Source organism: Tenacibaculum mesophilum, assembly GCF_003867075.1.
GTDB lineage: Bacteria > Bacteroidota > Bacteroidia > Flavobacteriales > Flavobacteriaceae > Polaribacter > Polaribacter mesophilus.
The window spans coordinates 230,687-461,372 of record NZ_CP032544.1 but is presented as its reverse complement, the minus strand read 5'-3'; the positions used below and the strand labels follow the sequence as shown (position 1 = coordinate 461,372).

Sequence of the window (230,686 nt, the reverse complement as noted above, 5' to 3'; positions counted from 1 at the left end):
TAATGCTATCATTTGCTAATACTGCAGATACTGGATATGCTCCTCCACTTAATGCTTTACCTAAAATTAAAATATCTGGCTGTACATTTTCGTGGTTTACTGCTAATAACTGACCTGTACGTGCAATACCTGTTTGTACTTCATCTGCAATAAATAATACATTATGCTTTTCACATAACGCTTTCGCTGCTGCTAAATATCCTTCAGAAGGCACATATACTCCTGCTTCTCCCTGAATAGGTTCAGCCATAAAACCAGCAATGTTATCGTTATTTTCTAATGCTTCTTCTAAAGCTTGTAAGTTATCGTACTCAATTTTGATAAACCCTTCAGTATATGGACCAAAGTTTTTACGTGCTACAGGATCGTTTGAAAAAGAAATAATTGTAGTTGTTCTTCCGTGGAAGTTATTTTTACAAACAATAATTTGTGCTTCGTTTTCATTAATTCCTTTTACTTCATACGCCCATTTTCTACAGATTTTTAAAGCCGTTTCTACAGCTTCAGCACCCGTATTCATTGGTAATAATTTATCAAAACCAAAGTATTCTGTTGCAAACTTTTCATACTTTCCTAACATATCGTTATAAAAGGCACGAGAAGTTAACGTTAATGTTTGTGCTTGGTTTACCATTGCTCCAACAATTTTTGGATGGCAATGTCCTTGGTTTACTGCAGAGTAAGCTGATAAAAAATCATAATATTTTTTTCCTTCAACATCCCATACATATACTCCTTCTCCTTTACTCAATACTACTGGTAATGGATGGTAGTTATGTGCTCCGTATTTGTTTTCTAAGTCAATCGCTTGTTGCGAAGTTAATTGGTCTAAAACAGCCATTTTTCTTAATTTTTTAAAATTTATAAAATAACCATTCCTTATCTACCTTTATCCTTTCGAAAAAGAAGTTTCGAAAATTCAGCGTGGGAAAGAAATCATCCCTAACTACAAAATTATTAAATTAAAGTGACTTTCATAAGTTTTGAAGGGTCTAAAAATATAAACAACATAACTTTTTTTATGGTTTACAATAAAACCATAGTTAATCAGTTTTTTTTATCTTTAAGGAAATTAACTAAATATCATTTTATGAAAAGAATCTTATTTTTATTACTGCTTTCAATAGCTGTAATTGGGTGTAAATCTACATCTGTAACCAACACTAAACTTGACAATAAAACTGAACGAATGCTAAAAGGTAACTGGACTATTACTGCTGTAAACTTTCCAGGTTCAAACTACCTAAAAGTAAACTCATTTAATTTAGAAGACTCTAACTGCTTTATTGGTAGTAACTGGAGTTTTGTTTCAAACAACAACAAAGGCGAAATGAGCTTAAACAATCCGAGTACAGATTGTAAAGACTTTAGCTCTCCTATTACATGGTATGTTAATAAAGACGGAAACTTTGTATTAAAGATTATTAATAATCACAAAGCTAAAGACGTTAATACTGGATACATTTTAAGGCTACGTAACGTTACCGAAACTAGTTTTGATTTAACAGATCAAGTTAACGTTGCAGGACAAGTAAAAGACATTACATATTCATTTCAAAGACAATAATTAATAAGAATATTATGAAAAAATCAATCATTTATAGTTTATCAATTTTATTTTTAGCTGGTACTATTTTTACCTCTTGTAAATCTATACAAAACGCTAACAACACTCAAAAAGGTGCTGCTATTGGTACTGCTGCTGGTGCTGTAATAGGTGCTGTAATAGGTAACAACGTAGGTAGTAAAAACAACTCTGAGCTAGGAGCCATTTTAGGTGGTGTTGTAGGTGGGGTTGCTGGTGGTGTTATTGGTAACCAAATGGATAAACAAGCTCGTGAAATTGAAGAAGCTTTACCAGGTGCAGAAGTAGAAAGAGTTGGTGAAGGTATTAAACTTACTTTAGGTGAAAATGCTGTTCGTTTTGCTACTAACAAAGCGACTTTAACTTCTACTGCACAAGCTAACTTAGATAAATTAGTACCTGTATTTAAAGATTATGAGAATACTAATATTGTAATTTATGTTATACAGATAGTACAGGTAGGGTTGAATACAACCAAACGCTTTCAGAAAAAAGAGCTAACTCTGTAAAAAGTTACCTAGCTAGTAAGGGATTAAAAAACAGTCGTTTTGAAACTAAAGGACTTGGTGTTAAAGATCCTATAGCAACGAACGATACTGCTGAAGGAAGAAGTAAAAATAGACGTGTAGAGTTTGCGATTGTTGCAAATGAACAAATGATAAAAGAAGCTAAGCAAGAAGCTCGTCAATAAAAAAATAACTTTTAAAAACTATACCTAAAAAAGACTGCTCTACAATGAGTGGTCTTTTTTTTATCTTCAAACCATATCTTTTCCTAATTTTGCACACTATAAATCATAGTATAGAATGCCAAGAAGAGAGCGAAATAAGTTTGTAAAAAGAGGACAAATCATTGAAATTTTAATTGAAGATTATGCCTTCGGCGGAAAAGGAATTGGAAGAATACGTTCAGAAGAAGGTGTTTTTGTAGTTTTTGTTCCTAACACTTTACCAGGACAGTTAGTAAAAGCACGTGTAGACAAATCAAAGAAAAAGTATGCAGAGTGTAAATTAATTGATGTTTTAAAACATTCTGAGGACGAAGTAGCTATTCCTTATCAAGATATTCCTGGAGCACCTTATATTCAATTACCTATAGATTTACAACACAAATACAAGCAAGAAAGTACGTTATCTTTATTTAAGCGTATTGGTAAAGTTGAAAATATTGAAGATTTATTTGATGAATTTATCGCTTCCCCTAATGTATTCCACTATAGAAATAAAATGGAATATGGTTTTTCTGCCATTGGTTACGATCGTGAAAACAAAACCGATGTAGATGAATTTACCTTAGGTTTTAAACGTCGAGGTGTTTGGTGGATGGGTGATAACCTTGAAAAAGATTCTGGTTTATTTGACAAACAAGTAGAAGACAACATCAAAAACATTAGAGAATATTGTAAAAAAACTGGTTTAGCTCCTTGGCACGGACCTAAAAAAGAAGGTTTCTTTAGGTATTTTGTAGTAAGAAAGTCATACAAAACCAACGAATTGTTATTCAACTTAGTAACCACTTCTCACGATTTACCTAAATTTGATTTAAAAGAATTTGCTAATTATTTAGTAGAGTTATTTGGCGATAGAGTTGCTGGTTTATTACATACTATTAATGACGAAACTGGCGATAGAACTATTGCTACCTCAGGAAGTATCAAATTGGTGTACGGAAAAGATAAAATTGTTGAAGAGTTATTAGGTTTAAATTTTGAAATTAGCATGAAAAGCTTTTTTCAAACCAACCCTAAATCTGCCGAAAAACTATATACCAAAGTAGTTGATTATGCGTTAGAAAACAAAGATGCAATTGACAATACCGTAGTGATGGATTTATTCTGTGGAACAGGAACTATTGGACAAATTATTGCTTCAAAGTCGAATAACACTAAAATTGTTGGTGTAGATATTGTAGCCTCTGCTATTGAAGACGCTAAGAAAAATGCAGAACGTAACAATATTGAAGGTTTGCAATTTTATGCAGCTGATGTAGGAAAGTTCTTAAACGAACACCCACAATATAAAAATAAGATAAGAACCATTATTTTAGATCCAGCTCGTGCGGGTATTGCACCAAAAACACTTAAGAAAATCATAAACTTAAATGCAGATAGAATGGTTTATGTATCTTGTAACCCAGCAACACAAGCTCGTGATACGGAGGAATTGATGAAAAACGGATATCAATTAAAAAAGATTAGTTTAGTAGATCAATTTCCACATACATCACACATAGAAACGGTAGTTCTATTTGAAAAATAAACATTATATGAAAAAATACATTGCTCTATTCATATTTATAGCAGGTTTAACGGCCTGTGAAAAAGATGATTTCTGTACACAAAACCCAGTAACCCCTAATTTAGTGCTTCGTTTTTACGATATGGATAATACGAATGATTTAAAAAATGTAGAACGTTTATCTGTAATTGCAGAAGGAAAAACTGATAGCCTTTTTACCGATAGAACAGTAGACAGTATTGCTATTCCTTTAAACAGCCTATCTCAAAAAACAGTCTATACACTAAAAATGAATGATGTAGATGGTAATATAGCTAATAACCAAACGGCTACACTTACCATTGAGTACAATCCTAAAGAAGACTTTGTGTCTCGTTCATGTGGTTTCAGAATTATTTATGAAAATGTAACTTTAAATGATACAGGTTGGATAAACAGTTTATCAACTACAGAAATTCCATTAATCGATAATCAAGCTAGCGCCCATGTACAAGTATTTCATTAGTCTATGTTTCGTTTTTGTATTTGTGAACGGATACTCACAAATAAATACATCTAAAGAAGAAACCAAAGAAAAAAAAGATACCGTTACATATAAAACAGGATATGGCTTACGTATTGGATTAGACATTAGTAAACCTGGTCTTGCCATTATTGATAAAAGTTATAGCGGACTTGAATTAGTAGGTGATTATAGAGTATCAAAAAAATGGTACATCGCTACTGAATTAGGTTTTGAAGATGAAACCACCTATGAAGATTTTTCTTCTTCTAGTTCAAAAGGAAGTTATATTAGACTTGGAGCAAATTACAACGCTTACGAGAATTGGTTAGATATGAATAACGAAATTTATGTTGGTATGCGTTATGGTTTTGCCATATTTGATCATACCTTAAATAGCTACCAACCTAATGTTTCTTCAGGTACTGAAAACTTACCTCCTTATTTTCCTTCAAACCCTGTTACAACACCTATGTCTGACGACGGACTTACCGCTCATTGGACTGAGTTACAACTAGGTATAAAAGCAGAAACTTTTAAAAACTTGTTTATTGGTTTTAGCTTTTCATATAAAATTATGTTAAGTGTTGACGATCAAAAAGGCTTTAAAACGCTATATACACCAGGTTTTAATCGTGTTTTTGAAAGCAGTACAGGCTTCGGATTCAACTATACAATATCGTACTTAATTCCTTTTGTTAATAAATAAATTATCAGCATACGCTTGATTTCACTAACTTTACCGCCTGAATAATAAAACTTATTAACAATGAATAAAATTCCAAGCGTAAACTTAGCAGATTTTTTATCGGACGATGCTGAAAGAAAACAAAAATTCATCAATGAAATTGGTGACGCTTACGAGAATATAGGATTTGTAGCATTAAAAGGACACTTTTTAGACGATGAATTAGTAGATAACTTATATGCTGAAATCAAAAAGTTTTTTGATTTACCTACAGATGTAAAAGAAAAATATGAAATTCCAGGTATTGGAGGTCAAAGAGGGTATGTTTCTTTTGGTAAAGAAAGTGCTAAAGGAAAGAAAGAAGGAGATTTAAAAGAGTTTTGGCACTTTGGTCAGTATGTTGATGCAGATTCAAAATACGCAAAAGAATACCCAGAAAATGTTGAAGTTGAAGAATTACCTGAATTTAACAAAGTGGGTAAAGAAGCTTACCAAATGTTAGAAAAAACAGCTAAATACGTTTTACGTTCATTAGCCTTACATTTAGGTTTAGAAGAAACGTATTTTGATAACTACATCAAAAACGGAAATAGTATTTTACGTCCAATACACTACCCTCCTATTACAACAGAACCTAAAGGAGCTGTAAGAGCTGCTGCTCATGGTGACATTAACTTAATCACTTTATTAATGGGAGCTCAAGGAAAAGGATTACAAGTTCAAAACCATAAAGGTGAATGGATTGATGCTATAGCAGAAGATGACGAGTTAATGATTAATGTAGGTGATATGTTATCACGCCATAGTAACAACAAGTTAAAATCAACAATTCACCGTGTAACTAACCCTCCTAAAGAATTATGGGGAACATCACGTTATTCAATTCCATTTTTCATGCATCCTGTTTCTGATATGAAATTAGATGTTTTAGAAAACTGTATTGATGAAAACAATCCAAAACAGTTTGAAGATATTACTGCTGGTGAGTTTTTAGATGAACGTTTACGCGAATTAGGATTGAAAAAATAAATCTAATGGATTTACAAGATCAATTAAAAAATTTATTCCCAGATCATCAGTTTGAGGAAAAACCTGAAGAAAAAAAACCTGACGTCTGGTTACAAGATGAACCCATTCTTTGTAAGTATGAAAAACGTAAAGGGAAACCAGTTACTATAATAGACGGTTATAATGGGGCTACCCAAGACTTTAAAAAATTAGCAAAAGAAATCAAAACCAAACTAAGTGTTGGTGGTAGTTTTAAAGATGATAAAATCATAATTCAAGGTGATTATAGAGATACTATAATGCAACTTTTAAAAGATAAAGGATTCAACGTAAAACGCGTTGGTGGATAAGTAAAAAATGTCGAAGATTTGATTCTTCGACATTTTTTTTATATTTACAACTTTTGTAAAGTGTTAAATACCAACCAGTAAATAATAACGTATAAAATAAATCGTTTATTTTACATAAATAAAGAAATCAACCAATTCCCTAAAATTATGAAACATTCTTTATTACACATAACCAATGGAGACGTTACAACTCAAAGACTTCAAGAACTAAATATTGAAGGTGATATTATTACGTGGCGTGAAATGTTATGTGAAGGAAAAACATCAGTAGACGTAGGTAGTGAAGACTTCTGGAAAACACGTTTTGACTTTTTAAAAACTACTTATAAAATTACTAAGAAGAAGTTTATAGATTATACCCTTAAAGAATACCGAAACCTATGTAATCAAAAACAACAAGATGAGATTGTTTTATGGTTTGAATACGATTTATTTTGTCAAGTAAATATGTTAGCAGTAATAAGCTGGCTAAAAAGATACCGTAAAAATCACAAAATATCTTTAGTTACAAGTGGTAAAATAGATAACTCTAAAAAGTTATATGGTTTAGGAGAATTATCTGACGATCAATTAAAAGAGCACTTTAAAAATAAAATAGAGCTTTCTCTAGATGATATAGAATATGCTGACTATATATGGCAATTATATTGCTCAGATAGTCCGTTACCTCTTGAAAATGCACATAAATTTAATCCAAAATCACCTTTTGTATATCTAGAAAACGCTATAAAAGCACATTTACTTCGTTTTCCTTCAATTGAAAATGGATTAAATTATATAGAAAATAATATTTTAAAGGTTGCTAACGAGCATACATTTGCAAACCAAGATGAACTGCTTAGAAGTCTTTTAACTCATCAAGAAAACTATGGGTTTGGTGATATTCAATACGTTAACAAACTTGAAAGCCTTAAAAAGCTATTTACCTCTTTTGATCCTGTAAAACTTAGTAAAACAGGTAAGAAAGTATTGCAAAACCAAACAAACTATTATGCTAAAATTCGTTCTGATTTTTCGTATCTTGGTGGCGCAAAAAAATACAGCTATCTCTACGTAAACTCTACTGATAAGCTGTTAAAAATAACATCGTAAATGAGTATACAACATTCTGAGCTCATCTTAAATCCAGATGATAGTATTTACCATTTGAATTTAAGACCTGAACATATTGCTACCGATATCATTTTTGTTGGAGACCAATATCGTGTCGACAAAGTCACCAAACACTTTGATACTATAGAATTTAGCACACAAAAAAGAGAATTTAAAACCACTACTGGTACCTATAAAGGAAAAAAAATTTCTGTAATTTCTACAGGAATAGGCCCTGATAATATTGATATTGTTTTAAACGAGTTAGACGCCTTAGTTAATATCGACTTAAACTCACGTAAACCTAAAGAAAAACATACACAATTAAACATTACAAGAATTGGAACTTCTGGTTCTTTACATGCTGATATTCCTGTAGATAGTTTTTTATTAAGCTCTCATGGATTGGATTTAAACGGAATGTTACAATCGTATCAAGTGGATGAAATTTCACATCCAGATATAGAAGAAGCTTTCATAAAACATACCAATTGGAGTGCAAAAAAATCATATCCGTTAATCATTTCTAACGGAAAACCTTTAGAAGATAAATTAATATCTAACAAAGTATATAAAGGAATTACAGCTACTGCTGGTGGTTTTTATGGTCCTCAAGGACGTGTTTTACGCTTACCTTTGCAAGACCCCGATTTAAATAAGAAGATTGATAGTTTTAACTATAATAACAATCGAATTACCAACCTTGAAATGGAAACATCAGCCATTTATGGGTTGGCTAAACTACTAGGTCATAATGCAGCATCAATGAATGCTATTATTGCTAACAGAGCCAACGGAACATTTAGTAAAGATCCGTATAAAGTAGTAAATGATTTGATTGCATATACCCTAGATAAATTAGTTGAATAAATGCTGAAATTAAAAATAGGTGGTGTTCCTGAACATTTTAATTACCCATGGTACATTACATTAAAAAATAAAGAATACACCAAAGAAGGAATCAACTTACGCTGGAAAGATTATCCTGGAGGTACTGGAGCTATGACGAAAGCTTTACGCTCTGGTGAAGTTGACATTGCTCTGGTGCTTACTGAAGGAATTATTAAAGATATTATTAATGGAAATCCTTCAAAAATTACACAAACTTTTGTAAAAAGTCCACTTGTTTGGGGAATTCATGTTGCTGCGAACTCAAAATTCAAAACCATTAATGACTTAGAGAATGCTACAGTAGCTATTAGCCGATTTGGTTCAGGTTCTCAACTTATGGCAATTGTAAATGCCCATAACAATGGTTGGGATGTTAATAAACTACAATTTAAAGTAGTTGGAGATTTACAAGGAGGAATAGACGCTTTAACTAAAGGAGAAGCCGATTATTTTATGTGGGAGCACTTTACCACAAAACCATTGGTTGATAACGGTACTTTTAGGCGAGTTGGTAACTGCCCTACCCCATGGCCTTGTTTTGTAATTGCTGTTCGTGATGAAATCTTAGAAAATAATTTTGAAGAAGTAAAAAAAGTACACAATATCATTAACGCTTGTACTAAAGACTTTAAAGACTTCGATAATATTGATAAAGTTCTTTCCAATAGGTATGAACAACAAATAGATGATATTCAGGAATGGTTATCTATTACTGAATGGAATGACGGCGAAGCTATTTCCGAAAATTTAATTACGGACATACAAAATAAAATGGTGGAGTTCAACGTTATTGAAAAGAAGGAAAATTCTGGTGACTTAATCAGAAATATGTATATTTGATTTTTATAAAACGGAATAATGATGAAAAAAGTAGTATTTATTGCAATTTGTACTGTTAGTTTATTAGGTTTTTCTTCTTGCGGAAGTACTAGTCCTTGTGGATTAGCAAAAACTAATCAAAACAAACAAAAACAACATCAACAACAAGAGATAGTAGTTGCAGATGCAACTGAAATAGCAATCGCTGAATAAGTTGATGTTTCTTTATTCAAATTCAATAAATCCGCTTTTTTAGGCGGATTTTTTTATTTTGATTTTTCTCATAACAAAAAATCCTTTTCTAAAATAGAAAAGGATTTGAGCTTATCTTATATGTGTTAGTTTTTTACTTTGCTATAATTTCTCCTAACAGAGCACCCTTTTCAAAGGCAAACACCATTACTAATAACAACATAACTCCTACACATGTAATAACGTAATATTTTGTTTCATTCTCTTTTTTCATAATATAATTTAGTTTTAATGATTAATTTTTCTTTTTTAACATTGGCACAAACCTAAAATCACCTAACTCATGCTTTTCAAATTCTTTTGGTGATTTCCTTATAAAAAGTGTCATTACTTGCTCTTGATCCCCCACAGGAATCAACAACCTACCTCCTACTTTAATTTGCCCCAGTAATGCTTTAGGTACATACGGAGCTCCAGCTGTAACAATAATTTTGTCAAAAGGAGCTTCTTCTGGTAATCCTTTGTAACCATCACCAAAAATAAACCTTTTTGGCTTATATCCAAGTCTTGGCAAAAACATTGAAGTTTTTTTAAATAACTCATGTTGTCTTTCTATTGAATACACCACAGCATTCAATTCTAATAATACTGCCGTTTGGTATCCAGATCCAGTTCCTATTTCTAATACTTTTTCTTCTGGCTTTACTTCTAATACTTGTGATTGAAACGCTACTGTATAAGGCTGAGAAATTGTTTGTTCAGCAGCAATAGGAAAAGCTTTGTCTTGATACGCATGCGCTTCAAAACTACTATCCATAAACAAATGTCTTGGAATTTTTCTGATAGCTTTTAATACTCTCTCGTCATTAATTCCTTTTGCTTCTAAAACGTTTGCTAATTGATTTCTAAGTCCTTGGTGTTTGGTTGTATCTCTCACTAATTATAAAATTTCAGGAGGATAAAAGTAGTAATAAATCTGTATAAAAGTGTATCTTTGTTTGCGTTGATTTTTTGTAGAAATCATTTCTTTTTCAACAAACCAATCAAATAACTAATAATCTTTCACTTATGTTAAAAGCTGGAGTTTTAGGCGCAGGTCACTTAGGAAAAATCCATTTGCGTTTGTTACAACAATCAGAAAAATATGAATTAGTAGGGTTTTATGACCCTTTTACAGAAAACGCACAAAAAGTAGCTGATGAGTTTGGCTATAAATTATTCGATTCAGTAGAAGCGTTAATTGATGCTGTTGAAGTAGTCGATATCGTTACTCCAACACTTTCTCACTTTGATTGTGCAAAACAAGCTATTGAGAAAGGAAAACATATTTTTATTGAAAAACCTATCACCAATACTGTATTAGAAGCAGAAGCTATAAGAACTTTAGCTAGTCAATACCATGTACGTGGACAGGTTGGACATGTAGAGCGTTTTAACCCTGCTTTTATGGCTGTAAAAGACTTGATTGACACGCCAATGTTTATTGAAACACATCGTTTGGCTGAATTTAATCCTAGAGGAACAGATGTACCTGTAGTTTTAGATTTAATGATTCATGATATTGATATTATTTTATCGGTTGTAAACTCAAAAGTAAAAAGTGTGCATGCAAGTGGTGTATCAGTAATTTCAGAAACTCCTGATATTGCTAATGCGCGTATTGAATTTGAAAATGGTTGTGTTGCGAACCTAACAGCAAGTAGAATTTCGATGAAAAACATGCGTAAGAGCCGTTTTTTCCAAAGAGACGCATACATTTCAGTAAACTTTTTAGAAAAGCAATCAGAAGTTGTTAGAATGAAAGACGTACCAGAAAAACCTGATGAGTTTGCTATGATTTTGCAGAATGCTGAAGGTGTTAAAAAGCAAATTTATTACGATAATCCTGAAGTAGTAGCTAACAACGCTATTTTAGATGAATTAGAATCGTTTGCAGATGCTATTCACAATAATACTACGCCTATTGTTTCGTTACGTCAAGGTACTGAAGCTTTACGTGTAGCACATCAGATTATAGACTGTTTTTAGAATAAAGTAAATAAGTAACAACCGCGTTAGGGATTGCAGTGAAAATCCTTTTTTGTTATTCTGAGTAAAGCGAAGAATACACCAAAAAAGATTGTAGCGGAAAGCCCGCCCCATAGGGGAACGCCCATATAAATACCAAAACACAACAACATGAAAAATATCGCCGTAATTGGAGCAGGAACAATGGGAAATGGAATTGCGCATACGTTTGCTCAATTTGGATACAATGTTCAACTTATCGACATTTCGCAAGCTGCCTTAGATAGAGGTTTAGCAACCATTACTAAAAACTTAGATAGAATGGTAGCGAAAGAAAAAATTACTGAAGACGATAAAAATAATACCTTAAACAATATTACGACCTACACTTCTATTAAAGAAGGTGTACAGAATACTAGTTTAGTTGTTGAGGCTGCTACTGAAAATATTGACTTAAAACTTAAGATTTTTAAAGATTTAGATGAAGCTTGTGCTGAGGATACTATTTTAGCTACCAACACTTCATCAATCTCAATTACTCAAATTGCAGCAGCTACCAATAGACCTGAAAAAGTAATTGGAATGCACTTTATGAATCCTGTGCCAATTATGAAATTGGTTGAAATTATTAGAGGATACAACACTTCTGATGAAGTAATGGACTTTACAGTTGATTTAACTAAGAAAATAAATAAAGTTCCTGTTGAAGTAAATGATTACCCAGGTTTTGTTGCCAATCGTATTTTAATGCCAATGATTAACGAAAGTATTGAAACGTTATACAACGGTGTTGCTGGTGTTGCTGAAATTGATACCGTAATGAAATTAGGAATGGCACATCCAATGGGACCATTACAATTAGCCGATTTTATTGGGTTAGATGTTTGTTTATCTATCTTAAACGTAATGTATGATGGATTTAAAAACCCTAAATATGCTCCATGTCCGTTATTAGTAAACATGGTTGCAGCAGGTAAATTAGGTGTTAAATCTGGTGAAGGTTTTTACGATTATTCTGAAAGTAGAAAAGCTGAGAAAGTTGCTAAGATGTTTTCTTAAAAACTAAGAAAAATATAAAACAAAAAGAAGCCTTTTGGGCTTCTTTTTGTTTTATAACTGTAATACTTCACCTTCATTAGGGATTACTATTTTATCTTGAATAGATTTTTCTTGCTCTTTTAAAAATAAGCGAAGCTCCTCTTTCGTTAGTCCACAATGGTTTATTGCGTCCATATGAATTGCTATTAAAATAGCTTTCTTATTCTCAACAGCTATCCTTAGTAATTCTTCTTTAGTTAACGTCATATGTTTACCTGGTTCTAAAACAGGGTTTGGCTTGCTAAAAGTACACTCCCCTGTATTTGCAATAATATGAGTAGGTTTTTCAATTTTCAAAGCATTCTTTAAAAGACTATCTAAAACGGCGTCTCCTGTAATAAATATTGTATCTTCTTTAAATGTTAAAGAAAAAGAAGATGATTCGCCAAAAGGCATTGCTCCTGTTGCTCCTTCATGATGATGTGCTTCGTAGCGTTTTATCGATACTCCAGACCAATTTACAACCTGCTCTATGCTTTGTAAGTTTGTAAATCCTTTTGATTTTAATTTTTCTACATCAAAAGGTTGGCAAAAAATAAGTATGTTTTTAGGAAGTAATTTTTCAGCATCAGCATCAAAATGATCTGGATGGTAATGCGTTATCAAAACAGCATCGGCTTGTTCTATAATTTTATCTTTTGGTATCGGTAAATCATTCATTGGAATCCGCTTTTCATTAGAAAAAGGAATCGGATCTTGTGTTCCTTTATCAGACAAAACAGGGTCTATTAATATTTTTTTTGAATTTACTTCTAAAAACACCGTAGCCTGTCGTATATATTCCAGTTTTGTTGTGTTTTCTTTTCTAGTTTTATTAGTTGTTTGACACGCACTAATCATGATTAAAATTACGAGTAGTAATTGATAATACTTCTTCATTTTTATGTGTTTTTTTCTTATACAACAGCGAAACTAAAGCACTTTTAAACAAGAAACAATACGTTACATTTTTGTACCTTACGCACCTTTTGGTTAGTTTTTTTAGTGCCAAAAAGATAGAATTGAAAAAAAATGAAAAAATTTTCACCTGATTATTGCCCTTTAACTTATGCGACAAAAGTTGTAAGTGGAAAATGGAAGTTATTTATCATTTCTAGGCTTGTTGAAAAACCACTTAGGTATGGACAAATCAAGACTGCATGTGAAACAATTTCTGAAAAGATGTTAACTAGCCAGTTAAAAGAGTTAGAAACTGATGGAATTATTAACAGAAAAATATATGCTGAAGTACCTCCAAGAGTTGAGTATTCTCTTACTCCATTTGGCAATGATTTAGTCAATGCTTTAGCTCCATTACATGCTTGGGGAATTGATTACATGAAGCATAAGAAAATTCCTTTTCCTGAACATAATTAAAAAGGTGATTTAAAATATCATCAGAGTAAATTAAGAATTATATTCTTTAGTTATAAGTTTATCTAAAAGCTCTTTTGGGGGCTTAACACGAAGTGTCTGCAATGATTTTCCATTTACCTTGTATCTTCTTGAAGATGATCATAAAAACGCCGTTAGCGTCTCCTACTGTTCTTTTTAAGTGATATTCCCCCATTACAGAATATGCTCCTTCAGTAATTTTAGAAATATCATTAATCTTAAAAGTTAATGTTCCTGAGTGTTCTTTTGTTGGATACCCTTTTTTATAATTATCTAAGGTTTTTTGCCATCCAAAAGTAACTCCATTTCGTCCGTAAAACTTTAATGAATCACTCTTCCAATACCCTTGCATAAAACCTTCTAAATCGTGATTCGACCAAGCTTCTTCTTGTGCCTTCATCACCGATAAAATCTCTTGTTTTTCTGTTTCTTCTGAAACGGTTTTGGCTGCTTCTTGCTTACATGAAGCAAATAATATCACTAAAAAAACAATACTTAAAAACTTTTTCATTTTAAAATAGAGAGTTTATAATATATTTTATAGTCACTCCTTCTGCCTCTGCTTTATAATTCTTCACAATTCTATGTGATAAGATAGGAATTGCTACCGCTTGAACATCTTCAATGTCTGGAGAATATTTTCCATGTACCGCTGCGTGTGCTTTGGCTGCCAAAATTAAGTTTTGTGAAGCTCTTGGTCCTGCTCCCCAATCAATGTACTTTTTAATTAATTCAGTAGCTTTATCTGAATTAGGACGTGTTTTACCCACCAAACCAACAGCATACTCAACTACATTATCTGCTACAGGAATTTTACGTATTAACTTTTGGACTTCAATAATTTCTTCTGAAGAAAAAATAGCGTTGACTGTTTGTTCAGCTATTGATGTCGTATTTTTTACCACTTGTACCTCTTCTTCAAAGCTTGGATACTCTAAGTTAATTGAAAACATAAAACGGTCTAGTTGCGCTTCTGGTAAAGGATACGTTCCTTCTTGCTCAATAGGGTTTTGTGTAGCTAATACAAAAAATGGTAGCTCTAACTTATAATGATGTCCTGCTACAGTTACCGATTTTTCTTGCATAGCCTCTAGTAAAGCTGCTTGTGTTTTAGGTGGTGTACGATTTATTTCATCTGCTAAAATGATATTTGAAAAAATTGGTCCTTTTATAAATTTAAAATGACGTGTTTCATCTAATATTTCACTTCCTAAAATATCAGAAGGCATTAAATCTGGAGTAAACTGAATTCTATTAAAATTCAACCCTAATGCGCTAGAAATTGTATTTACTAATAAGGTTTTTGCCAATCCTGGTACTCCAATTAACAACGAATGCCCTCCACAAAAAATTGAAAGTAATGTATAGTTTACAGCTTCTTGCTGACCTATTATAACCTTACCTATTTCTTGTTGTAGTTGACTATATTTTTCTACAAGTGTGTTTACTGCTGTTACGTCAGACATAAATCAAAATTTTTCTTTGTTCAATAAATTTAATTACAAACTTTTATAAAATGAAATTCCCGCTCTCGCGGGAATGACAATATACTAAATTTATTATTTCTTATTTGTTTTCTTTCTTCCAATCTTTCTTGAAAGTACACTTCTTATAATCGTTACTTAATTTTAGGTAAGTTTCTTGGATTTTATCCTTGGTCCATTTTGTAATTTCTTCTTCTTTTTTCTTAGCAAGAGCAAATTCTTGCATTCTTACATAGTCATCTACTAAATCAGCTTTATGTGTATCTGTTTTATCTTTTAATAAGATTACTTTATACATTTTTTCTCCTTCTCGTGTTTCATCATAAAAAATATCAGACAAATCACCTTTTTTTAACTCACTAATTCTTGCGAATAACTCAGGCGGCATTCTCGTTAACTCAAAAGTTGGTTCTTGAGTATAAGGATTCATTATAATACCTGCACTATTTTTTGTTTCTTCGTCCTCAGAATATTTCTTTACAGCTTCTTCAAAAGTTATTTTCTCTTCTTTTATATCAGCTACTATCTTTTCTATTTGTTCTTTAGTTTCATTTAATTTTTCATCTGAAACTTCAGGTTGCATTAAAATATGAGATACTTCTCGTTGATTACCTTTAATTTTATGCAGTTGAAGTATATGGTATCCGAAAGCTGATTTAATAGGCTCTGAGATTTGATTTACATCCAATGAAAATGCTGTTTCTTTAAACTCTTTAATAAATGGACTATCTTTTGTAATTACATATTTCCCACCATTTTGAGCTACTCCTGGATCTTCTGAGTTAATAATTGCTTTCAACTTAAAACTTGCACCGTTTTCTATTTCTTTTTTTATTTCTTTTAATTTGTTTATTACTCGCTCTTTCTCTTCTTTTGTTGGTTCTGCTTTAACTACTAATTGTTGCAATTGAACTTCAGCTGGTATTTCAGGAAGCTCTCCCTTATCTTGTAATCCTTTAAAATAGATGCGAATTTCTTCTGGAGTTACGTCAATATTTTCAGTGATCTTTTGCTGTTCTTTTTCTATTAGTAAATTCTCTCTTTGAACTCTACCTAGTTCTTTCTTTAAATCTTCAACATCATTAAAACCATAAGCTTCAACCACTTTTTCTTCACTTCCATATTCTTGTGTAAAAAAAGCAATACTTCTATCTACTCTACTATCAATTTCAGATTGAGATACTGTTACACTATCAATAATTGCATGATGAGCTAATAGTTTTTGTTGCATTAATTCTTCTAACATTTCACAGTCAGATATCTTTACTTTTCCTTCACTTCTTAACTCTACTTCTTGCTTAAACTTATCTATATCAGAATCTAAAACAATGTTTTTACCCACCACCACAGCAACACCATCTACTTTTGTTCCTTGTGCATTAACTGTTGTTAAGCCTGCTAAAAACAACGTAAATACTATACTAATATTCTTTAAAGTTCTTGTTTTCAATTGCATCATTTATCAGCGTTTTTTCAATATCTCGTATTAATTCTAATTTTCTTTTATGTAAAATAATCTGTTTTATTCTAGCGCTTACATAGCTCAGTGGAGCCGTAGCGTTTTGTGGTAACATATTTTTTACAGCGACCAAATATACTCCTAAACTATCTTCTTTTTGTATGAATTTTGATATTTTTAACAAGTTTTCTTTCGTTTCGTTACGAAAAGGTGGAATTTTTTTCTTTAAATATTCAAAAGTTACCCAAGTTGAATCTTGTAATCGATATGATTTAAAATTTAATAAATGTCTTTCTAAATCTTCTTTATCCTCTTCTTTTTCTGACTTAAACTGCTTTATTGTTTCTTTTTTATCCAGGTAATCTTTACCAAAATGTACATATTCAAATTGTACAAGTTCTTCACTTACTTTAAAATTCTCTTTATTTTCCTCATAATACAACTCTATTTCTTCCTCAGTAACAACCGTATCTAATTGTTGTTTTATCAAACGTTCTTTATAGCCGTTAATGTATAAACTCTTTTTATAATCGTTAACTAAGTTTTGTATTTCTTCACTGTTTACTTCTGAGATATTCTCTTCTGCTTTAATGTACAATAATTCTTGTTTAGCCCAAGAATTAATCAAACCTTTTACTATAACTAAACTATCTTTGGGTGAAAGATTTTTTGGCAATAAACCAGCAATATCTTTTTTGTATAGATGTTTATTATAAACAGTAGCAATTGGTCTTTCACTCGTAACTCTTTTAGTCTTTAAACTAACAAGATCACATGAAACGATTATAAATAATGTTGTTAAAAAAATATATTTTCTCACTTTGTATTATTGGTTAAACGTATTCTTAAATTTTATTAATCCCCTTTTCTTACTCTAACCATATAGTTGTTTCATAGCTTTTTTATCATTCTTTTCCTTACTAGAAATAATTACTTATCTTTTTTATTGCATCAAGTTCTTTGCCATACTTTTAGCTTAGTAAAAGATTTTTAGCCATAATTTTTCTTTTTTTAAAAGAAAAACTACATCCAAAAATGAAAGTGTAAAACTTTTTTTGTTATAAATTTACAAAGAAATAATACCTTTTATTGCCTCTGCTTTTTTATAATACGAAATAACTTCGTTTGAACTCTTTACTGTAATATGTATTGATACACTTACGTATTTTCCTGTTTTAGATTTTTTTGTATTGATAACTGCTCCAGCATTATTAAATAAGTCTTGTACTTCTTTCTCCTGACTACCATCAGTAGGAACAATAAATTTATATAAATACTTAGCTGGAAACGTTGTGGTATCTTCTAATTGTGATTTTAATTTTGCGTAAAAAGCTTCTCTATCTTGCATAACTCAGAAATTACTATTTTATAAAAACTCATCAAAAATTTAAAGCATGTAGTGATGATGCACAAAATTACACTATTTATTATATTTATAACTTGAAACTTTTATTTTTGCCCCATGCAACAAAAAATAGTTTTAATAGGTGGTCCTGGTACAGGTAAATCCTCTATTTTAAGAGAATTTATTAGACGTGGATATGAATGTATGCCAGAGATTTCAAGAGAGGTTACACTTAAAGCTCAAAAAGATGGTATTGATCAACTTTTTTTAGAGCAACCTTTATTATTTAGCCAACTATTATTAGAAGGAAGAGAGCAACAGTACTTAGAAGCTCACCAAAGTGATGCTGAGATTATCTTTTTTGATAGAGGGATTCCTGATGTACACGCTTATATGAATTATTTAGGTTCTGACTACCCAGATGTTTTTATTAAAAAAAGCAATAAATATTTATACAATAAAGTATTTATGTGCGCTCCTTGGGAGGCTATTTATAAATCTGACAACGAACGTTATGAAACCTTCGAGCAATCAGTGAAAATAGATACCTTTTTAAAAGAAGCTTACGAGGAAGTAGGCTATAATATTATTGATGTTCCTTTTGGTTCGGTACAAGAGCGCTGTGATTTTATTTTACATTCGTTAAAACACGATGTATGATAAATCGCTACAAATATTAAAACATTATTGGGGCTATACTTCTTTTAGAAAACCTCAACAAGAAATAATTACTGAAGTTTTAACAGGAAACAATGTTGTTGCTTTACTTCCTACAGGAGGTGGAAAGTCTATTTGTTTTCAAGTACCCGCATTGGTTAAGGAAGGAGTTTGTATAGTAGTTTCTCCCTTAGTTGCCTTAATGCAAGATCAAGTTGCTAATCTTATTGATAAAGGCATAAAAGCTACTTTAATATCTTCTGGAAGCTCACAAGACGATATTATTACACTTTTTGATAATATTCGGTTTGGAAATACTAAGTTTTTATACATTTCACCTGAACGGTTGCAATCTCGTTTTATTCAAGAAAAAATAAAGCAACTAAATGTAAACTTAATAGCTATTGATGAAGCACATTGTATTTCTGAATGGGGGCACGATTTCCGTCCTTCTTATCAAGAGATTACTGTTTTAAAAGAGTTACTACCAACAACCCCTATAATTGCTTTAACAGCTACGGCAACTCAAAAAGTAATTTCAGATATTGTTTCTTCTCTTGAATTAGAAAAACCTACCGTTTTCAAAAAATCTTTTTTTAGAGAGAATTTAGCCTATCAAATTTTTAAAACTGAAGACAAGCTTGGTAAGCTCAATCAGATTTTTACTAAAACAAAAGCTCCTTCAATTATATATGTAAATACTCGTAGTAAAACGAAAGAAATTAGCAGTTACTTAAATGCTAATGGATTTAAAAGTTCTTTTTACCATGGAGGTCTTTCTCCTGTAGAAAAAAAGTTAGCTTTTGATAATTGGATGACAGAGAAAACTCCAATTATAGTTGCTACCAATGCTTTTGGTATGGGAATAGACAAACCCAACGTTCGAGTTGTTATTCATCTTAACCTACCTTTTTCTATTGAAAACTACATTCAAGAAGCGGGTCGTGGTGGACGTGATGGAGTAAAGTCTTTCCCTGTAGTATTAACTAACGATAGTGATATTTCTTTAAGTAGTGAATTACTTGAAAAATCATTACCAACCATTGATGAAATAAAAACTATTCACCAAAAACTATATCAACATTTTCAAATTGCAAAAGGTGAATTAATCGAAACTGCTTTCGATTTTAATTTTTTAGCTTTTTGTAATAAGTATAATTTCATCCCCAATAAAACATTCAATGCTCTTCAAATACTCAATAATAATGGCATTATTGAATTAAATCATAGCTTCCAACAAAAATCTACAGTTCAGTTTTTAGCCTCAAACAAACAAGTTATATCACATACAAATCAAAACTCCCAAATTAAAAATTTTGTCCAACAAATTTTACGTATGTATGGTGGCATTTTTGAAAACCCTGTAAAAATTGATGAATTTTACATTGCTAAAAAGCTAGGTACTACCTCTTGGTTCGTAATCAATACTTTAGAAAAGTTAGCTCAAAAAGAATTAATAGCTTATACAAAAGCTACTAACAATTCGGAACTTTTCTTTTTACACCCTAGAGAAGATGATAAAACCATCAACCGAATTTCTCTAAACATTAAACAATACATTAAACAGAAAAAACAAAAAAATAGAGACTTACTTCAGTTTATAGAAAACAATTCGGTTTGTAGAAGCGTACAACTTCTTTCCTATTTTGGTGAACACAGCTCTCAAAGTTGTGGAATCTGTGATGTTTGTTTGCAAAGAAAAAACAAAACTAGTATAAGCCAAAAAGATATTCTTTCTAACTTACAAAAAGAAAAAACCTATACAGTTACTGAAATCTGCTCGCTATTAAATGAAAAAGAAACGAACATTTTAATACTTTTGCGAGAGCTTCTTTCCGAAGAAAAAATACACACAAAAAACAATAAATACTTTTTAAAATAAATGAGAGATTTACGCATCGTTTTTATGGGAACTCCTGATTTTGCTGCTACTATTTTACAGCATTTAGTGGAGAATGATTATAATGTAGTAGGAGTTATTACTGCTCCAGATAAACCTGCTGGTAGAGGTCGTAAGCTTAATCAATCTGCTGTAAAAAAATATGCACTTTCTCAAAACCTGCCTATTCTTCAACCCAAAAACTTAAAGAACGAAGAATTCCAAAAAGATTTAAAAAAGTGGGATGCTAACTTACAAGTAGTTGTTGCTTTTAGAATGTTACCTAAATCCGTTTGGGCACTACCAGAATATGGTACTTTTAATTTACATGCTTCATTATTACCAGAATATCGTGGTGCTGCACCTATTAATTGGGCAATTATAAATGGCGAAACGAAAACAGGTGTTACTACTTTCTTTATTGATGGTAAAATTGATACAGGAGAAATCATATTACAAAATGAGGTAACTATTAAAGGAGATGAAATTGTTGGTGAGTTACACGACAGATTAATGCACTTAGGAGCTAAACTAGTTGCTGAAACTTTAGACTTAATTGCTAAAGGAGATGTTACAACTACTAAACAACCTGAATTAGAAGAGAAATCTGCTCCAAAATTGTACCCTCATAACTGTAAGATAGATTGGTCTAAATCTTTAAATGATATTTATAATCATATTCGCGGATTAAATCCATATCCTGCTGCTTGGACTACCATTGTAAATGGAGATGATGAACTTTCTGCTAAAATATACGGAGTTAGTAAAGCCCCTACTTCTCATAATCTTGAGGTTGGTGCTATCGTTACCACTAAAAAGGAGTTAAAAATTGCTGTTACAGATGGTTACTTAAATATTCATCAAATTAAAATTTCTGGTAAAAAGTTAATGGATGTTCAGAGTTTATTAAACGGTTTTCAATTCGAAAAAGATGCAAAAGTTCTCTAGCCCTTTATCCATGGGGTTTTAGCGTTTTTAACAAAAAAAGATGAGTGGTTATTAACAATTTAAGGTAACTTATTAACAAAAGAGTATTTTTTTCAAGTCAAATCTTGCACAATCTCGCGTTCCGTCTATATTTGTTGAGCTATTGAAGCAAAAAAATATTAATTAATTTTAAAATCTATTTAAATTATGAACAAATCAGATTTAATCGATGCGATGGCTGCTGATGCAGGAATTTCTAAAGCTGCCGCTAAAGCTGCATTAGATTCTTTAACTACTAACGTAACTAATACTTTAAAGAAAGGTGATAAAGTTGCTTTAGTTGGATGGGGAACTTGGTCTGTTTCTAAGAGAGCTGCTAGAACTGGTAGAAACCCTCAAACAGGAAAAGAAATAAAAATTGCTGCTAAAAACGTAGTTAAATTTAAAGCTGGTGCTGGTTTAAGTGACTCAGTAAACTAATATCCTCTTTTAAGAAAATATACTAACAGTATTTAGGAAACTAAATACTGTTTTTTTTTAAGTGTCACAAAAACCAAAAGTTAGTTGTCTTTTATATAGAACTTAAAAAACCATTAAAAATGAAAATTATAGTTACTATTACAGGACTTTTACTTTGCTTTTCAACTGCTTTTGCTCAAAAAGTTATAAATGCATCTGACATTATGAGAGATGTTAAAAACGGAAAAGCAATAGAAATTTCTAACACTACTATTAAAGGTACATTAGACTTTACTTTTATGAATGAAGCGTTACCTAAATTACCTAAAAGAAAAAGTTGGTGGAATAATGGAGGATCTAACACCGTTGAAAAACAAATTACAAATAAAGTTTCTTTTGTAAATTGTGTTTTTGATGATGATGTTTTAGCCTACATTCCTCATGAGAAAAGTGGATATACTTTTGTTGCTAATTTTGAAGATATTGTTGTATTTAAAGATTGTACTTTTGAACAAAAAGCGATGTTTAAATATTCAAATTTTGAGAGAAACACAAACTTTTCTAACACTAAATTTAAAGGTGACTCAACATTTAAGTACGCAAAATTTGATAGAGATATTACTTTCGAAAACACCTCTTTTGAGGAACCAGCTACATTTAAGTATGCAGATTTTAACCGTTTTGTAAGCTTTAAAAACTCTGTTTTCAATGAAAGTGCTATTTTTAAATATACCGAATTTAAAGATGGTGTATCATTTAGAAATGTAAAGTTTGAAGAAGACTTAAATATTAAATACACAAAAGTATCAGGAGAGTTTGATATTACTGGAATGGAAGTAGCTTTTGATATAGACTCTAAATACACTAAAATAAACGGAAAAAGTTTTAATAAATACTTAATGAAAAGATAAGCTTTCTATTTTATACATAAAAAAGCTCGCAAAATTGCGAGCTTTTTTATTATATCATATTAAAAGCTTACTTACCTTCTTCAGCAGCTTTTTTAGCTTCTCTTTTCAACTTCATGTTTTCCCAGATAGTTCCACCAATCCAGTAAGGAACTACAAATGTTAATAAGAAAATTAACAACCAAAATCCAGCTGTAAAAATAAACATGAATAATACCAATCCTGAAAATTCTGAAAAATCTAACATTTGTTTCTTATTAATAATTGTTATGCCACAAAATTATAACTATTTTTCTTTTCCTCCAATAAAATCTGATAAAAATCACTATTAAAAACTATTAGAATTTGTAATTTTGAACATCATTAATTTTAAGCATTTTAAATCATTCCAAATGACAAAATATAGAATTGAGAAAGATACAATGGGACAAGTAGAAGTTCCTGCTGATAAATATTGGGGAGCACAAACCGAGCGTTCTCGTAACAATTTTAAAATTGGTCCTGCTGCCTCTATGCCATTAGAAGTTGTATATGGATTTGCATACTTAAAAAAAGCAGCTGCTTTCACTAACGCTGAGTTAGGTGTATTAGCTACTGAAAAACGTGATTTGATTGCACAAGTATGTGATGAAATATTAGCTGGAAAGCACGACGACCAATTCCCATTAGTAATCTGGCAAACAGGTTCTGGTACACAATCTAACATGAATGTAAACGAAGTTATTGCTAACCGTGCTCACGAAATCGCTGGGAATGTAATTGGTGAAGGTGAAAAAACCATCCAACCAAACGACGATGTAAACAAATCGCAATCTTCTAACGATACCTTCCCTACTGGAATGCACATTGCTGCCTACAAAAAAATTGTAGAAGTAACCATTCCTGGTGTTGAACAATTGCGTGATACTTTACAAACAAAAGCTGAAGCTTTTAAAGATGTGGTGAAAATTGGGCGTACACATTTAATGGATGCTACTCCCCTAACCTTAGGTCAAGAGTTTTCTGGATATGTTGCTCAATTAAACTTCGGGTTAAACGCTTTAAAAAACACCTTAGCACATTTAGCACAATTAGCGTTGGGTGGAACAGCGGTAGGAACTGGATTAAATACACCTGCTGGTTACGATGTGTTAGTTGCTAAATACATTGCTGAGTTTACAGGATTACCATTTATAACTGCTGAAAATAAATTTGAAGCTTTAGCTGCTCATGACGCATTAGTTGAAACTCACGGAGCGCTAAAACAATTAGCCGTTTCATTAAATAAAATAGCAAATGATATTCGTTTAATGGCTTCCGGACCTCGTTCAGGAATTGGAGAAATCATTATTCCTGCGAATGAACCAGGATCTTCTATTATGCCAGGAAAAGTAAACCCAACTCAGGCAGAAGCTATGACTATGGTTTGTGCACAAGTAATGGGTAACGATGTTGCGGTAACTGTTGGTGGTACTCAAGGTCACTACGAATTAAACGTTTTTAAACCTATGATGGCAGCTAACGTATTACAATCGGCTCAATTAATTGGGGATGCTTGTGTATCGTTTGATGTAAACTGTGCTGCTGGTATTGAACCAAACCAAACAAGAATCACTGAGTTATTAAATAACTCATTAATGTTAGTTACGGCATTAAATACTAAAATTGGATATTACAAAGCTGCTGAGATTGCAAATACAGCACACGCAAACGGAACTACTTTAAAAGAAGAAGCAGTACGTTTAGGATACGTAACTCCAGAACAGTATGACGAATGGGTAAAACCAGAAGATATGACAGGTAGCTTAAAATCATAAAAGCTTTACTTACCATAGATATAAAAAAACCACAACAAAATGTTGTGGTTTTTTTTATTGCATATTATATTTTATTATCTCATTCTAAAATAATGTTACCCTAAAAGAAAAGACTAAGCATCTTGCATAGTATCGCAAATAACAATTTCTCTTAACAACACAGATTGTGGTAACTCATATGCAAACTTTATAGTCTTAGCAACATCTTTAGCAGTAATATTAACAGCTCCTACACTCTCTTTCCACTCATTATATCCTTTAATTATTGTATCATCCGTAGTATGCTCGAGCAATTCTGTTTTAACCGCACCAGGTTCAATTGTTATTACTCGCACGTTAAAGGGAGATAACTCTAATCTCGCTGTTTGTGTTAACCCACGAACACCAAACTTACTAGCACAATATGCTGCATGATTTTCAAAAGCTTGATAGCCTGCCATAGATGACAAATTTATTATAGTTCCACCTTTACGAGCCTTCATACTTGGTATTACCGTTTGCATACCATGCATCACTCCCATTACATTAACATCTAACATTTTTTGCCATTCATTGGCATTTTGTGTTTCAATGGATCCTAATAACATAACCCCTGCATTATTTATCAATAAATCAGTTTCTCCATAAACAGCTTCAGCCGCTCTTATTGCTTTTTCTAATCCCGTTTTATCAGTTACATCAACTTTTTTACACAAGGTATTAGGTAAGTTTAAAGCCTCCATCTTTTCTACCCTTCTTGCTAATAATAAAAGAGGGTATCCGTCTTCTGCAAACATTTTAGCCATTTCTAACCCAAAACCAGAACTAGCTCCAGTAATAACTACTAATTTTTTATCTTCCATAAATCATTCCTTTGTTATAATTATTTTTTATACTAATTTAAATTCAACTTTACTACTAGCTAACTATTTTATTAGATTTTACAAAGGTACATTTCAAAAAAAACTACTCAAAATACTATTTTTGTATCTTAATCATAATTTATAATTATAATGGAAGAGCGTTTATTAAAGTTTTTTATTGCTGTATATGAAGAAAAAAACCTTACACGTGCGGCCAATAAATGTTTTGTTTCTCAACCTAATATTTCTAACGGAATAAAATTATTTGAGAGTAAAATGAATTGTACTTTATTTAAAAGACATCAACGAGGTGTCGAGCCTACAAACGAAGCACACTACCTATACCCCATAGCTAAAAGAATTTTAAATGAATTAAATGATTTACCTAACATATTTACAAAAAGTGCGTTTAAAAATGAGGTTAAAATTGGTATTGCAGATAGTTTACCACAAGAATACAAACTACAATTTATAAAAAAGGTTAATGAATTAAATAGTAATGTATTTTGGACAGTAAATCATTGTAATGAAAATAATGAGATTAATTTATTAGTTAAAGAATGGAAGAAAGAAGAAGATTTGTTTTTACCACTATGGCAAGAAGATTATTTATTATGTATTCCCAATGGACATAAATTATTAGCCAAAAACGAAATTGATTTGGTAGCAGATTTAAAAGATGAAAACTTCATTCATTGTCCTCCTTGTGAAGCTCATAAACAATGTATTTCTATCCTAAATTTTGCTAATAAAACTATTAATACTGTAGGTAATTGTAGTACAAAAACTGAAACTTTAACTTTATTAATGGCGGGTTTAGGTTTAACTTTTTTACCTGAGTATTTTATTGATGGTTGGTATGGTTTTGAAACTAGGCCGTATAAAGGCCCTCGTTATTATAGAGAAGTAGGTTTAGCTTACTCTAGGCACAGCTTACAAAACCCTGCTATAGCAAAAACCATTAATTATTTTTCAAAAAACAAACTTAAGGCAAATAAATTTAACAATTTCGGATATTATTTTAAACCGTGATTCTTTTTCCCTCAAACCATTACTCTATAAATTTTATTTATAAACTAACAATTTTCCACATTATAAAGTAAAAGCATACATAGAATACTTTACTTTTTAAATGATGCTTTAGTTTTTTATTTTGGGCGATGATTAACTAAGTATTAGCGAACAAAATAATCATCAAAATAAGCTTAAAAAATAGAAAACCACAACAAAATGTTATGGTTTTCTGTTTAACGAACTTTTAAAATAAATTATATCTCTTGATATGTATAGGTTTTAGCTATTTCTTTTATTCTTTCATTAGTAACAATTCCTTTTTGTACCTCATAATCCTCAGCGGTTTTTCTTGGTATACGAATTACTCCGTTAGATAATTTTACGGTGTATCCAAAATGTTCGTTTATAAAATGCTCTTTATACGAACCAATATTCTTATCTATTAAACTTGCTTGTTGGGTAATACCTATTACCCCTTTCCTATTATTTTCTGTCTTTGTCATAATTATTTATTTAGATTTTTAGTAGTTACTTTTTTACAATTACTCTTTGTGTTTCCGAACACATAAACCACGACAATACACTTTTACACCTATGCGTAGTGTACTCTTAGCTCTATTAAAAAAATAAAAGGAATGTAGTGAGGATTACTTTTGCTTTTTCAAAGTTTGAAGGTACAAATAACAAATCATACTACAAAAAAATCTCTGTTATATAAGAAAGTGTTTATTCCTTATTCATGTTTCATCCTGAAATAGCATTAGAGTAAGAACAAAGTATGATAACTAAAAAAAGTGACCTTCAAATTTAAAACTTTATACTGTATAAAAAAGTTAGTTGTTCTTATTAAAAAACTCAAGTAGTAAAATATGAACTAGATTTAAAAAAATCTCTCAACAAACTTTTAGTTCACTGAGAGATTTCTACAACTTTAACTCTAGCTAGTTTAACTATCAATTCGTTCAATCTTTGCTCCGATAGATTTTAAACGTGCTTCGATATCTTCGTAACCTCTATCTATCTGTTCAATATTATTAATAATACTTGTCCCTTTTGCTGAAAGTGCTGCTATTAATAATGAGATACCTGCACGGATATCTGGAGAGGTCATTTTTGTTGCCTTCAACTGCGATTTAAAGTCATGACCTATTACTGTAGCTCTATGAGGATCGCATAAAATTACCTTAGCCCCCATATCGATTAATTTATCAACAAAGAATAAACGGCTTTCAAACATTTTTTGGTGAATTAGTACGGTTCCTTTTGCTTGTGTGGCAACTACCAATACAATACTCAATAAATCTGGTGTAAACCCAGGCCATGGTGCATCTGCTACAGTTAATACTGACCCGTCAATATAACTTTGAATTTCGTAGCTTTCTTGCTCTGGTATGTAAATATCGTCTCCCTTTCTTTCTAATTGAATTCCAAGTTTTCTAAATACATTAGGAATTTGTCCTAAATCATCCCAACTTACATCCTTAATTGTCAATTCCGAACGTGTCATAGCAGCCATACCTATCCAACTACCAATCTCAATCATATCTGGCAATATAGTATGTTCACAGCCTTTTAGAGTTTCCACTCCTTCAATAGTGAGTAAATTAGATCCTACTCCAGTAATTTTTGCTCCCATTGAGTTCAGCATTTTTGATAATTGCTGAATGTAAGGCTCACAAGCTGCGTTATATATTGTTGTGGTTCCTTTGGCTAATACTGCAGCCATAATAATATTTGCTGTACCAGTTACCGAAGCTTCATCTAGCAACATCTCTGCTCCTACTAATCCTGTTTCTGTTTCTACACCGTAGAAATATTCTTCACGATTATATCGGAATTTTGCTCCTAAATTGATGAATCCTTCAAAGTGAGTATCTAGACGACGACGTCCTATTTTATCGCCTCCTGGTCGAGGAATATATCCTTTTCCAAAACGAGCCAATAACGGACCAACAATCATAATAGACCCTCTTAAAGAGCTTCCATCTCTTTTAAATTCTGGTGACTCTAGATATTTTAAATTGATATCGTCTGCTTGAAAACTATATGAGTTTTTAGATAATTTTTCTATTTTAACTCCTAATTCTCCTAAAATAAAAATCAGTTTATTAACATCAATAATATCAGGAACATTGTTTATAATTACTTTTTCTGACGTTAACAACACCGCACATATTACCTGTAATGCTTCATTTTTTGCTCCTTGCGGTGTTATTGTTCCTTTTAATTTGTGACCTCCTTCTATTTTAAATGATGCCATTTACTTTTTTCTGTATTTAGTATTTGTTTTTCCTTTTGATTTGTGCTGTCCTTGTCCGCTACGTTTTCTTAACAGGCTTTTGCTATCTGTTAAGTCCTCATCAATATCTCGAATATCTATTTTTCCTTCAGACAGCTCATATAAATGATCGAAAATAACACTGTCTTCAACTGTGTCTTTGTTCCAGTTTAAATAGCATTTTTTCATATGATTAGCAATGGTGAATACCAAAGCTTCTTTCATATCTCCCTCTTCCCATGTTAAAGCAACATCAATCATGGTTTGAATATTTGTACCATAAAAACGATACTTTGATGCTGATTTTGGATATGGCAATCGCTCAGGAGATTCTTGTAACTCTTCCTTTGAAGGTGTTTCGTAAGGAGAATCAACATCTAACTGAAAATCTGCCATTATATGTAACTGATCCCAAAGTTTATGCTTAAAATCAGGCACATCACGTAAGTGAGGTTGTAAATTACCCATTACATCAATAATAGCTTTAGCCATTGTATTTCGTTCTTCTTTATCTTCTAAAGCGATACAATGATTCACTAGCTTTTGTATATGCCTCCCATATTCTGGGATAATTAATTTGGATCTTTTCGAATTGTATTCTAAATCAAACGTCATTTCTCTATATTTTATCTATGCAAAATAGGTAATTATTATGAATTAACTACCCGATTACTTTCAATTTTGCAAATTGTAACAATAATTTCTTTTTACCTACGGTACTAAACTCTATTTCTGCTTTTTTATTGGGTCCTTTACCTTCTAAAGCTACTACTTTTCCAGTGCCAAAACGGTTATGTTCTACTACGTTTCCTACAGTGATTTCTCCATCAAACAAATTCATTTTTGGGCTCATTTCTGAAACCTTCTTCATTTTACTTTTTGGAGGAACCATATTTGTTTTTTCTTTCTTCGCTAAGAACTCTTTTCTTTTCTTTTGAATTGGTTTTTGAAAACGTATTTTTTTTGGGGAATCGTCTTCAAACAAACTAGCATCAATAAACCTATTTACTGATGGTTCAGGTACTTTTGGCGTTAAATACTCTAAATATTGCTCATCTATTTCTTCTAAAAATCTACTTGGCTCACCATCAGTTAATTTACCCCAACGATAACGTGTTTGTGCATAGGTCAAATACGCTCCTTTTTCAGCTCTTGTTAACGCTACGTAAAACAAACGACGTTCTTCTTCTAATTCACTGCGAGTATTCATACTCATTGCTGAAGGGAATAAACTTTCTTCTAAACCTACAATGTACACATAAGGAAACTCTAAACCTTTGGATAAGTGAATTGTCATTAACGAAACTCTAGGTTCTTCATCTTGCTTATCAGAATCAAAATCAGTGGCTAGAGCGACATCTTCTAAAAATGAAGTTAACGATGCGTCTTCTCCTGTTTCAATTTTATCGGTAATAAAATCTTTTATTCCGTTTAAAAGTTCTTGAACATTTTCGACTTTATTAACGCCTTCTGGAGTTCCATCTTTTTGTAAATCTTTGACTAATTGGGTTTGTTTAACTACCAAATCAGCAATTTCAAAAGCATTTTTTGTTTGTGCTTCAATTTGAAAACGTTGAATCATGTTTACAAAATTCTGCAACTTTGTTTTGGTTCCTGAATTAAGATTAATGTCTACCGTATTGATATTCTTTAAAATATCAAACATTGATTTTTTATAATGATTCGCTGCAATTGTTAGTTTATCTAACGTTGTAGCTCCAATCCCCCTTGCTGGGTAGTTAATAATACGTTTTAATGCTTCCTCATCATTCGGGTTGATTAAAATTCGTAAATACGATAGTAAATCTTTAATTTCTTTACGTTGGTAGAATGAAATACCTCCGTAAATTTTATACTTAATATCTTTTTTACGCAATGCATCTTCTATCGCTCTCGATTGTGCATTGGTACGGTATAAAATGGCAAATTGATCGCTTGTTAACTGATGATTCATTTGGTTTTCCCAAATAGATTGAGCTACGAAACGTCCTTCTTCTCCATCAGAAATTGTACGCATTACCTTCACACTATCTCCTGCATCGTTAGCTGTCCAAATTTCTTTATCTAGCTTCGTTTTATTCTTATCAATAACACTATTCGCAGCGCGTACGATGTTACTTGTTGAACGGTAATTTTGTTCTAACTTGAATGTTTTTACATCTGGGTAATCCTTCTGGAAGTTCAAGATATTTTGAATATTCGCTCCACGGAATCCGTAAATACTTTGCGAATCATCTCCTACTACACAAATATTCTGAAAGCGATCTGCCAACGCACGTACAATTAAATACTGCGAATGGTTGGTATCTTGGTACTCATCTACCAAAATATATCGGAAACGATCTTGATATTTTGCCAACACATCTGGAAAACGCGCTAATAATTCATTGGTACGCAATAGTAAATCGTCAAAATCCATCGCTCCTGACTTAAAACATCTATCTACATATTCTTTATAGATATCACCTGTTCTCGGTCTACTTGCTTCTAAATCGGCTTGTTGTAAATCAGAGTTATTAAAATACGCTCTAACCGTAATTAAGCTGTTTTTAAAAGACGATATTCTGCTTAAAATTTGTTTTGGCTTGTATCGATCTTTATCTAAATTCATTTCTTTGATAATCGCCGTTATCAATCGAACTGAATCTTGTGTATCGTAAATGGTGAAGTTTGACGGATAGCCTAATCGATCAGCCTCTGAACGTAAGATACGTGCAAAAACTGAGTGAAATGTTCCCATCCAAAGGTTTTTAGCTTCGCTATACCCCACTACTTTACCAATACGATCTTTCATTTCACGGGCAGCCTTGTTGGTAAATGTTAACGATAAAATGTTAAAAGCATCTACTCCTTGCTCCATTAAATAAGCAATTTTATAAGTCAGCACTCTCGTTTTACCCGATCCTGCTCCTGCTATAATTATCATTGGGCCGTCTTTTTGTAAAACAGCTGCTCTCTGTGGTTCGTTAAGTTGCTCTAAATAAGTATTCAATGGAAATAAAATTGAAAGTATTTTAAAAATGGAAAATTAACCAATCTTTTAGGTTTTTTAAAGATTCTATCCTTTTTTTTATTCACTAATTTTTAATCCTATAAATTCAAGCTAAAACCCGAATCAACAATAATTCGTCTTATAACCCTTATTTTAAAATATTCGCTTTAAAACCCGAATTATTTGGAGTTTTCAATTTGAAAAGCTATTTTTACTAAAAATTGAATACATGACAAGTGTAATTACTGGTGATATTATTAATTCTCGTGGTGTTTCTGCTGAAACATGGCTTCCTGTAATGAAAGAATCCTTCAATACTATCGGGAAAACACCAAAAACATGGGAGCTTTTTCGAGGAGATAGTTTTCAAATTGAAATTGAAAATATTGCAGAAGCTCTTCTTTTTACTTTTAAGCTAAAATCTACTATTAAAAAAATAAAAGATTTAGACATTCGTTTAGCCATTGGTATCGGTAATAAAAATTTTGATACAGAAAAAATTACCGAAGCCAACGGTGAAGCTTTTATAAATTCTGGGTATGCTTTTGATTATTTACTTAAAAAGCAAAATTTAGCTTTGAAAACTCCTTGGGAAGATATTAACGACGAGTTTGAAGTTTCTATAAGCTTAAGTTTATTAATAATGGATAATTGGACAACCAACTCAGCTGCTTTTGTGAATATGTCTCTACAAAACCCTGAGTCTACTCAAAAAATTATCGCTAAAAAACTAGCTATTTCAGAAAGTAGCGCTAGTGAACGAAGAAAACGTTCTGGGTTTGATGAAATTATGAAACTAGAAAAACGTTATAGAAAACTTATGAATCAGAAACTAACTAAAATATGATACTGTTTTTAAAACTACTCGTTGCTCATTTATTAGGTGATTTTGTGTTTCAACCTAAAAACTGGGTAAAAAACAAAGAGAAAAAGAAAATAAAATCTATTAAACTCTATGCTCACATAGGTGTTCATGCTATTTTATTACTATTATTATTACAATTCAATTCTACATACTGGAGTGTTTTTTTACTTGTAATTATTTCTCATTATTTAGTAGATCTTGGAAAACTATATTTTCAAAGAAAGAAGAACAAACGTTTATTCTTCTTTTTAGATCAGGTTTTACATATATTCTTTTTGGTTTTAGCCACATATATATATGCTCCTTTTAAAATTAGCATAAATGCTATTTTAACTCAACAAAATTTATTACTTTTTACTTGTTTAATTTTTGTCACTTATACTTCATCAATTATCATAAATACATTAATTTCTAAATGGAATCCAGAAAAAGGTAATAAATCAACAGAACAATCGTTAGCCAATGCAGGTAAGTATATTGGTTTTTTAGAACGTATATTAATTTTTGTTTTTATCGCGATTAACCAATGGGCAGGTGTTGGATTTTTACTCGCGGCAAAATCTATATTTAGATTTGGAGATTTAACAGCATCAAAAGACAGAAAACTTACTGAATATGTACTGATTGGAACTTTACTAAGTTTTGGATTGGCAATTTTAACAGGACTCGTATATTCGCATTATGGAAGATAAAATTATTGAAGGGCTTGCTTATGCCCTACCAGCACTAGTAACTGGCGGCGTAGCTTACTTAATTTTAGGCCGCTTTATTGAACAAGACAATAAAGAAAAAACATTCAATGCTTTAGTTGAAAAAAAGCGTGAAAGTTTACCCACAAAGCTACAAGCTTATGAACGTATGTTGTTATTTTGTGAGCGTATCAACCCATCAAAATTACTGTTAAGAGTAAATCCTATAGGAGATGATACTGATAACTACCTCCAACTTTTAATTGGTAATATAGAACAAGAGTTTGAACATAATTTAGTACAGCAATTATACATTTCTGATGATAGTTGGAAAGCTGTTTTAGCAGCTAAATTAGCTATTATAGCTAAACTTCGAAACACAGCAGAAAGTTCTGAAACTGCTAAAGATTTACGTGAAAATGTATTAATTGACTACTCGCAACAGGAAAGTCCCGCTAATACTGCAATCTCCTTTTTAAAACAAGAAGTAAAGAAGTTGATATAATAAAAAAAGCCTCTAATTAGAGGTTTTTTTATTTCTATTATTTTTCAACAGGCAAATCTAACCTACTTGCCCATTCTGTCCAAGAACCGTCGTATACACTATAATTAGTTTTTCCTGCCTCTTCAGCTCCTAAAGCAAGTATACATGCTGTAATTCCTGATCCACAAGAAAAAATCATTTCTTCTTTATTCGGATTCATATCTGAAAATATTTTCTGAAGCTCTTCTTTCGATTTCATCTTACCATTTAATTGCAATTCTGCATAAGGTAAGCTTTTAGAATTTGGAATATGACCTCCTCTTAAATCTTTTCTTGGTTCTGGCTCTGTAGCATAAAACCTTCCTTTTGAACGAGCGTCTAATATAACTTTATTATTAAGAGAAGCTTTTAATACTTCCTCTGTAACACTTATTTTACCCTTATTAAGATTAGCTTTGAAGTTCCCTGTTAAGAATTCTCTTTCTTTTTTAGACTCAACTGTATAACCAGCGTCTTTCCAAGCAGGTAAACCTCCGTTTAAAACTGCGACATTTTCAAAACCAAACACTTTAAACAACCACCAAACTCTAGGAGATGAGTATACTCCTAAATCATCATAAACAACAATACAGCTATCATTGTTTATTCCTAATTTTTGAACTTCAGTTTCAAAATATTTTTCTGACGGAATTGTGTTAGGATATTCTGCTTCAACATCTAAAAAGACACTCTTTAAATCAAAGAAAACAGCATCTTTAATCTGCTGTTTTTCTTTTTTATCATCTGTTTTGACTCCTACTTTCTGAATAGTTGCATCTAGAACTATTAAGTTATCTGCACTTAAATTATCGTGCAACCAATCAACAGAAACTATAGGTGATTTTACTGTAAGCATACAAGTTTATTTTACTTCATCATAATGTTCATCCCATTCATGTGGGTGTGGTTTTCCTAACTTGCCTACAGACTTCGCTACTAAAGTTGATACTGTAGCATCACCCGTTACATTGATAACTGTTCTACACATATCTAAAGGTCTATCAACTGCAAAAATTAATGCCAAACCTATGGCTAATTTATCTGCTGGAAAACCAACTGATTCTAATACGATTACTAACATTACCATTCCTGCTCCTGGCACAGCTGCTGAACCTATTGAGGCTAATAAAGCCGTTAAAATAATTGTGAGTTGATCAACAAAAGTTAAATCGAAACCTAAAGCTTGTGATATAAATACTGCTGCTACTGCTTGATATAAACTAGTACCGTCCATATTAATAGTAGCTCCTACTGGTAACACAAAACTCGATACTTCTTTATCTACTCCAATATGTTCTTCTACTCGTTCCATCGTAACTGGTAATGTTGCCGCGCTAGAACTTGTTGAAAACGCTAATAATTGTGCTGGACTTATTTGTTTTAAAAACCATAATGGGTTCTTTTTGGTAAATACACTTATTAAAACCATATAAAGTGCTACCATTAATAATAAACCTCCAATAACAGTTGCTCCATATTTTAATAATGCTAACAATAAATCAGGATCATTAGAAGTAACCACAACATTTGCTAATAATGCAAATACCGCAAAAGGTGCTGTTAACATGATTAAATCAACCATTTTTAACACAACTTCATTTAACGAATCAAAAAAGTTTTTTAATGGTGTAGCCTTTTTTTCTCCTATTAATAACATTGATATTCCTAAAATAATAGTAAAGAAAATTACTTGTAACATTGCTTTATTATTACTCATTGCTTGTATAGCATTATCTGGAACCATATCTTCCAAAAACTTAAGTGGACCACTTTCTTTTTGTTTACTCGCTTCTACTATTTTAGCTTGTACCCCTTCACTGTTTGCGTAATCTGCTGTTAATTTAGCTATTGTATCTTCTGAAATTCCTTCTCCAGGCTGTACAACATTTACCAATACTAACCCTACTGTTATTGCTATTACCGTAGTACCTATATAAATTAATATGGTACGTATACCAATGTTTTTAAATTTTGAAATATCTTTTAAATCAGAAATTCCTTTTACTAGAGAAGCAATAATTAACGGTACTGCTATTAGTTTTAATAATTTTACGAAAATTGTTCCAAAAGGCTTTATCCAGTCCGATACAAATGATGCTCCATTGTCTGTAAAGGTCATCACTAACCCAAATAAGACACCTAAAATCATTCCTATTAAAATTTGCCAGTGTAGTGCAAGTCTCTTCATATAATCTATAAATCTATTATTTTTTAACTGGCCGTAAGGTATAAAGAAATATTTAAAAAAAGTGACCTTCAGTTCGTATCTTGTGTCCAATTATTATAAACTGAGTACTAATTTTATTAAAATAACAAAATGACGGGAATTTTAGATTTATTAAATAGCGATATAGGAAAAACAATTATATCTGGTGTTGCCGGATCAACTGGGCAAGACACTAATAAAACTAGTAGTGTACTAACAATGGCATTACCTGTTTTAATGAAAGCAATGCAACGAAATGCTGCCACTCCTCAAGGTGCTGAAAGTTTAAAGAACGCATTAAATAAGCATGATGGTGGAATCTTAGATAATTTAGGTGATTTATTTAATGGTGGTGTAAATTCTGATGTTTTACAAGACGGTGGTAAAATTTTAGGTCATGTTTTAGGAAATAAACAGCAAGGAGTTGAACAAGTTATTGGTCAAAAAGCAGGAATGGATACTGGTGCTGTTGCTGATATTTTGAAAACTGCTGCTCCTATTTTAATGGGGTTACTTGGTAAGCAATCTCGTCAAGAAAATGTAAATAATTCAAGTGATTTAAGTGGACTTCTAGGTGGTTTACTAGGCGGTAACTCTACTCAAAAAGAACAAAGCTTCTTAGAACAGATACTTGATGCTGATGGAGATGGTAGTATTGTTGATGATGTAGCTGGAATGATTTTAGGTAACGCTGGTAATAATCAACAAAAATCAGGAGGACTTTTAGGTGGACTTTTAGGTGGTGTGTTTGGAAAAAAATAATTTTATTTTGCTATAATTTATAATGAACGGGGAAACATTTGTTTCCCCCTTTTCTTTTGGTTATTTTTGCAGCATATTAGTACTTATGGAAAAACTTAAACATCGTTGGGGTATAAAAAGCAATTGGGCTTTAACTGCTATTTTTATAGTTTTTGCTATAAATGGATCATTTGCAGCTTGGGTTGCTAAACCTATTACAAATTTGCTAGGGTTATCTCCTGAAACCTTAAATCCTTGGTTATATTATCCTTTAAGAATTCTACTAGTTTTTCCTATTTACCAAACAACATTACCCTTAATTGGTTGGTTATTTGGACAATTTAAGTTTTTTTGGGAATTTGAAAAGAAGTTTTTAAGTAGGTTAGGACTAGGATTTATTTTTAAGGGGTAAAAATTCTTTTTATACTACCTATAAAAATATACAAACTACTCACCTCCTCCCATAAAGAATATTTTTTTAGTTTACTCTTTTAATTATCTCATTTATATTGATTGGTATTGGTAAATGTACACCTTCTAATAGAAAGCGTTTATGCACAGCTTCTTTTAAAGCACATTTAGTTTTAAATTCTTGAAACGGTTCGTTTAACCATACATAAGCACGCATATGAATATGGTCTGGATATATATCAATAACACGAACATCTACCTGATGCACATCACTAATCACCTGGTCTGGTGTACGATAATCAATAACAGTTGGTAACTTAACAGCTTCTTCTTGTATAATTTTTCTTGCTAAATCAATATCTGCTTTTAATCCTATTTTAAAATTGTTAAAACTTAATACATGAGAGTCTTCTATGGTATGATTTAAAATAGAATCTGTACTAATTACCGAATTGGGTATAATTAACCGCTTATTCTCAAAGTTATTTATTACAGTATGTCTCAACGTTATGTCTTCAACAATACCAACTCTAGTTTCATCCAGTTTAATATAGTCTCCCACTCTAAAGGGGCGGAATATAACTATGAAAGCTCCTGCTATTAAGTTAGACAGTGCTGCTTGTGCAGCAAAACCTATAATAGCGGCTAAAATACCGGCTCCAGAAAAAATTAAAGTCGCTTTACTTCTAAAAGCAGGCACCGCCATAATTACATAAATGACACTTAAAAGTCCAATTACAAACGATACTGAATTACGTAAAAATTGAATACTTGTTCTACCAAAACGATCTTCTTTCTTGCTTTTAATAAGTTGCCAAATAATCGCTCTTACCAACCTAGAAATACCCCAAGACACTAAGAATACGACTATAATATACCCTAATGCTCCAAAAAAGGTATCTAGGTTAAAACGATATGGTAAAAACTTATCCATTAAAATAATGCTGTTTGACTTTCGTCGTCTTTATCTTTTTTCTTCTTTTGAAGTGCTCTTTCTAATGCTTTTTTTGCTTTATCTTCTTTAGACTCTACAAACGTTTTATCTTTAGGCGTAGTATCTTCTACATTCAAAGGTAACGCTTCTTCTTTAATTTCTTCTTCATCAGTTACCTCAATATCCTCTACTTTTTCCTCTTCTGGTTCTTCGTAAGGTAATGACTCTAATAAGTTTACTGTTCTTATTTTATCTGTTGTTAATTGATTTCCTTGAGCTTTAATTCCTTTAATTGCTATAAAGTCTTCAAAGTTCACTTCTATTTTTTCTAGGCTCCTTTTTGAGAAAATTACCTCTGCCATAGGACGATAATCTGTAGCTATGATTTCTAACTTCGATTTTTCATCTTCTGATATAAAAAGTTCTTCTTTATCTGGTGTTTCAACTAAGAATCGTTTTACAAAATAACGTTCTTTAACCCCGTCAAAATAAATTGCTGAAATTGGCTTATTAGGCTTCCATTTTTCTAATACAATCATATCATTTTCAAAATGCATCGCTAAATCTGGTGATACTGCTTTGATTTTTCCTGATTGAGTTGCTATTAATATTTTATCTTCTGCTTTAAACTCACCTAACAACTCTCCTCTCCCATCAACATTTAAACGTTGTACTGTATCGTCAAACCAAATTTTTCTAGGTTTTAAAGTTGAAACTCCTGCTTCTTTAAACTCTACTTTTTTAATTGAGTACTTGGTTACTAAGTTTCCTCTAACACTACGTCCTTTTATGGCTAAATCTGCAAAATCAATATCCCATTTTAATTTTTTAACACTTCCTACTGCTCTAAGTAAAATAGTTACTACCTCAGCTTCTCCATTAGAGTTAGCTGTAAAGTATAATACTTTTGATTTTGAATCTCCGTTGGCTAAGTTGTACTCTTTATCACGAGTAACTGATGTAACGTTAAAACGCTTCATATATGAAGGTCCTTTCGCTCCATCACGATATATCATGTTGTAAACTGTACGTTTATCTTTTTTCTTGAATATTGCAACATGAATAATTCCTTTTCCTACAAAGGTTTTAGAATCTACTTTCGTCACTACCATTGAACCATCTTCTCTAAACACTATAACATCATCAATATCTGCACAATCGGTAACGTACTCGTCTTTTCGTAGCGATGTTCCTATAAATCCTTCTTCTCTATTTACATAAAGTTTTGAGTTACGCATAACTACTTTGGTAGCTACGATATCATCAAAAATGCGGATTTCTGTTTTACGCTCTTTTCCTTTTCCGTATTTTGCTTTTAACTCTTTAAAATAGTCTATTGCAAAATCAATTAAATTATCTAAATGATGTTTAACCTCAGCTATTTTCTCTTCTAAACTCTCAATAAATTGTTTTGCTTTGTCAATATCGAATTTAGAGATTTTCTTAATTCTTATTTCTGTTAAACGAACAATATCTTCTTCGGTTACTTCTCTTTTTAAATGCTTAGTATGCGGTTTTAACCCTAGATCAATTGCTTCAATTACTCCTTCCCAAGTTTCTACTTCTTCAATATCACGGTAAATTCTATTCTCAATAAAAATACGTTCTAAAGAAGCAAAATGCCATTGTTCTTCTAATTCATGTAATTGAATTTCTAATTCACGTTTAAGTAACTCTACTGTAAAGTCTGTTGATTTTTTTAGAACTTCTGTTACTCCAATAAACACAGGCTTATTATCCTCAATAATACAACACAGTGGAGAAATTGAATTTTCACAACTGGTAAAAGCGTATAAGGCATCAATTGTTTTATCTGGCGATACATTAGCTGGCAGGTGCACTAAAATTTCAACATTGGCTGCTGTATTATCTTCAATACGTTTGATCTTAATTTTACCTTTATCGTTCGCTTTTAAAATGCTATCAATTAATGATGATGTGGTAGTACCAAAAGGCACTTCAGTAATTACCAACGTTTTTTTATCAAGTGCCGATATTTTTGCTCGTACTCTTACTTTTCCTCCTCGTTTACCATCGTTATAATTGGTAACATCTGCTATTCCTCCAGTTAAAAAGTCGGGTACAATCGTAAAACTTCTACCTTTTAAATATTTTACAGAAGCATCTATTAACTCGTTAAAGTTATGCGGTAATATTTTGGTTGATAATCCTACAGCAATACCTTCTGCTCCTTGAGCTAATAGTAACGGAAACTTTACAGGTAAGTTTACAGGTTCTTTTTTACGTCCGTCATACGAGGCTTGCCATTCAGTAGTTTTGGCATTGAAAACAACATCTAACGCAAATTTAGACAAACGTGCTTCAATATAACGAGAAGCCGCTGCACGGTCTCCTGTTAAAATGTTACCCCAGTTACCTTGCATATCGATTAGCAACTCCTTTTGCCCCATTTGTACCATGGCATCGGCAATTGATGCATCTCCGTGAGGGTGATACTGCATTGTGTGACCTACAATGTTTGCTACTTTATTATAGCGTCCATCATCTAAGTCTTTCATTGAATGCATAATACGACGTTGCACGGGTTTAAACCCATCTTCCATTGATGGCACTGCACGTTCTAAAATTACATATGAAGCATAGTCTAAAAACCATTCTTTGTACATACCTGTTACCTTGGTAATGGTTTCTGTACTTTCAACAGGTTTATTTAGTTCTTCGTCATGTTCGTACTTATTGTTTTCTTCACTCATGTATGAATGTTTAAACGTTTATGTTTAGGGGTAATTTTATCTCTTATTCTTTTGATTTCTCTTAGCAAACTGCATTACAAATATGAATAGTAATGCTGTAAAAATTCCTAAATAAGGAGAAATATTGTTTTCGAATGATAAGTTACTATAGTCTATCTGTGTAAACCATAGTACTAATATTATACCGAAAAGAATTGATATGATGTCAAAAAACTTTGCTGCTATTTTCATATTAATTTTCTTCTACTAAATCTAACTCAACCTTTAAGTTGTTAATAATAAACTTTTGTCTGTCTGGAGTATTTTTACCCATATAGAACTCTAACATTTGTTCTATCGACATTTCTTTGTCTAACATTACTGGGTCTAAACGAATATCATCTCCTATAAAATGGACAAATTCGTTAGGAGAAATCTCCCCTAACCCCTTAAATCGAGTTATTTCTGGTTTTCCTCTTAGTTTGTTTATCGCATCTTGCTTTTCTTCTTCTGAATAACAATAAATGGTTTCTTTTTTGTTTCGTACTCTAAATAACGGTGTTTCTAAAATATACAAATGTCCTTCTTTAATTACTTCTGGAAAGAATTGTAAGAAAAAGGTTATTAATAACAAGCGAATGTGCATACCATCAACATCGGCATCGGTAGCAATTACAATATTGTTATAACGTAAATCTTCCAGTCCGTCTTCTATATTTAAGGCTGCTTGTAATAGGTTAAATTCCTCATTCTCGTACACTATCTTTTTAGACAATCCATACGAGTTTAGTGGTTTTCCTTTTAAACTGAATACCGCTTGTGTGTTTACATTACGCGATTTGGTAATCGAACCACTTGCCGAATCTCCCTCCGTAATAAACAAGGTAGTATCTAAATATCCATCTTTTTTAGTGTCTCCAAAATGAATACGGCAATCACGTAGTTTCTTGTTGTGTAAACTTGCTTTTTTGGCGCGTTCACGAGCTAATTTTCGTATTCCTGATAGTTCTTTACGTTCTTTTTCTGCCTGTAATATCTTCTTTTGAAGTTTGTCGGCTACTTCCGTATTCTTATGTAAGTAATTATCTAACTGTGTTTTTATAAAATCATTAATATACGTTCTAACGGTTGGCAAGTCTCCTCCCATTTCTGTAGAACCTAATTTTGTTTTTGTTTGACTTTCAAAAACTGGTTCCATTACCTTAATAGAAATAGCACCGATAATTGATTTACGTACATCAGAAGCATCAAAATTCTTTCCAAAAAACTCTCGAACTGTTTTTACTACTGCTTCTCTAAATGCGTTTAAGTGCGTTCCTCCTTGTGTAGTATTTTGTCCGTTTACAAACGAATGGTATTCTTCTGAATATTGTGTTCTACTGTGTGTAATTGCTACTTCAATATCACTGCCTCGTAAATGAATTATAGGATACAACATATCTTCTTTATTGTTGTTGTCTTCCAATAAATCTTTTAACCCGTTTTCTGAATAAAACTTTTCTCCGTTAAAAACAATGGTTAACCCTGGGTTTAGGTACACATAGTTTTTTAATAGTTTAGAAATATATTCAGGACGGTACTTGTAATTTTTAAAGATGGTTTCATCAGCTATAAAGGTTACTTTAGTACCTCTACGGCGTGATGTTTCATCTAATAATTCTTGATTGGTTAAGTTTCCTTTCTCAAACTCTGCTGAAGCTGATTTACCGTCACGGTTAGACTCTACCCTAAAATAGGTTGATAACGCATTTACTGCTTTCGTACCAACTCCATTTAATCCAACTGATTTTTTAAAGGCTTTGGAGTCGTACTTTCCTCCTGTGTTCATCTTCGAAACCACGTCCACTACTTTTCCTAGCGGAATACCACGTCCGTAATCTCGCACAATTACTTTATTCCCTTGTACAGAAACTTCTATGGTTTTACCTCCTCCCATGACAAATTCGTCAATAGAGTTATCTAAAACCTCTTTAACCAAAATGTAAATTCCGTCGTCTGGAGATGATCCGTCTCCCAGTTTACCAATATACATCCCTGGTCGCATACGAATATGTTCCTTCCAATCGAGCGAGCGTATATTGTCTTCGGTATATTGTGTTTCTTGCGTCATAAAAAATTGTGTGAATTGAAGTCTGTGCTAAAATAGTATTTCGCCAGAAAAAATAAAAAACTCTGTTAATATAGTTATCAACAGAGTTCGTTTTTATTTACTAAATAGTTTGCGTTTATGAGGTTATACGTCAAATTACTTTTAGTAAGCTATAAAAACACTAAAGTTAACAACTAAACAAAAACTATTAAGTTGGTTATAGTCTAAAAACATTAAAACCTATAAGAATAAATAGTATTTAGTAAAAACAACGCTTACCTAACCTAGATGTCCTATTAACAATCCAACCAGCCTTAAAAAATGTATCATACATTGTAGTTTTTACCGTAAGTTTGTCTAACAAATTTAAGTATTCAACATGACAACTTTATTCATAAACATTAAAGAATTAATACAAATTAGAGAAACAAGCACTAAAAAAGTAGCTGGAGCTGCGATGAACATTTTACCTACTATAAAAAATGCTTTTTTATTGGTTGAAAATGGTATTATTACCGACTATGGTAGCATGAAAAAAGCTCCTATTTCTGCTGATAAAACGGTGGATTGTACTGGTAAAATGATGTTGCCTACTTGGTGCGATTCTCATACACACATTGTATATGCAGGCAATCGTGAACAAGAGTTTGTAGATAGAATTAATGGTTTGAGTTATGAAGAAATTGCCAATCGTGGTGGTGGTATTGTAAATTCGGCTAAGAAATTACAAGAAACTTCAGAAGAAGAGCTATACCAACAATCAGCAAAACGCTTAGAAGAAGTAATTGCTTTAGGTACTGGTGCTGTTGAAATAAAATCTGGTTATGGTTTAACCGTAGATGCTGAGTTAAAAATGCTACGTGTTATAAAAAAGCTACGAGAGAATTATAACGTTCCTGTAAAAGCTACTTTTTTAGGGGCACACGCCTTCCCTACTGAATACAAAAACAACAGAGAAGGATATATCAATGTAATTATTGAAGAAATGTTACCTAAAGTTGCTGAGGAAAATCTAGCGGATTTTGTAGATGCTTTCTGTGAAACGGGATACTTCTCAGTAGAAGATACCGACAGAATTTTAACCGCTGCGCAACAATACGGATTAACACCCAAAGTACACGTAAACCAGTTTACAACTATTGGCGGGGTTCAAGTGAGCATAAAACACAATGCCTTGTCAGTAGATCATTTAGAAGTAATGAACACAGAAGACATTGAAGCCTTGAAAGGAACGCAAACCATGCCTGTTGCCTTACCTTCTTGTTCGTACTTTTTAAGTATTCCATACACCCCTGCTCGTGATATTATAAATGCAGGGTTACCGTTAGCCTTAGCTACCGATTACAACCCAGGGTCTACACCATCAGGAAATATGAATTTTGTGGTAGCAACAGCTTGTATTAAAATGAAAATGACACCAGAAGAGGCTATTAATGCAGCAACTATTAACGGAGCGTATGCGATGAATTTATCAAACGAGGTTGGAAGTATTACCAAGGGAAAAAAGGCGAATTTAATCCTAACAAAAGAAATTCCTTCGTATGGATTTTTACCGTATTCCTTCGGAAGTAACTTAATCGACGCTGTATTTATCAACGGAAAAGAGGTTTAGTAAGCTAAACTATGTGTAAACTGTCATTCCGAATAGTAATAAGAAGCCGTTTAGATTTCTCCTTTCGTTACACTTTAGTTCGAAATGACGTTTTCTAAAAAAACAATACAATATGCTAACAATATTCAACGAAAAAGACATACAAGAGTTTGTTGCCCCACGTGAAGGCGAAACAAAATTAGGTGAGTGCGTTGCGGTTATCGACTCTAAAAAAGAACTACAATCAGAACTTAAAAATTCCTCTGCTTCTTTTGTTATTTTAGGAGTTCCAGAAGATATTGGTGTTCGTATGAATGGCGGAAATGGTGGTGCACACACTGCTTTTATTCCTGCTTTAAAGTCGTTTTTAAACACCCAGCAAAATCAATTTATTAATGGAAACGACATCCTAGTGTTAGGATATTTAGATTGTTTGGACGATGTATATAGTTTTGATGTTTCTGACAGAGAAAAAGGTGATTTATTAGTAAAAGCAATAGATAAAGAGCTTTCTAAGCTTATTAAAATAATTGTTGAGAGTGGTAAAACTCCTATTATCATTGGTGGTGGACACAACAATGCTTACGGAAATATTAAAGGGCTTTCTGAAGGGAAAAATCAACCTGTAAATGTGATTAACTTAGATGCGCATACCGATTTACGTCGTTTGGAAGAGCGTCATAGTGGTAACGGATTTTCGTACGCCTTACAAGAAGGCTTTATTCAAAATTACTTTATGTTCGGGTTGCATGAAAACTACACGCCTCAATATGTGTTTGAAATGATTCATGATAGTTTAAACTTAGAGTATAATACGTTTGAAGAGTTAGAAGTGTATCACACTACTTCTTTTAAAGGCGAATTACAACGTGCTGAAAGTTTTATAGAAAATGCTCCTTTCGGAATTGAAATTGATTTGGATTGTGTGCAGCATTTTCCAAGTAGTGCTATGACACCTAGCGGATTTACTCCACAACAAGCTCGTAGATTTACACATTATTTTGGAACGCTACAAAATGCTTCTTATTTACATATTTGTGAGGGAGCCCCAGCAGTTGTTAAAGATAAAATAGCTAACGGGCAAGTAGGAAAATACATTAGCTACTTAGTTTCTGATTTTATTAAGGCTAAGAGTAATTAATTACACGTTACTTCTACCATAAAGTTCAGTTTATAAAGTACTATTAAACTTGATATGTATAATGGAAATGCCTTTTCGTACCTAATGGAAAAGACATTTAGTGCCTAGTGGAAGTGATATTTGATGCCTAATAGAAACGTTTTAATAATAAATAAGCCTAATACGTTAGTGGTATAACGTATTAGGCTTTAAAAAAGAGTTACTTTTTATCTTAAGCTACAGTAACTGTAAAAGAAGAGTCAGAAACACGAATGTCTTTTAAATAAATATCAATGCTACTCGTTGCTTGCGTTTTAACTCTAACACGGTAGTTACCCGCAGTAAGGGCTGGAACTTGACCAATAATTTTCTTATAGCTGTTTTGTGCCAAATAAGAAACTTTGGTTTCTGTACCATCTTCGGCAACAAAATACAAACCAACCTCGGGTAAATCACCCGCAACTTTTAAACGCAAACCATTTAGCTCAAACAATCCGTTAGCAGATAAGGTGGTATTCGTAGTTGCCGTGGTAATATCTTTTAAATTAGTAATAACTGTGTTGGTAATAGGTGCAGTTACTTTTTGTAGCGGAATATCGTCTTTAATTTCGTTGATTAACTTTCCACTATTAAGGTTTACATGTAGTTTATGGGTATCAGGATTAAAACCATCTTCCTCGGTATCAAAAACCCCAGAAATAGAGTAGCCAATATTTAGTAAAGGTAGGTTAATGTTATCGCCTTCTTCTATCGACTCGATAATTTCTTCATAGTAAGAATTAAGCACCGCCACAATATCGGTTTTACTTACTAGGTTTCTTTTGCTCAACATTTTATCAATCAACTCGTCTTGATTAATAGTACGCTCTGTTAATATGCGTGCTGAGTAGTTGGTTTCATCGGTTAACTTGTTTTCAATTAAATAGTACTTCATCATATTGATTTTTAAATTATTTACTTTTTCTTTTAAATTCTTTTTTGGGTAGTAACAGCTAGCATACTGGAGCAATAACCAATATATGCCAAAACAATTACTAACCTTGGTGTTATTCATCACCAAACAGTCAGGTACAAGCGTACCTTTATAGCATTAACTTCGTAAAGATGTTGTAAAATTGAATGTGATATAAGTGTAGTATTTACTAGCTAATATGTAATAATATTAAGTATCATTAGATTGAATGATTCTATTTAAAAAGACTGTTAATATCCATAAAGACCTTTTCAAAATTATCTAATGTTTTCGAACTAAGGCGCTTGGAATCTACTCCTTGCTTCGTAAATGTAATAGCCGGTAAATAATGATTAAATCTATCTATTTTTAAAGCTCTGTTAATTTGAATAATTATTTGATTAATTCCCGAATTTAAGTTTGTAAGCTTTAACTCATGTTTGCCTTCAAATGCAAGGTTAAAGAGCTTCAAATAATCACTTTTTTCAAATAAGTCTTCTAAATCAGCATGACTATGTGTTTCTAGATATTCGTCAAAAAACCTTATTTTACTTTTGTGAATGATTTTGTTTTTAATTAACTTCTCAAGTTTTGCTTTCCCTTTTGCATCTGTGAAAGAATCTAATAAACAAGCTATTTGCAAATTAGATCCTCTTAAAAGAGAAATAAAGGTTGCTACTTTTTCTAGCCCTCCAGTTGGTACAATAGTAATATCGTCTCTTAAAAACTCTCTATTTTCAGATTCCAAAATTGAAGATACTGTTTGAAGAAAAACTAAATCAGAAACTCCTTCAACTAACAGGTTTTTTTGAGATACAAAAAGGTTTTGAGCAATATCATACCCAAGTGCTGCTTGTAAAGGGAAAAGAGTATTAGGATCTTTTTCTTGAATACTTTCTGATATTGTTGTTCCAGTTTTACTTTCTAGTACCGTTCTAACTCTTTCTAATTTTGTTGATGGAATCATAAAAGGAGAATGAGTAGAATAAATAATTTGATAATTATCTGATAAATCCTCTATAAAACTCAATAAATTGGCTTGAGCAGAAGCATGTAAATTTAAACCAGGTTCATCTAAAAGTAAAATGTAGTTTGAGTGAGTATCTTCTTGGATTTTTTTAAACCAAACCAAAAATGAAAAGAACCAGTTGAAACCTTTACTTCTGTTTTTCAATGGAAGCGATACTCTGGTTCTTGAATTTTTTACTCTAATATCAAGAATGTGTTCCACAATTTGTGCTCCATAACTTTTTTGTTCTATTTTTTTATCAATATCAAAAACAATTTCTAAGTTAGTATTTGTCTTCCAGTATTTAAATAATACTTCTGATATTATTGCTTCGGTGGCTTCTAACTCAGCTTTGTAATCTTCAAAATCATTTGATTGAAGTAATTCTGTTATGTTTATATCAGCTAAATCAAAAAGAGCCTTAGCTGTTTTACTATCTCCTTTTTCTAAATTGTTGTTTTGTAGTTTTTCAATACTTATTCGTGAAGGCAAAGCATAATATTCATCATAATACAAGAATTTAGGTATTTTAGATTCTAAATATTTTTGTATTATATATTCTTCAAATGATCCATTCTCAAAATAAACTTGTAAAGACTTTAATTTATCAAAATATTCTTCATGTTGGTAGGGCTGTATTACTGAAATAAATTCTTCTTGTGAAGTAATGCTTACGAGTTTCTGAATTAATGCATCTTCATTAATTTCTAGTTCCTTGCACTTGGTTGTTATGAATTTAACTGTATCAACATCAATTTGATTATAATCGGAAGTATTATCATAGTATACTGTTTTTACAATTGTAGTAGATTTAAGAATATTTTCTCCTAATTCCGCTTTAATACTACCTGATAACTCATCAGGTATTGAAAAAGTACATTTTATAGCAAACGGATTATTTTTACTTTTATCAAGTGCCTTTTTTTCTTTTCTAGGATAATCATGTGTTGTAGAGAATTTAAAAGCATCATCATTTTCAAAGTAGTTCGATTTTGCAATGGCTTCGAGTATCGAAGTTTTTCCAGACTCATTCATGCCTACTAAAATGGTAACATCATTTTCAATTTCTAATTCTTGGAGTTGTTCTATGGATTTGTATTTTTCAAATTCAACCTTTAAAAGCTTCATATTTAAATTTTTATATGTTTATTCTTTTTATGAGTATAGCAAAAAAGAGTTAGGTTATATTTATTATAAGTAAATATAAGAACCATATCCCACTCATTTCTACGGTTTCCCGCAACCTAAATTGCGGATTTCCGCAAAACATATACTATTATACATATAATTACCATTTAATAATATAACAGTTGTTATTACTAACGATATTTTACTACTTTTAAAACGTTAACACACAGTTATACAGAATTTAACACCTGTTGTACTACCAATATAAAACGAGTATAGCTGCGTATAACAACAACTAACGAACCAAACTAACTAAACATTATGAAAACTCTAAGTACCTGCTTAGCACTCTTATTTTATGTGCTTTTCGTTAACGGACAAACACAAACTATTAACTGTGAACTTGAAATAAAAAAGTTGCGTAGTACCTACGAAAACTACAACAAAACACTAGAAGAAAAGAAGCAAGAAATAGCAGAAACCAAAAAGTCGATTACCCAAGAAAGCTTAGACAAGCTTAGTACTTTAATTAAGGATAGAAAAGCGTATATAGATTCACTAAACCTTACCTATGCTAAGTTTACTAGCTATAAAAACGTGTGTACCAACATTCCTGCAGATTCAATAGCTAGTTGGTTTCCTTATAAAGAACCACCTACACGAGAAACCATAGCCAAAGAAGCTGAACAAGAAGAAACGGTAGAAGAACCTGTAACCTATAGTTATTTTAATGAAAATATAATTATTAGTGAAGATATTAACGGAGCTGAGAAGACATCTAGAGAGAAAAAGGTGTTCAATCAGGTATTAAAACAAGTAAACCAAGAAGCCTATTTTGGAGATATTACCATACCTAAAGAAGGACAGGAGTTTTGTTTTTATAAAAAGAAAAGTAGTAATGACACTATAAATAAAAGTGACCCTGTACGATTGCCATTAAAGAAATACAAGTTTAAAAAGATAGATATTGAAATACGCGATGGTAGCTTAGCTGATATTCAGGTATTGGTAGAATATAAGGGAAGTTTACTATTGTTTGAAAACTATGTAGGGGTAAGCTTTTTACGATATGGGTATTGGGCATCTGAAAACTTCCTTTTTTACTCACAAAAACAACCAACAACCAATGTTGATGAAAAAGAGTTTGAAAACCTTCGTATTCGTTTAAGTGATGTACTCATGTATAAGTATAAAATAGGAAACAACTACGTACCACACGACTTAACGTTAGAACTGCCTAAAGAAGATATTGATGGAAACAAAACCAACTTAACAGCCCCAGCAACTTATCAAATAAAACAAGATACTTACTTAGATAAAATAGTAGAACTACGTGCTTATACCGACTTTTTAGCACTCTTTGGAGAGTCTGACAACGGATTGGTGCAGTTAGAAGGAAGTGCGAAGTTTTATGTATTTCCTTTTTCAAGGCAAATCTTTAGTTCTTCAATGCAATACGAATTTTTAAAATCAATAACACCTTATGTACACTATGCTAAGTTTGAAGAAGACAAAGGTTTAGTTACCGCAACAGGTGGTGTAATAGGAAATACGTTAGACTTGGTAGAAAAACGCTTTTTAACCGTAGGTGGAGAAGTAAACTTCTTTGAAGTGTATCAAAAAAACTATCCTATGAAAATGAACTTTTTTGGTACGATAGACTATAATCTAACGAGAGTTCAAAACGATACCCAAGGAGTAGAAAACTTAAAAGCATTGAGTTATGGAGGAGGAATAAGCTTATCATCAAAACGATTTAACAACTTCGGTTTCAATTATAAATTAGGACTTCACTGGTTTGATTATAAAAGCTATAACGGGTCTAGTACTATAGATTTAGATTTTAAAGTACCTGTAGTGAAAAATCAAGCAGAAGTATTTTACCATCCTAACAAAAACCCTAATCAAGCTATTTTTGCAAGATTAGTAACCTATAATTACAAAGGAAGCGAAAGCGATGAGGCTTTTTATCAGTTTCAATTCGGGTATAAGTTCTCCTTAGGGTCAAGAACAGTAAAGAAATAAAACATAAAAAGAGGTTATTTGTTAAGAATAACCTCTTTTTATATAACAGTTTTATGAGTTTTATTAAAATCTAACAAAATTCTAATTTCATGGTGTCACCTCGAACTCTTGTCAGAGGTCTCTAGGTTATGAGTTACTCCTTTTAATAAGATTCCTCTCTATCGTTATTTGTTAACGTCATTGCGAGTGATAATGAAGCAATCTCTAAGTTTTGAGTTCTAAATAAACAGATCACTTCGTCGTATCCTCCTCGTAATGAGGATAAAAAGAAACTTATTTTAGCTTATTTAAATACACCTTTGTACTTGGCATTTCAGCTACATTTATGGTGTCTGGAATATAGCCTTCTGCCTGAAGTACTACCAAGCCTTCTCTAAACTCATATAGATTTACAGTTCCATCAATATCTGATATAATTGTATCTGTTGGTTCTCTTAGATTAATTACTTTAACGTTTTTTATCAGGGTTTCCGTAGTATTTAAAACTTGTATATTCCAAATCCCCATAAAATGCCTTCGTTGGTGATAATCTTCACTAGAGTTCCATAAATATATAATTGTTATAGAGAATGTAAAAACTGATACAATAGTAAAAGAGAGGTAAATAAGTACTTTTAAATATAGCTTTTGTTTTCTAAATCGAGAACTAAGAATTAATATTAAAGAACCTAGTGCAAATAGTATGAGGAAAATTTTTACCATGTTTTATTTATTAGAACCTAACCTTAGTCTTCTAAAGGAAGTATTGCTTTCTTCTTTAAAGTTATAGTATCTGCTTTTTTATTTAGAAATGTGTACCCTACTACTTCACCACTATGAGTCCAAACCGTTCTTACTATCTTAGTTTTATAGCCTTTTTTGGAAAAGGATAATTTAGAAATAAAGTTGATGTCTTTTTTTAATTTGAAATACCCTTTTGAATCAGATAATGTTGAATTATTAAAGTCCAATTCTTTTACTTTTACATTTGGTAAAGCTCTGTTATCTTCATCTAAAATAACCCCGTGATGAAAAAGTCTTTTTTCTTTACAGGATAATAATAAAGCCATGAAAAATATGAATAGAAGTTTTCTCATTTTATTCTTTCCTCTTCATAAATAAAGTGTCTTTTCTATGAACGAATAACGATTTATCTCCTCTTCTGTTCGCTGTATAAGGAGAAATAGTATCTGAGATATAACCTTCTTTAACAAAAATTAATTCACTAATAAAATCTGCTTTTCTATTTAGATAAAAATAGCCATCACTTTTAGAATAGGTATACTGTGAATAAGATGAGCTTTCTATTATTTTTACTTTATTTATTGGCTCTTTGTTTTCATCTAATACATAGCCGTGGTAACAATCACATAGTTCTTGTTTGCAAGAAACTGTTAAAAGTAATAATGTTAGTAATAATACGTTTTTCATTTTAGCTACATAACATGTCTAGAATACGCTTACTTTTCAAGTGGCTTTAGGAAAATTGAATCATACAATATTGCCTCTTCTCCAAAACTCCCTCTTGTTCCTTTTTCTATTTTGATACTCTTGTATTTTGGATGTTTTAATTCCATTGAATAAAACAAAGGAACATGCCCACCTTCAAAATTAAACATCACTCTTTTCTTTACTCTCTGTATGGTAAACTTTCCTTGGTTATCGGACTTTATCTGTTCATCATCAATCTGTATTAATACACCTTTAATTGGTTTGTATGTTAAAGAATCGTATAGCGTTCCTTTAATTTCTGGTCTTTCTATTCTTGACGAACAAGAATTCAAAAAAAGTGCTATTAATAGTAAGTAGTAGAATCTCATTTTATTTCTAATTTAGTTAACCATAGTAACCCGGTTAAGTCTTTATTATCTGCAACTATTCTTTTAAAGTCATACCAATATGGGTCATTATTATAATATTTCATTAAATCAATTTCATTTGTTATCGGATAATCACTTCCTCCATCATTCACAGGCAATGTCTCAGAAAGAGTAGAACTACCTTTATGCTTATACGAAAAAAAAGCTGCTTTAGAAAATGCTTTTAATATTTCATGTCCAATTTCATGCGCCGCCGTGTATGAAAAATCATTATCCACATTGGAAATATTATTTCCTAACCAGTACCATTTTTTGCTCCCTTTAATATACCCATAATTATATACTATCCTTTCAGGCATTACTTGACCAAAAAAAGATACTATTCCATTAACACTTCCTGGGTTCATAGATCTAATCCAATCACCATTTGTATTAAAGATTAAACTAACATCATCCATTGTTTTCTGCGTTGTATTTATTGCGTTTACATAAACTTCATATTTTTCTCCATCAATATCAACATCTTTGGCTATATAGTGGTTCCTGTTTCTACCCCAATGGTAATTTAGCCCTTCTAAGGCCAACCTTTCTAAATCTTCAAATTTTTTTGTACGTGTTTTTAAAGGGGCTTTACCAGCAATCAAATATTTCTTTGGTATTTCATCCCACGGACATACTTCCATTGGAACTCTAAGTTTTGGATCTGGGTCAATATCTTTTTCATAACACTCTATTCCTTTTGCTCCTCCATCTTTTAAGTTAACACGTAATGTAACATCTATTCTTTTAGAGTTTTTATCAATCTTTACATCTACCCATTTAACCTCATCGTAACGCATACTAAAATCTAACTTTTTTCTGCTATAGTTATTTGAGCTATCTACACCAATAGTATACAGGTTTAAATTTTCGTATTGTGTTAGTTTAGCAGTGTCTAAAATTCCTCCGCTATCAAACCCATCCCATTTCCAAATATGTTCTCCTTGTTTTAGTTTGTTAGCATCAGTTATTTTTTCTTCATAAATCACCGAGCTTCCATCTCTAATTTGTAGCGTTAGTTCCTTGGCATTATTATCGGCTATTTGGTAAGTAAATTGTACAAAGCCTCTTTCACTATTTCCGCTGTAATCAGCGATTCCTAGGGGGACAAAACTTGGCATATTACGATAATTTTGGGGTTACACTAAAGTTTGTATCACCTCCTCCTGAAGCAGTATCTCCGTTATCAGTTACTTCGTTTTGGGCTCCAGAAAGTGTTTTTCTCCAATACGTAGAATATTCTAACGAAGAATTAGGCATTTTTACTCCTGCACACGTAATAATTAATCGGTCTTTTATAGGCTGATCGTTTGTATTAGAAAATACTGTTTCGTATTTCTTTAGGTAACAATCAAAAAAAGTCATTGTTTTAGAGCCTCCTTTTAAATATGGGTAGTATATTTTTAACTCTAGTTGATCTATAGCATTCTCTTTACAAACCCATTCTTCAAAATCAGTATTACTACCTGATTCTATTTCTAATTCTAAACCTGCAAAGTTAGCGGAGCTTGTGGGTTGGTCAGAAACGTTTATATTTCTATTAAAACCAAAGTTATAGGTTAGTACTTCTATCTCCCTGTTATTAAACAACAGCATAGTTCTATATTTCATAGCATCGTTTTTAAGTTATGCTTTTTTTCTTTGTTGAAGTAATCCTTAGCAATTTCAACGTATCAAACCTACAATTTTTCTATTTAAAAAGCTAGCATATTTATTATTAAATCTCTTTGTACTAAGCAAATACGGAGTCTGTACTTTGTTTGTACTTAATAGGTACTTCTACTAACTTTATTTAAGGTTAAATACTTTGAAAGAATGCTTGGTTGTTAGCGTATGGATTTTAAATAATGAGATAACTACGTCGCTATTGCTACTCGTTATGACGGTTGTTTTTTAGAGCCAAGAGAATAGACCGCTTCGCTGTTAGAGTAAAGACTTATTTATAGGTCTTTGTTCTATTCTCTTTTTTCTATATTCTTTTTATCATCCAGTGTCACTTCGAGTAAAATTATTGAAATGAAATAAAAATAATTTTGTATCGAGAAGTTTTCTAATAGTTCTCGATACTATTTTTATTTCGTTATTACTCAATAAAAATCACTCGAACTGACAGTGATTACAATAAAAAAAGAGTAACACTTTTCAATGAGATTCCTTCTCAGTTGCTTTGCAACATACTTTCAATTAAAATATATCTTAATTTCAGTGACGTTCGGAATAACGGTATGTTTTGTGACCTACAAGAAAATCTTTGAAAATCAAGACAGCAGTGATGGATGTAAGATAAAAAGCTGTTTGAGCGATAGCGAGTTCTTTTTATCAGTGGAGGATGTCGTAGTATTTTCTCACGATTTTATTGTAAGTCTTGATTTTTGTTTCTTTTTATCAAGAAAAAGAATACCACAATAATCTTTGAGGAAAAACTTCTCTTTATAACGTTGTTATGAGACAAACGTGGTAGTTTTTATGTTTGGGACTCTAAATAAATAGATTATTTCGTCATACCTTCCTTGGAATGACGATATGCAAAAACATTTTTACTTGTACTACTTACTTTACAGCTATATTTGCATATAGTAAAAAGAAAATAGTACCGTCTTAATGACACATCCTTTACGACAACATATTGAAGAAATTATACCTCTTACAGATGAGGAATTCGCCTATATTCTAAATTTTTTCCAGCCTATTACTAAACGCAAACACCAGTACTTATTGCAAGAGGGCGAAACTGCCAATAAAGAATATTGGGTGGTTAAAGGTTGTGTAAAGAGCTATTTTATTGAAGATAGCGGTAAAGAGCATATTCTTCAATTTGCTATGGAAAATTGGTGGATTACCGATTACGAATCGTTTGTTAAGCAACAACCTTCTAAAACGGCAATTGATTGTATTGAAGATTGCGAATTACTATACATTACTTACGAAAACCGTGATAAACTAACTGCCTCTATACACAAAATGGAACGTTTTTGGGCTAAAAAGAGTAAAATGGGCAGAATAGCTCTTCAAAAAAGAATTGTATCGCTCTTACAAAATTCTGCAAAAGAACGATATGACCAGTTGTTAGAACAATACCCTACCCTTTTTCAACGGGTTCCTAAAAAAATGATTGCTGCTTATTTAGGGGTTTCTAGAGAAACTCTTAGCAGGCTTAATTCTTAGTTTTTAATATTTCTTATTGTTTGCATGTGACATACATCACTTTAAAGGTGTGACATAGCTCCTGTCTAAAGTTGTACGTCCACTGCAACTTTGTAGTATAATTTTAAAACATATTATTATGCCTTTTGTAAACATTAAAGTTACCGACGAACAGGTAACCCAAGAACAAAAACGTCAACTTATTGAAGGAACTACACAGCTTTTAGTTGATGTACTCCAAAAAAATCCTGCAACTACCCATATTGTTATTGAAGAAGTTCCTATGGGTAATTGGGGGCACGATGGTAAACAATATTTAGGAACTAAAAAATAAGACTCATGAAGAACAAAACCGCAATTATTACAGGAGCTTCAACAGGTATTGGTAAAGAAATTGCTAAACTTTTTATAGAAAAAGGATGCAATGTAGTAATGAATGCTTCTAATGAAGAAAACCTACAAAAAGCTTATGAAGAGTTAGGTAGTCCGTTAAACGCTGTGCTTCTTGTTGGAGACATTAGTAAACAAGAAACAAGTAAACAATTAGTAGCCTTAGCTTTAGAAAAATTCAGCAGTATAGATGTACTGATTAATAATGCAGGAATTTTTGCTCCTAAACCTTTTTTAGAGGTTGAAGAAAGCGATTTAGAGTTGTACTGGAATGTGAATTTAAAAGGAACTTATTTTGCCTCTCAAGCTGTTATTCCGAGTATGGTAGCACAAAAAAATGGAGCTATTATAAATATAGGAACTGTTTTAGTAGATCATGCCATAGCTGGTTTCCCTGCTACTGCTCCTTTAATGAGCAAAGGTGCAATTCATGCCTTAACCAGACAACTCGCTGCTGAGTTTGGTAATGATAATATTAAAGTAAATACTATTGCTCCAGGTATTATTAGAAGTCCGCTACAAAGCAAAATAGGTATTGAAGACGCTGATAGTTTAGCTGGGTTACACTTGTTAAACCGTATTGGTGAGGTAACTGATATTGCTGAAGCTGCTTACTATTTAGCTTTTTCAAATTTTGTTACAGGTGAAACTATGAATGTGGCTGGTGGTCACACCGTTGGTCATGCCATTTAAAACTAAAAAAGATGTATAAAGAGAATATAACAGCAATAGAACTTTTAGTAACGAACTACTTTGAGGGTATTTTTTATGGAGATACTCAAAAACTTCAATCATGCTTTCATAACAATACTCCTATTTATGGAGATATTAAAGGCGCTGACTATTTTAAAAGTTCTGAAAATTATATTGAAGGGGTTGCTAACAGGCAAAGTCCAAATGATTTAAAAGAAACTTTTAACATGAAAATTGTAGGGGTTGATATTATGGGGAAAATAGCCATGGCAAAGTTACATGTACCTATGTTGGGTTATAATTACTATGACTATTTATCTCTAAACAAAATAGAGAATGAATGGAAAATTGTAGCTAAGGTTTTTACGCATGTAGAATAACCTTATAAACAAAAGCGGTTTGGATGTTTATCTAAACCGCTTTGTTTTTATTACTATCAGACTAAACGGCTTTTCTCTTTTGAATGAGATTCCTCACTTTTGTTCGTAATGACCGTAATCACCTATTTTATAATCCTAACCACTTTGTAAACTCTGCTGTTTTGTTTTGACTGGTTTTTAAAATTGTTTGGCTGTTTTTTAGATTAATAGCCACAACATTTTTATTGTACCTACTTATCTTTTCTATATAGTTTCTATTGAGTAGTTCGCCTCTATTAATTTTAAAAAACACACTAGGATTTATCATTTCTTCTAATACTTTTAAAGAAGATTGATTTAATACATGCTTTTTATTACTTATATCGTATGCTGTTACAATCCCATAATCTGCTTGAAAATACATTACCTCATCCACCTTTAAGAAATAGGTATATTGAGAGGATTTAACAGCGATAAAATCTTGATAGCTTTTAGGAGCTTGAGCTGTTTGATTTGCTAAGTAAGCATCTAATTTTTGTAAAACATTATGATCGCTTTCAACCTTCATTGAGTTTTTTAAGCTTGAGTACTTGTATACCGCTTTTTCAAACCGTTCAAACGAATACGGTTTTAATAAATACTCTATTCCACTGGTTTCAAAAGCATGCATCCAAAACTGGTTGTAAGCTGTAATAAAAATAATTGGTGTTTGAATTGCTAGCTTTTTATAGGCTTCAAAAACATTACCGTCTCGTAGCTCTATATCAGAAAAAATCAAATCAATATCAGAAGTTGATTCAAAAAACTGAAGCACTTCTTCTACCGTTTCAAACTCTTCTACCACAGTAATAGGTTCATGATAACTTTCTATATACTTTTTTAGCTTTTTTCTAGCAGGTAACTCATCTTCAACTATAAGTGCTTTTATCATTTCTAAACAGGTTTATGAGGTAGTATTAATGGTAAAACAACTTCAAACTCTTTTTCAGTTTCGCGTATCTTAATAGTATTTTCAGCAAGCAGTTCAAATTGTTTTGATAGGTTAGCCAATGCCACTCCATTACTTTTTCTTTTTTTAGAATACAACGCTTTGTTATTCGTTACTTTAATTCCTTTATCCTCTGTAATGGTAATTTGTACAGGAGATTCAAAGGTTCCTTTATTATGAGTAATGGCATTTTCTATAAGAACTTGTAAACAAAATGGTGGTACTACACTATTTTTTATATACAATGCTGGTGCTATGTGTAGTTGATAATACCCCTGATATTTTTCTTCCATTAGCTTAAAATACCCTTCTGCAAAAAACAACTCTTCTTTTAATGAAACCAATTGCTTATCTGCACTATGTAAACTATACCTATATAACTCTGAAAATCGATTTAAAAACAAAGAAGCTCTTTCCGTGTCTTCATCAATAAGCTGATCTAAAACATTTAAATTATTGAATAGAAAGTGAGGGTTTAATTGGTTTTTTAATTGTGTAATCTCGTTCTTAGCTTTACTTATTTCATAGGCAGCTACCTGCTTTTGATACGCTACATTTTCTTTGTAATACAAGTAGGCTAATGAAAATCCACCAAAAATAATAAAGTCAATTACAGCGTTTATATTGACGTATATTATATGATAAACAGAACCAAAGTTTCTGGAATAGGTATCAAAAATAAACGCAACAATTAATCCAAAACTATTTCCTATCACTAAATATGTTAACAAGCCTATTCCAAAAAAACGCACATATCTCCTACTTAATGAAGTTTGTTTTTTTGAGTTTTTATTAATACTCTTTTTAATAAAACTAATCCACCAAAAAATAAAAACTGCTTTAAAGAAATACCAAAAAGGAGCATCAGGGTAAAAGATGAAATCCTTCCAAGAATCTGAATTCCCAAATTGATTTTTTAAAATAAATATTAAGCAAAAGGTAAAGAGAAAGATTAAAAATGTAGCATTTTCTCTAAAAAAGGATGTGTTTGTTTTCATATCAGTACTCACAAATATATCAAATTTGCGATGAAATCTTTGGAAGAATCTCACCGCAAACTCTAGTATTTCTATTTAACTTCTGGCCAAGTACTTACTGTATTTCCTTTCTCATCATAGGCTTCTAGTTTTATTTTATTATCCTCGTCTATAATAAACTTAGCTCTTGTTTTTCCATTAGTGTCATATAAAAACAATCCATTTTGTTTTCCTGGTGTTTGTCCTAAAGCTACTCTAGGTACTCCTCCTATCATTCCTTTTTGTTGATACTCTTTAAACTTAGCTCTTCTTTCAGCCGGATCATTAATAGCTCTTAATTCTTCACTTATTTTTTGAGCCATCTCTTGGGTTTCGTTGTCTCCTCGATCATTAAACACCAACCTGCCTGCTTTGTATCTTTTCCCATTTTTCTTAGCATCGGTAGTTATGAGTTGCATTACTTGGTCTCCATCATACTGATCGAACGTTAATGACAATCCTGAGCTATGTCCTTTTTCGGTCTTTTTTCCGTCATAAATAAACCCGCCACACTCTATACCTTCTTCGTTGTAAAAAAGCATTCCTGCTCTCTTTTTTCTTTCGTGATATACTCTTCCATTAATCTTATCGCCTTTGCCAGGAAAGTTTGCTGCGTTAGTAATAAGCATTTTTACCGTTCCGTCATTTTCAATAATATTAATTCTTTTTACGTCAATGGTATCAAATTGTGTATTTCCTTTATTTTTAAAGGCTACAGTAGTTAAAACTCCTATTAGTGCTGTTATACTTACTGCAAATGTTCTTAAAAAAATAAGTTCTCTTTTTGGGTTCATCATGGTATGTTTTATAATTAGATACCTCAAAAGTATTTAAGGCTTACATTCTTTAAAACGTCTTTTTTATAAACTCAGGAAAATAAATGATAAACTAAGGAATATAAACAATAAAAAACCACCGACTTTAATTCGGTGGTTTAAAAATATGTATTAAGGTTAGTTATTTCTTAGTACATGTTTTGTAATGCTGTAATATCGTTACCATTAAACTCTCCGTCTTCGTTAGAGCTAAAGCAAGCTAACATAACTGAAGTTGAATCGTATCCTGTTGGTGTACCAGACACATGGTTAGCTCCTACACCAGCAGTTCCTTCGTTAGTGTTTTGTCCACAACTTTGACGGCTAAACCAATCAGTATGTCTAAATCCTACTGAATGTCCTATTTCATGTGTAATTACATGCTCGTTTACATTTGTTGTGTACCCTGATAATCCGTAGATTTGCACCCACTTGTAAGGTAAACCTCCACTTGGAAAACCTGCGCTACCACCTGATCCAGATTGATTTGGATTACGATAAACTACCATATCTTTATTGGAATAATCAGTTCCAAAACTTAAAGTAAAACTAATAGATACTCCGCTTAAATTATTGTAATTATCTACCGCCCATTGTAGTGCTGTTTGCTCTTTACTAGAAAGACCATATCCACCACCACCTGTATATCCTATAATAGAAATATTTCTACCTTGAGATACTAAGTTATTGGTTGAGTATTGACGTCCAGATTGATTATCATCCTTAGCCTTTGCTAAAGTAAATAACTCTTGTTCTGTCATTACTACATCTTCTTCTAAAAATAAGCGCACTTCTGATGTTCCGTCAGGAAAGTAAAAATTATCATAACGAATATGATCTACATTTAACTCTAATTTAGCTGCAGCATCAACAACCTCTTGAGGTACAGGTTTGAGCCCTGGGTTATCGCTATATTGTAGTATAGCATCCGGCTCTTTAATTTGTTCGTTTTCACTTGAACATGAGGTGAAGAACACACCTACTGACAAGCCCATAATTAGGGCTAACTTTGTTTTTTTCATAATATGAAGGGTTTTATAATTCACTGTAAATCTACACTTTAGAACTAAATATTTAAAATAAAACCTAAAAAAACGTTAAAAAAAAGAATATTTAAACAGAAAAATCATAAAATATTAAATACCAAACAAATAAGCGGTTTTTTAAACAATTAAAAAACACGATATCAATTACTTAAAAACAAAACTTCCTTTAACAGAAATGGTTAAAGGAAGTTTACGGTTAATTTACAGTATTTATAACTTATATAATAGTGCTTTGACCCATGTGTATGTTTTGGAAGTTCATATCACTATCTTCTTGATTATAGATGTAGTCCGCAATAAAATCTCCTACTTTACTAGTAGAAAATGGATTCTCTGAATTGATATCTTCGGTAGTAATTCCTAATTCTAATGATTTTTGAACGGCTACTTCTACTACTTTAGCTTCTTGCATTAAACCTAAATGCTCTAATAACATTGCTGCCGATAAAATAGATGCTAACGGATTTGCAATATCTTTTCCTTTTGCTTGTGGAAAAGATCCATGAATAGGCTCAAATAGTGCATTTTCTTTTCCTACTGAAGCAGATGCTAACAAACCTATAGAACCTCCTATAACGCTTGCTTCATCTGAAAGTATGTCTCCGAAAAGATTTTCTGTTAGAATTACATCAAACTGTTTTGGATTTAAAATTAATTGCATTGCAGCATTATCTACAAATAAGAAATCAACTTCAACATCTGGATATTGTGTTGCCAATGCTGTTACTGCTTTACGCCATAACCTTGACGTTTCTAATACATTAGCTTTATCTACCAATGTTAGTTTTTTACGTCTTTTTTGAGCTGCTTGAAAGGCTAAATGCGCCATTCGTTCAATTTCTTCTACGGTGTATGAACAACCGTCAAAAGCATGTTGTCCGTCGTCACTCAACTCTTTAATTCCAAAATAAATTCCTCCAGTCAATTCTCTATAAATAGTAATATCGGTTCCTTCAATTCTATCTTTCTTTAATGGTGAATTATGAAGTAACGTGTCATATGCTTTTACTGGACGCACATTACAAAACAATCCTAATTCTTTTCTTAAACGTAATAATCCTTGTTCTGGACGTACTTTTGCTGTAGGGTCATTATCGTATTTTGGATCTCCAATAGCTCCAAATAAAATAGCATCACTCTTTTTACACAATTCAATGGTTTCATCTGGCAACGGGTTTCCTGTTTTATCAATAGCACAGGCTCCCATTAATGTTTCTGTAAATAAAAATGTGTGGTCAAACACATTACCAACAGCTCTAAGCACTTTTTTTGCCTGTTCTGTTACTTCTGGTCCTATTCCATCTCCTGGTATTACCGTTATATTGTACTTCATCTTTTTACTTTTATTTCATTGTTGCTTCAAAAGCTGTTATTGTATCTTTTTTACTGATTAAAAAATCTATATCGTCGTAACCATTTATCATACATAGCTTTTTGTATGGATTGATTTCAAAATCTACATTACCTATAGGTGTTTTTAGTGTTTGATTTTCTAAATCTACTATAATGGTTGTATCTGGTAATTCAGTTACTTTTTTTAACAGTTTTGCTAAATATTCTTTGGGTACTTGTACTGGTAATATTCCATTGTTAAGTGCATTTCCTTTAAATATATCCGCAAAAAAACTACTGATAACTACTTTAAATCCGTAACCCGCTAATGCCCATGCAGCATGTTCTCTACTTGAACCACAGCCAAAATTATCTCCTGCTATCAAGATACTTCCAGTATAATTTTTGTTGTTTAAAACAAAGTCTTCATTTATACTTCCGTTCTTTTTGTAACGCCAATCTCTAAATACATTATCTCCGAATCCTTCTTTATTGGTTGATTTTAAAAATCGTGCAGGTATAATTTGATCGGTATCTATATTCTCGGTTGGTAGTGGTACTGCGGTATCTATTAGTTTAACAAATTTCTCCATTAGTTTAATTCTTTTGTAAAGTCAGTAATTTTTCCTTCAACAGCTGTAGCAGCTGCCATTAACGGACTTGCTAAAATGGTTCTTGCTCCTTGTCCCTGACGTCCTTCAAAGTTTCTGTTTGAAGTTGATACACAGTATTCTCCTTCTGGTATTTTATCGTCATTCATTGCTAAACATGCTGAACATCCTGGTTGTCGTAATTGAAATCCTGCTGCTTCAAAAACTTCTTGTAAGCCTTCTAGCTTTATTTGTTTTGCTACTTGTTGAGAACCTGGTACTAACCACGCATTTACATTTGCTGCTTTTTGTTTTCCTTTTATATAGTCTGCTGCAACTCTAAAATCTTCTATTCTTGAGTTTGTGCAACTTCCAATAAATACATAGTTAACGGGCGTATTTATTAATGATGCTCCTTTTTGAAAGTTCATATATTGTAATGACTTTTCAAAGGAAACATCATTAAACTGGGGAATATTTTCTGAAATTTTTATTCCCATTCCTGGGTTGGTTCCGTAGGTAAGCATTGGTTCTATGTCTTCTGCCTTAAAAGTGTATTCTTTATCAAATTTTGCACTTTTATCAGTCTTTAATGTTTTCCAATAGGCTACTTTGTTATCAAACTCGTCTCCTTTTGGTGCAAACTCACGTCCTTTTACATATTCAAAAGTGGTTTCATCAGGAGCAATCATACCGCCTCTGGCTCCCATTTCAATACTCATATTACACACAGTCATACGTCCTTCCATAGACATTTCTTCAAACACATTTCCTGCATATTCGCAGAAGTATCCTGTACCTGAATTTGTTCCTAATTGTGCTATGATATACAAGATTACATCTTTAGGTAGCACTCCTTTTTTCAACTTACCGTTTACATTTACACGCAAACTTTTTGGCTTTTCTAATAACAAACATTGACTTGCAAATACTTGAGCTACTTGGCTTGTTCCAATACCAAAAGCAATGGTACCAAAAGCACCGTGTGTTGATGTATGACTATCTCCACAAACCATAGTCATTCCTGGTTGCGTAATTCCTAACTCGGGAGCCATTACATGTACAATTCCATTATATCGATGTCCTAAACCATATAAAGTAATATCATTTTCTTTACAGTTTTGTGTTAACTGCTCTAGTTGATGCCTTGACAGTTTGTCTTTTATGGGTAAATGTTGATTTACGGTTGGCGTATTATGATCGGCTGTTGCTACTGTTTTGTCTGGTCGTGCAATCGGAATCTTACGCTCTTTTAACTCATTAAATGCTTGCGGACTCGTTACTTCATGAATTAAATGTTTGTCTATATATAAAATCTGCGGTCCGTCTTTAACAGTGTCTACCACATGCGCATCCCATACTTTATCAAATAATGTCTTTCCCATTAAGCTATGGCTATTTTTGAAATTTTATTTACTTGTTTCATAATCTGATGAATGTCTTCGTCGATTACTTCTTTTTGTCTGTCAGCAAACTGTAAGAATGTTTTATAAGCTGTATCTAACTGAATTTTAGTCAGCTCATACCCTATCTTTTTTGCTCGGTATGCTAAGGCTGCTCTTCCGCTTCTTGCAGTTAATACAATAGCACTTTCTGTAACTCCTACATCTGCTGGATCAATAATTTCATAGGTTTCACGGTTCTTGATTACTCCATCTTGATGAATTCCTGAACTATGAGCAAAGGCATTTGCTCCTACAATAGCTTTATTTGGTTGTACAGGCATTCCCATACGCTCGCGAACCATCATACTTGTATCGTACAATAATTTGGTATTGATATCTGTTTGAAGATTTAAATATGGATGCTGCTTTAAAATCATCACCACCTCTTCTAATGCTGTATTTCCTGCTCGCTCTCCTATTCCGTTAACCGTACATTCTATCTGACGTGCACCATTGATAGCTCCTGCAATAGAATTTGCAGTAGCCAATCCTAAATCGTTATGGCAGTGACAAGAAATAATTACATTTTCAATACCTTTAACATTGTCTTTTAGGTATTTAATTTTTGCTCCGTATTCTTCAGGTAAACAATACCCTGTAGTATCTGGAATATTCAACACTGTTGCTCCTGATTTTATAACTTCTTCACAAACTTTGGCTAAAAAAGCATTATCGGTTCTACCTGCATCTTCTGCATAAAACTCCACATCGCCTACAAAGTTTTTAGCATACGAAACAGCTTCTTTTGCTCGCCTAATCACTTCTTCTTTCGAAGCATTAAATTTATACTGAATATGTGAATCACTGGTACCAATCCCCGTATGAATCCTAGGCTTGTTAGCAAACTTTAAAGCATCTGCTGCTACTTCTATGTCTTTTTTAACGGCTCTTGTTAATCCGCAAACAGCAGCATTTTTAACCAATTTAGCTATTTCTTGTACTGATGTAAAATCTCCTGGGCTTGATACTGGGAAACCTGCTTCTATTACATCAACTCCTAAAAAATCGAGTCTTTCTGCAATAATTAGTTTTTGTTGGGTATCTAATTTACATCCTGGGACTTGCTCTCCGTCTCGTAATGTGGTATCGAAAATTTGAATTTTATCGCTTTGCATAAATCTAACTATGATTATCAAAATAAAAACCAAATGTATATATTGGCTTTTCTAGCAAGCTCTTTTTTAATGGGTTAGTTACGATATCAAAACAACAAAAAACAAAAACAAAACACTGAAAAACAAAAAGTTATGCGTAAACCAATTACATTCTCCAATCAACAAAATGATGCTTTGTTTGTTTTGATTAAGTCTTTATCAAAGTCAGAAAAACGTCAGTTTAATTTATATGTTGGTCGTTTAGGGGGTAATGTAGATGCGAAATTTTTTGCGCTTTTTAAATTGCTTGAAAAACAAAAGAGTTATAACGAAAGGGCCATTATAGATAGCGGTGTGGTTAGTAAACAGCAATTATCTAACTTAAAAGCACATTTATACAAGCAAATACTTATTAGTCTTCGTATGAATCCTTCTCATAAAAACATTCGAATTCAAATACGTGAGCAGTTAGATTTTGCTACTGTTTTATATCAAAAAGGACTATACAAACAGAGTTTAAAGCTGCTTGACAAAGCAAAAAATATGGCGGTTGAGAATGAAGAGAAGAATATTGCCTATGAAATTGTTGAGCTTGAAAAGGTTATTGAAAGTCAGTATATAACCCGAAGTATTGATACACGTTCTGACGAATTAACTGTTCAAGCAAAAGAGCTTAGTATGCAAAATGTTATTGCTAGTAAGTTATCTAATCTGTCATTACAATTGTATGGTACGTTGCTGAAAAATGGCTACGTAAAAAACGATGAAGAGCTGCAAGGAGTGAATACTTATTTTTACTCTAAACTTCCTGAATATACGTATGAAGACTTGGGTTTTAGAGAAAAATTATGGTTATACAAAGCACATTTGTGGCATAGCTTTTTAACGCAGGATTTTTTACAGTGTTATAAGTATGCTAACAAATGGGTAGATTTATTTAAGCATGATACTAAGAATATTTCTTTGCATCCTGTTTTTTATTTAAAAGGAAAAAACTACTTATTAGAGAGCTTATTTTTTATAAAGCATTATGATAAGTTTAAAGAAGAGCTTTCTTTATTTGAAAAGGAAATTAAAGAAAAAAGTATTCCGCAAAATAGCAATACTGAAATCTTAACTTTTCTATATTATTATGCTAACAAATTGCACTTACATTTCTTAGAGGGTAGTTTTTCTGAGGGTGAATATTTAGTAGCTATTATTAATGATAAGATTAATAGTTATAAGGATCGTCTTGATAATCATCATATCGTTGTATTTTACTATAAAATTGCTTGTTTGTACTTTGGTATGGGTAAAAACAAAGAGTGTATTTTGTATTTAAATAAGATCATTAAACCTAAAAATATTCAAGTAGCTAACGATTTACAGTGTTTTGCTAGGGTGCTTTCTTTAATTGCTCATTACGAATGTGGCTTGGATTATGATTTGGAACGACAGTTTAAAGACACTTATCGTTTTTTACTAAAAATGGAAAATTTACAAGAGGTTCAAAAAGAGTTTATTTCTTCTATAAAAGCATTGGGAGATGTATATCCGCACCAAATAAAAAAGGAGTTAAAAAAAGTACACAGTCGCCTTAAGGTTTATGAGAATCATCCTTATGAAAAAAGAGCTTTTTTATATTTAGACATCCTTTCTTGGCTTGAAAGTAAGATTGAAAATAAACCTGTGGCACAAATTATTAAAGAGAAATTTGTTAGTTCTCAAAAGTGTTGAAAATAGTATTAGATTTATCCTTGTAAAGTACTGATTAAAAAAATCTAATTATTAATTCACGTCTCTTTTAGGAAAGCTAAACAAGTTGACTAAATATAAACATGCTAATTAAAAAAGTAAAAAGTATCTAAAAAATAACTTGATGAACATCTCTGAACCTTTTGGATAGGATAACTTATTTTTACTGTAACCTATAAATATATTAAAAGACTCCTTATTGCTTTCAATTAAATTAACTAACTTAAATAGCTGGTAAATGCCTATAATTAAAAACAGAATACTGATTAATTGTTTAAGCATTATTATTTTGTTTTACCTTAATTTTCATTCGTTAGTACGATAAGAGCATGTTTATAACTCATCTTTATAAGATTCCTCCTCCTACCTCGTCGGAATGACGTTTCTATTTTTTTTGGCAATCGCTCTGCGATTAAAACAACTGTTCTTTTTTCACTTGCTGATATTCTTCTACAATTGCTTCTAACACTTCTTTTGCTGGTTTAATTTCATGGATAAGCCCTGCTACTTGACCTATTTCTAGTTCTCCATCGTCCAAGTTTCCTTCAAACATACCTCTCTTAGCACGCGCACGTCCTAACAATTCTTTTAATTGTTCTACCGTTGGGTTTTGTTGATATAATTCCTGTACTTCTTGAAAGAACTTGTTTTTTACCAAACGTACAGGAGCTAATTCCTTTAACGTTAGTTGTGTACCACCGTCTTTTACATCTACAATAGTTTTCTTGAAGTTGTCATGTGCTGAAGATTCTACCGTAGCTGCAAAACGACTTCCTATTTGCACTCCGTCTGCTCCCAACACCATTGCTGCTAACATTCCTCTACCCGATCCGATACCTCCTGCGGCAATTACTGGAATTTTCACTTGTTCTTTAACCATAGGAATTAACGTAAACGTAGTAGTTTCTTCTCGTCCGTTATGACCTCCAGCTTCAAATCCTTCACATACTACAGCATCTACTCCAGCTGCTTCTGCTTTTAAGGCAAATTTTACTGAACTCACTACATGCACCACCGTAATTCCTTTTTCCTTTAAAAAAGAGGTCCATGTTTTTGGATTACCTGCGGAAGTAAACACAATTTTCACCCCTTCCTCAACAATAATATCCATGATTTTCTCTATATCAGGATACAACATTGGCACATTTACCCCGAAAGGTTTATCTGTTCCTTTTTTACATTTTTGAATGTGTTCACGAAGTACTTCTGGATACATAGATCCTGCTCCAATTAATCCTAATCCACCTGCATTTGACACTGCAGAAGCTAGCTTCCATCCTGAAACCCAAATCATTCCACCTTGAACAATTGGATACTGTATATTAAATAGTTTGGTAATTCTATTTTGCATTTTTATCCTCTGAAGTTTAATGGTTGAGAAAAGTTGAAAGGAATCTTTCTATTCATATGTATCGCTGGCTCCCACCCTTTTAAGTTTTCAAAAAAACGAACAATTTCATTTTCTAACTTTTTAGGAACCTTTTCATTGATGGTAACATCTCTTACTGCTCCTTTTATATCAATTACATATTCAACTATAATCTGACCTTTAACTTTGTAACTTATCTTACTTGTTAACTTTTTAAGTTGCTTGTAATATTTATCCTTACCCCCTTTAAAAGTTGGTCTCTTTTCTTTTATAATGTTTTTTAAATCATCAATCTTTTCTCCCTTGTCATTATAATAAGTTGTTTTAATTATCGAATCGCTTTTGGCGATTCCTCTACCTGCCAATTTACCATTATAATGGTAAATTTTCCATACTCCTTCTCTCTTACCATCTATATAAACTCCTTCAATATCCTTATTCCCATTATCGAACCATGTTTGTATTCTCCCATTTCTTTTACCTTTTTTATTGTAGAAAGTTAATGCTGATATTTTTCCATTTTTATTGAACGAAACTGACTCTCCTATTTTAATCTTTTTCTCCTTTGTTAGATAATGTGTATAGTTATATAGTTTTCCGCTACGTTTATACTTCCTTACCAACCATAATGAATCTGCACTCTTAGTAATAATTTCAAAAGACATTGCTTTCTCCTTATTGTTGATTATATTACCTTTCTTGTCTAAATAGTTTATAATAGAGTCTTTCTGTGAATATCCATTAATATTTATGAACACCAACAATAATAAGAATATCTTTTTCATAGTTTTATTTTTTCCCTTTTTAAGAAATCACACCAGAACCTAATAGCTCTTCATTTTTATACCAAGCAACAAACTGCCCTTCTTGAATAGCCGATTGTGGATTTTCAAATTCAACATAAATTCCGTTATCTACTTTATACAGAGTAGCTTTTTCTAATGGTTGTCGGTAACGAATACGCGCCTCTACTTCCATAGATTCACCAGTTTGTAAAGCTAAATCTTCACGCACCCAGTGTAGTTCTTCATTTGATACAAATAATACACTTCGATACAATCCTTGGTGATTTTTTCCTTCTCCTGTATAAATAATGTTGGTATCTACATCGGTTTCAATCACAAACAATGGTTCTTTGGTTCCTCCAACTGCTAACCCTTTACGTTGTCCTTTGGTGAAATAATGTGCGCCTTGATGTTTACCTACTACTTTTCCATCTTCTTTATTATAAGAGAACTTCGTTGAAAAATATGCTAACTCCGCTTCTTTATTCTCAAATTCTGGAACTAAACGATTGTACTGCTCAAATTCATCTGGAATTCGGACAATATCTCCTTCTTTCGGTTGTAGTTTTTGTTGTAAAAAATCTGGAAGTCTTACTTTTCCTATAAAACACAAGCCTTGACTGTCTTTTTTATCAGCTGTAATTAAATCTGCTTCTTTGGCTATTTCACGAACTTCTGGTTTTGTCAATTCTCCAATAGGAAATAACGCTTTAGATAATTGTTCTTGCGATAATTGACATAGAAAGTATGATTGATCTTTATTCGTATCTTTTCCTGCTAATAACTTGTATACAGGCTTTCCATCAATTATTTCTTCTGCTTTTCTACAGTAATGCCCTGTTGCTACATAATCAGCTCCTAAACTTAACGCGATATCCATAAACACATCAAACTTAATTTCTCGATTACATAATACATCAGGATTAGGTGTACGTCCTTTTTCATATTCATTAAACATATAATCAACAATACGCTCTTTGTATTGTTCGCTTAAATCAACTGTTTGAAATGGAATTCCTAATTTTTCTGCAACAATCATGGCGTCGTTACTATCTTCTAACCATGGACATTCATTAGAAATGGTTACTGAATCATCGTGCCAGTTCTTCATGAACAATCCAATAACTTCGTATCCCTGTTCTTTTAGTAAATACGCTGTTACACTACTATCTACGCCTCCTGAAAGTCCTACTACTACTCTTTTCATTTTATACTTTTGAAGCTGCAAATTTACGAAATAATAAATGTTTATATTATGGAAATAATTGATGGCTTCATTACTAAAATTGATGAATTCTAATCTCTGATAAGGCTCAGTTTATTTTCTTTTCTAATGTTATTTAAATTATTAATATTTATAATTTAATTTTTAGGAATTGAAAACGCTTTTTTCTTTCTCTTGTCGGTAACTACTTCTCCATCCATGTAAAATTGCCATTTACCATCTCTCTTACCATTTTTATACATCCCTTTTTCTTTTAAATCTCCTTTTAAATCGTAGTATTTCCCTTCTCCTTCTAATTTACCATTTACATAATACACTTCTTCAATCATCACTCCTTCTTCAGTAAAAATCTTAGAAAGTCCATTTTTCTTACCATTTTTATAAATACTTTCTTCAGTTAATTTACCATTTCTATAGTAGTTTTTTAAAACTCCATCTAATTTACCGTTAGCATATTCTTCTTCTGAAAAAAGTTTTCCATCAGAAAAATAATACGTCCATTTTCCTACTCGTTTTTTTCCTATCATCCATCCTTTTGTTTTTATTTTTCCGTTAGGCGTAAAAAATTGCACAAAGGCACTATCGGATTTTGCAGAAAACTCTTTAGTCATAGAAGGAATTCCGTAAGAATTAGGTTCATAAAAATTAAATGTACCTATCTCTTTTCCATTTTTAAACTCTCCTGAATATCTTATTTTGTTTTTATTATCATCATAATATTTTTTCCAAACTCCATGCCTCTTTCCATTAGTATCAAATTTATTTATTTTTTGTGCTTGAGTAGCTGTTATAAAAAATACCGATAACAAAAGTGTTGTTGAAAATATCCTTTTTATATTTATCATGCTATAATTTCTTTTACAATTCAAATTTACATAAACCATACCAATATGAGTCTTGATTTTTTAATTTCTGTGCTAGAAAATGTTGATTATCCTGCTAGAGTAAACAGAAATAATGCTGCAAATATTGTATTAAAGCAACCTGAATTAGTAAAGTTTTTAGTTGATGTTACTTTCGATGTTGATAATAAACTATCTATTAAAGCTGCTTGGGTACTGGAATGGATTTGTACACATAATGGAATTGAATATATTATTCCTTATCTCCCTATTTTTACAAAAAATATATATAGAGTACACTTTGATAGCGCTATAAGACCTTGTGCTAAAATTTGTGAACATTTAGCAACTGCTTTTTCCTCAAAAACAACCAATGGTATAAAAGAACAGTTAACAGAAACTGATATCGATTTAATTATAGAAACTGGATTCGATTGGTTAATTACCGATCAAAAAATAGCAGTTAAAGCCTACACCATGAATACTTTATATTTATTTGGTTTACAAAAAGACTGGGTACATCCTGAACTGGAACATATTATTCGAACAAAAGTGATTCATGAAAGTAAAGGTTGTAAAGCCAGAGGGAAGAAAGTATTGGAGTTGATTGAGAAACATAAAGACCAAAAACAATTATAAAACCTCAGAAGAAAAATCTTCTGAGGTTCTTTTATTATTTTACAAGCAACTAAATACGATATCGTTTATTTTATTACCAAGCCCAGCCTGATGTAGAAGAAACCTGGTCGTTCCAAGACTTCTTCCACCACCACCAACCAGACATGGTGTACCATTTAAGATTCCCTACGTTTAACCCTAAATAACCTGTTGGTGAATAAAAGCCTATAACTTTTCCTCCATAACAAGAGTGTTGGTATAAATATACTACTTGTCGTCTATAAGTTGGTTTTCTAATTTTTAAAGAAGATAATTGGTCGTTATTTCCTGACCCAACCCAATGGTCTCTGTAATAATAGCGTTTTTGCCTTCTCATGCCTGTCATTTCTGTGTTATAGTAGGCATGTTTATAGAAATAAAAGTTACCCGAGCCATACACATCATAGCTATTACATTTTGATGACTTCCCTTCTGTTGAAACTTGATCTCCTGGGAAACCTTCTGCTACTTTTGAGGTGTATTTTTTTAAGTCTTCTGTATTATCGAAAACTTTTACTTCAATATCAGTGCTTCCTTCTTCTGGATTATTAAAAAACAATGATTTTGGAGCTTTTTCTTCGTTACCAAAAATTTCTTGAGCAAAATCTACATCTCCATCTGCCTTCAATACTTCTCCACTTTCTTCATTATATACATAAGATATTTTAAATTGTTTCCCATAATAATCGTACGTATGATTAATAGTTACTGTACTTCCTTTTGCTAATTGTAATTCTTCTTTTTTTGATTCATTTTCAATTATTTCTTCACTTTGACAGCTAAAAAGTAATGTAAAACACATTACTGCCATCCATAAAAAATTTTGTTTTTTCATTTTTTCTTATTTTTTAAAATCCTTAGCATCTACTAAGAATTTATTCGTTTGATTAGTTAGTTTTTTAATTTTTTTAGAGGTATTAAAACCTCTCCGTTTTTAAAACGAGAATAATCTACAACGTATTTATTTGCTTGTAAAGTAACATTAGTTTTACCTAATTCCTTTGCAATATAGTCTCTTAGGGATATGTCTTCTGAGATAATGAAATCTTCTTCTAAACTTCTAGAAAATACCAATCGTAATGACTCGCCTTCATTTCTGAATGCTATCATACCATTATCTTCATCGTTATTCCTTTCCCTAAGTTTCGAGAAAATCTCTTTTACCTCTAAGTTTTTGTTGTTTAACAGTTCGTTTGCTGTGTCTTCTTTTTGCCATGCTTGTAGCATCAGAGGCGACGCTTACTAATACAAAGTTTTGTAGTTGTTTCATAAAATAATAGTTTTCGGGGTTAATTATGAAATCAAATTTACATGAACTAAAAAACACAAACACCAGTTAAACAGCTATTTAAAACACAGGTAAAACCCTTTTTTAACCTAAAAAATACCTCTTTATAAATTAATTCCTATCCTTTACAAAGTTAATTCGTAACCTTTTTTAAAAACTTTTTAGGTTTGAATCATTATTAACAATCAAATTTATATTATTATGAAAAAAAGAATTTTAAACTTAAAAAGTTTTCAACTATTATCTAAAAAAAATCAAAAAAACATATATGGAGGAGCTAAAATTCCTCTAAATGGAGGAATGGCAAATACAACTCCTCTTTCTCCTCTTAAAACTGTAGTGTCATGGAGATGTTGGAACAGAATTACTTCTCAATATGATATTATTTATAACGTTGGAAATCCTGGTGTTGAAGACTTTCAAGGGTATGAATATTGTCAACCTGTAATTCAATAAGGTAGATAACCTTCTTTTATTTTCAATATAAAATGAGAACGTTAAGTATTGTGAGATTACTAGAAGTATTCTAATTTTTTATAAAAACTGTTATTCTTTAACTTTTAATATTATTAACAATCAAATTTATATTATTATGAAAAAAAGCATTTTAAAGTTAAACGGTGTTCAAAAATTAAACACAGTTGAACAAAAGGAACTAGTAGGTGGTCATATAGTTAACATTGACAAAGCTAGATCACACATTACATGGAAGTGTTTTCGAAACAACTCAGGTAGTACATTTTTTTTATCTCCTGTAGACCTTTCATCTCCAACTACTTCTTGTTATGCGTACGATAACACTTATAAAGCTCCAACAAATGGTACTAATTATGGCATGGGTACCCCCATATAAACTGAAAAATTATTAACCAAATAAATTTTAAATTATGTTAAAAAATATTTTACTACAAAAAGGTGTTAATGAGTTAAATAACACTCAATTAAAAGAAACTCAAGGAGGTCATTATACTGGAAATCTTCAATATACATGTTGGGATAAAACAGGTGCACTTTATGATTCTACAATAGATGCTTCTTATCCAGACGCTGGTATTCATTGTACACCTAACGCAGAAGTTACTGCCTCAGCAATAACAAAGTTCACTGCATAATTATCTCAAAAAGGAGCTGTGAAATTTTTAAAATTACAGTTCCTTTTCTTCTTATAACTCCTTTAAATTCGTAGGTTTTCGATAGCCTTGAAACGGCTGTTTTAACAACTCTTTTAAACTAGAGTTTTTTTCTTCATCTGGAAATGTATCTACTCCATACACTATTTTTTCTCTATCTAACTCCATATACGTTCCTAATAAACGGTCCCAAATAGAAAAGATATTTCCGTAGTTAGAATCTGTATAAGGTAATAAATTATGATGATGTACTTTGTGCATATCGGGTGATACAATCACATAACTCAATACCTTATCTAACTTTTTAGGCATTTTTATATTAGCATGTGTTAACTGCGTAAACACTAACGATATTGATTGGTACAACATTATTATAGCTATTGGAGTCCCGACTAAAAAAACACCTACTAAAGTAAATGTAAAACGAATTACACTTTCTATCGGGTGATGTCTGTTTGCTGTTGTGGTATCCACTTTATGATCAGAATGGTGAACTAAATGTACCATCCACAAAGGTTTTACTTTATGTTCAACTAAATGTGCTAAATAAGCTCCGAAGAAGTCTAAAAATAATACACCTAACAATACGTACAACCACAATGGCATTTCGGGTAGCCAGTTGATTAATCCAAAGTCATTTGCTTGCACCCAATCGGCTGTCTTTAATAATAAGAATGCCAATACAAAATTGATAATTACCGTAGTTGCAGTGAAAAATAAATTAGGCCATGCGTGTTTCCATTTATTGTATTTAAAACTAAATAATGGTACAGCGCCTTCCAATAACCAAAAGAAAGTAATTCCGCCAACTAAAATAATACTTCTATGACTAGAAGGAATCGTTTCAAAATAATGTATAAGAGTTTCCACTATGATATATTTTTCCTAAAAATAGAAAAAATATCTATAAAAACTTATTTCTTAGAACTTCCCGATTGTGGTAATCTCTTTTTCAACTCCTCTACTATTCGGTAAGTTGCAGGACAAACCTCCGTATTTTTAATAGTTAAATCTGCTAATTGGATAAACTTTTTACGATTGGTATGTGGATATTCTGAGCAAGCTTTTGGACGCACATCATAAATAAAACACGTATTATCTGATTCATCTAAAAAAGTACACGGAGCAGATTGTAAGACCATGAAATTATCTTCATCTCGCTGTAAATATTGATTAGTAAAATCAATCACCCTCATTTTTAAGTGTTTTGCAATGCGCTCTATATCTTTTTCAGTAAAAATTGGTGAAGTCGTTTTACAACAATTAGCACATTCTAAACAGTCGGTACGCTCAAATTCTTCCTCATGCAATTCTTGCATTAATAAATCTAAGCGTTTAGGAGTACGCTTTTTTAATCGTTGAAAATACTTCTTATTTTCTTGTAAAGCGTCTTTGGCTAATTTTGGTAAGTTTTCAAGGTCTTTATCCATGGTGCAAAGGTACGAAAGCACCTTTGAAGTCATACATTATTCTGTCTTAAAAAATCATAAGGCAAATCGTGGGAAGAAAAAATTAAAAACACTAATTTTGTGCGACAATTAAAAAGAACCAATGAATATTCAATCGTTAATAGAAACGAAAGTAAAAGAAGGATTTTTAGCCTTGTATGATGTAGAAATTCCTAGTGTAGAATTTCAAGCAACCCGTAAAGATTTTGAAGGTGACATTACAGTAGTTGTCTTCCCATTACTACGGTACAAAAAAGGAAATCCTGTTCAAATTGGTGAAGATTTAGGAAAATATTTAGTCGAGAACATCAACGAAATTACTAGCTACAATGTCGTAAAAGGTTTTTTAAACTTAGTGGTTGATGATTCTTTCTATGTAAACTTTTTTAATCAAATAGCTACTGATGCAACTTATGGCTTTGTAAAAGAAGACAAAACAGATGCACGTATGGTGGAATATTCTTCTCCTAACACGAACAAACCTTTGCACTTAGGACATGTTCGTAATGTTTTGTTAGGATATTCAGTTGCAGAAATTTTAAAAGCTGCGGGACATAAGGTTTACAAAACACAAATTATCAACGATCGTGGTATCCATATTTGTAAGTCTATGTTGGCTTGGAAAAAATTTGGAGAAGGAGAAACTCCTGAATCTACTGGATTAAAAGGCGATAAACTGGTTGGAAATTACTATGTAAAATTCGATCAAGAATATAAAAAAGAAATTAGCAACCTAGTCGCTTCTGGTGTTTCTGAAGACGATGCTAAAAAGCAAGCTCCTTTATTTGTTGAAGCACAAGAAATGTTACGTAAGTGGGAAGCTGGTGATAAGGAAGTTGTTGCTCTTTGGGAAATGATGAACGGATGGGTATACAAAGGTTTCGACGTTACTTATGAAAACATCGGAGTTAACTTTGATAAATTATACTATGAAAGTAACACCTATTTATTAGGAAAAGATATTATTGAGGAAGGTTTACAAAACGGAGTTTTCTTCAAAAAAGAAGACGGTTCTGTTTGGTGTGATTTAACTGACGAAGGACTAGATGAAAAACTAGTATTACGTTCAGACGGAACTGCGGTGTATATGACCCAAGACATTGGAACTGCCATCCAACGTTCTAAAGATTTTCCTGATGTAAACGGAATGGTATATACCGTAGGTAACGAACAAGATTATCACTTTAAAGTGTTGTTCTTAATCTTACAAAAGCTAGGATACTCTTGGGCTAAACAATTATTCCACTTAAGTTACGGAATGGTAGATTTACCTTCTGGAAAAATGAAATCTCGTGAAGGAACTGTAGTAGATGCTGATGATTTAATGAACGAAATGACCAATACAGCTCGTGAAATTTCACAAGAGTTAGGTAAGTTAGAAGGGTATTCTACTGAGGAAAAAGAGGAATTATATAAAATTATCGGATTAGGAGCTTTAAAATACTTCATTTTAAAGGTAGATCCTAAAAAGAGAATTTTGTTTGACCCACAAGCATCGGTAGATTTCCAAGGAAACACAGGTCCGTTTGTACAATATACTTATGCAAGAATTCAATCAATCTTACGTAAAGCTGATTTCGATTATTCTTCATCTGTATCAGTAGAATTACACGAGAAAGAAAAAGAATTAATCAAACAATTAGAACAATATCCTGAAGTCATTCAGCAAGCAGCAAGTAATTATTCGCCTGCTGTGATTGCTAATTATACCTACGACTTGGTAAAAGAGTTCAACTCATTCTATCAAAATGTATCCATTTTAGGAGAAGAAAATCAAGATAAAAAAGTATTTAGAGTTCAGTTATCTAAAAAAGTAGCTGACACTATAAAATCTGCATTCAAATTATTAGGAATTCAAGTTCCTGAAAGAATGTAATAAATTAACAAACAACAAGTAAAAAGTAAACAACATGAAATACGACGTACTAATAATTGGAAGTGGTCCTGGAGGTTATGTAACTGCAATTAGAGCATCTCAATTAGGGTTTAAAACCGCTGTAGTTGAAAAGGAAAACTTAGGTGGAATTTGCTTAAACTGGGGATGTATTCCTACCAAAGCATTATTAAAATCTGCACAAGTATATGATTATTTAAAACATGTTGATGAGTATGGTTTAAAAGCAGAAGCTATCGATAAAGATTTCGAAGCTGTTATTAAACGTAGTCGTGGTGTTGCTGAAGGAATGAGCAAAGGTGTTCAGTTCTTAATGAAGAAAAACAAAATTGATATCATCGACGGTTTTGGAAAGGTTAAACCTGGAAAAAAAGTAGATGTTACTGATAAAGATGGTAAAGTAACTGAGTATTCGGCAGATCATATTATCATTGCTACTGGAGCTCGTTCTCGTGAGTTACCAAGTTTACCTCAAGACGGTAAAAAAGTAATTGGTTACCGTGAAGCTATGAGCTTACCAACGCAACCTAAATCGATGATTGTTGTAGGTTCAGGTGCTATTGGAGTTGAGTTTGCTCACTTCTATAACTCAATGGGAACTGATGTAACTGTTGTTGAATTTATGCCAACAATTGTTCCTGTTGAAGATAAAGATGTTTCTAAACAAATGGAGCGTTCTTTCAAAAAAGCGGGAATTAAAGTAATGACAAGTTCTTCTGTAGAGTCTGTTGATACGTCTGGTGACGGGGTAAAAGCAACTGTAAAAACTAAAAAAGGAGAAGAAGTTTTAGAAGCTGATATCATTTTATCTGCTGTTGGAATTAAAACAAATATTGAAAACATCGGTTTAGAAGATGTTGGAATTATTACTGATAGAGATAAAATCTTAGTAAACGACTGGTACCAAACGAACATTCCAGGATACTATGCGATTGGAGATGTAACTCCTGGTCCGGCATTAGCACACGTTGCTTCAGCAGAAGGAATTACTTGTGTTGAAAAAATAGCTGGCTTACATACTGAAGCTATTGACTATGGAAACATTCCTGGTTGTACCTATGCTACTCCTGAGATTGCTTCTGTTGGTTTAACTGAAGAGCAAGCAAAGGAAAAAGGTTACGAATTAAAGATTGGTAAATTCCCTTTCTCTGCATCTGGTAAGGCTAAAGCTGCTGGAACTCCTGACGGATTTGTAAAAGTTATTTTTGATGCTAAGTACGGTGAATGGTTAGGATGCCATATGATTGGTGCTGGTGTTACCGATATGATTGCTGAAGCTGTTTTAGGCCGTAAATTAGAAACTACTGGTCATGAAGTATTAAAAGCAATTCATCCACACCCAACTATGAGTGAAGCTGTTATGGAAGCTGTTGCTGACGCTTATGATGAAGTAATCCACTTATAAAATTCTCAAACTTTATATAACTATAACCTCGTCATTTTTGGCGAGGTTTTTTTATATTTGAATATGAAAAAAATACTCCCAATATTCGTTTTATTATGCTGTTTTTATTCTTGTAAAACAGAAGAAAAAAAAACTCCTTTAAACCCATTAACGGTTCCCTTAAACGAACGTCCTATACCAAAACTTCCAAATACTAGAAATATTTCTACTAATGTTATTGGAGGTGCACATTATATATGCCCTAACAAATGTAAAGGAGGAACTTCAAGTGTTCAAGGCACCTCTTGCCCTGTTTGTAAAACTCCTCTTGCTCATAACCAAGGCTTTCATAATACCCAAAACAAAACTTCGAACTCACCAATATCAACACCTGTAACGCCCCCCACTTCTGGTCCAAATGCAGCAGGACAATATCATTATACTTGTTCTAACGGTTGTACTATTGGTTCAGATAATTCAGGTCAATGTAAGAGTTGTGGTGGAAAGCTAGTTCATAACGCTGCTTTTCATAGTTAAAAAATAATATTTTAAACCTCATATAATAATGAGGTTTTGTTTTTTATATGTCTTATCTTTTGTTCTCTATAATTACTTTTTTGTTATTGATTTTTATGAAGTGTACCTATAGCTATTGTTCATATACAAGTGTTATCCATAATAAAATACTGTTAATAGTGAAGTATTTATAATTCCATTATAATAAATGAAACTCTCTTCTTTTGAATTCTAGTTACTTTTTAATACGAGCCCTATTTTCTAGCTAAATAAGTGATTTTCTTAACCCCTCTTCTACATTCTTCCACAAAAAGTTCCAAAAAGAACGAGTTTGATCTCTTTCAAAGTTTTTTATTTCTACCTTTTCTAATTTATTTTTTGAAGAATTTTTCACAAATAAATTAGCTAACCAAGAAACTACTTTTTTTACTCCTTTTTGCTTATTGAGCATTTTCAACTCAAGGTTTTTAAATGCTATAGCAAAATCTCCATTAGAAAAATTATCATTACCATAAAAATTAAAAAACAGCTTATCTATTTTACCTTCGCACTTTATATTTAGTGCAGGCTCTATAAATGAGTTTATATTTTTTGAACTTACTTCATAAAGTTTTCCTTTAATTGTAAAAGCATCATTAACATCTGCTATATTGAATCTCCAATCAATTGATAAAGGAGATGTTCCCATAAAGTCACTTTTAATCTTAACAATTGTAGTTGGAATGCTATCTTTTATTTTAACATTTGTCAAGTTAGTTACAATTGCATCAATGTTTTCAAAACTTACCAATCCTGCTTTTCTTTCCTTATTAGTTAGCTCTTCATAAGTAATTTTAGTATCCTTTATTTTAATACTATCAATTACAAAATTAATTGGTAGTTCTCTTAGACTCTTACTATATAAGTCTTTTCTTTTGTTTCTATGATTAAGAACTGTTGCATCTAGGTATACACCAAAGTCTCCATCACTTATTAATATTTTGTCAATAGTAAAAAGTAACTTTTTTTTATTTGTTAATTTTATTTTAGGTACTTCTATTTTTTTAATAAATAAATCTAATATATCCTTTTCATAAGGAACATGATATATGTAGTTCTTTCTAGGTTTAAGAGGAGTAATTTTCACACTATCAAGTTTAAGAAAATTATCCTCCAATTTAAGATTAGCTATGCTATAAGATTGAATTTCTGAACCCTGTGCATCAAAAGCATTAAGCTTCAATGAAATTTTTTCATATAGAAAAGGAATTGTCGTTTTTAAATCTTTTGAGTATTCTAATTTTGTAAGTTTTAACCTATAGTTATCTATAGTAATAGGGTAATTTTTATCATTTATAATAGCTAAAGCTGAATTTTTAATTTCTAACTCATCAATAGTTATTGGCATTCTCTTTTTTTTATGTGTGGTATCTTTTTCCTTAGCATTAAATATATCTTTAGGTATTTTTCCTTTTATAATAGAACTATTTAAGACTATTTTATCGATTGATAGTTTATCTTTAATAAAGTAAGCATAATAAGAAACTCCTTTTACACTTAAGTTATTTATTTTAAGATGTATACTATCTTTTTCTAAAAAAAAATCATCAATACTAATATTACCTAATAATACATTAGCTTTTACTTTTCCTGTATAATTAATATGTTTTTTAACTAAGGTTTCTGTCAGTTTTTTTTCAATTTTACCTGCTGCTATATAGTTCAGACTCAAAATTAAGACCGAAAATAGGACTACTATTATTACAATTATTTTTATTGTTTTTTTTATCACAGCAAATTTTAAATTTTGTTAAACTTAGTTAATTATTTATTTTTTTTACATTTAAAACCCTTTGAAACATTTAAAAAAAATATTTAATTCTATTTTTATTGAATATTTTTCATTTCGGCATAATAGTTGTTACTAACAAAACATTAACATAATAACTACTACTATGGAAAACTATCTACTAAAACAGTTTTGCAATTTGAGGGGATGATTGTTATTGAAAAAGAAAAACTCGAAGTTAATAGCTTCGAGTTTTATTTTATAAATGTTTTATTTACCTGATTAACTTCTTATATTTAATTCGCTTAGGCATTAAATCTCCTCCTAAACGCTTCTTCTTGTTCTCTTCATAATCAGAGAAAGAACCTTCAAAGAAATACACTTGACTATCTCCTTCGAAAGCTAAGATATGTGTACAAATACGATCTAAAAACCATCTATCGTGCGAAATTACCACAGCACATCCTGCAAAATTTTCTAAACCTTCTTCTAAAGCTCGTAAAGTATTTACATCTAAATCGTTTGTTGGCTCATCTAATAACAATACGTTACCTTCTTCCTTTAACGTCATTGCTAAATGCAAACGGTTACGCTCCCCTCCTGATAAGGTTGCTACTTTTTTATTTTGCTCACTTCCCGAGAAGTTGAAACGACTTAAATAAGCTCTTGAATTTACTTGTTTACCTCCCATCATCACTAAATCTTGACCTTCAGAGAAGTTCTCCCAAATAGATTTTTCTGGGTCAATATTAGAATGTGACTGATCTACATAAGCTATTTTAGCTGTTTCCCCTACTTTAAAGCTTCCCGCATCAGGAGTTTCTTCTCCCATGATCATTCTAAAAATAGTGGTTTTACCAGCTCCGTTCGGACCAATAATTCCTACAATTCCGGCTTGTGGTAGGTTGAACTCTAAATTTTCGTATAATAATTTGTCTTCATAAGCTTTAGAAACACCTGTAGCTTCTATTACGTTCGTTCCTAAACGAGGACCATTAGGAATGTATATTTCTAATTTTTCTTCCGTCTGCTTCTGATCTTGACTCATTAACTTTTCATAGTTCTTCAAACGTGCTTTTTGCTTTGTTTGACGACCTTTTGCTCCTTGACGTACCCATTCTAACTCTCGTTCTAAAGTTTTTTGACGCTTAGAGGCTGTTTTACTTTCTTGAGCTAAACGTTTAGATTTTTGGTCTAACCAAGATGAATAGTTTCCTTTCCATGGAATACCTTCACCTCTATCCAATTCTAAAATCCAACCTGCAACGTTATCTAAGAAATAACGGTCGTGTGTTACTGCAATTACCGTTCCTTTATATTGTGCTAAATGATGCTCTAACCAATGTACAGATTCTGCATCTAAGTGGTTGGTAGGCTCATCTAATAATAAAATTTCTGGTTCTTGTAATAATAAACGACATAAGGCAACACGACGACGCTCTCCTCCAGATAATACTCCGATTTTCTTATCTCCTTCTGGCGTACGCAAAGCATCCATCGCTATTTCTAACTTAGTATCTAATTCCCATGCATTAGAAGCATCAATCTTATCTTGTAGTTCAGCTTGACGATCCATTAACTTTTGCATCTTATCTGCATCAGAATATACTTCTTCTAAGCCAAACATATCGTTTATTTTGTTGTATTCATCTAAAATAGCAACTGTTTCTGCTACTCCTTCTTTAACAACTTCTAAAACGGTTTTATCTTCGTCTAACTGAGGTTCTTGTTCTAAATATCCTACTTTATAACCTGGAGAGAACGTAACATCTCCTTGGTAGTTTTTTTCTACTCCTGCTATAATTTTTAACAAAGTAGACTTACCTGAACCGTTTAAACCTAAAATACCAATTTTAGCTCCATAAAAGAAACTTAAATAGATATCTTTAAGAACCTGTTTTCCTGTACTTTGGTAGGTCTTAGAGACCTTATTCATTGAAAAAATGACTTTTTTATCGTCGCTCATTTCTCTATATTTTCTTTAATTAAACTCTTCCTTTTAGGGCATTAAACACCCATGCATTTGCAAAAAAACCTAAACCAACAGCTCCAAATCCATACCCTGCTATTTCATCATATTTAAATACTGCTAATCCAATAAGTAAAACCCCCATTAATACCATTATAAGCGTTGCCCAACCTAGGACAGTGTTTTTGTTCATTGCCATAATTTACTTTTTTCAATAAAATGTGAGCTACAAATATCGGTAATTATTTAGACTTATTCACTGTAGTTTTACGCATAAAAAAAGTCTTGCATTGGCAAGACTTTTTTAGTGATTTTAAATTTATATACTACTAGAGTTCAGCAGCTAATCTACTTCCTTGGTTTATGGCTCTCTTTGCATCTAATTCTGCCGCAACATCAGCTCCTCCAATTACATGTACTTTCATTCCTTTGGCTTCTAATGGCTCTAACAATTCTTTAAATGGAACTTGACCTGCACAAATAATCACATTATCAACTGGTAATACTTTTTGTTCTTCATTTTGAACATAGTGTAAACCTTCATCATCTATTTTTGTATACTGTACTTCATTTATAAATTGTACTTTTTTTCTTTTTAATACTGAACGATGAATCCATCCTGTAGTTTTTCCTAAATTTCCTCCAAACTTTCCTGAACTACGTTTAAACATATATATTTCTCTTGGTGAAGGATGAACTTCAGGAGTAACACCTTCTATTCCTGCACGTGATTTTAATGTTTTATCAATACCCCATTCCTTTAACCAAGCATCTATATTTTGAGAAGTACTCTCTCCTTCATGAGCTAAATATTCTGAAACGTCAAAACCAATTCCTCCCGCTCCAATAACCGCAACACGTTTACCTACAGGTTTCTTTAATTTCACAACATCAATATAACTCAATACTTTTTCATGATCAACCCCTTCTATTCTTGGGGTTCTCGGTGTAATTCCAGTTGCTAAAACAACCTCATCAAAATTACCATTGTATAAATCTTCAGCAGTAACCCTTGTGTTTAACTTTACATTTACCTTATGCAATTCTAATTGCTTATTAAAGTAACGAATGGTTTCATAAAACTCTTCTTTTCCTGGAATTTGTTTTGCTATATTAAACTGACCTCCTGTTTCTTTATCGGCATCAAATAAGGTTACATCGTGCCCTCTTTGAGCTGCTACTGTTGAAGCTGCTAAACCAGCTGGTCCTGCTCCTACAATTGCTATTTTTTTCTTTTTTGAAGTTAGATTGTAGTTAAGTTCTGTTTCGTGACATGCTCTTGGGTTTACCAAGCAACTTGCTACTTTCTTTTGAAATGCATGGTCTAAACAAGCTTGATTACAAGCTATACAAGTATTTATTTCATCTATTCTTTCTTCTTTAGCTTTGTTTACCCATTCTGGATCTGCTAAAAATGGGCGTGCCATTGAAATCATATCTGCATGTCCTTCTGCCAAAACTTTTTCAGCAGTATCTGGCATATTTATTCGGTTAGAAGTAACTAATGGAATAGATAGTTCTTCTTTCATTTTTTTGGTTACCCAAGTAAACGCAGCTCTAGGTACTGAGGTTGCAATAGTAGGAATTCGTGCTTCATGCCATCCAATACCTGTATTGATAATAGTAGCCCCAGCTTTTTCTATTTCTTTTCCTAACTGTACTACTTCTTCCCAAGAACTTCCTTGTTCTACCAAATCTAGCATCGATAAACGATAGATAATGATAAAGTTCTCTCCAACAGCTTCTCTAATTTTTCGAACCAATTCTACTGCTAAACGAATTCTATTTTCATACTTACCTCCATAATCGTCGGTTCTTTTATTAGTTCTCGTTACTATAAACTGATTAATTAAATATCCTTCAGACCCCATGATTTCTACACCATCATATCCTGCTTCTTGTGATAATTTAGCACAGTTTACAAAGTCTTTTACTGTTCTTCGTATTCCCGATTGCTTTAATGCAAATGGTTTGAAAGGCGTTATTGGTGATTTGATTTTTGAAGGTGCCACATTAAATGGGTGGTATCCATAACGTCCTGAGTGTAAAATTTGCATACATATTTTACCGCCCTCTTTATGAACTGCTTCTGTAATTACTTTGTGTTCACGGGCATGCTTTTTTGTACTCATACGGGCAGAAAAAGGTGCTGTCCATCCTTGAATATTCGGTGCAATTCCTCCTGTAACAATCAAACCTACCCCACCACGTGCACGCTCTGCATAGTAAGAAGCAATGCGTTTAATTCCATTTTTTTCTTCTTCTAAACCAGTATGCATAGATCCCATTAACACTCGATTTTTTAAAGTAGTGAAACCTAAATCTAACGGCTCAAAAATATGTTTGTATTTCATTGTTGAATTTTTATAAAATATTATGCATGCATAACAAATTGCAAGATACATATTTTTTATTATATTTTTTTTATACAAAAAGACCCTATACAATGTATAGGGTCTTTTTATACTTTTAGGTATTTTTACCACCAAAATATTATGATTAAACCATTTGAACATATAATGATTATAATAATCCTAACTTTGGTTCCATCGTTTAATTCGGCTTCAAACCTGTAAACTGGTTGTCTTTGATACTCATGAGGTACTTGTATCACATTACCATCTTTCATTCTGTGCTCTGCCAAACCAACACCTGAAAATTCATCTTTTACGATACGGTAACTTTTTAAATCTTCTTTTTTAAGGTTTCCTCTTTCTAAAAATAAATCTAAAGTAGGTTTTTCTAGCCCATTTGGATTCATTGGGTATTCATCTGCTCTAACTACTCCGTAATCTTCATGATAATCTAGCTTTAAGTCTTCTGCTGATTTTGCTGCTTTAGTATCTAAAGTTTCTGTTTGAGTTTCGTCTAATAATACAGTTTCTTCATTTTGACATGATGTAAATACCATAAAAAAGATACTTACAAACATTAGGGTTTTTAAAGTCTTCATAAAATTGAGTTTGGGTTAATTAATCAACTCAAATATATCTAAGCATTATTTAGGAATACCTAGGTAAAAGACTACTTATAACACAAGATAAACCTCTTATTTTTAAAAGGATAATAACTTTTTTATACACTCATGTAATTTCTATTTCTTAAAAGGCGTATTTTTTAATCTATATTTCCCTTTTATTAACTATAAACACAAAATCTATTGTCTAATTTTATCTAGTAAACCACTAAGTTGTGTAGCTTCTTCTTCCGTTAAATTTTCAATAAAATCTAAATGTAACTTATCATCTATTGCTTTTAATAACTTTTTTCCTTGTTGCGTAATACTTATATAAACTACTCTTCTATCATGCTTACATCTTTCACGATCTATTAAATTCTTCTCGTATAATTTATCCATTAATCTCGTAGCATTTGGAGCTCGTTCAATCATTCTATCTTTTATTGTTTGAACTTTTATCGCTTCTTTTGCTCCTCTTAAAATACGAAGAATATTAAATTGTTGAGATGAAATACTGTACTGCTTAAAAAACTCATTTTCTTGACTGTTTATCCAATTGGCAGTGTATTTAATATTTATAAACGCTTTAATTTTATTATTTGGAAACTTTGAATTAATATCTTTTGAAATATCTCCCATTGCTTTGGTAATTAGCTGTTAGCTATTAGCCTTTTTTATTAAAATAAGATTATCCTTTTAACTTTAAGTCTTGCATTAATTTGTTGAAAGTATCTGATGATGGTGTCAGATACACTTCATCATCAACAAATAGCGTTGGATATTTAACTTGACCTTCATATAATTCTTTCGTGTGTTCTTTTGCTTCATCATCAACAGAAACATCTTTATATTCAAATGGTACTTCTGCAGATTTTAAAAAGTTTTTATATGCAACTGTATGTGCATGTCCTTTTCTACCATATAAAACTATCTTCATTTTTAACCTCCTTATTTTGAGTACAAAAATACAAAACACACATTTATATACCAAGGAATATAAATTCTTTACAAATATTGAAAAGGAATTTTATTTAAGCTAAAACGTCTGAGTATTCAGGCTTTTTATCAAAAACTGATTTAGCAAATGGGCATAATGGAAGAATTTTGATATTTTTACTTCTAGCAAAATTTACCGAGGCTGCTACCAACTTATATCCTACTCCTTTTCCTCTTAAATCATCACCAACTTCAGTATGATCTATAATTAATTTATCCTTACCTGCCCAAGTATACGTCATTAAAGCAGCTCTATTCCCTTCAACTTCAATATAGAACTCTCCTTTTTTATCATTGTCTTCTTGCTGTACTTTCATAATTACCCTTTAAACTCAACTTTTACATGTGTACCATCACAATATGGTTTGTTATGAGAAGCCCCACACCTGCAAAAAGCAGTTGTTTTATTTTTCTTTTCTGTTGTACCATCCAGATTAGTTACATGCAGAGTTCCGTAAATTAATAAAGGACCATCTTCTAATGCTTCTACCTTAGTTTCTGTATGAGCTGCTGCTTGACTCCCTTCTCTTTTTGAAATATATGATAAAGCTCCTGATGGGCATTCCTCTACTTGCTTTTTAATTCTTTCTGTAGTAGCTCCATCCATCTTAATCCAAGGTCTATTTTGTGGATTAAAAACCTGTATCAAACCTTTCCAACATTTTTTTGAATGGATACATTTGTTTGGCTTCCAAACTACAGTAATATCATTATTACTATAGTTCTTTACAATTTCCTTTGCTTCTGACATAACTTAAAATTTTATGTTTATACTGCTTTTTGGAAAGTTGTAACTGCTTCTTTTATTTCTTCATTAAACTCCTCATTTACAATCCTTCCGTCATTAAAGTTATCATAAAATTTCGGTAAAGAAAAATCTGCTATAACATTTGCTCCCATATGAGGAAATCCATTTTTAGCTATTGCCATTGACGACGCCCCTCCTCTACCTCCAGGAGAAGTTGATAATAATAGCATTGGTTTATTATGCCATATTTTTTGTTCTATACGCGACATCCAGTCTATAATATTCTTAAAAGCTACCGTAAAATTACCATTATGTTCTGCTAACGATACAGCTATTCCATCTGCTTCTTTAATTTTTTCTAGAAATATTGCGGCATTTTCTGGTACACCTTCTTCTATTTCTTTATCAATTCCATAAATAGGTAATGGATAATCGTTTAAATCTAATACTGAAACTTCAATTCCACCTAATAAGCTAGAAGCATATGTTACTAATTGTTTGTTTATTGATTTTTTGCTGTTACTACCTGCGAAAGCGATTATTTTTTTCATCTATGTTGTTATTTTTGACTCAATTTCTGTTTCACCTTTCACCATTTTAGCTACTGGGCATTTACCTGCTATTTCTAATAGTTTAGTATGCTGCTCTTCTGTAACTTCTTTTTCGAATGAAATTTCTTCTACTAATGATTTTTTAATTCCTTCTGGAGTTAATTGTTCTTTTTGGCTAACATTTACTGTAACTTTTCCTAAGTCCCATCCTTTCCTCTCTGCATACATTCTCAAAGTAATAGACACACATCCACCAATTGCAGTTAGTAAATATTCTACTGGAGTTGGTCCATTATCGTCTCCTCCTTTGTCTAAAGGCTCATCAATAACAGCAAAATGATTTCTCATTTTTGCTTCTGCTAAGTAATTTCGGTCAGTTAAAGTAACTGTTGCTGTTGGATTGTTGCTCATTATATTTTTTTACTATAAATATACGAAACTATTAATAGTACGATTGCTATTACAGCTCCTGTTTGTTCTCCATCACCAATCATAAAATGAGCAAAAAAAGCTAGAATAAATGCAAAGAAAAAACCTGCATACGCCCATTCATTTAAAAACTTTCCTCTAAAAAACCATAAAGCTATTAAACCTAACAGCTTAGCTACTGCATATGGGTAAATAATGTATGTTGGGTACCCAAATGCTGTAAACATTTTAGCTACTTCTGCATGATTAAAAAAATACATTCCTGCTGAAAAAAACATTAATAATGTTAATAACCCTGTAGCTACATAAAAAATAATTTTATCTCTTTTCATTTTGTTTGTTATTAAAATTCATTTACAAATATATAAAAATATTTTTATTATTTTCCATGGAAAATATCACCTAGACACTTATCAACAATAATACACAAGGATTATAAATCAAAAAAAACATATATTTGTATTTATATAAGTACTTATATTTATTAAAAATGGACGCACTTAAAGGATTATGAGAAATTGGATTAGGTTCTAGGTTAAAAAGGACTAGCGAATACATGATGCGTGAAACACAATTGGTGTACGATGAGTTTAATATTCATTTTGACCCTTACCTATTTCCTACTTTTAAAATTATAAAAAACAAAGATGGTGTTACTAATACTGAGATTACCAACAGTTTAAAAACATCGCAGCCTGCTACTACTCAAGCTATTAATAAGCTTCATAAAAAAGGACTTATCACCCTCAAAGAAGATAAATCGGATAAGCGAAAAAAAGTTATTTTTATTTCTAACAAAGGAAAGCAGCTCATAGAGAATGTAACCCCTATATGGAACAGCATTGAACACACTATTAAAAAGTACACTAATATAAAGGCTGAATCACTAACTGAACTTATAAATGAATTAGAGACTAAGTTCGATGAAAAGTCTTTCAGCGAAGCTATTATAGAACATATAAAAATGAATACAACACAAAGTACTGTAACGATTACCACATTTAAGGAAGAATACAACTCATCTTTTTACAATCTGAACATTGAATGGTTACAAACATTTTTCTACGTAGAACCTTATGATGAGGAAGTTTTAAGCAATCCTCACAAATATATTATTGACAAAGGAGGACATATTTTCTTTGCTAAATTAAATAATGAAGTTGTAGGTACTGTAGCTTTAATGCCTATGAGTGAACCTAATGTTTATGAATTAACAAAAATGGCTGTTTCACCAAAACACAGGGGTTACAAAATAGGACAACAACTCATGCAACATTGTATTGATTTTGCAAAAGACAAACAGTTTGATAAATTGGTTTTATACTCAAACACGAAACTTGAAAACGCTATTTACATTTATAGAAAATTTGGCTTTTTAGAAATTCCTGTGGAAGAAGACTGCCCATACGAACGTTGTAATATTAAAATGGAATTAAAAACAAAGTCTTGATAACTTACGATATGGATACTACTCAAACAATTAACATCTTACAGGAAGCTGAAAAACTAAAAAAATACTTTTCTCCTAAAATAATTTCTGAAGTTAACAATGAATATGTTAAACTCGCCAAAATTAAAGGGGAAGATATTCCGTGGCATAATCATGAAAACGAAGATGAGCTTTTTTATATTATCGATGGAAGTCTTTTAATGGAAATAGAAAATCAACCTAGTTTTACGATGAAAAAAGGTGATTTATTTGTAGTTCCTAAAGGTGTAAATCACAGAGTTAGTTCTTCGGAAGATTGTTTAATTATGCTTATTGAAACAAAATCTACCAAACATACCGGTGACCTAATTACTCCTATTACGAAATCTATTGATAATCAAAAATATTAAAGCTCTTGTTGAAACATTATTATCAAAATGAAAAAGCTCTCTTTTAATAAGAGAGCTAACTACATCAAAATAAAATTTACAACTGCTAATTATAAACTCATACTATCAAATTAGTATGTAAAATTCCTGCTATGCAAACAAACAATTGAAACAAACCAAACATAACAGGAAGTTTACAAACAACTAAGATTTTTTATACTGCTACGGCACTTTCTTCTTCTATCCCTTTATCTTTTGTCCCTACTTCAAATTGATTAGATGTATTCTTTTCTCCACTAGCTTTTAACGCTTTATCTCCTGCGAAAAATGTTTTATGGTCGTCTCCTAAATCAGAACCAGCCATTCGTTGATGTTTTACACATGAAACTCCTTTTCTAATTTCTTGTCGTTGCACTCCTCTTACATACGCTAACATTCCATCTTCTCCGAAATAACCTTCTGTTAAATCATTCATATGTAGCGCTGTTGTATGGTATGTTGGTAAGGTGATTAAATGATGGAAAATACCTGCTTCTCTTGCCCCATCTATTTGGAAAGTACGGATTTTCTCATCCGCTCTATGACACAATTCTGTACCATCATAAGCCGCATTCATTAAATTATTTCTGTCGTATCCTGTCATGTTTTCACCTTCAGCAACCATTTCATCATACACTTGATTACGGAAATTCAATGTCCAATTAAACGATGGTGAGTTATTGTACACCAACTTCGCATTAGGAACCACAGCTCTTACTCTATTTACCATATGAGCAATTTGCCCCACATGAGGCGTAGGCGTTTCAATCCATAACAAATCGGCTCCGTTTTGTAAGCTAGTAATACAATCTAGCACTACCCTATCAATATTCGTTCCTTCTCTAAACTTATACAAACCATTCGCCAAACGTACAGGGCGCACTAATTTTCCATCACGTTTTAGTAATACATCGTCTTCTTTTGCTTCATCAATTGTAATTTCTTCAGCTTCTACAAATGCTAAATATTGAGAAGCTAAATCTCCTGGTTCTTGACTTACAGGTAATTTTTGAGTTAATCCTGCTCCTTCCGAATCGGTTCTTGCTACAATAACTCCATCTTCTACGCCTAACTCTAAAAAGGCGTATCGAATTGCATTTAATTTTGCTATAAAGTCTTCGTGTGGCACGGTTACTTTTCCATCTTGATGCCCACATTGTTTAGCATCTGAAACTTGATTTTCTATCTGAATAGCACAAGCACCAGCCTGAATCATTTTTTTAGCTAACAAATACGTAGCTTCTTCATTTCCAAAACCAGCATCAATATCAGCAATAATTGGAACTATATGTGTTTCAAAATTATCAATTTCACTCTGTACATCTTCTCCGTTTTCTAATCTTCTAAATAAATCGTTTAATTCAATAGCATCTGCTTGACGTAGAAAATCATAAATCTCCTCAATTAACGCAGGAACTGCTGTTTTTTCATGCATCGATTGATCTGGTAATGGACCAAACTCTGAACGCAATGCAGCTACCATCCATCCTGAAAGATATAAATAACGTTTACTTGTTGTTTTGTGATGTTTTTTTACTGCAATCATTTTTTGTTGTGCTACAAATCCGTGCCAGCACCCCAATGACTGTGTATAATTAGATGAATCTGCATCGTAAGCCGCCATATCTTCTCTCATAATTGCAGCGGTATATCTAGCGATATCTAAACCTGTTTTAAAACGGTTTTGTGCTACCATTCTAGCAGCATTCTCTGGAGAAACTGAATTCCAAGTTGATCCAAACTTTTTCTTTAATTCTTTCACTGTTTGTAAAGCAGAACTATAATTAGCGTGTGCTAAATTTTTCATAATTTTGTAATTGATAAGGTTATTAATTTTTATTGATAGCTTGCCCTCTTAAATGTTGCCGCATTTTTGAGGGCTTTTTTCTCGATAATCGAGATTTAAATATTCAAGTCTAGTTTTTAATTTAAATTGCTTTTCTCTATAAATATTTATATGCCGGTAAGGTTAAGAACTCTACAAATTCTTTGTTTAAAATCAACTCGTCAAATAATTGAATAGCTAACTCAAACTTTCCGTTATTGTATCTGTCTTCACCTACATAACTTTTTATTTTTTTTAATTCTTCTTTTTTAAATTGCTCATACATTCCCTCTGTAAACGTTCTACCATCTTCAAGCATTACGTTTTTATGTAACCATTGCCATACTTGTGTTCGAGATATTTCAGCAGTTGCTGCATCTTCCATTAAATTATACAAGGCAGCTGCTCCTTGTCCCATTAACCACGACTCTACATACAAAATACCAACATTGATATTTTCTCGTATTCCTTGCTCAGTAATAGTACCTTCTGGTAATTCTACTAAATCTTTTTCTGTAATTGTTAGATCTTCTAGCTTTTTATCTATCTGATTCGCATTGGGCATTGTTGTATTAAAAACGTCCATTGCAATTGCTACTAAACCAGGATGCGCCACCCAAGTTCCGTCATGACCATTCCTAACTTCTTGCTCCTTATCTTTCTTAACCTTAGCAAAAGCTTCTTTATTCAACTCTTCATTATTCTTCACAGGAATTTGTGCTGCCATTCCTCCCATAGCATGTACACCTCGTTTGTGGCACGACTGAATAACTCGTAACGAATACGCCTTCATAAATGGGCTACTCATGGTTACTTGTGAACGGTTTGGCACAATAAAACCAGAATGATTTCTGAACTTTTTAATGTATGAAAAGATATAATCCCAACGACCACAGTTTAAACCAGCCATATGATCTTTTAACTCATAAATAATTTCATCCAACTGAAAACTTGCCGTAATTGTTTCTATTAATACTGTTGCTTTAATGGTTTTTTGTGGTACCTCCATATACTCTTGTGCAAACACAAAAACATCATTCCACCAACGCGCTTCTTTGTAATGTTCTAGTTTAGGTAAATAAAAATAGGTTGCACTCCCCTGTTCTCGTAAGGCTTTGATATTATGGAAAAAGTACAATCCAAAATCTACCAAAGAACCTGACATTTCTACGCCATCAATCAACAAATGTTTTTCATTTAAATGCAACCCTCTTGGTCTTACTAACAAGGTAGCTACTTTGTCTTTCAACTCATAGTTCTTATCTTTTGTTGTATTATAAAATGAAATTGTTTTATTTACTGCATCTCGTAAGTTTACCTGACCATCTAAAATATTTTGAATTGTAGGTGAATTACTATCTTCAAAATCTGCCATAAACGTTTTTGCTCCAGAATTTAATGCATTGATAATCATTTTACGCTCTACTGGCCCTGTAATTTCTACTCTCCTATCTAACAAATCTTCAGGTAACGGAGCACATACCCAATCGCTCTCTCTTATCTCTTTCGTTTCCAAAGGAAAAGAAGGATAGTTTCCTGCATCAAAATAAGCTTGTTCGATTTCTCTTTCAGCTAATAATTGAAGTCTTTGAGGATTAAATTTTTCTTGAAGTTGAATTAAAAATGCTTTGGCTTCATTGGTCAAAACACTTTTATACTCGGTTTGATCAAAACCTACACATTGAATTTCTTTTGCTAAAACATCTTGATTCATATCTATTTATTTTTTACTTATTGATTGACAGTTCAATATTAAAAAAAAGAACTCAAACAAAAAAGCGAACGTTCGCTAAAAACATGTAAATTACAAATTTTTATTAATTCGCTAATTTTTATACCTTTGAATTACGAATATTTTAATAAAACACATTGGAAGAAGAATATATCAGATTAGTTTTTGGGTTAAAACTGAAACAAATACGTACAGATAAAAATCTATCACTCTTTGGATTAGCTAAACTAACAGGATTATCAAAATCGTATTTAAACGAAATTGAGAAAGGAAAAAAGTATCCAAAAACTGATAAAATTGTTATTCTTTCTGAGAAGCTAGAAGTACCTTATGATCATTTGGTATCTCTAAAATTAGATAAAAACCTAGCCCCTATTGGTGAAATTTTACAATCGAAAATTTTAAAAGAGATTCCTCTTGACCTATTTGGTATTAAAGAAAATAATCTAATTGACATCATTGCCAATGCTCCTGCAAAGGTTAATGCTTTTATAAGTACCATTATTAAGATTTCTCAAAACTACAATTTAACAAGAGAGAGCTTTTTTCTTGCTGCATTACGTTCGTACCAAGAAGCACACAACAACTATTTTGAGGATATTGAAACAAAGGTTACAGATTTTATTAAGGCTTATCAAATCAATCCAAACAAACCTATTTCTTCAAAAGACTTAGAAGAAATTTTAATTGAAGAATACGGTTATACGATTGATAGCGAAGAACTATCTAAACATCAAAAATTATCTGAATTAAGAAACATCTATATTCCAAAAAACAAAACACTTCTTATATATAACGATATAAACGAAGCACAGAGAACATTCATTTTTGCTAAAGAAATAGCTTATAATTATTTACAAATTGAAAACAGGTTATATACATTTCCATGGATTAAATTTGACAGTTTTGATGAAGTATTAAATAATTTTGTAGCTTCTTACTTTGCAGGTGCTTTAATTATTCCGAAAGATGATTTAATTCAAAAACTAACACAACTTTTTTCTTTAAAAACTTGGCAACCTATACAATTGCACAAAATTATTAGAAGTTATAATTGTTCTGACGAAACGTTTTATCAACGTTTAACGAACATTTTACCAAGACATTTTAACATTAAGAACCTATTCTTTTTACGTTTTACTCATAAAGAAGGTTCTCTGGCACATAGACTTTCTAAAGAACTACATATTACACAACAACAGTCTCCTCACGCCAATCGTAACAATGAACATTATTGCAGAAGATGGATTGCCATTAAAACAATTCAGGATTTAGAAGTTTCAGAAGAAAAAAAATCTGCTTACGGAATTCAAATTTCGTCGTACGAAAATTCTCAAAAAGAGTATTTAGTACTTTCTGCGGCTACTGCCGATCCTTTTAAAGAAAAAATTAATCGTAGTGTTAGCATAGGTATGTTGCTTTCTCCACACTTAAAAAGAAAACTTCATTTTTTTAATGAAGATACTTTCACTAAAAAAACAGTAGGTGTTACTTGCGAAACATGCGCAGTACAAAACTGTAATGAACGGGTGGCAGAACCTTATATTTTAATAAAACAATCTAGAAATAAAGAAATAGAAAATACTGTTGAAAACATCATTCAATCGTATACCTAAACACCTTGTTTTGTACGTTGTTTTTCTTATTTTAGCACACGCAAACAAATAACTTACCATGGATCTTAACTTCAACAAAAACGAAGACCACAATAAACTTTTAGTATCAGATTTACGTAGACGCTTAACCAAAGTTAAATTAGGCGGTGGACAAAAACGTATTGACAAGCATCATGAGAAAGGAAAATTAACAGCTCGTGAACGTATTGATTATTTATTAGACGATAAGTCTAAGTCTATCGAAATTGCTGCTTTTGCAGGTGAAGACATGTATCAAGAACATGGTGGATGCCCTTCAGGTGGTGTGGTTGTAAAAATGGGATATGTTAGCGGTAAGCAATGTATTGTTGTTGCTAACGATGCTACCGTAAAAGCGGGTGCTTGGTTCCCTATTACAGGAAAGAAAAATTTAAGAGCTCAAGAAATAGCAATTGAAAATAAACTACCTATTATTTATTTGGTAGATTCTGCTGGGGTTTATTTACCAATGCAGGATGAAATTTTTCCTGATAAAGAACACTTCGGAAGAATTTTTAGAAACAATGCGGTAATGAGTAGCATGGGAATTACCCAAATTGCTGCCGTTATGGGAAGTTGTGTTGCTGGTGGTGCTTACTTACCTATTATGAGTGATGAAGCACTTATTGTAGACAAAACAGGAAGTATTTTCTTAGCGGGTAGTTATTTAGTTAAGGCCGCTATTGGTGAAACTATTGATAATGAAACATTAGGTGGAGCAACCACACATTGTGAAGTATCTGGGGTTACCGATTATAAAGCAAAAGATGATAAAGATGCTTTAGATACCATTAAAAACTTAATGGATAAAATTGGAGATTATGACAAAGCTGGATTTAATCGTAAAGAAGCTTTTCCTCCAAAAGAAAATGAAGATGATATTTTCGGAATTTTACCAAAAGCTCGTAATGAGCAATACGACATGATGGAAATCATCAAGCGTTTGGTTGATAATTCTGAATTTGAAGAATACAAGGCAGGCTATGGTCAAACCATTATTACTGGATATGCTCGTATTGATGGATGGGCAGTAGGTATCGTTGCTAACCAACGTAAAATTGTAAAATCAAAAGGAGCAAAAACCAAACCTAGCGAAATGCAATTTGGTGGGGTAATTTATAACGATTCAGCTGATAAAGCTACTCGATTTATTGCCAACTGTAACCAGAAGAAAATCCCGTTAGTTTTCTTACAAGATGTTACTGGGTTTATGGTAGGAAGTAAATCTGAACATAGCGGAATTATTAAAGATGGCGCTAAAATGGTGAACGCTGTTAGTAACTCTGTAGTTCCTAAATTTACGGTAGTTATTGGTAACTCTTACGGTGCAGGAAATTACGCTATGTGTGGTAAGGCCTATGATCCACGTCTTATTTTTGCATGGCCAAGTGCTGAACTAGCTGTGATGAGTGGAGCCTCTGCTGCCAAAGTATTATTACAAATTGAAACTGCCGCTTTAAAGAAAAAAGGAGAAGAAATTACTCCTGAAAAGGAAGCAGAATTATTTGATAAAATTAAATCGAGATACGATAATCAAATATCTCCTTACTATGCTGCTGCAAGAATTTGGACTGATGCTGTAATTAACCCTCTAGACACCAGAACATGGATTTCTATGGGAATAGAAGCTGCTGACCACGCTCCTATTGAAAAGCCTTTTAATTTAGGAGTTTTACAAGTTTAAAACACAGAAAACAGCATGAAGAGGAAAGTGTTTTGGGGCATTATTGCCCTTGTTATAGGCTTTGTAATCTATCAAGTGTATATTTTCACCTTATCTGAAAATGATAATATCAAGTCTATTTACCTAGTTCCTGATGATGCTGTTTTCATAGTTGATACTGAAAGACCTATTGACACTTGGGATGAAATAAGCTCAAGTGAAATTTGGACGCATCTTCAAAAGAATCAACAAATCAATAAACTATCTGAAGGCCTACATAGTTTAGATGAAACTTTTAAAGCAAAAAAGGAAATTTTTGACTTTATTGGGGAACGTAATCTGGTTATTTCAGTACATGTATTTAGTCCTAGAAAATATGGGTTATTATACGTTGCGGATTTACAAAAATTCTCTAAACTTATTTTTCTAAAAAGAGCTATAAGTAATTTGGCTGGAGAAGACTATAAGGTAACGAAACGAGTATACAAAGAACACGAAATTATAGAACTGTATAATAAGAAGACTAGAGAAACTTTACACCTTTCTTTTATTAAAAACCAAGTTATAGCTTCTTATACTCACCTTTTGGTTGAACAATCAATTGACCAATACTTGAATCCTGTTATTGGACGAGATATAAATTTTATAGAAATAAAAAAGAAAACAGATACTGATGGATTTTTTAATATCTATTTACAACATAAATATCTAAAAGACTATTTAAATTGTTTTACCAGTTCTAGCAATTTAGATTTTTTAAATAAAGAAGCATTCTTCTACTCTGGTTTAGACATATCCATTGTGGAAGGAGTTATCGTTCAAGCTACTGGTTACACAAACGTTGACACTAATTCACAAACTTATTTAAAGGTATTACAAAAGTCTGGGGCTGGTAAGCGTAGCGTTGCTAAAGTAGCTCCAAAGAACACCTCTTTATACCTTAGTTTTGCTTTTGATAACTTTAAAACATTCAATAGTAATCTAGAGAAACTCCAACAAGAAAATCCTGCTGATTTTAAGGTGTATTCTGATCAACTTGCGATGATTGAGGATAAATTAGATATTAATGTTTCTGAAAACATTTATAGTTGGATTGGTAGTGAAATAGCTTTAATTCATTTTAACACTGAGCTTTCAAAAAACAAGAAAGATATCGCTGCTATTATTAAAGCTGATGATATTGATGATGCTAAAGAAAATCTTCAGCTTGTCCTTTCAAAAATTAAAGAAAATACCCCTTTAAAATACAAGCAAATCGATTACAGAGGTTATCCTATTAACTTTTTTGATTTAAAAGGATTCTTTAAAATGTTAGCAGGAAACATGTTTTCTAAGATGGAGAAACCTTACTTTACCATTATTGATGATTTTGTAGTTTTTAGTACTAGTCCAAATACTATTAAAGAAATTATTAACAACCACTTAATAGGATACACCCTAGAAAACTCTGAAAAATTCGATGATTTTAATTATCATTTTGAGAAAAAATCTAGTGTCTTTGCTTATGTAAACACTCCAAATTCCTACAAAGATCTTTTAAGTTTAGTTGATAACAAAACTCGACGTGAACTTCAAAAAAACAAACCTTATATTACTTGCTTTTCACAAATTGGAATGCAGCTAATTGCTTCTGATGACTTATTTGAAAGTAATATTTCTCTTGTTTTTGAAGATCCTAAAAACATTGATATAAACACTAAAAAAGATAAAGAATTAAGAGAAAAATTACTTTTAGAGTTAGCTCCTTACAAAGATTCTACAAGTACTCAAAATTCCACAACATTTTTTAAGCTTCCGCCAATACATCCTTCTGACCTAAGCGCTAAATCATACAAAGAGTTTTATAAAAAAGGACAGCTAAAATTTGAAGTTGATTTAGAAGATGGCTTAAAAGATGGTTCTTATAAGTCCTATTATGAAAACGGAAACGTAAAAGTTAAAGGGCATTATAAAAATGATAAACAAAGTGGAACTTGGAAAGCTTATGATAAACAAACAGGTGATGTAATTTTCAAAAAACATTTTTAATTGCAATATTTTATAGCATTAGTTACATTTGCCAAGCAAAATTAAAACAGAATACACATGGGAAGAGCATTCGAATTTAGGAAAGCAAGAAAGATGAAACGTTGGTCAGCTATGGCTAAAACCTTTACTCGTATTGGTAAAGATATCGTTATGGCAGTTAAAGAAGGTGGTCCAAACCCCGAAACCAACTCTCGTTTGCGTGTTGTAATTCAAAATGCAAAGGCTGCCAACATGCCTAAAGATAATGTTGAGCGCGCTATTAAAAAAGCATCTGATAAAAGTACTGAAAACTATAAAGAAGTATTATTTGAAGGATATGCTCCTCATGGAATTGCTGTTTTAGTAGAAACTGCTACTGATAATAATAACCGTACAGTAGCTAATGTACGTGCTGCTTTTAACAAGTGTAACGGAAATTTAGGAACTTCTGGATCAGTTGCTTTTATGTTTGACCACGTGGTTAACTTTAAAGTAAAAGAAGATTCCTTAGGAATGGATTTAGAAGAGTTTGAAATGGAAATGATCGACTTTGAAGTGGAAGAAGTTTTTGCCGACGAAGAAGATAGTTCGGTAATGCTTTATGCTCCTTTTGAACAATTTGGCGCTATTCAAAAATATTTAGAAGAAAATAATATTGAAATTCTTTCTTCGGAATTTGAACGTATTCCAACAACCACTACTGCGATTTCAGAAGAACAAAAAGAAGAGGTAAACAAACTTTTAGAAAGACTGGAAGAAGATGATGACGTAAATAATGTCTACCATTCTATGGAAGAATAACAAACATCTTCTTATTCAAAACATATAAATCCAACGATAAAAATCGTTGGATTTTTTTATATATTTATCTCAACCAAACTTTTCACTATTACTATTTTCTACGAAACAAAAAGAGTGGGCCAATAAAAATAAGTAGAAAAAGCAAACTTTATAAAATAGATAAAGAAGAGAACTACAATGCTTAACGATTCGGAATGAGTTTAGCTGATTATAAAAAAGCTTTTGACGCTAAAGATTTTTTAGAAAAAACAGGGCATTTAACCCTGTTTTTTTATTCTTAATTATACGTTTTTACTAATCTAACAAACTCTGCTTTGTAACCATCTTTATCCTCTCCTATTTCTCCCTCTGTCAAACTAAGTACATCTTCAATTTTTGTCTTATTTTTAAATTTTGATTTACTTAATTGCATTCCAAATAAAGCTACTGCTGAAATAAATTTCATATCATTCGTTGGTGCCAATACTTCATTTTTTACAGTTTTCACTAACTCTATGCTCTTAGTCCCTTTTGGTAATTTATACCTAAACTTCACGGTTAATAATTCATCATTAAAATTATTCAGTTGTTTGTTTTGAGTATACTTCAATTTGGATAGTTTCTTCAAAAATTTACTTTTTACTCCTACAGGAATTACTTCATACAATGCTGTTACTGTATGACCACTACCTAACTCACCAGCATCTTTTGTATCATCTACAAAATCTTCATCATTCAACAATCTGTTTTCATATCCTATTAAACGATATGCTTTTACTTTTTCTGGATTAAATTCTACCTGAATTTTCACATCCTTTGCAATGGTATATAAAGTACCCCCAAATTCTTTACCAAATACCTTTTGCGCTTCTTGCATCGTGTCGATATACGCATGATTTCCATTTCCCTTATCTGCTAAAATTTCTAATTTATCATCTTGGTAGTTTCCGTAACCAAAACCTAACACTGATAGAAATACTCCTGATTTTCTTTTTTCTTCTATTAACTCTTCCATTTCAGCATTGGTTGAAGCTCCTACATTAAAATCACCGTCTGTAGCTAAAATAACTCGGTTATTTCCATCTTTTATATAATTTTCCTTTGCTAGTTTGTAAGCTAACTCAATTCCTTCTCCTCCTGCCGTTGAGCCTCCTGCTTCTAATTGATTCAAAGCCTCTAATATTGTTTCTTTTTCATTTCCTGAGGTAGGTTTTAAAACTACCCCTGCTGCTCCTGCATATACAACAATTGCTACTTTATCTTTTTCTCTTAACTGATTTACCAATAATTTAAAAGCAGATTTTAATAAAGGTAATTTATTATGATCTGACATAGAGCCTGAAACATCTATCAAAAAAGTTAAGTTTGATGCTGGTAAATTTTCTTGTTTATACTCTTTTCCTTTTAACCCAATTCTTACCAGCTGAGTATCTTTATTCCATGGAGTCGTAACAATCTCTGTAGTGATTGAAAAAGGATGTTCTCCTTTAGGTTGTGGATAGTTATAATCAAAGTAATTAATCATTTCTTCGATCTTAACTGCATCCTTTGGTATTTTTTGACCGCTATTAATCATTCTTCTTATATTACTGTAAGAAGCTTTATCAACATCAATAGAAAATGTAGACAAGGGAGAATTTATAGGACTTTTGAAAATATTTTCACTTCTTCCTGCATAAGAATCTCTATTTTCAATTTGATTATACCCTCTAATTCTAATAACTTTTGAAGCCGATGATTTTCTCCTTTTTGAAATACCGTAGGCTGCTACTACAACTTCTTCTAAAAGATTATCACTCTTCATTATTATATTAATTACAGACCTTTCTTTTACCTTTTCTTCTACAGTTTTCATTCCTACAAAAGAAAATACTAAAACATCACCTTGTGTAGCTGAAATAGAGTATTTACCATCAAAATCAGTTTCAGTCCCATTGGTTGTTCCTTTTACCACAATAGTCACTCCTGGTAACGGACCTGATTCATCTGAAACTACACCTGTAATTGTTCTTTGTTGCGCTGCAAATGCTATTGAACTCAATAATAGCATTGCATAAAATAGTTTTTTAAACATAGCTTTTCGTTTTAAAGTTTACATAAAACTAGCTAACGCTATATTTTTATAAAACCTTAAATGAGTAAACAAGTTTATTAGAAAAGTGAACGATACTTTTTAGTGAGGTAAAATTTTAGCGAGTGTTTTTTTTCGTTGAATTTTTTTTGTTTCTGTCTCAACAAATTTTTCTACAAAATAAATTGCTTTCGGGGTTTCATACTTGGTAAGCCCCAATAGATTTCTCACTTCGTTCGAAATGGCGTCATTTTTCTCTCCTTCTACTATCAAAACTAGCTTCTCTCCTAGTTTTTTATCGTTGATACCTGTAACAAAAAAGCGGTTTGAAATAATTTTAGAGAGTTTTTCTTCTATTTTCTCTGGATGTAGCTTTACTCCTCCTGAATTAATCACGTTATCATAACGTCCCAACCATTCAAATTCGGTATCAGAAATCAAACGAATTACATCGTTTGTTATAATTTTTTCTTCGGCTACTTTTGGCGCATCAATCACTAAGCAATCTCGATTGTCTTGAGAAAGTTGTACGTTAGGGAGTACCTTATAGTGAGGTTTCTCACTATCGTTCGAAATGATATTGTTTAACTTTTTAACAGCAATATGTGTAATTGTTTCTGTCATTCCGTAAGTAGCGTAAATTTCAGTTGATTTATTTTGAATAGCTTCAATTAAATCATTTGCTACAACACCTCCTCCTACAATAAGCTTCTTTATTTTATCTATATCTCCTAAAGAGCTTCGTAGTTGTAAAGGTACCATCGCTGAAAAATCATACTCTTTTAGAATTTCAACTTTAGATGTTGGAGCAACCACATCCATACTCCAACCTAAGGTTAATGCACGAACTAACATCATTTTCCCTGCAATATAATCGGTCGATAAACATAATAAAGCTGTAGTATTTTCTTTTAACCCGAAAAAAGTTCCTGTGGCTTTTGCTGAGTTTACTATAAACTCTTTTTTCAATCGAATTGGTTTGGGTTTTCCCGTAGAACCTGATGTTTGCACTACTACAAAATCTTCTGCATTAAACCAATCTGATAAAAATTGATATACGGAATCGTTTATAGTCTTCGAAAAAGTCAATAATTCATCTTCATTAGAAAAAGACTTTCCGTTTAACTGAAAACTATTATGAAAGTTTAGATTGCCCACTTTATTTGGAGTACTATTTTGTTGTTATTACAGGTTTCTCTATGTTACCAAATAGTTTTTCTTTCCAATTTTTCCAACCATATTTTTTTGAAAACAGTAGCAACATTAAAGGATATAAAACAAATACTGGTAAAAACATCTCTATCCCTACCGAAGGATCTGAAGTATCTACAAATAAAGCATCCGTTTGAAAAACGGTCCAATCTGTAGTTACCAAGAATGCAGCTACAATATTATTAATAGCATGCAAACCTAATGCTAATTCTGTTCCTTCATCCATTAGTGTAGTTATTCCGAAAAAGAAACCTGTTCCTATATAAAAAACCATTGAAATATACCCTAGCTTCTCTACTTCTGGGTTTGCTCCGTGGAGTAAACCAAAAGCTACCGAAGTTACTATTAATGGAACCCATCTGTTTTTAAACCAAGTACCAAGTCCTTGCATAAAATACCCTCTAAAAAGTAATTCTTCAAAACTCGTTTGAATGGGTAAAAACAAAAACGATACTATCATTAAAGTAAAAAAAGGCAGAGGTTTAAAATTCCATGTATAATTTTCAGGAGCTAAAAGAATGTCAGAAGATACTACTAGTACAGATAGTATTCCCCATACAAAGAAACCAAACCAAAAGCGATTCCAATCTATTTTATTTCTGCTTGTTATAACTGTTTTTATAGCTCTTTTATGAATATATTTTATTCCTAAAAACAATGAAACTAATCCAAAAGCAAACATCACCACCATCATAAATAAAAACAAGTTTTTATTTATTCCTAAGCTCATAAAGCTATCATCTGCTGCTCTTAAAAACTCACTTGTACTTTCAGAATGTAAAATTGCAGTTACAGCTAAAGGAATTACACCTATAAACTGCCACCCAAATAAAACTATAAAAATAACTAATAAGTATAAGTACCACTGGTTATCTCCTTTATATGCTTGTTGTATAAAATTCATTGTTATATATTAAAGTGCCAGTTTTTGTTCGTATTATACCCTAAACTTCCATTTGAAACTTCCAACGGACTTTCAAAATTGTTTGTAAACAAACTACCTGTTCCTAAACCTTGCGGTAACGGATTATTTAAGGTATGCGTCCATTGTGCTATTGCATTTAGCCCTATATTGCTTTCCAAAGCACTAGTTATCCAATTACCTGCGTTATGGTTGGATGCTATTTGAATCCATTCGTTACTTCCTTTAAACCCTCCTACCAAACTAGGTTTTAAAATAATGTATTGAGGTTGAATTGTAGCTATACATTTTTCTTTCTCTTTTAAAGAAAACACGCCTATCAATTCTTCGTCTAACCCAATTGGTAATGGTGTTTTTTCACATAAACTTGCCATTTCTTGCCATTGTCCTTGTTTTATTGGTTGCTCTATAGAATGTAGTTCTAATTCAGATAGTCTTTGTAACTTTTCTAAGGCATTTTGTGGCAAAAATGCTCCATTGGCATCTACACGAAGTTCAATTTCCTTGGCTGAAAATTCTTTTCGTATTGATTGTAACAAGGCTATCTCTGTATCGAAATCAATCGCTCCTATTTTCATTTTTATGGTAGTAAAACCTTGTTGCAACTTATCTTTTATTTGTTGCTGCATAAAGGCTTTATCTCCCATCCATATTAATCCGTTTATAGAAATTTGCTGCTTTCCTTCTGTAAACTTAGATGGAAATAATTCAAATGGTGTTTTGCTTTCTAAAGATAAAAATGCTTGTTCTAATCCAAACTGTATCGAAGGAAACTCGTTGAGTTCAAATAATAATTTCTCTAAGCCAGAATTAATATTGTTACACACCCACTGTAATTTCTCTTCATAATTAGGTTTATCATCAGCACTTAAACCTCTGAACAAACCGCATTCTCCAAAACCTTTCTTTCCTTCTTTTTCTAAAATTATAAACCAAGTTTCTTTAGTTCTTAAAATTCCACGAGAGGTACCACTTGCTTGTTTAAAGTTTAGTAAGTATTTATGGTAGGTAGCTTTTATCAATTGTAAGTATTTTAGTTATGAGTTTCAGAAGCTTTTTTAAAGTTCTCTAAATATTGTTGACTCATTTTTTTAAGAGCTCCTTTAAAGTACGGGAATAAACAACTCATTATATACGATTCACTAATACAGGTAGTAGTTTGTAATATCTTAGTTGAGTTTCCTTCTGAAATAAATGTATAATCATCTGTTTTTAGCATATTTTCTGCATCAAAGTGAAGAGTAAGTTTTTCATTTTCTTTATACGCTAATACTTCTTCTGTCATAGTTACCAATTTACCTTGATTTTCAACAACCACTTTATATTTACTACCTGTTTTATTAGGTTGTTCTTCTAGAGTTTCAATTGATTTCACCTCTGGCATCCATTTTTTCATCAATTCTTCATCCTGAAAATCCGAAAAAACTTCATTTACTGGCTTGTTAATTGTTATTTCATTGGTATAAACAACTTCTTGTACTACTAATCCTGTTAAGAAAAATGCTAGAATTAAGACTGTTATAACACCTAAAATTATTTTGATTATTTTCATAATACCTTTATAAAAGAGGTTGCTTAAATAGTTATTGTTTGTCCAATTTCTAAAATCACTAATTCTTTTTTTGCTTGTGAAAACTTTTCTTTAGCTTCTTCTATATCTATTTTTATAGGAGGAAAGGTGTTGAAATGACACCCTATTACTTTATCACAAATTACTAAGTCGCTGGCTATGATAGCATCGTCAACTCCCATGGTAAAATTATCACCAATCGGAAATATTGAAGCTGTTAAGTTTGTTGACATCGGTATTAGCTTCATATCCATAGTTACTGCTGTATCACCAGAAATATACAAGGATTTTTCTCCTGCTGTTACTACAAACCCTCCTGGTTGCCCTCCATAACTTCCATCTGCAAATGAAGAAGTGTGAATAGCATTTACATACTTTGCAGAAAACACATCATTTTTATATGTACCTCCATGATTTACTGGATGTCCTTTGAGTTTTTTCGTTTCATAATACATTACTATTTCGTAATTAGAAATTATTGTAGCTCCTGTTCTTTCTGCTATGTTTTCTACATCTAATACATGATCTTGATGCGCATGTGTAAGTAAAATATAATCTGCTTTTACTTTATCTACATCTATATTTGATGCTAGAGGGTTTCCTGTTATAAAAGGGTCAACTAACACATGTGTTCCGTTAATTTCAATACCAAAACATGCGTGACCGTAAAAAGTAATTTTCATGTATTTATTCTTTTCGTTTAATTCGTTTCTTTATGAGTATTATTAATAAAACTATTAAAAGTATAAATGGCCAAATGTTTACCAAACCGATAAAAAACCATTTTATATTGTCTATTCCGTTGGCAAAAGCATCTGCTATACGTCTTCCAAAAGTTTTTGAATAAGCTTTACTTACTTCTTTTTTATAAAATCGAATTGTTAGGGTTGAGAAAGACACTTGATTTTGTAAGTATTTCAAACGTCCTTCCATCGATTCAATATCAGACCTTACATTTGTTAATTCTCGCTCAACTTCTAAAATTTCTTTTACTGAACTAGCCTTTTTTAGTATTTCGCTATATCGTTGTTCTAATTCTTTTTTTACCTTCAAACGTGCTTGTACATCCAAAAATTGCTCTGTTACATCGTTAACAGAGATATTCTTATTATCAAACCTTGCTACTTTTGATGAAATCTCATTTAAAAAAGTATCAAAACTTTCTGAAGGAATTCGAACCGTTAAATTTGAAGTAATATTTTGAGAAGATTTGTACTCGTTATCAACAGAAATATAGCCGTTATATTTTTTAACCGCTTGCTCTATATAATTTCTTGTTTCTAATAAATTATCTGTTTCAAAAGAAATATCTCCTGTTTTAATAAGTTTTCTTTCAATTGTTACTTCTTTATTCTCTGATGCAACTTCTGATGCTTCTACAATTTCTTTGGTAATGTCAAAATTTCCTGAAGTTTTAAGCTCTCCATAAGAGGTTGGATTCGCTCCTTTACTATTACAGCTAATAAATAATAGAAACGTTCCGAAAAAAACTAAAATAGTTCTCATAGTGTTAAATTTTCTTGGGAAGTTACAAAATTTGACCTAATCCGAATAAAATTGAAAATAAAAAGGTACTAAGAGCTACTTTTTTTAACTCTCCATCTAACAAGGTTTCTTCTTTGTTTTTATAGACAAAAACTAAATGTTTTAGTAGAGGAATATAAGCTATAATAAATAAGAATTGATATGGTGATTTAAACGTAATTACCGTGTACAGTAATGCAACTATAAAAGACGCTACAATTAAAAAGTAATGATACATTTTTGCAGATTCTGCTCCCATTTTTACCACAAGTGTATTTTTTCCTGATACCGCATCATTCTCTCTATCTCGCATATTGTTTAAGTTCAATACCGCTGTACTCAACAATCCAACTGTAATTGCTGGTAAAAAAATGATAAAGTTCAATTGTTTTGTATATAAAAAATAGGTTCCAACGACTGCTAACAATCCGAAAAAGATAAAAACAAAAACATCTCCAAATCCGCTATAACCATAAGCTGATTTCCCAACGGTATATTTTATGGCTGCTACTATCGAAGCTATTCCTAACCCGAAAAAAATTATTGAATACAAAAAGTTGTCTTTTCCAAAGGAAACATAAATTAGTAGTAATGCAATAATAGTCGTAATAACTCCTGTAACAATCATTGCGTTTTTCATTTGCTTTGGAGTAATCGCTCCTGAAGCTACCATACGTGCTTCTCCTTCTCTTTGATTATCTGTTCCTTTTACACCATCACCATAATCGTTAGCAAAATTGGATAGTACTTGAAAACCGATAGTGGTTAAGATAGCTAACCAGAAAATTCCTGTTTGGAAAAATAACGGACAACCAAAGCAACAAAAAAAACCTTCAGTATTATTTATATAATCATAATTTCCTATTGCTGCTCCAACAATAATTCCTGAAACGGATAATGGTAGAGTACGTAAACGTGCTGCTTTTATGTAGTTTTTCATTGAGATAGTATGATTTTCAAAGATAAGTTTTTTAGACATAAAAAAAGGAAAGCTTAGCTTTCCTTTTATCTTAAAGTGTATGAGTAATTTATTTATTTACTACAGCATCAAAACCTACTTTTGTTCCTGGTTTATCCATAAAATATTCTCTTTTGTCTACCAAAACATTATCTCTAAGAATTTCCATTGTTATTGTATAAACACTAAAATTATCTGTGGCTTTATCTTCATATTCAAAAGCTAAATTAGCTGCAAAATTAATTTCATCTGTATACGATTTCTTATAAGGAAAAACATTAGTTGTTGTAGTGTTATCATACTTAAAGAAACCTGATTCTAGAAAAACAGTTTTAATTCTTCCATTGTTGTCATTACTTGTACTCGTAATATTAAATGTTATTGTTGCCAAGTTTCCATTTCCGTCAAGAGATAAATCGGTGTCATCACACGATATTAATAACACTAAGCATAAAAAGGTAAAAAGGTATCTCATTCTTTTTTGTTTTCGAATTATTTTTCAACAAACTTACTACAAAGAAAAAAGTGTGCTACTCTCGTAACACACTTTTAAGAAAACTTTATATTTCTTTACTAAAGGTTATTTGCTTCTGCAATTAACTCTGCAATGTCTTTTACTTGTATTTGCGATTCTTTTTCTTTGAATTTTACACCATCGGTCATCATGGTATTACAGTAAGGACATCCGGTAGCAATAATTTGTGGATTTGTTTCTAAAGCATCTTCTGTTCTTAACACGTTAATATCTTTATCTCCTCTTTCAGGTTCTTTAAACATTTGTGCTCCTCCAGCTCCACAACATAATGCTGTTGACTTATGACGTTTCATCTCAGTCATTTTTACTCCTAAACGACGAATTAATTCACGTGGACTTTCATATACATCATTTGCACGTCCTAAATAACATGGATCGTGATACGTTAAACGCTTACCGTTTAAATTTTCATCTTCAATAGTTAAACGTCCTTCTTTGATTAACTTGCTAATATATTGAGTATGATGATATACTTTATACTTTCCTCCTAATTCAGGATATTCATTTTTTAATGTATTAAATGAATGCGGATCGCAAGTTACAATTGTTTTTATTTCGTAAGCGTTTAAAATTTCAATATTTGTAACAGCTTGCATTTGAAATAAAAACTCATTCCCTGCTCGTTTTGCTGCATCTCCTGTTGAACTTTCTTCGGTGCCTAATACTGCAAAGTCAACTCCTGCTTGTTGTAATATTTTTACGAAGGCTCTTGTTATTTTTTTTGCTCTATCATCGTAACTTCCTGCGGCTCCTACCCAAAATAACACTTCAGGTTGTTTTCCTTGAGCCATCATTTCTGCCATTGTTGGTACTACCATAAATTGTGAGTTTTTAAATTATGACTTACGCTTTACATCTTACTCGTAATTCATAATTAATTATTAAAAAATTATTCTTCGTCTTTCCAGTTTAATCTATCCATTTGACTATACTGCCATGGTGCTCCGTTATTTTCAATATTGGTCATCATCATATTTAACTCTTGCGGAGCTGCAGATTCTTCCATTACTAAATAACGACGCATATCCATAATAATAGATAATGGATCGATACCAATAGGACACTCTTGTACACAGGCATTACAACTTGTACAAGCCCATAATTCTTCTGGTGTTATATAATCATTTAATAATTGTTTTCCATCATCTTTAAATGTACCTCCATTTGCATCAATATTTTTTCCTACTTCTTCTAAACGGTCACGTGTTTTCATCATAATTGCACGTGGTGATAACTCTTTTCCTGTTAAGTTTGCTGGACAAGATGAAGTACAACGTCCACATTCAGTACATGTGTAAGCATTCATTAACTGTACCCAATTTAGATCAGTCACATCAGAAGCACCAAATTTCTCAGGTTCTCCTTCTTCTTCTCCATCTTCAGGCATAGCATACGGATCAGCATCTGGATCCATCATCATCTTTACCTCTTTTGTTACAGCTTCTAAATTATTAAACTGTCCTTTGGGTTTTAAATTTGCATAGAATGTATTTGGGAAAGCTAGTAATATATGTAAATGCTTAGAATAATATAAATAATTTAAGAATATTAAAATTCCTATAATGTGTAGCCACCAAGCTGTTTTCTCAATAGTATGTAAAGATTCATTAGAAAAACCATCAAACCAAGGAGCTATAAATTGAGAAACTACATTTCCTACTCCAGCCTCTTGAAAAGTAACATCTGTAGCATTCATTACTAAGAATAAACTCATTAACACCATTTCAAAATATAGAATAATATTTCCATCATTCTTAGGCCAACCTTCCATTTCTTTATTCCAAAAACGTTTCACTTTTTCTATATTTCTTCGGAACCAAAAAATCGTTACAGATATTAAAACAAGTACTGACAATACTTCAAAGTTACCTATTAAGAAACCGTATAATGTATTACCTATTATTGGTTGAAAAACACGATGTGTTCCTAATAATCCATCAATAACAATCTCTAACATTTCGATATTAATCAGAATAAACCCAACATATACAACAACATGTAAAATACCTGAAACAGGACGACGTACCATTTTATATTGTCCTAAAGCTATTTTAGCCATATTTTTCCATCGTTCTGGCTTTCTATCAGTTCTATCTACATCTTTTCCTAATTTAATGTTTCGTATTAGCTTACGAACATTCATTACAAAATACCCTATAGCTGCAATTAAAATAATTGCAAAAAAGAGGTTTGGCAAGTAATTCTCCATTGTCTTTAATTAATTTTTTTACTCTATTTATAACTATTTACTTCTTCAGTTTTTAAGAGGTTATAGAATATTTTTAGTTGTTGTTTTATTTAGTTGTTACTTGTATTGCTTTGATTGTTTTCTTCGTTATATGGTTTTGGTTTTTTTCCGAATAATGAGAAATGTACAAAACGTTTTGGGTTTAATTTCATTTCTCTTAATAGTTCTTCTAATTCTTTTGAGGCATTTGTTAAATTAGTATACATTTTATCATCAGTCATTAACTTTCCTAAAGTTCCTTTTCCTGATTTCATGTTGGCTAACAAGCCATTAACATTTGCAAGAGTTGCTTCAAGCTTTTTTACCGATTCTCCTAAATTAGCTTTCGCCAAATCATCAGATACTTTTGAAAAGTTATCTGTAATTTTTTTAGTATTCTCAAAGGTTTTATTTAAATTTTCTTTATTATTTGCCAATAATGTATTAACCGAAGCTAAAGTTTTACGTACATCATATATGGTACCTTCTAAGCCTAATATACTTCTATTTAAGCTTTTTCTTGATTTTTCATCTAATACTTGATTAAACCCAATAAGTAAGGAGTCTGCTCCTACTAATACGTTTTCTAATTTAGCTTGAATGGGGTTTAATTTCTCTCCAACAGATGAGAATATGTCCGATTCAACTTCTCCGTTTAAGTAATCTCCTGATTTTGCTACTTCTCCGTCATACTTAGGCACAATTGCTAAGTTTTGCCCTCCCATTAAGCTTGCCGAATATATTTTAGCGATACTGTTTTTAGAAAAATTAAAGTCAGTGTCTAATGAAATTTTCACTATTAAATTTCCTTTTTTATCTGGGTTTTGATTGAAACGAATTTCATCAACTTTTCCAACTTTCAATCCATTAATAGTAACTGAACTTGCTTCATTTAGACCATTGATATTATTGTACTCTACAAAAAAGTGCCTTGTGTTTGCACTGAACAAATCTTGTCCTTTTAAGAAATTATAACCCCAAATAAATAGTGCAATAACAACGACAGCAACAATTCCTGTTTTTAGTTCTTTAGACATAGAATATATTTATACGAGCGAAAATAATAATAATTTTGCGAGTATATATATAGAATACCTCTAAATTAACGGTTTTTCAATGCTTCTTTTATTGAAATTCGTTTTCCGTTTTTAAAAGCTACAATCCAAGCATCTTTATAACCTTTACTTCTTACTTTGGGTAAAACTTTTTTTATTTCAGACAAACTTGGTAAGTTTCCATAATAATATTTATAATAATTATCTATAAATAAATACTCTACATTTTCTAATCCTTTAAAACTACTTGTTGAAAGTTTTTTTCTTGATGCTGCTACTTGTATTCTAAACATCACTTTAGCAGATACAGGTTTTGATAGAGATGCTTTTTTTTCTAAAATGTTATCTTTTTTTACAACTTGTATATCTTTTTCTGCAACCTTATTTACTACTTCATTTTCAACTAGCGGTGCGTTTACCGTTATAGTTTCACTAATTGTATTTAATTTTAACCGTTCAAAGTATTTTCTAATTGCCTGCGCTATTGATTTTGCCATCTTTAGCTGCCCTTTTCTAGAGTTTAAAAACTTTCCTTCATTTTTATTTGTTAAAAACCCTAGTTCTATTAAAACACTGGGCATTACTGTTTCTCTTAAAACTAAAAAATTTGCTTGCTTTACTTTTCGATTATTTCTTTTTATTGCTACAAAGTTATTTTGTACCAAACCTGCAATACCTAAACTATTTTCTAAATTTTCTTCTTGAAGTACAGATAATCCAATAACTGATTCTGGTGAATTCGGATCATAATCGTAATTTTGTTTATAATTGTCTTCTAATAATATTACCGAGTTCTCTTTTTTAGCAATCTCTAAGTTTTCTTTGTTTCCACTCAATCCTAAAACAAACGTACTTGCTCCATGCGGATCAGATCTTCTAAAAGCATCACAATGTATAGATACAAATAAATCTGCTTTTTTATCATTTGCAATTTTAGCTCGATTATGTAATTCTACAAAAACATCTTTTTTTCGAGTATAAACTACTTGTATATCTTTTGATGTTGATAGCTCTTTTCCTACATCTAATGCTACTCTTAAAGCTATGTTTTTTTCTCTGTAACCATTCCCTAAGTTTCCAGGATCTTTACCTCCATGACCAGCATCTAAAACAACAGTATACTTTTTTTGAGCTGAAACCGACGCTATACTCCCTAACAAAACTGTTAAAGAAGTAAGAATAATTAAGCATGATTTTGATATATTATATTTACGGAAATTTAAGAATTGCATCAATAAAATTTAACTATTTTTGGTTTTTAAAATATAGGCATTCAAATAACACGCCAAAGTTTTTAAATATAACACAAAAATAGTATTAATAATATTGCGAGCAAATCCAACTTACATACTTTTAGCCCTATCTCTTTTTTGTTTTCAATTAAGTATTGCCCAAGAACCTATTAAGGAGGCTATAAATATTCAAAAAACTAATAAAGATTCTACATATAATACTGCTAAAGATACTTTAATAGGGTTAAAAAATAACGACCTTGTTTATAAGAAAAGAGACACAATTGTTAATGACTCTATTAAGCCTAAAGAAGTTATTGATGGTATTATTACCCACGATGCTGAAGATTACACCATACAAAGTACTAAAAATAAAACAATTACTTTATACAACAAAGCTCATGTAACATACACCGATATTGATTTAAAAGCTGGAATTATTATTTTAGACTATAAGAATAATATGGTATATGCTAAAGGTATAAAAGATAGTACAGGATACCATCAAAGACCTCAGTTTAAACAAGGTGGACAAGAATCGGAACAAGATTCTATTTTATTTAACTTTAAAACTAAAAAAGCTTTAGTTTACGGTGTTAAAACAAATCAAGGTGGAATTATTACTTATGGTGAAAAAACAAAACGAGTAAATGACTCCACTATATACATGAGAAGGTTACGATTTACCACTTCAAAAAAGAAAATACCAGATTATTATATTCAAACAAATAAAGCAAAACTAGTACCTGGTAAGAAAATTATAGTTGGTGGTAGTAATTTAGTATTAGCAGATGTTCCTACTCCTGTATATTTACCCTTTGCTTATTTTCCTTTAACAGACAAAAGAACTTCTGGTTTTATTATTCCTTCTTGGGGGGAAAGTAATAACCAAGGTTTTTTTATGCAAAATGGAGGTTATTACTTTGCACTGAGTGATTACTTTGATTTAACTGTATTAGGAGATTTATACACCAATGGCAGTTGGGGGTTAAATGCTTCCTCTAACTATTATGTGCGCTATAAATTTAGTGGAAGTTTTAGTGCTCGTTTTGAAAACATTATTCAAGGAATACGTGGTCTCAGCGATTATCAAAAATCCACCAATTTTAACCTTAGATGGAGTCATAGTCAAGATTCTAAGGCGAGTCCAAACTCTCGTTTTTCTGCCTCTGTTAACTTAGGTAGCAGTAAGTACTACCGTCAATCTTTAAATGAATTTAATAGTTCTCAGTTCTTAAACAACACATTAAATTCGTCTATTTCTTATTATAAAAATTTTGTAGGCACTCCTTTTAACCTTAGCGTAACTGCTACTCATTCACAAAACACCAATACAGAATCAATTACTATGACGCTTCCTTCTTTACAACTTAATATGGATCGTATTTATCCATTTGCAGGTAAAGGAGGAATTAAAAAGAATCCTATTCAAAAAATGGGATTGAATTATAGTATGCAGGGGCAATATCAAATTAACACCACAGATGACGAGTTTTTCACTTCTAAAATGTTTCAAACGGCAAAAAAAGGGATTCAACATAATTTAAGCACCAATACCAGTTTAAAAGCTTTTAAATATTTTACATTATCACCTAGTGTAAATTATAAAGATGTTTGGTATTTTGACCAAATTAAAAAGAGATATGATCCTACCGCAGTAAACAAAGACGGTAATTTAGGAGCGGCAGTTAACGACACTATTAGTGGTTTTACACGTTATAATGAATATAATTTTGGTGTTTCTTTATCTACCAATATTTATGGTACATTTAACTTTAAAAAAGGACGTTTAAAGGCTATTCGACATACAATTAGACCCTCTATTTCATACGGTTATCGTCCAAATTTTGCTGATGATTACGATTTAACAGTACGCCAAAGTTCTGATCCAAGTGACTTACTAACCTACTCTCCCTTTGAAGGCGGTATTTATGGAACACCTGGAAGTGGAGTTTCAAACTCTATTGGTATTTCTGTAAACAATGTTTTAGAAGCTAAAGTAGCCCCAAAAGACCCCGATAGTGATGAAGAAGATAAAAAAATCACCATTCTTAACAACTTAAATTTTAGCACAAGCTATAATTTAGCCTTAGACAGTGTACGTTGGTCTCCTGTAAGAGCCAATGCTGGTACACGTCTTTTTAAAGATAAACTAGCTTTAAATATGAATGCTACCTTCGACCCGTATCAAGTAAACAGTAAAGGCCAAAGAATAAATAAAATTAATGGCAATATCTTTAGAATGACTAACTTGGGAGTAACAGCTAATTACTCTATTTCTAGTAAAGATTTTGAAAAAAACAAAGATGATGGAGATAATGATGATGATAAAAACGGTAATGGAGCACAAGACACTCCTGATGTTTTTGGGGAAGGTATAGGACCTACTAATGGATTTCCTAACAACACTAATAACAAAAATGAAGAAAGCGAAACAAAAGAAACAGAACTATACAAAGCCAAAATACCTTGGACTCTTAATTTAGCTTACAGTATGAGTTATACAAATAACGGGTTAACAAGTCAAATAGGTAATAATACATTAATGTTTAGCGGCGATGTTGAACTTTCGCCTAAATGGAAAGTTGGTTTTTCTTCTGGTTACGATATTAAAGACAACGCTTTCACCTACACTAGATTAAACTTTTCTAGAGATTTAGATAGTTGGCGATTTAATTTTAATTGGACTCCTTTTGGTGTTAATTCTTCATACAATTTCTTTATTGGAGTGAAATCTTCAGTATTGAGCGATTTAAAGTGGGATAAAAATAAACCACCAGATAGAGTTTTATTTTAGAAGTTAGAAAAATCTAACTTTTCCCTTTTAACAAAGCAAACAACTTTATAAACTCAAACTAAAATGAAAAAAATAATCACAACAGACAAAGCTCCAGCTCCAATTGGTCCATATAACCAAGCTGTACTTAGTGGAGATACTTTATACACTTCTGGACAAATAGCTATTAACCCTGAAACTGGTGAATTAGTTTTAGATTCTATTGAAGCAGAAACCAAACAAGTAATGCAAAACATGAAAGAAGTATTAGCTGCTGCTGGTATGACTTTTGAAAACGTTATTAAAACTTCTATTTTTATTTCAGACATGCATAACTTTTCAAAAATTAATGCTGTTTACGGTGAGTATTTTAATGACGCTACAGCTCCTGCTCGTGAAACAGTAGAAGTTGCTAACCTCCCTAAGTTTGTAAATGTAGAAATTAGTATGATTGCTGTTAAGTAAGACAATCTCAAAACATGAATAAATAAAAAATCCACTTTTGAAAGTGGATTTTTTATTATATCGCTTTTATTAATAATTCTGCCGTTGATGGATTTGTCGCTAACGGCACATCATGTACATCACACAAACGCATTAGCATAGAAATATCTGGCTCATGAGGATGCTTTGCTAAAGGATCTCTAAAAAATAATACCATTTGACACTTCCCTTCTGCTACTCTACCAGCAATTTGCGCATCACCTCCAATAGGCCCTGATAAAAATTTTGTTACTTCAAAACCTGCTTTTTCTGCTTTCTCCCCTGTTGTTCCCGTTGAAATTAACTGAACACTTTTTTGACGTAAAACTTCTTTGTGTTCATTTAAAAACTGAACCATTTCAGCTTTCATTCCATCATGTGCTATAATTGCTATTTCCATAAATAGTGTTTAAAAAAGTATTCCCGCCAAAAGCGGGAATACAATATTACAAAATATTTTATGCTTTTATAAAGAAGCCGAATACTCTAATAAATCTACAATTTTAGTAGCATATCCATACTCATTATCATACCAAGAAATTACCTTGAAAAAGTTCTCGTTTAACTCTAAACAAGCATCAGCATCAATTACAGATGTTCTTGTTTCTGAAACAAAGTCTTGTGACACCACCTCATCTTCAGTATATCCAATAATCCCTTTAAACTCTCCTTCTGAAGCCTCTTTTAATGTTGCTAAAATTTCTTTTAACGAAGTCGCTTTATCTGTTCTAAACGTTAAATCTACTAAAGAAACATCTGCCACAGGAACTCTAACTGCCATACCCGTTAATTTACCTTCTAACTCTGGAATAACTTTCGTTACTGCTTTTGCCGCCCCTGTTGACGTAGGAATAATATTATTTACTACCGAACGTCCTCTTCTCCATTTCTTATTAGGTCCGTCAACGGTATTTTGTGTTGATGTCGCAGCATGAACTGTAGTCATTAATCCCTCTTTCAATCCAAAATTATCGTGGATAACTTTTGTTAATGGTCCTAAACAGTTTGTAGTACATGAAGCATTTGAAAAAATAGTTTCATCAGCTGTTAACTCTTTATGATTTACTCCCATCACATACATATTAGCATCTTTTGAAGGTGCTGAAATAATTACTTTCTTCGCTCCACCTGTAATATGCATTGCTGCTTTATCTTTATCAGTAAAAAAACCTGTAGATTCGATTACATATTCTGCTCCTACTTCATTCCATTTAAGGTTCTCAGGGTTTCTTTCAGCAGTGATTCTTATTGTTTGTCCATTTACAACTAAATTTCCATCTTTCACTTCAACATCTCCTTCAAATCGTCCATGAACAGAATCATACTTCAACAAATAGGCTAAATAATCTACATCTAACAAATCGTTAATAGCCACAACTTGAATGTTGTCTCTTTTTATTGCAGAACGGAATGCTAATCGACCAATTCTTCCAAATCCGTTAATTCCTATTTTTATCATTATTTAAAATTTTATATTCTTGTTTAAGTGGTCATAATATCTGATACGCGTAATAATTCGGTATCAATATTATGTTGACCTTTGATTGCTTTTTCTAAATCGGTAGAAATTACTTTATTATCTTTTAACCCTACCATCAAGTTTGTCTTTCCATCAAGTAAAAGTTCTACAGCACTTACTCCTAATCTACTTGCTAAAACTCTATCAAAACATGATGGAGAACCTCCTCGCTGCATATGTCCTAACACAGAAACCCTTACTTCATATTCAGGTAAGTTTTCTTCCACATAATCAGCTAATTCAAATACATTTTTACCAGTTTTATCTCCTTCCGAAACTACTACGATACTTGACGATTTCCCTGACCTTCTACTCTTCTTCAAAGATTCCAACATTCTTTCTAACCCTAAGTCTTCTTCAGGAATTAAAATCTCTTCTGCTCCTGCTCCAACACCAGCGTTTAATGCTATAAATCCTGCATCACGCCCCATAACCTCAACAAAGAAAAGTCGATTATGAGAAGATGCAGTATCTCTAATTTTATCAATTGCTTCTACAGCTGTATTCAAAGCTGTATCGTAACCAAGTGTATGACTTGTTCCTGAAATATCATTATCTATGGTTCCAGGAATTCCTATTATAGGAAAATTGAACTCTTGATTAAAAATCACTCCTCCTGTGAAAGAACCATCTCCACCAATCACCACTAAGGCATCTACATTGTTCTTTTTTAGACTTTCATAGGCTTTTTGACGTCCTTCTTTAGTTCTAAAATCTTTTGAACGAGCCGATTTTAAAATGGTACCTCCCTTGTGAATAATATTATTAACACTTCTAGCGGTCAACGGAATTAAATCTCCTTCAATCAACCCTTGATATCCTCTGTAAATTCCCATACAATCCGTTCTGTAATAAGCACAAGTCCTTACAACAGATCGTATCGCGGCATTCATTCCTGGAGCATCCCCTCCAGAAGTCATCACTGCTATTTTTTTAATTTTTCTCATAAAACGAATATCAAATTTACTCAATTTTAGTCATTTTTTAATAAAAAACAATAAATTCATTTTGCTTTTTAATTGAAGTTTAACGTTTAATATTATTTGGTTACTTTTAGCCAACAAATAAAACAAACTATGTTATTAACCTCTCTTGATTATATTATTATTTTCGGTTTTTTTATTCTTTCATTGCTTATTGGTCTTTGGAGTTCAAAATCAGCAGGAAAGAACAGTTCCGAATTCTTTTTATCAGGAAGAAATATGCCATGGTGGTTGTTAGGGGTTTCTATGGTTGCAACTACATTTGCTGCTGATACTCCTGGATTGGTTACTGAATTAGTTAGAGAAAACGGTGTTTCTGGTAACTGGGTTTGGTGGGCAATGCTTCTTACAGGAATGCTTACCGTATTTTTTTATGCTAAACTATGGAGAAAATCAGGAATAACTACCGATTTAGAGTTCTATGAGCTACGTTACTCTGGTAAGATGGCTAGCTTTTTAAGAGGCTTTAGAGCTATTTATTTAGGTGTAATTTTTAACGTAATTACAATGGCAGGGGTTTGTTTAGCCGGAGCTAAAATTGCTAATATTTTATTAGGCATATCACAAGAAGAAACACTTTTTTATTCTTCAATAGTTATTGTTATTTACTCTTCTTTAGGTGGATTAAAAGGTGTTTTACTTACTGATTTTGTCCAGTTTTTAATTGCTATGGTTGGTTCTATTTGGGCTACTATATATATTGTTGGTTTACCAGAAATTGACGGACTTTCAAATTTATTGACACATCCTAACGTAAGTGACAAACTAGCAATGTTTCCTGATTTCTCAGATAAAGAAGCATTAATTACTTTATTTATAATTCCTTTTGCTGTACAATGGTGGAGTACTTGGTATCCTGGAGCTGAACCTGGTGGTGGTGGTTATATTGCGCAACGTATGTTAGCTGCTAAAGATGAAAAAAATGCTACTTGGGCTACTTTATTTTTCAATTTTGCCCATTATGCATTACGACCTTGGCCATGGATTATTGTTGGACTTGCTTCATTAATTATTTTTCCAAGTTTGGATAGTATGAATCAAGCATTTCCTAGTTTAACAACTGAAATGCAAGGACACGATGTGGCTTATGCTGCAATGATGACCTACTTACCTGCTGGATTATTAGGAATTGTATTAACCTCTTTAATAGCTGCTTTTATGAGTACAATTTCTACTCAATTAAATTGGGGAAGTTCATACATCGTAAATGATTTTTACAGTAGGTTTATCAATAAAAATGCTTCTGAAAAGCAAAAGGTAGTAGTTGGAAGAATATCAACTATAGTTTTAATGTTGTGTGCTGCTCTTTTTTCTTTCTATTTACAATCAGCTAAAGGAGTTTTCGATTTGCTGCTACAAATTGGTGCAGGAACTGGACTGTTATTTATTTTACGTTGGTTTTGGAGTAGAATTAACCCATATAGTGAAATTGCTGCAATGGCCATATCTTTTATAATTGCTGTTTTCTTTTTTATCAATGGAAAAATGGAGATTCCATTTACTCAAATTGCGGGATATTGGCAATTAATCATTGGCGTTTTGGTTACTACTGTAGGTTGGGTTATTGTAACTCTTTTAACAAACCCCACCAATACTAAAACCTTAGAAAAATTTGATAGTCTTATTTTTGAGAACGAAAATAAATTTAAAAATGTTGGATATAAAATTTTAGGGTTTATAACTGGAACTATAGGTATTTACAGCTTCTTATTCGCCTCTGGAAATTGGATTTATGGTGAAACAACTCTAGCTGCAACACTTTCAACAATCTCCTTAATTTGTATTTTAATTTTAAGAAAAATATGGAAGTTTGTTTCTTAACACAATTAGTACTTACTAGTGTTAAACATGAAAACCTTTATTGAACAGCTTTATCGTAATTAGATATAATTTTTTTTATTCTTTTATTTTCAAAAACAAAAGGAAATAAGTCCTTAACAATTGTATGATATTCAAAATCGATGGCTAAAGCATTATTCAAATGAGCCACTCCATACTCTTCTTTTCCTAGAATCATAAACAATCCGCAAAGTCTATACTCAATTTCTGCAAATTCTTTATACGTTTTTTTTGCTTGAATTAATATCTTAAGTGATTGATTAAATTCTCCTAAAAACAATAAAATATCTACTAAAGCAATGTAAATTTCAATCTCTTTATCTCCTAAAGATAAGCAGGTTTTAAAAGCTTTAACTGATTCTTCGTAAAAATTAAGTTTTAAATTAATATCTCCATAACGCCTCCAATATAAAACATTTGATTCATCTATATGAATTGCTTTATTTATATAGTACAATGCTTTTTCATAATTTCCTTGATTATAACAAGCATTTGTTAATAAAACCCAGCCTCTATCTAAAAGAGGGTCTTCATGTACTGCCTTTTTATAAAAGTGTATTGCTGTTTGTGTGTTTTCAAGTTTATCATAACACTCCCCAATCCTTATATAAGCATAAGCCGTTGGGTCATCTAATTCTAGTGTAACCAAATAATTATCTATTGCTTCTTCATAGCGCTTTAATTCTTCTAAGGATTTTGCCTTTTCTAAATACCCCCCTATAAAACTATCATCAATCAATACTGCATAATCAAAAGCTGTTAATGCTTCTTTAAACATTCCTAGTTCAAAATATTGTCTTCCTAATTGATGCCATGCGACTTCACAATATGGATTTTTATCTAAATACGAATTTAAAAATTTTATTGCGTCTTCATGACTACCCTCCATATCAAAACAATAAACTATATTGTACAACGATGAATAATCTTCATAATCTACCTCAATACACTTTGCAAAATTCAAACGTGCATTTTCAAAATCATCAAGATACAAGTACTCCATACCTATCATAGACCAAACATCAGATGGATCTTCTATATACTGTAAAGATTCTTTTAAAATAGCAATTGCTTCTGTGTGCTGTTTCTTTTTAGATAAGATAATTGCTTTTTGGATAAATACTTCATCATTATGAGGTTCTACAGCTTCGATATTAGATAACATCTTAATTGCTTCATGCAATTCATCTTCAAAAATTAAAATTTCTACTTTCATTAATTTTAATTGAATTGAAGACGGATGCTGCTCTAAACCTAACTGTACAGCTTTTTTTGCCAACGACTGCTTACCTATATTTAAATAATGCTCTATAATTGTCTCAAACTCTACAGCATCGAAAAAATATACCTCGTTGGTTTTCAACATAGATTCAAATTTTGATATTGACATGGGCTACAGATTTGAATTTATATAAAGTTACTGCAAGAATAATACCTATTTACTGGTATGTTTATTTCTTTTCAACAATTTAATTAACAATATAAAACATTCGTTTTTATTAAAAATAAGTTATTTGAAAGAGTTAATTATTTTTCTATCTTTGAAAGAACATAAAAATTAATATCTAATTTTAAACAAAAAATCATGAGTAAATTTGACGAAAAAGTGGCGCTTTATAAAAAGTTTATGGACGATAGAGATATTCGTTCTAACACTGATTTATTAACTGCTGTAACAAAAGGACTAGGCCCTTCTATTTATAAAAAAGATGCTGAAACCGTATCTGGAAGTGACCCTAAAGAACTAGAAACTGTTAAGAAAAACTTCTTAATGAAAAAATTAGGTTTAGCTGATGGACCTGAATTAGATAAAGCTATTGGAGAAGTAATGGAAAGAATTGGAAAGTCGGAAAGAAATAAGTATCGTGCGGTTGTATACTACATGTTGGTTAAGAAATTTGATAAAGAGTCTGTTTACGGAATGTAATAACCTCTCTTTCTAAAAAATATAAATCCTGTATTTAAGTTTTAAATACAGGATTTTTTTATTTTAGCCGCCAACAAACAACTTATATTTATGTCGCAATTTATTAGTGTTTTTGACATGCTTAAAATTGGGGTGGGACCTTCTAGTTCTCATACCCTAGGCCCTTGGAGAGCGGCTCAACAATGGATTCAAAAATTAAAAGATACAAATGAATTTCTTTTAATTGAAGAAATAAAAGTGGACTTATATGGTTCTCTTTCATTAACAGGCAAAGGGCACGCAACAGATTTAGCTGTTTTATTAGGTTTAAGTGGAGCTGATCCTGAATATATTCCAATTGAAACAATTGATGTTATTATCAATGATATTAAAACTAAAGAACTTTTATTTTTTAATAATGAAAGAAATATTGCTTTTGCCAACGGCTCAGTAACATTCAATAAAGAGTTTTTACCTTTTCATGCTAATGGAATGACTTTTAGAGGATATGCTAACGGTGTAGAAATTTCTACAGAAACATACTATTCTATTGGTGGAGGGTTCATTGTGCAAGAAGACGATAATCTTGCTGAAGATATTGAGATAAATAAGCAAAACTTTCCGTTCCCTATCAACAGAGCTACTGAGCTTGAAGCCTATTGCGAAAAGGAAGAGTTAAATATTTCTGACATTGTTTACCAAAATGAACTTGTAATTAATTCTGCTGAAGACATCGACAAAGAATTGCATCGCATATGGAACACTATGTTAGAATGTATGTACATAGGTTGTCACACTCAAGGAATTTTACCTGGCGGATTAAATGTAAAACGACGTGCATTTGAAACACACCAAAGACTTATTAAAGAAGCTGAATATACGAACCAACAAGAATGGATTACTGCTATTAGAAGTACAGAAGTAAAATTCCGTGAAATTTTAAAATGGGTAAGCTGCTTAGCTTTATCTGTTAACGAAGTGAATGCTTCTTTGGGTAGAGTTGTTACTGCTCCAACCAACGGAAGTGCTGGAGTTATTCCTGCTGTAATAATGTATTATTTAGTAATAGAAAACCACGATGCTACTTTTGAACATGTTAAAAAATTCTTGCTAGTTGCTGGAGAAATAGGAAGTATTTTTAAGAAAAATGCAACAATTTCTGCTGCTATGGGTGGTTGTCAAGCTGAAATTGGTGTATCCTCTGCCATGGCCGCTGCTGCATTAACAGAATTGTTAGGCGGAACTCCGTCACAATGCTTAGTTGCTGCTGAAATTGCCATGGAACATCATTTAGGGCTTACTTGTGATCCTATTGGCGGATTGGTACAAGTACCTTGTATTGAACGTAACGCTATGGGGGCAATTAAAGCTATTAATGCTGCTGAATTAGCCTTAGAAACCAATCCAAAAGAATCTAAAGTTCCTTTAGACAAAGTAGTAGATACTATGTGGGAAACGGCTAAAGACATGAATAGAAACTACAAAGAGACTTCAGAAGGTGGTTTAGCTGTTACTGTTCGTTTAGCTGATTGTTAAGAGTTATTTTATCTCAACAGGTTCTCCTAAAAACTTGGGATTAACATTTAAGAGAATATCTACAAATACTTTTACCCTTGCTAAATATTCTCTTAATTGAACTTTCATAGCTTTTTTTCCTGAAACTCCTCTGGCGTTATACCCTATTGCTTCAATATCAAAATGGTTTGCCAAATACAATGCTCTTTCATTATGAAATTGTTGAGATATTATTGTTACTGAGGTTTGACCAAAAATCTCTTTAACCCTTACCATCGAATCTAAGGTTCTAAAACCAGCATAATCTAAATAAATTTTACTCTCAGGAATTCCTGATTCAATCAAATCATTTTTAAAATCGGTTGGTTCATCATATCCTTCGGAGCCATTATCGCCACTTACTAAAATAAAATCAATTTTTTCAGCTTTGTATAACTCCACAGCAGCATTCAAACGAAATTGATAATACAGATTTATTCTCCCATCAGACAAATACTTTACCGTACCTAATAAAAGCCCTACTTTATTTTTAGATATGTTTTCTGTAGAGTTAAATAATTTTCCTTCTGCATTATTAACTATTACTTTGTTTGAAACATAAATAGAAGTAACAACTAGTAAACAACCTAAAAGAAAAATAATAGCAACTTTTTTTCGTTTCATCTATCTTGTAAATACTAATTCAGTTTCGGTAGACATTTCTTCAGAAAAACCATATCCCTCAACATCAAAACCTTTTAAATCTTCTAAAGTTTCCACATTATTATCTATAATATAACGTACCATTAATCCACGTGCTTTTTTAGCAAACGTCATAATAGTTTTATACTGTCCATTTTTAAAATCTTTAAAAACAGGAGTTATCATAGGTACTTTTAATGCTTTTTTAGGAAGCGCCTTAAAATATTCTGTACTTGCTAAATTAATTAACAACTCTCCATCTCCTAATTCTTCATTTAGCGACTCAGCCAATGTAGTATCCCAAAACTTATATAAGTTTTCTCTTCTACCTACTTTTAACTTAGTTCCCATTTCTAAACGATAAGGTTGAATTAAATCCAACGGTTTTAACAAACCGTATAACCCTGATAAAATTCTTAATTTCTCTTGTAAAATAGGAATCTTATCTTCTGATATAGAACTGGCATCAATACCTCTATACACTTCACCTGTAAATGCAAATACTGCTTGTTTTGCATTATCTAAAGAAAAAGGAGGTTGCCAATCTTGATTTCTATCATAATTTAAACTTGCTAAATCATCAGAAATCTTCATTAACTCGCTTAATTTTTTTCTTGACAATGTTCTTAACTTCTTATTCAGTTTTTCAGATTGCTCTAAAAACCTAGGTTGCGTATATACATCAGTAGTAGCTTTGCTTTCAAAGTCTAACGATTTTGCTGGTGATATTATAATTTTCATGCTATAAAATTTAAAGTAAAAATAAGAAGCTATTTTAAAATCATCAATTACTTCAGGTAATTTAAATTGATTGTAGTATTAATTTTTTTAATACTAAACTTGTAATCCGTCATAAGCTAAAAACACATTCTCTGGTAATTCTTTTTCAACCTCATCATGTAATCCTAAAAGCTCACTAATATGTGTTAAATATGCTTTTTTAGGTTTAATTTCCTCTATAAAACTTAACGATTCTTCTAAGTTAAAATGTGTTTTATGAGGTTCTCTTCGTAAACCTGTCACAATCAAAACATCAAGGTTTTTTAGTTTTTCTTTCTCTCCTTCTGAAATAGTTTTAATATCGGTTATATATGCTACGTTATTAAAACGATATCCGAGAATCGGTAAATTACCGTGCATTACTTCAATTGGAGTAACCTCTACTCCCTCTAACTCAAAACTTTCTTTATGTGAAATAATCGTTGGAGCTACACTTGGTGCACTTGGGTATCGATTTTCTGTTGCAAATATATAATCATATCGCTTTTGTAAAACTCCTAGCACTCTTTTTGTTAAATATATAGGTACTGGTCCTATTTGAAAGCAGTACGGACGAATTTCATCTAAACCAGCTATATGATCTGCATGTTCATGGGTAAATAAAATCCCTTTAATCGAAGCCACCTCTTCACGCATCATTTGCTGACGAAAATCTGGACCACAATCAATCACATAGTTAATATCACCCCATGAAACTAACACCGAAGATCGTAATCTTTTGTCTTTCGGATTTTTAGATAATGCCACAGGATGTTTACTGGTAATCATTGGAACTCCAGTAGAAGTTCCCGTTCCTAAAAAAGTTATTTTTACTTGATTTTTTTTCTTCATTTTCATCACAAAAATACAACAAAAATTGTCTGTTCGTTTGTAATTTCAGTACATTTGTACTACGTAACAAAAAATAACAAAATGGCAATTACGTTAAAAGGAGATCAAAAAATAAACACTGTACCAACTACCAAAATGAAAGCGTTAAAGATTAACTTAAACGCACACATATATGGAACTTTTGCAGAGATTGGAGCTGGTCAAGAAACTGTTCGTAATTTTTTTAGGGCTGGTGGAGCCTCTGGTACAATAGCGAAAGCTATGAGTGCTTATGATAAAGACTTCTCTGATGCCATTTATGGAATTGAAAAAGACAATCGTTATGTTACAGAGCCTCGATTAAAAAAGATGCTAAAGCACGAAATGGATTTAATTGAAGAGCGACTTGATCGTCAAAAGCATCCTGATAAATTGTTCTTTAGCTATGCTAATACAGTGGCAACTATTAACTTTACTAAAAAGTTTAAAGGTCATGGATGGGTTGGTATTCGTTTTCAATTAGATCCACTAGAAGATTATAACGAAATTGTTTTACACCTACGTTTTAAAGAAACAGATGCACGTCAACAACAAGAAACATTAGGCGTTTTAGGTGTAAACTTAATTTATGGTGCTTATTATTTAAATGATAATCCGAAAGATTTATTAAAATCTTTTTACGATAATATTGACAAAGATCGTTTAGAAATTGATATGATTAATTTCTCTGGACCTCGTTTTATGTATGTTGACAACCGTTTAATGAGCTTACAACTTGTTAAAAACGGAATGACAAATGCTGTAATGTTTGGTCCTGATGGAAACAACTTATTGCCTGCACAAGTACTTTATAAAAAAAATATATTAGCCCTTAGAGGAAGTTATAGACCTGTAACAAAGGTTAATATGGACATGTTTGAAAGTGCTAAGCAATTGTTTTTTGACGAGAATAAGGTAGACCCTAAAAAAACTAAAATTATTTTTGAAATTACGTTAAGTAATCTTCGTGCTGAAGGAGAAATTAATGAACGTGACTTTTTAGACAGAGCAGAACTATTATGCTCTCTTGGTTTGAATGTTATGATCACCAACTACCAAGAGTACTTTAAGCTTGTAGAGTATTTTAGTGAATATACTAAGGAACGTATGGGGCTTGCAATGGGGGTTTATAATCTTATTCAAATTTTTAACGAGAAATATTACCGTGATTTAAGTGGAGGTATTTTAGAAGCATTTGGAAAACTTTTTTACAGAGATTTAAAAGTTTATATGTATCCTTATAAAAATGAAGAAACTGGTGAATATATTACTAGTGAAAACCTTAAAGTGCACCCTAGAATGAAAGAACTTTATAAGTTCTTCAAAAATAACGGTAGATTAATTGATATTAAAGACTTTAATCCCGATATTTTACATATTTTCTCTAGAAAAGTTTTAAAAATGATTAAAAACGGAGAAGATGGATGGGAAGAAATGCTTCCTAAAGGAGTTTCTGAAACCATCAAAGAAAAACGTTTATTTGGTTGCACAAAAAGAATTAAATAGTATTTTTTTATTACTCTTTTTAAACCTTTAACTATCTTTATAGTCTAACAACTAAATAGTTTTTAGTTGATTGACGAAATTACACTTATAGATCAATTGCAGCAACCTACCACAAAACAGGTTGCTTTTAAAAACCTAGTATCGCAATATAAAGAGCGATTGTATTGGCATATACGAAAGATTGTAATTTCTCATGAAGATGCTGACGATGTTTTACAAAACACCTTTATAAAGGTTTACAAAAATATTAATCAATTTAAAAGAGATAGCAAACTATTTTCTTGGATGTACCGAATAGCAACCAATGAAGCTATTACCTTCATCAATAAAAAAGCTAAAGAGAAAAATATTCATATTTCTGATTATCAACTACAAATTACTTCCACTCTAGATAGCGATTATTGGTTTTCAGGTGATGAAATTCAACTTATTTTACAAAAAGCAATTGCTACATTACCTCAAAAACAACAATTAGTTTTTAATATGAAGTATTTCGATGAAATGAAATATGAGGAAATCTCTGAAATTCTTAACACATCTATTGGAGCTTTAAAAGCTTCTTATCACATAGCAACAAAAAAAATAGAACATTTTATAAAGAACTATAATTAAACCTTTTACTATAAGAATAGTCTTACTAAAGTATAATGAATAAAAAAAATAAACATACTATAAATTTCTCAAGCCTAAAAGCTGGTAAGAATTGTGGTTTTTCAATTCCTCAAAACTACTTTGAAGAAATTGAAGAAAAAATTAATACTTCCATTTTTATAGATAGTTTACCAAAAAAGAAAACGTTCAATACTCCTGATGATTATTTTGACATAATCGAAACTCAAATTCTATCAAAATTAGCTACAGAACAAACTACAGAAACGAAAGTAATTTCATTACGTAAAAGAATTTTACAGTACATCCCTTTAGCTGCTGCAGCTTCAGTTTTACTTTTCATCGGTTTTAATTATTTTAATACTCAAAAAATTACTTTCGAAGATATAACCATTACCGATATTGAATCTTGGTATGAAAATGGATACGGTGATATTGACAATAATGAGCTTGCAGCAACATTAAACACGTCTGAACTAGATGAAGATATATTAGCCTCTATTAGTGATGAAACACTAGAAGACTACTTAAATTCTGTTGATACAACAACACTCATAAATGAAATAGAACAATAATGAAAAAAAAATTATTTATATTATTCGTAATTTTCACTTCCTTTTTTTCTGTTCAAGCGCAAACAAGAAAAGGAAATTATGAAAAGGTTAAAGCTTTTAAGGTTGCTTTTCTTTCTGAAAAGTTAAACTTAACAGAAGAAGAAGCCAATAAGTTTTGGCCACTATATAATGTATATGACAAAAAAATGATTGAACTTCATAAAGCAGAACGCTACAGTATTAAAAAGAAAATACTTAGTTGTGGAGGAATTGATAGCTTAACTGATAAAGAATCAAAAGAAATTGTTAATAAAATTAAGTCCGTTTCAAAAGAACAATATGAAACTAAAACTAATTTTTATGATAAACTTTCTACCTTTTTATCAGATAAAAAAATCCTCACCTTGGAGGTGGCTGAACATGAATTTCACCGAAAGCTCATAAAAAAGCTAAAGGGTGAAAAAAAGAAACATCGATAAGTAAAAAAAGGAAGCTTTAAAAGCTTCCTTTTTTTACTTATCGACTAAGGCTAAACAAACATATAAATCTGGTTTATTAGCCGTAAATTGTTTTAGCCAAATAGTTAGTTCATCTATTTCATAAGGTAGTAATCTACCTAAAGCTTTTTCAAGCTCTTTACAAAATAAATCAGCGTTAAAACTAACCTTTTGAAGCACAGTTTTCGTGTACTCATACATAGCTCTTGCCATTTTTATTGGGGTTATCTGTTATTAAATACTGAACGTAATTTACAAATTTTTATTCCAAGTAGAGTGTTAAAGTTTATCCAAAAAAAATGCGAGACTTGAATAAGTCTCGCATTTTTAGTCGTATAATTTATAATACTATAAACTATTCACTTTTTCTATTAAAGCATTTGCTCTAGTCTCTAACTCTGTATTAATTGATTTATAGTGAGCTTTCTTATTTTCAACGTTTTTTGCGTTAACTTTAGCTACTAAATCATCAAAAGTTACAATAACCTCATCTACAATAGCATCTGCCTTTGCTTTATCTGCTTCAGGGTTTAACTCTTTTGTTATTTGACAAATACTAATAATGTCTCCTAACGTATAGTTAATATCTTTCTTTAAATTTTTTATGCTTGCCATAATTATAAATTTTGATGCAAAATTAATCGATTTTATTCAATTCTTCTTGAAATTTCTCAAAAAACTGCCCTACATGATATCCATCTACCAAAGCATGATTTACATTAACAGCCACAGGCATTAACATTTTTTTATTTTGCTCCTTTATTTTACCAAAAGCTAATTGAGGCACGCTATCATTTTTATTTCCTGAAAAAGGTTCTTTATGCCCTGTAAAGCTTACCCAAGGAATGGCCGAACAATGTATACATCCTAAAGAGTACTTAGACGGAAACAAATCATTAGAATTTAAAATTCGTTCTTTTTCCTTTTGAAAGTTACAATTGAATTCCTCAAACTTTTCAGAATAATCTATATACGAGAATCCAAAAGTGTTATCAGGCCTTGCAATAGTTGCTGAAGCGTTGATTACTTCGTAAACAGCTATTTTATCACCTTCTAATCTATATTTTAAATTCTCAACTGCATTTATAGCTTTCATGCAAGCATGTAAGTATCGGACAAAAAAGGACTGATTCTTTTCTTTTGCTAATTGATAGATTATAGACACATCTACATCTGCAACTAATCCAAAAGTTGGATCTTCTAAAGTTCTAAAATGTTTAAAAAGCTCTTTCCTATTCCAACTTTCAATATCTAGGTATTTCATTTATAAAAATTTTAATACATCTGTAATACTAGATACTGTTTTGTAAGCATCTGATTTTTGCTCTTCTTTAACCTCTTCGTGTGCCCATGTTGTATGAAACGGAACATGAATCGCTGTTGCTCCTATTTCAATTAACGGTAACACATCTGATTTTAATGAGTTTCCTATCATTAAAAACTCTGAAGGATTAATATCTAAGCGTTTTACTAATTTTTTATAATCAGTTTTTTTCTTCTCACTCATCACTTCTGTATGATGAAAATATTTTAAAATTCCTGATTTTGCCAACTTACGTTCTTGATCTAACAAATCTCCTTTGGTTGCTACAATTAACTTATATTTTCCATGTAATTCTTGCAACACCTCTTCTACCCCATCTAGGAGTTCTATTGGTTTTTCTAACATATCTTTTCCTATTTCAAGAATTTCTTCCATTTTTTTAGGACTAATTTTATAGTTAGAAATTTCTAGCGCACATTCAACCATTGACAGCATAAAACCTTTTACTCCGTACCCGTATATTTTAAGATTTTCTATTTCTTTTTTAAACAACTCTTGATGGATTTTATTCTCTGTTTCATAATCGGACAATAATCGAGCAAAATCATCTTCAGCATCACGAAAGTAAGTCTCGTTTACCCAAAGTGTATCATCTGCATCAAAAGATATTATTTTAATATTATTCATTTTCTAGTTGTTTTATAGCTTTCTCTAAATCTTCAGGAGTATCAATACCAATACTCTCCACTGAAGTTTCTATCATCTTTATTTTTTTTCCTACTTCTAAATAACGAATACATTCAATTTTTTCAGCAGCCTCTATTGGTGTCATAGGGGTATGATAAAAATCAATTAACGCTTCTTTTCTGAACGCATAAACTCCTTTGTGCTTATAATAGTTTACAGGAACTTCTTTATCTCGATGATATGGAATTATACTTCTTGAAAAATAAATAGCAAAATCATTTGTATCAGTAATTACCTTAACGTTATTTGGATTTTGAATATCTTCTTTATTCGTCATTTTTACTTTTAATGATGCTAAATCTATTTCTTTTTGAATATCAGATTTAAAAACACTAATTAGTTTTGATAAGGAAACTGTATCAATAAAAGGTTCGTCTCCTTGTACATTTACCACAATGTCTACATCTAAATTTTCAACTGCTTCTGCAATTCTATCAGAGCCACATTCATGTTCTTTTTGACTCATTAAAACCTTACCTCCTACTTTTTCTATAGAGTTGTAAATTACTTCGGAATCGGTTACCACATATACCTCATCAAAAAGGTTTGCTTTTACAGCTGCTTCATAGGTTCTTACAATTACAGGTTTTCCTCCTAAATCTTTCATCAATTTCCCTGGAAAACGTGATGCACTATAACGTGCAGGTATCATTGCTATTATCTTCATAAATAATCATAAGTGTTTACGTATCAAAGATACGTATTTAAACTGCCATCATAAAAACTGATAATACTCACATTGATAAAACTTTAACATTAAATACTTTTTAGTTTTGTTCAATTATTAAAAACTTTTACTACTTTTGAGTCATTATGAAGACGCTTTTAGGTACATACACGTTTATTTTTAACACAATCAATTCGATTATGTGTACTGCCCGCATGCATAAACAATATGTATATGTAACTAAAAGCACCCAAAGAAACAGATTTAAACATCGATTTTAAACAATCAATTTTAATATAAATTTAACCAAAGGTGCTTTTTTAAAAAAGCACCTTTTTTATTTACTAATATTTTAAATTTTAAACATTATGAACACTTTTAAGTATCGAAACTCAATTAGAAAACATGTAGCCTCAACTGTAATGTACTCAGTACAAAATCCATTTTACAGAGATCCGGAATTACTAATACTTAATCCTTAAAATTATCATGAAAACATTAAATATCACATCAAACAGTCAGCCAAATCAATTTATAGTTAACAAAAAGCAGGTTAGCAAAAACAAAGTGTTAAAAACTTCAGTTTTATACGATAAAATTGAATCTAGCGCGAATACTTCTTTAGGCTTTTATCCAGACTCTTCTAATTTTAGTTTTAACAGTATCGAGTTTGATCTGTTAAGCAACGCATACCTTAATGATAAACTTGTTATCAAAAACAATATTAAAAAATTGAGTGATACTGAGATTATTTTCAATATAACAGTATCTAAAAAAGAAGAAAAGAAACAAAATATTATATGTACAGCTACTTTTAGCTATACAATTAAAAAAGCGTCTTAATTATTCCTAAAAATTTATTTTACAATCAATTAAGCAATCGTTAAGTTAGTTTGGTTTGTTTATAAGCTTAGGAGATTTTTTTCTCTTAAGCTTATTTTATATACGTTTCTAATAGTTCTGAAGGGTTTTCTGATAAAATTTCCACTTTATCAATACATGCTGGTACCAAGATTGTTTCTCCTTTTCTTACAACTTCTTGTTGACTTTCATAAAAGAATGTTACCTCCCCCTCTACGCACATATAAATTACGAAGCAATCTTTTTTAGATAAATCTATTTCTTTTTTCCCCTCCACTGGTAATATATTTGTTGTAAAATAAGGGCATGTAACAACTTTATTCGCTATATTTTTTTGTTTCTTATAAGTTGTTTTATAGGAACTTTTAGCTGAGAAATCAATAGCTTCTAATGCTTTTTCAGTATGGAGTTCTCGGTAATTACCGTCTATATCTTTTCTATCCCAATCGTAAATACGGTAAGTTATGTCTGAGGTTTGTTGAATTTCAGCAATCAGTAAACCAGCACCAATAGCGTGTACTCTTCCTGGTGGCACAAAATAAACATCTCCTTTGGACACTTTATCTACATTTAAAATACTTAAGAGCGTCTTGTTATTTAGGTGATATACATATTCTTCTTTATTAGAGTTTTCTTTAAAACCTATAATAATGTTAGCTTCATTATCGGCTTGCATTACATACCACATCTCTGTCTTCCCAAAAGACTCTTGAAGTTCTGCTAATTTATCATCAGGATGTACTTGAATACTTAAAACCTCTTTTGCATCAATAAATTTTATTAATAATGGAAACTGCTCTCCAAAAGTTTCATATACATATTCACCTACTAAATCGTTCTTATACTCTTTTAAAAGACTTCTTAATGTTCTTCCTTTAAGGTTACCATTACTAACAACCGATTCATCTCCATCAACATCTGAAATTTCCCAACTCTCTCCAATATTGGATCCGTCTGAGTTTTTATGAAGTAGTAGGTTTAGTTTTTTTCCTCCCCAAACCTTTTGCTTTAAAATTGGAGTAAATCGTAGTAATTGGTTTATCATAAATTATGTACCTCTATAAGTTACGTAGTTTCTTGGAGTTTCATATAATGTAATTGCTAAGTCTAATTTTTCTGGAATACTTACACGTAACTTATTATAAATTACTACTGATATGTTTTCTACTGTAGGATTAACATTTTTAAACTCCTTTACTTCAATATTTAAGTTTTTATGATCCAATAGATCTTCAACCTTCGACTTAATTAAATCTTTCAACTTACCTAAATCATATACATATCCTGTTTCTTGATCTATCTCACCAGTTAATGAAACAATTAGCTCATAATTATGACCGTGGTAATTAGGGTTACTACACTTACCAAAAACCTCGTAATTTTTCTCATCAGACCATTTAGGGTTAAATAACCTATGTGCTGCATTAAAATGTGCTTTTCTGTGAACTGTTACTTTAGGCATAATTAAATATACTTAGATATTTTATCGTACGATTCTTTAAAAATTATTTTAAACCAAGCTGTATACTTTTCTGGATGATTTTCTATATCATTTTTCACCTCCTCTAAAGGCATCCATTTATATGACGCCACTTCTTCAGGGTTTACAATAGGTTCGTCGTTAAATCGACCAATCATTACATGATCGTATTCATGCTCTGTTAAGCCATTATCAAACGGAGCTTTATAAATAAAAGAGAATACTTCTTCTAACTCACATGAAAACCCCATTTCTTCTTGTAATCTACGTTTTCCAGCTTCAATGTTCGATTCTCCATCTCTTTGGTGTGAACAACAAGTATTTGTCCATAACAAAGGAGAATGGTATTTTTCAGCAGCACGTTGTTGCAACATTAACTCGTTTTTATCATTAAAAACGAATACCGAAAACGCTCTATGCAACAAAGCTTTTTCGTGTGCTTCTATCTTTTCCATTAGTCCTATAGGGTTGTCTTGCTGATCAACTAAAATTACTTGCTCCTTCATACAGAAAATTTATGAAAAGCAAACTTACGAAAAACAGTTAATTTTAATTAGTCTATACACAAAAACATAACGCTTATACCTAAATAAAAAAACTTTTCATTTAGTTTTCTTAGTTTAGAGTAATTAAATTAATTCACTACAAAATCTAGTTAAAATGATTCAATTAACTCAAAAAAAACTAAGCACTATCAATCCTGATATTTTATTAGTTTACGGTAACTTACAGCCAGAAACACCTAAAGAGTATTACACTCTAAAAGTTAATACTTTCATTCAAAAAAAGTTACCTGGCGCACCACCAGTTTCTATTGATAAAGATAACTTAACAACAGAAATTAAAGTGGCTAAACCAGAAGAAGTGCCTAATACACCTAAAGAATTAGAACCAAATATAAATTGCCTTAAAAGAGGCATTTTTGATGAATACCCTTTACTTCCTAATGAAGTAGTTTTAAGTAGTAGAATAACTTTCTTATCAGAGAATTTTAATGATTTTCCTAAACGGACTCTTGTATATGAGGTTATTACCAACAAAGCCGTTTTATACTTTTTATTAAAAAACATTGGACTTAACAATGAATATATTCCAATACTACAAGAGCCTAAATTTATAACATCGCCAAAGCTATACTCAAGTTTAAACTCATTATCATTAAAGCTTAATGCTAAAAGTGTAGCCGTTTTTATGGGTAAAGGAATTGCTTCTGGAATGCTTAGTGCTGTTGGTGGCGCAATTGCCAACGCAATTATCGAAGCTATTTTCCCTCCTGAAATTCCTGAATATTTTGACGAAGTATACGCTCAGATTACCAAAATAGTTAAACAAGAAATACAACAAAGTAAAATAGACTCTATTAGTGGAGCTATTACTAATCTAATACAAAAAATTAACTACGAATACGTTCCTGCACTAAAACAGCGAAATCTTAATAATAAAGAAGATCGTGAACATTTATTTAATTTATTACAAAAATATGACCAAACCTTTCTTTCTGGAGCTCAGGGTATGTTGGGTACACTTCAACAAAAAGATAAAGCAAATGCTGGTTTTACAGTTTTTATGTTAGGTGCAACTCTTCAATTAAGTATTTATCAAGAAATGGCAAATGTTGACCCTATGAATAAAAACAGTAAGGGAGAATGGTTGCCTGCTAATAAATCTAGTTATGGAAAAGCTAATACAGGTACACTTGCAAAAACAGCTAAAAGTTTTATAAAACATGCAAAAAACACATATGATGCTATAATGAAAGCAAGTGATAATGCTGTAAAAACTGAAAAATTTATGACTGAACGTGCTTATGTTATTGGACAAACTTTAGCTACTGACAGAACTTACTATTGTAGAATAAAAGATAACGGTGTTGCTACAAACATAGTTTGGGAAATTGGGCAAGATGATAAACATGGTAATAACCCTAAATTTGACCAATTTGTTAAACAAGAAGTCCCAGCATATAAAGAGCAAAAAAAACGTAATTTAGATGATGAAATGAATCACCCTATCGAAATAATTGAAAACTGGAAAAACTTGATAAACTCTCCCGTAAAATTATAGCTAATTTCATTCTTCAAATTAAAAAACATATCTGTGTAAAGCTTCTTTTGAACAGTTCGCTTTAAAATGTATCTTTGCAACCTTAAAATTTATAGATGAGTTTTTTAGAAGAAATACAGAAGAGACGTACATTCGGAATTATATCACACCCAGATGCAGGTAAAACCACCTTAACTGAAAAATTATTACTTTTTGGTGGAGCGATTCAAGAAGCTGGTGCGGTAAAAAATAATAAAATTAAAAAAGGAGCTACTTCTGATTTTATGGAGATTGAGCGCCAACGTGGTATCTCTGTTGCTACCTCTGTATTAGCTTTTATTTATAAAGACAAAAAAATCAATATTCTTGATACCCCTGGTCACAAAGATTTTGCTGAGGACACCTTTAGAACCTTAACTGCGGTAGATAGTGTTATTGTAGTTATTGATGTCGCAAAAGGGGTTGAGGAACAAACCGAAAAATTAGTAGAGGTTTGTCGTATGCGTAAAATTCCAATGATTGTTTTTATCAATAAATTAGACCGTGAAGGTAAAGATGCTTTTGATTTATTAGATGAAGTTGAGCAAAAACTAGGTTTAAAAGTAACTCCGTTAAGCTTCCCTATCGGAATGGGATATGACTTTAAAGGAATTTATAATATTTGGGAAAAGAAATTAAATATCTTTTCCGGAGACAACAAACAAACTATTTCTGAAGGTGTTGAATTTGATGATATAGATAACCCTGAGCTAGATAAAATTGTAGGAGAAAATTCTGCAAATACACTTCGTGAAGAATTGGAGTTAGTAAATGAAGTATATCCAGACTTTGACCAAGAAGCTTATGTTAATGGAGATTTACAGCCTGTTTTCTTTGGTTCTGCTTTAAATAATTTTGGAGTAAAAGAGTTATTAGATTGCTTTATTGATATTGCTCCAAATCCACAGCCAAAAAAAGCTGAGGAACGTTTGGTAGACTCTAAAGAGGAAAAGTTAACAGGATTTGTGTTTAAGATTCATGCAAACATGGATCCGAAACACCGTGATCGTTTAGCTTTTGTAAAGATTGTATCAGGAACTTTTAAAAGAAACACACCCTACTTACATGTTCGTAACGGTAAAAAAGTAAAATTTTCTAGTCCGAATGCCTTTTTTGCTGAGAAAAAAGAAATTGTTGAAGAGTCTTTCCCAGGTGACATTGTTGGTTTACACGATACTGGAAACTTTAAAATTGGAGATACATTAACAGAAGGAGAACAATTAAATTTTAAAGGAATTCCTAGTTTCTCTCCAGAACATTTCCGTTATGTAAATAATGCTGACCCAATGAAGGCTAAACAACTTTATAAAGGTTTAGACCAGTTAATGGATGAAGGAGTTGCTCAGTTATTTACCTTAGATATGAACGGTCGAAGAATTATTGGTACAGTTGGAGCTCTACAATACGAGGTAATTCAGTATCGTTTAGAGCATGAATATGGTGCTAAATGTTCGTATGAAAATATTGCAGTACACAAAGCTTGTTGGGTTGAACCAGAAGACCCTAAAAATGAAGAGTTCAAAGAGTTTAAACGTGTAAAACAACGTTATTTAGCTAAAGACAAACAAGGTCAACTAGTGTTTTTAGCTGATTCTCCGTTTACAATTCAAATGACACAAAGCAAATATCCAACGGTAAAATTACATTTCACTAGTGAGTTTTAACAAACCCTACATATTCTCTTTTCTCTTCTCTCTTTTCTCTTTCCTAACTTATAGTCAAGAGGGTTTATCGAGTTTACAAGGAAAAGAATTACACAATAAAGTTCGTTTGAATTTTATTCCTGTTGAAATGCCTTCGGATAAGTTTCCTGACTTAAAATCAACGATGGGTTTGACTGGCTTGCATTATCAAATCCCTATTAATGATTGGTTATATGGTGGAGCTGGATTTCATTTTGCGGTAACAGGAGACCAAGGAGGATTATTTACGTTAGGTGCTGAATTAGGAATAAATAAAAAACTATACAAAAACTTATATATTGATGCTAATTTCCATTTTGGCGGCGGCGGCGGATATCGTTACTTGGTAAATGATGGCGGTTTTATCAATCCGAATATCGGATTACAATACAAGAAAAATGATTATTCTTTTGGTGTACAATACAGTCATGTTAACTTTTTATCAGGAGAAATTAAAAGTAATTCAGTTTCTTTCTTTGTAGAGATACCAAGTATTTTACGTTTTACTGATTATGATAAAGCGCATCAAAAATTTGTAGCAGACAATCTTTCTCCAGATAGTTTTTGGAGTAAACCAGTGGTTAAAAATGCACAACAAATTCGTTTTGATTTCTTTAAACCTATTGGTAATTCGAAAAAAGATAATGGGGATGACCTAAATGAATTACTATATGTACTTGGATTTGAGTATCAGAAATATTTGAACGAAAACACTTTTCTATTTGCTCACACCGACGCAATTTACAGGGGGCTACGTGCTGGTTTTATGGATTTATTTGTAGGTGCTGGATATCATCCATATCAATCAAAATACATTAATATCTTCGGAAAATTAGGTATTGGTGCTGCTGGTGGTCGTGTGGCTCCTGAAGGTGGGTTAATGATCTACCCTTCTGCAGGAATTGACTTAAAACTATTTAAAAACATTGCCATTAGTGGTCATGGTGGATATTATCGTGCAATTGCAGGTGATTTAGAAGCCTATACTTTCGGGTTTGGTTTAAAATACTTCGGATTAAATGGCGGAACATCTTCCAAAGAGAACAGTACTTATCGTACAAAAGGGTTACGTTTTGAAGTTCAAAATCAAAGTTATTTTGATGTTGCTAAAACAGATGATATTTACGACGCTACTGAAATTGATTTACAATTAATTGGTTTTAAAGTTAACTATGATTTAAATCATTCGCTATATATTTCCGGAGAAGCAGGTTTTGCATATGACGGTCGTTCGGGTGGATATGCTCACGGATTAGTCGGTGGTGGTATATATAGTCCGTATTTTTTTAATAAAAAAATGCGTGGATTTATAGAAGTTATGGCAGGAGCTGGTGGAGGTGCTGGTATAGATACTGACGAAGGAATCATTATCCGTCCTACACTTGGATTGAGTTATGATATAGTAAATCAGGTTTCTATAATTGCGTCTGGAGGTAGATATTATTCTCCTTTCGGTAATGTTAACTCAAACAATATTAACATAGGTTTAAGCTTTAACCTTTCAACTTTATCAGTAAAAAACTAACTTTGTCATTGCTAAGAAAAACAATGATTTAGCTATTTAAAAAAAAGATTCTTTTTTCCCTTAAATTTTGGACACTGGAATCATACACATATAAATAAACAAGAGAAAAATGGATAACGGAATTTATGCAAAGTTCACCACTCCAAAAGGTGATATTTTAGTAAACTTAGAATACGAAAAAACTCCTGGAACTGTAGGTAACTTTGTTGCTTTAGCAGAAGGAAACTTAGAAAACTCAGCAAAACCACAGGGAACTCCTTATTATAATGGGTTAAAATTTCACCGTGTAATTGCTGATTTTATGATTCAAGGTGGTTGCCCTCAAGGAACAGGAACAGGAAACCCTGGTTATAAATTTGATGATGAAATTCATCCTGAATTAAAGCACGATGCTCCAGGAAAATTATCAATGGCAAATGCAGGACCTGGAACCAATGGTTCTCAATTTTTTATTACACATGTTGCTACTCCTTGGTTAGACGGTAAACACACTGTTTTTGGTAGTGTTGTTGAAGGACAAGACGTTGTTGATACAATTGCTCAAGACGATACTATGGATGTAGAAATTATTCGTGTTGGTAGTGATGCTGAAGCTTTTAATGCTGTAGAAGCTTTTAGAACTTTTGAAGGAGCTCGTGAAAAACGTGAAGCTGAAGCAAAAGCTAAACAAAAAGAGTTATTAGATCAAGTAGCAGCAGGATATGACGAAACTCCAAGCGGTTTACGTTATAAGATCTTACAAAATGGAGACGGAAAACAAGCTACTAAAGGAGCTATGGTTTCTGTACACTATAAAGGTCAGTTATTAGATGGAACTGTATTTGATTCATCATATAAGCGCAAACAACCTATCGATTTTGCTATTGGTGTTGGTCAGGTAATTCCTGGTTGGGATGAAGGTATTCAGTTGTTAAAAGTGGGCGACAAAGCTCGTTTAGTAATTCCATCTGACTTAGCATATGGTGCACAAGGTGCTGGTGGTGTAATTCCTCCAAACGCTACTTTAATTTTTGATGTTGAGTTAATGAATGTAAAGTAATAGCTTACAATTTATTATACAAGTAAGTAAAGCCTTCATAAATTATGAAGGCTTTTTTTATTATCTCATTTCACTTAATATTTACTTAATATTCATAACATTAAAGAACATATTACTTAATAGATATATCATAATTACTTAAGAACAAAAGAGTAAAAAAGAATGATTTTTACGTCATCAAACAAGCTCTTAAGCCTTATGAAAACAACTTTCCTTTTTTTAACATTTTTTCTTTTCATCTCAATTACACTCGAAGCTCAAGAAGTATGTACTAAGCCTGAAGATAATACTATTGATTTAAATATTATTAGTATGGATAAATGTGAAATTGGTAAAGAAAATCAAATTCCTAGAAAAAAAACAACTCAAACACTAACTGCTAGAAACAGAATAAAAAAAGTAAGAAAGATTACTCAAAAAAATCAATCAAGCTTAAATGCTTCTTCAAAAGTTTCTATTATTACTACAAACAATGACTTATCAATACAAAATTCCTTAAAATCTCAAACTAAAGAAATTTTATTTTCTGTTGTTGAGCAAGTTCCTTTATTTCCTAAGTGTAAAAATAGTTCTAACGAAAATGCAAAAAAATGTTTTAAAGACAATATGCAAAAACATTTTTCTAAAAATTATTATCCTGAAGTCTTTTCAGAAGAAGGTATACGTGGCAGAATTTTGATTCAATTCACAATAGATATATATGGATTACCAAAAAACATTCAAGTAGTAAGCTCTAAACCAAGTGATATTATTACCAACGAAATCAACCGAATTATTAACAAGTTACCTCAGTTAGAATCAGGTAAGGAAAAAGGAATTCCTGTTGATGTCACATACTCTTTTCCTATAAATTTAATCTTAAATTAATATAAAATATTTATCTAGATTTTCAGATAATTTTATTTTCGTGCTCCTTAAAAATTCCTCTTTAACACACACAAATGAAACATATCTTTACCTTTTTTTTATTTTCAATATCATTTTCTTATGCTCAAGAAAAATGTGAAACCCCAAATGAAAATATCCAAGATTTAAATACCATTAGTATTACTAAGTGCTCTATAGAAGATGTAAAAGAAGCTCTAGAAACTGAAAAAACTAAAGAAATTTCGACAAGAAAAAGACATCGTAAACTTAGAAAAACAAATACTATTTCAGCAAAATCAAATAAAGTAGAAGAAATAAAAAGTAAAAATTCTCTTGTAGAAAAACTAAACTTAAAAGAAGATTTTTTAACTTCTTTAGATAAAATTCCTTTTCATCTAGTTGAACAAATTCCTTTGTTTAATGAGTGTAAAAAGACTCCAATTCTACAACAATCCAAGTGTTTTGAAAAAGAAATGATTAAACATATTGTTAGAAATTTTGATTATCCAAAAGAGGCCTTGCGAAAAAAAATTGAAGGTAAAATTTTAGTTCAATTTACTATTGATAAGCAAGGAAAAGTAATTGACATAAAAAAGAAAGGACCTAAAAACAGTGCACTTCTAAAAAAAGAAGCAGAAAGATTAATTTCACTGCTCCCTAAATTTATTCCTGGAAGTCATAAAGGTAGCTCGGTTAATGTAAAATATGCTTTACCTATAATTTTTAAAGTTCCATAACTTTATATTTTCTTTTTAAAGGAACTATGTTTTGGTCAAGATTATAAAATAATTTGCTATATTCTATTTTTTACTTATATTTACAGCGTTAGTTAACGTGTTAATAACTAAACCAAACACTTAAAAATAGAGCACACATGATTAAAAAATTCCCCTTAGTAGTAGCTGCTATGCTACTTTCTTTAGCGGCTGTAGGACAAGAAGTATGTACTACTCCAGATGAACAAATCGCTGATCCAAACAGTATCACAAAATGTGCAATTGAAGACACCGAGAGTGGTGCAAAAAAACAACTTTCTATTGAAGTCTCAACCAGAAGACGTGTTGTTCGTAAGAATAAAGAGGCTGTTTCTGCTATAGGTGGAGGTATTAATTCTTCACAAAAAGTAGCTGATATTAAAAAGAAGTCTTTGTTAATTGGTAAACTTGAGTTAGAAGATAATTCTTCAACTATTGAAAAAGTACCTTTTAATTTAGTTGAAGAAATTCCATTGTTTAGTAAGTGTAACAATGTTCCTTTAATAAAGCAAGCAAAGTGTTTTGAAACAAACATGACTAAACATATTATTAAAAATTTCAACTACCCTCAAGACGCCATTGAAGCTGGTATACAAGGAAGAGTTTTAGTTCAATTTACAATCAATGAGCAAGGAAATGTTGAAGATATCTTACTACGTGGACCAAAAGGTGGAGAGTCTTTAGAAAAAGAAGCTGAAAGAATAATTAATAACCTTCCAAACTTTATTCCTGGTAAACATAATGGTAGGACTGTTAAAGTAAAGTACGGAGTTCCTATCACTTTCAAGGCTCCAGGAGCATCAAATAATTCTTCATCTAGTACAACAAGTAAAGTCGTAGCTAAAAAAAGTTCTAATGTAGTAAAAGAAAAAACTATTACTGATTTTGTAAAATTTGTAGAGGTACAAAGTATTCCTCAATTCAAAGCTTGTACAAAAGTTCCTGATATGCAAAAATTAACCTGTTTCAATGAAAGAATGGTTAGTCATATTCAAAGAAACTTTAACTACCCTGCAGCAGCTGCAGAACAAAATATTGAAGGTAGAGTATGGGTTCGCTTTATCATAGATAAAAAAGGAGAGGTAACTAACATAAAAATGAAAGGACCTAAAGATGGTCACTTATTAGAACAAGAAGCTAAGAGAATGGTTTCTAAGTTACCTAAATTCGTTCCTGGAGAACATAATGGAAAAACAGCTAATGTTGAATATTACATTCCTGTTAACTTTAAACTTCATGAATAAGGTATAAAATAACTCTTAAAAGTGTTTAAAAAAGCTTCTAATTATATAATTAGAAGCTTTTTTTAGTTTTTTCCTTTTAAAGTTTTTAAATTTACTAGAATACTCTCCTCTTTTATTTTTTTTATCTCACTATAACACTTATATACCTTTACTCCTATTAAGGTAGAGTTTTCCTCTTTTAATCCTTTATTAGAAAATTACTTTATATACACCTTTTTCTTTTACCTGTTTTAAAGCATAAATGAAGGTTTTCATACTTTCTCTGATTATCTAAACAATATCAAAATAGAACTTAAATTAGGTAAGTTATTAAAGTAATGAGCATAAAAAAAGCCAGCAATAATGCTGGCTTACTTTTTTGTCTTTTTTTCTTATTAAAGCTTAATGTTTTCTTCTGTTGCTAACAAACCAAAAAACTTATCTAAGTTTGGTAAAATTACAATTCTAGTTCTTCTATTTCTAGCTCTATTGCTAGCCGAGTTATTTTCAACAAGTGGCACAGAACTACCTCTACCAGAAGCTATTAATCTACTTGGATCAACGTTGTATTTTTTCTCTAAAAGCCTAACGATAGATGTTGCTCTTTTAACACTTAAATCCCAGTTATCTTGTACAACTGCATTACTAATAGGTCTTGAGTCTGTATGACCTTCTATCATAACATCCATGCTTGGTTCAGAGTTAATCACATCAGCTAATTTTTTTATTAATTTATGTGCATTTTTTTTAACTCTATAACTAGCTGTATTAAATAACATTTTGTCTGAAACAGAAATCATCACAACTGTTTGATCAATGTCAATATTTACATCTTCATCATTTTCTAACTCTGAAGTATTGATAGATTTTTTTAAGTTGTGAGCAATAGCTACATTCATGGAGTCTTTTAACGTTTTAACATTAGCTAACTCAGCTGGATCAACATTTTTAAGCGTTTCTCTCATTTTTTCTTTTACAGAGTTTGAGATTACAGCTGATTTTCCAACCATATCTAGCTTAATGTTATTTTCTTCATGAAGTGTTTCGTTTACACTCTTTAATGAGTTAATTTTTTCATTGTAATCATCAACTCTCTTTTCTATTTTAGCAAACTTAGCTTCTAATTGCTCTTTTTCTAGAGTTGTCTTTTGTAAATTTCCTCTAGTATCATTATACTTTTGTTCAAGTTCTACATACTTCTTTTTTGATACACAAGACGACATTGTTAAAGCCAATACCGCTAAAGGAATAAATAATTTTTTCATAATTAATAATAAATGATAATAAGTTAATGTAACTCTATAACTTAATTTTCGATATATTATTATGTCAGTATAAATAAAAAACTCCTTTAAATAAAGGAGTTTTTTATTTATTGATTTTACAACTATTTAAATAAAATTTTATTTTTTATAGTTTAATTTTACGTTTTTGTTTAACTTTTGACAATCACTATCTTTTTCTTTAAAACATTTATTATCCTCTGGTCTTAAGCTTCTATCAGTTTTTTTTAAGTTTTTGCTTAAAAACTCTAAAAAATTACTTTTTCTTGTCGTAAATCTTCTATTGATCCTTTTCTTTTCTTGTTCCTGTCTTATTTCTATAGATTCACTCCCTTCTACTATATAAAAATATGAACGTCTGTTTAATTGATATTCTTCTTCAGTACACTTTTTTCCGTCTACACAATCATTTAAAGGGTTGTCTTCACCATAACCTATAGCACTTTCAATCCTATTACTTGCAATTCCTCTTGATAATATGTAATCTCTCGTAGATTTTGCTCTTTTATCTGACAAAAACCTATTGTAATCTCTTCTACCTCGACTATCTGTATGTGACTCTATTTTTATCACTAACTCAGGATGATTAGTCATTACTGTTACAATATTTTCTAACTCATACTCTGCATCCTCCCTAATATCATACTTATCATAATCAAAATAAATAGGTTTTATAACTATTTGGTTTCCTATTATTAATGGTGTTAACTTTAAGTTTGCTTTAATTTCTTTATTTCTCTTATTATTAGTTCGAACTATACTTCTATTTGATCTATGATCTAATTTAGTTGCTGTAACTGTATAGGTATTATTACATGGCACATCTTTAAAAGTATAGTTACCTGAACTATCAGAAATTGTTTCTGCTATAACTTCTTTTTCTTTATTAATTAGTTTTACTACAACCGCATCTACCGGAGTATTTGTTTTATTGTTTTCTATTACTCCTTTAACAATTTGTGTACATACTGGTGGGTCCGTATAGATAAAGAAGCTATAAATATCATCATCTCCTTTTCCTTTTTCTCTATTTGACGAAAAGAAACCTCTTTTTCCATTTTCACTTATAAAAAATGAAAAGTCGTCTTTTTTACTATTGAATGGATACCCTAAGTTTTCAGGTGATAAAAATGTACCATCCTCTTTAATCTTTGCTTGAAAAATATCAAGCAGTCCTAAACCTAAATGCCCGTTAGATGAAAAATATAATACATTATCATTTCCTACATACGGAAAGACTTCTTTCTCTGATGTATTTATATCACTTCCTAAATTTACTGGTTCTCCATACTCATCATTTCCTTTTATTTCTACTTTATAAATGTCAGACTGACCATATCCTCCAGGCATATTAGAAACAAAGTATAATGTTTTTTCATCTGGACTTAAAGCTGGATGACCTGTTGAATATTCATCTTTATTAAATGGTAGCTCTTTAACGTTAACCCAATAACCATTAATATAACTGGCTTTATAAATTTTTAAATTAGATATGTTGTTCTTACTTCTCTTTACTTTCTTTCCTTCAGAATTATTTCTTGTAAAATAAATAGTTTTTCCATCTTTTGTAAAGATAGGCGTAGACTCATGAAGTTCAGAAGCTATTGGCTCTCCAAGCTTTTGAACATTACCTAAAACTAAGATAGTGTCTTGCTTACTACCTTCTAATGTTTGTATACTTTCTTCTGCTTTATAAATATTTAAAAATGGTTGATTATTCCACTTATATATTTTTTGTTTTTTTGAGTCGTTAGCTACAGATGATGAGAAATATGCTTTTCCATTCAATAAAAACCCTCCAAATTCTGAATAAGGCGTATTTATAGCCAAGTTTCTTACTCCTATTCTCTTTTCTTTATTAGTGTAGTCTAATAAATAGTTTTCTTTTTTAAGTTCCTCATTTAAACTATTTTTTTGTGCTTGAGTTAATCTTAAAAATATAGAATCTGATTTTTTATACTTTCCATTACTCCTCAAAGCTTGAGCATATTTAAACAAATGTTTTTCTTCCACTTTTTCATTAAAATTTGAAATAAGTTTTTGATACCATATTTCTGCTTCTTCTGTATTTGAATTATTATAGTAAGACTCAGCTAACCTAGTTAACACATGTTGAGAGCTATCTCCTTTAATTAATACTAAATCTTTATATAATTTGGCCGATTGGACATAAGAAAATTCTTCAAAATAACGATCTGCTACTTTTCTACTTTGGCTAAATCCAACTGCAGTAAGCATTAACAATATTGTTAATGTTAGTATCTTTTTTAATTTCATTTCTCTCTTTTTAAAAGAATCTCGGTGACCTATATCTAATATCCTTAAAGATTTCATACTGTAGCATAATTTCGTGTGTCCCAGAATTTGTTACATTATAGTTTGATGTTGTTAAATCATATGAATACCCTATAAGTAAAGAGTCTGTTGCTTGAAAACCTAAAAGTGCACTTACAGAATCATCCCATCTCCAAGAAGCTCCAACTCTAAACTTCTCATTAAATAGTAAATTAGCTGAAATATCTAATGATAGAGGTGCCCCTGAAACTCCTTTTAACAAAGCTGCTGGTTTAAACTTTAAGTCTTCATTTATATCGAAAACATATCCTGCGATTAAGAAAAAGTGCATTCTTTCTACTGCTACTTCTCCTGGAGTTTCAGCATCGTAATGTTCCATTCTTAAAATATTAGGTACCGATAATCCAACATACCATTGTGGTTGATGATAATAAATACCTGCTCCAACAGTTGGTAAGAACTTATTAATATTATCTTGAAAAACAACTTCATCATCTTTATAAGTTCCTTTTGACCAATCTATATTTAATAACCTTCCTCCTAAACGTAAACCAAAGGCTAAATTTCCTTCTGCACCTGTTTGTATATTGTAAGATACATTAGCGTCTAAATATATTTCACTAGATGGTCCTACTTGGTCATTCATTAAGTTAACCCCTAATCCTAACCCAGAATATCCTAAAGGAGTATCGTATGATAAGTTTTGAGTATTGGGAGCTCCCTCAAAACCTACCCATTGCATTCTACCTAATGCAGTAATTACTGTATGCCCTCTAGACCCTGCATAAGCAGGGTTTACATTCATTGTATTGTACATATACTGTGTGTACTGAGGATCTTGTTGCGCATGAATACTTGTAGTTATACAAATACTCATTGTACATATTATAATTAAACTTAAATATAATTTCATTTGATTAATACTTTTATTCATCAGTCTTTTTTATAAATCCAGATTATCTATTAATGTAAATCCAGCCTTTTTTAACTTTACTTCCATTTCCAAGATCTAAAATATAGAAGTATGTTCCAACTGGCAATTTATCGCCTACATTTATATTAGCTCTTCCTTCGGAAATTCCTCTAAACACAACACTACTATTGTTATATCCTTCAGTTTTATATACTGTATTACCCCATCTATTAAAAATTTCAAGAGTATTATTTGGGAAATTTTCAATACAATCAATGTGTAAGTAACTGTTTGCTTCATCTCCATTAGGACTCATTAAGTTGTTTACTTTCACACAAGTGTCATCATTGATTGCATCCCCAAACCCATCAAAACCATCTATAATGTCAGGTATTCCATCTCCATCTGTATCTTCTCCATCTATCACTCCGTTACCTCCATCGTTTGGATCTGTAGGGCTAGAGTTATTATCTGGATTATTAGCATCTCCAAAACCATCTAAACCATCAACACTATCAGAAATTCCATCTCCGTCTGAATCATCTAAAGGGTTTTCCACTTGTCCATCTCCATCTTCATCTAAATTCCCTCCTTCTACAACATCATTTACTCCATCATTATCGCTATCTAAATCTTGATAGTTAGGAACACCATCTCCATCTGTATCTACTGGAGTATCATCTCCATTACCTCCCTCACCAAAATTATTTATATCTCCATCAATACTATCAGAAATTCCATCTTCATCAGAATCTGAACCTCCCATATCATTAGAATCTATAACTCCATCACCATTAGTATCGGAACTTTCATTTCCTCCCTCAATAACATCATTAATACCGTCATTATCACTATCTAAATCTTGATAATCTGGAGTACCGTCGCCATCCGTATCTGGCTCTTCATCATCATCTACAGAATCATCAGCTTGTCCATCTCCATTAGCATCTGTATACCCTGAATCGCCAGAGTCTATAACACCGTCTTCGTTGGTATCTAAATCTCCATTTCCTCCTTCTATTACATCATTAATACCATCATTATCAGAATCTAGGTCTAATGAATCTGGAATTCCATCACCATCAGTATCTACTAAACCATCTCCCTCTTCAACATCTGGAATCCCATCATTATCATCATCTACATCTACAACATCTGATATGCCATCATTATCCGTGTCTTGTAAATAGTATTTATGAGTATTCAAAGCAGATCCTCTATTCCCATCACTATCAATTGAACTTACACTTGCTTCTACTGTCGTGTCTGTGTCAGCAGCTAAGTCTGACCCTGGTACATTGATGCTGTAGTTTCCACTGGCATCTACGGTACCAGTGTAGTTGTTTCCATTGATTACTAAGGTTACCGTGTCGCCGGTATTGAAATCTCCGCCTACTGTTCCAGTGACTGCAATGGTTGTTCCTGCTTCTGTTGCATTGACTATGTTGTCTGCCGTGATGTTGTCTACACTTATGGTAGGAACTGGAGCGGTCGTGTCTACATTATAAACATGATTCGTGTTTGCACTTCCTGCATTCCCCGATCCGTCTGTTGTCGCTACACTTGCTTCTACTGTCGTGTCTGTGTCAGCAGCTAAGTCTGACCCTGGTACATTGATGCTGTAGTTTCCACTGGCATCTACGGTACCAGTGTAGTTGTTTCCATTGATTACTAAGGTTACCGTGTCGCCGGTATTGAAATCTCCGCCTACCGTTCCAGTGACTGCAATGGTTGTTCCTGCTTCTGTTGCATTGACTATGTTGTCTGCCGTGATGTTGTCTACACTTATGGTAGGAACTGGAGCGGTCGTGTCTACATTATAAACATGATTCGTGTTTGCACTTCCTGCATTCCCCGATCCGTCTGTTGTCGCTACACTTGCTTCTACTGTCGTGTCTGTGTCAGCAGCTAAGTCTGACCCTGGTACATTGATGCTGTAGTTTCCACTGGCATCTACGGTACCAGTGTAGTTGTTTCCATTGATTACTAAGGTTACCGTGTCGCCGGTATTGAAATCTCCGCCTACCGTTCCAGTGACTGCAATGGTTGTTCCTGCTTCTGTTGCATTGACTATGTTGTCTGCCGTGATGTTGTCTACACTTATGGTAGGAACTGGAGCGGTCGTGTCTACATTATAAACATGATTCGTGTTTGCACTTCCTGCATTCCCCGATCCGTCTGTTGTCGCTACACTTGCTTCTACTGTCGTGTCTGTGTCAGCAGCTAAGTCTGACCCTGGTACATTGATGCTGTAGTTTCCACTGGCATCTACGGTACCAGTGTAGTTGTTTCCATTGATTACTAAGGTTACCGTGTCGCCGGTATTGAAATCTCCGCCTACCGTTCCAGTGACTGCAATGGTTGTTCCTGCTTCTGTTGCATTGACTATGTTGTCTGCCGTGATGTTGTCTACACTTATGGTAGGAACTGGAGCGGTCGTGTCTACATTATAAACATGATTCGTGTTTGCACTTCCTGCATTCCCCGATCCGTCTGTTGTCGCTACACTTGCTTCTACTGTCGTGTCTGTGTCAGCAGCTAAGTCTGACCCTGGTACATTGATGCTGTAGTTTCCACTGGCATCTACGGTACCAGTGTAGTTGTTTCCATTGATTACTAAGGTTACCGTGTCGCCGGTATTGAAATCTCCGCCTACCGTTCCAGTGACTGCAATGGTTGTTCCTGCTTCTGTTGCATTGACTATGTTGTCTGCCGTGATGTTGTCTACACTTATGGTAGGAACTGGAGCGGTCGTGTCTACATTATAAACATGATTCGTGTTTGCACTTCCTGCATTCCCCGATCCGTCTGTTGTCGCTACACTTGCTTCTACTGTCGTGTCTGTGTCAGCAGCTAAGTCTGACCCTGGTACATTGATGCTGTAGTTTCCACTGGCATCTACGGTACCAGTGTAGTTGTTTCCATTGATTACTAAGGTTACCGTGTCGCCGGTATTGAAATCTCCGCCTACCGTTCCAGTGACTGCAATGGTTGTTCCTGCTTCTGTTGCATTGACTATGTTGTCTGCCGTGATGTTGTCTACACTTATGGTAGGAACTGGAGCGGTCGTGTCTACATTATAAACATGATTCGTGTTTGCACTTCCTGCATTCCCCGATCCGTCTGTTGTCGCTACACTTGCTTCTACTGTCGTGTCTGTGTCAGCAGCTAAGTCTGACCCTGGTACATTGATGCTGTAGTTTCCACTGGCATCTACGGTACCAGTGTAGTTGTTTCCATTGATTACTAAGGTTACCGTGTCGCCGGTATTGAAATCTCCGCCTACCGTTCCAGTGACTGCAATGGTTGTTCCTGCTTCTGTTGCATTGACTATGTTGTCTGCCGTGATGTTGTCTACACTTATGGTAGGAACTGGAGCGGTCGTGTCTACATTATAAACATGATTCGTGTTTGCACTTCCTGCATTCCCCGATCCGTCTGTTGTCGCTACACTTGCTTCTACTGTCGTGTCTGTGTCAGCAGCTAAGTCTGACCCTGGTACATTGATGCTGTAGTTTCCACTGGCATCTACGGTACCAGTGTAGTTGTTTCCATTGATTACTAAGGTTACCGTGTCGCCGGTATTGAAATCTCCGCCTACCGTTCCAGTGACTGCAATGGTTGTTCCTGCTTCTGTTGCATTGACTATGTTGTCTGCCGTGATGTTGTCTACACTTATGGTAGGAACTGGAGCGGTCGTGTCTACATTATAAACATGATTCGTGTTTGCACTTCCTGCATTCCCCGATCCGTCTGTTGTCGCTACACTTGCTTCTACTGTCGTGTCTGTGTCAGCAGCTAAGTCTGACCCTGGTACATTGATGCTGTAGTTTCCACTGGCATCTACGGTACCAGTGTAGTTGTTTCCATTGATTACTAAGGTTACCGTGTCGCCGGTATTGAAATCTCCGCCTACCGTTCCAGTGACTGCAATGGTTGTTCCTGCTTCTGTTGCATTGACTATGTTGTCTGCCGTGATGTTGTCTACACTTATGGTAGGAACTGGAGCGGTCGTGTCTACATTATAAACATGATTCGTGTTTGCACTTCCTGCATTCCCCGATCCGTCTGTTGTCGCTACACTTGCTTCTACTGTCGTGTCTGTGTCAGCAGCTAAGTCTGACCCTGGTACATTGATGCTGTAGTTTCCACTGGCATCTACGGTACCAGTGTAGTTGTTTCCATTGATTACTAAGGTTACCGTGTCGCCGGTATTGAAATCTCCGCCTACCGTTCCAGTGACTGCAATGGTTGTTCCTGCTTCTGTTGCATTGACTATGTTGTCTGCCGTGATGTTGTCTACACTTATGGTAGGAACTGGAGCGGTCGTGTCTACATTATAAACATGATTCGTGTTTGCACTTCCTGCATTCCCCGATCCGTCTGTTGTCGCTACACTTGCTTCTACTGTCGTGTCTGTGTCAGCAGCTAAGTCTGACCCTGGTACATTGATGCTGTAGTTTCCACTGGCATCTACGGTACCAGTGTAGTTGTTTCCATTGATTACTAAGGTTACCGTGTCGCCGGTATTGAAATCTCCGCCTACCGTTCCAGTGACTGCAATGGTTGTTCCTGCTTCTGTTGCATTGACTATGTTGTCTGCCGTGATGTTGTCTACACTTATGGTAGGAACTGGAGCGGTCGTGTCTACATTATAAACATGATTCGTGTTTGCACTTCCTGCATTCCCCGATCCGTCTGTTGTCGCTACACTTGCTTCTACTGTCGTGTCTGTGTCAGCAGCTAAGTCTGACCCTGGTACATTGATGCTGTAGTTTCCACTGGCATCTACGGTACCAGTGTAGTTGTTTCCATTGATTACTAAGGTTACCGTGTCGCCGGTATTGAAATCTCCGCCTACCGTTCCAGTGACTGCAATGGTTGTTCCTGCTTCTGTTGCATTGACTATGTTGTCTGCCGTGATGTTGTCTACACTTATGGTAGGAACTGGAGCGGTCGTGTCTACATTATAAACATGATTCGTGTTTGCACTTCCTGCATTCCCCGATCCGTCTGTTGTCGCTACACTTGCTTCTACTGTCGTGTCTGTGTCAGCAGCTAAGTCTGACCCTGGTACATTGATGCTGTAGTTTCCACTGGCATCTACGGTACCAGTGTAGTTGTTTCCATTGATTACTAAGGTTACCGTGTCGCCGGTATTGAAATCTCCGCCTACCGTTCCAGTGACTGCAATGGTTGTTCCTGCTTCTGTTGCATTGACTATGTTGTCTGCCGTGATGTTGTCTACACTTATGGTAGGAACTGGAGCGGTCGTGTCTACATTATAAACATGATTCGTGTTTGCACTTCCTGCATTCCCCGATCCGTCTGTTGTCGCTACACTTGCTTCTACTGTCGTGTCTGTGTCAGCAGCTAAGTCTGACCCTGGTACATTGATGCTGTAGTTTCCACTGGCATCTACGGTACCAGTGTAGTTGTTTCCATTGATTACTAAGGTTACCGTGTCGCCGGTATTGAAATCTCCGCCTACTGTTCCAGTGACTGCAATGGTTGTTCCTGCTTCTGTTGCATTGACTATGTTGTCTGCCGTGATGTTGTCTACACTTATGGTAGGAACTGGAGCGGTCGTGTCTACATTATAAACATGATTCGTGTTTGCACTTCCTGCATTCCCCGATCCGTCTGTTGTCGCTACACTTGCTTCTACTGTCGTGTCTGTGTCAGCAGCTAAGTCTGACCCTGGTACATTGATGCTGTAGTTTCCACTGGCATCTACGGTACCAGTGTAGTTGTTTCCATTGATTACTAAGGTTACCGTGTCGCCGGTATTGAAATCTCCGCCTACCGTTCCAGTGACTGCAATGGTTGTTCCTGCTTCTGTTGCATTGACTATGTTGTCTGCCGTGATGTTGTCTACACTTATGGTAGGAACTGGAGCGGTCGTGTCTACATTATAAACATGATTCGTGTTTGCACTTCCTGCATTCCCCGATCCGTCTGTTGTCGCTACACTTGCTTCTACTGTCGTGTCTGTGTCAGCAGCTAAGTCTGACCCTGGTACATTGATGCTGTAGTTTCCACTGGCATCTACAGTACCAGTGTAGTTGTTTCCATTGATTACTAAGGTTACCGTGTCGCCGGTATTGAAATCTCCGCCTACCGTTCCAGTGACTGCAATGGTTGTTCCTGCTTCTGTTGCATTGACTATGTTGTCTGCCGTGATGTTGTCTACACTTATGGTAGGAACTGGAGCGGTCGTGTCTACATTATAAACATGATTCGTGTTTGCACTTCCTGCATTCCCCGATCCGTCTGTTGTCGCTACACTTGCTTCTACTGTCGTGTCTGTGTCAGCAGCTAAGTCTGACCCTGGTACATTGATGCTGTAGTTTCCACTGGCATCTACAGTACCAGTGTAGTTGTTTCCATTGATTACTAAGGTTACCGTGTCGCCGGTATTGAAATCTCCGCCTACCGTTCCAGTGACTGCAATGGTTGTTCCTGCTTCTGTTGCATTGACTATGTTGTCTGCCGTGATGTTGTCTACACTTATGGTAGGAACTGGAGCGGTCGTGTCTACATTATAAACATGATTCGTGTTTGCACTTCCTGCATTCCCCGATCCGTCTGTTGTCGCTACACTTGCTTCTACTGTCGTGTCTGTGTCAGCAGCTAAGTCTGACCCTGGTACATTGATGCTGTAGTTTCCACTGGCATCTACGGTACCAGTGTAGTTGTTTCCATTGATTACTAAGGTTACCGTGTCGCCGGTATTGAAATCTCCGCCTACCGTTCCAGTGACTGCAATGGTTGTTCCTGCTTCTGTTGCATTGACTATGTTGTCTGCCGTGATGTTGTCTACACTTATGGTAGGAACTGGAGCGGTCGTGTCTACATTATAAACATGATTCGTGTTTGCACTTCCTGCATTCCCCGATCCGTCTGTTGTCGCTACACTTGCTTCTACTGTCGTGTCTGTGTCAGCAGCTAAGTCTGACCCTGGTACATTGATGCTGTAGTTTCCACTGGCATCTACAGTACCAGTGTAGTTGTTTCCATTGATTACTAAGGTTACCGTGTCGCCGGTATTGAAATCTCCGCCTACCGTTCCAGTGACTGCAATGGTTGTTCCTGCTTCTGTTGCATTGACTATGTTGTCTGCCGTGATGTTGTCTACACTTATGGTAGGAACTGGAGCGGTCGTGTCTACATTATAAACATGATTCGTGTTTGCACTTCCTGCATTCCCCGATCCGTCTGTTGTCGCTACACTTGCTTCTACTGTCGTGTCTGTGTCAGCAGCTAAGTCTGACCCTGGTACATTGATGCTGTAGTTTCCACTGGCATCTACGGTACCAGTGTAGTTGTTTCCATTGATTACTAAGGTTACCGTGTCGCCGGTATTGAAATCTCCGCCTACCGTTCCAGTGACTGCAATGGTTGTTCCTGCTTCTGTTGCATTGACTATGTTGTCTGCCGTGATGTTGTCTACACTTATGGTAGGAACTGGAGCGGTCGTGTCTACATTATAAACATGATTCGTGTTTGCACTTCCTGCATTCCCCGATCCGTCTGTTGTCGCTACACTTGCTTCTACTGTCGTGTCTGTGTCAGCAGCTAAGTCTGACCCTGGTACATTGATGCTGTAGTTTCCACTGGCATCTACGGTACCAGTGTAGTTGTTTCCATTGATTACTAAGGTTACCGTGTCGCCGGTATTGAAATCTCCGCCTACCGTTCCAGTGACTGCAATGGTTGTTCCTGCTTCTGTTGCATTGACTATGTTGTCTGCCGTGATGTTGTCTACACTTATGGTAGGAACTGGAGCGGTCGTGTCTACATTATAAACATGATTCGTGTTTGCACTTCCTGCATTCCCCGATCCGTCTGTTGTCGCTACACTTGCTTCTACTGTCGTGTCTGTGTCAGCAGCTAAGTCTGACCCTGGTACATTGATGCTGTAGTTTCCACTGGCATCTACGGTACCAGTGTAGTTGTTTCCATTGATTACTAAGGTTACCGTGTCGCCGGTATTGAAATCTCCGCCTACCGTTCCAGTGACTGCAATGGTTGTTCCTGCTTCTGTTGCATTGACTATGTTGTCTGCCGTGATGTTGTCTACACTTATGGTAGGAACTGGAGCGGTCGTGTCTACATTATAAACATGATTCGTGTTTGCACTTCCTGCATTCCCCGATCCGTCTGTTGTCGCTACACTTGCTTCTACTGTCGTGTCTGTGTCAGCAGCTAAGTCTGACCCTGGTACATTGATGCTGTAGTTTCCACTGGCATCTACGGTACCAGTGTAGTTGTTTCCATTGATTACTAAGGTTACCGTGTCGCCGGTATTGAAATCTCCGCCTACCGTTCCAGTGACTGCAATGGTTGTTCCTGCTTCTGTTGCATTGACTATGTTGTCTGCCGTGATGTTGTCTACACTTATGGTAGGAACTGGAGCGGTCGTGTCTACATTATAAACATGATTCGTGTTTGCACTTCCTGCATTCCCCGATCCGTCTGTTGTCGCTACACTTGCTTCTACTGTCGTGTCTGTGTCAGCAGCTAAGTCTGACCCTGGTACATTGATGCTGTAGTTTCCACTGGCATCTACGGTACCAGTGTAGTTGTTTCCATTGATTACTAAGGTTACCGTGTCGCCGGTATTGAAATCTCCGCCTACCGTTCCAGTGACTGCAATGGTTGTTCCTGCTTCTGTTGCATTGACTATGTTGTCTGCCGTGATGTTGTCTACACTTATGGTAGGAACTGGAGCGGTCGTGTCTACATTATAAACATGATTCGTGTTTGCACTTCCTGCATTCCCCGATCCGTCTGTTGTCGCTACACTTGCTTCTACTGTCGTGTCTGTGTCAGCAGCTAAGTCTGACCCTGGTACATTGATGCTGTAGTTTCCACTGGCATCTACAGTACCAGTGTAGTTGTTTCCATTGATTACTAAGGTTACCGTGTCGCCGGTATTGAAATCTCCGCCTACCGTTCCAGTGACTGCAATGGTTGTTCCTGCTTCTGTTGCATTGACTATGTTGTCTGCCGTGATGTTGTCTACACTTATGGTAGGAACTGGAGCGGTCGTGTCTACATTATAAACATGATTCGTGTTTGCACTTCCTGCATTCCCCGATCCGTCTGTTGTCGCTACACTTGCTTCTACTGTCGTGTCTGTGTCAGCAGCTAAGTCTGACCCTGGTACATTGATGCTGTAGTTTCCACTGGCATCTACGGTACCAGTGTAGTTGTTTCCATTGATTACTAAGGTTACCGTGTCGCCGGTATTGAAATCTCCGCCTACCGTTCCAGTGACTGCAATGGTTGTTCCTGCTTCTGTTGCATTGACTATGTTGTCTGCCGTGATGTTGTCTACACTTATGGTAGGAACTGGAGCGGTCGTGTCTACATTATAAACATGATTCGTGTTTGCACTTCCTGCATTCCCCGATCCGTCTGTTGTCGCTACACTTGCTTCTACTGTCGTGTCTGTGTCAGCAGCTAAGTCTGACCCTGGTACATTGATGCTGTAGTTTCCACTGGCATCTACAGTACCAGTGTAGTTGTTTCCATTGATTACTAAGGTTACCGTGTCGCCGGTATTGAAATCTCCGCCTACCGTTCCAGTGACTGCAATGGTTGTTCCTGCTTCTGTTGCATTGACTATGTTGTCTGCCGTGATGTTGTCTACACTTATGGTAGGAACTGGAGCGGTCGTGTCTACATTATAAACATGATTCGTGTTTGCACTTCCTGCATTCCCCGATCCGTCTGTTGTCGCTACACTTGCTTCTACTGTCGTGTCTGTGTCAGCAGCTAAGTCTGACCCTGGTACATTGATGCTGTAGTTTCCACTGGCATCTACGGTACCAGTGTAGTTGTTTCCATTGATTACTAAGGTTACCGTGTCGCCGGTATTGAAATCTCCGCCTACCGTTCCAGTGACTGCAATGGTTGTTCCTGCTTCTGTTGCATTGACTATGTTGTCTGCCGTGATGTTGTCTACACTTATGGTAGGAACTGGAGCGGTCGTGTCTACATTATAAACATGATTCGTGTTTGCACTTCCTGCATTCCCCGATCCGTCTGTTGTCGCTACACTTGCTTCTACTGTCGTGTCTGTGTCAGCAGCTAAGTCTGACCCTGGTACATTGATGCTGTAGTTTCCACTGGCATCTACGGTACCAGTGTAGTTGTTTCCATTGATTACTAAGGTTACCGTGTCGCCGGTATTGAAATCTCCGCCTACCGTTCCAGTGACTGCAATGGTTGTTCCTGCTTCTGTTGCATTGACTATGTTGTCTGCCGTGATGTTGTCTACACTTATGGTAGGAACTGGAGCGGTCGTGTCTACATTATAAACATGATTCGTGTTTGCACTTCCTGCATTCCCCGATCCGTCTGTTGTCGCTACACTTGCTTCTACTGTCGTGTCTGTGTCAGCAGCTAAGTCTGACCCTGGTACATTGATGCTGTAGTTTCCACTGGCATCTACGGTACCAGTGTAGTTGTTTCCATTGATTACTAAGGTTACCGTGTCGCCGGTATTGAAATCTCCGCCTACCGTTCCAGTGACTGCAATGGTTGTTCCTGCTTCTGTTGCATTGACTATGTTGTCTGCCGTGATGTTGTCTACACTTATGGTAGGAACTGGAGCGGTCGTGTCTACATTATAAACATGATTCGTGTTTGCACTTCCTGCATTCCCCGATCCGTCTGTTGTCGCTACACTTGCTTCTACTGTCGTGTCTGTGTCAGCAGCTAAGTCTGACCCTGGTACATTGATGCTGTAGTTTCCACTGGCATCTACGGTACCAGTGTAGTTGTTTCCATTGATTACTAAGGTTACCGTGTCGCCGGTATTGAAATCTCCGCCTACCGTTCCAGTGACTGCAATGGTTGTTCCTGCTTCTGTTGCATTGACTATGTTGTCTGCCGTGATGTTGTCTACACTTATGGTAGGAACTGGAGCGGTCGTGTCTACATTATAAACATGATTCGTGTTTGCACTTCCTGCATTCCCCGATCCGTCTGTTGTCGCTACACTTGCTTCTACTGTCGTGTCTGTGTCAGCAGCTAAGTCTGACCCTGGTACATTGATGCTGTAGTTTCCACTGGCATCTACGGTACCAGTGTAGTTGTTTCCATTGATTACTAAGGTTACCGTGTCGCCGGTATTGAAATCTCCGCCTACCGTTCCAGTGACTGCAATGGTTGTTCCTGCTTCTGTTGCATTGACTATGTTGTCTGCCGTGATGTTGTCTACACTTATGGTAGGAACTGGAGCGGTCGTGTCTACATTATAAACATGATTCGTGTTTGCACTTCCTGCATTCCCCGATCCGTCTGTTGTCGCTACACTTGCTTCTACTGTCGTGTCTGTGTCAGCAGCTAAGTCTGACCCTGGTACATTGATGCTGTAGTTTCCACTGGCATCTACGGTACCAGTGTAGTTGTTTCCATTGATTACTAAGGTTACCGTGTCGCCGGTATTGAAATCTCCGCCTACTGTTCCAGTGACTGCAATGGTTGTTCCTGCTTCTGTTGCATTGACAATGTTGTCTGCCGTGATGTTGTCTACACTTATGGTAGGAACTGGAGCGGTCGTGTCTACATTATAAACATGATTCGTGTTGGTGGAACAAGTTGCATATGACAGGAAACTAGCCTCTACTGTCGTGTCTGTGTCAGCGGCTAAGTCTGACCCCGGAACATTGATGCTGTAGTTTCCACTGGCATCTACGGTACCGGTGTAGTTGTTTCCATTGATTACTAAGGTTACCGTGTCGCCGGTATTGAAATCTCCGCCTACTGTTCCAGTGACTGCAATGGTTGTTCCTGCTTCTGAGGCATTGACAATGTTGTCTGCCGTAATATCATTTATAGTTAAGTTAACTACTCCTCCTACAGTAATGGTTGCTGTAGCAGAAGTAGCTTCAGTACAGGCACCACTTTGTACGATTGCACGGTATTGCGTGGTGGTGGTAAGGTTGGTTGCTGTTAAGGTCGTGGTGGTATTGGCAATATCGGTATCAGTGGTAAAGTTATCGGTAGAACTTTCCCAACGGATTATATTTCCTGTCTGTCCACTTAGGGTCAATGTTGTTGAATTGGTTCCGGTACACACATTGGTACTTCCCGCAATGCTTCCTCCTACCGAAGTCGGATCTACAGTAATGGTTGCTGTAGCAGAAGTCGCTTCTGCACAGGCACCACTTTGTACGATTGCACGGTATTGCGTGGTGGTGGTAAGGTTGGTTGCTGTTAAGGTCGTGGTGGTATTGGCAATATCGGTATCAGTGGTGAAGTTATCGGTAGAACTTTCCCAACGGATGATATTTCCTGTTTGTCCACTTAGGGTCAATGTTGTTGAATTGGTTCCGGTACACACATTGGTACTTCCCGCAATGCTTCCTCCCACCGAAGTAGGATCTACAGTAATGGTTGCTGTAGCAGAAGTCGCTTCAGTACAGGCACCACTTTGTACGATTGCACGGTATTGCGTGGTGGTGGTAAGGTTGGTTGCAGTTAAGGTCGTGGTGGTATTGGCAATATCGGTATCAGTGGTAAAGTTATCGGTAGAACTTTCCCAACGGATGATATTTCCTGTCTGTCCACTTAGGGTCAATGTTGTTGAATTGGTTCCGGTACACACATTGGTACTTCCCGCAATGCTTCCTCCTACCGAAGTAGGATCTACAGTAATGGTTGCTGTAGCAGAAGTAGCTTCAGTACAGGCACCACTTTGTACGATTGCACGGTATTGCGTGGTGGTGGTAAGGTTGGTTGCTGTTAAGGTCGTGGTGGTATTTGCAATATCGGTATCAGTGGTAAAGTTATCGGTAGAACTTTCCCAACGGATGATATTTCCTGTCTGTCCACTTAGGGTCAGTGTTGTTGAATTGGTTCCGGTACACACATTGGTACTTCCCGCAATGCTTCCTCCCACCGAAGTAGGATCTACAGTAATGGTTGCTGTAGCAGAAGTCGCTTCAGTACAGGCACCACTTTGTACGATTGCACGGTATTGCGTGGTGGTGGTAAGGTTGGTTGCAGTTAAGGTCGTAGTGGTATTGGCAATATCGGTATCAGTGGTAAAGTTATCGGTAGAACTTTCCCAACGGATGATATTTCCTGTCTGTCCACTTAGGGTCAGTGTTGTTGAATTGGTTCCGGTACACACATTGGTACTTCCCGCAATGCTTCCTCCCACTGAAGTCGGATCTACAGTAATGGTTGCTGTAGCAGAAGTCGCTTCAGTACAGGCACCACTTTGTACGATTGCACGGTATTGCGTGGTGGTGGTAAGGTTGGTTGCTGTTAAGGTCGTGGTGGTATTTGCAATATCGGTATCAGTGGTAAAGTTATCGGTAGAACTTTCCCAACGGATGATATTTCCTGTCTGTCCACTTAGGGTCAGTGTTGTTGAATTGGTTCCGGTACAAACATTGGTACTTCCCGCAATGCTTCCTCCCACCGAAGTAGGGATAATTGTAAGGGATGCTTCATCTGAAGCTAAAGTCTGACAGGTGTTAAGTGTACTTGTTACTATTAACCTATATTTATTATTGGAAGCTGTTATTGGTGGATTGGTTAAGGTTAATGCAGGGGTAGTTGCATTGCTATATATTCCTCCATTAGATATACTATTCCAAGCTCCGACACCTCCTACTTGCTCTAGCCATTGATATACCAATCCAGTTGTAGTACTTGTACTACCACTGTAATCCGGATTTGTTCCTGGGGCGGTTCCTGTATAAGTAGTTGTACTTAAAGAGCTTGCTGCGGCTGTAAAAGTAACATTGCTCCCTAAACATATAGTACTATCACTTGGTTGTGTGTCCATTTGTATTTGAGTAGCAACAATTTCATTACCTGTGGTCTCTTGTCCTTGATCACCTCCTATATCTGATGCTCCAGAAGCATTTACAAGGTTAGGAACTCCATTGCTATCGATACTTCCTTGAGCTGCTATATCTATTCTTCCATTTCCGTCTAACTGACCAGAAGAAACATTTTCACTTGCTTCTACTGCATCAAAGCACCCATCATTATCACTATCTAAATCTAAATGATTCGGAATCCCATCATTGTCGGAATCTAACAGACAGCTTAATCTAGAGAATGGTAAGTTTCTTCTTGATATGGATGGGCCTTCATATTCTACAGATAAATTTTCTGCTCCTGTTCTTTCATAAAATAACACTTCGAGTTCATGGACTCCTGATTTAAGAGTTATTTGACCACTTCGTGTTTGACTTGCATGTGGTCCGTCGTTGTCAACGACTTCTATACCATTTATAAACAGTTTAGACCCATCATCAGATGTTGTATAGAACGTATAAGCCCCATCTGTATCTATTCTTAACAACCCTTTGTATCTAACACTAAATGTTTCATGATCCCCTGGGGTATGTAGCGCCCACAGTTGATCTACATTAAAATTAGTACTTGTTCCTGTTGCTAAAGCCCCTGTAGTTGGTATATCGTCTACTGTATTTGATAATGGATAGGAATTATAAAACTCATAACTGATAGTTCCTGTACAATTATTTTCCTCCGTATCTAAAATACCATCATTATCATCATCCAAATCATCTCTATCTGCAACATTATCTCCATCACTATCTGCTAAAACTGTTACTGTTACTATAGCTGTATCACAATTTGTTGAAGGTTGACATAAACTATATACTAATTCATATACACCAGCTGGCACACCAGGTGCTACAGAAACTTCTCCTGTATTTGTGTTTAATGTTATTCCTGGGTTTTCAGAACTAACTTCTGATAGTTCTACTCCTGATGCTGATGGATTAGTTATACCTGCTACGGTATCATTTGTTAACACATTTGCTACAGCTACTCCCCCATTTGTACTTACTATTTCTCCAAAATCATCTTCTGCAACTATAATAGGTACACCTCCAACTCTTGTAATAAATACTCCTGAGTCAAAACTTGAATCGGTCACATCTGCAATAGCTATTTTCATATGGTATGTTATACCTGGTGTCAAATTTATATTTGCTGTTAGTTTTCTAGTAATACCATTAAACTCTACACCAATAGGAGTGGCTCCAGGATTGTTGTTTAAAGGACCAGCATTATTTGGGTCAGCGTCATTATCTAAAACATGTCCATTATTAATATATAATGCACCTTGCGACAAATCAGGAGTAATACCTGGATAGTTTGCTCCACCTCCTGAATACCCTCTAAAACCTGCATTTATGTTATTAATTGCTACTGGGTTTGTAGTACCGGGTACCTGTGCTAAGTTTGCACCTGGTGCCATATTTGGTATTGTTGGATCTAATCCAAATGGATCTGTCACGAAAAAACCAAAAACATCATTAAAAGGAGACCCTACATAATCTGGGTATTCTTCTGAACCAAATTGATACTCTAAAAGAACTCCTGTATAATTTGGCAATGCTCTAAAATCAAATTCAAAAACAACTACATCTCTAGTTGCTTGAGAATCTATAGCTGTTAAATCAGCATCTATATGATCTGTTCCAGAAGCATTTACAGACAACCCTGTTTCATTATTTGTAACAAAAACCTGATTAACATTAGATGTTGTAAAAGCTATACCTCTATCAAGTTCTAAGTTAGCTCCTCCATCTCCATTTGTAAAAAGAGCTATTTGATTTGTTGCGCCTCTAGTGATAACAGGGTTTGTTATTACTACTCCTGCAGACTGTAACTCTGTTGCTATTTCTAAAGCTGTAGGATTAGGCGTAACTGCTACTTGAGCCCTTACGTGCACTATTACACTTAGAAAAATTAAGGTTAAAAAGAATTTAATATCTTTTCTTGTTATAAAGTTATTTGAAATGTAACTCTCCCCCATATTAATACATTTTATTTTATATATACAATTTTATTCCTTGAAATTCTTCAAGACTTTTATTCTTAATAAACAATACAGTGGGATACAAAAAAGCCCCACACAAAAACATTAAGTTGCTCTTATACAACTTATTTCTCGTGGGGGGCTTCAAATTTTTGAATACGCAAAAGTAAACTTTTTTTTACTCTCACTAAAACATTAGACGTAAAATTAACAATTTAAGTCACATTATAATAATAAAAAATAGCTTATTTGTTTTTGATCACATAAATCTATTAACAAACCTTAAAAATAAGATTTTTAGTATTCATTATCAATATAGCAATATAATCAATAGTTTTTAAAACTAATTCTTTAGTTTATTAATAATTCACCGTAAATTGCCTACAAATTAAAATTCATATACTATGAAAAAAACATTATTAGGACTATCTCTGGCCTTCTTTATATCTACAGGGTATAGCCAAGCTTTAAAAGAAACACAACAAAAGCTACCAAAAAAAGGAAAAGTAAGTGCTATGAAAATCCCAACCGATCCTTCGGTTAAGATAGGGAAACTATCAAATGGGATGACCTACTACATCAAACAAAACCCAAAACCAGCTAACAAAGTAGAATTAAGATTAGTTGTAAATGCAGGTTCAATTTTAGAAGATGATGATCAATTAGGTTTAGCTCACTTCATGGAACACATGAACTTTAATGGTACCAAAAATTTTAAAAAGAACGAACTAGTAGATTATCTACAATCTATCGGAGTTAAATTTGGTGCCCACTTGAATGCTTATACTGGTTTTGATGAAACTGTATACATCTTACCTATTCCTAGTGATAATAAAGAAAAACTTGAAAAAGGGTTTCAAATTCTTGAAGACTGGGCACATGGTGCTTTGTTAGAAGGAAAAGACATTGATGAAGAGCGTGGTGTTGTTTTAGAAGAATATCGTTCTCGTAGAGGAGCTGATAGCCGCATGTTAGAAAAATACTTACCAAAAGTAATGCATGGTTCTAAATATGCTGAAAGATTACCTATTGGTACTAAAGAAAATTTAGAAAACTTTAAACACGAAAGTATTCGTCGTTTTCATAAAGACTGGTATCGTCCAGATTTAATGGCTGTAGTAGCTGTAGGTGATGTTAGTGTTGATGTGTTAGAAGAAAAAATCAAATCACATTTTAATAAAATACCAGCTGTGAACAACCCTCGTAAAAGAGAAGTTGCTCCTTTAAAAAATCACAAAGAAACTTTCATAGCAATTGAAGCTGATAAAGAAGCTCCTTTTTCTAGTGTTCAATTAATGTACAAAGATTATGGTGAGGCTACACCAGATGTTACCATTACTGATTACAGAAATTCAATTGTAAAGTCTTTATTTGCTCAGATGATTAACAATCGTTTAGATGAGTTACGTAATAGCGAAAACCCACCTTTTGTCTACGGATTTAGTTATCACGGAGGAACTTGGGCTCGTGGTAAAGAAGCTTACCAATCAAGAGCAGGTGTAAGTGCAGATGGACAATTAAAAGGTTTACAAGCTTTATTGGATGAAAGTGAACGTGTTAAAAGATACGGTTTTCAACAAGGTGAATTAGATCGAGCAAAAATGAACATATCTGCTCGAATGGAAAAAGCATTTAAAGACAAAGATAAAAGAGAATCTAGAAGAATAGTTGGTGAATATGTAAACAACTACTTAGAACAAGAGCCAATTCCTGGTATTGAATGGGAGTACAAAGCTCATCAAACACTATTACCTTCAGTAAAACTAGAAGAAGTAAACAAACTTATTGAAAGTTATTTACATGATGATAATCGTGTAGTTGTTATTACAGGTCCTAAAAAAGTTGTTACTGAACAACAAGTTATTGATGCTTTAAATAATGTTAAAACAAAAGAGTTAAAACCTTATGAAGACAAAGCTGTTGCTGCTTCATTAATAACAAAACAACCAACACCTGGATCTATAGTAAACGTTACTGAAAATAAAAATTTAGGTACAAAAACTATGACCTTAAGTAACGGAGCAAAAATTACCTACAAAAAAACCGATTTTAAAAACGATGAAGTATTATTTGAAGCTTTTAGCTTTGGAGGAACTTCTTTATACTCTGATGAAGAATTAAAAGCTACTTCTTTTGCTAACAGAGGACTTTCTGAAGCTGGAATTAATGGTTTTTCTAAAACAGATTTATCTAAAATGATGTCAGGTAAAATTGTTCGTGTTTCTCCTTATATTTCTGGATTAAGTGAAGGTTTTAGAGGTTCTGCAATTCCTAAAGACTTAGAAGAATTATTCCAAATGGTGCATTTATACTTTACCTCTTTAAATAAAGATGAAAAAGCATTTAACTCTTATGTAAATAAACAAAAAAGTTTCTTAGGAAATCTACTAGCTAGTCCTAATTTCTTTTTCCAAAAAGAAATGAGTGAATTTGTTTACGGAGAAGATCCTCGTTATACAGGTTTTCCTTCTCCTGAAAAATACGAAAAAGCTGATTACAACTTAGCATATAAAAAGTATCAAGAGCGTTTTGCTAATGCTGGTGATTTCAACTTCTATTTTGTTGGTAATGTTGACGAAAAGAAACTTGCTGAATACGCAACTAAATATATTGCAGGTTTACCAGGAAAAAGCTCTAATGAAACATATAAGGTTTCAGATTTCAGACCTTTATCTGGTTCTCATTCTAAAACAGTTACTAAAGGTAAAGATCCTAAAAGTAATGTTCGTATTACCTATCAAGGAAAAGCTAAATACAACAAAAAAGATGCTTTAGCTTTTAAAATATTAGGTGAAGTTGTTGGAATTAAATTAACTGAAAAATTACGTGAACAAGAAGGTGGTGTATACTCTTCAAGAACTCGTGGTAATATATCTAAAATGCCTTACGGATGGTATAACTTTACCATTTCATACCCTTGTGCTCCGGAAAATGTTGAAAAACTAAAAAACATTTCTGTAGCTGAAGTTGCTTCTGTTGTTAAAAATGGACCTACTAAAGAAGACTTAATGAAAGCTCAAAAAGGAATGATTGCTGACTACAAAGAAGACCTTAAAAAGAATCGTTTTTGGTTAAACACTATTAAAAATGTAGACTATCAAAACAACGATGTCTCAGACATAGCTTCTTTTGAAGACAGAGTAAATTCTTTAACTATAAAAGATATTCAGAAAGTAGCTAAGAAATATCTAACTAACGGATATATTTTAGGTGTTTTAAACCCTGAAAAATAATTTTAAATAAATTATAACTAGCAAAAGCTCTCAAGAAATTGGGAGCTTTTTATTTTTTCAGAAATCTGAACTCGAGAAAACCTAATCCATAACCATAAAACTGAGTGATGGTTGTTACCATACTTAACAAAGCTACTTGTAGATTTTTATTTTGAAATAGAGAATCTAAAAAGGTACAGGTAAAATAAAATCCATAAAAAGTTAATAATTGCCAGTAACCAAAAAAAGCTGCTATAATGGCAATATCAATCCCTATGATGAATAAACTCGGAAACCAATACGTTAATTTTGCCGTTTCTGGATATTTTTTATTCAATATAGGTCTTGCAGTACCAAAAGCAAATGTTTGTTTAAAAAACTGTTTAATAGTACTTCTACGCTTATGATATACAAAAGCCTTTTCTATTAATTGTGTTTCAAAGCCATTTTCCCAAAGGCGGAAAGTTAAATCGATATCTTCTCCTGCTTTCATTTTTGAAAAACCATTTGTTTTTTCAAAAGCAACTTTTGACAAGCCTAGATTGAAGCTTCTGGGTTGAAATTTACCAACCGATTTCTTTTTTCCACGAATTCCTCCTGTAGTTAATACCGAAGTCATTGAATAATTAATTGCTTTTTGTAAAGCAGTAAAATTAGGATGCGCAGCATCTGGACCTCCAAAAGCATCTGTATAACTTTCTTCTAATGCTTTTTTTACTTCGGAAAGATATTGTGGTGGAACAATAACATCAGAATCCAAAATAATAAAATAACTTCCCGATGCTCTTTTCATTCCATAATTACGACTTGCTCCTGCTCCACTATTCCCCTTGGAAAAATACTTTAGATTAAGCTGAGAAGTGTATTTATTTACAACTTCTTCTGATGAGTTTTCAGAACCATCTTCAATAACAAGTACCTCAAAGTCGTCTTTCAACTCTTGTTTAGTCAAGCTTCCTAACAACTCATCTATTTCTTGAGGTCGATTATAAACAGGTATTATTATTGAAAAACTTATAGTCACTATGCTAAAACTGCTTTGTTAATTTGTTTAGTTATACCATCCCAAAGCTGTATTCTTTTCTGTAAAGATTCTTTAGCATAAAACAAAACATCATCCCATTTTTGTTGATCATTACCGCATAATTCTTCAATCATTTGTAATGATAATGGTCCATGTTCATCACCGTCTAACTCAATGTGTCTATTCAAATAATACGTAAGTTTACTGTATGAACTTCCTTCTTTCTCTTCCGTATTTTTTACAATTTCTAAAAACATATCAGGAATCACATCTTCTCTTCCATAGGTAAAACTAGATGCAATAATATGTGGTTGTCTTGTTTTAATAACTTCAAAAGAAAAATTTACAAAATCTTTCACTTCTTCAATAATTGAACAGTTTTCCAGAGCTTGCTCAACAGATTTACTGTCAAGAATATCTGAAATAAAACTTGAAATTTGAGAAGTACTTCCTCCTGCTTGACGCATCGCATCAATATACATTTCAAAGTGACTTTTAGGCTCTCCTAACTCATTAATATCAGTTTCTTCACCTAACACAATTTCATTAATAAAACGAGCTGTTTTAGTATTTACAGCAGGTAACCAAGGTAAATTCACACAAGTAAGTTCTCGTTGTAATGCTTTTAATAACGACATAAAATCCCACACAGCGAACACATGTGATTCCATAAATAATTTTACATCATTTATATCATTTAACGAATTATATAACTCATGTTCTTTAAGCTGTTGTCTTAAGGATTTTAACTCCTTTTCTATGTGTAAAATATTGCTCATTTGTAACTATCAATAAAAAATGCAAATCTAACGATTTGCATTTAATTATATATTCTTTCGGAACCTTTCCGACTACGCTTAAGGCACAAGTTAATTTACTCTTCAGTAAACCTTTCCATTACCGCATCACTTACTCCCATATTAGAGAAACCTCCATCATGGAATAAGTTTTGTAAGGTTACTTTCTTTGTTAAATCAGAGAATAATGAGATGGTATAATCAGCACATTCCAAAGCTGTAGCATTTCCTAATGGAGACATTTTCTCAGCATACGAAATAAATCCATCAAATCCTTTTACTCCTTGACCTGCAGTTGTTGGTGTAGGTGATTGAGAAATTGTGTTTACACGCACTTTATGATCTCTTCCGAAGAAATATCCAAAACTACGTGCAATACTCTCTAAATACGCTTTGTTATCAGCCATATCATTGTAATCTGGGAATACACGTTGTGCTGCCATATACGTTAATGCAACAATACTTCCCCACTCATTCATGGCTTGTTTGTTATATAAAACGTTCATTACTTTGTGAAAAGACACTGCAGAAACGTCCCATCCTTTCGCCGTAAAATCGTATTTAGAATCTGTATAATGACGACCTTTACGTACATTAACTGACATACCAATAGAGTGTAAAACGAAATCGATTTTCCCTCCTAAAATTTCCATAGATTTTTCAACCAAGTTGTTTAAATCTTCCATAGAAGTTGCGTCAGCTGGAATAATTTCTGATCCTGTCTTCGCAGCTAAATCTTTAATACCACCCATACGCATTGCAATTGGTGCGTTGGTTAATACAAACTCTGCTCCTTCTTCGTGAGCACGTTCAGCAACTTTCCACGCTATAGAATTTTCATCTAATGCTCCAAAAATAATTCCTTTTTTTCCTTTTAGTAAATTATACATATTAAAGTGTTTTATCTTTCTAGTTGTTTATTAATTTTAATTTTTGGAAAAAGCTCATTTTTCCTTTTACTCTGTTTAACGAAGCATACAAACTATCTAATGTCTTATTATTTAAGGTAGCTGTTGTTGCTTTTTTATAATACTCATAAGCTCTCATGTTATCTCCTTTAAACTCATAAGCTTTAGCCATATTAGTGTATATGGTTGATTTATCTACAACAGAATAATTAATTACTTCGTTGCCAAAAGTAATCATTTCATCATAAAGGTTCATATCTATTAACAAATATGAATAGTTACTATAGGCAGCATGGTAATCTGCAGCATATTTTAAAGCTAGTTCAAGGTGTTTTTTTGCTTTAGGATAATTGTTAAATTTCATATTATATAACCATCCTAAATGATTGTGTGCTCTTCCATAATCAGGAAACTCACTCAATAACTCTAAAAACAGTTCTTTTGCTTCAACCATTTTTCCTTGGTTTATTAACTCATCGGCTTCATAAAAAATATTTTCAGCTTTTTCTTCACTCATAGTTTCTTAATTTAATAATTCTTTTGCATGAATTAGAGCACTTTCAGAAACATCTTTTCCACTTAACATTTCTGCTATTTCTCTAATACGCTCGTCTTCTGACAATAACTTTAAATTAGAAGTTGTTACTCCTTTTTCTTCTCCCTTAAACACTTTATAGTGCTGCACTCCTTTTGAAGCTATTTGAGGTAAATGTGTTATAGTTATTACCTGCATATGAGCACTCATATCTTGCATTATTTTTGCAATTTTATTAGATACTTCCCCTGAAACTCCGGTATCAATCTCATCAAAAATAATGGTTGGTAGTTGTATCTTTTCTGATAGTATTTTTTTAATCGATAACATGATGCGAGATAATTCTCCACCTGATGCTACCTTTTTCAATTCTCCAAAATCACCTCCTTTGTTTGCTGAGAATAAAAATTGTAAATTGTCTTTTCCGTTAGATAAATATTCTTCAGAAGCTAATAATTCAATTGCAAAACGAGCATTTGGCATTCCTAATTCCGACAAAAGATATTCTAACTCTTTTTTCAACTTCGGAATTACTTTATTTCTAGATGTCGTAATCATTTTTGCTACGTCATCTAACTTCTTAGCTACCTCTTTAATTTCTGCCTCTTTTTGAGCCACTATTCCTCCTGCATCTTCAACCTGTGCTACTTTTTCAGATAATGATGCATGAATTTCTTGTAATTCACTTATAGTTGATACTGAATGTTTCTTTTGAAGATTGTAAATAAGTTGTAACCTATCATTTAGTTCTTCAATTTCATTCGGATTAAATTCAACTTCTTCATTCGCACTTTCTAACTCAGTAACTACATCATCTAACTCAATTTTCACGCTTGTTACTCGATTCGCTAACTCTTCATATTGCTTAGAAAAAGAACTAATTTTTTGCAGTTTACTCTCTAAAGAGTTTAGCAATGTTTGAATTCCTATTTCTTCATTAATCGAAACACCTAAAGCTTCAGATAAGTTCAACTTTATTTCTTCAATATTGTTTAATTTATCTAATTTTTCTTCTAAAACTTCTTGTTCTCCTTCTTTTAAATTAGCCTCTTCAAACTCATTAAACAAATGTAAATTGTACTCGTACTGCTCTTTCGATTTCTCAGTTTCTTCTTGAAGTACTTTCAGCTCTTTTCGTAATTTGTTATACGTACGCAAGCCTCTTTTATACGATGCTATTTTAGCTTGATTTTTTGCTAAGGCATCAATAACAGAGAATTGAAAAGATACATCTGACAACTGCATGGTTTGATGTTGCGAATGAATATCAATTAGCTTTGTTTTTAAAGCATTTAATATCGATAAAGTAACTGGTGTATCATTAACAAAAGCTCTCGACTTGCCCGAAGGCAAAATTTCTCTTCGAATTATGGTTTCTTGTTCATAGTCGAGATCTAACTCTTTAAACAACTCTTGTAAAGCATATCCTTCAACAGAAAATTGAGCCTCAATAACACATTTTTTTTCTGTGTTTTTTAAAGCAGTTAAGTCGGCACGGTTCCCCATTACAAGCCCTAAAGCTCCTAATAAAATGGATTTCCCTGCTCCAGTTTCACCTGTTATGATAGATAAACCGTTCGTAAAATCAATCGTTAACTGATTGATTAACGCATAATTATGTATAGATAAATGTGTAAGCAAATTCTATTCTTTTGTAAAAAATAAAAGTAAGAATTTTGAATGAATTAAGTCAAACTAAAACAAAGGAAGTCTATTGATTTTTCAACAGCTTATAAACGTTACATTTAAGCCTATAACAAGTCTAATACTACTGTAATTTCTTCCACTTATCTTTATAAGTAGGTGCAATCTTATTTAAAACTGTTATCATTTGTGATTGATTTCTCGATGCACTACCATCAGAAAAAACATTTACTATTTCATCTCCTTTAGCATCTAAGAAAACGCGAATCATATAATTACCAATAGTAATATTGTGTAGTTTGTCTAAATCTAAAACACTTTTTTCAATTGCTTCTTTAGCTGAATTTTTATTATCAACAAAATTATCGAAACCGTTACGGTGATAATTGTAGTAGATACTTCGTAAGGCACTAAATTTAGAAGACAATAAATTATCTATTAAAGCAAAACGATTTTGTTTTCCTACTTGATTTTGCCAACCAGACTCTCCATTAGATTGCGCCAGCAACATAATGTTTTCCGCTTGTTTTAAATAAGTCTCTCCTCCCTTCAAAGCAAAGGTATCTGTATCAACTCCTAATATTGTATACACATAAAAAGCAATTGTAGAGATTAAATTAGATTCGTAAATAGTTGGATTGTAAATTAACGGATCGAACTCATTATAACGAAAGTTAAAATTTGTATCATTAATATTTAAAACAGGTGTAGCGTAAGTTGAGTTATATACAGGTCGTGTTGACTGCACTTGTAAACTTCCTGAAAAATTATTCCCGTTTTGCTCGTTTATGATAATATTGAATGCGCAGTTAATTCGTTCTTGTTGCTTAAAATTTTTATTCGTCCATTGTTTATCATTAATAAACTCTGTTAATGCTTTTTGTAACGTTTGATAAACTTGCTTGTTACTACTTTGTACTTTATCTGAATTGATAATTACAGTAGCATTCAACTCTTGCGAATAAGAAGAAAAAGTAACAGAAAGAAGAAAAAAAATAAAGAAAAACTTACGCATTTAATTTTTGTATTATTTCGTTAACGATATCTTTTGACACTGCTTTTTTTGATTTTAAATCAAATGATTTTTCATTAAAATCAGCATCAATAATTGTAATTTTATTGGTGTCGGTTGCAAAACCAGCACCTTTATCACGTAACGAATTTAATACAATAAAATCTAATTTTTTGCGTGTAAGCTTACTTTTTGCGTTTTGTATCTCATCGTTCGTTTCTAATGCAAAACCAACTAACAACTGTTTTTTCTTAATTTCTCCTAGAGATTTTAAGATATCTTTAGTTGGTTCTAACTCAATACTTAACGCTGCTTCTTTCTTTTTTATTTTTTGAGTAGCTACATTTTTTGGTCGATAGTCTGAAACTGCCGCCGATAACACAGCTATATCAACCTCAGCAAAGTACTTATGACATGCTTCATACATATCTTGAGCTGATTTCACATCTATTCTATGAATAAAAGAATGATGTACTTGTTGATGAGAAGGACCTGCTACTAAAAACACCTCAGCTCCTAAATTAGCCGCTGTTTTTGCAATTTCAAACCCCATTTTACCTGAAGAATGATTTCCAATAAAACGAACAGGATCTATTGCTTCATAGGTTGGACCTGCAGTAATTAGCATTTTTTTCCCTCGAAGCGGTAGTTTAGATACAATATCTTTCTCTATAAAGTCAACAATGTCTTCTGGTTCAGCCATACGACCTTCTCCAACCAATCCGCTTGCTAATTCACCTGAAGTAGCAGGAATTAATATATTTCCAAAACTTTGTAAACTTTCTAAACTAGTTTTTGTTGATGGATGTTGGTACATATCTAAATCCATCGCAGGAGCAAAATACACTGGACATTTTGCTGATAAATAGGTTGCCAATAATAAATTATCGCAAGTACCATTTGTCATTTTAGATAAGGTATTTGCTGTAGCTGGGGCTATTAACATTAAATCTGCCCACAAACCTAAATCTACATGATTATTCCACAATTCATTTTCATCTTCTTTATCATAAAAGGTAGAATGAACTGTATTTTTTGATAAGGTGGAAAGTGTAAGAGGTGTTATAAAATCTTTAGACGCAGGAGTCATAATTACTTTGACTTCTGCGCCTGATTTTATAAACAAGCGAACTAAACTCGCTGTTTTATATGCCGCTATACCGGCGGTAACACCAAGTAAAACTTTTTTACCGCTTAGTACAGACATATTATTTTGTCTCTGGAGTTCTATAGTATACCTTCTCATTTAACCACTCTTCTACTGCAATAGCATGTGGCTTAGGTAAACGCTCATAGAATTTAGAAACTTCGATTTGTTCTTTATTTTCAAAAACTTCTTCTAAACTATCGTTATAGGTAGCAAACTCATCTAACTTGTCAACTAATTCCTTCTTTAAATCAGAATTAATTTGTGTAGCTCTCTTTGCTATAATAGAAATAGCTTCATAAATATTATGTGTTGGAGCCTCGATAGCTTCTTTATTATAAGTTACGGTACTTAACGGCGCTTTCGTTTCTTTATAATCCATTTTTTAACTTTTAGCTAATTGTTCTTGTTCTTTGTTTAATGTTGCTAACATTTCGTTTGATTCTTCCATGAATTTTGATTCAGGAAAATTTCTTTTTAACTTATCGTACGCTTTAACTGCTTCTTTAATTCTTTCTGCTTTTCTACGTTGCGTACTTTTGATTGCAAAATCATGTGCTGCTTTTAAACGATAATATAAAGCTTCTTCTTTATACTTAGTTCCTAAATAATCTTCTAATAAATTATCAAAAGCTACAATTGCCGCTTTGTAATTTCTAGAGTCATATTCAGCAGTTCTATAATATGTTTTTGCTATCTCAAAAGATTTCTTTTCTAGTTTTGCTCTCAATTCAGCATGATACTTGTTAGCCTCTTCTAATTTATCTGAATCTGGATAATTATCTATAAACTTTTGAAAGGCCTCTAAAGCTTTATTTGTATCTGTTGGGTCTAAACTAAAGCTAGGAGCTGCTTTGTAATAACTTAAAGCTGATAAAAAAGCGGCTTCTTCTCTTTTTGAACTTTTTGGGTAATTTCCAGTAAATCTATTAAAGTAATATCCTGCCAACCCGTAATTTTTCTCATTAAAGTTAGATTGAGAAACCATAAATTGAATACGCTCCATTTGAGGTTTACCTCTGTATGAAGGTGTTATTTTTTCAAACAAACGTAAAGCTTTACTGTACTTTTGAGCTTCGTACATTTTTACAGCCATTTTGTATTGTTCTTCTACAGTTCCTTTATTCAATACTTTTTGATACTCTCCACATGAAGAAAGTACTAAAAGCATTACAGCAATATACGCTAGATTTTTCATTTTTTGCATCTGGCAAAATTAGTGATTAATTATGGATTATTAAAACGATTTTTTATCTCATAAATGAGATTTACAAGAAACTACAAAATCTGTTATAATTTTTTCAAAGAACTCCTAAATGTTTGTTAATCTTATTCCTGTGCTCCTGATGCAGATTGAGCTACTATTTGCTTTACATCATTATCAAATAAATACAATCCTCCTTTATCGTCTCCAATTAAATTAATTTTATCTAAAATGTTACGTGCCAATGCTTCTTCCTCAATTTGCTCAGATACATACCACTGTAAAAAGTTATGTGTTGCATAGTCTTTTTCTTGTAATGTGATATGTACTAAATCATTTATCGATTTAGATACCATTACCTCATGATCAAACAATGTTTGAAACATATCTTTAAAAGACCCAAATTTTGCTGGTGGTTCTTTTAAATCAGAAATATGAGCATGTCCACCTCGTTCGTTTACGAATTTTACTAACTTTAACATGTGCATACGCTCTTCATCTGAATGTGCGTACATAAATTGTGATACACCTTCAAAACCTTGAACTTCTGCCCAACATGCCATAGCTAAATATATTTGAGAAGACTCTGCTTCTACTCTTATTTGATCATTTAATGCTTGTTCTATTACTTTTGATAACATATTTTCTACTTTAAAAATTACTCTTTATACAAAGATGCTAAAAAAAGACTACAATAACGAAATTGTAGCCTTTTGCATTCTTTATTTTTGTTTAGACAGTTTATAGATTATCTATAAAGTCTGATATTTTTGTTTGTAGTTCTTCTGAAGCTGTTACTAGTGGTAAACGTACTTCATCTAAACAAATTCCTAATTTTTGTAACACCGCTTTAATTCCTGCTGGATTGTTTTCTTCAAAAATTAGACTTACTATATCCATTAATTTATAATGAAGTTCGTAAGCTTCTTTTGCTTTTCCTTCTAACCCTAACTGAATCATTTTTGAAAACTCTTTTGGTAATGCTTGCCCTATTACAGAAATAACTCCTGCTCCACCTGCTAAAGTTACTCCAACAGCCAAATCATCATCACCTGAAATTACTAAAAAGTCTTCAGGCTTATCTTTTAACAACTCATAGTATTGTTGTTGATTGTTTCCTGCTTCTTTAACTGCAACAATGTTTTCAAAATCTCTTGCTAATCGTAACGTTGTTGCTGGCTCCATATTTTTTGCTGTTCTACCAGGAACATTATACATAATAATTGGCTTAGGGCTCGCTAAAGAAATTGCTTTGTAATGTTGATAGAACCCTTCTTGAGTTGGTTTGCTATAATACGGGGCTACTGATAAAATTCCGTCTATTTCCGATAAGTCTAAAGATTGTAGTTCTTCAACAACAGTTTGTGTGTTGTTTCCTCCAACCCCTAAAACTAAAGGTAAACGCCCTTTATTTTCTTCAGCAATTACTTTTATTATTTCTAATTTTTCTTCTTTAGTAATTGTTGCACTTTCTCCAGTAGTTCCATTTATTACTAAATAGTTTGTACCGTTTTCAATATTGTAATTTACTAACTTTTTAAGTGCTTCAAAGTCTACACTTAAATCTTCATTGAAAGGAGTTACTAAAGCTACTCCAGTTCCTACAAACTTTTGCATTATATTTTATTTAAAATCGTTAGGTATTTTTTTAATTCTTGGTTTAAAACAGCTTCGTTAAAACTAGCATCAGATACTACTATATCGTACAATCTATCGTCAATTTCTGCAAAACCTGCTTTAAAATCTGCTTGTGACAACAAAGTTACCATATTCGTTAATAAGTTTGACGTTTTTGTATAGTTTATAAGTAGGTCGTATTTGTTTTTAACGAAATCTTTTAAATTGTCGGATTTTAAACTCGCTTTGAAACCAAAATCTTTTTCGGTAAAAAACTCTGGAGAGGGTTCCTCCTTTTTTGAGTACTCTTTACAAACTAGTACTCTTATGTCTGTTTTTTGAAAAGGAAAAATGTTTGTTAAGTTGGCTATTACTACATTTACTAAAGCTTCATTATCTAGCAATATTGCTACACTTTTAACTTTGGTTTCTTTATGAGGAATATTCTCTTTTTTTACAACTAGTTTGTCGTATGCTTTCTGAATAGATTTCTTCTTTAGGGTACTTATCATCTGTAAAAATTACGAGTAGCTAATTTATATTATTTCTCATCAATTTCTAATAATAAAAATTGATTTAATTGCCTTCCATACAACTGAAAATTATCATCAGCAGCCAAGATTAACGATTTATTTCCGTTTTGCAATATTGGACCAAAAGTAATCGCTTCAATGTTATCTATTATCCCATCGGTTAATTGATTTTTAACAGTACTAAAATCAAATAACAGCTCTTTTTTTAATGGTGTATATTTTTCGTTTTTTAAAGATTGATTTTCTAATGTATTTGTTGAAGTTTTATCTATAGTTGCTTTAAAAATTCTAACTACATTTCCATGGCTACCATAACCACTTTGATATGCTCTTTCAATTATAAAAAACTGATTCTTTCGGTATTCTAAAATAGCTGTAGTTCCGTTTAGGTTTATTTTTCCTTTAGCTGGTTTATCAATTTTCTCTAATTGATATGCAAATTGTTTGGTCGCTTTTTTTGATTCGTTATCAAAATAGGTAATTCTGATAGGAGATTGTGTTTCGTGAAATGTAGGCTCTTCTCCATCTGCTTCTAAAGGAGCTTCCATTGCTACCCAGAAACCTTTTCCGTCAAAACTTTTTGAAGAACTTTCAAAAACACCGTTATGCTTTGGTTTCGCTTTGGATGTTGCTTTGAAATAATTAGGTATTTCTACCCCTTGTTTAAAGTTTCCTTTTGTGTCTATTTCAAATATACTTGGGTCTTTTTTATATTGAATAGACCCTTCACTTACTAAATTTATAGTTCCGTTATCTACGAATACAGATTCTAAATCCAATACATGATTTTTAGTAAACTTACTTATAGTATCAACTATAATAACATCTTCAAAATTTACCGATTGTATCGAATCATTTTTAACAATAATATCTCCTACTAAAATTCTTGGATTTGTAGCATCATCCACTACCATATAGTAGTTGTTATTGTAATAATCAATTCCAGAAATTCCACCGATAACAGTGTTATTGATAACTAAAGAATCTTTTATCAAATACTCGTCTAAAAACTTAAGTGTTGTTTTTTGCTGTTTACAAGCAAGTAAACCAAAAACGGATAGGACTAATACTATTTTTTTCATACTTACAAAAGTATTGTTTTTAGTTTATGTAAGCATTAAGAATTATAACGTCTAAGTAAATAGATTTTTATTATGTATGAAAAAATATATTCTTTTAATTTTAAAACTGATAGCTGCTATTATAATGCTTCAAACATTATTTTTTAAATTTACTGGAGCTCAAGAAAGCATTGATTTATTTATTAAAATAGCTGGAGATAATGAGGCTTATATGCGAATAGGTACAGGTGTTTTTGAATTAATTGCTTCCGTACTTTTATTTATCCCTAAAAAAACTTGGTTAGGAGCCTTATTAACTATTGGTTTAATGGGTGGAGCAATTATGAGCCACTTAACTATTTTAGGTATTGAACACGATGGCGATGGTGGCATTTTGTTTATTAGTGCTATCGTAACTTTTATCTCTGGAGTTATTCTATTAATTTTTAATAGAAATAATATACCTTTTGTTAGAAATAAACATTAATTTAAATTAAAAAGAGCAGTTCTAAAACTGCCCTTTTTGATTAATTTACTCCTATAAATATTTCTACTTCTGCATTTGTTGGGTCTGATGCTTTTGCTCCATACAACTCATAATCGGAAGTATAAGCTCTTTTTATATCTTCATTCCAAATTTCTAACCATTTGTTATAGACAATATTCTCTGTTAAGCTTCCCTTTGCTGCATATGTTTTATAGTTTGGTGCTGCTATTTTTTTACACACAAACCCTTCTGGGATATTACCTATTTCACTTACCTTACAACCGATGATTGTTGTGTATGGCTTAGTGTAATCTGATTCATAATCCGTATACACAACATATACTTCATTTGAAAGTTTATTTGGGATTTGTTCAACTATATTCTCCGACATAAATCGTTGCCATAAAGCAGGTATATCTTTTGCTGCTTGTTGATTCTCATTAGTAGTTCTTACTGAAATTCCTATCACGTAAAACGGTTCTTTTTGTCCTGTACTCATTTTTTGTTTTTTATTTTCAACAAAAATAAAGTGCCGCTATGTCAACCCTATGTCAGTAGTTTTTAATTTTCTTTAGCTATAATTGCTTTAACAATTAAATATTGAGAAACGACATACAGGACAATTATAGCAATATCAAACAACCTTTTAGTTGTATAAAAGTTATTCAATGCTATAAGGCTATCAGAAGCAACAAACAAAACAGCTCCTAACAACAACCATGAATTCGCTGTGTTTTTTTGCTGACGATAATTTAGTAATGCTGCTGTTCCAAAAGTTGAAATAGCTATTCCGTACACCAATACAGGTAGCAACATGTCTCCTAAATTATTATAAATTAAACCTAAGAGTCCCACAAATAACAATACAAAGGGAACTGCTGATGTTAGTATTTTAACTACTGAATCCTTATACAAAAAGCTTGTCGTTATTTTAATATAAACAACATGTGCTACTAAAAACGAGGCCAAACCAAATACAAAAAAGTTTGTTTTATCAAGCAAGAAAACATCACCCCAAAACGAAAAAAACAAAGCCGATAACAACCAGAAACGATGCTTACTTACCGATACCAAATACACTACCGCTAGTGATGTCATTAATAACGGTTTAAAAATCATTTCTATTGTTTTATTTTGTGTAATTACTGCATACACATCGGTAATAGCAACCAATAAAAAAACGATGGAAGCTAGGGTTATTTTAGTTTGTTTGGTCATTTTTTAGTGTTAGGTGTTAGATAAATTAGTTTTTAATTTTCACTATCTACTGTCGTCTACTGTCTAAAAACTAAGCAATCATATCAATAAAATCTTGTTCTGAAATGATGGGAATCCCTAAACTTTCAGCTTTGGTAAGCTTACTCGGTCCCATATTATCACCTGCTACAATATAGGTAGTTTTTTTAGAAATGGAACTCGACACCTTACCACCGTTATCTTCAATTGCTTTTTTAAGTTCAGTTCTACTCATTTGATGAAAAACTCCTGAAACAACAAATACTTTTCCTGCTAATTTATCTGTTTGTCCTTCTAAGCTCTCTGCAGAGACCTCTAACTGAACTCCGTGTGATTTTAATCGGTTTATTAAGTCTATGTTCCCTAAATTGTTCGAAAAATCAATAATACTTTGCGCTATTCTATCACCAATTTCATCAACAGAAATTAATGTTTCAAAATCGGCATTCATTAAATTATCGATTGACTTAAAGTGTTTTGCTAACTTTTTAGCTACAGTTTCGCCAACAAAACGGATTCCTAAAGCAAACAACACTTTTTCAAACGGAATTTCTTTTGATTTTTCAATTCCTTCAATCATATTTTGTGCTGATTTTTCAGCCATTCGCTCTAACGGAATTACTTGTTCTACCGTTAAGTCATATAAATCCGCATAGTTTTTAATCAGTCCTTCTTTGCGTAATAAATCAACCGTTTCTCCTCCTAAGCCATCAATATCCATGGCTTTTCTACTGATAAAATGCTTGATTCTACCTGTAATTTGAGGCGCACATCCAAATTCGTTCGGGCAATAATGTTTTGCATCTCCATCAGTTCTGACTAATTCAGTATTACATTCGGGGCAATGGGTTGCATATTGTGTAGGAACAGAGTCTTCTGGTCGCTTTGTTAAATCAACAGCAATAATTTTTGGGATAATTTCCCCTCCTTTTTCTACAAAAACAGTGTCTCCTACTCGTACATCTAACTTTGCTATTTGGTCGGCGTTATGTAATGAAGCTCTTTTTACAATCGTTCCAGCTAATTGTACAGGTTCTAAGTTTGCTACAGGTGTTATTGCTCCTGTTCTACCTACTTGATAGGTAATTTCATTTAATACTGTTGAAACTTGCTCTGCCTTAAATTTATAAGCGATTGCCCAACGAGGTGCTTTTGAAGTATACCCTAATTCATCTTGTTGCTGAAACGAATTTACTTTTACCACTACTCCATCCGTTTCATAAGGTAACGTGTGACGTTTAACATCCCACTCGTTTACAAAATCTAACACCTCTTCAATCGACTTAGCTAAAACAATAGTGTCTGGAATTTTAAATCCAACTTTTCTGGCGGCTTCTAAACTTTCAAAATGCGAAGCATATTTACGTTCTCTCGTTACTAATTGATACAACAAACAATCTAACGGGCGTTTTGCTACTTCTGCACTATCTTGTAACTTCAAGCTTCCACTAGCGGTATTACGCGGATTTCTATAAGGTTCTTCATCATTCGCAATACGTTCTTCATTCATTTTATTAAATCCGTCTAACGGTAAAATGATTTCTCCTCGCATTTCAAAATCTCTCACAAAATCACTATTTGGCAATAATGGAATGGATTTTATTGTACGAATATTGGTTGTTACATTATCTCCTTGAAAACCATCTCCACGAGTAACTGCTTGTACAAACTCACCATTCTCATAAGTAAGGTTTATTGAAGCTCCATCGTATTTTAATTCACAGGTATATTCAACCTCATCGGTTCCTAAAATTTTCTGGACACGTTTTTCCCAATCTAACAAATCTTCTTTAGAGTACGAATTGTCTAACGAATACATTCTATGCTTGTGAGTAACCGTTTCAAAGTTTTTAGTTACTTCTCCTCCTACTCGCTGCGTTGGGGAATTTGGATTAAAATATTCTGGATTTTCATCTTCTAACTCTTGAAGCTCTTTTAACTTAATATCAAACTCATAATCTGATATGGTTGGTGCATCCAACACATAATAACTATGATTATGTTTGTGTAACTCTTCTCTTAATTGTTGTATCTTCTCCTGAACTGTCATTAAATTATTTTCTAACGGTACCTGTAAAATGATTTATTTTTGAATTGATTGGGTTTCCTGATGCTCTTCTGAATGAAGCTAACTGACCTGCATGCCAAATAGCATCAGCAATAGGTCCATTAATAGCATTCCATAAAGGAAATTCTTTTTCTCCAAAGATTATTTTGAATTGTGACACATCATCACTACTTCTTAAAATATCACTAGCTCGTTTTAAGTTTTCTAAGGTTATTTTTCTTTTTTCACCAAAGGTCATTTTAACCTGTTTTTTTTCATTAGGTTTACTTAAAGCAGCATTTAAAATTACCTGCGACAAACTTAACACATGATCTATTGTTTCTCCTGTCGTTTTTGCTTCAGTGCTTGGTTTATACTCTAAATCTTTCTCAGTTAAACCTTCTGTCGCCCAATAATAACGAAATCCTAATCCATCTATCATTCTACTAATCACAGAACCCGCAGTAAACTCTTTTTCTTCTTTTGGAATTTCGTAATATGGTAATTTAGATTGTGCGGTTGTTATTGCTGCAAATAATAACAACATTGGTGTAAGTACTACTTTCATTTTTTTTATTTTGATGCTAATTTAATAAAAAGATACGAGTGGTATACACTAAAGTAGTATACGAGTAAAAAACAAAAAACCGAGGTAATCCCTTACCTCGGTCGTTAAAAAATAAACTATGTGTATAGTTTATTTTTTTAACCACATAGTATAGATGGTTTCTTCATTTTTTGCTGAAACTAATAACATTGTTTCACTAATTTTTTCAATTTTTAAATTTTTATCAAAGCTTTTATCATCAAACTCTAACTCATTTTTATCGGTTATCAATTTCCATGTACCATTCTCTTCTTTATTACTCATCATTACATGATACCTTCCATCAGAGTTTAATTCTAACCAATTACTACCATTCAAAAACTCGAATTTTTCATTTCCAATTTTCATTGAATCTACAAACCACTTACCAGACACCAATGTTCTCAGTTCTTGTGAATAGCTTAGTGAGCTAACACCAAGCACTAGAAATAGTAATATTACTACTTTTTTCATTAAGGGGATATTTAGGGGTTATTGTTTATTCAAATATAATAAAAAAGCTGAAGTAAATCAATACTTCAGCTTTTTATATACTTTTAAAATTATATTAATAATAGGTATAACGACGTACTTTAGCTATATGCTTTGCTAAACGCATTACTTGATGTGAATAACCATATTCATTATCGTACCATACATAAATTACGATAGTATCTCCGTCAGCTATTGTTGCTTTACTGTCGAAAATAGATGGTGCTGTTGTTCCTACAATATCAGAAGACACTAATTCATTACTTAATGAGTATTGAATTTGCTCTACCAAATCTCCTTCTAAGGCATACTGCTTCATGATAGCGTTTACTGACTCTACTGTTGCTGGAGTATTTAATTGTAAGTTTAAGATTGCTAACGATCCGTTAGGCACTGGTACACGAATAGCACTTGAGGTTAACTTACCTGCTAATGCTGGTAATGCTTTTGCTACTGCTTTTCCTGCCCCTGTTTCTGTAATTACCATGTTTAACGCAGCAGCTCTACCTCTACGGTATTTCTTATGCATGTTATCAACCAAGTTTTGATCGTTTGTATATGCATGAATTGTTTCTAAGTGTCCTTTTTTTATTCCGAAGTTATCTTCTAACACTTTTAATACTGGTGTAATAGCATTGGTAGTACATGAAGCTGCTGAGAAAATATCGATATTATCAGGGTTATTTTCTTCATGGTTTACACCGTGAACAATGTTAGGTACACCTGCACCTGGAGCTGTTAATAATACTTTACTTGCTCCTTTTGCTTTTAAGTGACGACTTAATGCTTCTTCATCTCTAAAAGCTCCTGTGTTATCAATAATTAACGCATCGTTAATTCCATATTGCGTATAATCAATATCTTCTGGTTGTGCAGCAGAAATCATGTAAACAGTTGTACCGTTAATGATTAAAGCATTGTTATCAGCATCTACCTGAACTGTTCCTAAGAAATCTCCATGTACAGAATCTACACTTAACAAAGAAGCTCTTTTTTCTAATACTGTTTGATCTATTTTACCACGAGTTACTACAGCTCTTAATCGTAATTGAGAACCTTTACCCATTTTACTGCTCAACTCACGAGCTAATAAACGACCAATACGTCCAAAACCGTATAATACTACGTCTTTTGGTTGAATATTTTCTGCTTCAGTAGCATCTTTTAATTGCTCTTTTACAAAAGCTATTTTATCTACCGATGCTTCATCTTGTAAATGATATTCGTATGCTAATTTACCAATATCTAATTTTGATGGTGGTAAATCAATTGATTGAATTGATTTAGCTATTTCTAAAGCATCTTCTATTGTTATTGGCTTCGCTACAAATTCTTTAGCATAATCGATTAAATTTAAAACCTCACTAGCTCTTTTATCTACCAATGGATTTCTAAATAATACTAACTCGATAGATTTATCGTACCATAAATCGTTAACGATGTTTATAAACTCAACCGTAGCTCTTCGAACTTGTGCTTGATTTACTACTTCTTTTTCGTAATTTGTTATTGTTGACATAGTTGTGTGTTAACTAAAATTAAAAAATTTTTGCAAAAATAGGTATTTCTTCTTTATTTATTGTTGGTTTTACAAAAGAAAAAAGCCCTGTTAAAAATCGTTTTAACAGGACTTTTTTTATTTAGTATATAGTTTATTCTTCTAAATATTTTTTTCATTAACCTAATATCTAAATCGCTCTATTTGACCTGATGGACTAATCATCTCTAATAAAAGCCTTTTACCACTACCGTACGAACGATCTAACATACCAACAGCTTCTTTTGCATTACTTACTTTTTTTCCATTAATTTTGGTTAAAATATACCCTTTTCCTACTTCAAATTGTTTAAAAGCTATATTTTGAGTTCTTTTAATTTTAGCTCCTCCATCTAATTTAAACTTTTCCCTATCTTCTTTTGTAAGATCTTCAAACTCTGTTTCTAAAACTCTACTTACTGGTAACTTTATAAGCTTGGTTAATTTAACTACTTTAGTCAACTCTTCTCCATCTCTATCAATTGTTAAATTCACATATTCTCCAGGTCTTTTTGCCGTTAACTGTCCTTTTAAATCTGAAAACTTAGAAATCTTTATATCGTTTACTTTTGTTATAATATCTCCTTCTTCCAAGCCTGCTTTTTTAGCCCCTCCTTCTTCTAAAACTTCTCCTATTTTTACCCCTTCAATATTTACTGCTTCAATATCTACATTAATTCCTAAAACAGCTTGTTGTACCATTCCAAACTCTAGTAAATCATCTACTATTTTTTTAGCAATGTTTGAAGGTACAGCAAATGAATACCCTATAAAAGAGCCTGTTCTTGAAGAAATAGCTGTATTGATTCCTATTAATTCACCTCTTGTATTCACTAACGCTCCTCCACTGTTTCCTGGATTTACAGCAGCGTCTGTTTGAATAAATGAATCTATGTTTGTGTTACCATTTAAATCACGCCCTTTTGCACTTACAATACCTGCAGTAACAGTAGATGTTAAATTATAGGGATTTCCTACTGCTAATACCCATTCTCCTACTTTAATATTATCAGAATTTCCAAAAGGTAAATTTGGTAATTCAAAGTCAGCTTCTACTTTTAACAATGCTATATCATTCGCTTTATCAGCCCCTATTAATTCCGCTTTTATTTTTTTCTGATTGTTTAACGTAATCTCAATATCACTTGCTCCTTCAATCACATGATTATTAGTTACAATATATCCATCAGGAGAAATAATTACACCGCTACCTGTACCAACTTGTTGATATTTCCTTGTACCATTTCCTCCAAAGAAAAAACTATAAGGATCTTGTTGTGTTCTTATAGATGTATTTTTAACATGAACCACCGCATGTACTGTTTTATCAGCTGCTTCTGTAAAATCTGTTGGTGTTGATGTTGAGTTTATTATTGTTGGTGTATAACTTGCCTTTACAGTTTGCATTGTTGGCTCTACCTCTTTCTCTACTATTACTTGCGGTTCTTCTATTAGTGTTTTGTATCCTGCAAGTGCTATTGCGCCTCCTAAAATCGCAATTCCTAAAGTTCCAATAATTTTCTTCATATGCTTACAAAATTTTATACTTCAAATATACAATTTTAACATTTCAAGTAAATGTGTTTAACTTCTATTTAACTGATTTTAACCGCTATTTAACAGTCCTCTTTCCTTTATAAAATATGTATCTTTGTCCTTTATTATGGATTTAGAATTTTACAAATACCAAGGAACTGGTAACGATTTTATCATGATTGATAATCGTTCAAAAACCTTTCCAAAAAATAAAACTGACATAATTGCAAAATTATGCAATAGACACTTCGGTATTGGATCCGATGGTCTTATATTACTTGAAGAAGATAATACTACCGATTTTAAAATGGTATATTATAACTCTGATGGTAATGAAAGTACTATGTGTGGTAATGGTGGACGCTGTATTGTGGCTTTTGCTCATAAACTTGGACTTTTTGAAACCGAAACTACTTTTATTGCTATTGACGGGCTGCATCATGCCTCTATTTCTAACAACCTTGTTTCTTTACAAATGATTGATGTTAACAAGGTGAATATTTTTGACAAATACGTTTTTACCAATACAGGATCTCCACACCATGTTCAGTTGGTAAACGATCTTGCTAATTATGATGTTTTTTCAAATGGAAAAAAAATCAGGAATGAAATTTATGGTGCCGAAGGTAGCAACGTTAATTTTGTAGAACAAATAACAAATAACACTTTTAAAGTACGTACCTACGAGCGTGGCGTAGAAAATGAGACTTTAGCCTGCGGAACGGGTGTTACTGCCGTTGCTATAGCCATGCATGCTACTAAAAAAACCAACAGTTCATCTATAATCTTGCCTGTTGAAGGCGGGGAATTAGAAGTTTCTTTTGAAGAACAAGACGGAGTTTATTCGAATGTATTTTTAAAAGGTCCCGCTACATTTGTATTTGAGGGTAAAATAAATATTTAGTGCATACGTTAACTGGAACACATATCAAGTTAAGAGCCTTAGAACCTGAAGATTTAGAGTTTTTATTTCAAATTGAAAATAATGAATCTTTTTGGGAAGTGAGTCATACACAGACTCCTTTTTCTAAATTTTTACTGAAGCAATATTTAGAAAACGCTCACTTAGATATTTATGAAGCTAAACAATTACGATTAGTTATTGATGATAAAGTGACTGGTAAATCTATTGGGATGATAGATTTGTTCGATTTTAACCCGCAACATAAAAGAGCTGGTATCGGAATTTTAATTCATCCTGACTTTCAGCAGAAGGGATTTGCCTCTGAAGCTTTACAGTTACTAATAAAGTACTGTTTTATACATTTGCATTTACATCAACTATATGCAAATATCACTAGTGACAATACTAGTAGCTTACATCTTTTTGAAAAACAAAACTTTAAGCAAACTGGTATTAAAAAAGATTGGATATTTCATAATGAAACATATAAAGACGAACTATTATTTCAACTAATAAATGAATAAGAAAATTATTTTAGGAGGTATTGCTGCTATTTTTTTAATTGGCGGAATTATTGGATTTAACTACTATCAAAAAATCTTTGGTAAAGCTGTTACTAAAGATGGAGCTATATACATAGGCTCTAACGCCTCTTTTATAGATGTGAAGAAACAACTTTCTGAGTTTGTTAAACATCCTGAAAATTTTGTTTGGGTTGCTGAAAAGAAAAAATTCACACAACCCAAAGGTGGAAAATATTTACTAAAAAAAGGGATGAACATGAATGATGTTGTAAACCTTTTACGTAGTGGAAATCAAACACCTATTATCCTTTCTTTCAACAATCAAGATACTTTAGAAAAATTAGCAGGAAGAATAGCTGAACAAATTGAAGCAGACTCTATTGCTTTATTACAAGCTATGCAAGATCCTTCTTTTTTAGCTACCAATAAATTTACTGAAAAATCTGCATTAGGAATGTACATTCCGAATAGTTATGAGTTTTACTGGAATACTTCTGCTGAAAAATTTCGCGATAAAATGCTACGCGAATACAATCGTTTTTGGACTTCTGCTAGGTTAGAAAAAGCTAAAAAACTAAATCTTTCAAAAGAAGAGGTAATTACATTAGCTTCTATCGTTCAGAAAGAAACAGCTAAAAAAATAGAGCGCCCTGTCGTGGCTGGTTTGTATCTAAATAGATTAAGAGATAATTGGCCTTTACAAGCCGACCCAACAGTTATATATGCAATTAAAGAAGTTAAAGGACAAGATTTTGTTGTAAAAAGGGTTTTAAACAAAGATTTAGTGATAGACTCTCCTTACAATACTTATAAAAACACAGGACTTCCTCCTACTTTGATTGCAATGCCAGATATTTCATCTATTGATGCTGTTTTAAACCATCAAAAACACAATTATTACTACATGTGTGCTAGTGTTGATAAAATTGGCTTTCATGAATTTGCTAACTCTTTAGCACAACACAATCGAAATGCAGTGAAATATCAACAATGGATAAATCAACAAGGAATAAAGAGATAAATTAACAAAATTTTATTCTCATCAATTTCAATAAAACATTATTAAAAAGTTAATATAAAATAGTTTTTTTTGGTTTTTACCTAAAAAAAACACCAGAAAACAACTTAATTATCAACAGTTAAGAAACTGTAAATTATTGATTTATAGCCTGTTATAAAAATTTACCGTATCTTTGCTGCGCTAAACAGAAAGTATTTAATTATCAGACATTTAGTATTAGTATTTTTAGGATTTGTATTATTAACCAGTTTTACAGAGACTACAACTAAAAAAGAAAAAACTACTACAACAACGCCAATACCAATTCACAAGGTAGAAAAGGTAAACATTCCTTTTTTATTAAATGATTTTGTAGGATTTAAAGAAGCCTTAGCTTTTAAAGAATCACAAGGTAGGTACAGAGTAGTTAATACACTTGGATATTTAGGGAAATACCAATTTGGTAAAGAAACCCTAAAGAGATTTAGAATTTACAACACCACTCATTTTCTTAGAAACCCAGAATTACAAGAACGCACATTTGTTGCTTATTGTAAATTAAACAAATGGATTTTAAGAAAAGATATTAAGAGAAGTGTTGGAAAGACCATTAATGGAGTTAAAATAACCGAATCTGGTATTTTAGCAGCAGCACACTTAAGTGGTGCCGGTAATGTAAAAAAGTTCTTACGTTCAAATGGATCTATCCGTTTTAACGATGCCTATGGAACCTCTATACAATCATACCTTAAAAAGTTTGCTGGTTATGATGTTTCCAACATCAAAGCCAACAAAAAACCAACGGTTTAACCAATAACTAAAGATATTAAAAAAGCATCGATTTAATCGATGCTTTTTTTATTTATGAATGATAAAAATTGCTGGTCGCTTATGTAAATCAGTCTTTACATGCTTCCATTCTTTTACCGTTAGTGTTTTAATATATTCTGTTGGAAGTGTTATATCACACGCCACACAAACTCTTGTATCTGGTGATAAAGTAGCGCGTAAATCATCTAACATTTTTTCATTCCTGTAAGGAGTTTCGATAAAAAGCTGTGACTGATTTTTTTCTTTTGAAAGCTTCTCTAAATCTTTAATTGCTTTTTTTCTGTCTGACTTATCAATAGGTAAATATCCGTTAAACGCAAAACTCTGCCCATTCATACCAGACGCCATAATTGCCAACAAAATAGAAGAAGGTCCTACCAATGGAACTACTTGAATCCCTTTTTGATGCGCCAACTTAACAATACTTGCGCCTGGATCTGCTACTGCTGGCACACCTGCTTCAGAAAGCAAACCTACTGATATTCCTTTTTCACAAACATCTAAATAATTCTTAGTTTCTAAATCATCAGAATACTTATCTAACAACATCAACTCCAATGAAGGTTGTGATTTTGTTGGTGTAATTCTTTTAATGAACCTTCGAGCAGACTTTTCGTTTTCAACAATAAAATAATCTAATTGTTCTACTACCTTTTTTACTGACAATGGCATCACCTCTAATGGTTCAGTATCACCTAACGTTGTAGGAATCAAGTATAATTTACCTTTCATTATTTCTGTTCTAATTTTGAAGCTATAATTTCACACGCTTCGTCTAACATTTTATACACGTTTTCAAAACCTTGATCTCCTCCATAGTAAGGATCTGGAACACTCCTGTTTTCATCAGGATACAATTCGTTCAAAATCAGCTTTACTTTTTCATGTTGCTCTTCATTTTCAGACAAAGCTACAATATCTGCATAATTATTTTGATCCATTGCAAAAATTATGTCAAACTTATCAAAATCAGCTTTTGTAAATTTTCTTGAACGTTGATTGGTAATATCTATACCATATTTTCTAGCCACTTCAATAGAGCGCTCGTCAGGTAATTCACCTACATGATAACCCGCAGTACCGGCTGAATCAACTACAAAACTTTCAGATGATAATTTAGATTTTAAAATTCCCTCAGCAAGGGGAGATCGGCAAATATTACCTAAACAAACCATTAATATTTTTTTCATACTCATAAAAAAACCTCACTAGGTGAGGTTCGTTGTTTATAAAGTTAACTTTTTTGTTAAGTCTTCTACATACTTTTTAAACTGCTTATCAGTTTCAGTCAAATTATCTACAGTTTTGCACGCATGTAATACAGTAGCGTGATCTCTTTTACCTATTTGACTCCCAATACTTGCTAACGATGATTTTGTCATACGTTTAGCAAAGTACATCGCTAACTGACGAGCCTGTACAATATGACGCTTACGTGTTTTTGACTGTAAGGTTGCCACATCCATATCAAAGTATTTCGATACTACTTTTTGAATGTAATCAATAGACAATTCTTTTTTCGTGTTCTTAACAAATTTATCTACAATCTGCTTTGCTAATTCAATTGTAAACTCTTTTCTATTAAAAGAAGCTTGAGCTATCATTGAAATTATCACTCCTTCTAACTCACGAACATTCGACTTTATATTCTTTGCTATATACTCAACAATTTCTTCAGGCATTTCAACACCATCTCTATACAATTTGTTTTGTAAGATTGAAATTCTTGTTTCGTAATCAGGTGCTTGTAACTCAGCTGATAACCCCCATTTAAAACGAGATAATAACCGTTGTTCGATATCTTGCATATCAACAGGTGCTTTATCCGAAGTTAAAATAACCTGTTTTCCATTTTGATGTAAATGATTGAAAATATGGAAGAACACATCTTGCGTACCAGCTTTTCCTGATAAAAACTGCACATCATCAATAATCAACACATCAATCATTTGGTAGAAATGAATAAAATCATTTCTGGTATTTGATTTTACAGAATCAATAAACTGTTGTGTAAATTTTTCAGAAGAAATATACAATACCGTTTTATCTGGATATTTATCTTTAATCTCAACACCAATAGCGTGAGCTAAGTGTGTTTTTCCTAATCCAACTCCACCATATATTAGTAATGGGTTAAATGAAGTTCCTCCTGGTTTATTAGCCACAGCCATACCTGCAGAACGTGCTAATCTATTTGAATCTCCTTCAACAAAATTTACAAAGTTATAATTTGGGTTTAGTTGAGATTCTATCTTTACTTTTTGCAAGCCAGGAATTACAAATGGATTTTTTAGTTCTCGTTTTGATTCTAACGGAACGGTTACTTTTTGTGGTTTTAACGGATTACGATTTGAACTAGGTATTTTTACTGTTTGCGGACTATTACTACTATACGTATTTTCCATACGTACATCATAAATTAGCTTAGCATCATTACCTAACTGACGAACCAAAGCTACTCTTAACAGTTTGATGTAATGCTCTTCTAGCCACTCATAAAAAAACTTACTAGGAACCTGAACCGTCAATGCTTCCCCTGCCAATTTAATTGGCTTTATAGGCTCAAACCAAGTTTTATATGCCTGCGGCTTAATGTTGTCTTTTATAAAAGACAAACATTCCATCCAAACTGAATCGGCTGTTTTAGTCATATGCGGTAAAAATCAATTTTTTAGTTGTTAATTTTTATTCAGATTTAGGGGACACCAAACACCAATGTCTGGGCGAACAAAAGTGTGAATAAATTTCAGTATAAAAAAATCAAATCACTATTGACTTTTATTTTTTTTTTACGTAATGTTAGTGCAATTAAAAATAAAATAATCTTTTGCAAAAACATTATACATCTATACGTGTTCGGTATGCTGAAACTGATCAAATGGGAGTAGTTTACCATGGGAACTACGCACAGTTTTTTGAGATTGGTCGCACCGAATGGTTACGTTCTCTGGGCGTTACCTACAAATATATGGAAAAAACAGGAATCATGTTACCTGTTATATCTTTATCTTGTAACTTTAAAAAATCAGCATTATACGACGATGAATTAACCATTACAACCATTTTAAAAAAAACACCTTCAGTAAAAATTGAATTCGACTATGAAATTACCAATCAAAATAACGACCTAATTTCAACTGGAAATACTGTGTTAGCATTTATTAACAATAAAACAAAAAGACCTATGCGTTGTCCTGATTATATTTTAGATAAATTGGCTATCTTAAAATAATTAATCAAACCAATAAAAAACATATGAAAATATATACTAAAACAGGTGATAAGGGTACCACTGCCCTATTTGGTGGTACTCGAGTACCTAAACATCATTTAAGAATAGAAAGTTATGGAACAGTTGATGAACTTAACTCTTACATTGGGTTAATTAGAGACCAATACGTTGACGAAACTCTAAAAAAGAAATTAACAAAAATTCAAAGCGATTTATTCACATTAGGTGCCATGTTAGCTACTCCTCCAGAAAAGGAAACTTTAAAAAGTGGTAAAGAACGCTTAAATATTCCCAAGATTAACGAAGAGTCAATTCAGTTCTTAGAAGACGAAATTGACCTTATGAATAAAGACCTACCTCAAATGACACACTTTGTATTACCAGGCGGTCATCAAACCGTGTCATTTTGTCACATAGCACGCTGCGTATGCCGTAGATCGGAACGATTGGCTGTGGCTTTAAACGAAGAAGAGGCAATTAGCGATACTGTTTTAAAGTATTTAAACCGACTTTCTGACTACCTTTTTGTATTGGCACGGAAGTTGACCCAAGACTTACAAGCTGAGGAAATTAAATGGATTCCTGAAAAGCTATAACTAAGTTCTTTAATTATTAATTTCACATTTTTTAAAAAAAACTTGACTTTTTACAAAAAAAAATTATTTTTGCGGAAAATCTTATTAAACAGATAAAGAAATGTATTGGACACTTGAATTAGCATCTTATTTAGCAGATGCACCCTGGCCTGCAACTAAAGACGAATTAATTGATTACGCTATTCGTACTGGAGCACCGTTAGAAGTGGTAGAAAACTTACAAGATATCGAAGATGAAGGTGAGGCGTACGATTCTATTATTGAAATCTGGCCAGATTACCCTACAGAAGAAGATTATCTTTGGAATGAAGATGAATACTAGAAAAAATAAATAATAAAAAGTCTCTTTTACAGAGGCTTTTTTTTTGCTTACTTTTAAGCACTCAATAAAAACACAAAAAACGCTAATTAAAAACAACTTAATTAGCTATAAAACAATATTTTACAAATGAGCGTTTTAAATTCGATTATAAAACTATTTGTTGGAGACAAACAACAAAAGGACCTAAAATCACTACAACCGATCGTTGAAAAAGTACGATCTTTTGAAAATTCATTAAACAGTTTATCAAATGATGAATTACGGGCAAAAACAATCGAATTTAAATCGAAAATTAAAGATGCTACCAAATTTTTTAACGATAAAATAGCTGAGCTTGAGGAAGAAGCTAAAAAAGCAGACATCGATCGTCAAGAAGAAATCTATACTGAAATTGATAAATTAAAAGACGAAGCTTACGAAGCATCTGAAGCTGTTTTATTAGATATTATGCCAGAGGCCTTTGCTGTTGTGAAAGAAACAGCAAAACGTTTTGCTAACAATACTGAATTAGAAGTAACTGCTACTCCTTTTGATAGAGAATTATCAGCTACTAGAGAACACATTACTTTAGAAGATGACAAAGCTTTTTGGGCTAACTCATGGGACGCTGCTGGTAAAGAAGTAATTTGGGACATGATTCACTACGATGTACAATTAATTGGTGGATCTGTATTACACCAAGGTAAAATTGCCGAAATGATGACAGGGGAAGGTAAAACCTTAGTTTCTACACTTCCAGTATACTTAAATGCTTTAACTGGTAACGGAGTTCATGTTGTTACTGTAAACGACTACTTAGCAAAACGTGATTGTGCGTGGATGGCTCCTATTTTTGAGTTCCACGGCTTAAGTACTGACTGTATTGATTTCCACCAACCAAATTCTGAAGCACGTAGAGAAGCTTATAATGCTGATATTACTTACGGAACTAACAATGAGTTTGGTTTCGACTACTTGCGTGATAACATGGCTAACTCTAAAAAAGACTTAGTACAACGTGCACCAAACTATGCTATTATTGATGAGGTGGATTCTGTTTTAATTGATGATGCTCGTACTCCATTAATTATTTCTGGTCCTGTACCACAAGGAGACAATCATGAATTTAATGAATTAAAGCCTCTAGTTGCCGATTTAGTTTCTATTCAAAATAAATACTTAGTAGGTGTTTTAGCTGAAGCTAAACGTTTAATTAAAGAAGGAGACACCAAAGAAGGTGGTTTCTTATTATTAAGAGTTTACAGAGGTCTTCCTAAAAACAAAGCCTTAATTAAGTTTTTATCTCAAGAAGGAGTTAAACAAATTCTTCAAAAAACTGAAAACTTTTACATGCAAGACAACAACAAACTAATGCCTGAAGTTGATGCAGAATTATGGTTTACTATTGAAGAAAAGAACAATCAAATTGATTTAACTGATAAAGGTATTGCACACCTTTCTGATATCACAAAAAATGAAACATTCTTCGTTTTACCAGATATTAGTGTAAAAGTTGGTCAAATAGATAAAAGCGATGCTACTCCAGAAGAGAAAGCTGATCAAAAAGAAGAATTATATCGCGAATTTAGTGTGAAGAGTGAGCGCATTCATACCATGAACCAACTTTTAAAAGCCTACACGGTTTTTGAAAAAGACGTGGAGTATGTGGTTATGGATAACAAAGTAATGATTGTAGATGAGCAAACAGGTCGTATTATGGACGGTCGTCGTTACTCTGATGGGTTACACCAAGCCATTGAAGCTAAAGAGAATGTAAAAATTGAAGACGCTACGCAAACGTTTGCTACCGTTACTTTACAAAACTACTTTAGAATGTACCGTAAGTTATCTGGTATGACAGGTACGGCGATTACAGAAGCAGGTGAATTCTGGGAAATTTATAAACTAGATGTTGTTGAAATTCCTACAAATAAACCAATTCAAAGAGACGATAAACAAGATTTAGTTTATAAAACTACGCGTGAAAAATACAACGCAGTAATTGAAGACATTGTAAAATTAGTTGGAGAAGGAAGACCTGTATTAGTAGGTACTACTTCGGTTGAAATCTCTGAATTATTAGGAAGAATGTTACAAATTCGTAAAATTCCTCACAATATATTAAATGCAAAATTACACAAAAGAGAAGCTGATGTAGTTGCTGAAGCTGGTAAACCTGGAGTAGTTACCATTGCAACAAACATGGCTGGTCGTGGTACCGATATTAAATTATCTGACGAAGTTAAAGCAGCAGGTGGTTTAGCTATTATTGGTACAGAACGCCATGATTCTCGTCGTGTAGACCGTCAGTTACGTGGTCGTGCAGGACGTCAAGGAGATGTAGGTTCTTCTCAATTCTATGTAGCTTTAGACGATAACTTAATGCGTTTATTTGGTTCTGAAAGAATTGCGAAAATGATGGATAGAATGGGATTAAAAGAAGGTGAAGTAATTCAGCATTCTATGATTTCTAAATCTATTGAAAGAGCTCAGAAAAAAGTAGAAGAAAACAACTTTGGAATTCGTAAGCGTTTATTAGAATATGATGATATTATGAACGCACAGCGTGAGTTTGTATACAAACGTCGTCGTCATGCTTTAGACGGAAAGCGTTTACAGATTGATATTGCAAACATGATTTACGATACCTGTGATTCAATTGTAAGACAAAATAAGGGTGCTAAAGACTTCCAAAACTTTGAATTCGAATTAATTCGTTTCTCTGCAATGACTTCTCCTTTTTCTGAAGAAGAATTCAATAAAACATCAGAGCAAGATTTAATTGACAAGCTATACAAAATAGTAACAGAACACTACAAAAACGATGCGGAAAGAAATGCTGAAAATGCATTCCCAGTAATTAAAAATGTTTTTGAAAACGAAGGTGACCGTTACGAGCGTATTGTTGTTCCTTTTACAGATGGTTCTAAAACATTACAGGTAGTTACCAATTTAAAAGAAGCTTACGAAAGTGAAGGAAAATCATTAGTTAACGATTTTGAGAAAAACATCACTTTAGCGATTATTGATGAAAACTGGAAGGATCACTTACGTAAAATGGATGAGCTGAAACAAACCGTTCAAAATGCTACGTACGAGCAAAAAGATCCATTATTGGTTTATAAGTTTGAAGCTTTTGAGTTATTCCAAGAAACGATTGACAAAGTAAATAAAGAAGTTTTATCGTTCTTATTTAAAGGAAAACTACCTAGTCAAGAAGCTTCACAAGTATCTGAAGCTCGTGAACAACAACGTGAGCAATTAGATTTACGTAAAGATGAAGTTCAAAACTCAACACAGCAAGCTATTAGCAATGCACGTAACCAACAAACGCAGGAACAACAAGCTGTAGAAACAGTTGTTCGTGAACAACCAAAAATTGGTCGTAACGAAAAAGTTACCATCAAAAACGTAATGTCTGGTGAAGAAAAAGAAGTTAAGTACAAACAAGCTATTCCTTTATTAGAAAAAGGAGAATGGGTATTGTACAATAAGTAATCTTCAAACAAACTATATAAAAAGCTCGGTTTTTACCGAGCTTTTTACTTTTACATAACATTCACTACACTTTTTAGTAAAGATTTTATTACCAATAATTTATAATTACTTCACTTTTTAAAAACATTCGAAAAGTAACTTTGGTAAACATCGAAGTATACTTAGAATGAAAAAACACAAAAAACGTAAATTAGATATTGCTGTAATATCAGATGTACATTTAGGAACTTTTGGTTGTAGAGCTACTGAACTCAATAATTATCTAAAAACCATCAACCCTAAAATATTAATTTTGAATGGTGATATTATTGATATTTGGCAATTTAACAAACGTTACTTTCCTAAACCACACATGAAAGTCATTAAGCAACTGATGAATTTCATCACTTCTGGAACAAAAGTGTATTACATCACAGGAAATCACGATGAAATGCTACGTAGGTTTAAAGGTTTTCGCTTAGGAAGCTTTGAAATCGTGAACAAAGTAGTACTTGATATTGATGGTAAAAAGGGATGGTTTTTTCACGGAGATGTTTTTGATGTTACCATGCAACATTCAAAATGGCTTGCTAAATTAGGAGGTAAAGGGTACGATTTTTTAATCCTAATAAATACCGCTGTTAACTGGTGTAGTCATAAATTAGGTTATGGTCGATTATCTTTTTCAAAAAAAATTAAAAACAGTGTAAAAAGCGCCATTAAATTCATTAATAATTTTGAAACAACTGCTGCAGACATTGCAATTGATGAGGGATATGACTATGTAGTATGCGGTCATATTCATCAACCAGAGATAAGATCCATAAAAACTGAAAAAGGAAGTACTGTATACTTAAATTCTGGTGACTGGATAGAAAACTTAACTGCTCTGGAATACAAAAACAAAACGTGGTCTTTATATGAATATGAAAAAGATGAGATCGCTAAAAATATTCATTTAAACTACTCTGTAAAAGATCTAGAGCTCATTAGTTCTGAACACAATAATAGCGAACTTTTTACAGAGCTCCTCAAAGAGTTTAACATTAAAACCCAATAACCATGAAGCCCATAATGGCATTAAATTAGGAAATGGTCAGTACCTACTAAATAGGTAATTTTCTAAAAACAATCAATTATAAAAATTTAAAAAGATGAAAATATTATACGCTTTTCAAGGAACAGGAAACGGACATGCAAGTAGAGCCTTAGAGATAATCCCACATTTACAAAGACGTGGTGATGTTGACATATTGGTTAGTGGCTCACAATATGAAATAGAGCTTCCTTTCAACATAAAATATAAATTACATGGCTTAGGTTTTATTTTTGGTAAAAAAGGTGGAATTGATCTAATTAACACCTTAAAAGACTTAAACCTAAAGAAAGTTTACAAAGAAATTAAAACGTTACCCGTAAAAGAATATGATTTAGTTATTAACGATTTTGAACCTATCTCAGCCTGGGCATGTTTATTTAGAAATGTCTCCATTATTTCTTTGAGCAATCAAAATGCTTTGTTAAACGAAAAAAACTCTGCTTTTAAAAGGTTTAGGCTAGAACGTTTAATTATTAAATACTATGCACCTGCAAAAAATAAATTCGGATTTCACTTTAAAACTCACTCCTCTTCAACCTTCTTACCTATTATCCGTAAGGAAATTCGCTATAGAAATATTACAAACAAAGGACATTACACAGTGTATTTACCTTCTTATAGTGATGAAAAAATAATCAAAGTACTTTCAAGCATAAAAGACATAAAATGGCAGGTGTTTTCTAAAAAAACAAAAGAACATCAATTCTTTCATAATATTACCATCCTACCAATAAACGACGATGCTTTTATTCGTAGCATGGCTTCTGCTAAAGGAATAATTTGTGGTGCAGGTTTTGCAACACCTACAGAGGCTTTATACTTACGTAAAAAACTATTAGTTATTCCAATGAAAAATCAGTACGAACAACAATGCAACGCTGTTACGTTAAAAGAAATGGGAGTTACAGTCGTAAAAAAACTAAGCAAAAAACAATTACCAAAAATTGAAAAGTGGATTAACTCAAATAAAATTGTTGAAGTCCACTACCCTGATGTTACCGAAGATATGTTAGATGCAATTATTTTACCCTATTACAACAAAACCATTTTACCAGAAATTACCATTGAATAGTTGGTGAACCAATGCTTTGTAAAAAATCGTTGGTTTTAGAAAAATGTTTGTTGCCAAACCAATACCCACGATTGGCACTTAACGGTGATGGATGACCTGAGGTTAAAATATGATGCTTCTTTTTATCAATAAGCTTTGCTTTTTTCTTAGCAAAACCACCCCAAAGTAAAAACACGACATCTTTTTTTTCTTCAGATATTTTCTCAATTACAGCATCAGTAAATTGTTCCCAACCTTGTTTTTGATGGCTTCCCGCTTCTCCCGATCTAACCGTTAAAGTAGCATTTAACAACAACACTCCCTGTTTTGCCCAACGAGACAAATCGCCACTTTTAGGGTATGGAATGTTTACATCTTTTTCTATTTCTTTAAAAATATTAATCAACGATGGAGGATGTGTAACACCGTCATGTACCGAAAAACACAATCCGTTAGCCTGCCCTACCCCGTGGTATGGATCTTGCCCCAAAATCACTACTTTTAAATCATCTAACGAACAAAAATCAAACGCTGCGAAAATATCTGACCCTTTTGGATAACATCTATGTTTTGAGTATTCATTTTTAACAAAACTGGTAAGATTTTCAAAATACGGTTTTTCAAATTCAGATTGTAAAATATTTTTCCAGCTATCATTAATTTTTACTTGCATTGTTTGTTATTTTTGTCGTGGTTTCAAATATACTATTTTGACTAAAAACATTACAGAAAAAACACTTCACGATTTAGAATTTACAACAGTTTTAGAACAAGTTGCAACACATTGCATCTCTAATTTAGGAAAAGAGAGAACAATGCTAATTCAACCTATTTCAAACAAAAAAAAGTTATTTTTTGAGTTGAATATGGTGAATGAATATCTGTCTTCTTTTGAAAATGAAAACCGAATTCCGAATCATTATTTTGAAGATATTTCTGAAGAAATTAAGCGACTTGCTATAGAAAACAGCTTTTTAGAAACAGACGCTTTCTTAAAAGTTTCAGCTGTTTCAGAAACTGTGAATGAGCAAAAGAAATTTTTAAAAAAGTTTCAAACCTACTACCCTACATTATTTTCCTTAAGTGATGAAGTTGAGTTTACAACAATAATTGTAGATAGTATAAAGAAAATAATTACTCCATACGGTGAGGTTGCTGACAATGCATCCGCACCCTTAAAACAGATACGAAAAGAAATTGGCTCTGTACGAGGTAAAATTTCTGAAAGTTTTTCTCGTGCGTTAAGTAAAAACATGTCGAGTGGATATTTAGATGATATTAAAGAAACGGTAATTGATAATCAGCGTGTCTTAGCAGTTTTAGCGATGCACAGACGTAAGGTTAAAGGAAGTTTATTAGGATCATCAAAATCTGGAAACATTGTATATATAGCTCCACAAGCAACACTTTCTTACAGTAGAGAGTTACAGAACTTATTGTACGAAGAAAAACAAGAAGTCGTTCGCATATTACGAGCTTTAGCTACTGAAATAAGACCTTTTACTCCATTACTAACTGAATATATTACTTTTTTAACACATTTAGATATGGTGGGTGCCAAAGCAAAATATGCTAAAAGCATCAACGGGTTACTACCAAAAATTACCAAAGAGAAAAAAGTATTTTTAAAAAATGCGTTTCACCCTATTTTATGGCAAAAAAACAAGGCTAAGAATATTGAAACGATTCCGCAAACTATTCAGTTAGGTGAAGAACAACAAATTATTGTTATTTCAGGTCCGAATGCTGGTGGTAAAAGTATTACGTTAAAAACAATTGGCTTGTTACAAGTCATGCTCCAAAGCGGGTTATTAATTCCTGTACATGAACGTAGTGAAACTACACTTTTCAATACTATCTTGACTGATATTGGTGACAACCAATCTATCGAAAATCAATTGAGTACTTATAGTTATCGATTAAAAAACATGCGTTACTTTTTAAGAAAATGTAATGACAATACCTTGTTTTTAATTGATGAATTTGGTACAGGTTCTGATCCTGAATTAGGAGGTGCTTTGGCTGAAATTTTCTTAGAAGAGTTTTATGAAAAGAAAGCCTTCGGAATTATTACCACACATTATGCTAACCTAAAAGTATTAGCAGATGAATTAGATAATGTTACCAATGCCAATATGCAGTTTGATGAGCGTACTTTAGAGCCTTTATACAAATTGTATATAGGACAAGCAGGGAGTTCTTTTACGTTTGAAGTAGCACAGAAAAACGGAATTCCGTACAGCTTAATCAACCGTGCTAAAAAACGTGTAGAAACCGAAAAAGTTCGTTTAGATAAAACAATCTCAAAACTTCAAAAGGAACGAAATCGTTTACAAAAAACTTCTGAAAGTTTAAACAAACAAAAATCTAAAGGACAAGAGCATATTGAAAACCTACAAGAGAAAGAACTTAAAATACGTGAAAAACTAGAAGGTTTTCAAGAATTATATGACAACAACCAACGTATGTTATCTTTAGGAAGGAATATTAATGAAATGCTTAATAAATACTTCCAAACAAATAATAAAAAAGAACTTTCTGCTAGTTTTTTTAAATGGGCAATGGCAGAAAAGACCAAGTACATAAAGAAAAATCCACCTAAGAAGAAAACCAAAACAGAAAAGAAAGAAGAAAAAGTTGCTACACAAAAACAACAAGAAGCTATTAAAAAAGTAGAAAAAGAAGTACTTCAAAAAGTTGTAAAAGTTCGAGAAGAAAAGAAAAAAGAAGCCGAAAAAATTGCAAAAGAAAGAGCTGCCTATGTTTTTAAAGTAAATGACAGAGTTCGTTTAATTGACGGGAATGCTGTAGGAACTATTGACAAAATAGAAAAGAAAAAAGCTTTTATTAATTACGGGTTATTTACTACAGAAGCTAAAATAGAACAATTAGAATTAGTGGAACGTGCTAAAAAGTAGTTAGTCTTAATCTTATATAAAAGTCTAACTTGACCACTTTATATACAATAAGGGTTTATAACTATACTCTACTCACGCAAGGTTTTCTTCTAAATAAACAAACTATTATAGTAATAAGAAAAAACGTTAATGGTTAATGCAAAATCTTAAACAGTAATTCTTTTAAAATATCAGCATGGGTTTGGTTGGCTCCTACTCCTTTACTTTTTACATCGGCATCACGTAATAAGGCAATAATTTGTGATACTTTTCGCATCGGGTAGTTACGAGCAGCGTTTACATAGTCATCCACAAAATAAGGATTTACTCCTAAGTTTTTAGCAACCGAAGCTTTCGATTTGTCTTTTAATCCGTGGTACATTAATAACTGTGTAAAAAAGCTATTTAGTAAAGAAATGGTCATTACCAACGGATTGTTTTTTGGGTTCTGTGCAAAATAATTGATGATTCTGTTTGCTTTCACCACATCTCGCTGCCCTACTGCTTTACGCAACTCAAAATTGTTAAAGTCCTTAGAAATCCCAATATTTTCTTCAATATGCTTATCGGTAATAATGGTTTCCGCAGGCAATACTGAGGTTAGTTTATCTAATTCGTTGCTAATCTTGCTTAGGTCTGTTCCTAAAAACTCTACCAACATTTGCGAAGCTTTCGGTTCAATGTTAAACTTTTTTCCACCTAACACTTGACGAATCCAATCGGCTACTTGATTTTCATACAGTTTTTTACTCTCATAAATGAGTCCGCTTTTTGCTATGGCTTTATACGCCTTTTTACGTTTATCGAGCTTTTTGTATTTGTAGTTAAACACCAATACGGTACTCGGTTGCGGATTGGCAGCATACGACTCTATTTTATCAATCGTACGGCTTAAATCCTGCGCTTCTTTAATAATAATCACCTGCTTTTCTGCCATCATCGGAAATCGCTTTGCCGACGACACAATTTCCTCTATCGACACATCACGACCGTACATAACTACTTGATTGAATCCTTTTTCAGATTCATCTAACACATTATCTTCAATGTAATCTGAAATTTTATCGATGTAATACGGTTCTTCGCCCATTAAAAAATAAATGGGTTTGATGTTACCTCCTTTTATATCTGATATGATAGATTTAATTTCGTTCATGTGTCTTTCTTCTGCCTTCTTTTGGTGTTGTTATTTAAAATGTTATAGCGAGGAGTGGCTTCTTTTCTTCGAGAAAAAGATTGCTTCACTATCGTTCGCAATGACGGTAACTGAAACGTCATAGCGAGAAGAGATAACGACGTGGCTATCTTTTTTCGACTAACAGATTACTTCGCTTTCACTCGCAATGACAATTACTATAATGTCATTTCGAAAGAGGTTACGACTGAGAAATCTGATTCAACGGAGTAACTCACGTGTTTAAGATCTCTCACATTCCGCGTTGCTTCAGTTCGAGATGACAATAATGTTTCGTCACAGTAAACAACGAAGAAATAACTTATAATTTTCTTACTTTTGATCTATGCAAAAGCTCAACCTTCCTAGCTATACATTCAAGCTCAAAAGTAACGAAAATAAGACGCTTATTTTTGATAATTTGAGAAAAAAATACATGGTCTTAACTCCCGAGGAATGGGTACGCCAGCATTTTGTGCAATGGTTGATTCAAGAGAGGAACTACCCTGTTTCATTGATTGCTATTGAAAAACAATTAGTTATCAACAACCTTAAAAAACGTACCGATATTGTGGTTTTTGCTTCTGACGGTCATCCGAATATTATTGTGGAATGTAAAGCACCACATATAAAAATTACCCAAGATACATTTGATCAAATTGCACGTTATAACTTAAAACTCGATGCTGATTACCTCATCGTAACCAACGGACTGCAACACTTTTTTTGTATGCTTGATAAAGAGAATGAAACCTATGTGTTTTTAAGAGATATTCCTCAATACCAATAATTTTTATGAAAACAGATTTTACCCCTGAATTCATAAACATTATTGAAAATGACGCTTGGATGCTACGTATTCTTGAAATCGTTCGTAACCTACATCTTCCTGATTGTTGGGTTGGTGCCGGTTTTGTTAGAAACAAAATTTGGGACTATAAACACAATAATAAAAGAACTTCTTTAAACGATGTTGATGTTATTTACTTTGATAAAAGCGACATTACTAAGACTCGTGAATTAGCTCTTGAAGAACAGCTCAAAGCTATTAACTCTTCTGTTAACTGGTCGGTAAAAAATCAAGCTAGAATGCACATTCGAAATGGTCATTCACCTTATAAAAATTGTCTCGAAGCCATTTCTTACTGGCCTGAAACAGCTACTTCGATTGCTATTCAGTTAAACTCTGATAATCAAATTGAATATATTGCTCCGTATGGTTTAAATGATGTATTCAACCTTGTTGTACGACCTACTCCTAATTTTGATTTGATAACGTATCGTAATAGGGTTACAAACAAAGGATGGAAAGATACTTGGGATAAGTTGATTATTGAAAAGTAAGAAGAACTCTCCTCGTGAGACTCAACTTCGTTAATTCCTCCTTTTTTCATCACTTCTAATAACGGTTTCCTATTTTATTAAACAATTACTCACTATATAAACCTCCAACACACAATACGTGTTACCTTGTTTCCTTGGTGCATAGGAATTACTTTGAATTCTTTAACTCCTAATTTTTTACCTGAGTTTTGTAAACTTTCTACGTTTTCTTTTTTAGACACTAAACTTGTAAACCATTTACTTACTTTTGGAAATTTAGAACTCTCATATAAATAGGTATGTAAAAAAGCTTTCTCTCCACCTATATACCATAATTCATTAGAGTTTCCTGCAAAGTTACGTACCGCATTGTTCCCTAAGTTTCTCGATTTTCTTCGGTTAGCTCCTCTCGCCTCTTCAGCCGATTTATAAAATGGCGGATTACACATCGTTACCGTAAATGCATCACCCTCTTCTATAATTCCTTCTAAGATATATTCTTCTTTAAACTGTTGTCTTAACTCAACCTTATCCGTAAAACCATTATCATCTATAATATCTTGAGCATAATCTAGTGAATCTAAATCGATATCAGTAGCTACAAAATTCCAATCGTATACTACAATTCCCAACAAAGGATAAATACAACTTGCCCCTGTACCAATATCTAACACCGTTACGTTTTCTTCACCTGCAACTAAATCAGCTAAATGATGAATATAATCTACTCTTCCAGGTATTGGTGGACATAAATTCTCATCAGAGAAATTCCAATGTTTAATGTTATAATGAGCTGCTAATAATGCCTTATTAAACTCTTTTACTGCTTTTGGATCAGAAAAATCAATAGTGTCTTTCTCAAATTTCTCAATGATAAATTCAGAAAGTTTCGGATACTTTTCTACTAATAGCGTGAAGTCGTACCCTTGGTTGTGTATATTTTTAGGATGTAATCCTTTTTTTGTGCTCATTAAAGTGTAATAAGGGTAAACTCTAGTTGTAACGGGTGTAAATTTTCTTTTAGAATTGTAATAAAATCTGCTCCATACTCTAAATAGAACTCTGAAAAATTACGTTGTCGCTCTTCTAAACTTTGATTAGGTAATAATTCATTTTGCAAAGCTACGATTCTTTCAACCATTTCTTTTTGACGTCGTTTTTCTGCTCGCAACCATCTTTTTTCAAGGTTTTCTAACCCTTTAACCTGCTTTCTTTCTTGTGCATTTACAGCTCCTACAAAAGAAACATCGGTCTTTTTAGCTAGCTTACGTAAATCATCAAATTGTTGTTGTAAAAACTGTTTTTGCTTGGTAAAATCTACCTTAGTATCGCCGTTAGCCAACACTTTTCTTGCTAGTAAGTCGTCTTGTTTTAAAAATAATTCTTCTTCTGAAACGTTTAGTTTTTCTAACTTACCTAATTGTTTTTCTGAAAGTATTTGAGCTGAGTTTCTTAATAACAAAATAGGAAACGGAACATTTACTTTATCAAAATATGCCTTTAGCTCTAACCAATACGCTAACTCTCCTCCTCCACCTATGTAGCATAGGTTCGGTAAAATTACCTCTTGGTATAGTGGACGCATAATTACGTTTGGCGAAAAACATTCTGGCTGACTATGTAAATGATCTAAGATTTCATCCTTTGTCCAAGAAATATCTGTATTATTTACTTTGTAAATTCCGTTTTCAAGAACAATACGTTCACGAATCCTATCAGTAATATAAAATAAGTTTATCTCACGTGGATTTACTTGTATTTTATATGATTGTTCTAGTTCTGTAATTGTTTTCGATACTTCATTATAAGAAGTTTCGTGTAACAAATCGTACTCTACATAAGGTATTAACGCTCTTTTTAATTCTCTTTCGTCAGCATCTAAAATTACCAAACCATATTTTCCAAAAAGTTTATCGGCTACATATCTGGTTGCACCTGCTAATGTTTTGTGCTGTAAATATCCTTTTTCAAAAAGTTCTTTTATTTGAATAGCATTTTTTGAACCTCCTAAATGTTCAGCAAATACTTCAAATACATCTTGTAACCCCTCGGTTGTAAAACGTCCTACAGGTCCTTTTTGGTCAGAGTTCCACTGTACTTTTTTCCCTTTAAAGTTAAAGAAGTTAATTTCTTCAAAATCGTGATCTTCTGTTGCCATCCAATATACAGGCACAAAATTCTCATTAGGAAATTGCATTGACAAATGCTCGCACATGTTTATGGTTGATATAATTTTATACAGAAAATATAACGGTCCCGTAAACAAATTCAGCTGATGCCCTGTTGTTATGGTAAACGTATTCTCTTTTAGTAAACTTTCTATATTTTTTTGTGTTTCAAAAGATAAATCAATGTCTTTGTATTGTTTTCTTAATACTTCAACTAACCTTTTCCTTTGAGTATTTGAAATAGGGTTTTCTTTCTTTTCTTCTAGTTGCTTTTCAAAGTTTCGTAAACTCGGATAGCGGTTATAAAAAGGTTGAATCTTTTCATCAGCCTTTAAATAGTCCTCCATTGTTTTAGAAAAGAATCCTGTGTTTTTATAAGGGATATTGGTTATGTTCATTACTTATTGGCTCTTTGAAATAATGTGTAAACATACGGACGTTCTCCTCCGTACGGATTTACAAATGTGTGATTAAAACTATTGACTAAAACAAAATCGTTTCCTAATTTTTCTTGTAGCATTTCCGTATTGTAACGTTGTAATTGCAGTCCACAACATTTTTCTGCTCCGTCTAAAGCAAAAACAGCAATAATTACGAATCCGTTTACTTTTACAAGCTTCTTTAGTAGATTAAAATAAGCGTTTTGTTCTTCCTCTTTTAAAAAGAAATGTAGTACCGCTCTATCGTTCCAAACATCAACTTCTTCAAGCTCATGTAACTTGATTGGAGCCACTAAATTATCGGCTATAAAGTTAACTTTTGATGCATTTTCTCCTAATCGATTTTTTACATCGGTTAGTGCATTTTCAGATAAATCATTTGCTATTAAGCCTAAATACCCATCGGCTACTAGCTCATCAATTAACATAGACGAACCAACACCAACGTTTAAGATTTTAGCGTCTTTTGGTACGTTAGATTCCTTTAATAATTTAATAGTTTCTTTCGAACTTTCTTCGAACCACCCTAGTTTTTCAGTTGGATTTTTTACATAGGCTGCATTCCAGTGTTCTTTATAGTTAATTTCTCCCGGAATGTTACACTCACTCTCTTTTGTAGTCATAGTTCAAAAATAGGAAAATTTAATCCTTTGTCGAAAACTTACCACACTTCTAACAGATTTTTAACTACATTCTTTTTTAAACCATCTATTTAGGTATTTTTACAGTTAGTAAATTACAATTATGCAGTTTAAACATCCTGAGATTTTATATTTCTTAGCTTTTTTACTCATTCCTATTTTGGTACACTTGTTCCAACTACAGCGATTTGTAAAAGTTCCGTTTACCAATGTAGCTTTTTTACAAAAGTTAGTGTTACAAACACGTAAAAGTTCTCGTATAAAAAAATGGCTGATTTTAGCTACTCGTTTACTGCTACTCACTGCCCTTATTTTTGCTTTTGCTCAGCCATATTTTAGTAACCACAAAGCAAATGAAGAACAACATTTCTTTATGTATCTTGATAATTCTTTAAGTACTAGCGCTGTTGGAGAAAAAGGTAATTTACTGCAAATTGCTACTCAAGAAATTATTGAAAACTCAACAGAAAAAACTAAGTATTCTTTACTTACAAACGATCATTTTTATGCTAATAAAACAGCTTCTGAACTAAAAGAAGAGCTGTTAAAAACAACTAATACTGCTAAAAGTAGAGACCTTGCTGATGTTTTTTTAAAAATGACTAGTGAGCATAAGTCTATAACTTCTTCTTCCAAAAACATTGTGATTTCTGATTTTCAAAACATTAAAAAAGAGGAAATTGACAACGCTCCTGAAAATACTTCTTTTGTAAAGTTAGTACCTGAACAAAAAAGCAACATTTCTATTGATAGTGTTTTTGTAGATGATAATGGGGGTTCTAATTTCAACGTACATATTGTTGTTAGAAATCAAGGAAATGCTAAAAATGACATTCCTATTGCCATTTACAATAATGACAAGTTATTGAATAAACAAACCTTTAGTATTGAGGAAAACAAGACTACGGAAGTTACTTTTTCTGTTGTAAAAACTCCAATGTTTTTAGGTAGAATTGCTATTAATTTTAACGACACTTATGGGTTTGATAATTCGTTTTATTTTACCATTAATGCTAACGAAAAAATTAATGTATTAGCAATTGGAGAATCAAATAACTTCTTACAACGGATTTATACCAAAGAAGAATTTAACTTTACTTCTTCTACGCTACAAAATGCCAACTATAATTTGATAGATAAGCAACATCTTATTGTATTAAATGAGTTGGAAAGTATTCATGAAACACTTCTGAATAGTTTAGAAAATTATACTAAAAAAGGTGGAAATCTTGTTATAATTCCCAATAAAGAGTCAGTACTTTCTTCTTATAACAACTTTTTCGGGAAGCTAAATACAGGAAGATTACTTTCTAAAAAGAATGATAGTTTAAAGGTTACTTCGATTAATTATAATCATCCTCTTTTAAAAAATGTTTTCGAAAAGAAGGTAGCTAACTTCCAATATCCGTTTGTAAAAACTTCTTTTAATTCTGAATTTAAGAATGCTAGTAACATTGTTTCTTTTGAAAACAAACAAGGGTTTATTAAACAGATTAATTTACCAAATGCTTCTATGTATTGGGTAGCAGCTCCTCTAAATAAAGACAATAGTAATTTTACAAACTCTCCTTTAATTGTTCCTGTTTTTTATAACATAGGAAAACAGAGTTTACAACTTTCTGAATTGTATTATACCATAGACAAACAAAATACTATTGATATTGATAAACAGCTAGGGAAAGATGAAGTTTTAAATATTGTTACTAATAAAGGTTCTTTTATTCCTTTGCAACAAACTTTTCAAAACAAAACGCGTATCACAACCAAAGATCAACCTTTAGTTGCCGGCTTTTATCAAATACAACAAGGAAATAATGTGCTTAGAAATGTTGCTTTTAATTATAACAAAAGTGAAAGTGCCTTAGATTTTTTAACATTTTCTGAAGCTAATGATATGACTATATCTACTTCAGTTAAAAACACCTTGGAAAATATTAATGATGAAAACAAAATTCAATGGCTTTGGAAATGGTTTTTGGGCTTAGCTATTGTATCTTTGCTTTTAGAAATTTTGATTTTAAAATTCTTTAAACCATGACAACGCTGCTTAAATCGGCAACAATAATAGATGCTTCTAGTCCTTACCACCAACAAACTAAAGATATTTTAATTACCGACGGTATTATTACCAAAATTGACAACAACATTGCTAGTGAAGAAAATTATCAAGTTGTAGAGCTTGATAACCTTCATGTATCTCCAGGTTGGTTTGATACGAGTGTTTCTTTTGGAGAACCGGGTTATGAAGAGCGAGAAACCTTGCAACATGGTGTACAAGTAGCGGCTAAAAGTGGATTTACTCATGTAGCTATCAATCCAAACACTCACCCTATAGTTGATAATAAATCAGCCATAGAGTTTTTAATTAATAAAGTAAACGGAGCTGCAACTAGCATTCATCCTATTGGAGCCTTAACACAGCAAAGTAAAGGTGTTGAAATGTCTGAAATGTACGACATGCAACAATCAGGTGCTATTGCTTTTGGTGATTATAACAAACCCGTTAGCAATGATAATTTGTTAAAGATAGCATTGTTATATGCTCAAAATTTTGACGGATTGGTACTAAGCTTTCCTAAAAACAATTTAATTGCTGGTGAAGGTGTTGCTAACGAAGGTAAAAATAGTACGCTTTTAGGATTGAAAGGAATTCCTGCACTTGCAGAAGAAATTCAAATTTCTCGCGATTTATTTTTGTTAGAATATACAGGAGGTAAATTACACATTCCTACTATCTCAACTGCTAAGTCTGTTCAACTTATAAAAGAAGCAAAAGAAAAAGGCTTAGATGTAACGTGTAGTGTTGCTGTACATAATTTAGTTTTGACAGATGATGAACTACATGGCTTTGAAGCTAATAAAAAAGTAAATCCTCCCCTACGTACAGAAGAAGATAAAAAAGCTCTAATACAAGGTTTAAAAGAAGGAATTATTGATATAATTACATCAGACCATAATCCTATAGACATTGAACATAAAAAAGTAGAGTTTTCTACTGCAAAAGACGGTACTATTGGTTTAGAAAGTGCTTTTGGAGCGCTAAATACTGTATTAGATTTAGAAACTATCATCAACTGTTTATCTAACAATCCTAGAAAACGTTTTAATGTTGAATTAGCTTCCATAAAAGAAGATGAAAAAGCTAGTTTGTCTGTTTTTACCCCTGATGGAGCATATACTTTCTCAGAGCAAAACATTGTTTCTACCTCAAAAAACAGTATCTTTCTAGGGAAAAAACTAGAAGGAAAAGTTTATGGTATTTACAATAATAGTCAACTAATTTTAAACTCATAGAATCATGGAAAATCTAACAGTAAACGAAGGAAAAACTGAAGCAATTATTAGCCACTTCACAATTATAGGACTTATCATAGCTTTCGTTTTAAACATGAACAAAAAAAATGCTTTTGCTAGTTTTTACATTAGGCAAATGCTAGGGCTAAATATATTGTATATGGTGAATATGTGGATTGTTTATAAATATTTAGGAAATACAATAGGTTGGGCTGTAGGAGTACTATTATTTGTACTTTGGTTAATTAGCCTTTTAGCAGTTTTAAAAGGAGAAAAAAAGCTTGTACCAGTTGTTGGAGAGCAATTTCAAAACCTATTTAAAGGAATTTAATACATGAGTTTACAACATATTGTAAGAGAGCCTAAAACCTCTAACGCTAACCCTCCTTTATTAATTTTATTACACGGATATGGTAGCAACGAACAAGATTTATTTTCATTTGCAGAAGAATTACCAGACGATTTATTAATTATAAGTGCCAGAGCTCCTCATGATATGGGTTATGGTGGTTATGCTTGGTATGCTATAAATTTTGATTCAGTTAACGGTAAATTTTCTGATTTAAAACAAGCAGCTGAATCAGTTGATAAGATTGCTTCTTTTATAGACGAAATCAAACAGAAATACAATACCAACCCTGATAAAACATTTTTATTAGGATTTAGCCAAGGAGCTATTTTAAGTTATGCGCTAAGTTTTAAATACCCTAACAAAGTACAACATGTAGTTGCTTTAAGCGGTTATATTAACGAAGAGTTATTACCTACTGAAATAGACAACTCTATTACAACAGATTATTATATTTCTCACGGAACTGTAGATCAAGTCCTTCCTATAGATTGGGCACGTAAAGCTCCTATTATACTGAAAGACTTAAAGTTAAAAAATGAATATTCAGAATACCCCGTAGGTCACGGAGTAGCTCCTCAAAACTTCTATAGTTTTAAAAACTGGATCGTGGAAAGACTATAAATTTTAACAGTTAAATTGATTAAAATTAAATATTTTTGCAATCTAAAAAAATAGCATGAGCAACATATTCAATCAAGATATATTATACTACTGGAGTGCTCCTTTCTTCATTTCAGTAATTTTAATTGAAATGTACTTTAGTTATAGAGCTAAAGCTAAAAACTACGATTTTAAAGACACAGCTACTAATGTTTACTTTGCTTTAGTTAACTTTAGCTTAGATTTACTAATGAAGGTTGTTTCTTTTGCCATTATGGGATTTTGTTATCAATACAGAATTATCGACTGGGAAGGTAACATGTCATGGGCATATTGGTTATTAGCTTTTATTGGTCAAGACTTTTTGTACTACATACACCATTATGTAGATCATCATTCACGATTTTTCTGGGCTGTACACGTAACACATCACAACTCTGAATTTTACAACATTTCAACTGGTTTTAGATCTCCAGTTTTACAGCCTTTGTTTAGGTATATGTTCTTTTTACCGTTAGCTTTTCTAGGTGTTATGCCGTTGCATATTATGTTTGCATATGCCATGAATCAAAACTACGGAACCTTATGTCATACTAACTTTATTAAAAGTAAATTAGGTTGGTGGGGATATATTTTTGTAACTCCTTCTCATCACAGAGTGCATCATGCTTCAAATACCAAATACCTTGATAAAAATATGGGAATGGTCTTAATTATTTGGGATCGTATTTTTGGAACTTTTCAAGCTGAAGAGGATGAAACTGAATATGAAAAATTACGTTATGGTTTAACCAAACCATTAGAAGACAAGGGACCTATTAACATTATCTTCCATGAATGGAAAGAAATTTTTAACGACTTCTTTAAACGAAAAAAGAATTTACCTTTTACAACACGACTAAAATACGTGTTTATGCCTCCAGGATGGAGTCATGATGGTAGCACTAAAACAAGCAGAGAATTACAAAAAGAACTTGCCTCCGCTACAGAAGTAATAAAACCTACAGAAGAATTTAGGGTAAGTCCACAAAAAATAAAAGTCGAGTAAATACTCGACTTTTATTTTTTATTAAATAGATATACTATTATTTTAATATCTGATTTGCGTGTTCCTTTGTTTTTACTTTCGTAATTACATCTTCAATTACTCCTTTCTCATCAATTACAAAAGTAGTACGGTGAATTCCATCATATTCTCTTCCCATAAACTTTTTAGGTCCCCAAACACCAAAAGCGTTGATTACATCTTTACTTTCGTCTGCTAATAAAGGAAAAGGTAATTCATTTTTATTGATAAAGTTTTGCTGACGTCTTGCTGAGTCTGCACTCACCCCTAAAACATCATAGCCTTTTGCTAAAAACGTTTTGTAATTATCACGTAAGTCACAAGCTTCAGCTGTACAACCAGGTGTGCTTGCTTTCGGATAAAAGAACAATACTAGTTTTTTCCCTGTATAATCAGAAAGCTTTACAGTATTTCCTTTTTCGTCTACTGATTCAAAATTTGGTGCCTTATCTCCTATTTTTAGTGTTGTCATATTATATTCTTTCAAAGTTATTATGTCAAAGTTACAAAGTTGATTTTGATTATCCATAAAACATACGAAGCTTCTTTGTACCTTTGATTTTTTCAAATTTTATAAAGCAATGACGAAAGCAGAAAAAGTCCAGTTTGTTATAGATACTTTAAAAGAATTATATCCTGAAACTCCCATCCCTTTAGACCATAAAGACCCATACACCTTGTTGATTGCTGTATTGATGTCTGCTCAAAGCACCGATGCACGTGTAAACACCATTACTCCTTTATTATTTGAAAGAGCTGATAATCCGTACGACATGGTAAAGCTTACTGTTGATGAAATTAGAGAGATTATCAAACCAGTTGGCTTGTCTCCTATGAAATCAAAAGGAATTCACGGTTTATCGAAAATTTTAATTGAAAAACATAATGGTGAAGTTCCTGTTGATATGGATGCTTTAGAAGAATTACCTGCAGTAGGACACAAAACTGCTAGTGTGGTAATGTCGCAAGCTTTTGATATTCCTGCTTTTCCTGTAGATACCCATATTCATAGATTAATGTATCGTTGGAATTTATCTAACGGAAAAAGTGTTGCACAAACTGAAAAAGATGCAAAACGTTTATTCCCTAAAGAATTATGGAATAAATTACACTTACAAATTATTTATTATGGACGTGAATATTCTCCTGCTCGAGGTTGGAAGCTAGAAAATGATATTATCACTAGGACAGTTGGAAGAAAATCGGTAATAGACGATTATAATAAAAAGAAAGCATAAAAAAAGCCCCAACCTTGTTGAAGCTTTTCCCACTCTTAATTCAAATTCAATTCAATGAGATAGTTTGATTTTGTTTTAACTACTGTTAACGATTTGGAAAAATTAATCAAATATTGAACTGTTTCTTGTTTAGGTTCCATTTTAAAGTCAGGAGACTTCTTAGAGTAAACTTGCATCATATATTCCCTTATTAATACTTATTATCAATGATTTAACGATGCTTTTTTTTAAATATTGTTTAACTAACTAAGATAATTTTATTTTTTTCAATTATTTTTCTCAAATTAATTAAAGCATAACGCATCCTACCAAGTGCTGTATTTATACTAACGCCAGTATTCTCTGATATTTCATTGAAACTCATATCGTTATAAATACGCATTTTTAAAACCTCTTTTTGTTCTTCGGGCAACTCTTCAACTAATTCTTTAACATCATTTAATATTTGTTCTTTTATTATTTTTCCTTCTGCATTCAAAGTTCCATCACTTAATACCGAAAAAATATCAAACTCTTCTGTATTATTAAACGTAGGCATGCGATTGTTTTTTCTAAAAAAATCAATAATTAAATTATGAGCAATACGCATTACCCATGGTAAAAACTTACCTTCTTCGTTATAATTTCCTTTTTTTAGCGTTCTTATAACCTTTATAAAGGTGTCTTGAAAAATATCTTCTGTAGTATCTCTATTTTGTACTTTACTATAAATAAAGCTATAAAGTCGTTGTTGGTGGCGTTTAATCAATAATTCTATGGCATATTCATTACCATTTATATAGTTCTTTACTAATACACTATCATCTACAATGTGCTGCATAATAATTACTTTTTTTAAAGAGCAACTAACTAGTACTCTTTTTGTTAGGGGATATTAAGTTATAAAAGTAATTATTTTACTATAAGCTATTATTTATTGATTAATAATGAGTTACAAATATTAAATTTTTTATTAATAAATACAAAAAAAACTATAAAAAAAGAGAAAAACACTATCGTTTTTTCAATAAAACCACTTGAAATTGGTATTTCTTATTACTTATCTTTTTCGATTATATTAAGTATATAAAGACTGATATTTCAACTGTTAACCCAAAAGGAAACATTCATTATATTTTCCATCCTCATCTGTTATATCCTTTAAAAAGAATAGAATTAAAAGTCATTTTATACCGTCTTAAAATCTATAGAGTCCCCATTTAAAAAACAAATTATACATACTCAAATACCTTACGTTTATAACCAAATATTAGTATGGTCAAGCCCTTCATTTAAATACATAGCTTTTCTCCCTATAGTTTTGTAATTATAAAATCAATATTAACCCCCGAAAAATTTAAAACTATGTGTACAAGAATATTTAACAATTTTAGTGCAGAAAACAATTATCTAACTACAGCAAGAAATATGGATTGGGCTACCCAAATGCCTACCACTATTTTTGCTTTTAGAGTTACTCCTCAAAACCCAATGCTTAAATGCGGAACAGAAATTGAAAATGAACATTCGTTAATATGGGAAGCACAATATAGCAGTATTGTAACTATGGTGGGTACCAAAGCTCCTTTTGGTGCATCTGATGGCATCAACTCTCAAGGACTCGTCGCTAATCTATTATACGACAGTGGTGCTTCTTACAATAGAGAAGATGGTAGCTCTTGTAAAAATTTAGATGTTTTAAGGTGGGTACAATTTGTATTGGATACTTGTTGCTCAGTTTCTGAAGTGGTTGTAAAATTTAGTAAAGAAGCTGAAACTCAAATTCAGTTAATTGGAGGAAAAGTTCCTGGTTCTAATAAAAAAGCTTCTTTACATCTTGCTGTTTCTGACCTTCATGGTAAATCTGCCATTATTGAAGTTCATAATGGAAATTACATCATTTATGAAGATCCTGAATTTAGAGTAATGACTAACGAACCTTCTTATGCCAAACAAATTGAACTAAATCAATTTTGGCGTTGGCAGTGGAATGATAAAAATAACTTTCCTAGTAATACTTTACCAGGCGGTCCCTTTCCTTCTGATAGATTTGCCAGAGCTTCTTATTATCTAAATCATTTATATGACACTACTAGTAATTCTGATTCTTTAACTCAATCAAAATCAGTTGTTATGAATGCTTCTGTACCTGTTAATTTCAAATCAACTTTAGAAAAATATCCAAACATCGCACAAACTTTATGGACAAGCGTTGCTTCTCACAACAACCTTACCTACTATTTTTGTAATGCTAGAACCATGGGAGAAATTTATATGGATTTGAATAAGATGAATGATTTCCCTAGTGCTGTTTCTAAACTTATTGTGGTTTCTGAAAACGATGAACATGAATTTATAAACCATGAACTATACGGATATCAAAACGAAAATTTCACAAAAACTGTTGATCCATTTGCTATGACAGCTGTACTAGCGGATAAATAAACTCTTTTAAAACTTTATATTAAACAGTTGTAATTTTTACAACTGTTTTTGTAACAGTAAAAACATTTAATTGAATTTATTTTTGGTAGAAGCTCTTCCTTATTCAAACAAACTCACTTTCTGCTTATACCCTTTTTCAATTACTTAAATTAAATATTTAATCATTTAAAGAACTCTTTCTTAAATACACATAGGTGCTAATTATTTTTGAGTTTTAATCCTTAAACTACAATATCTATGAAAACTGACATTCAAGAAGAAATTAATACGCTACTTAGAGAAAACATTGACAACTTTTTAAAAGAAATCCAAAAGTCGTTACCTTCAAATGTAACAATATCTACAAATTGGGGGAGTCTAGATAATGTTTACGAACATTATAAAAATAGTCATATTTTCAATAGAAGATTGCAATTCAACCCCTTTGTAATTGTTTATTGCGAAAGCCCTGAAGACGTACAAAATACATTCAAAGCTGCAAAGAACAACAAGCTCCCTTTCAAAGTCAGAGCTGGAGGTCATGATCACGAAGGCGAATGTACTGGAACTAATATTGTGTTAATAGATGTTTCTAAAATGAACTATCCCGAACATGATAATGAAAAAGTTTATATTAAAAATATTGACGGAGAAAAAATCGCACATATTCGTCCAGGTATTCGTTTTAAAGACCTAACTTCAAGACTCGCTGACCAAGACGTTATGATTCCCCACGGTACTTGTGCTACTGTGGGTATTGCTGGCTTCACCATGGGTGGTGGCTGGGGACCATGGACTCGTAAATATGGCATGTGCTGTGAACGTTTAGTCGGCGCTACCATTTTGTTAGGAAACGGAGAGTTTGCAGAACTCAATGAAAAAAATGGTGAGATTCCTGATTTACTTTGGGCATTAAGAGGTGGTGGAGGCATGAGTTACGGAATTGTAACCGAACTTAGAATTAAAACTTTTGAACTACCTAAAATATTACATCGCTTCAACGTCGTTTGGAATCCGTATTCCGATTTAAATCCAGATAAAGTTGAAGAAAATATTCCTACTATTGAAGTGCTAAAAAAATGGGAGGAAATTATTCAACCTAACAACTCACCTCAACTTATTGGAACCAACTTAAAAGTGAGTGCAAGGTCGTGGGATGAAAACACACCTATTCCTTATAAAACTATCTATCTTAATTGCCAATTTAATGGGTATTGGGAAGGAGATGAAATAAGCTTAAGGGAGTTTATAAAAGATAACTTTAAAGGTGTACTTGCTGTTACAGATAATATGTTAACTATTGAACCTGCCACAGGTGCAGATTTTGAACATAAAAGCAACTACGGTGAACACCTAATGAGTTCATGGGACAGGGAGTCTTTTAATGAAATTAAATTATCCATGCTCCCTCCTGAGTTATTAATGGGGACACCGCTACAACCAGATCTAGATCTACCTGCACCACATAAAATAACTTCAAGACTTGTTGATAAAAAAGGTTTAGGAGAAGAAGGGCATCAAAAACTAATTGAAAGCTTGTGCTCTCCTCTATTAAATGAGCATAACAGAAAAAATACTATTACATCTTATATTACCTTAGGAGCTATTACAGGTGAATTTTACAAAAAACACCCTGAGACCAATAGTGCTTTTCCTTACAATGACAAACAATATACCATACAATACCAATGTTGGTGGGAAGCTTTAGATGCAAATATGGATCCAGCAATTAAAAAGTATATTGAAGAAAAAATAAAAAACTTCCAAGACAATACTTTATATGATTACACCAATAGAGCGCTAGATTGGATTGAAGTATGTAGAGATTTTGATATCCCAAATACCTCTGGCGCATTTATAAGCTTTAAGGATAGTTCTATTCCTACTAAAACATATTTTGCCCAAAACTACAATGAACTTATTAGGATTAAAGAACAATACTCGAAAGATCCTTATAATCATTTCAGAACAAGAAAAACAATAATATAAATCTACTTCTCCCCTTCTTAATGAAGGGGATTTTTTTACTATTTTCGAAAAAACAACAAATAGATACCTTATTTTCTAAACATTATATATTTAATCTAAGTTTTGTAAAAGAAAAGTCCTTGATATTTACATTGAGGTTATAATGTAGAGTTAATAGAAAACCGTACTTTTATAGTTTATTTTTTCGAGTATATGAAGACTGATATTTCAACTGTTAATCCAAAAGAAAATATTATAATAAAAGGAGCTAAACTGCACAATTTGAAAAACATTGATGTAGTTATTCCTCGTAATAAATTAGTAGTTATTACTGGACTTTCTGGTTCAGGTAAATCTTCTCTAGCTTTTGATACTTTGTATGCTGAAGGACAACGCCGTTATGTAGAAAGTTTAAGTTCGTATGCTCGTCAGTTTTTAGGAAAACTACACAAACCAAAAGTTGATTACATTAAAGGAATTGCTCCTGCCATTGCTATTGAGCAAAAAGTTAACGCTACTAATCCACGTTCAACAGTTGGTACATCTACAGAGATATACGATTATATTAAATTATTATTTGCTCGTATTGGTAAAACCTTCTCTCCTATTTCGGGTAATGAAGTAAAAAAACATACAGTTTCTGATGTTATCAATCATGTAAAAAATTTTGAGGAACGTTCAAAGTTATTATTACTTGCTCCTATACATATTAATAAAGACAGAGATATAAAAACTGTTTTACAAGTACTAACACAGCAAGGATATGCTCGTTTAAAATATCAAGATACCGTATACAGAATTGATGAGTTTCCTGTAAAAGATTTTAAGGGAAATGAATTACAATTAGTTGTTGATAGAATTGTTGTAAAAGACGAAGAAGACTTTTACAACCGTTTGGGAGATGCTGTACAAACGGCTTTTTTTGAGGGAAAAGGTATTTGCTATATCGAAAACCTATCAGATAATAGTACTGTTGAATTCAGTAATAAATTTGAATTAGACGGAATTTCATTCTTAGAGCCTAACACTCATTTATTTAGTTTTAATAACCCATACGGAGCTTGTCCAACCTGTGAAGGTTACGGAGATGTAATTGGTATTGATGAAGATTTAGTAATTCCTAACACAGGATTATCTATCTACGAAGATGCTATTTTCCCTTTTAAAACAGATAGTTACAAAAAATATAAAAATGATTTAATTCTAAATGCTTCAGCATTCGGGATTTCTATTCATAAACCATGGTTTGAACTTACTGATGAACAAAAAGACTTGGTTTGGAATGGAACAAAAAAATTTAAAGGGATTAATCATTTATTCAAAAAATTAGAAGAGAAAAGTTACAAAATTCAAAACCGTGTAATGCTTTCTCGTTACCGCGGAAAAACAAAATGTACTGAATGTAACGGAAAACGTTTACGCAAAGAAGCCAACTACGTTCAGGTATACGGTAAAACTATTGATGAATTAGTAACCCTACCTCTAGATGAATTAGCGGTATTCTTCAATAATATTGAATTAAACAAATACGAAGAAAAAATTGGTAAACGTTTACTTACCGAAATTAACAACCGTCTCCAGTTTTTAACAAATGTTGGTTTAAGCTATCTAACATTAAACAGAACATCTAATACGTTATCTGGTGGAGAAAGTCAACGAATTAATTTAGCTACTTCGCTAGGAAGTTCATTAGTAGGCTCTATGTATATTTTAGATGAACCAAGTATTGGATTACACCCAAAGGACACGGAAAGGCTCATTGGCGTGTTAAAAAACCTACGTGATTTAGGTAACACCGTAATTGTAGTTGAGCATGATGAAGACATTATGAAAGAGGCCGATTATATTATTGATATTGGCCCAGAAGCAGGGACTTATGGTGGAAATGTTGTTGCCGAAGGAACTTTTAAAGATATTCTACAATCCGAATCGCTTACAGCTAAATATTTATCAGAAGAGTTAAAAATTGAGATTTCTACAAGTAGAAGAACATCAAAAAATTCTATTGATATTATTGGGGCTCGTGAAAATAACTTAAAGAACATTGATGTTTCTTTTCCGCTTAACAACTTAACCGTTATTACTGGAGTTTCTGGTAGTGGTAAAAGTACCTTAGTTAAAAAAATCCTATATCCTGCTATGCAGAAGAAACTGGTTGGATATGGTGAAAAATTAGGACAACACACGGATGTCACTGGGAGTTTTGATTTGTTAAAACATGTAGAGTTTATCGATCAAAATCCTATTGGCCGTTCTTCACGCTCTAACCCTGTAACGTATATAAAAGCGTATGATGATATTCGCAAGCTACTTTCGTCTCAAAAACTATCTAAAATAAGAAATTACCAACCTAAACATTTTTCTTTTAATGTAGATGGTGGTCGATGTGAAGTTTGTAAAGGTGAAGGAGAAGTTACTATTGAAATGCAGTTTATGGCTGATGTACATTTAGAATGTGAAACTTGTGGTGGTAAACGCTTTAAAAAAGAAGTTTTAGAAGTAACTTTTGAAGGAAAATCGATTGATGATATTTTAAACATGACTATTGATGATGCCGTTGCTTTTTTTACAGAACACAAACAAACCAAAATAGCTAAAAAATTAAAACCTTTACAAGATGTTGGATTAGGTTATGTACAATTAGGCCAGTCATCTTCTACCCTTTCTGGTGGTGAAGCACAGCGTATAAAACTAGCTTCGTTTTTAGTAAAAGGAAATACCAAAGACAAAGCTTTGTTTATTTTTGATGAACCAACTACTGGATTACACTTTCATGATATTAAAAAATTATTAGCTTCTTTTAATGCGCTAATTGAGCGAGGACACTCAATTATTGTTATTGAACACAATATTGAATTGATTAAATGCGCTGATTATATTATTGATCTTGGTTTAGAGGGTGGAAAAAAAGGTGGAAACTTAATCTTTGCAGGCACCCCTGAAGAATTAGCTAAAAATAAAGAATCATACACCTCTAAGTATTTGGCTGAAAAACTCATTAACTAAACCTTTTTAACTAGAAAAGCCACCCAACCTTTCGGTTAGATAGCCTTTCACAACAAAAATTAACAAAATTTAATAAATAAATCTTTACTTTAATAAGCTATATACAAACTCAGGATAACCTCTTTCTCCTGCATCATTTGTTAATGCTAAAAACTTTAACTTATATAAATTTCCATCAGTATCTTCTATTACATAAAAAACATTGTCTTTACGAGAAGGTAAAGAACTAGGACCTCCTCCTGCCCTCCAACTACTACCGATAGCTGTTTGAGTATTACCAAAATTTTCTACTTTTACATCTGTTAAGGTAAAATCATTATATGTATAACTTTCTTCTTCTGTATCTATCATATATCCTTTAACATTTGATTTTATATTATTTACTACAAAATCTGGAAATACATACGGACCATATCCAGGTAATAAGTTTGTAAAAATTGTAAAGTTTAAGTCCCAGTTTTCTTTCATTGGCTCAACATTAACTTTAGCTTCTGTATTAAAGCTAAAGAATGTAAAGTGATACCCTTCTGTTTTTGTTATTACAATTTCTTTATGCGTAGTAGCATCTAAATCTGCATACTGTAAAACATAAGCATCTCCTTCTTTTAAAACTCTAATTTTTTTCCAACCTCTTTCATCTCCATTTGCAGAGTAGCTACCTGTAGCTGGTTTATCTGTTGCTACTTCATAACCAAGGTTTACTAAATATACTTTATTATTAGCCTCTGTTACTTCAATTTCAGCAATTGCCGTTTTTGTTATATCTCCACTAGGATGATCAACAAAAGGAGCACTTTCATCAGTATATGTATTCGTTCTTACTAAAGGCTGTAAATCTTTTACTTCTTGGGTTGAAGAGCTAACAGCATCTATATCTGTTGTAGATAATTTAGCAGCCGCCATAGATATTGAACCATTAATAACAACTCTAAACTCACTTCCAGAATAAAATCCTAAATCCCAAGAGTCTCTCTTTATCTCTGTTGTTGTATTCGTACTTAAGTCAATATATACTTGATTTGGTTGATTAGGCCCACCTACTCCTGGACTTACTTCTGCTCCTTCTATTACCACTTTTATTGGTTCAGATGGTAAATCATTATCACTTCCACAACTAATGAAAGAGTACATAGTTGTTAATAATATGAGTGTGAAAAATTTGTTTTTCATTGTTATTAATTTTAAAATTTAATATTATATAATAGTTTTAAATAGTATGAACGACCATAGCCTAACAATAGAGAATTATTGTTTGTTGAATGTGCGCCTGTTGTAGCTGCGTTACTTACATTAACACTGGTAACATCAAATAAATTTCTGGCTCCTATTGTAGCTTGTAGTTTTTTGTTTAAAAATGATTTTTGCACAGAAGCATCCAACCAATTATAAGCTTGCGTAGTTGTTTTTGTGAAAGTTGAGTTTTTATTTTCATCTGTACCTGAAGCTATATAATTTTGTTGTTCTCCGTTATGCTTTAATAATAAAGTTATTATTGTATCCCATTTTTTTATTTTATAGCTAGCACTCGTAGTTAATTGAAAGGAATACAAAAAGTCATTTTGTGCATTTATTTCATTGTTAGCTACCTGAGCTATTCCTTGTAAATTAGCTCCTAAATTAAAAGACCAGTTATTTGCTTTTATTGTATTTCTTGAAGAGACCCCCCATAGTTTATAAGCATCAACGTTTATGTATTGATATTGTAGAGGTGACGAATTAACAATTGCTAAATCTATTTTATCTTCCAGATTTAAATAGTCTATTTTTAAACTATTTAACAATGCTATATTAGAATCGTCAAACCAACTTCTTTTCTTTAAATTAATGGAAGCAGAATATCCACTTTCTGGATTTAAATTTTCATTTCCTCTTACGTCATGATTAGAGTCAACAAAATAATAATATAGTTCTTGAAAACTTGGAGTTCTATACGAAGTACCTATATTACCTCTAAGTTCAAATCCATTTTTAAATAAATAACGAGCACTTAAGGAGCTTTGTAATTTAGAATGAAATAAAGAATTGTATTCATACCTTAAGCCAGGACGAACCATTAAGGCATCTGAAAATTTTACTTCAGAAGAACCAAATAAAGCATAGTTACCCTGAGTACGTGTTTTATCTTGTTGAGTAACCTCACCAGAGGCCTGCGTATCGAATCCTTCTATATAACGAGCTTCATAACCTAACTGAAAATTATGACGATTACTTTTTATAAAGTTTGAAATAGTACCTTTTGAAAAGAAAACATTGCTTGATTGATATACTTTATCTTCCTCATTTGTTTTATTTCCAGATAAAATAAAATAAGTAAACTTATTTAAACGTCGTTTTTGTGTTTGATAAGAAGCTGAGAAGGAATAAGGGCTCCCCGATGCTAAAACCCCATTCAAATTAATATTATTTACAAATCTCTCTGTTTTGAAAACACGATCTAACGCAAACGGATTGCTAGTTTGTGAGTCTACATCAATATTGTCATCAACTTTTGGATTGTAAAAGTTTACATTATCATTGTAATAATTAAATTTATAACTCAAATTAAGTTGATCTTTTTTATAATTCAAAAAACCAGTGGCATTTATCTGCTCTTTCGGCAACCAACTATACCCCCTTAGTAAATCATTCTTATAATAATCTCTTCCTTTTCTATCATCTAAAAAACCTGTAAAATCTGTTCTATTAAAACTCACTCTACCAAACCAGTTTTCAGAAAAATTATGAGCCACATTAACACTCTGTATATGTTTACCCTCATTAAATAAAGCATACTCATTACTTACAGTTTCTTCTTGTATTGCTGCTTGAATGTTCCATTTATTTTGAGATGATTTTTTTGTTATAATATTAATTACTCCCGATACCGAATTAGCTCCGTACTCAACTCCCATCGCTCCTTCAACCAATTCTATACGCTCAACATCATCTAAATTTATTTGAGTTAAATCAATGTTATTTCCAATTCCGTTATCACTAACTAACGGAACGTTATCTATCAAAATATTAAAGTATTGAGAATCTAAACCAAACATTGAAATAGTTGATTTACCTGACTGAGAATTTGGTATAACTGTTAAGTTTAGTTTAAAGTTTAATACATCCGCTAAATTATTAGCTGCTTGACTTTCTATTTGTTTTTTATCTATGATAGTTACATTATATACCGATTTTTTTATCGATTTAGGATTATACTGCCCTGTTACAACAACCTCTTCCAATTTATTATAATGAGTACTATCACGTCTTACCTCTTCTTTTTCTTGAGAAAAGACTTGACATGCTAAAAGCATCAATAAAAAAACCACTTTGTTATTTAGAAACATTCTTAATAATTTTCTGCAAATATATTCTTTATTTTTAACCAATCTAAATAAAAGTTATATTTTTGTCAAAAAATAAATTCAAACAAAACTCACGATGAAAAAAATATTTTTAGGTGGTTTATTAATACTATCTGCACTTACAATTAACGCTCAAAACAAGAAGAAAAAAGATAGAGCAGCTATAAAAAAAATGTGTGGTTGTTATGAAGTTACTTTCAACTTTGCTGAAACATTTAACTTTAGTAAAGACTCTCTATACAAACCTTCCAAAACAAAAACAGATAAAGCTTTAGAGTGGGCAGGTTTAATTGTTGACGAAAATGATAAAATTTCAATTCAACACTTACTACAGGTAGGAAATCCAGCAAATCCTCATATTGTAAAACATTGGAGACAAGATTGGTTGTACGAAAACACTGATTTTTACATGTTCAATGGAAATAACAATTGGCTTTATAAAAACAAACCAAAATCAGAAGTAAAAAAACAGTGGACACAAAAAGTATATCAAGTAGACGATAGTCCACGATACGAAGGCTCTGGTACTTGGGTACATGTAGACGGAAAAAGTTACTGGGAAAATACTACAGATGCACCCTTACCAAGAAGAGAATATACCAAAAGAAGCGATTATAATGTAACTGAAAGAGGTAACCGTCATGAAATCACAAACTATGGTTGGTTACACGATCAAGATAACAAAAAAATCATAAGAGAAGAAGGTAAAAAAGATATTGTTATAGCTCATGAAAAAGGGTACAACACCTACGTAAAAGTAGATGATAATAAATGTAAAGCTGCTCAAGACTGGTGGAAAAAAAACAGTGTGAAATGGCAAAAAGTTAGATCTAAATGGGATGAAGTTTATGGAAGAAACACTAACCTCTCTTTAGAAACTAAAGTAAACAACAAACCTTTATACAAGCATTTATTCTCCGAAAAAGTATCTGAAGAACAACAAATAAATGAAACAATAGAATCTTTTGTAAAAAAATAAAAGCGTTTCAAAGCATTTTATAGTTATACCCAAACGAAAAATTAAATATTTTAAAACAAATCTCTCAAAGAGGAAAAAAAATGAGAATTATTGCAACCGTACTACTTTTATGTAGTTGTATTCAAACAATGTATAGTCAAGCAACCCTACAAGGAGTTGTAAAATCAGAAAACAATGAAACTATTCCTTATGCGAATGTATTTATTAAAGGAACTAAATTAGGAGCCGAAACCAATGAAAATGGTCGTTTTACTATAACAAATGTTCCAAACTCTAATCATAAGCTTATTGTAAGCGCTGTAGGATTCAATCAATCATCACAAAAAATAGTGGTAAAAGGAGACATTAAAAATTTAGTTTTTATTTTAAAATCAGACACTCAACTTGATGAAGTTGAACTTTTTGGAGCAAGAGATAAAAGAGCTGAAAAACTAGAAACACTTACTAGACTACCTTTAGCTCCTAATGAGCAATTACAAAGTATTTCAGTCTTATCACATAAACTTATCGATCAACAAAACGCTTTAACTCTAAGCGATGTTACCAAAAACGTAGCCGGTGTATATACCTTTGCCACCTACGGAAACACCAAAGAAAGTATGTCTTTAAGAGGTTTTAGAGGAATTCCTTTATTAAAAAATGGAGTTCGTATAAACTCAGATTTTAGAGGAACTGGAATTATTACCGATATGGCTGGTGTTGACAACATTCAAGTATTGAAAGGAATATCTGCTATTAGCCAAGGTTTAGGTGGTGATTTAGGTTCTGCTGGTGGTGTTATTAATGTAGTGACTAAAACTCCTAAATTTTACACAGGTGGAGAAGTTACTTTTAGAGCAGGTAGTTTCGGGAAATTACGTCCTACTTTTGACGTTTATGGATCTATTGATACCAATAAAAAACATGCCTTTAGAATTGCTGGTTCTTATGACAAAGCAGACAGTTTTAGAGACCATGTTGGTTCTGAACGTTTTTATGTGAACCCATCATACGCTTGGAGACCAGATGAGAAAACTACCATTACATTAGAAATGGATTACATGCATGATAGTAGAACTCCTGATCAAGGAACTCTTAACTTAGGAACTTATGATGTAAACAACATTTATAAATTACCTAACAATAACTTTATGGGATATGATTCTGATAATGTTACTACCAAAAACCTAACCTATGCCATTAGAGCAGATAGAAAACTAACTGATAAAATAAGCATAAAAGCAGGATATTTTGTTTCTGATTTAGATATAGATACTGAAACTTCTTACGCTTTTCAAGGAGACCCTAGAAATGGTTTACCTGTTTTACCAGACAACCAACGTTATAGAGAGTATTATGCTTCTGGAAGAAAAGATAATAATAGTGTATTACAATTAGATTTGGTAGGAAAAGATATAGAAACAGGCTTTTTAAAACATACTTTTCAAATTGGTGCAGACTTTAGAACTTCTGAATTTGATAATATAGCCTATGCTACACAATATGCTTCTAACAATAAATACGCAGATATTATAGATGTGTTACAGCCTATAGATAATACACTTCCTAACGGAGTTAACATTACACGAAACCCTGCAAGAGATTCAGGATCTAGAACAGAGTCATATGGAATTACGGTACAAGATAAAATAAGCCTCACAGACTGGGCAGATATTTTCTTAGGATTACGTTATACCACTATGAAAAGAACTAGAGGTAGCTTTATAGGTAGACCTTTAGATGAATCTAAAAGTGATGATGCCTTTAATCCGTTATTAGGTTTTAATTTAAAGCCTAATGAAAATATTATCATTTTTGGTTCATATGCTAGCAGCTCAGATCCTAGAACTTCTTTTTATACGGATGTTGACGGTAACGAATTAGGTACAGAACGTTGGGATCAAATAGAAACAGGGATAAAATCTACTTGGTTTAATAATGCTTTACGTTTTAATGTTACTACATTTTATACCTCAAGTAAAAATTTAAACTTACCTGTTTATGACAATGCTGGTAATAGTTTAGGTTATTATACACAAGGAGGTGATGATGTGAGAAATGGTGTAGAAGTAGAATTAATAGGTCGTATCCTTCCTAATTTAGAAGTTATAGGAGGATATTCTTATTTAGATGCTAAATACAAGGATCATGCATCATATTACTATAACTCAAGACCTATTAACACTCCAAAACATACGGCAAATTTTTGGGCACGTTATGCATTTAAAAAATCTTTAAATGGTTTATCTATCGGTGCCGGGGCTTATTACTTAGGAGAACGTCCGCACAATGTGTGGTCTAGAAACTATACGCATACAGGGGTTACTCCTGATACAAAACCATTCGATTTAAAATCGTACACTACAGTTAATGTACAGGCTTCTTACAAATTTAATGAGAAATTAAGTATTGATGTATTTGGAAATAATATCTTTGACGAAATAGGCTACAACGCCTACCGTACAAGTTATATTAACAGAATAGAGCCTGCTAGTTTTGGTTCAACATTACGTTATAAATTTTAATTTATTATGAAAAAACAACATATAATATTTGCCTTTGTACTTTTTATGAGTACAATTCAAGCGCAAACAAAAAATATATTTTTTGAAAGATCTTTTTGGCAAGAAAAACCTACTATTCAACTCGTTGAAGAAAAAATAAAAGAAGGAAATAGCGCAACAGCATTAAACCCAAATGGGTTTGATGCTGTTACCTACGCTATCTTAGCCAGTGCTCCAAATAAAGTAATCAAACATTTACTTACTAAAAAAGGAAATGATGTTAACAAGATAACACACGATAAAAGAACTTATGTTTTTTGGGCTGCCTATAAAAACAATGTTGAAATTATGAAGCATTTGATAGCCAATAATGCTCGTATGGATTTAAAAGACTCTCATCAATTATCTCCGTTAACTTTTGCGGCGAATGCAGGGCAAACAAATAAAGAAATTTATGAACTTTGTATTCAAAACGGAATTGATATAAAAACAGATGTTGACGAGCACGGGGCTAATGCTTTATTATTAGTACTACCAAGCTTAAAAGATTTATCGTTTGTGGACTA

At 32.4% G+C, this 230,686-nt stretch carries 212 protein-coding genes and 1 pseudogene (2 of these 213 cut by a window edge); 91 read left to right on the top strand and 122 right to left on the bottom strand.

Annotated elements, in window-relative coordinates; all coding sequences use genetic code 11:
- Positions 1–841: the 5' portion of an ornithine--oxo-acid transaminase gene (gene rocD / locus D6200_RS02235; protein WP_073183638.1), read on the bottom strand. 404 nt of this gene lie to the left of the window's left edge; 841 of the gene's 1,245 nt are visible here — the first part of the coding sequence; the start codon lies at positions 839–841; its stop codon lies off the left edge, out of view.
- Between the two features lie 249 nt (positions 842–1,090).
- Here rocD and D6200_RS02230 point away from each other — a divergent pair, with 249 nt between their 5' ends.
- The 11 genes and pseudogenes from D6200_RS02230 (at position 1,091) to D6200_RS15245 (ending at position 9,385) form a co-directional block, all read left to right on the top strand.
- Entirely contained in the window at positions 1,091–1,567 is a 477-nt protein-coding gene (locus tag D6200_RS02230; protein WP_073183841.1) for a lipocalin family protein, read from the top strand.
- A 14-nt stretch (positions 1,568–1,581) separates the two neighbouring features.
- Positions 1,582–2,276, top strand: a pseudogene (locus D6200_RS02225) (OmpA family protein).
- 115 nt (positions 2,277–2,391) lie between these two features.
- Entirely contained in the window at positions 2,392–3,843 is a 1,452-nt protein-coding gene (gene rlmD, locus D6200_RS02220) for a 23S rRNA (uracil(1939)-C(5))-methyltransferase RlmD (protein ID WP_073183640.1), read from the top strand.
- 7 nt (positions 3,844–3,850) lie between these two features.
- A complete protein-coding gene (locus D6200_RS02215; RefSeq protein ID WP_047789010.1) occupies positions 3,851–4,327 on the top strand; it encodes a DUF6452 family protein in 477 nt (158 codons plus the stop codon).
- 22 nt (positions 4,328–4,349) lie between these two features.
- Positions 4,350–5,033, top strand: a complete 684-nt coding sequence (locus tag D6200_RS02210; protein ID WP_231128405.1) for a DUF6048 family protein — start codon at positions 4,350–4,352, stop codon at positions 5,031–5,033.
- Between the two features lie 60 nt (positions 5,034–5,093).
- Positions 5,094–6,041, top strand: coding sequence for an isopenicillin N synthase family dioxygenase (locus tag D6200_RS02205; protein WP_073183641.1), 948 nt, complete (start codon positions 5,094–5,096; stop codon positions 6,039–6,041).
- Positions 6,042–6,046: 5 nt separating this feature from the next.
- A complete protein-coding gene (locus D6200_RS02200) occupies positions 6,047–6,370 on the top strand; it encodes a translation initiation factor (RefSeq protein ID WP_073183642.1) in 324 nt (107 codons plus the stop codon).
- A 147-nt stretch (positions 6,371–6,517) separates the two neighbouring features.
- Positions 6,518–7,462: a DUF1835 domain-containing protein gene (locus D6200_RS02195; RefSeq protein ID WP_073183643.1), complete on the top strand. Its 945-nt coding sequence runs from the start codon at positions 6,518–6,520 to the stop codon at positions 7,460–7,462.
- Entirely contained in the window at positions 7,463–8,332 is an 870-nt protein-coding gene (locus D6200_RS02190; RefSeq protein WP_073183644.1) for a nucleoside phosphorylase, read from the top strand.
- Positions 8,333–9,193 (top strand): substrate-binding domain-containing protein, encoded by an 861-nt coding sequence (locus tag D6200_RS02185; protein WP_073183646.1) that lies wholly within the window; start codon positions 8,333–8,335, stop codon positions 9,191–9,193. It abuts the gene before it with no gap.
- Positions 9,194–9,211: 18 nt separating this feature from the next.
- The gene (locus D6200_RS15245; protein ID WP_156167015.1) at positions 9,212–9,385 is read left to right on the top strand and encodes a hypothetical protein; all 174 of its coding nucleotides are present in this window, start codon (positions 9,212–9,214) and stop codon (positions 9,383–9,385) included.
- Positions 9,386–9,659: 274 nt separating this feature from the next.
- On the opposite strand, the gene D6200_RS02180 is transcribed toward D6200_RS15245, so the two are convergent.
- The gene (locus D6200_RS02180; RefSeq protein WP_073183647.1) at positions 9,660–10,301 is read right to left on the bottom strand and encodes a protein-L-isoaspartate(D-aspartate) O-methyltransferase; all 642 of its coding nucleotides are present in this window, start codon (positions 10,299–10,301) and stop codon (positions 9,660–9,662) included.
- Between the two features lie 131 nt (positions 10,302–10,432).
- On the opposite strand from D6200_RS02180, the gene D6200_RS02175 reads away from it, so the two are divergent.
- Positions 10,433–11,392 (top strand): Gfo/Idh/MocA family protein, encoded by a 960-nt coding sequence (locus D6200_RS02175; RefSeq protein ID WP_073183648.1) that lies wholly within the window; start codon positions 10,433–10,435, stop codon positions 11,390–11,392.
- A 150-nt stretch (positions 11,393–11,542) separates the two neighbouring features.
- Positions 11,543–12,430: a 3-hydroxybutyryl-CoA dehydrogenase gene (locus D6200_RS02170; RefSeq protein ID WP_047789019.1), complete on the top strand. Its 888-nt coding sequence runs from the start codon at positions 11,543–11,545 to the stop codon at positions 12,428–12,430.
- Positions 12,431–12,481: 51 nt separating this feature from the next.
- Here D6200_RS02170 and D6200_RS02165 read toward each other — a convergent pair whose 3' ends face one another.
- Positions 12,482–13,348 carry an MBL fold metallo-hydrolase gene (locus D6200_RS02165; RefSeq protein ID WP_083574822.1) on the bottom strand — a complete coding sequence of 289 codons (867 nt, stop codon included), beginning with the start codon at positions 13,346–13,348 and terminating at the stop codon, positions 12,482–12,484.
- A 132-nt stretch (positions 13,349–13,480) separates the two neighbouring features.
- On the opposite strand from D6200_RS02165, the gene D6200_RS02160 reads away from it, so the two are divergent.
- Entirely contained in the window at positions 13,481–13,825 is a 345-nt protein-coding gene (locus D6200_RS02160; RefSeq protein WP_073183650.1) for a winged helix-turn-helix transcriptional regulator, read from the top strand.
- An 82-nt stretch (positions 13,826–13,907) separates the two neighbouring features.
- On the opposite strand, the gene D6200_RS02155 is transcribed toward D6200_RS02160, so the two are convergent.
- From D6200_RS02155 to D6200_RS02135, 5 genes are all read right to left on the bottom strand, one after another.
- On the bottom strand, positions 13,908–14,354 hold the full coding sequence (locus D6200_RS02155) for a YybH family protein (protein ID WP_073183651.1): 447 nt from the start codon (positions 14,352–14,354) through the stop codon (positions 13,908–13,910).
- Position 14,355: 1 nt separating this feature from the next.
- A complete protein-coding gene (locus tag D6200_RS02150; RefSeq protein ID WP_073183653.1) occupies positions 14,356–15,309 on the bottom strand; it encodes an AAA family ATPase in 954 nt (317 codons plus the stop codon).
- Positions 15,310–15,409: 100 nt separating this feature from the next.
- The gene (locus tag D6200_RS02145) at positions 15,410–16,786 is read right to left on the bottom strand and encodes a peptidylprolyl isomerase (RefSeq protein ID WP_240627195.1); all 1,377 of its coding nucleotides are present in this window, start codon (positions 16,784–16,786) and stop codon (positions 15,410–15,412) included.
- Positions 16,749–17,606: a hypothetical protein gene (locus tag D6200_RS02140; protein ID WP_047789025.1), complete on the bottom strand. Its 858-nt coding sequence runs from the start codon at positions 17,604–17,606 to the stop codon at positions 16,749–16,751. Before D6200_RS02140 ends, D6200_RS02145 begins: the two co-directional genes overlap by 38 nt.
- A 246-nt stretch (positions 17,607–17,852) precedes the next feature.
- The gene (locus D6200_RS02135) at positions 17,853–18,134 is read right to left on the bottom strand and encodes a DUF493 family protein (protein ID WP_047789026.1); all 282 of its coding nucleotides are present in this window, start codon (positions 18,132–18,134) and stop codon (positions 17,853–17,855) included.
- Positions 18,135–18,248: 114 nt separating this feature from the next.
- On the opposite strand from D6200_RS02135, the gene D6200_RS02130 reads away from it, so the two are divergent.
- The 5 genes from D6200_RS02130 to D6200_RS02110 all read left to right on the top strand — a co-directional run bounded on the left by D6200_RS02130 (position 18,249) and on the right by D6200_RS02110 (position 22,964).
- The gene (locus tag D6200_RS02130) at positions 18,249–18,791 is read left to right on the top strand and encodes an AAA family ATPase (RefSeq protein WP_047789027.1); all 543 of its coding nucleotides are present in this window, start codon (positions 18,249–18,251) and stop codon (positions 18,789–18,791) included.
- Positions 18,784–20,670, top strand: coding sequence for a RecQ family ATP-dependent DNA helicase (locus tag D6200_RS02125; RefSeq protein WP_073183655.1), 1,887 nt, complete (start codon positions 18,784–18,786; stop codon positions 20,668–20,670). The genes D6200_RS02130 and D6200_RS02125 overlap by 8 nt, the downstream gene beginning before the upstream one ends.
- Complete coding sequence (gene fmt, locus D6200_RS02120) at positions 20,671–21,615, top strand: methionyl-tRNA formyltransferase (protein ID WP_206337266.1); 945 nt, start codon at positions 20,671–20,673, stop codon at positions 21,613–21,615.
- Between the two features lie 186 nt (positions 21,616–21,801).
- On the top strand, positions 21,802–22,074 hold the full coding sequence (locus tag D6200_RS02115) for an HU family DNA-binding protein (RefSeq protein WP_047789030.1): 273 nt from the start codon (positions 21,802–21,804) through the stop codon (positions 22,072–22,074).
- Positions 22,075–22,193: 119 nt separating this feature from the next.
- Positions 22,194–22,964, top strand: coding sequence for a pentapeptide repeat-containing protein (locus D6200_RS02110; RefSeq protein WP_073183658.1), 771 nt, complete (start codon positions 22,194–22,196; stop codon positions 22,962–22,964).
- A gap of 67 nt (positions 22,965–23,031) precedes the next feature.
- On the opposite strand, the gene D6200_RS15240 is transcribed toward D6200_RS02110, so the two are convergent.
- A complete protein-coding gene (locus D6200_RS15240) occupies positions 23,032–23,208 on the bottom strand; it encodes a hypothetical protein (RefSeq protein WP_164505156.1) in 177 nt (58 codons plus the stop codon).
- Between the two features lie 145 nt (positions 23,209–23,353).
- On the opposite strand from D6200_RS15240, the gene fumC reads away from it, so the two are divergent.
- Entirely contained in the window at positions 23,354–24,757 is a 1,404-nt protein-coding gene (gene fumC / locus D6200_RS02105) for a class II fumarate hydratase (protein ID WP_047789033.1), read from the top strand.
- A 113-nt stretch (positions 24,758–24,870) separates the two neighbouring features.
- Here the strand turns inward: fumC and D6200_RS02100 are convergent, their stop codons facing one another.
- Positions 24,871–25,599, bottom strand: a complete 729-nt coding sequence (locus tag D6200_RS02100) for an SDR family oxidoreductase (protein WP_073183660.1) — start codon at positions 25,597–25,599, stop codon at positions 24,871–24,873.
- 150 nt (positions 25,600–25,749) lie between these two features.
- On the opposite strand from D6200_RS02100, the gene D6200_RS02095 reads away from it, so the two are divergent.
- Entirely contained in the window at positions 25,750–26,631 is an 882-nt protein-coding gene (locus tag D6200_RS02095; RefSeq protein WP_073183662.1) for a LysR family transcriptional regulator, read from the top strand.
- Between the two features lie 236 nt (positions 26,632–26,867).
- Here D6200_RS02095 and D6200_RS02090 read toward each other — a convergent pair whose 3' ends face one another.
- The 4 genes from D6200_RS02090 to D6200_RS02075 form a co-directional block, all read right to left on the bottom strand.
- Positions 26,868–27,116 (bottom strand): hypothetical protein, encoded by a 249-nt coding sequence (locus tag D6200_RS02090; protein WP_073183664.1) that lies wholly within the window; start codon positions 27,114–27,116, stop codon positions 26,868–26,870.
- Positions 27,117–27,559: 443 nt separating this feature from the next.
- Positions 27,560–28,873: a UDP-N-acetylglucosamine 1-carboxyvinyltransferase gene (gene murA / locus D6200_RS02085; protein WP_047789037.1), complete on the bottom strand. Its 1,314-nt coding sequence runs from the start codon at positions 28,871–28,873 to the stop codon at positions 27,560–27,562.
- A complete protein-coding gene (locus D6200_RS02080; RefSeq protein ID WP_073183666.1) occupies positions 28,874–29,506 on the bottom strand; it encodes a DUF4290 domain-containing protein in 633 nt (210 codons plus the stop codon).
- 46 nt (positions 29,507–29,552) lie between these two features.
- Positions 29,553–31,883 carry an ATP-dependent helicase gene (locus tag D6200_RS02075; protein ID WP_073183668.1) on the bottom strand — a complete coding sequence of 777 codons (2,331 nt, stop codon included), beginning with the start codon at positions 31,881–31,883 and terminating at the stop codon, positions 29,553–29,555.
- A gap of 229 nt (positions 31,884–32,112) precedes the next feature.
- Here D6200_RS02075 and D6200_RS02070 point away from each other — a divergent pair, with 229 nt between their 5' ends.
- The 3 genes from D6200_RS02070 to D6200_RS02060 are packed head-to-tail and all read left to right on the top strand — an operon-like array spanning position 32,113 to position 33,942.
- Complete coding sequence (locus tag D6200_RS02070; RefSeq protein WP_073183670.1) at positions 32,113–32,730, top strand: SatD family protein; 618 nt, start codon at positions 32,113–32,115, stop codon at positions 32,728–32,730.
- Positions 32,727–33,440: a DUF3307 domain-containing protein gene (locus D6200_RS02065; RefSeq protein WP_073183672.1), complete on the top strand. Its 714-nt coding sequence runs from the start codon at positions 32,727–32,729 to the stop codon at positions 33,438–33,440. Before D6200_RS02070 ends, D6200_RS02065 begins: the two co-directional genes overlap by 4 nt.
- Positions 33,430–33,942, top strand: a complete 513-nt coding sequence (locus D6200_RS02060; protein WP_073183674.1) for a DUF7935 family protein — start codon at positions 33,430–33,432, stop codon at positions 33,940–33,942. The genes D6200_RS02065 and D6200_RS02060 overlap by 11 nt, the downstream gene beginning before the upstream one ends.
- Positions 33,943–33,979: 37 nt before the next feature.
- Here the strand turns inward: D6200_RS02060 and D6200_RS02055 are convergent, their stop codons facing one another.
- Both D6200_RS02055 and D6200_RS02050 read right to left on the bottom strand, forming a co-directional pair.
- Positions 33,980–34,816, bottom strand: coding sequence for a sulfurtransferase (locus tag D6200_RS02055; RefSeq protein ID WP_073183676.1), 837 nt, complete (start codon positions 34,814–34,816; stop codon positions 33,980–33,982).
- A gap of 6 nt (positions 34,817–34,822) precedes the next feature.
- Entirely contained in the window at positions 34,823–36,148 is a 1,326-nt protein-coding gene (locus D6200_RS02050; RefSeq protein WP_047789045.1) for a dicarboxylate/amino acid:cation symporter, read from the bottom strand.
- Between the two features lie 129 nt (positions 36,149–36,277).
- Between D6200_RS02050 and D6200_RS02045 the strand changes: the two genes are divergently transcribed.
- Together D6200_RS02045 and D6200_RS02040 are read left to right on the top strand one after the other, a co-directional pair.
- Positions 36,278–36,928, top strand: a complete 651-nt coding sequence (locus tag D6200_RS02045; protein WP_047789046.1) for a DUF937 domain-containing protein — start codon at positions 36,278–36,280, stop codon at positions 36,926–36,928.
- An 85-nt stretch (positions 36,929–37,013) separates the two neighbouring features.
- Positions 37,014–37,319, top strand: coding sequence for a DUF6787 family protein (locus tag D6200_RS02040; RefSeq protein WP_073183678.1), 306 nt, complete (start codon positions 37,014–37,016; stop codon positions 37,317–37,319).
- A 66-nt stretch (positions 37,320–37,385) separates the two neighbouring features.
- Here the strand turns inward: D6200_RS02040 and D6200_RS02035 are convergent, their stop codons facing one another.
- The 4 genes from D6200_RS02035 to D6200_RS02020 are packed head-to-tail and all read right to left on the bottom strand — an operon-like array spanning position 37,386 to position 43,055.
- On the bottom strand, positions 37,386–38,252 hold the full coding sequence (locus tag D6200_RS02035) for a mechanosensitive ion channel family protein (RefSeq protein WP_073183681.1): 867 nt from the start codon (positions 38,250–38,252) through the stop codon (positions 37,386–37,388).
- Entirely contained in the window at positions 38,252–40,966 is a 2,715-nt protein-coding gene (locus D6200_RS02030; protein ID WP_073183683.1) for a DNA gyrase/topoisomerase IV subunit A, read from the bottom strand. The genes D6200_RS02035 and D6200_RS02030 overlap by 1 nt, the downstream gene beginning before the upstream one ends.
- 36 nt (positions 40,967–41,002) lie before the next feature.
- On the bottom strand, positions 41,003–41,197 hold the full coding sequence (locus D6200_RS02025) for a hypothetical protein (RefSeq protein ID WP_073183686.1): 195 nt from the start codon (positions 41,195–41,197) through the stop codon (positions 41,003–41,005).
- Position 41,198: 1 nt separating this feature from the next.
- The gene (locus D6200_RS02020; RefSeq protein WP_047789051.1) at positions 41,199–43,055 is read right to left on the bottom strand and encodes a DNA topoisomerase IV subunit B; all 1,857 of its coding nucleotides are present in this window, start codon (positions 43,053–43,055) and stop codon (positions 41,199–41,201) included.
- Between the two features lie 358 nt (positions 43,056–43,413).
- Between D6200_RS02020 and hutI the strand changes: the two genes are divergently transcribed.
- Together hutI and D6200_RS02010 are read left to right on the top strand one after the other, a co-directional pair.
- Positions 43,414–44,646 carry an imidazolonepropionase gene (gene hutI, locus D6200_RS02015; RefSeq protein WP_073183687.1) on the top strand — a complete coding sequence of 411 codons (1,233 nt, stop codon included), beginning with the start codon at positions 43,414–43,416 and terminating at the stop codon, positions 44,644–44,646.
- 112 nt (positions 44,647–44,758) lie between these two features.
- Positions 44,759–45,766 (top strand): formimidoylglutamase, encoded by a 1,008-nt coding sequence (locus tag D6200_RS02010; RefSeq protein WP_047789054.1) that lies wholly within the window; start codon positions 44,759–44,761, stop codon positions 45,764–45,766.
- Between the two features lie 211 nt (positions 45,767–45,977).
- Here D6200_RS02010 and D6200_RS02005 read toward each other — a convergent pair whose 3' ends face one another.
- Positions 45,978–46,679 (bottom strand): HU family DNA-binding protein, encoded by a 702-nt coding sequence (locus tag D6200_RS02005; RefSeq protein ID WP_159432120.1) that lies wholly within the window; start codon positions 46,677–46,679, stop codon positions 45,978–45,980.
- A gap of 253 nt (positions 46,680–46,932) precedes the next feature.
- Positions 46,933–48,834 (bottom strand): ATP-dependent nuclease, encoded by a 1,902-nt coding sequence (locus tag D6200_RS02000; RefSeq protein WP_073183692.1) that lies wholly within the window; start codon positions 48,832–48,834, stop codon positions 46,933–46,935.
- A gap of 321 nt (positions 48,835–49,155) precedes the next feature.
- On the opposite strand from D6200_RS02000, the gene D6200_RS01995 reads away from it, so the two are divergent.
- Positions 49,156–50,859 (top strand): hypothetical protein, encoded by a 1,704-nt coding sequence (locus tag D6200_RS01995; protein ID WP_125064360.1) that lies wholly within the window; start codon positions 49,156–49,158, stop codon positions 50,857–50,859.
- A 273-nt stretch (positions 50,860–51,132) separates the two neighbouring features.
- Here D6200_RS01995 and D6200_RS01990 read toward each other — a convergent pair whose 3' ends face one another.
- Genes D6200_RS01990 through tssD form a run of 6 tightly spaced genes read right to left on the bottom strand, consistent with a single transcriptional unit; the run spans position 51,133 to position 54,308 of the window.
- Complete coding sequence (locus tag D6200_RS01990; RefSeq protein ID WP_073183695.1) at positions 51,133–51,561, bottom strand: hypothetical protein; 429 nt, start codon at positions 51,559–51,561, stop codon at positions 51,133–51,135.
- 23 nt (positions 51,562–51,584) lie between these two features.
- The gene (locus D6200_RS01985; protein ID WP_047789059.1) at positions 51,585–51,908 is read right to left on the bottom strand and encodes a carboxypeptidase-like regulatory domain-containing protein; all 324 of its coding nucleotides are present in this window, start codon (positions 51,906–51,908) and stop codon (positions 51,585–51,587) included.
- A gap of 28 nt (positions 51,909–51,936) precedes the next feature.
- Positions 51,937–52,269 carry a hypothetical protein gene (locus tag D6200_RS01980; RefSeq protein ID WP_047789060.1) on the bottom strand — a complete coding sequence of 111 codons (333 nt, stop codon included), beginning with the start codon at positions 52,267–52,269 and terminating at the stop codon, positions 51,937–51,939.
- Positions 52,270–52,298: 29 nt separating this feature from the next.
- Positions 52,299–52,658 carry a hypothetical protein gene (locus D6200_RS01975; protein WP_073183697.1) on the bottom strand — a complete coding sequence of 120 codons (360 nt, stop codon included), beginning with the start codon at positions 52,656–52,658 and terminating at the stop codon, positions 52,299–52,301.
- Positions 52,655–53,818 (bottom strand): hypothetical protein, encoded by a 1,164-nt coding sequence (locus D6200_RS01970; protein WP_073183700.1) that lies wholly within the window; start codon positions 53,816–53,818, stop codon positions 52,655–52,657. Before D6200_RS01970 ends, D6200_RS01975 begins: the two co-directional genes overlap by 4 nt.
- Before the next feature lies 1 nt (position 53,819).
- Positions 53,820–54,308: a type VI secretion system tube protein TssD gene (gene tssD, locus D6200_RS01965; protein WP_073183702.1), complete on the bottom strand. Its 489-nt coding sequence runs from the start codon at positions 54,306–54,308 to the stop codon at positions 53,820–53,822.
- A 990-nt stretch (positions 54,309–55,298) separates the two neighbouring features.
- Between tssD and D6200_RS01960 the strand changes: the two genes are divergently transcribed.
- The 4 genes from D6200_RS01960 to D6200_RS01945 all read left to right on the top strand — a co-directional run bounded on the left by D6200_RS01960 (position 55,299) and on the right by D6200_RS01945 (position 57,304).
- Positions 55,299–55,862, top strand: a complete 564-nt coding sequence (locus D6200_RS01960; RefSeq protein WP_073183704.1) for a Crp/Fnr family transcriptional regulator — start codon at positions 55,299–55,301, stop codon at positions 55,860–55,862.
- Between the two features lie 118 nt (positions 55,863–55,980).
- Entirely contained in the window at positions 55,981–56,175 is a 195-nt protein-coding gene (locus D6200_RS01955) for a tautomerase family protein (RefSeq protein ID WP_073183706.1), read from the top strand.
- Positions 56,176–56,180: 5 nt separating this feature from the next.
- Positions 56,181–56,924 carry an SDR family NAD(P)-dependent oxidoreductase gene (locus tag D6200_RS01950; protein WP_047789069.1) on the top strand — a complete coding sequence of 248 codons (744 nt, stop codon included), beginning with the start codon at positions 56,181–56,183 and terminating at the stop codon, positions 56,922–56,924.
- Between the two features lie 11 nt (positions 56,925–56,935).
- On the top strand, positions 56,936–57,304 hold the full coding sequence (locus D6200_RS01945) for a nuclear transport factor 2 family protein (RefSeq protein ID WP_047789070.1): 369 nt from the start codon (positions 56,936–56,938) through the stop codon (positions 57,302–57,304).
- A gap of 127 nt (positions 57,305–57,431) precedes the next feature.
- On the opposite strand, the gene D6200_RS01940 is transcribed toward D6200_RS01945, so the two are convergent.
- From D6200_RS01940 to D6200_RS01905, 8 genes are all read right to left on the bottom strand, one after another.
- Positions 57,432–58,214 (bottom strand): LytR/AlgR family response regulator transcription factor, encoded by a 783-nt coding sequence (locus D6200_RS01940; RefSeq protein ID WP_073183708.1) that lies wholly within the window; start codon positions 58,212–58,214, stop codon positions 57,432–57,434.
- A gap of 2 nt (positions 58,215–58,216) precedes the next feature.
- Positions 58,217–59,269 (bottom strand): sensor histidine kinase, encoded by a 1,053-nt coding sequence (locus D6200_RS01935; protein WP_073183710.1) that lies wholly within the window; start codon positions 59,267–59,269, stop codon positions 58,217–58,219.
- Between the two features lie 71 nt (positions 59,270–59,340).
- On the bottom strand, positions 59,341–60,084 hold the full coding sequence (locus tag D6200_RS01930; protein ID WP_073183712.1) for a hypothetical protein: 744 nt from the start codon (positions 60,082–60,084) through the stop codon (positions 59,341–59,343).
- A 167-nt stretch (positions 60,085–60,251) separates the two neighbouring features.
- Positions 60,252–61,124 carry a M57 family metalloprotease gene (locus D6200_RS01925; protein ID WP_047789074.1) on the bottom strand — a complete coding sequence of 291 codons (873 nt, stop codon included), beginning with the start codon at positions 61,122–61,124 and terminating at the stop codon, positions 60,252–60,254.
- Positions 61,125–61,365: 241 nt separating this feature from the next.
- Positions 61,366–62,481 carry a 3-isopropylmalate dehydrogenase gene (gene leuB / locus D6200_RS01920; RefSeq protein ID WP_073183714.1) on the bottom strand — a complete coding sequence of 372 codons (1,116 nt, stop codon included), beginning with the start codon at positions 62,479–62,481 and terminating at the stop codon, positions 61,366–61,368.
- A 10-nt stretch (positions 62,482–62,491) separates the two neighbouring features.
- Positions 62,492–63,073, bottom strand: a complete 582-nt coding sequence (leuD, locus tag D6200_RS01915; RefSeq protein WP_073183717.1) for a 3-isopropylmalate dehydratase small subunit — start codon at positions 63,071–63,073, stop codon at positions 62,492–62,494.
- On the bottom strand, positions 63,073–64,455 hold the full coding sequence (gene leuC, locus D6200_RS01910) for a 3-isopropylmalate dehydratase large subunit (RefSeq protein WP_073183719.1): 1,383 nt from the start codon (positions 64,453–64,455) through the stop codon (positions 63,073–63,075). Before leuC ends, leuD begins: the two co-directional genes overlap by 1 nt.
- The gene (locus D6200_RS01905; protein ID WP_073183722.1) at positions 64,455–65,630 is read right to left on the bottom strand and encodes a 2-isopropylmalate synthase; all 1,176 of its coding nucleotides are present in this window, start codon (positions 65,628–65,630) and stop codon (positions 64,455–64,457) included. Before D6200_RS01905 ends, leuC begins: the two co-directional genes overlap by 1 nt.
- 132 nt (positions 65,631–65,762) lie before the next feature.
- Between D6200_RS01905 and D6200_RS01900 the strand changes: the two genes are divergently transcribed.
- Positions 65,763–67,328 carry a hypothetical protein gene (locus tag D6200_RS01900; RefSeq protein ID WP_073183724.1) on the top strand — a complete coding sequence of 522 codons (1,566 nt, stop codon included), beginning with the start codon at positions 65,763–65,765 and terminating at the stop codon, positions 67,326–67,328.
- A gap of 430 nt (positions 67,329–67,758) precedes the next feature.
- Here the strand turns inward: D6200_RS01900 and D6200_RS01895 are convergent, their stop codons facing one another.
- From D6200_RS01895 to D6200_RS01880, 4 genes are all read right to left on the bottom strand, one after another.
- The gene (locus tag D6200_RS01895) at positions 67,759–68,697 is read right to left on the bottom strand and encodes an NAD(P)H-dependent flavin oxidoreductase (RefSeq protein ID WP_073183727.1); all 939 of its coding nucleotides are present in this window, start codon (positions 68,695–68,697) and stop codon (positions 67,759–67,761) included.
- A gap of 2 nt (positions 68,698–68,699) precedes the next feature.
- Complete coding sequence (locus D6200_RS01890; RefSeq protein ID WP_047789080.1) at positions 68,700–69,500, bottom strand: toxin-antitoxin system YwqK family antitoxin; 801 nt, start codon at positions 69,498–69,500, stop codon at positions 68,700–68,702.
- Between the two features lie 19 nt (positions 69,501–69,519).
- On the bottom strand, positions 69,520–70,707 hold the full coding sequence (mnmA, locus tag D6200_RS01885; protein WP_073183729.1) for a tRNA 2-thiouridine(34) synthase MnmA: 1,188 nt from the start codon (positions 70,705–70,707) through the stop codon (positions 69,520–69,522).
- Positions 70,708–70,862: 155 nt separating this feature from the next.
- Positions 70,863–71,570, bottom strand: coding sequence for a toxin-antitoxin system YwqK family antitoxin (locus D6200_RS01880; RefSeq protein ID WP_073183731.1), 708 nt, complete (start codon positions 71,568–71,570; stop codon positions 70,863–70,865).
- A 45-nt stretch (positions 71,571–71,615) separates the two neighbouring features.
- Between D6200_RS01880 and D6200_RS01875 the strand changes: the two genes are divergently transcribed.
- Positions 71,616–72,206, top strand: a complete 591-nt coding sequence (locus tag D6200_RS01875) for a hypothetical protein (protein ID WP_073183733.1) — start codon at positions 71,616–71,618, stop codon at positions 72,204–72,206.
- A gap of 73 nt (positions 72,207–72,279) precedes the next feature.
- On the opposite strand, the gene D6200_RS01870 is transcribed toward D6200_RS01875, so the two are convergent.
- On the bottom strand, positions 72,280–73,059 hold the full coding sequence (locus tag D6200_RS01870; protein WP_073183735.1) for an ABC transporter permease family protein: 780 nt from the start codon (positions 73,057–73,059) through the stop codon (positions 72,280–72,282).
- A gap of 56 nt (positions 73,060–73,115) precedes the next feature.
- Entirely contained in the window at positions 73,116–73,451 is a 336-nt protein-coding gene (locus D6200_RS01865) for a hypothetical protein (RefSeq protein WP_073183737.1), read from the bottom strand.
- A 262-nt stretch (positions 73,452–73,713) separates the two neighbouring features.
- Here D6200_RS01865 and D6200_RS01860 point away from each other — a divergent pair, with 262 nt between their 5' ends.
- From D6200_RS01860 to D6200_RS01850, 3 genes are all read left to right on the top strand, one after another.
- Positions 73,714–73,968, top strand: coding sequence for a hypothetical protein (locus tag D6200_RS01860; RefSeq protein WP_073183740.1), 255 nt, complete (start codon positions 73,714–73,716; stop codon positions 73,966–73,968).
- A 136-nt stretch (positions 73,969–74,104) separates the two neighbouring features.
- Positions 74,105–74,365, top strand: a complete 261-nt coding sequence (locus D6200_RS01855) for a hypothetical protein (protein WP_073183742.1) — start codon at positions 74,105–74,107, stop codon at positions 74,363–74,365.
- Between the two features lie 34 nt (positions 74,366–74,399).
- Complete coding sequence (locus tag D6200_RS01850) at positions 74,400–74,624, top strand: hypothetical protein (RefSeq protein ID WP_073183744.1); 225 nt, start codon at positions 74,400–74,402, stop codon at positions 74,622–74,624.
- Positions 74,625–74,675: 51 nt separating this feature from the next.
- Here D6200_RS01850 and D6200_RS01845 read toward each other — a convergent pair whose 3' ends face one another.
- Positions 74,676–75,512 (bottom strand): sterol desaturase family protein, encoded by an 837-nt coding sequence (locus D6200_RS01845; RefSeq protein ID WP_073183747.1) that lies wholly within the window; start codon positions 75,510–75,512, stop codon positions 74,676–74,678.
- A 44-nt stretch (positions 75,513–75,556) separates the two neighbouring features.
- A complete protein-coding gene (locus D6200_RS01840) occupies positions 75,557–76,072 on the bottom strand; it encodes a YkgJ family cysteine cluster protein (RefSeq protein WP_073183749.1) in 516 nt (171 codons plus the stop codon).
- Positions 76,073–76,193: 121 nt separating this feature from the next.
- Between D6200_RS01840 and argS the strand changes: the two genes are divergently transcribed.
- The 3 genes from argS (at position 76,194) to D6200_RS01825 (ending at position 79,905) form a co-directional block, all read left to right on the top strand.
- Positions 76,194–77,966 (top strand): arginine--tRNA ligase, encoded by a 1,773-nt coding sequence (gene argS / locus D6200_RS01835; protein WP_073183751.1) that lies wholly within the window; start codon positions 76,194–76,196, stop codon positions 77,964–77,966.
- 34 nt (positions 77,967–78,000) lie between these two features.
- A complete protein-coding gene (lpdA, locus tag D6200_RS01830; RefSeq protein ID WP_073183753.1) occupies positions 78,001–79,389 on the top strand; it encodes a dihydrolipoyl dehydrogenase in 1,389 nt (462 codons plus the stop codon).
- A 63-nt stretch (positions 79,390–79,452) separates the two neighbouring features.
- A complete protein-coding gene (locus D6200_RS01825; RefSeq protein WP_047789091.1) occupies positions 79,453–79,905 on the top strand; it encodes a hypothetical protein in 453 nt (150 codons plus the stop codon).
- A gap of 244 nt (positions 79,906–80,149) precedes the next feature.
- On the opposite strand, the gene D6200_RS01820 is transcribed toward D6200_RS01825, so the two are convergent.
- From D6200_RS01820 to D6200_RS01765, 12 genes are all read right to left on the bottom strand, one after another.
- Positions 80,150–81,595 carry a hypothetical protein gene (locus D6200_RS01820; RefSeq protein ID WP_073183754.1) on the bottom strand — a complete coding sequence of 482 codons (1,446 nt, stop codon included), beginning with the start codon at positions 81,593–81,595 and terminating at the stop codon, positions 80,150–80,152.
- Positions 81,596–81,926: 331 nt separating this feature from the next.
- Entirely contained in the window at positions 81,927–83,618 is a 1,692-nt protein-coding gene (gene ettA / locus D6200_RS01815; RefSeq protein WP_073183757.1) for an energy-dependent translational throttle protein EttA, read from the bottom strand.
- Between the two features lie 19 nt (positions 83,619–83,637).
- Positions 83,638–83,814, bottom strand: a complete 177-nt coding sequence (locus tag D6200_RS01810) for a CAL67264 family membrane protein (RefSeq protein ID WP_239180883.1) — start codon at positions 83,812–83,814, stop codon at positions 83,638–83,640.
- A 136-nt stretch (positions 83,815–83,950) separates the two neighbouring features.
- Positions 83,951–85,975, bottom strand: a complete 2,025-nt coding sequence (locus D6200_RS01805) for an NADPH-dependent 2,4-dienoyl-CoA reductase (protein ID WP_047789095.1) — start codon at positions 85,973–85,975, stop codon at positions 83,951–83,953.
- A gap of 125 nt (positions 85,976–86,100) precedes the next feature.
- Positions 86,101–86,574, bottom strand: a complete 474-nt coding sequence (locus D6200_RS01800; protein ID WP_047789096.1) for a hypothetical protein — start codon at positions 86,572–86,574, stop codon at positions 86,101–86,103.
- A gap of 204 nt (positions 86,575–86,778) precedes the next feature.
- Positions 86,779–87,219 carry a MarR family winged helix-turn-helix transcriptional regulator gene (locus D6200_RS01795; RefSeq protein WP_082118638.1) on the bottom strand — a complete coding sequence of 147 codons (441 nt, stop codon included), beginning with the start codon at positions 87,217–87,219 and terminating at the stop codon, positions 86,779–86,781.
- A 49-nt stretch (positions 87,220–87,268) separates the two neighbouring features.
- Entirely contained in the window at positions 87,269–87,517 is a 249-nt protein-coding gene (locus D6200_RS01790; RefSeq protein WP_047789098.1) for a glutaredoxin family protein, read from the bottom strand.
- 94 nt (positions 87,518–87,611) lie between these two features.
- Positions 87,612–87,893 (bottom strand): GNAT family N-acetyltransferase, encoded by a 282-nt coding sequence (locus tag D6200_RS01785; RefSeq protein ID WP_073183761.1) that lies wholly within the window; start codon positions 87,891–87,893, stop codon positions 87,612–87,614.
- Positions 87,894–87,895: 2 nt separating this feature from the next.
- Complete coding sequence (locus D6200_RS01780) at positions 87,896–88,327, bottom strand: (4Fe-4S)-binding protein (protein WP_073183763.1); 432 nt, start codon at positions 88,325–88,327, stop codon at positions 87,896–87,898.
- Between the two features lie 17 nt (positions 88,328–88,344).
- Positions 88,345–88,875, bottom strand: a complete 531-nt coding sequence (locus D6200_RS01775) for an NADPH-dependent FMN reductase (protein ID WP_073183765.1) — start codon at positions 88,873–88,875, stop codon at positions 88,345–88,347.
- On the bottom strand, positions 88,876–89,286 hold the full coding sequence (locus D6200_RS01770) for an OsmC family protein (RefSeq protein WP_047789102.1): 411 nt from the start codon (positions 89,284–89,286) through the stop codon (positions 88,876–88,878). It lies immediately after the preceding gene.
- On the bottom strand, positions 89,286–89,636 hold the full coding sequence (locus D6200_RS01765; RefSeq protein WP_047789103.1) for a DoxX family protein: 351 nt from the start codon (positions 89,634–89,636) through the stop codon (positions 89,286–89,288). The genes D6200_RS01770 and D6200_RS01765 overlap by 1 nt, the downstream gene beginning before the upstream one ends.
- Before the next feature lie 224 nt (positions 89,637–89,860).
- On the opposite strand from D6200_RS01765, the gene D6200_RS15540 reads away from it, so the two are divergent.
- Together D6200_RS15540 and D6200_RS01755 are read left to right on the top strand one after the other, a co-directional pair.
- Entirely contained in the window at positions 89,861–90,754 is an 894-nt protein-coding gene (locus D6200_RS15540; RefSeq protein ID WP_083574824.1) for a bifunctional helix-turn-helix transcriptional regulator/GNAT family N-acetyltransferase, read from the top strand.
- Complete coding sequence (locus tag D6200_RS01755) at positions 90,751–91,143, top strand: cupin domain-containing protein (protein ID WP_240627194.1); 393 nt, start codon at positions 90,751–90,753, stop codon at positions 91,141–91,143. The genes D6200_RS15540 and D6200_RS01755 overlap by 4 nt, the downstream gene beginning before the upstream one ends.
- A gap of 193 nt (positions 91,144–91,336) precedes the next feature.
- Here D6200_RS01755 and D6200_RS01750 read toward each other — a convergent pair whose 3' ends face one another.
- Positions 91,337–92,968: an isocitrate lyase gene (locus tag D6200_RS01750; RefSeq protein ID WP_073183768.1), complete on the bottom strand. Its 1,632-nt coding sequence runs from the start codon at positions 92,966–92,968 to the stop codon at positions 91,337–91,339.
- Positions 92,969–93,104: 136 nt separating this feature from the next.
- Positions 93,105–94,700 (bottom strand): malate synthase A, encoded by a 1,596-nt coding sequence (gene aceB / locus D6200_RS01745; RefSeq protein ID WP_073183770.1) that lies wholly within the window; start codon positions 94,698–94,700, stop codon positions 93,105–93,107.
- 155 nt (positions 94,701–94,855) lie between these two features.
- Between aceB and D6200_RS01740 the strand changes: the two genes are divergently transcribed.
- From D6200_RS01740 to D6200_RS01725, 4 genes are read left to right on the top strand one after another with little or no spacing between them, the layout of a single operon-like run.
- Positions 94,856–96,334 carry a helix-turn-helix domain-containing protein gene (locus tag D6200_RS01740; RefSeq protein ID WP_073183773.1) on the top strand — a complete coding sequence of 493 codons (1,479 nt, stop codon included), beginning with the start codon at positions 94,856–94,858 and terminating at the stop codon, positions 96,332–96,334.
- A 58-nt stretch (positions 96,335–96,392) separates the two neighbouring features.
- Positions 96,393–98,036 (top strand): acyl-CoA carboxylase subunit beta, encoded by a 1,644-nt coding sequence (locus D6200_RS01735; protein ID WP_047789107.1) that lies wholly within the window; start codon positions 96,393–96,395, stop codon positions 98,034–98,036.
- A gap of 15 nt (positions 98,037–98,051) precedes the next feature.
- Positions 98,052–100,043: a DUF3352 domain-containing protein gene (locus tag D6200_RS01730; protein WP_073183775.1), complete on the top strand. Its 1,992-nt coding sequence runs from the start codon at positions 98,052–98,054 to the stop codon at positions 100,041–100,043.
- 57 nt (positions 100,044–100,100) lie between these two features.
- Positions 100,101–100,823 carry a YebC/PmpR family DNA-binding transcriptional regulator gene (locus D6200_RS01725; protein WP_047789109.1) on the top strand — a complete coding sequence of 241 codons (723 nt, stop codon included), beginning with the start codon at positions 100,101–100,103 and terminating at the stop codon, positions 100,821–100,823.
- 277 nt (positions 100,824–101,100) lie between these two features.
- Here the strand turns inward: D6200_RS01725 and D6200_RS01720 are convergent, their stop codons facing one another.
- From D6200_RS01720 to D6200_RS01660, 13 genes are all read right to left on the bottom strand, one after another.
- Complete coding sequence (locus tag D6200_RS01720; RefSeq protein WP_073183777.1) at positions 101,101–102,876, bottom strand: vWA domain-containing protein; 1,776 nt, start codon at positions 102,874–102,876, stop codon at positions 101,101–101,103.
- A 99-nt stretch (positions 102,877–102,975) separates the two neighbouring features.
- On the bottom strand, positions 102,976–104,031 hold the full coding sequence (locus D6200_RS01715; protein ID WP_073183779.1) for an AMP-binding protein: 1,056 nt from the start codon (positions 104,029–104,031) through the stop codon (positions 102,976–102,978).
- 13 nt (positions 104,032–104,044) lie between these two features.
- Positions 104,045–104,989, bottom strand: coding sequence for a CPBP family intramembrane glutamic endopeptidase (locus tag D6200_RS01710; protein WP_073183781.1), 945 nt, complete (start codon positions 104,987–104,989; stop codon positions 104,045–104,047).
- Positions 104,990–104,991: 2 nt separating this feature from the next.
- On the bottom strand, positions 104,992–106,029 hold the full coding sequence (locus D6200_RS01705; RefSeq protein ID WP_073183783.1) for an o-succinylbenzoate synthase: 1,038 nt from the start codon (positions 106,027–106,029) through the stop codon (positions 104,992–104,994).
- 11 nt (positions 106,030–106,040) lie between these two features.
- Positions 106,041–106,559 carry an SRPBCC family protein gene (locus D6200_RS01700; RefSeq protein ID WP_073183785.1) on the bottom strand — a complete coding sequence of 173 codons (519 nt, stop codon included), beginning with the start codon at positions 106,557–106,559 and terminating at the stop codon, positions 106,041–106,043.
- A 23-nt stretch (positions 106,560–106,582) separates the two neighbouring features.
- Positions 106,583–107,260 carry a metal-dependent hydrolase gene (locus D6200_RS01695; protein ID WP_073183787.1) on the bottom strand — a complete coding sequence of 226 codons (678 nt, stop codon included), beginning with the start codon at positions 107,258–107,260 and terminating at the stop codon, positions 106,583–106,585.
- Between the two features lie 4 nt (positions 107,261–107,264).
- A complete protein-coding gene (locus D6200_RS01690) occupies positions 107,265–108,083 on the bottom strand; it encodes a DUF4349 domain-containing protein (RefSeq protein WP_073183790.1) in 819 nt (272 codons plus the stop codon).
- A gap of 22 nt (positions 108,084–108,105) precedes the next feature.
- Positions 108,106–109,041, bottom strand: a complete 936-nt coding sequence (gene menA, locus D6200_RS01685; RefSeq protein WP_164505155.1) for a 1,4-dihydroxy-2-naphthoate octaprenyltransferase — start codon at positions 109,039–109,041, stop codon at positions 108,106–108,108.
- A gap of 88 nt (positions 109,042–109,129) precedes the next feature.
- Complete coding sequence (locus D6200_RS01680) at positions 109,130–109,534, bottom strand: hypothetical protein (protein ID WP_073183792.1); 405 nt, start codon at positions 109,532–109,534, stop codon at positions 109,130–109,132.
- A gap of 98 nt (positions 109,535–109,632) precedes the next feature.
- The gene (locus tag D6200_RS01675; protein WP_073183794.1) at positions 109,633–110,412 is read right to left on the bottom strand and encodes a (Fe-S)-binding protein; all 780 of its coding nucleotides are present in this window, start codon (positions 110,410–110,412) and stop codon (positions 109,633–109,635) included.
- 71 nt (positions 110,413–110,483) lie between these two features.
- Entirely contained in the window at positions 110,484–111,803 is a 1,320-nt protein-coding gene (locus D6200_RS01670; RefSeq protein WP_047789119.1) for a 4Fe-4S dicluster domain-containing protein, read from the bottom strand.
- Between the two features lie 89 nt (positions 111,804–111,892).
- On the bottom strand, positions 111,893–112,858 hold the full coding sequence (locus D6200_RS01665) for an MlaD family protein (RefSeq protein ID WP_047789120.1): 966 nt from the start codon (positions 112,856–112,858) through the stop codon (positions 111,893–111,895).
- A 65-nt stretch (positions 112,859–112,923) separates the two neighbouring features.
- Positions 112,924–114,108: an N-acetylmuramoyl-L-alanine amidase family protein gene (locus D6200_RS01660; RefSeq protein ID WP_073183796.1), complete on the bottom strand. Its 1,185-nt coding sequence runs from the start codon at positions 114,106–114,108 to the stop codon at positions 112,924–112,926.
- A 94-nt stretch (positions 114,109–114,202) separates the two neighbouring features.
- On the opposite strand from D6200_RS01660, the gene D6200_RS01655 reads away from it, so the two are divergent.
- Positions 114,203–116,905, top strand: coding sequence for a putative LPS assembly protein LptD (locus D6200_RS01655; protein WP_206337265.1), 2,703 nt, complete (start codon positions 114,203–114,205; stop codon positions 116,903–116,905).
- Positions 116,906–116,968: 63 nt separating this feature from the next.
- Positions 116,969–117,349, top strand: a complete 381-nt coding sequence (locus D6200_RS01650) for a RidA family protein (protein WP_047789121.1) — start codon at positions 116,969–116,971, stop codon at positions 117,347–117,349.
- 55 nt (positions 117,350–117,404) lie between these two features.
- Here D6200_RS01650 and D6200_RS01645 read toward each other — a convergent pair whose 3' ends face one another.
- The 3 genes from D6200_RS01645 to pfkA form a co-directional block, all read right to left on the bottom strand.
- A complete protein-coding gene (locus D6200_RS01645; protein WP_073183798.1) occupies positions 117,405–117,767 on the bottom strand; it encodes a methylglyoxal synthase in 363 nt (120 codons plus the stop codon).
- Positions 117,768–117,833: 66 nt separating this feature from the next.
- Positions 117,834–118,826, bottom strand: a complete 993-nt coding sequence (gene gap / locus D6200_RS01640; RefSeq protein WP_073183800.1) for a type I glyceraldehyde-3-phosphate dehydrogenase — start codon at positions 118,824–118,826, stop codon at positions 117,834–117,836.
- A 23-nt stretch (positions 118,827–118,849) separates the two neighbouring features.
- The gene (gene pfkA / locus D6200_RS01635; protein ID WP_047789124.1) at positions 118,850–119,833 is read right to left on the bottom strand and encodes a 6-phosphofructokinase; all 984 of its coding nucleotides are present in this window, start codon (positions 119,831–119,833) and stop codon (positions 118,850–118,852) included.
- Between the two features lie 129 nt (positions 119,834–119,962).
- Between pfkA and D6200_RS01630 the strand changes: the two genes are divergently transcribed.
- On the top strand, positions 119,963–121,690 hold the full coding sequence (locus tag D6200_RS01630; RefSeq protein WP_073183855.1) for a sodium:solute symporter family protein: 1,728 nt from the start codon (positions 119,963–119,965) through the stop codon (positions 121,688–121,690).
- A gap of 37 nt (positions 121,691–121,727) precedes the next feature.
- Here D6200_RS01630 and D6200_RS01625 read toward each other — a convergent pair whose 3' ends face one another.
- Positions 121,728–123,098 (bottom strand): tetratricopeptide repeat protein, encoded by a 1,371-nt coding sequence (locus D6200_RS01625; RefSeq protein ID WP_073183802.1) that lies wholly within the window; start codon positions 123,096–123,098, stop codon positions 121,728–121,730.
- Positions 123,099–123,293: 195 nt separating this feature from the next.
- Between D6200_RS01625 and D6200_RS01620 the strand changes: the two genes are divergently transcribed.
- Complete coding sequence (locus D6200_RS01620; RefSeq protein ID WP_047789126.1) at positions 123,294–123,635, top strand: DUF2853 family protein; 342 nt, start codon at positions 123,294–123,296, stop codon at positions 123,633–123,635.
- Positions 123,636–123,725: 90 nt separating this feature from the next.
- A complete protein-coding gene (locus D6200_RS01615; RefSeq protein ID WP_047789127.1) occupies positions 123,726–125,150 on the top strand; it encodes an L-serine ammonia-lyase in 1,425 nt (474 codons plus the stop codon).
- 3 nt (positions 125,151–125,153) lie between these two features.
- Here D6200_RS01615 and D6200_RS01610 read toward each other — a convergent pair whose 3' ends face one another.
- The 3 genes from D6200_RS01610 to D6200_RS01600 form a co-directional block, all read right to left on the bottom strand.
- A complete protein-coding gene (locus D6200_RS01610) occupies positions 125,154–125,792 on the bottom strand; it encodes a SanA/YdcF family protein (RefSeq protein WP_047789128.1) in 639 nt (212 codons plus the stop codon).
- Positions 125,793–126,551, bottom strand: a complete 759-nt coding sequence (yaaA, locus tag D6200_RS01605) for a peroxide stress protein YaaA (RefSeq protein ID WP_047789129.1) — start codon at positions 126,549–126,551, stop codon at positions 125,793–125,795.
- Between the two features lie 93 nt (positions 126,552–126,644).
- Positions 126,645–127,427 carry an MBL fold metallo-hydrolase gene (locus D6200_RS01600; RefSeq protein ID WP_073183804.1) on the bottom strand — a complete coding sequence of 261 codons (783 nt, stop codon included), beginning with the start codon at positions 127,425–127,427 and terminating at the stop codon, positions 126,645–126,647.
- 75 nt (positions 127,428–127,502) lie between these two features.
- Here D6200_RS01600 and D6200_RS01595 point away from each other — a divergent pair, with 75 nt between their 5' ends.
- From D6200_RS01595 to D6200_RS01580, 4 genes are all read left to right on the top strand, one after another.
- Entirely contained in the window at positions 127,503–128,945 is a 1,443-nt protein-coding gene (locus tag D6200_RS01595; RefSeq protein WP_047789131.1) for a hypothetical protein, read from the top strand.
- Positions 128,946–129,011: 66 nt separating this feature from the next.
- Positions 129,012–129,557 (top strand): RNA polymerase sigma factor, encoded by a 546-nt coding sequence (locus D6200_RS01590; protein WP_047789132.1) that lies wholly within the window; start codon positions 129,012–129,014, stop codon positions 129,555–129,557.
- Positions 129,558–129,592: 35 nt separating this feature from the next.
- Entirely contained in the window at positions 129,593–130,129 is a 537-nt protein-coding gene (locus D6200_RS01585; RefSeq protein WP_073183806.1) for a hypothetical protein, read from the top strand.
- On the top strand, positions 130,129–130,587 hold the full coding sequence (locus D6200_RS01580; RefSeq protein WP_047789134.1) for a hypothetical protein: 459 nt from the start codon (positions 130,129–130,131) through the stop codon (positions 130,585–130,587). The genes D6200_RS01585 and D6200_RS01580 overlap by 1 nt, the downstream gene beginning before the upstream one ends.
- 33 nt (positions 130,588–130,620) lie before the next feature.
- On the opposite strand, the gene D6200_RS01575 is transcribed toward D6200_RS01580, so the two are convergent.
- From D6200_RS01575 to kdsB, 5 genes are all read right to left on the bottom strand, one after another.
- Positions 130,621–130,818, bottom strand: a complete 198-nt coding sequence (locus tag D6200_RS01575; protein WP_047789135.1) for a hypothetical protein — start codon at positions 130,816–130,818, stop codon at positions 130,621–130,623.
- Positions 130,819–130,953: 135 nt separating this feature from the next.
- Positions 130,954–131,220 (bottom strand): hypothetical protein, encoded by a 267-nt coding sequence (locus D6200_RS01570; RefSeq protein WP_047789136.1) that lies wholly within the window; start codon positions 131,218–131,220, stop codon positions 130,954–130,956.
- 22 nt (positions 131,221–131,242) lie between these two features.
- A complete protein-coding gene (locus D6200_RS01565; RefSeq protein WP_047789137.1) occupies positions 131,243–131,869 on the bottom strand; it encodes a CatA-like O-acetyltransferase in 627 nt (208 codons plus the stop codon).
- Positions 131,870–132,556: an HAD family hydrolase gene (locus tag D6200_RS01560; RefSeq protein WP_047789138.1), complete on the bottom strand. Its 687-nt coding sequence runs from the start codon at positions 132,554–132,556 to the stop codon at positions 131,870–131,872.
- Complete coding sequence (gene kdsB, locus D6200_RS01555; protein WP_073183808.1) at positions 132,549–133,283, bottom strand: 3-deoxy-manno-octulosonate cytidylyltransferase; 735 nt, start codon at positions 133,281–133,283, stop codon at positions 132,549–132,551. Before kdsB ends, D6200_RS01560 begins: the two co-directional genes overlap by 8 nt.
- 489 nt (positions 133,284–133,772) lie before the next feature.
- On the opposite strand from kdsB, the gene D6200_RS01550 reads away from it, so the two are divergent.
- Entirely contained in the window at positions 133,773–134,126 is a 354-nt protein-coding gene (locus D6200_RS01550) for a hypothetical protein (protein WP_073183810.1), read from the top strand.
- Between the two features lie 91 nt (positions 134,127–134,217).
- On the opposite strand, the gene D6200_RS01545 is transcribed toward D6200_RS01550, so the two are convergent.
- Genes D6200_RS01545 through idi form a run of 3 tightly spaced genes read right to left on the bottom strand, consistent with a single transcriptional unit; the run spans position 134,218 to position 136,130 of the window.
- Positions 134,218–135,189 carry a type I phosphomannose isomerase catalytic subunit gene (locus D6200_RS01545; protein WP_073183813.1) on the bottom strand — a complete coding sequence of 324 codons (972 nt, stop codon included), beginning with the start codon at positions 135,187–135,189 and terminating at the stop codon, positions 134,218–134,220.
- 3 nt (positions 135,190–135,192) lie between these two features.
- Positions 135,193–135,606: a 6-pyruvoyl trahydropterin synthase family protein gene (locus D6200_RS01540; RefSeq protein ID WP_073183816.1), complete on the bottom strand. Its 414-nt coding sequence runs from the start codon at positions 135,604–135,606 to the stop codon at positions 135,193–135,195.
- A gap of 2 nt (positions 135,607–135,608) precedes the next feature.
- Positions 135,609–136,130 carry an isopentenyl-diphosphate Delta-isomerase gene (idi, locus tag D6200_RS01535; RefSeq protein WP_073183818.1) on the bottom strand — a complete coding sequence of 174 codons (522 nt, stop codon included), beginning with the start codon at positions 136,128–136,130 and terminating at the stop codon, positions 135,609–135,611.
- Between the two features lie 154 nt (positions 136,131–136,284).
- Between idi and D6200_RS01530 the strand changes: the two genes are divergently transcribed.
- The 7 genes from D6200_RS01530 (at position 136,285) to D6200_RS01500 (ending at position 144,818) form a co-directional block, all read left to right on the top strand.
- Complete coding sequence (locus tag D6200_RS01530; RefSeq protein WP_073183820.1) at positions 136,285–137,688, top strand: hypothetical protein; 1,404 nt, start codon at positions 136,285–136,287, stop codon at positions 137,686–137,688.
- Between the two features lie 95 nt (positions 137,689–137,783).
- Positions 137,784–139,370 (top strand): peptide chain release factor 3, encoded by a 1,587-nt coding sequence (locus tag D6200_RS01525; RefSeq protein WP_073183822.1) that lies wholly within the window; start codon positions 137,784–137,786, stop codon positions 139,368–139,370.
- Positions 139,360–140,913 carry a hypothetical protein gene (locus D6200_RS01520; RefSeq protein ID WP_240627193.1) on the top strand — a complete coding sequence of 518 codons (1,554 nt, stop codon included), beginning with the start codon at positions 139,360–139,362 and terminating at the stop codon, positions 140,911–140,913. The genes D6200_RS01525 and D6200_RS01520 overlap by 11 nt, the downstream gene beginning before the upstream one ends.
- Positions 140,914–141,022: 109 nt before the next feature.
- Positions 141,023–141,952 (top strand): peptidylprolyl isomerase, encoded by a 930-nt coding sequence (locus tag D6200_RS01515; RefSeq protein ID WP_073183825.1) that lies wholly within the window; start codon positions 141,023–141,025, stop codon positions 141,950–141,952.
- Positions 141,953–142,150: 198 nt separating this feature from the next.
- Entirely contained in the window at positions 142,151–142,819 is a 669-nt protein-coding gene (locus D6200_RS01510) for an energy transducer TonB (protein WP_073183827.1), read from the top strand.
- 74 nt (positions 142,820–142,893) lie between these two features.
- Positions 142,894–143,556: an energy transducer TonB gene (locus tag D6200_RS01505; protein WP_073183829.1), complete on the top strand. Its 663-nt coding sequence runs from the start codon at positions 142,894–142,896 to the stop codon at positions 143,554–143,556.
- 137 nt (positions 143,557–143,693) lie between these two features.
- Positions 143,694–144,818: an energy transducer TonB gene (locus D6200_RS01500; protein WP_053056675.1), complete on the top strand. Its 1,125-nt coding sequence runs from the start codon at positions 143,694–143,696 to the stop codon at positions 144,816–144,818.
- A gap of 374 nt (positions 144,819–145,192) precedes the next feature.
- Here the strand turns inward: D6200_RS01500 and D6200_RS01495 are convergent, their stop codons facing one another.
- The 4 genes from D6200_RS01495 to D6200_RS01480 all read right to left on the bottom strand — a co-directional run bounded on the left by D6200_RS01495 (position 145,193) and on the right by D6200_RS01480 (position 165,114).
- Positions 145,193–146,062 (bottom strand): OmpA family protein, encoded by an 870-nt coding sequence (locus tag D6200_RS01495; protein ID WP_047789147.1) that lies wholly within the window; start codon positions 146,060–146,062, stop codon positions 145,193–145,195.
- Positions 146,063–146,200: 138 nt separating this feature from the next.
- Positions 146,201–148,357, bottom strand: coding sequence for an OmpA family protein (locus tag D6200_RS01490; protein WP_159432121.1), 2,157 nt, complete (start codon positions 148,355–148,357; stop codon positions 146,201–146,203).
- A gap of 10 nt (positions 148,358–148,367) precedes the next feature.
- Entirely contained in the window at positions 148,368–149,288 is a 921-nt protein-coding gene (locus D6200_RS01485; protein WP_073183859.1) for a PorP/SprF family type IX secretion system membrane protein, read from the bottom strand.
- 43 nt (positions 149,289–149,331) lie between these two features.
- Entirely contained in the window at positions 149,332–165,114 is a 15,783-nt protein-coding gene (locus tag D6200_RS01480) for an Ig-like domain-containing protein (protein WP_125064359.1), read from the bottom strand.
- A gap of 407 nt (positions 165,115–165,521) precedes the next feature.
- On the opposite strand from D6200_RS01480, the gene D6200_RS01475 reads away from it, so the two are divergent.
- Positions 165,522–168,350, top strand: a complete 2,829-nt coding sequence (locus D6200_RS01475) for a M16 family metallopeptidase (RefSeq protein ID WP_073181127.1) — start codon at positions 165,522–165,524, stop codon at positions 168,348–168,350.
- A gap of 49 nt (positions 168,351–168,399) precedes the next feature.
- Here D6200_RS01475 and D6200_RS01470 read toward each other — a convergent pair whose 3' ends face one another.
- From D6200_RS01470 to D6200_RS01410, 13 genes are all read right to left on the bottom strand, one after another.
- Complete coding sequence (locus D6200_RS01470) at positions 168,400–169,347, bottom strand: glycosyltransferase (RefSeq protein ID WP_073182620.1); 948 nt, start codon at positions 169,345–169,347, stop codon at positions 168,400–168,402.
- Positions 169,348–169,352: 5 nt separating this feature from the next.
- Entirely contained in the window at positions 169,353–170,132 is a 780-nt protein-coding gene (locus tag D6200_RS01465) for a DUF3050 domain-containing protein (protein ID WP_047789173.1), read from the bottom strand.
- Between the two features lie 95 nt (positions 170,133–170,227).
- Positions 170,228–171,040, bottom strand: coding sequence for an enoyl-ACP reductase FabI (locus tag D6200_RS01460; RefSeq protein ID WP_073181130.1), 813 nt, complete (start codon positions 171,038–171,040; stop codon positions 170,228–170,230).
- Positions 171,041–171,059: 19 nt separating this feature from the next.
- Entirely contained in the window at positions 171,060–171,575 is a 516-nt protein-coding gene (locus D6200_RS01455; protein WP_073181132.1) for a tetratricopeptide repeat protein, read from the bottom strand.
- A 6-nt stretch (positions 171,576–171,581) separates the two neighbouring features.
- Positions 171,582–173,234, bottom strand: coding sequence for a DNA repair protein RecN (gene recN, locus D6200_RS01450; RefSeq protein WP_073181134.1), 1,653 nt, complete (start codon positions 173,232–173,234; stop codon positions 171,582–171,584).
- Positions 173,235–173,361: 127 nt separating this feature from the next.
- Entirely contained in the window at positions 173,362–174,252 is an 891-nt protein-coding gene (porD, locus tag D6200_RS01445) for a type IX secretion system protein PorD (protein WP_073181135.1), read from the bottom strand.
- Positions 174,245–175,456, bottom strand: a complete 1,212-nt coding sequence (gene coaBC / locus D6200_RS01440; protein WP_073181137.1) for a bifunctional phosphopantothenoylcysteine decarboxylase/phosphopantothenate--cysteine ligase CoaBC — start codon at positions 175,454–175,456, stop codon at positions 174,245–174,247. The genes porD and coaBC overlap by 8 nt, the downstream gene beginning before the upstream one ends.
- Before the next feature lies 1 nt (position 175,457).
- Complete coding sequence (locus D6200_RS01435) at positions 175,458–175,778, bottom strand: DNA-directed RNA polymerase subunit omega (protein ID WP_047789179.1); 321 nt, start codon at positions 175,776–175,778, stop codon at positions 175,458–175,460.
- Positions 175,779–175,781: 3 nt separating this feature from the next.
- On the bottom strand, positions 175,782–176,594 hold the full coding sequence (locus D6200_RS01430) for an outer membrane protein assembly factor BamD (RefSeq protein ID WP_239178867.1): 813 nt from the start codon (positions 176,592–176,594) through the stop codon (positions 175,782–175,784).
- A 131-nt stretch (positions 176,595–176,725) separates the two neighbouring features.
- A complete protein-coding gene (locus D6200_RS01425; RefSeq protein WP_047789181.1) occupies positions 176,726–177,241 on the bottom strand; it encodes a ferritin in 516 nt (171 codons plus the stop codon).
- 100 nt (positions 177,242–177,341) lie between these two features.
- Positions 177,342–178,217, bottom strand: a complete 876-nt coding sequence (gene dapA / locus D6200_RS01420; protein WP_047789182.1) for a 4-hydroxy-tetrahydrodipicolinate synthase — start codon at positions 178,215–178,217, stop codon at positions 177,342–177,344.
- On the bottom strand, positions 178,217–178,729 hold the full coding sequence (locus D6200_RS01415; protein WP_047789183.1) for a DUF6913 domain-containing protein: 513 nt from the start codon (positions 178,727–178,729) through the stop codon (positions 178,217–178,219). The genes dapA and D6200_RS01415 overlap by 1 nt, the downstream gene beginning before the upstream one ends.
- Before the next feature lie 29 nt (positions 178,730–178,758).
- A complete protein-coding gene (locus D6200_RS01410) occupies positions 178,759–179,832 on the bottom strand; it encodes an esterase-like activity of phytase family protein (protein WP_073181141.1) in 1,074 nt (357 codons plus the stop codon).
- A 76-nt stretch (positions 179,833–179,908) separates the two neighbouring features.
- On the opposite strand from D6200_RS01410, the gene D6200_RS01405 reads away from it, so the two are divergent.
- Entirely contained in the window at positions 179,909–180,298 is a 390-nt protein-coding gene (locus tag D6200_RS01405; RefSeq protein WP_073181142.1) for a DoxX family membrane protein, read from the top strand.
- A 40-nt stretch (positions 180,299–180,338) separates the two neighbouring features.
- Here the strand turns inward: D6200_RS01405 and D6200_RS01400 are convergent, their stop codons facing one another.
- From D6200_RS01400 to D6200_RS01370, 7 genes are all read right to left on the bottom strand, one after another.
- Entirely contained in the window at positions 180,339–180,797 is a 459-nt protein-coding gene (locus D6200_RS01400; RefSeq protein WP_047789185.1) for a GyrI-like domain-containing protein, read from the bottom strand.
- A 62-nt stretch (positions 180,798–180,859) separates the two neighbouring features.
- The gene (locus D6200_RS01395; RefSeq protein WP_073181144.1) at positions 180,860–181,516 is read right to left on the bottom strand and encodes a lysoplasmalogenase; all 657 of its coding nucleotides are present in this window, start codon (positions 181,514–181,516) and stop codon (positions 180,860–180,862) included.
- 70 nt (positions 181,517–181,586) lie between these two features.
- On the bottom strand, positions 181,587–183,584 hold the full coding sequence (gene ligA, locus D6200_RS01390) for an NAD-dependent DNA ligase LigA (RefSeq protein WP_073181146.1): 1,998 nt from the start codon (positions 183,582–183,584) through the stop codon (positions 181,587–181,589).
- 4 nt (positions 183,585–183,588) lie between these two features.
- The gene (locus tag D6200_RS01385) at positions 183,589–184,149 is read right to left on the bottom strand and encodes a hypothetical protein (RefSeq protein ID WP_239178880.1); all 561 of its coding nucleotides are present in this window, start codon (positions 184,147–184,149) and stop codon (positions 183,589–183,591) included.
- Between the two features lie 129 nt (positions 184,150–184,278).
- The gene (locus tag D6200_RS01380; RefSeq protein WP_073181148.1) at positions 184,279–184,641 is read right to left on the bottom strand and encodes a hypothetical protein; all 363 of its coding nucleotides are present in this window, start codon (positions 184,639–184,641) and stop codon (positions 184,279–184,281) included.
- Between the two features lie 94 nt (positions 184,642–184,735).
- The gene (locus D6200_RS01375) at positions 184,736–186,178 is read right to left on the bottom strand and encodes a glyceraldehyde-3-phosphate dehydrogenase (RefSeq protein WP_073181150.1); all 1,443 of its coding nucleotides are present in this window, start codon (positions 186,176–186,178) and stop codon (positions 184,736–184,738) included.
- A gap of 162 nt (positions 186,179–186,340) precedes the next feature.
- A complete protein-coding gene (locus D6200_RS01370; RefSeq protein ID WP_047789190.1) occupies positions 186,341–187,723 on the bottom strand; it encodes a trypsin-like peptidase domain-containing protein in 1,383 nt (460 codons plus the stop codon).
- A 136-nt stretch (positions 187,724–187,859) separates the two neighbouring features.
- On the opposite strand from D6200_RS01370, the gene dapF reads away from it, so the two are divergent.
- From dapF to D6200_RS15390, 4 genes are all read left to right on the top strand, one after another.
- The gene (gene dapF, locus D6200_RS01365; protein ID WP_073181152.1) at positions 187,860–188,636 is read left to right on the top strand and encodes a diaminopimelate epimerase; all 777 of its coding nucleotides are present in this window, start codon (positions 187,860–187,862) and stop codon (positions 188,634–188,636) included.
- Positions 188,636–189,160, top strand: a complete 525-nt coding sequence (locus tag D6200_RS01360) for a GNAT family N-acetyltransferase (RefSeq protein WP_047789192.1) — start codon at positions 188,636–188,638, stop codon at positions 189,158–189,160. Before dapF ends, D6200_RS01360 begins: the two co-directional genes overlap by 1 nt.
- On the top strand, positions 189,153–190,181 hold the full coding sequence (mltG, locus tag D6200_RS01355) for an endolytic transglycosylase MltG (protein WP_073181153.1): 1,029 nt from the start codon (positions 189,153–189,155) through the stop codon (positions 190,179–190,181). Before D6200_RS01360 ends, mltG begins: the two co-directional genes overlap by 8 nt.
- A 168-nt stretch (positions 190,182–190,349) precedes the next feature.
- Positions 190,350–190,970 carry a peptidoglycan-binding protein LysM gene (locus tag D6200_RS15390; RefSeq protein ID WP_073182625.1) on the top strand — a complete coding sequence of 207 codons (621 nt, stop codon included), beginning with the start codon at positions 190,350–190,352 and terminating at the stop codon, positions 190,968–190,970.
- Positions 190,971–191,018: 48 nt separating this feature from the next.
- Here the strand turns inward: D6200_RS15390 and D6200_RS01345 are convergent, their stop codons facing one another.
- The 3 genes from D6200_RS01345 to dnaA are packed head-to-tail and all read right to left on the bottom strand — an operon-like array spanning position 191,019 to position 193,642.
- Positions 191,019–191,723, bottom strand: coding sequence for an SAM-dependent methyltransferase (locus D6200_RS01345; protein ID WP_073181155.1), 705 nt, complete (start codon positions 191,721–191,723; stop codon positions 191,019–191,021).
- A complete protein-coding gene (locus D6200_RS01340) occupies positions 191,723–192,181 on the bottom strand; it encodes a low molecular weight protein-tyrosine-phosphatase (RefSeq protein WP_073182627.1) in 459 nt (152 codons plus the stop codon). The genes D6200_RS01345 and D6200_RS01340 overlap by 1 nt, the downstream gene beginning before the upstream one ends.
- Before the next feature lie 36 nt (positions 192,182–192,217).
- Positions 192,218–193,642: a chromosomal replication initiator protein DnaA gene (gene dnaA / locus D6200_RS01335; RefSeq protein WP_047789195.1), complete on the bottom strand. Its 1,425-nt coding sequence runs from the start codon at positions 193,640–193,642 to the stop codon at positions 192,218–192,220.
- 176 nt (positions 193,643–193,818) lie between these two features.
- On the opposite strand from dnaA, the gene D6200_RS01330 reads away from it, so the two are divergent.
- From D6200_RS01330 to D6200_RS01305, 6 genes are all read left to right on the top strand, one after another.
- Positions 193,819–194,223 carry an acyl-CoA thioesterase gene (locus D6200_RS01330; protein ID WP_047789196.1) on the top strand — a complete coding sequence of 135 codons (405 nt, stop codon included), beginning with the start codon at positions 193,819–193,821 and terminating at the stop codon, positions 194,221–194,223.
- Between the two features lie 23 nt (positions 194,224–194,246).
- Positions 194,247–194,819, top strand: coding sequence for a cob(I)yrinic acid a,c-diamide adenosyltransferase (locus tag D6200_RS01325; RefSeq protein WP_073181158.1), 573 nt, complete (start codon positions 194,247–194,249; stop codon positions 194,817–194,819).
- A 100-nt stretch (positions 194,820–194,919) separates the two neighbouring features.
- Positions 194,920–195,141, top strand: a complete 222-nt coding sequence (locus tag D6200_RS01320) for a DUF2795 domain-containing protein (RefSeq protein WP_047789198.1) — start codon at positions 194,920–194,922, stop codon at positions 195,139–195,141.
- Positions 195,142–195,267: 126 nt separating this feature from the next.
- Complete coding sequence (gene secA / locus D6200_RS01315) at positions 195,268–198,618, top strand: preprotein translocase subunit SecA (protein WP_073181160.1); 3,351 nt, start codon at positions 195,268–195,270, stop codon at positions 198,616–198,618.
- 166 nt (positions 198,619–198,784) lie between these two features.
- Positions 198,785–199,657, top strand: a complete 873-nt coding sequence (locus D6200_RS01310; protein WP_073181162.1) for a UDP-2,3-diacylglucosamine diphosphatase — start codon at positions 198,785–198,787, stop codon at positions 199,655–199,657.
- Between the two features lie 94 nt (positions 199,658–199,751).
- Positions 199,752–200,768 (top strand): glycosyltransferase family protein, encoded by a 1,017-nt coding sequence (locus tag D6200_RS01305; RefSeq protein WP_073181164.1) that lies wholly within the window; start codon positions 199,752–199,754, stop codon positions 200,766–200,768.
- Here the strand turns inward: D6200_RS01305 and D6200_RS01300 are convergent.
- A complete protein-coding gene (locus tag D6200_RS01300) occupies positions 200,755–201,420 on the bottom strand; it encodes a uracil-DNA glycosylase (protein ID WP_073181166.1) in 666 nt (221 codons plus the stop codon). The two genes, D6200_RS01305 and D6200_RS01300, sit on opposite strands and share 14 nt — an antisense overlap.
- 37 nt (positions 201,421–201,457) lie before the next feature.
- Here D6200_RS01300 and D6200_RS01295 point away from each other — a divergent pair, with 37 nt between their 5' ends.
- On the top strand, positions 201,458–203,665 hold the full coding sequence (locus D6200_RS01295) for an endonuclease MutS2 (RefSeq protein ID WP_073181168.1): 2,208 nt from the start codon (positions 201,458–201,460) through the stop codon (positions 203,663–203,665).
- A 133-nt stretch (positions 203,666–203,798) separates the two neighbouring features.
- Here D6200_RS01295 and holA read toward each other — a convergent pair whose 3' ends face one another.
- Positions 203,799–204,800, bottom strand: coding sequence for a DNA polymerase III subunit delta (gene holA / locus D6200_RS01290; protein ID WP_073181169.1), 1,002 nt, complete (start codon positions 204,798–204,800; stop codon positions 203,799–203,801).
- Positions 204,801–205,164: 364 nt separating this feature from the next.
- Between holA and D6200_RS01285 the strand changes: the two genes are divergently transcribed.
- Both D6200_RS01285 and D6200_RS01280 read left to right on the top strand, forming a co-directional pair.
- A complete protein-coding gene (locus tag D6200_RS01285) occupies positions 205,165–205,608 on the top strand; it encodes a type I restriction enzyme HsdR N-terminal domain-containing protein (protein ID WP_073181171.1) in 444 nt (147 codons plus the stop codon).
- A gap of 5 nt (positions 205,609–205,613) precedes the next feature.
- On the top strand, positions 205,614–206,162 hold the full coding sequence (locus D6200_RS01280) for a nucleotidyltransferase family protein (RefSeq protein ID WP_073181173.1): 549 nt from the start codon (positions 205,614–205,616) through the stop codon (positions 206,160–206,162).
- A gap of 92 nt (positions 206,163–206,254) precedes the next feature.
- On the opposite strand, the gene rlmF is transcribed toward D6200_RS01280, so the two are convergent.
- Genes rlmF through D6200_RS01265 form a run of 3 tightly spaced genes read right to left on the bottom strand, consistent with a single transcriptional unit; the run spans position 206,255 to position 209,372 of the window.
- On the bottom strand, positions 206,255–207,112 hold the full coding sequence (rlmF, locus tag D6200_RS01275; protein ID WP_047789208.1) for a 23S rRNA (adenine(1618)-N(6))-methyltransferase RlmF: 858 nt from the start codon (positions 207,110–207,112) through the stop codon (positions 206,255–206,257).
- Positions 207,112–208,707, bottom strand: coding sequence for a bacillithiol biosynthesis cysteine-adding enzyme BshC (gene bshC / locus D6200_RS01270; protein ID WP_073181176.1), 1,596 nt, complete (start codon positions 208,705–208,707; stop codon positions 207,112–207,114). Before bshC ends, rlmF begins: the two co-directional genes overlap by 1 nt.
- Entirely contained in the window at positions 208,707–209,372 is a 666-nt protein-coding gene (locus D6200_RS01265) for a methyltransferase domain-containing protein (RefSeq protein WP_073181177.1), read from the bottom strand. The genes bshC and D6200_RS01265 overlap by 1 nt, the downstream gene beginning before the upstream one ends.
- 121 nt (positions 209,373–209,493) lie before the next feature.
- Here D6200_RS01265 and D6200_RS01260 point away from each other — a divergent pair, with 121 nt between their 5' ends.
- From D6200_RS01260 to D6200_RS01240, 5 genes are read left to right on the top strand one after another with little or no spacing between them, the layout of a single operon-like run.
- Entirely contained in the window at positions 209,494–211,428 is a 1,935-nt protein-coding gene (locus tag D6200_RS01260; protein WP_073181179.1) for a BatA domain-containing protein, read from the top strand.
- Positions 211,425–212,684 (top strand): dihydroorotase, encoded by a 1,260-nt coding sequence (locus tag D6200_RS01255; RefSeq protein ID WP_073181180.1) that lies wholly within the window; start codon positions 211,425–211,427, stop codon positions 212,682–212,684. The genes D6200_RS01260 and D6200_RS01255 overlap by 4 nt, the downstream gene beginning before the upstream one ends.
- Before the next feature lie 4 nt (positions 212,685–212,688).
- Entirely contained in the window at positions 212,689–213,015 is a 327-nt protein-coding gene (locus D6200_RS01250; RefSeq protein WP_073181181.1) for a hypothetical protein, read from the top strand.
- Positions 213,016–213,018: 3 nt separating this feature from the next.
- Positions 213,019–213,657: an alpha/beta hydrolase gene (locus D6200_RS01245; protein WP_073181182.1), complete on the top strand. Its 639-nt coding sequence runs from the start codon at positions 213,019–213,021 to the stop codon at positions 213,655–213,657.
- 55 nt (positions 213,658–213,712) lie between these two features.
- Positions 213,713–214,684: a sterol desaturase family protein gene (locus tag D6200_RS01240; protein WP_047789215.1), complete on the top strand. Its 972-nt coding sequence runs from the start codon at positions 213,713–213,715 to the stop codon at positions 214,682–214,684.
- Between the two features lie 37 nt (positions 214,685–214,721).
- Here D6200_RS01240 and bcp read toward each other — a convergent pair whose 3' ends face one another.
- A complete protein-coding gene (gene bcp, locus D6200_RS01235; protein WP_047789216.1) occupies positions 214,722–215,174 on the bottom strand; it encodes a thioredoxin-dependent thiol peroxidase in 453 nt (150 codons plus the stop codon).
- Between the two features lie 109 nt (positions 215,175–215,283).
- On the opposite strand from bcp, the gene D6200_RS01230 reads away from it, so the two are divergent.
- Complete coding sequence (locus tag D6200_RS01230) at positions 215,284–215,940, top strand: endonuclease III domain-containing protein (RefSeq protein ID WP_073181183.1); 657 nt, start codon at positions 215,284–215,286, stop codon at positions 215,938–215,940.
- A 238-nt stretch (positions 215,941–216,178) separates the two neighbouring features.
- Here D6200_RS01230 and D6200_RS01225 read toward each other — a convergent pair whose 3' ends face one another.
- The gene (locus D6200_RS01225) at positions 216,179–216,760 is read right to left on the bottom strand and encodes an RNA polymerase sigma factor (protein ID WP_173360714.1); all 582 of its coding nucleotides are present in this window, start codon (positions 216,758–216,760) and stop codon (positions 216,179–216,181) included.
- Between the two features lie 524 nt (positions 216,761–217,284).
- Between D6200_RS01225 and D6200_RS01220 the strand changes: the two genes are divergently transcribed.
- The 3 genes from D6200_RS01220 to uvrA all read left to right on the top strand — a co-directional run bounded on the left by D6200_RS01220 (position 217,285) and on the right by uvrA (position 223,317).
- Complete coding sequence (locus tag D6200_RS01220; RefSeq protein WP_083574743.1) at positions 217,285–218,364, top strand: linear amide C-N hydrolase; 1,080 nt, start codon at positions 217,285–217,287, stop codon at positions 218,362–218,364.
- A 237-nt stretch (positions 218,365–218,601) separates the two neighbouring features.
- A complete protein-coding gene (locus tag D6200_RS01215) occupies positions 218,602–220,332 on the top strand; it encodes an FAD-dependent oxidoreductase (RefSeq protein ID WP_047789219.1) in 1,731 nt (576 codons plus the stop codon).
- A gap of 192 nt (positions 220,333–220,524) precedes the next feature.
- Positions 220,525–223,317 carry an excinuclease ABC subunit UvrA gene (gene uvrA, locus D6200_RS01210; protein ID WP_073181186.1) on the top strand — a complete coding sequence of 931 codons (2,793 nt, stop codon included), beginning with the start codon at positions 220,525–220,527 and terminating at the stop codon, positions 223,315–223,317.
- Between the two features lie 84 nt (positions 223,318–223,401).
- Here uvrA and D6200_RS01205 read toward each other — a convergent pair whose 3' ends face one another.
- The gene (locus D6200_RS01205; RefSeq protein ID WP_047789221.1) at positions 223,402–224,487 is read right to left on the bottom strand and encodes an HmuY family protein; all 1,086 of its coding nucleotides are present in this window, start codon (positions 224,485–224,487) and stop codon (positions 223,402–223,404) included.
- A gap of 11 nt (positions 224,488–224,498) precedes the next feature.
- Positions 224,499–226,640, bottom strand: coding sequence for a TonB-dependent receptor plug domain-containing protein (locus tag D6200_RS01200; protein WP_073181189.1), 2,142 nt, complete (start codon positions 226,638–226,640; stop codon positions 224,499–224,501).
- A 94-nt stretch (positions 226,641–226,734) separates the two neighbouring features.
- Here D6200_RS01200 and D6200_RS01195 point away from each other — a divergent pair, with 94 nt between their 5' ends.
- The 3 genes from D6200_RS01195 to D6200_RS01185 form a co-directional block, all read left to right on the top strand.
- Positions 226,735–227,637 (top strand): DUF6607 family protein, encoded by a 903-nt coding sequence (locus D6200_RS01195; RefSeq protein ID WP_073181191.1) that lies wholly within the window; start codon positions 226,735–226,737, stop codon positions 227,635–227,637.
- An 80-nt stretch (positions 227,638–227,717) separates the two neighbouring features.
- Complete coding sequence (locus D6200_RS01190; RefSeq protein ID WP_073181193.1) at positions 227,718–230,141, top strand: TonB-dependent receptor; 2,424 nt, start codon at positions 227,718–227,720, stop codon at positions 230,139–230,141.
- A gap of 6 nt (positions 230,142–230,147) precedes the next feature.
- A protein-coding gene (locus D6200_RS01185; protein WP_073181195.1) for an ankyrin repeat domain-containing protein crosses the window boundary here: on the top strand, positions 230,148–230,686 show its beginning. Its footprint extends 955 nt past the window's final position; only the first 539 of its 1,494 coding nucleotides appear in the window; the start codon lies at positions 230,148–230,150; its stop codon lies off the right edge, out of view.

Coding starts and splice junctions, on each gene's coding strand:
- D6200_RS02230 (WP_073183841.1), top strand. CDS start 1,091: ATGAAAAGAATCTTATTTTTATTACTGCTTTCAATAGCTGTAATTGGG.
- rlmD (WP_073183640.1), top strand. CDS start 2,392: ATGCCAAGAAGAGAGCGAAATAAGTTTGTAAAAAGAGGACAAATCATT.
- D6200_RS02215 (WP_047789010.1), top strand. CDS start 3,851: ATGAAAAAATACATTGCTCTATTCATATTTATAGCAGGTTTAACGGCC.
- D6200_RS02205 (WP_073183641.1), top strand. CDS start 5,094: ATGAATAAAATTCCAAGCGTAAACTTAGCAGATTTTTTATCGGACGAT.
- D6200_RS02200 (WP_073183642.1), top strand. CDS start 6,047: ATGGATTTACAAGATCAATTAAAAAATTTATTCCCAGATCATCAGTTT.
- D6200_RS02195 (WP_073183643.1), top strand. CDS start 6,518: ATGAAACATTCTTTATTACACATAACCAATGGAGACGTTACAACTCAA.
- D6200_RS02190 (WP_073183644.1), top strand. CDS start 7,463: ATGAGTATACAACATTCTGAGCTCATCTTAAATCCAGATGATAGTATT.
- D6200_RS02185 (WP_073183646.1), top strand. CDS start 8,333: ATGCTGAAATTAAAAATAGGTGGTGTTCCTGAACATTTTAATTACCCA.
- D6200_RS15245 (WP_156167015.1), top strand. CDS start 9,212: ATGATGAAAAAAGTAGTATTTATTGCAATTTGTACTGTTAGTTTATTA.
- D6200_RS02175 (WP_073183648.1), top strand. CDS start 10,433: ATGTTAAAAGCTGGAGTTTTAGGCGCAGGTCACTTAGGAAAAATCCAT.
- D6200_RS02170 (WP_047789019.1), top strand. CDS start 11,543: ATGAAAAATATCGCCGTAATTGGAGCAGGAACAATGGGAAATGGAATT.
- D6200_RS02165 (WP_083574822.1), bottom strand. CDS start 13,348: ATGAAGAAGTATTATCAATTACTACTCGTAATTTTAATCATGATTAGT.
- D6200_RS02160 (WP_073183650.1), top strand. CDS start 13,481: ATGAAAAAATTTTCACCTGATTATTGCCCTTTAACTTATGCGACAAAA.
- D6200_RS02155 (WP_073183651.1), bottom strand. CDS start 14,354: ATGAAAAAGTTTTTAAGTATTGTTTTTTTAGTGATATTATTTGCTTCA.
- D6200_RS02150 (WP_073183653.1), bottom strand. CDS start 15,309: ATGTCTGACGTAACAGCAGTAAACACACTTGTAGAAAAATATAGTCAA.
- D6200_RS02145 (WP_240627195.1), bottom strand. CDS start 16,786: ATGATGCAATTGAAAACAAGAACTTTAAAGAATATTAGTATAGTATTT.
- D6200_RS02135 (WP_047789026.1), bottom strand. CDS start 18,134: ATGCAAGATAGAGAAGCTTTTTACGCAAAATTAAAATCACAATTAGAA.
- D6200_RS02130 (WP_047789027.1), top strand. CDS start 18,249: ATGCAACAAAAAATAGTTTTAATAGGTGGTCCTGGTACAGGTAAATCC.
- D6200_RS02125 (WP_073183655.1), top strand. CDS start 18,784: ATGTATGATAAATCGCTACAAATATTAAAACATTATTGGGGCTATACT.
- fmt (WP_206337266.1), top strand. CDS start 20,671: ATGAGAGATTTACGCATCGTTTTTATGGGAACTCCTGATTTTGCTGCT.
- D6200_RS02115 (WP_047789030.1), top strand. CDS start 21,802: ATGAACAAATCAGATTTAATCGATGCGATGGCTGCTGATGCAGGAATT.
- D6200_RS02110 (WP_073183658.1), top strand. CDS start 22,194: ATGAAAATTATAGTTACTATTACAGGACTTTTACTTTGCTTTTCAACT.
- D6200_RS15240 (WP_164505156.1), bottom strand. CDS start 23,208: ATGTTAGATTTTTCAGAATTTTCAGGATTGGTATTATTCATGTTTATT.
- fumC (WP_047789033.1), top strand. CDS start 23,354: ATGACAAAATATAGAATTGAGAAAGATACAATGGGACAAGTAGAAGTT.
- D6200_RS02100 (WP_073183660.1), bottom strand. CDS start 25,599: ATGGAAGATAAAAAATTAGTAGTTATTACTGGAGCTAGTTCTGGTTTT.
- D6200_RS02095 (WP_073183662.1), top strand. CDS start 25,750: ATGGAAGAGCGTTTATTAAAGTTTTTTATTGCTGTATATGAAGAAAAA.
- D6200_RS02090 (WP_073183664.1), bottom strand. CDS start 27,116: ATGACAAAGACAGAAAATAATAGGAAAGGGGTAATAGGTATTACCCAA.
- murA (WP_047789037.1), bottom strand. CDS start 28,873: ATGGCATCATTTAAAATAGAAGGAGGTCACAAATTAAAAGGAACAATA.
- D6200_RS02080 (WP_073183666.1), bottom strand. CDS start 29,506: ATGACGTTTGATTTAGAATACAATTCGAAAAGATCCAAATTAATTATC.
- D6200_RS02070 (WP_073183670.1), top strand. CDS start 32,113: ATGACAAGTGTAATTACTGGTGATATTATTAATTCTCGTGGTGTTTCT.
- D6200_RS02065 (WP_073183672.1), top strand. CDS start 32,727: ATGATACTGTTTTTAAAACTACTCGTTGCTCATTTATTAGGTGATTTT.
- D6200_RS02060 (WP_073183674.1), top strand. CDS start 33,430: ATGGAAGATAAAATTATTGAAGGGCTTGCTTATGCCCTACCAGCACTA.
- D6200_RS02055 (WP_073183676.1), bottom strand. CDS start 34,816: ATGCTTACAGTAAAATCACCTATAGTTTCTGTTGATTGGTTGCACGAT.
- D6200_RS02050 (WP_047789045.1), bottom strand. CDS start 36,148: ATGAAGAGACTTGCACTACACTGGCAAATTTTAATAGGAATGATTTTA.
- D6200_RS02045 (WP_047789046.1), top strand. CDS start 36,278: ATGACGGGAATTTTAGATTTATTAAATAGCGATATAGGAAAAACAATT.
- D6200_RS02040 (WP_073183678.1), top strand. CDS start 37,014: ATGGAAAAACTTAAACATCGTTGGGGTATAAAAAGCAATTGGGCTTTA.
- D6200_RS02035 (WP_073183681.1), bottom strand. CDS start 38,252: ATGGATAAGTTTTTACCATATCGTTTTAACCTAGATACCTTTTTTGGA.
- D6200_RS02030 (WP_073183683.1), bottom strand. CDS start 40,966: ATGAGTGAAGAAAACAATAAGTACGAACATGACGAAGAACTAAATAAA.
- D6200_RS02025 (WP_073183686.1), bottom strand. CDS start 41,197: ATGAAAATAGCAGCAAAGTTTTTTGACATCATATCAATTCTTTTCGGT.
- D6200_RS02020 (WP_047789051.1), bottom strand. CDS start 43,055: ATGACGCAAGAAACACAATATACCGAAGACAATATACGCTCGCTCGAT.
- hutI (WP_073183687.1), top strand. CDS start 43,414: ATGACAACTTTATTCATAAACATTAAAGAATTAATACAAATTAGAGAA.
- D6200_RS02010 (WP_047789054.1), top strand. CDS start 44,759: ATGCTAACAATATTCAACGAAAAAGACATACAAGAGTTTGTTGCCCCA.
- D6200_RS02005 (WP_159432120.1), bottom strand. CDS start 46,679: ATGAAGTACTATTTAATTGAAAACAAGTTAACCGATGAAACCAACTAC.
- D6200_RS02000 (WP_073183692.1), bottom strand. CDS start 48,834: ATGAAGCTTTTAAAGGTTGAATTTGAAAAATACAAATCCATAGAACAA.
- D6200_RS01995 (WP_125064360.1), top strand. CDS start 49,156: ATGAAAACTCTAAGTACCTGCTTAGCACTCTTATTTTATGTGCTTTTC.
- D6200_RS01990 (WP_073183695.1), bottom strand. CDS start 51,561: ATGGTAAAAATTTTCCTCATACTATTTGCACTAGGTTCTTTAATATTA.
- D6200_RS01985 (WP_047789059.1), bottom strand. CDS start 51,908: ATGGCTTTATTATTATCCTGTAAAGAAAAAAGACTTTTTCATCACGGG.
- D6200_RS01980 (WP_047789060.1), bottom strand. CDS start 52,269: ATGAAAAACGTATTATTACTAACATTATTACTTTTAACAGTTTCTTGC.
- D6200_RS01975 (WP_073183697.1), bottom strand. CDS start 52,658: ATGAGATTCTACTACTTACTATTAATAGCACTTTTTTTGAATTCTTGT.
- D6200_RS01970 (WP_073183700.1), bottom strand. CDS start 53,818: ATGCCAAGTTTTGTCCCCCTAGGAATCGCTGATTACAGCGGAAATAGT.
- tssD (WP_073183702.1), bottom strand. CDS start 54,308: ATGAAATATAGAACTATGCTGTTGTTTAATAACAGGGAGATAGAAGTA.
- D6200_RS01960 (WP_073183704.1), top strand. CDS start 55,299: ATGACACATCCTTTACGACAACATATTGAAGAAATTATACCTCTTACA.
- D6200_RS01955 (WP_073183706.1), top strand. CDS start 55,981: ATGCCTTTTGTAAACATTAAAGTTACCGACGAACAGGTAACCCAAGAA.
- D6200_RS01950 (WP_047789069.1), top strand. CDS start 56,181: ATGAAGAACAAAACCGCAATTATTACAGGAGCTTCAACAGGTATTGGT.
- D6200_RS01945 (WP_047789070.1), top strand. CDS start 56,936: ATGTATAAAGAGAATATAACAGCAATAGAACTTTTAGTAACGAACTAC.
- D6200_RS01940 (WP_073183708.1), bottom strand. CDS start 58,214: ATGATAAAAGCACTTATAGTTGAAGATGAGTTACCTGCTAGAAAAAAG.
- D6200_RS01935 (WP_073183710.1), bottom strand. CDS start 59,269: ATGAAAACAAACACATCCTTTTTTAGAGAAAATGCTACATTTTTAATC.
- D6200_RS01930 (WP_073183712.1), bottom strand. CDS start 60,084: ATGATGAACCCAAAAAGAGAACTTATTTTTTTAAGAACATTTGCAGTA.
- D6200_RS01925 (WP_047789074.1), bottom strand. CDS start 61,124: ATGAAAAAAACAAAGTTAGCCCTAATTATGGGCTTGTCAGTAGGTGTG.
- leuB (WP_073183714.1), bottom strand. CDS start 62,481: ATGAAGTACAATATAACGGTAATACCAGGAGATGGAATAGGACCAGAA.
- leuD (WP_073183717.1), bottom strand. CDS start 63,073: ATGGAGAAATTTGTTAAACTAATAGATACCGCAGTACCACTACCAACC.
- leuC (WP_073183719.1), bottom strand. CDS start 64,455: ATGGGAAAGACATTATTTGATAAAGTATGGGATGCGCATGTGGTAGAC.
- D6200_RS01905 (WP_073183722.1), bottom strand. CDS start 65,630: ATGCAAAGCGATAAAATTCAAATTTTCGATACCACATTACGAGACGGA.
- D6200_RS01900 (WP_073183724.1), top strand. CDS start 65,763: ATGCGTAAACCAATTACATTCTCCAATCAACAAAATGATGCTTTGTTT.
- D6200_RS01895 (WP_073183727.1), bottom strand. CDS start 68,697: ATGCAAAATAGAATTACCAAACTATTTAATATACAGTATCCAATTGTT.
- D6200_RS01890 (WP_047789080.1), bottom strand. CDS start 69,500: ATGAAAAAGATATTCTTATTATTGTTGGTGTTCATAAATATTAATGGA.
- mnmA (WP_073183729.1), bottom strand. CDS start 70,707: ATGAAAAGAGTAGTAGTAGGACTTTCAGGAGGCGTAGATAGTAGTGTA.
- D6200_RS01880 (WP_073183731.1), bottom strand. CDS start 71,570: ATGATAAATATAAAAAGGATATTTTCAACAACACTTTTGTTATCGGTA.
- D6200_RS01875 (WP_073183733.1), top strand. CDS start 71,616: ATGAGTCTTGATTTTTTAATTTCTGTGCTAGAAAATGTTGATTATCCT.
- D6200_RS01870 (WP_073183735.1), bottom strand. CDS start 73,059: ATGAAAAAACAAAATTTTTTATGGATGGCAGTAATGTGTTTTACATTA.
- D6200_RS01865 (WP_073183737.1), bottom strand. CDS start 73,451: ATGCTACAAGCATGGCAAAAAGAAGACACAGCAAACGAACTGTTAAAC.
- D6200_RS01860 (WP_073183740.1), top strand. CDS start 73,714: ATGAAAAAAAGAATTTTAAACTTAAAAAGTTTTCAACTATTATCTAAA.
- D6200_RS01855 (WP_073183742.1), top strand. CDS start 74,105: ATGAAAAAAAGCATTTTAAAGTTAAACGGTGTTCAAAAATTAAACACA.
- D6200_RS01850 (WP_073183744.1), top strand. CDS start 74,400: ATGTTAAAAAATATTTTACTACAAAAAGGTGTTAATGAGTTAAATAAC.
- D6200_RS01840 (WP_073183749.1), bottom strand. CDS start 76,072: ATGGATAAAGACCTTGAAAACTTACCAAAATTAGCCAAAGACGCTTTA.
- argS (WP_073183751.1), top strand. CDS start 76,194: ATGAATATTCAATCGTTAATAGAAACGAAAGTAAAAGAAGGATTTTTA.
- lpdA (WP_073183753.1), top strand. CDS start 78,001: ATGAAATACGACGTACTAATAATTGGAAGTGGTCCTGGAGGTTATGTA.
- D6200_RS01825 (WP_047789091.1), top strand. CDS start 79,453: ATGAAAAAAATACTCCCAATATTCGTTTTATTATGCTGTTTTTATTCT.
- ettA (WP_073183757.1), bottom strand. CDS start 83,618: ATGAGCGACGATAAAAAAGTCATTTTTTCAATGAATAAGGTCTCTAAG.
- D6200_RS01810 (WP_239180883.1), bottom strand. CDS start 83,814: ATGAACAAAAACACTGTCCTAGGTTGGGCAACGCTTATAATGGTATTA.
- D6200_RS01805 (WP_047789095.1), bottom strand. CDS start 85,975: ATGAAATACAAACATATTTTTGAGCCGTTAGATTTAGGTTTCACTACT.
- D6200_RS01800 (WP_047789096.1), bottom strand. CDS start 86,574: ATGAAGACTTTAAAAACCCTAATGTTTGTAAGTATCTTTTTTATGGTA.
- D6200_RS01795 (WP_082118638.1), bottom strand. CDS start 87,219: ATGGGAGATATTTCAAAAGATATTAATTCAAAGTTTCCAAATAATAAA.
- D6200_RS01790 (WP_047789098.1), bottom strand. CDS start 87,517: ATGAAGATAGTTTTATATGGTAGAAAAGGACATGCACATACAGTTGCA.
- D6200_RS01785 (WP_073183761.1), bottom strand. CDS start 87,893: ATGAAAGTACAGCAAGAAGACAATGATAAAAAAGGAGAGTTCTATATT.
- D6200_RS01780 (WP_073183763.1), bottom strand. CDS start 88,327: ATGTCAGAAGCAAAGGAAATTGTAAAGAACTATAGTAATAATGATATT.
- D6200_RS01775 (WP_073183765.1), bottom strand. CDS start 88,875: ATGAAAAAAATAATCGCTTTCGCAGGTAGTAACAGCAAAAAATCAATA.
- D6200_RS01770 (WP_047789102.1), bottom strand. CDS start 89,286: ATGAGCAACAATCCAACAGCAACAGTTACTTTAACTGACCGAAATTAC.
- D6200_RS01765 (WP_047789103.1), bottom strand. CDS start 89,636: ATGAAAAGAGATAAAATTATTTTTTATGTAGCTACAGGGTTATTAACA.
- D6200_RS15540 (WP_083574824.1), top strand. CDS start 89,861: ATGATGCGTGAAACACAATTGGTGTACGATGAGTTTAATATTCATTTT.
- D6200_RS01750 (WP_073183768.1), bottom strand. CDS start 92,968: ATGAAAAATTTAGCACACGCTAATTATAGTTCTGCTTTACAAACAGTG.
- aceB (WP_073183770.1), bottom strand. CDS start 94,700: ATGAATCAAGATGTTTTAGCAAAAGAAATTCAATGTGTAGGTTTTGAT.
- D6200_RS01735 (WP_047789107.1), top strand. CDS start 96,393: ATGGATCTTAACTTCAACAAAAACGAAGACCACAATAAACTTTTAGTA.
- D6200_RS01730 (WP_073183775.1), top strand. CDS start 98,052: ATGAAGAGGAAAGTGTTTTGGGGCATTATTGCCCTTGTTATAGGCTTT.
- D6200_RS01725 (WP_047789109.1), top strand. CDS start 100,101: ATGGGAAGAGCATTCGAATTTAGGAAAGCAAGAAAGATGAAACGTTGG.
- D6200_RS01720 (WP_073183777.1), bottom strand. CDS start 102,876: ATGTTTAAAAAACTATTTTATGCAATGCTATTATTGAGTTCAATAGCA.
- D6200_RS01710 (WP_073183781.1), bottom strand. CDS start 104,989: ATGAATTTTATACAACAAGCATATAAAGGAGATAACCAGTGGTACTTA.
- D6200_RS01700 (WP_073183785.1), bottom strand. CDS start 106,559: ATGAAAATAATCAAAATAATTTTAGGTGTTATAACAGTCTTAATTCTA.
- D6200_RS01695 (WP_073183787.1), bottom strand. CDS start 107,260: ATGAAAATTACTTTTTACGGTCACGCATGTTTTGGTATTGAAATTAAC.
- D6200_RS01690 (WP_073183790.1), bottom strand. CDS start 108,083: ATGAGAACTATTTTAGTTTTTTTCGGAACGTTTCTATTATTTATTAGC.
- menA (WP_164505155.1), bottom strand. CDS start 109,041: ATGAAAAACTACATAAAAGCAGCACGTTTACGTACTCTACCATTATCC.
- D6200_RS01680 (WP_073183792.1), bottom strand. CDS start 109,534: ATGAGATACCTTTTTACCTTTTTATGCTTAGTGTTATTAATATCGTGT.
- D6200_RS01675 (WP_073183794.1), bottom strand. CDS start 110,412: ATGGTAGTACCAACAATGGCAGAAATGATGGCTCAAGGAAAACAACCT.
- D6200_RS01670 (WP_047789119.1), bottom strand. CDS start 111,803: ATGGAGAATTACTTGCCAAACCTCTTTTTTGCAATTATTTTAATTGCA.
- D6200_RS01665 (WP_047789120.1), bottom strand. CDS start 112,858: ATGTCTAAAGAACTAAAAACAGGAATTGTTGCTGTCGTTGTTATTGCA.
- D6200_RS01660 (WP_073183796.1), bottom strand. CDS start 114,108: ATGCAATTCTTAAATTTCCGTAAATATAATATATCAAAATCATGCTTA.
- D6200_RS01650 (WP_047789121.1), top strand. CDS start 116,969: ATGAAAAAAATAATCACAACAGACAAAGCTCCAGCTCCAATTGGTCCA.
- D6200_RS01645 (WP_073183798.1), bottom strand. CDS start 117,767: ATGGAAATAGCAATTATAGCACATGATGGAATGAAAGCTGAAATGGTT.
- gap (WP_073183800.1), bottom strand. CDS start 118,826: ATGATAAAAATAGGAATTAACGGATTTGGAAGAATTGGTCGATTAGCA.
- pfkA (WP_047789124.1), bottom strand. CDS start 119,833: ATGAGAAAAATTAAAAAAATAGCAGTGATGACTTCTGGAGGGGATGCT.
- D6200_RS01630 (WP_073183855.1), top strand. CDS start 119,963: ATGTTATTAACCTCTCTTGATTATATTATTATTTTCGGTTTTTTTATT.
- D6200_RS01625 (WP_073183802.1), bottom strand. CDS start 123,098: ATGTCAATATCAAAATTTGAATCTATGTTGAAAACCAACGAGGTATAT.
- D6200_RS01620 (WP_047789126.1), top strand. CDS start 123,294: ATGAGTAAATTTGACGAAAAAGTGGCGCTTTATAAAAAGTTTATGGAC.
- D6200_RS01615 (WP_047789127.1), top strand. CDS start 123,726: ATGTCGCAATTTATTAGTGTTTTTGACATGCTTAAAATTGGGGTGGGA.
- D6200_RS01610 (WP_047789128.1), bottom strand. CDS start 125,792: ATGAAACGAAAAAAAGTTGCTATTATTTTTCTTTTAGGTTGTTTACTA.
- yaaA (WP_047789129.1), bottom strand. CDS start 126,551: ATGAAAATTATAATATCACCAGCAAAATCGTTAGACTTTGAAAGCAAA.
- D6200_RS01600 (WP_073183804.1), bottom strand. CDS start 127,427: ATGAAAATGAAGAAAAAAAATCAAGTAAAAATAACTTTTTTAGGAACG.
- D6200_RS01595 (WP_047789131.1), top strand. CDS start 127,503: ATGGCAATTACGTTAAAAGGAGATCAAAAAATAAACACTGTACCAACT.
- D6200_RS01585 (WP_073183806.1), top strand. CDS start 129,593: ATGAATAAAAAAAATAAACATACTATAAATTTCTCAAGCCTAAAAGCT.
- D6200_RS01580 (WP_047789134.1), top strand. CDS start 130,129: ATGAAAAAAAAATTATTTATATTATTCGTAATTTTCACTTCCTTTTTT.
- D6200_RS01575 (WP_047789135.1), bottom strand. CDS start 130,818: ATGGCAAGAGCTATGTATGAGTACACGAAAACTGTGCTTCAAAAGGTT.
- D6200_RS01570 (WP_047789136.1), bottom strand. CDS start 131,220: ATGGCAAGCATAAAAAATTTAAAGAAAGATATTAACTATACGTTAGGA.
- D6200_RS01565 (WP_047789137.1), bottom strand. CDS start 131,869: ATGAAATACCTAGATATTGAAAGTTGGAATAGGAAAGAGCTTTTTAAA.
- D6200_RS01560 (WP_047789138.1), bottom strand. CDS start 132,556: ATGAATAATATTAAAATAATATCTTTTGATGCAGATGATACACTTTGG.
- kdsB (WP_073183808.1), bottom strand. CDS start 133,283: ATGAAGATAATAGCAATGATACCTGCACGTTATAGTGCATCACGTTTT.
- D6200_RS01550 (WP_073183810.1), top strand. CDS start 133,773: ATGAAAACATTAAATATCACATCAAACAGTCAGCCAAATCAATTTATA.
- D6200_RS01545 (WP_073183813.1), bottom strand. CDS start 135,189: ATGATAAACCAATTACTACGATTTACTCCAATTTTAAAGCAAAAGGTT.
- D6200_RS01540 (WP_073183816.1), bottom strand. CDS start 135,606: ATGCCTAAAGTAACAGTTCACAGAAAAGCACATTTTAATGCAGCACAT.
- idi (WP_073183818.1), bottom strand. CDS start 136,130: ATGAAGGAGCAAGTAATTTTAGTTGATCAGCAAGACAACCCTATAGGA.
- D6200_RS01530 (WP_073183820.1), top strand. CDS start 136,285: ATGATTCAATTAACTCAAAAAAAACTAAGCACTATCAATCCTGATATT.
- D6200_RS01525 (WP_073183822.1), top strand. CDS start 137,784: ATGAGTTTTTTAGAAGAAATACAGAAGAGACGTACATTCGGAATTATA.
- D6200_RS01515 (WP_073183825.1), top strand. CDS start 141,023: ATGGATAACGGAATTTATGCAAAGTTCACCACTCCAAAAGGTGATATT.
- D6200_RS01510 (WP_073183827.1), top strand. CDS start 142,151: ATGAAAACAACTTTCCTTTTTTTAACATTTTTTCTTTTCATCTCAATT.
- D6200_RS01505 (WP_073183829.1), top strand. CDS start 142,894: ATGAAACATATCTTTACCTTTTTTTTATTTTCAATATCATTTTCTTAT.
- D6200_RS01500 (WP_053056675.1), top strand. CDS start 143,694: ATGATTAAAAAATTCCCCTTAGTAGTAGCTGCTATGCTACTTTCTTTA.
- D6200_RS01495 (WP_047789147.1), bottom strand. CDS start 146,062: ATGAAAAAATTATTTATTCCTTTAGCGGTATTGGCTTTAACAATGTCG.
- D6200_RS01490 (WP_159432121.1), bottom strand. CDS start 148,357: ATGAAATTAAAAAAGATACTAACATTAACAATATTGTTAATGCTTACT.
- D6200_RS01485 (WP_073183859.1), bottom strand. CDS start 149,288: ATGAAATTATATTTAAGTTTAATTATAATATGTACAATGAGTATTTGT.
- D6200_RS01480 (WP_125064359.1), bottom strand. CDS start 165,114: ATGGGGGAGAGTTACATTTCAAATAACTTTATAACAAGAAAAGATATT.
- D6200_RS01475 (WP_073181127.1), top strand. CDS start 165,522: ATGAAAAAAACATTATTAGGACTATCTCTGGCCTTCTTTATATCTACA.
- D6200_RS01465 (WP_047789173.1), bottom strand. CDS start 170,132: ATGAGCAATATTTTACACATAGAAAAGGAGTTAAAATCCTTAAGACAA.
- D6200_RS01460 (WP_073181130.1), bottom strand. CDS start 171,040: ATGTATAATTTACTAAAAGGAAAAAAAGGAATTATTTTTGGAGCATTA.
- D6200_RS01455 (WP_073181132.1), bottom strand. CDS start 171,575: ATGAGTGAAGAAAAAGCTGAAAATATTTTTTATGAAGCCGATGAGTTA.
- porD (WP_073181135.1), bottom strand. CDS start 174,252: ATGCGTAAGTTTTTCTTTATTTTTTTTCTTCTTTCTGTTACTTTTTCT.
- coaBC (WP_073181137.1), bottom strand. CDS start 175,456: ATGTCTGTACTAAGCGGTAAAAAAGTTTTACTTGGTGTTACCGCCGGT.
- D6200_RS01435 (WP_047789179.1), bottom strand. CDS start 175,778: ATGGATTATAAAGAAACGAAAGCGCCGTTAAGTACCGTAACTTATAAT.
- D6200_RS01430 (WP_239178867.1), bottom strand. CDS start 176,594: ATGAAAAATCTAGCGTATATTGCTGTAATGCTTTTAGTACTTTCTTCA.
- D6200_RS01425 (WP_047789181.1), bottom strand. CDS start 177,241: ATGTTATCAAAAGTAATAGAACAAGCATTAAATGATCAAATAAGAGTA.
- dapA (WP_047789182.1), bottom strand. CDS start 178,217: ATGCAAAAGTTTGTAGGAACTGGAGTAGCTTTAGTAACTCCTTTCAAT.
- D6200_RS01415 (WP_047789183.1), bottom strand. CDS start 178,729: ATGATAAGTACCCTAAAGAAGAAATCTATTCAGAAAGCATACGACAAA.
- D6200_RS01410 (WP_073181141.1), bottom strand. CDS start 179,832: ATGAAAAAAATAGTATTAGTCCTATCCGTTTTTGGTTTACTTGCTTGT.
- D6200_RS01405 (WP_073181142.1), top strand. CDS start 179,909: ATGAAAAAATATATTCTTTTAATTTTAAAACTGATAGCTGCTATTATA.
- D6200_RS01400 (WP_047789185.1), bottom strand. CDS start 180,797: ATGAGTACAGGACAAAAAGAACCGTTTTACGTGATAGGAATTTCAGTA.
- D6200_RS01395 (WP_073181144.1), bottom strand. CDS start 181,516: ATGACCAAACAAACTAAAATAACCCTAGCTTCCATCGTTTTTTTATTG.
- ligA (WP_073181146.1), bottom strand. CDS start 183,584: ATGACAGTTCAGGAGAAGATACAACAATTAAGAGAAGAGTTACACAAA.
- D6200_RS01385 (WP_239178880.1), bottom strand. CDS start 184,149: ATGAAAGTAGTACTTACACCAATGTTGTTATTATTTGCAGCAATAACA.
- D6200_RS01380 (WP_073181148.1), bottom strand. CDS start 184,641: ATGAAAAAAGTAGTAATATTACTATTTCTAGTGCTTGGTGTTAGCTCA.
- D6200_RS01375 (WP_073181150.1), bottom strand. CDS start 186,178: ATGTCAACAATAACAAATTACGAAAAAGAAGTAGTAAATCAAGCACAA.
- D6200_RS01370 (WP_047789190.1), bottom strand. CDS start 187,723: ATGAAGAAAATTATTGGAACTTTAGGAATTGCGATTTTAGGAGGCGCA.
- dapF (WP_073181152.1), top strand. CDS start 187,860: ATGGATTTAGAATTTTACAAATACCAAGGAACTGGTAACGATTTTATC.
- mltG (WP_073181153.1), top strand. CDS start 189,153: ATGAATAAGAAAATTATTTTAGGAGGTATTGCTGCTATTTTTTTAATT.
- D6200_RS01345 (WP_073181155.1), bottom strand. CDS start 191,723: ATGAAAGGTAAATTATACTTGATTCCTACAACGTTAGGTGATACTGAA.
- D6200_RS01340 (WP_073182627.1), bottom strand. CDS start 192,181: ATGAAAAAAATATTAATGGTTTGTTTAGGTAATATTTGCCGATCTCCC.
- dnaA (WP_047789195.1), bottom strand. CDS start 193,642: ATGACTAAAACAGCCGATTCAGTTTGGATGGAATGTTTGTCTTTTATA.
- D6200_RS01325 (WP_073181158.1), top strand. CDS start 194,247: ATGAAAATATATACTAAAACAGGTGATAAGGGTACCACTGCCCTATTT.
- D6200_RS01320 (WP_047789198.1), top strand. CDS start 194,920: ATGTATTGGACACTTGAATTAGCATCTTATTTAGCAGATGCACCCTGG.
- secA (WP_073181160.1), top strand. CDS start 195,268: ATGAGCGTTTTAAATTCGATTATAAAACTATTTGTTGGAGACAAACAA.
- D6200_RS01310 (WP_073181162.1), top strand. CDS start 198,785: ATGAAAAAACACAAAAAACGTAAATTAGATATTGCTGTAATATCAGAT.
- D6200_RS01305 (WP_073181164.1), top strand. CDS start 199,752: ATGAAAATATTATACGCTTTTCAAGGAACAGGAAACGGACATGCAAGT.
- D6200_RS01300 (WP_073181166.1), bottom strand. CDS start 201,420: ATGCAAGTAAAAATTAATGATAGCTGGAAAAATATTTTACAATCTGAA.
- holA (WP_073181169.1), bottom strand. CDS start 204,800: ATGAACGAAATTAAATCTATCATATCAGATATAAAAGGAGGTAACATC.
- D6200_RS01285 (WP_073181171.1), top strand. CDS start 205,165: ATGCAAAAGCTCAACCTTCCTAGCTATACATTCAAGCTCAAAAGTAAC.
- D6200_RS01280 (WP_073181173.1), top strand. CDS start 205,614: ATGAAAACAGATTTTACCCCTGAATTCATAAACATTATTGAAAATGAC.
- rlmF (WP_047789208.1), bottom strand. CDS start 207,112: ATGAGCACAAAAAAAGGATTACATCCTAAAAATATACACAACCAAGGG.
- bshC (WP_073181176.1), bottom strand. CDS start 208,707: ATGAACATAACCAATATCCCTTATAAAAACACAGGATTCTTTTCTAAA.
- D6200_RS01265 (WP_073181177.1), bottom strand. CDS start 209,372: ATGACTACAAAAGAGAGTGAGTGTAACATTCCGGGAGAAATTAACTAT.
- D6200_RS01260 (WP_073181179.1), top strand. CDS start 209,494: ATGCAGTTTAAACATCCTGAGATTTTATATTTCTTAGCTTTTTTACTC.
- D6200_RS01255 (WP_073181180.1), top strand. CDS start 211,425: ATGACAACGCTGCTTAAATCGGCAACAATAATAGATGCTTCTAGTCCT.
- D6200_RS01250 (WP_073181181.1), top strand. CDS start 212,689: ATGGAAAATCTAACAGTAAACGAAGGAAAAACTGAAGCAATTATTAGC.
- D6200_RS01245 (WP_073181182.1), top strand. CDS start 213,019: ATGAGTTTACAACATATTGTAAGAGAGCCTAAAACCTCTAACGCTAAC.
- D6200_RS01240 (WP_047789215.1), top strand. CDS start 213,713: ATGAGCAACATATTCAATCAAGATATATTATACTACTGGAGTGCTCCT.
- bcp (WP_047789216.1), bottom strand. CDS start 215,174: ATGACAACACTAAAAATAGGAGATAAGGCACCAAATTTTGAATCAGTA.
- D6200_RS01230 (WP_073181183.1), top strand. CDS start 215,284: ATGACGAAAGCAGAAAAAGTCCAGTTTGTTATAGATACTTTAAAAGAA.
- D6200_RS01225 (WP_173360714.1), bottom strand. CDS start 216,760: ATGCAGCACATTGTAGATGATAGTGTATTAGTAAAGAACTATATAAAT.
- D6200_RS01220 (WP_083574743.1), top strand. CDS start 217,285: ATGTGTACAAGAATATTTAACAATTTTAGTGCAGAAAACAATTATCTA.
- D6200_RS01215 (WP_047789219.1), top strand. CDS start 218,602: ATGAAAACTGACATTCAAGAAGAAATTAATACGCTACTTAGAGAAAAC.
- uvrA (WP_073181186.1), top strand. CDS start 220,525: ATGAAGACTGATATTTCAACTGTTAATCCAAAAGAAAATATTATAATA.
- D6200_RS01205 (WP_047789221.1), bottom strand. CDS start 224,487: ATGAAAAACAAATTTTTCACACTCATATTATTAACAACTATGTACTCT.
- D6200_RS01200 (WP_073181189.1), bottom strand. CDS start 226,640: ATGTTTCTAAATAACAAAGTGGTTTTTTTATTGATGCTTTTAGCATGT.
- D6200_RS01195 (WP_073181191.1), top strand. CDS start 226,735: ATGAAAAAAATATTTTTAGGTGGTTTATTAATACTATCTGCACTTACA.
- D6200_RS01190 (WP_073181193.1), top strand. CDS start 227,718: ATGAGAATTATTGCAACCGTACTACTTTTATGTAGTTGTATTCAAACA.